Consider the following 219843-nt stretch of genomic DNA (forward strand, 5'->3'; position numbering starts at 1 on the left):
AGATCCTGACGTTCCACCGCCTTGTGGCCCTGCCACTGCATCGCCGCCGGCATGCATACGGCCACCGTCTGCGAGTTCAGCGCATTGCCCACGAAGATGAGCAACGGCAGCACGGGGAAAACCAGCACGCCGAGCACGACCAGCGTCGGCCAGTCCTCCTGCAGGAAAACCGCCGCGCCCTTCGCGCTCACCCCATCGACGACGAACGAGGCCCCCCAAATCGTCGCAAGGTTGATCCCCTCGACCGCCATCATCAGGACGGTAATGGCCGCAAGGGTGCCGCGGAACATCCGCGCAAAATGCAGGAGCAGTGCAAACGGCCCGCTCGCAGGCAGCGGCGCGGGTGGAATATCCAGCGGGCGGATGAGCTTTTCAAAAGGGCGATAAATGAAATCAGACAACGACATGGCGCAAAGGGCGAAGCAGGGAGAGAGGATGCGACAGGAATCGCCGGTATTTAAACACGGATCGTGTTCGACCGGAAAACCCACGATGTAATTGGAAACTGCCTTGACGCACTTCAGCGGGCAAGTGTTCGACGCCATGGCCTGTTCGTCAACTGGCCAATTCCCGAAATCTGGGCTCGCTCAAGCCTCAGCCTTTCGATTTCGTGAAGCAGCTGCCATTGTGCAGCGCGGAAAATCTTTCTAGACAGGCGGCGCATGTCATTGAAGCGCACCTTGTCCGACGAGGTTGATGCGGGGCGCTTCCAAGTCTTGTTTGTACATGTCGTGATCCCAAGACCGCTTCTGGTTTGGGCGTGCATTAGGAGTGCCGATGCTTCGCGGACTTTACGACTGGACCTTGTCGCTGGCGGCGAGCAAATCCGCCGAATGGTGGCTGGCCTTCATCGCCTTCGTCGAGAGCTCGGTGTTCCTGGTGCCGGCCGACGTCCTCTATCTGCCGATGGCGCTGTCGCGGCCGGATCGCGCCTATCGTTACGCGCTGGTCGCCACCGTTGCCTCGGTGCTGGGCGGCATCGCCGGCTGGTTCATCGGCCATTATGCCTATGATGCGGTGGCGCGGCCGATCCTCGAATTTTATGGCAAATATGACGAGTTCGAGGCGATGCGCGTCTCATCGGGTGTCGGCTTCATCATCCTGATGCTGGTCACCTCCGGCCTCGCCCATCTGCCGCCGATCAAGGTTGTGACGATCCTGTCGGGCGTCATCGGTGTTCCTTTGCTGCTGTTCATCGTGCTGGCAATCGTGGCGCGCGGTGCTCGCTTCCTGTTTCTCGCGTGGCTCTTGCGCCGCTATGGCGAGCCGATCCGCCACTTCATCGAAAAGCGCCTCGGCCAGATTGCAGGCGCCGCCGCCGCTGCCCTGATTTTGCTCTATATCGTCGTCAAATACGCCGTCTGAACGGCATCGAACCGAATGGACTGAGTCCGATGACAGCGACCGTGAATGCCGATACCGGACGCCAGCGGCTGCGCACCGCCCTGTTCCTCGCTGTCGCCATGGCCGCCACGGTCGGCTCGGCGCTGGCCTTCCAGTATCTCGGCGGCTACATCCCCTGCAAGCTCTGCCTCGAGCAGCGCACGCCTTACTACGTCGGCGTGCCCTTGATGCTGCTGGCGGTGCTTGCGTCGGCTCTTCAGGCGCCAGCCTGGGTAAGCCGTGGCCTGCTGGCCATTGGCGGCCTGCTGATGCTCTACGGCGGCTATCTCGGCGTTTATCACTCCGGCGTCGAATGGGCGTGGTGGCCAGGCCCGACCGATTGCACCGCAGCCGCCGGGCCGGTGGACACCGGCGGCAAGGGCGTGCTCGATGCGCTCGACAAATTCGTCCCGCCCTCCTGCGACAAGGCGGCGCTCCGCATCCTCGGCCTGTCGCTGGCCGGCTGGAACGTCATCGCCAGCTTTGTCCTGGCAGTCGTAGCCTTCCGCAGCGCCTTCGCCCGCGACTGATCGGCACAACGCAGAGTTCGTCCAGAAATTCGTCAGGCCGGAGTGCATGACGTGGCTTTCGAGAACCGGAGCGGAGCGTACTAAAGTACGTGAGCACCGGAAGCGCAGAAAGCTGCGTCAGGCGACCGGCATGGCGGATTTCTGCCGAACTCTATGGTTCGAGTTCGACATCCCAGTACAGATAATCCATCCAGCTTTCGTGTAGATGGTTGGGCGGGAACAGCCGGCCGTTATTATGCAAATCATGCACCGTCGGCTGGTAGGGCTTCTGCAGCGGCCACATCTTGGCGTGGGCCGGCATCATGCCGCCCTTCCTCAGATTGCAGGGCGAGCAGGCAGCGACGACATTCTCCCAGGTCGTGGCGCCGCCGCGATGGCGAGGAATGACATGGTCGAACGTCAGATCGTCCGGCGTGCCGCAATATTGGCATTGGAAACGGTCACGCAGGAAGACGTTGAAACGGGTAAACGCCGGATGCCTCGACGGCTTCACGTAAGCCTTCAGGCTGACGACGCTCGGCAGCTTCATCGAAAAGGTCGGTGAAGAGACGGCGTGTTCGTATTCGGCGACGATGTTCACCCTCTCGAGGAACACCGCCTTGATGGCATCCTGCCAGGACCAGAGCGACAGGGGGTAATAGCTGAGCGGACGGTAATCCGCATTCAGCACCAGCGCTGGAAGCCCATCCGGAGATACGGCAACCGTCACGTCGTTGACCTCCTTCACCCTAGAACCGGTCGACGCGGATACTGTAAGCCCGACATGACAGGGATGTGAAGCGGATTGTCGATCATGCCGGGTCTCAAAAACGCATGATTTCAATGCTTTTTTGCGGATTCAGGCCGGAGGCGCGGCATCCCTGCCCTTCAATTCGCGATAATAAGCCCAGAAAAGCCGCGATGCGACACCGCGCCACGGGCTCCATGATTCGGCAAGCCGGATCAGCATTTTCTCCGGCGGACGCGGGTCGATGCCGAGCGCATGGCCGACCGCGCTCTGCAATGCAACGTCGCGCGCCGGAAAGATATCTGGGTGTCCGGCGGCAAACAAAAGGTAGACTTCAGCCGTCCACGAGCCGATGCCCGGCACCTTGGTCATGGCCGCGATCGCCTCGCTTGCATCGAGCCGGCACAGGTGATCGAGGTCGAGTCCCTCGGCCACCGCCCGGGCGACGGCAACCAGGCCGCGCTGCTTGGGCCGCGACAGCCCGGCCTCGCGGAAGATCGCCTCGTCGGCGGCAAGTATCGCCTGCGGCGTCAGCGGATCGAGCAGTCTCGTCAGCCGGCCGAAGATGGCGTCGGCGCTCGCGCGGGACACTTGTTGCGAAACGACGATGGAAGCAAGGCTCCTGAACCCCGGCTCCGACAGCCTGAGCGGCACCTCGCCGGCCATGCCGCGCACTTTTTCCAGGCGTGGGTCGAGTAAGCATAGCCTATCCAGCCCTTGCGCAATGTCGTCGAGACTGGCGATGCGTTGCATACTGCTTGTTCCAAAATCAAAAGTGCCGCACGCTTCGTCACGTGTCCCTCTGGACGCGCGACGCCACCGGCGCAAAGTAGCAATTGGCGAAAGCGCCACACAACCCGATTGCCGCCGGACAATGACACTGCTGACATTCCGCTTCGCGCCGAGCCCGAACGGCGAACTGCATCTCGGCCATGCCTATTCGGCGCTGCTCAATCAGAAATTGGCAAAGGCGGCGGGCGGACGCCTGCTGCTGCGCATCGAGGATATCGACACGACGCGCTGCACGCCGGAATTCGAGGCAGGCATTTTTCGCGACCTGAAATGGCTGGGGCTTGGCTGGGAGGAACCGGTGCGCCGCCAGTCCGAGCATTTTGCCGAATATCGGGCGATGCTCGAGCGGCTGATCAGGGAAGAACTTGTCTACCCGGCCTTCATGAGCAGAAGTGAGATCCGCGCCTTTATCGCCGACAGCGAGAAGCGTGGCCGCGACTGGCCGCGCGACCCGGACGGCGTGCCTCTCTATCCGGCCGCCGACAAGGCGTTGACAGCGAGCGAACGCAAGCGGCGCGTCGCCGAAAATGTGCCATTTGCCTGGCGGCTGGACGTCGATGCTGCAATAGCGCGCGCCGGCAAGGACCTGTCATGGGCCGAATACACGGACGAGACGCTCTCCGCGACGCGTCGTGTCGAAGCCCATCCGCAGGATTGGGGCGACGTGGTCGTGGCGCGCCGCGAAATCCCGACCAGTTATCACCTCGCCGTCACCATGGACGACGCGCTGCAGGGCGTCAGCCATGTCGTGCGCGGCCAGGACCTTTATTCCGCGACCAGCGTGCAGCGGCTGCTTCAGCAACTGCTTGGCCTGCCGCAGCCGGCCTATTTTCACCATCGCCTGATCCTCGGCCCGGACGGACGAAAACTGTCGAAGAGCCTTGGCGATACCGGCCTTGCCGCCCAGCGTAAGGCGGGCGCATCGCCCGCCGATCTCAAGCGGCTGGTCGGTCTCTAGACTAGACCGGTGAGCTCGCGGCCATCAACGGCGCTCCTTCAATTCAAATGACTCTATGGATCAACCGTTTGGTTTTGCTTGCCGGCCCGAACGGCATTAAGCAGTCGCCGCAGTCGATCCCTCACCCGAATTCATCGCGGCCTCCGGAAATGCACAGCCTCAAGCGGTTCATCCCCGCCTCTTTCGTCGTCCTGTGGGCGACCGGCTTCATCGGCGCGCGCTATGCCATGCCGTGGGCGGAGCCCTTTACGTTCCTGGCCGCGCGCTTTGTCCTGGCCGCAATCCTGCTTGTCGCTTTGATGGCCGCACTTGGTTCGAGCCGCGCCACCCGCGATGAGGCGCTGCACGCGACCGGTGCCGGCATCCTGATGCATGGCATCTATCTCGGCGGCGTGTTCTGGGCAATCCACCGGGGCATGCCCGCCGGACTTTCAGCCCTGATCGTCGGCCTGCAGCCGCTGATCACGGCAGTGCTCGCCGGCCGGCTTCTCGGCGAGGCCATCCTGCCGCGCCACTGGGCCGGTCTCGGCCTCGGGTTGATCGGCGTGGTGATCGTGCTTTGGCCGAAGCTCGGTGCGCTCGGCGGCGGCGTGACGGCCGAGACACTGGGCGCCTCGCTGGTCTCGGTACTCGGCATGAGCGCCGGCACCATCTGGCAGAAGCGCTTTGCTTCCGGCGGCGATCTGGTGGCTGCCACGTTCTGGCAATATGTCGGCGGCGCATCGGTGATGGCTCTGGCCTCGCTCGCCTTCGAGACCCGAACGGTCATCGTCAACGGCGAACTGATCTTCGCCATGGCCTGGCTCGTGCTGGTGCTATCGATCGGCGCCATCTTCCTGTTGATGGTGATGATCCGCGACGGCGAGATGTCGAAGGTCGCCTCGCTGTTTTACCTCGTGCCGGCTGTCACCGCGGTCATCGCCTGGGCATTGTTCGGTGAGCACTTGAGCCCGCTCCAGATCGCCGGCATGGCGATCGCGACGCTCGGCGTCGGGCTGGCGACGGCTCAGCCGCCGACGCGGGCACGCGCCTCTAAATAGCGGCTGATCGCGGCGTTGAGCTCGCCACCGAGGATGAAGATCGCTGAGACGATATAGAGGAACACGACGGCGATCATGATCGAGGCGAGGCCGGCATAGGTCGTCACATAGGACGAGAAATGATCGAGATAGGCGGCGAAGATGGTCGACCCGATGAGCCAGCCGACCAGCGTGAAGATGATGCCAGGCACGATCGAAACGAAGCGGCGCTTGCCGGCCGGCAACCAGAAATGCACGGCGAACAGGCCGCCGATGATGACTACCGAGGCGATGACGTAACGCCACAGCGTGATCGTGCCCATATAGGGTTTTATCCATTCGAAATGCGACTCGGCCAGCCGTGCCAGCAATGGCGCGAAGACCAGCAGCACGCTGATGGCCAAAAACCCGGCCGTCGCGATCAGCACGAAGATGATGCTCTGCACCCGCCGGTAGATGATGCCGCGCGTTTCCGAGACACGATAGGCCCGGTTGAGCGAGGTGCGCAGCGCCTCGATGCCGTTAGAGGCGAAATATCCGGCAAGCACGATACCGTAGGTCAACAGGTCACTGCGCCGGACGGTAAGCACGTTGAGCACCTCGCGCGCGATCGGTTTGGCGATCTGCTCGGGCCATGTGTCGAACACAAGGTGCACGGCGGTGTCGGCGAAAGCCTGCGCGCCGAAAAAACTCGCCAGCGTCGTGGCGAAGATCAGGAAAGGAAAAAGCGCCATCAGCGCGGTGATCGCCAGATGGCTGGCCATTGCCCAGCCGTCGTCGGTGTTGAAATGGCCGAGCGCGTCGTAGAGGACGCGTTTGAGGGCTACGATCTTCCGCAACAAGAACCGCGTTCCCTTCGATTGTCCCGACGCCGCGAATATGGGAAGGGTTTGCGGTAAATGACAACCCTAGGTCAAACCACCATTCCTCCCGGAGAAGAGTTGCGCACCATCATTGTCACAGGTGCCTCTTCCGGTATAGGCGCCTATTGCGCCCATGCTCTTAAGAAGGAAGGCTGGCGGGTGTTCGCGACGGCCCGAAAGCCCGAAGACATCGCTGCGCTCGAGGCCGACGGCATCGAGGCCTTTTATCTGGACTACACCGAGCCCGGATCGATCGAGGCGCTGGTGGCGTCGGTGCTGGAACGGACCGGCGGCCGGCTCGATGCGCTCTTCAACAATGGCGCCTACGGACAGCCCGGCGCCGTCGAGGACCTGCCGGTCGAGGCTTTACGGCAGCAGTTCGAGGCCAATGTCTTTGGCTGGCATGACCTCACTCGCCGTGTCGTACCGGTGATGCGCCGCCAAGGCCATGGTCGTCTCGTTCATTGCTCGTCGATCCTCGGCCTGGCGCCGGTGCCTTTTCGCGGCGCCTACTCGGCATCGAAGCACGCTATCGAAGGGCTGATGCTGTCCCTCTACCAAGAACTCCTCGGCAGCGGAATCCATGTTTCGCTGATCGAGCCCGGGCCGGTGAAATCGAAGATCGCCAGCAACAGCCTTGTGTGGTTCCTGGCAAATATCGATCACGAGAAGTCCGTTCATCGCCTCGCCTATGCGGCGCAACTCAAACGGCTGCGGGCCGGCGGCAGCACATCGCGGCTGAAGCCCGGGCCGGAGGTGGTTTATTCCGCCTTGCATCATGCGCTTCTGTCGCGGCGCCCGCGCCCGCATTATGTGGTAACTGTGCCGGCCCGGATCGGCGCGATCCTTAAACGCATCCTGCCGTCATCGGCACTCTACCGTCTGCTCGCCAAACGCGCCTGAATGCAATCCAACTGGAACACACCATGGCAACCGTCTTCAACATCCTCGCCGTTCTCGTTATGGTCGCCGTGGTGATCGTACTGATCCGCGGCCTCATCAACATGATGCGCGGCGGCTCCAGCATGACCTCCAACAAACTGATGCAGACGCGCGTGCTCTTGCAGTTCGTGGCCTTGGTGCTGATCATGCTGGCGGTGTATTTCACCCGTAAGTGACGCAGCAGCCACCAGCCGGGAGGTAACCCGTGGTCAAGCTCAACAAGATCTACACCCGCACTGGCGACGATGGCACCACAGGCCTCGGCTCTGGCGAGCGGCGGCTGAAATCCGACCTTCGCATCGACGCCTACGGCACGGTCGACGAGGCCAATGCCTGCATCGGCATGGCCCGCATTCATACCGCGGCAGTAAATCCGGCGATCGATGCGATGCTCGGCCGCATCCAGAACGACCTTTTCGATCTCGGCGCCGATCTGGCGGTCCCCGATAATGGCAAGCCGCTCGACTACGAGCCGTTGCGCATCATCGCCTCGCAGACCGACCGCATCGAACAGGATATCGATCTCCTCAACAAGGACCTTGAGCCGCTCAAATCCTTCGTGCTCAACGGCGGTACGCCGGCAGCGGCTGCCCTTCACCTCGCCCGCACGGTGGCCCGCCGCGCCGAGCGCATCATGGTGGCGCTGTCGCAAGACCCGGACGAGCACGTCAACCGCGAGGCGATAAGATACATCAACCGTGTCTCGGACTTTCTGTTCGTCGCCGCACGCGCGGTCAATGACAACGGAAATGCCGACGTGCTATGGGTTCCCGGCAAGAACCGCTGAATCTGCCGGGTCATCCACGATCTTCAGGTTTTGGAAGCGGGAGAGGCCTGATGTTTATCCCGCTTTACGACACCAACCGGCTGCGGCACATCAAGCTGCAATATGTGACGATCAGCCTGATCGCGCTCAACGTGCTGATCTACTTTGTCACCACACTGGGCGGCGAGGATTTCGCCAACGCCGCGGTGCTGGGCCTCGGTTTCATCCCGTCGGTTGTGCATGACAGCGTCGAGCTCGCTCCGCAATTTGTCGTCATTCCGGAGAGCCTGAGCTATCTGACCTATTCCTTCCTGCACGCGGATATCTTCCACCTCGGCGGCAACATGCTGTTCCTGTGGGTGTTCGGCGACAATGTCGAGGATGCACTCGGCCATGTCCGCTACCTCGTCTTCTACCTGCTTTGCGCCATCGCCGGCGCTTTCTTCCAGGGTCTGGTTGCCTGGGATTCGCAGGTGCCGCTGATTGGCGCGTCGGGCGCCATCGCCGGTGTGGTCGCCGCCTATCTGATCCTTTATCCGCGGGTGAAGGTATGGGTGCTGGTCTTCGCGCGCATCCCGTTGCGCATCCCGGCCTTCATCCCGCTGATCCTGTGGATTCTGTTCCAGATCTTCATGTTCGCCCAGGGGGGCGAGGATCAGGTTTCCTGGGCCTGCCATATCGGCGGCATCATCGCTGGAGCCGTGCTGGTGCTTGTCTTGCGCAGCCGTGGCGTACCGCTACTCGCCGGCGCAGACGAGGAGCCGGCCGTGGTCGCCGGTCCGGTGCCCGTAGCCGTGGAGCCGGCGCCAAGCGACCCACAACCTGCGCAGCCGGCGCCGCGCTGGGGCCGGGGGACCGTTTCCGGTCCGGACTGAACCGATTTGAGTGCTTCGCCGAGCATCCGAGTGCGCCCCGGATATTGACGCGCGGGGTCGCCGCAACTACGGAAGCGCCACCCTACTGGCGTGGCGAAGACCAGAATTCCGTCCGGAATGTCGGCTTTCGACAACTCTGAAGAGGTGCACGCTGCTATAGCGCGCCCGACGAGCGTGAAGAGACTATCGTGAAAGAGGTGACAGGCAAATGAAGATCCTTGTGCCCGTGAAGCGGGTTGTGGATGCGAACGTCAAGGTCCGGGTGAAGGCGGACGGTTCGGCGGTGGAACTCGCCAACGTCAAGATGGCGATGAACCCGTTCGACGAGATTGCGGTCGAAGAGGCGATCCGGCTGAAGGAAACTGGCAAGGCCGAAGAGATCATCGTCGTGTCGATCGGGCCGCAGCAGGCACAGGAGACCTTGCGCACGGCGCTCGCCATGGGCGCCGACCGCGCCATCCTGGTCAAGACCGACGAGCAGACCGAGCCGCTGGGCGTCGCCAAGGTGCTGAAGGGCGTCGTCGAGGCAGAACAGCCCGGCCTTGTCATTCTCGGCAAGCAGGCGATCGACGACGATTCCAACCAGACCGGCCAGATGCTGGCCGCACTTCTCGGCTGGGCGCAGGGCACCTTCGCCTCCAAGATCGTGCTCGACGGTGACAAGGCCACGGTGACGCGCGAGGTCGATGGCGGCCTGCAGACGCTGGAACTGAAGATGCCGGCGATCGTCACGGCCGATTTGCGGCTGAACCAGCCACGCTACGCGTCTCTGCCCAACATCATGAAGGCCAAGAAGAAGCCGCTCGACGAGAAGAGCCCTGCCGATTACGGCGCCGACGTCAAGCCGCGGCTTAAAGTGATCAAGACCGAGGAGCCGGGCGGCCGCAAGGCGGGCGTCAAGGTCAAGAGCGTCGCCGAACTGTTAGACAAGCTGAAAAACGAAGCCGGCGTGCTGTAAGGCCAGGAAGGGATAAAAAATGACAATTCTTCTGATTGCCGAACACGACAACGCTGCGCTTTCCGACCAGACCGCCAAGGCGCTTTCGGCGGCGCTGCAGATCGCTTCGGACGTGCATGTGCTGGTTGCCGGCAAAGGTGCCAAGCCGGCAGCGGACGCCGCCGCCAAGCTCAAGGGCGTCACCAAGGTGCTGCTCGCCGACGCCGACGAACTGACCGAGCGTCTCGCCGAACCGCTGGCGGCACTCGTCGTTTCGCTTGCTGAGCCATACGAGACGATCATCGCGCCGGCGACCTCGTCGGGCAAGAACGTCGCGCCCCGCGTGGCGGCGCTGCTCGATGTCGCCCAGATATCTGAAATCATCGAAGTCGTGTCGCCCGACACCTTCAAGCGGCCGATCTATGCCGGCAACGCCATCCAGACGGTGCAGTCCAGTGACGCCAAGAAGGTCATCACGGTGCGTACCGCTTCCTTCCAGGCAGCGCCCGAGGGCGGTTCCGCGCCGGTCGAGACGGTCCAGGCGGCGGCCAATCCCGGCCTGTCGAGCTTTGTCGAGAACAAGCTCTCCGAGACCGACCGTCCAGAGCTGACCTCGGCCAAGATCATCATCTCGGGCGGCCGTGCGCTGGGCTCCTCCGAGAAGTTCCAGGAGGTCATCCTGCCGGTCGCCGACAAGCTCGGTGCGGCGGTTGGCGCATCTCGCGCCGCCGTCGATGCCGGCTATGCGCCGAACGACTGGCAGGTCGGCCAGACCGGCAAGGTGGTAGCGCCCGACCTTTATATTGCCGTCGGCATCTCCGGTGCCATCCAGCACCTTGCCGGCATGAAGGATTCGAAGGTGATCGTTGCCATCAACAAGGACGAGGAAGCGCCGATCTTCCAGGTCGCCGACTACGGTCTCGTCGGCGATCTCTTCGTCATTCTGCCGGAACTGCAAAAGGCGCTTTGACGCCTTCTGCCAAAGCGTATTAAATTCTGAGGGGTGGGGTAGACGAAGTCGCCCCGCCCTTTTAGTTTGCACTGCACAAAAAACGGGCCGCAAAGGCCTCGACGGGATCGGGTAATGAGCAAGATCGAGACGATCGGCATCATCGGCGCGGGCCAGATGGGTGGCGGCATCGCCCATGTGTCGGCGCTGGCGGGCTATAAGGTGCTGGTTTACGATATTTCGCCCGACCGCATCGAAAAGGGCATCGCTACGATCAGCGGCAACATGGCCCGTCAGGTCGGCTCCGGCAAACTCGAGGAAAAGCTGCGCAATGAGGCGATGGCGCGCATTTCGGCGGCACCGGCCATGGCCGACCTTGCGGGCGCCGATCTGGTGATCGAAGCAGCGACCGAGGACGAGACGGTCAAGCGCAAGATCTATGCCCAGCTCTGCCCGCAGCTCAACCCCGAGGCCATCCTGGCGACGAACACGTCATCGATCTCGATCACACGGCTGGCTTCGCAGACCGACCGGCCGGAACGCTTCATCGGCATACATTTCATGAATCCGGTTCCGGTGATGAAGCTGGTCGAACTGGTGCGCGGCATCGCCACCGAGGACCAGACCTTCGAGGCGGCAAAAACCTATGTGAAGCAGCTCGACAAGACGATCACCGTCTCGGAGGATTTCCCGGCCTTCATCGTCAACCGCATCCTGCTGCCGATGATCAACGAGGCGATCTACACGCTCTATGAAGGTGTCGGCTCGGTCGACGCCATCGATACCGCCATGAAGCTCGGCGCCAACCATCCGATGGGGCCGCTGCAGCTTGCCGATTTCATCGGGCTCGATACCTGCCTGTCGATCATGCAGGTGCTGCATGACGGGCTGTCGGATTCGAAATACCGCCCCTGCCCGCTGCTGGTCAAATATGTCGAGGCCGGCTGGCTCGGCCGCAAGACCGGGCGCGGCTTCTACGACTATCGCGGCGAGCATCCCGTTCCGACACGCTGATCGCCTCGCTACCAGCGCACAAAAAGTCGTCCGCCGAGCGCCCCGAGCACGGCAAGGATGGCGACCGCGATCGTATACCAGGTGCCGACGAAAAGCGGCGAATCGTCGAAGCAATGCGCCGCATAGAAGGTCGCCGCCAGCCCGCCGGCAAGCAGGCCCGCGGCCGCACCGGCAAGCACCGGCCTTGTCGGCGCGCCATGGCGCAGCACCGCGAGAAAGACGGCAAGCGGGCCGATCCCGATCAACGGAATGAAGGTCAAGCAGATGACCATGTTCGTGCCGACCAGGCGCGTGCCCCAGTCGGACGCAGGCACGGCGAAGAGTTCGAGAATCACAGCCACAATCACCAGCAGCGGCGCGGCGACCATCCAGCTCACCGCCCGGCCGGTCGATGCACCGGGCGTCGACAGCCCACGCACCAGGACAAAGGCGCTGGCGGCAAGAGCAATCGTGAAGACGAATTTGGACAGGAACCGCATCGTGTGCATGGCGATCGCAATGTCGGGGCGCGGGCCGATCGTCAGCCAGAAAACCGCGGCCGCGATCACGATGGCCGCGCCGGCGGCAAGCCACCAGGCGGTGCCTAGCGGCAGCGCCCTGCTGCGGGCATCGGCGTCGAGCGCCTTGATGAAATCTTTGGTCCTCATGTTATTCCCGCCCCGCCCTGAACCGTTTGGCAATGGCGGCAAGCCCGCGGTGCAGTGACACCCGCACAGCCGTCTCGCTGATGCCGAATTTGGCCGCGGTCTCACCGATTGACCGGCCTTCGACCGATACGGCCGAGACGACGGAACGCTGTGCCGGCGGCAGGCTGTCGAGCGCCCGGTTGACGTCGCGCTCGCTCACCGTCTCCGATTCCGGCTCGGCAAAGGTCTCGGCGATTTCGTCGATCTCGATCTCGATCCGCCGACCGCGCCGCCGGAACGCATCGATCAGCTTGAAGCGGGCTATTGCATAGACCCAAGGCAGCACCGGCGCATCATGGCGCCAGGTGTGTCGTTTCACATGAATGGCCAGCAAGGTTTCCTGCACGACATCCTCGGGATCCACCCCGCCCTGCACGATCTTGCGCCGGGCAAAGCCACGAACGAGCGCGGCGATCCGGTGCAGAAAGTCGGCATAGGCCCTTTCGTCTCCGGCGATCGCGGCCCGCAGCAGCCGTGAAAGCTCGGCTTCGTCCTTGCCGCTCACAAGAGTTCACTCCCCGATATTCGCGTCTCGGCGCTGATTTGTTACGGGGCCGGCGAAATAATGTCCAAGGCAAATTAGCTGAGCATCACGAAAGTTTGCTCCTTTTGAGCGATTGAGTGGGCCAGCAATGTTGACTGCACCAGTCAAGTATTGGTAGGTGCAGCGTGCCAAGCCAAAGACCATCGAAATCGAGGACGACGCCATGAAATATGCTCTTTCCGCCCTTGCCGGTGCGACAGCACTTGCAATCAGCCTGATCGCCGGCCCGGCAATAGCAGAGGACGAGGGCATCGTCGTCTACAACGCCCAGCACGAAAACCTGACCAAGGCCTGGGCGGAGGGATTCACCAAGGAAACCGGCATCAAGGTTACCGTCCGCAATGGCGGCGACAGCGATTTCTCCAATCAGATCGTTGCGGAAGGCACCGCTTCGCCCGCCGATGTATTCCTGACGGAGAATTCGCCGGCCATGGCATTGGTCGAGGCGGCCGGCCTGTTCGCACCGGTCGACACCGAGACGTTGGCCCAGGTTCCGCAGGAGTACCAGCCGGCGAGCGGCAAATGGGTCGGCGTCGCCGCGCGCAGCACCGTCTTTGCCTACAACAAGACCAAGCTGAGCGCCGACCAGCTGCCCAAATCGCTGCTCGATCTCGCCGATCCGAGCTGGAAGGGCCGCTGGGCCGCTTCGCCCTCCGGCGCCGATTTCCAGGCGATCGTCAGCGCGCTTCTGCAGCTCAAGGGTGAGGCGGCGACGGCCGAATGGCTGAAGGCGATGAAGGAGAATTTTACCGCCTATAAGGGCAACAGCACGGTGATGAAGGCGGTCAATGCCGGCGAGGTCGAAGGCGGCGTGATCTATCACTATTACTACTACGGCGATCAGGCCAAGACCGGCGAGAACAGCAAGAACGTCGAGTTGCACTATTTCAAGCATCAGGATCCCGGTGCTTTCGTCTCGATTTCCGGCGGCGGCGTGCTGGCCTCGAGCAAGCACCCGAAGGAAGCGCAGGCTTTCCTGAAATGGGTCACCGGCAATGGCGGCCAGGACGTGCTGAAAACAGGCGATTCGTTCGAATACGCAGTCGGCAAGGGCGCCGAGTCCAATCCGAAGCTGGTGCCGCTGGCCGATCTGCAGGCGCCGAAAGTCGACCCGACGACGCTGAACTCGAAAAAGGTGACCGACCTGATGACGGCGGCCGGCTTGCTTTAGCCGGCGTTCGTCCTAAAAGGGCAACCGACTGCGCTCCTGTGGGAATTCGCTTTCCACAGGAGCGCTCTGTTTTCAAGATGGCATTTGCCTATGACCACAAGCTACCCGCGAGATTATCCGCCGCCGATCGTTTCCGCCTCCGGGCGGAGCTGGCGCAACGTCTGATCTGATGCAATCCGCGATCGATCTCGCACGCCCAGGCTTGCCGGCCGACGCCACGGCCGTGCGGGCACGTCGTTGGTCGGTCTCATGGATTGCGTTGGCTGCCGTCTTTGTCTCGCTTTTCGCGCTGCTGCCGCTTGCCTTCATCGTCTGGGTGGCGGTGCAGACCGGCTGGGAAACGGTGGCGGCGCTGGTGTTCAGGCCGCGCGTCGGCGAACTTCTGGTCAACACCAGCCTGCTGGTGGTGTTGGCGGTGCCGATCTCGATCGTGCTGTCGGTCATGCTGGCCTGGCTGACCGAGCGCAGCGATCTGCCGGGTGCCCGCCTATGGGCCTGGCTGTCGGTGGCGCCGCTCGCCATTCCGGCCTTCGTCCACAGTTACGCCTGGGTCACCATGGTGCCCAGACTGCACGGCCTGTGGGCCGGCGTGCTTGTGTCGGTCATCGCCTATTTCCCCTTCCTTTATCTGCCGGTGGCGGCGGCATTGCGCCGGCTCGATCCCGCTCTCGAGGATGCAGCGGCAGCCCTTGGTCTCGGCCCGTGGCGTGTGTTCAGGCGCGTCGTGCTGCCGCAGCTCCGGCTCGCCATTTGCGGCGGCTCCCTGCTGGTCGGCCTGCATCTCCTGGCCGAATACGGGCTCTATGTCTTCATCCGCTTCGACACCTTCACCACCGCGATCGTCGACCAGTTCCAGTCGACCTTCAACGGTCCCGCCGCCAACATGCTGGCCGGCGTGCTGGTGACCTGCTGCCTTGTGCTGCTCGGGCTGGAGGTGCTGGTGCGCGGCGAGGAGCGCTATGCCCGCGTCGGTTCAGGTGCTGCGCGCCAGCAGCAGCGCACGGGCCTTGGGCGCGCCACCATTCCTTGCCTGCTGCTGCCTGCCATTACCACGCTGCTGGCGCTCGGCGTGCCGTTCGCCACTATCGGCCGCTGGCTCATGGCCGGCGGCGCCGATGTCTGGCGGCTCGACGAGATCGGCCTGGCGCTTGGCCAAACGCTGTTCCTAGCAATTGCCGGCGCGCTGCTCGCCACCGTCGCGGCAATGCCGATGGCGTGGATTTCGATCCGCGCGCCGGGGCGGCTGCAACGCGTCCTGGAGGGCTGCAACTATATCGTCGGCGCGTTGCCCGGCGTTGTCATCGCCCTGGCGCTGGTCACCATCGCAGTGCGTATCGCCATGCCGCTCTACCAGACCCTGTTCACCATCCTGGTCGCCTATGCGCTGATGTTCCTGCCGCGCGCCCTGATTAGCCTCAGGGCGTCGATCGCACAGGCGCCAGTCGAGCTCGAACGCGCCGCCTCCAGCCTCGGCCGGTCGCCGCTCAAGGCGCTGTGGTCGACGACCATCCGCCTGTCGGCGCCGGGCGCCGCAGCCGGCATGGCGTTGGTCGCGCTGGGTATCATGAACGAATTGACCGCAACCCAGATGCTGGCGCCCAACGGCACCCGCACGCTGGCCATGGCGTTCTGGTCCTATAGCGGCGAGATCGACTATGCGTCGGCGGCGCCTTATGCCCTGATCATGGTGGCGATGTCGCTGCCTTTGACTTGGTTGCTCTACGTCCAGTCGAAGCGGATGGCCGGGCGATGAGCTTTCTCGAGCTGAGCGGCATCCACAAGCACTACGGGCCCGTCGCAGCACTTGCCGGCGTCGACCTCAGCGTGGCCAGCGGCAGCCGTACGGCAATCGTCGGGCCGTCCGGTTGCGGCAAGACCACGTTGCTGCGGCTGATCGCCGGCTTCGAGGCGCCGGACCAGGGCCGCATCGTGCTCGATGGCGAGGTGCTGGCCGATGGCGACACGGCCGTGCCGGCGCATCGCCGCGGCATCGGGCTGGTGGCGCAGGACGGCGCTCTATTCCCGCATCTGAGCATCGCCGCCAATATCGGCTTCGGCATGGGGCGTCACGAGGAAAAGCGCAGTGAGCGCATCGCCGAGCTCGCCTATGTCGTCGGGCTGGACAAAGGTATCCTGAAGCGCCGGCCGCACGAACTCTCCGGTGGCCAGCAGCAGCGCGTCGCGCTCGCCCGCGCCATGGCCATGAAGCCGCGGCTGATGCTGCTCGACGAGCCGTTCTCGGCGCTCGACACCGGCCTGCGCGCCTCGATGCGAAAGGCCGTGGCCGAGCTCCTTGAAACCGCCGGCATCACCACCATCCTGGTCACCCACGACCAGGCCGAGGCGCTGTCATTCGCCAGCCAGGTCGCGGTGATGCGCGACGGCAAATTCTCGCAGGTCGGCACGCCGCGCGAGCTCTATTTCAAGCCGAAGGACAGGATGGTCGCCGAGTTCCTTGGCGACGCCATCGTCCTGCCGGCAAGGATCGCCGATGGCTTCGCCATCTCGCCGCTCGGCCGCATCGCTGTCGACAGCTCGGAGCGGCGCGACGTCGCCCGCATCATGCTGCGGCCGGAGCAGGTGTTGCTGAAACGCACATCGCGTGAAGGCATGTCCGGCACGCCGGACATGCTGTTCGGCGAGGTGACGGAATCGGAGTTCGCCGGCTCGATGTGCACCATCGCGGTGCGTCTGTTGAACAGCCCCGATCCGCCCGACGCTGCCGCCATCGGCAACACGCCATTGATCCTGCGCAAGCCGGGCATGGACGCGCCGGCGATCGGCGAGATCGTCCGGCTGACCGTGTCGGGCAAGGCGCATGTGTTTGGCTGAACGGTTTTGCGCAAGGCCGACTTCAATCGACCCGTTTGCCCGCCTGATCGAACCAATGCAGCTTTTCGGACCTGGCCACGACGCGCAATTGGTCGCCTGGCTTGGCGCTGGCGCGGCCTGAGACGCGCACCACGATGCGGCTGCCGGCTGCCACGCAATGGAGAAAGCTTTCGGCACCGACCGGTTCGACCGCTTCCACTGTTGCCGGCAGCGCGAGCGCGCCGGCCGGCGCCTCTGCCGCGAAGGTGATGTCGGCGTCCTCCGGACGAAAGCCTAGTGTCACTGCCTTGCCCTGTCGAGGCGCCAAGCCAATCACAGTACCGTCCGCCAATACCGAGCTTGGGGAGGCCCCTGTGAGCGCCAGCAGATTCATCGGCGGTGCGCCTATGAACGAGGCGACGAAGGTCGAAGCCGGTTTTTCGTACACATCAAGCGGCGCGCCGGTCTGCTCGACCAGGCCGGCGTTCATGACGACGAGGATGTCGGCCAGCGTCATCGCCTCAAGCTGGTCGTGCGTGACATAAACCGAGGTGACGCCAAGCGAGCGCTGCAGATTCTTGATCTCGATGCGCATCTGCCCGCGCAATTTCGCATCGAGGTTGGACAGCGGTTCGTCGAACAGGAAGACCTTCGGGTTGCGCACGATGGCGCGACCCATGGCGACGCGTTGGCGCTGACCGCCGGAAAGCTCGCGCGGGCGCCGGTCGAGCAGCGCCGAAAGCTCCAGCACCTTGGCAGTCGAGCGTACCCTGCTGTCGATCTCGTCATTCGGCGTGCCGCGGTTGCGCAGGCCATAGGCCATGTTGTCATAGACCTTCATATGTGGGTAGAGCGCGTAGTTCTGGAACACCATGGCGATGTCGCGCTCGGTCGGGCCAATGGGGTTGACCACCTTGCCGTCGATGGCGACTGTACCGGCAGAAATCGTCTCCAGCCCGGCGATCATCCTCAGCAGCGTAGACTTGCCGCAGCCGGAGGGGCCGACCAGCACGCAAAGCTCCTTGTCGGGAATGGCGATGGAAACGCCCTTCACGGCCTCGACGCCGCTGGGATAGATTTTCCTGACATCCTTCAGATCCACGGTCGCCATCGGCTTCTCACTTTTCGGATTCGACCAGACCGCGCACGAACCAGCGTTGCATCAGCACGACCACCAGGATCGGCGGCACGATGGCCAGCATTGCCGTGACCATCACCAGGTGCCATTGGGTGTCGGCATCGGCGAAGGAAACCATCTTTCTCAGCGCGATGACGATGGTGTTCATGTCGTTGCTGTTGGTGACGAGCAGCGGCCAAAGATACTGCGTCCAGCCATAGATGAAGAGGATCACGAACAGCGCGGCGATGTTTGTCCGCGACAGCGGCACCAGAATATCGAAAAAGAAGCGCCATGGCCCGGCACCGTCGACACGCGCCGCCTCGACCAATTCGCCCGGTATGGTCATGAAGAACTGGCGAAACAGCAGCGTTGCGGTGGCCGAGGCGATCAGCGGGACGATCAGGCCGGCATAGGTGTCGATCATGCCGAGATCGACCATCACCTTGTAGGTCGGAAGGATGCGCACCTCGACTGGAAGCATCAAGGTGATGAAGATCAGCCAGAAGAAGGTCATGCGCAGCGGAAAGCGAAAGAACACGATCGCGTAGGCCGACAGGATCGAGATGAAGATCTTTCCCACCGCAACGCCGAGCGCCATGATCGTGGTGTTGAGGAGCAGCCTGCCGACGCTGACCCCGCCGATACGACCGATGCCGCCGAACAGCGCCTCGCTGTAATTGTTCCATAGCTGGCCGCCGGGCAAGAGCGGCAGGGGCGGCCTGAGGATCGTTTGCAGCGTGTGCGTCGAGGCAACGAAGGTGTAGTAGATCGGAAAAGCCACGATCAATATGCCGAGGATGAGCACGGCATGGGCGATGAAGGTGCGGAGCGGGGACTGGCCGATCATCGCTGCCCTCAGCCGTAATGGACTTTGCGTTCCACATAGCGGAACTGGATCGCTGTGAGCGCAATGACGATGGCCATCAGGATGACCGACTGCGCCGCCGAATCGCCCAGGATCAGATTGACGAAGCCGTCATTGTAGACCTTGTAGACCAGCGTCTCGGTCGTCTTGCCCGGCCCGCCGCCGGTGACGGCATGAACGATGCCGAACGTGTCGAACAGGGCATAGACGGTGTTGACGACCAGCAGGAAAAAGCTTGTCGGCGCAAGCAGCGGGAAGACGATGGTCCAGAAGCGCTTGGTTTCGCCGGCGCCGTCCATGGCCGCCGCTTCGATCAGCGTTTTCGGCACCGCCTGCAGGCCGGCGACGAAGAACAGGAAGTTGTAGCTGATCTGCTTCCAGGCAGCAGCCGACACCAGCAGGATCATGGCGTGGGTGCCGTTGAGCAGCGGGTCCCATACGATGCCGAGGCTTCTCAGCAAATAGGCCAACGAGCCGATCGAGGGATTGAACAGGAAAAGCCAAAGCATGCCGGCAATCGCCGGCGCCACGGCGTAAGGCCATATCAACAGTGTGCGGTAGAGGCCTTTGCCGCGCACGGCCTTCTCGGCCATGACCGCGAGCAGCAGGGCCACAACCATGGCAACGATCGCGGTCGCAAGAGAGAACACTACTGTGACCTTGATCGAGTTGAGGTAGGCCGGATCGGCCAGCACCTTCCGGAAATTGGCAAACCAGACGAACCTGCTCTTCAGCCCGAACGGGTCTTGCCTGAGCATCGACTGGTAAAGCGCCTGACCGGCCGGCCAGTAGAAGAAAACCAGGGTGATGGCGAGTTGTGGCGCCACCAGCAGGTAGGGCAGGATCTTGTTGGGAAAGACGACGCGTGGAGACAGGCTGATTTCCCTCGCTATCCAGGTATCGCCCACGCGAGCTCGCGCGGGCGATATTCCAACCGACTAACCGAGATAATCCCGTCAGTTCTCCAGCGCTTCCTTGATCGCCGCGTTGCCGCGCGCAACCGCATTGTCGAGTGCCTGCTGGGCGGTTTGCTGGCCGGCCAGCATCTTCTCCAGCTCCTCGTTCTGGATATCGCGCACCTGCGGCAGATTCGGCAGGCGCACGCCCTTCGAATTGTCGGTCGGCGACTTGCCGATCATCTGCAGGATGGGTGTCTCGCGGCCGGGGTTCTTGTCATAGAAGCCTGATTTCTTCGTCGCCTCATACGCGGCGAGCGTCACAGGCAGGTATCCCGACTTCTGGTGCAGATATTCCTGCACATCGGTCTTGGACAGATAGGCAAAGAAGGCGGCGACACCCTTGTATTCCTCGTCCGACTTGTTGCCGAACACCCAGAGGCTGGCACCGCCCGGCGTCGTGTTCTGCGGGGCACCCTTGGCGTCACTGTCGTAAGGAAGCTGGCCGATGCCATAGTTCATGCCGGACTTGACGATATCGCCGAGGCCGCCCGACGATTCGGTGAAGATGCCGCATTCGCCGGCGAGGAATATCTGCTTGGCTTCGGAGGTGCGCCCGCCATATTTGAATGTGCCGTCCTTGGCCAGGTCAGCGACCGCCTGGAAGTGGTTGACGAAAATCGGCGCATTGATCTTGAGTTCGACATCACCTCCAGCCAGGCCATTCTGCTGGGTGGCCCAAGGCACGTCATTCCACGCCGCGAAATTCTCCAGGTGGATCCAGGTCAGCCAGGTCGAGGTATAGCCGCAAGGGGCGGCGCCGCTCGTCTTGATCTTCTTGGCAGCTTCCCACACCTCGTTCCACGTCTTGGGCGGATTGTTCACGTCGAGGCCTGCCTTCTGGAAGATGTCCTTGTTGTAGTAGAGGATCGGCGAGGAAGAGTTGTAGGGGAACGATAGCATGGTGCCGTCCGGCTTCGAATAATAGCCGACGATGCCGGGCAGATACTGGCTCTTGTCGAAAGTCATCCCGGCCCCGGTCATCACATCGGCCACCGGCTTTATCGCACCCTCGGCCGCCATCATCACGCCGGTGCCGACGTCGAACACCTGGAGGATGTCGGGCGCTTGCCCGGCACGAAAGGCAGCGATGCCGGCATTCAGCGTCTCCGGATAGGTGCCCTTGAACACCGGAACGAGCTCATAGTCGCTCTGGCTGGCGTTGAAATCCTTGGAGATCTTGCCGACGACCTCGGCGTTGGCGCCGGTCATGGCGTGCCACCAGCTGATCTGCGTGACGGCGAAGGCGGAGGTGGTGGAAAGCAGGGTCACGGTGGCGGCGATACCGGCCGCAAAGCCGAAGAACTTCATGTTTCATCTCCCGTTTGTCATTGGCGAAAGGGGCACTTCCGCAAAGCCAATATGTGGCGCTGATGACAATCGGACAACGGTTTTATTGCGGATCAATGAACATCATTCCTTCCTAAAGTGCACTCGCTACCGAAACCGGGCGCCAGAAATCACATCACCGTCTTTTCGGCGCAGCGGCGTCGGTTTCCCCCGAAAAGACCCGCCTCATGGCCCGCGGGTTAACCATTCGTTAAAATCTCCAAGAGCTAATCAGTCACACCTCCCCTGTTAGTTTTGGCAGACCGAGTGAACCAGGATGCTGACGGTCTATAATTGTATTGTAAGTCAGCACGATCCGAGACTGGTTGCGCTTGCCGCACTCATCTGTGGAATTTCTTGCTTCTCAGCGGTTAATCTCCTTAAGCATGTCGGCCGATCGACCGAGCGAAACCGGCTTGTCTGGCTGATGATCGCCGCGGCCTCGACCGGGTTCGGCATATGGGCGACGCATTTCATCGCCATGACCGCGTTTACGCCGGGAATACCGAACGCATACAATCCGGGATTATCCGCCTTTTCGCTTGCCGCCGCCGTTATCATGACCGCGCTTGGGATGTGGGTCGCCACCTTGCGCCGCGGCATCGACCATTTCCTCGTCGGTGGCGCCATTCTGGGCGGCGCCATCGCGACGATGCACTACATCGGCATGGCAGCTTTCGAGGTCGAAGGCCGGGTCGTATGGAACCTGCTCCTTGTCGCGATATCGCTTCTGGCCGGCGTGACCCTCGCGGCACTGGCGCTCCTTGTCGTCTTGCGCCGTCCGTCAGCGCTCGCGACTTTCGGCGGCGCCGCGCTTTTGACGCTGGCGATTTGCAGCTTGCATTTCATCGCGATGGCTGCGGTGTCGATCATTCCGGATTCCTCGATTGAAATATCCGAACATTCCATCGAGCCCATTTCCCAGGCCTTTGCCGCAGCGGTCGCCAGCCTGATAATCCTTGTGCTATCGGGTGCCGCGCTGTGGATCGACCTGCGCTTTCGCCGCCAGAAGCTCGAGGCCGATCGCATGCACGATCTCGCCAATGCGGCGGTGGAAGGTCTGATCGTTTGCGATGGCACCCGCATTGTCAGCGCCAATGACAGTATGGCGAGGCTGACCGGAACAGCGACAGCCACCCTGAACACGATGCAATTCGGCGAGCTTTTCGACGGACAGAGCGCAGCCGATATGTCCGGCTTCGGCGAACAGGCGCAGGAAGCGAAGTTAAGGGGCAGCGACGGGGCGAGAATTCCTGTCGAGCTGATCGCCAGGAAAATCACCTACTGCGGCAGGCCCCATACGGTGCTTGCCGTTCGCGACATCCGTGAGCGCAAGAAGGCAGAACAAGAGATCCTCCGCCTCGCGCATTTCGATCCGCTTACCGGGCTTGCCAATCGGCGGAGCTTTTCTTCCCGGCTGGAAGCAGAATTCGCCTCGATGGATCGTGGCGGCAAGGATGGACATCTGGCGCTCCTGCTGCTTGACCTTGACCGGTTCAAGCAAGTCAACGACCTCTATGGCCACGGGGCCGGCGATGCTATGCTGCAGAAGCTGGCGCACTGCATTTCCGGCATCCCGCGCCACGGACAGATGCTCGCGCGTCTCGGCGGCGATGAATTTGCCATCATAGCTCCGAACCTCCCCGACCCCCTGGCCGCAGGCCGGATAGCCGAGGACTTGCTGGCGGCGATCCGGGAGGAAAACAGGGTTTCGGTCGGCTCCGGCCTCGTCTCGGCCAGCATCGGCATCGCCTTCTTTCCGCTGGATGCCGAAGACCAGGCCGGCCTGATCAGCCATGCCGACACGGCACTCCATCGCGCCAAAACCGAAGGCAGGGACACTTATCGGTTTTTCGAGATAGCCATGGGCACCGCGGCCCGCGACAAGCGCGTGATGGAGCATGAATTGCGCCAGGCGATCGCCCGCAAGGAGTTCCACCTCGTCTATCAGCCGCAGAAGGAGATCCGCGGCGGCAGGATGATCGGCTTCGAAGCCCTGGTCCGTTGGCAGCACCCTGAGCGGGGTGACATTTCTCCGGCCGTTTTCATCCCCGTGGCCGAGGACAGTGGCGCTATCGCGCAGATCGGCGACTGGGTGCTGACGACGGCTTGTAACGATGCTGTTCGCTGGACAAACCCGCTGATGGTCGCCGTCAACGTCTCCGCCGTGCAACTTCACAATCCGAACTTCAGCCGCAAGGTGCACGACGCGTTGACGAGATCCGGCCTGGCCCCCGGCAGGCTCGAACTGGAGATCACCGAAACGGCCCTGGTGAAGGACATGCCGCGCGCGCTGGCAACCTTGAGGCAGGTCAAGGCGCTTGGCGTGCATGTGGCGATGGACGATTTTGGCACCGGCTATTCTTCGCTGTCCAACCTCAGCGCCTTTCCCTTCGACAAGATCAAGATCGACGGGTCGTTCATCAAATCGGTCGACAAGAACGCCCAGTTCGCGGCGATCGTTCGCGCCGTGCTGGGGCTTGGACGCGGTCTCGGCCTACCGGTTCTGGCAGAAGGCATCGAGACGCCGGGTGAATTGCAGTTCCTGGACGCCGAGGCTTGCGAGATCGGGCAAGGCTACTACCTCGGCAAACCGGCTCCGATCGAGACATTCGGGGAACTGACGGGCGTGGCCGCTCCGGCAATCCGCACCGCCAGCCGACGCGGCGCAAGCATTGCCGTGCTCAAGCCGCGCCTGCGCACGGTCTGAGCCTATCCCGGCTGAAGCGCCGCCTCGACCAGACGCTTGGCATCCGGCCCCGACCATTCGGCCGGGCCATTCATATGGGCGATCAGGCAGCCTTGCCCATCGATCAGCATGGTGACCGGCAGACCGAGCGCCAGGCCGCGCGTCTTGACGTCGTTGAACAGCGCCATCGTGGCATCGCGATAGTGGCCGAGCGACTTGACGCCGGTGTCCTCCAGGAACTTCCTCGGTTTGGCATCGTCGCCGGCATCGACGTTGACGGCAACAACCTGAAACGCATCGCTGCCCATCTCCTTCTGCAGCGCATCGAGCGCCGGCATTTCGGCGCGGCAAGGTGCGCACCATGTCGCCCACAGATTGAGCAGCACCGTCTTGTCGGCATGATCGGCGATCGTTGTCGGCTTGCCGTCGGGGCCGTTGAAGGCAAGGCTTTTCAGCGATTGCGGCGGATCCGCCGGCAAAAGCGCGGCAACCTGGCCGGTGGCAGCGGCGGCGATCTTCTTGGCACGGTCGTTCTTGGCGGCGCAGGCGACGTCGTCCTTGCCGCCGCCGGCGGCCACTTGCGCGGGCGCCTTGTTGCCAGAACTGCTTTCCCTGACATATACCGCGACCGCGCCGGCCAGCACGCCCGCAACCAAAGCGGCGAGGATGAGACGCAAAGCCGGGAAAAATCTATTGCCGTCTGCCATTTTTGAAAAACTGCTCCGGAGCACGGGTTATAGCGATGAACGACAAGAAGGCCAGCAACCAGATGTGGGGCGGACGTTTTGCCTCGGGTCCGGCCGCAATCATGGAAGCGATCAACGCGTCGATCTCGTTCGACCGCAAACTCTATGCGCAGGATATTCGCGGCTCGATCGCCCATAGCCAGATGCTGGCGCAAACGGGCATTATTTCGGCGGCCGATCAAGAAAAAATCGCTCACGGGCTGAACACGATCCTCGCAGAGATCGAGGCCGGCACATTCGAGTTCTCGAGCAGGCTGGAAGACATCCACATGAATGTCGAGGCCCGTCTGGCCGATTTGATCGGCCCCGCCGCCGGCCGCCTGCATACCGCCCGCTCGCGCAACGACCAGGTGGCGGTCGACCTCAGGCTGTGGGTCAAGGACGAATGCTTTCGTGTCGCCGAGGCGCTGAAGGGCCTGATCACGGCGTTCCTGGATCGGGCCGAGGAGCATGCGGCAACGGTGATGCCGGGCTTCACCCACATGCAGGCGGCGCAGCCGGTGACCTTCGGCCACCACTGCATGGCTTATGTCGAGATGTTTGCACGCGACCTGTCTCGCGTCCGCGATGCGATTGAGCGGATGGATGAAAGCCCGCTCGGCGCCGCCGCCCTTGCCGGCACCAGCTTTTCCATCGACCGGCACCAGACGGCGAAGGCGCTTGGCTTCCGCGAGCCGATGCGCAATTCGCTCGACAGTGTTTCGGACCGCGATTTCGCGCTCGAGTTCCTGGGCTTGGCGGCGATCTGCGCGACGCATCTGTCGCGGCTGGCCGAAGAGATCATCATCTGGTCGACGCCGCAATTCGGCTTCGTCAGGCTATCGGATAGTTTCTCGACGGGTTCGTCGATCATGCCGCAGAAGAAGAACCCGGACGCTGCCGAACTGGTGCGCGGCAAGACCGGCCGCGTCACCGGCCATCTCGTCGGCCTGCTGACGGTAATGAAGGGCATGCCGCTGACCTATGGCAAGGACATGCAGGAAGACAAGGAATCCGTCTTCGACGCGGCCGAGACGCTCGACCTGATGCTGGCGGCAATGACCGGCATGGTGCGCGACATGACGGTGAACACTGCCGCGATGAAAAAGGCGGCTGGCGCCGGCTATTCGACTGCGACCGACCTCGCCGACTGGCTGGTGCGCACGCTCGGCCTGCCGTTCCGCGAGGCGCACCATATCACTGGCCGGGCGGTGGCGCTGGCCGAGGACAGGAAGATCGGGCTCGACAGGCTTTCGCTGGAGGATCTGCAGTCCATTCACCCCGGTATCAGCGCCGACGTGTTTTCGGTTCTTGCCGTGCAGAATTCTGTAAAGAGCCGCACGAGCTTCGGCGGCACCGCGCCGTCCGAGGTGCGCAAGCAGATCCGCTACTGGAAAAAGCGGCTCGCCAAGGCGTAAGACGCGGGGTGCAATGGCCGCAAAACTCGGCTAGAAGCGGCTGCGGGCAACAGTTTCGGACGGATGGCACGATGACCGGAAGCAGGATTTTGGTGACGCTGACACTGCTGGCGGCAATGGCCACCGTTGCGGCCTGCGGCAGGAAGGCTGCGCTCGACACGCCGTACGCGGCAGCCGTGCAGGCCCGCAAGGACGCCGAGAAGGCCAAGCAACCTTTGCCGCCGGAGCCGGAAAAACCTGTCGAGGACAAGAAATTCATCCTCGACCCGCTGCTCTGATTTTTTCGGACCAATCTCGTGAACCATTTTGACTACCGCGACGGCGCGCTGCATGCCGAGGACGTGGCGATATCAGACATCGCCGCCAGCGTCGGCACGCCGTTCTACTGTTATTCGACGGCGACGCTGACCAGGCATTTTCGCGTCTTCACCGAGGCCTTTGCCGGGCTCGATGCTCTCGTCTGCTATGCCATGAAGGCGAATTCCAACCAGGCCGTGCTGAGGGTGCTGGCAAGGCTCGGCGCCGGCGCCGACGTGGTCTCGGAGGGCGAATTGCGCCGCGCTTTGGCGGCCGGCATCCCGGCAAGCAAGATCCTGTTTTCGGGCGTCGGCAAGACCGCGCGCGAAATGGATTTTGCGCTCTCGGCCGGCATTCTCTGTTTCAACGTCGAATCCGAACCGGAGCTGGAGCTGCTGTCGGCCCGCGCCACCGCGCTGGGCAAGATCGCGCCGATCTCGCTGCGCATCAATCCGGATGTCGACGCCAGGACGCACAAGAAGATTTCGACTGGGAAGGCCGAGAACAAATTCGGCATTCCGTGGCAGCATGCGCGGAAGGTCTATGCGCGCGCGGCTGAGCTGCCGGGCATCAAGGTCACCGGCATAGACACCCATATCGGCAGCCAGATCACCGAATTGCAGCCCTTCGACGACGCCTTTGCGCTGCTGGTGGAGCTGGTCGGCGCCTTGCGCTCCGACGGTCATGCCATCGAGCACATCGATGTCGGCGGCGGCCTTGGCATTCCCTACCGCGTCGACAACAACCCGCCGCCTTTGCCCGATGCCTATGCCCGGATCGTCAGGAAGCATGTTGCCAAACTTGGGCTGAAAGTGATGTTCGAGCCAGGCCGGCTGATCGTCGGCAATGCCGGCATCCTGGTCTCGCAGGTGATCTTCGTGAAGGAGGGCGACGCCAAGAACTTCCTCGTCGTCGACGCCGCGATGAACGATCTGATCCGGCCGACGCTTTACGACGCTTTCCACGACATCAAGCCGGTGGCGCAGCAGCCGGCCGCTGCACCACGCATGAAGGTCGACGTCGTCGGCCCGGTTTGCGAGACCGGCGACTATCTCGGGCTCGACCGTGACCTGCCCCGGCTGCAATCCGGCGACCTGATCGCTGTCTCCACCGCCGGCGCCTATGGCGCCGTTCAGGCCGGCACCTACAATACCAGGCTGCTGGTACCGGAAGTGCTGGTCGACGGCGACCGCTTCCACGTTGTGCGCCCGCGCCAGACCTATGACCAGCTGATCGGACTGGATTCGGTGCCGGACTGGTTGGAGTAGACCATGATCCCGAACCGAAGGTCCGCGTCAGCGAAAAGTGGAAACCGGTTTTCGGAACCGATCATGGTCAAACAAAAATAGATACCTGAGCGCTACAGCCGGTGCTGAATGAGCGCCCTGGTTTCGGCGATCCTGTCTTCGTTCCGGCGATAGAATATCCACTGCTTGATGCGCTTGCTACGCAAAAGCCCTGTCTGGGTGAGCACGCGCATATGCTCGCTGAGCGTTGCCTGGGTGATCCCCAGCTTTTCCGCGATCAGCAGCGCGCAGACGCCGTCCTCGACCAGATCGCCGTCCGCCTGCGGCGGAAAATGCGCGCGCGGGTCCTTCAGCCAATCGAGGATCTGCAGCCTGCGCTCGTTGGCGATTGCTTTGAAGACATCGACCTCTTGCATTTAGGCACTTTGCCAAGTTACTAAGTAATGTCAACTCTGAATGTCAATTCTGGGAGTGAAAGCATGCTGCACGGCCACACGATCACACGCGAGCGCATTGCGGCGATAGAACCCCGCATCCGGCCCTTCGTGCGCCACACGCCGGTGCTACGCGTCGACATGGCCGATTTCGGCCGCCCGCCTCTGCCTGTCGACCTGAAGCTTGAGTGCTTGCAGCATTCCGGCTCGTTCAAGGCGCGTGGTGCGTTCACCAATCTCCTCGAACGGCCGGTTCCTGCGGCCGGCGTCGTCGCCGCGTCGGGCGGCAATCACGGCGCCGCCGTCGCCTATGCCGCCATGCGACTCGGCCACAAGGCGACCATCTTTGTTCCCGAAGTGAGCCCGCAGGCCAAGCTGGACCGCATCCGCGGCTACGGCGCCGAGCTGATCGTCGGCGGCGCCCGTTATGCCGAGGCGCTGGCCGCCAGCGAGAGCTTCGCCGAAAAATCCGGCGCGCTGCAGATCCACGCCTTCAACCAGGAGGAGACGCTGGTCGGGCAAGGCACGCTCGGCCTCGAGATCGAGGCCGACCTGCCGAAGCTCGACACCCTGCTGGTCGCCGTCGGCGGCGGCGGGCTGATCGGCGGCATCGCTGCCTGGTTTTCCGGCCGCATCAGGATAATCGCGGTCGAGCCGGAGGGTGCGCCGACGCTTCATCGCGCCTTCGAGGCGGGCCGACCCGTCGACGCGCCGGCTGAGGGCATCGCCGCCGATTCGCTCGCGCCAAAGCGTGTCGGCGAAATGATGTTTCCTATCGCCGAGGCATTCGTCGAGCGCTCGATCCTGGTCGGCGACGACGACATTATCGCCGCCCAGGCGGCGCTGTGGGACCGCGTGCGAATCATCTCCGAGCCGGGCGGTGCGGCCGCCTTCGCGGCGCTCCTGTCCGGCCGCTACGCACCGGCTGCAGGCGAGCGCGTTGCCGTACTGGTCTGCGGCGCAAACTCCAATCCGGCGAAATTCTGACAATATCCGGGGCATTATTGTTCACGTTTTGGGGAACCGCCTCGCCTTCGCCGTGTTTGTTGGTATCCTTGGGGCGATGTGCATCCGCTTGGACGCACGAAGTACGCGCTAAGATTTTAGGTCTTCGCATCGTGCTTCCCGAAAATCGACTTTTCGGGCCCATGCGATAGACTCGTGAGGCCTGGGCTATCCCGCCCGGCCAGGAAGGGCCGATGACACAACGACCCATTTTCACCAGCGATCGCAGTCTGGCCAGGCGCCTTGCCTTGAGCCGGCTGGGGACGCAGGTCTCGATAATCGTCGAACGCGGCTGGCCATTGCTGCTGCCACTGATCATCGTCGCCAGCCTGTTCCTCAGCATTTCGTGGCTCGGCCTGTTCCCATTTTTGCCCGATCTGGCGCGGATCGGTCTTATCGCGGCATTCGGCGTCGCAGCGCTTGCCGCACTCTATCCACTGCGTTTCTTCCGCACGCCATCCAGTGCCGAGGTCGACCGCCGCATCGAGGCGGCCAACCGATTGCTGCACAGCCCGGTGCAGGTCCAGACCGATCGCCCGAGCGGCAAGGAAAGCATTTTTTCGCAAGCCCTGTGGCGCGAGCATCAGCGGCGCATGGCGGACCAGCTGGGCGAGCTTGGCGGCGACGTGCCGCGCACACGCGTGCCGGAACGCGACCCGTGGGCGCTGCGCGCCGTTGCCGCGCTTTTGTTGGTCACTGCCTTTGCCTTCTCCTTCGGGCCATCGGGCGGCAGGCTGAGCGACGGTTTTGTTGCCCGTGCCGCCCGCGACGTCGTGCCGCCGCGCATTGATGCCTGGGTGACGCCGCCGGCCTATACCGGCAGGCCGCCGGTATTCCTGAACGCCCCGGTCCTGGCCAACAACGCCACTCAAGCGCCGCCGACCTTCACGGTTCCGGAGGGCAGCGATGTGTCGCTGCGCGTCACCGGCGGTTCGGGCGAGGAAACTCTGAGCTACGCCGACACCGGCGGCAACACCCGCGCCATCGATCCGACCGGACCGCAAGCCGCCAAGACTGAGGCAAGTCCGGCAACGCCTTCCACCGTGCGCCAGTTCAGCGGCAAGTTAACGGCCGACGGCACGCTGACGCTGCAGTCCAGCGACGGCGAGCTCGGCCGCTGGGCCTTCGCCATAATTCCCGACAAGCCGCCGCAGATCCGCTTTGTCGGCGAGCCGAAGCGCGCCGTCAACGGCGCCTTCGAACTCAACTACCAGATCGACGACGACTATGGCGCGGCCTCCGCCAAGGCGGTTTTCGCATTGGCCGATCCGCAAGTGCCCAACGCGCATCCGCTCTATGGCCCGCCGGAAATGCCGCTGACGTTGCCGCGCCGCGGCGGCAAGGCCAATGCCGCTAAGACGACGAAGGATCTGACCGACCATGTCTGGGCAGGTGGCAACGTCAAGCTGTCGCTTGTCGCCACCGACGGTGCCGGACACACGGCGACCAGCGAAACCAAGACGCTGGTGATGCCGGAGCGGCCATTCTCCAGCCCGTTGGCGCGGGCTGTGGTCGAGCAGCGCCGCATACTGGCGCTCGACGCCTATGCCAAGGACCGCGTGCTCGACCTGATGGATGCAATCACGCTCAGGCCGGAAGACACGTTCGACAACATGGCGCACTACCTCGCCATCATGAGCGCCCGCACCCGGCTGAAGATGGCCGACAGCGACGACCAGTTGCGCGACGAGGTCGCTTACCTCTGGGAGATCGCGCTCGGCATCGAGGAAGGCAATCTGTCGGCGGCCGAGAAGCGGCTGCGTCAGGCGCAGCAGGCGCTGCAGGATGCGATCAAGAACGGCGCCAGCGACCAAGAGATCGAGAAGGCGATGAAGGAACTGCGCGAGGCGATGAACCAGTTCCTGCAGGAATTCGCGGCGCGGGCGCAGCAGAATCCGAATGCGCCACAGATGCAGCAGAACGGTCAGGAACTGCGCCAGAGCGACATCGACCGCATGATGGACCAGATCGAGAACCTGGCGAAATCCGGCAATCGCGACCAGGCGCAGCAATTGCTGTCCGAGTTGCAGGACATGATGAACAATCTGCAGGCAGGCCGCCAGCAGCAAGGCGGCCAGCAAGACAGCGAGATGCGCCAGCAGATGGACAAGCTGGGCGAGATCATGCGGCGCCAGCAGGAGATGATGAACGACACTTTCCGTATGGACCAGATGCAGCGCGGCCAGCAACAGCGCGGGCAGAACCGCGACGAGCAGCTCGGCGAGAACGGTGAGCCAGGCCCGATGGGCGAAGAGGGCAAACCCGGCCCGGGTGACGACCGCGATCCGCTCGGCCGGCCGAAGCCGATGACGCCGCAGGAATTTGCTGATGCGCTGAAGCAATTGCAGGAAGGCCAGGGCAAGCTGCAGGGCGAGCTCGATCAATTGAGGAAGAGCCTCGAAGGCATGGGCCTCGACCCCAATGAGGGGTTTGGCGAGGCCGGCAAATCCATGGGCAATGCCGAACAGGCGCTCGGCGAGGGCGAAGGCGATCAGGCCGTCGGTCACCAGGGCCGCGCATTGGAAGCCTTGCGCAGGGGCGCCAAGGACATGATGAAGCAACTGCAGGCGATGCAAGGCGACCAGGGCGGCAACGGGCAGGGCGGACGCCAGCAGAATGCCGACCGTGACCCGCTCGGGCGGCCCCGCACCAGCGAGGGTCCCGATGACGGAAGTTCGGTGAGAGTGCCTGACGAGATCGATGTGCAGCGTGCCCGCCAGATCCTCGAAGCGATCCGCAAGCGGCTCGGCAACGCACTCAGCCCCGATATCGAGCGCAGCTATCTGGAGCGGTTGCTGGAGCTGAAGTAAGGCTGCCCCCAATATTCGGAAGATCGCCGTGCGGTCCGTGGAGGCCGCCACCGCCGGACTGAGCGGCACGTTTTAACGGTTGGTGAACGCCTCGCGGATCGCCTCTTCCATGCCGTCGATGGCCTCGCCGGAAGCGTTCGGATTGCGCCGCAGCACCACGTTCGAGGAATCGATGTCGCCGAACCCGTCGGCGGCCGTAAGCTCGCGGCAGCCGGCCGGGATGTTGCTGCGCGAGATCGGCGCAATCGCCAACCCGGAGGTGACGGCGAGCCGCAGGCCGCCATTGGTATCGCTGGTGTAGGCGACACGATAGGCGAGACCGCGCTGTTCCAGCGACTTTATAGCGAAATCCTTGCACCAACCGGCACGGTTGTAGAGCGCGATCGGCACCGGCCGCTCCTCATGCATGTGATGCAGCTCCGACGTCACCCATACGGTCGGGTCATGCATCAGCACCTCACCGCCTGACAGATCCTGCCATTCGAACACCACCGCCAGATCGAGCTCGCCGGCGGCGAGCGCCGCGATCTGCGCACCGGAATGCGCGTAGCGGACGGTGATGTCGACCTGAGGATGGCGCTTGGCAAAGGCGCCGAGTGCCCGCGACAGGATCGCGTGGCCATATTCCTCCGGGATACCGATGCGCACTGGCCCGCCAAGCGGCGCCGCGACCATCGATGCCGCCGTCTCGTCGAGCAGTGAAACGATGCGCCTGGCGTTGACGATGAGTTCGCCGCCGCGCTGCGTCAACGCTACACCGCGCGACCCGCGCTCGAACAGGCTGTCGCCGATCATGCCTTCGAGCCTCTTCATCTGCATCGAGACCGCCGACTGGGTGCGGCCGGCCCGCTCCGCCGCTTTGGTGAAATTGCCGGTGTCGGCGACCGCCACGAAGGTGCGCAACAGGTCGCTGTCGAGATTGGGTCGCATGTGCCCGCCATAAGAAAATCTGATTGCTGGCATCATTCCAATTCGTTTGCAACATGTCAAACGGCGGACGATAGTCGCCTTACCCATTGGATATGCGGCCGCGAAATCGGCTGCGGACCAATCAAAAGTCCTCACTCGTACCCGCTGCCCGAAACGGTGGCGGGTTCTTTTTACCCGGATGCAGGCCTGCTTTCGGCCGCGCACGCGGGAGACAGGAGCGCCTATGCAGAATCGGCTTGTGCTCGGCATCCTCAGCCTCTGTCTCGGCGTGCTGGTCTTTTCGCTGCAGGACCCGCTGGTCAAGGCGGTGTCGAGCCACTATCCGGTCACCGAGGTGATGGCGATCCGCTCGATCGTCGCCCTGCCGATCCTGGTTTTCCTTGTCCACGCCGATGTCGGATTGCAGGCGATCCTGTCGAAGCGGTTCGGCATGCTGACGATGCGCGCCTTCATCCAGTTCACCTCCTATACGGCCTACTACCTGGCAATCGCCGCCCTGCCGCTGGCTGACGCGGTGGCGCTCTATTTCATGGCGCCGCTGTTCATCATGGCGTTGGCCGGCCCCCATCTCGGCGAACGCGTGTCCTGGCAGGCGCTCGCCACCGTCCTGGTCGGCATGCTCGGCGTGCTGGTGATGGTGCGCCCGGGCGCCGGCTTGTTCGACTGGGCAGCGCTGCTGTCGCTAGGTTCGGCTCTGCTCTACGGTTTCTCGCAGCTGATGGCACGCAAGATCGGCGACACCGAATCCTCGACTGTCATGGCTTTCTATCAGAACGGCGCCTATCTGGTCGGCGCCGCCTTGGCGGCGGCATTGTTTTGGCTGGCAGGCATTGACCACGCCGTGCATCCGAGCCTCGAATTCCTCGTCCGGCCATGGGTCTGGCCGGCGACGCCGGATCTCCTCAAGATGGGGGCATGCGGCTTCGTTGCCTCGGCCGGCATGATCCTGTTGTCGCAGGCCTACCGGCTGGCGCCCGCCAACAGCGTCGCCACCTTCGAATACACCGGTATCATCTGGTCGCCGCTATGGGGTTTTCTGTTCTTTGCCGAAGTGCCGCGACCAGCGACGGCGGCAGGCGCAGCCCTCATCATCGGCGCCGGCCTGTTTGCGCTCAATGCCAGCCGGCGCCTGAGCGGCGCGCCAGCCATTGCGGCGACCTGCGACCCCGCCTGAAGGCGGTCGGCCTTGGGCTTAGGCGAAGCAGGCGAGCGCCTGTTCGACGCGGGCGCGGATTTCAGCCAGCGTGAACGGCTTTTGCACGACGTCGAGAATAATGCCGTCCAATTCCTCGGCGCGCTCGCGCTGGTCGGCATAGCCGGTCATCAGCATGATCTTCATCGCCGGGAACAGCGCCGCTGCCGCTTTGGCCATCTCGATGCCGTCTATTTCCGGCATGCGGATGTCGGACAGCACAAGATCATGGCTCCCTTGCGCCGCCCGGATCAGAGAAAGGCCATGTGCGCCGTCCGCGGCAACAGTGACATTATGCCCGGCGCGTTCGAGCGCGCGAGCGGCGAGAGTGCGGACGGATTCATCGTCCTCGACGATCAGGAGCTTTGCCATGGGCAGGATATTTGGCGGGGAAAAGTTGATGTTTCCTGAAGGCGCTGAAGGTCGATGCGGCCTTTTCAGAATTCGCTCCGCCAAGTCAGATGGCGTGGTTTTCGAGAACCGGAGCGGACGTTCGAGTCCGAGAGCACCGGCAGGTGGCCGCCGGAGTAGAATTATCAAAAGGCCTCAAGCGTCGCCCTTGACGACGCCGACGAAGGGCAATTCGCGAAACGCGTGGGCGACGTCCATGCCATAACCGACGACGAAATAATCGGGGCAGTCGAAGCCGACATAGTCGGCGTTGAGCGTGGTCTGGCGGCGCATGCGCTTGTCGAGCAGCACGGCGATGGCACAGCTCCTCGCGCCGCGCGACAGCATGAGGTCGCGGGTGAAACTCAGCGTCTTGCCGGATTCCAGAATGTCATCGATCAAAAGCACATCGCGACCGGCGACCTCGTTGTCGATGTCGCGCAGCACCCTCACCTCACCGCTGGTCGTGCCGGCGCCATAGCTGGAGATGAAGATGAACTCGACCTCCGGCGACAGGCCGACATCGTGCATGGCACGGATAAGATCGGCGGCGAAGATGAACGATCCCTTCAGCACCGAGATTACCAGAAGGTCGTGGTAGTCGTGCCCGGCGATCTCCTTGGCAAGTTCCAGGTTCCGCCGCGCGATGGCGGACGCCGAAAACAGGACTTCGATGTCCTTGCCGCGCACAACTGGCATTGGCTGCCCTTCCAGAAATGATCGCCTTGTAGGCGAAGCCGACCGAAAACGGTCTTCAACCTGTTTCTAGGCATGTCGAGCCGGCTGGCAAGGGCAAATCTTTGGCAGGACGCCCGCGAACGGTCGGGTGTCCGCAGCGCGTCGCTGATCGTTTATCTGGTGACCTGTTGATTTTCTGGCGCCGCTCTAACGAACCAGCGCATGGCCGCCCGAAATCCAGAAGGCGGCAAAGGCGGCACCGACGCCAACAATCCAGAAGATCGGCCCACCATGCACCCACAATGGGCGTTCGACGGCGGCTTCGGGCTTGCGCAACATGTCCATGCCTTCGATCGAAGGCATGGACATCATGCGCGCAGGCGGCGGCGCAAAGTCTGGACGTGTAAAATGGCGGGGCAGCACCTCATAATCGGCATCGATGACCTCGGCGGTCACGTCGCGCATGATGCGTTCCGGCTCGGCGGCCGGATCGGTCATGATTTCGCCGGAAACCGGGCGCGCGGTTCGACCCTCAGCCATCATGGCCCAACACTACCGCACCTGTTCGCTGTTCGTTTCTTTTGGGTAAACGGAAATGGTTAACGCTTCCCCACCGGAACCCCTGTGACTCGCTCGAAAAGCCCCCAAATTAACCGTCGGTTAACCATGCCGGCCGATGGTCTTTCCACAGAAAGGGCTGGCATCTTGCCGCCGAGAATTTCAGGTCGTCGAAAGTGATCCGCTTCGAAAATGTCGGCCTCCGCTATGGCATGGGTCCGGAGATTCTCCGCGACATCTCCTTGCACATTCCGGAGCGCTCCTTTCAGTTCCTGAGCGGACCTTCAGGCGCCGGCAAGACGACGTTGCTGCGGCTTTTGTTCATGTCGCTGAAGCCGACGCGCGGCCTAATCACCATTTTCGGCAAGGACCGCTCGCGCATCTCGCGTACCGAATTGCCGCATCTGAGACGTCGCATCGGCGTGGTGTTCCAGGATTTTCGCCTGCTCGACCATATGACTACCTACGAGAACGTGGCCTTGCCGCTGCGCGTGCGCGGCCGCGAGGAGGCGACCTATCGCACTGACGTCACCGAGCTGCTGAAATGGGTCGGCCTCGGCGAGCGCATGCATGTGCTGCCGCCGGTGCTGTCTGGCGGCGAGAAGCAGCGCGCCGCCATCGCCCGGGCGTTGATCGAGCAGCCCGAGATCCTGCTCGCCGACGAGCCGACCGGCAATGTCGACCCGCCGCTGGCACGACGCTTGCTGCGGTTGTTCATCGAGCTCAACCGGCTGGGCACCGCCGTGGTGATCGCCACACACGACCTCGGCCTGATGGAACAGGTCGACGCACGGCGAATGATCCTGGCCGGCGGAAGGCTGGACATCTATGACTGAGCTCTCCGTCGAACATTTCGAGGGTCACGACGCCGCGGCGGCAAAGCCCCGCGTCCAGCGCAAAATGGCGCCGATCGTGCCGGCGCAGAACATCGCCGGCCGGGCGCTGGTGCTGGTCATCGCCATCATGACGTTTCTGTCCTGCCTGACGTTTGGCGCAGTCACGCTGGTGCGTGACACCGCCTCCGTCTGGGAGAACCAGATCTCGCGCGAAGCGACAATCCAGATCAAGCCGGTCGACGGCCTCGACATGGAGGCCGCACTTGCGCTGGCCTCGCAGATCGCCGGCGAATTCCCTGGCGTGAAAAGCGCCCGGATCGTCGACCGCGAAGCGACGGCCCGGCTGCTCGAGCCTTGGCTGGGCTCGGGCCTGAACATCGATGAGCTGCCGGTGCCGCGCTTGATCATCATCACCATCGACGAGAATAGTCCGCCCGATTTCGCCGCACTGCGCGCGGCGATCACGCCGAAGCTGCCGAGTGCCTCGCTCGACGATCATCGCACCTGGGTCGACCGGCTGGTTGCCATGGCCCGCACCACGGTAACGATCGGTGTCGCAGTGCTGGCGCTGATGCTGTCGGCGACGGTGCTGACCGTTGTGTTCGCAACGCGCGGCGCCATGGCCGGCAATGGTCACATCATCGAGGTGCTGCATTTTGTCGGCGCCGAGGCGCGCTTCATCGCGCGCGAATTCCGCCGGCATTTTCTGGTCACCGGCATGAAGGGCGCCGCGGCAGGCGGCGCCGCGGCGATCCTGGTCTTCATCGTCTTCTCCTGGTGGTCGTCACGCAACATGGCAACGCCGCAGGCCGACCAGGCGACCGCCCTGTTCGGCAATTTCGCCATCGGCTCGGCGGGTTATCTCGGGGTCGCTGTCATGGTGCTGGTGATCGGCGCGCTGACGGCGGCAACCTCCCATTTCACCGTGGTTACCTATCTCAGCGACATCGACATTCGCCAGCCGGACGCCGGCTAAAGGAAAGATCGATCACGGATGAAAACGCATCGTCACGAAAATTGCAATTTTTTCCTACCAAAGGCCGTATTTCGGGATTAACCATTTCATGATGGACGTTCGGGACTCGACCGATACCGCTGGATGCATGCCAGTGCTGGTTGTGCGCCCGCCTGTATTCGCCGAGCCTGATGAATTTGCCAAGCCGGATCAGTTCGCCGAACGTGGGCGGCTGCTGGCAGCCCGCTCCTTGCGCATCTCGGCTCTCCTTCTGCTCGCCTTTATGGCGCTGTTTGTCGCCGGCTTCGGCTGGTTCGCCAATACCGTCAGCCGCCTGACTACGCCCGCCAATCCGGCAAGGGCCGACGCTATTATCGTGCTGACCGGCGGCCAGTCGCGCCTCGACGCTGCGATGGGCCTGCTTGCGTTAGGCAAGGGCGAGCGGCTGCTGATTAGCGGCGTCCATCCCTCCGCCAGCCGCCGGCAGCTTCAGGCCGCGACCGGCGGCGACAAGAGGCTGTTTTCCTGCTGCGTCGACATCGACCGCGCCGCGCTCGACACGATCGGCAATGCCGAGGAAAGTGCCAAATGGGTCGAGGACCATGCCTACGGCACCGTCATTCTCGTCACCAATAATTATCATATGCCGCGTAGCCTGCTGGAAATGGGCCGGCTGCTGCACGGCGCAAGGCTCGAGCCCTATCCGGTGGTCAACACCAACCTCGAGAATGGCGGCTGGCTGACCAAGCCGGAAGCGCTGCGCGTGCTGTTCACCGAATACAACAAATACCTGCTGGCGCTGGCGCGCGGCATCATGCCGGTGAAGCAAACCGAGAGCGTCGCGCTGGCCGACGCCGCAGGCGGAAGCTGAACGGCACCGGCACTTTTATTCCCTAGCTCTTATTCCCTAGCTCTTATTCCCTGGCTGCTGCATCTGATCGCAAGCGTGCGATCTCCTGTTCGAGCCGTTCGATGCGCTTGTCGCGTTCGCCCAGCGCCGCCGCCACGTCGGCCGCTTCGAAACGCTGCGGGATGTGCTGCGAGCAATTTGAATCCCAAGCCGAAACCGTAAACAGGATGACCTGCTCGGGTCGCGCCTTATAGTCTTGCGGCATCAGCTTTGCCGTCAGCTCGGCATCGCCCTCGACGACTTGCGCTTTGCCCCAGATCTTGATGCGCTGCCGGTGCGCATAATCGATCAGGAATAGGAAAGCCTGTGGGTTGTCGCTGAGGTTGCCCTGGGTGATGAACTGCCTGTTGCCGGAAAAATCGGCAAAGCCGATCGTCCGTTCGTCGAGCATCTTGAGGAAACCGGCAGGCCCGCCGCGATGCTGGATGTAAGGCTGCCCGTCCGCATTGGCGGTCGACAGAAAGACGCTGGTCTGCGCCTCGATGAAGGCGGCGAGATCGGGCGTGATTGCCGCCTGCCAGCCGCCACGCTCCTCGACACGGGCATAGGCCTGGCGCGAGCCCTTGCGCGCCTGAATCGCCTTCACCGTCGGGGTGAAAGCAACATCGCTGGTGTGAGCGTTCATGGAAGCCTCCTCAAGCGCCGAGCTGCGCTGCATTGCTAGTCAGGAAATAGGTCCTTCCATCTTCGAGATGCAGATGCCATATCTGCAATCTATCCTTCCGTTTTTCGGGAGGGCAAATTTTCGGGAGAGCTATGGATCGCCTCCAGTCCATGTCGCTTTTCGTTGCCGCGGCGGAGACAGGCAGCCTCTCGGCTGCCGGGCGCCGCTTCGGCATTCCGCTGACGACGGTCAGCCGCAAGGTTTCGGACCTGGAAAAGCACCTGAAGACACGGCTGTTGAACCGTTCGGCGCGGCAGCTGTCGCTGACCGATGCAGGCCACGCCTATCTCGCCGCCTGTCGTCGCATTCTCGACGAGGTCGGCGAGGCCGAGCGAATAGCCGCCGGCGAATACAGCGCCCCGACCGGCGAACTGATCGTCACTGCGCCGATCGTCTTCGGCCGCCTGCATGTGCTGCCGGTCGTCACCAGCTTCCTCTCCGTCTATCCTGAGGTAGGTGTGCGGCTGACACTCGCCGACCGGATAACCCAGTTGGTCGAAGAGCACATCGACCTCGCCATCCGCATCGGCGAGCTTGCCGATTCGAGCCTGATCGCCACCCGCCTGGGTTCAATCCGCCGCGTCGTTTGCGCGAGCCCGGCCTATCTCGCCGAGCACGGCACACCGAAAACGCCGCAGGAGCTTGCAGCATACAGTGCCATCACCTTCGAAGAGCTCACCGCCGCAGCCTGGAGCTTCGCCACCGGCAAGACCGAATTCAGCGTGCCGGTCCGCTCCAGGTTACGGGTCAACACGGCTGAGGCAGCGATCGATGCGGCGATTGCCGGCGTCGGCGTGACGAGGCTGCTTTCCTACCAGATCGCCGCCGCGGTTCGGTCGGGTACGCTGCGCCCGGTGCTGCAAGAGTTCGAGCCAGACCCATGGCCGGTGAGCCTCGTCCATGCCGGCCAGGGGCTGCTGCCGGTGAAGCTGCGCGCGTTCCTCGACTTCGCCGCCCCGCGCCTGAGACAGCGCCTGCTGCAGGCGGCGTGGCAAACGTGACGAAGACGGCCCATCGCAAGGCCGGGCCGATCGCCCGCCTCGCAGCGTTTCCTTTTTGCCGGCGCTTGGTGTAACCAACGCACACCTCCTCACCGGGCACTTGCTGTATGCTGTATTTCCGCTCGCTGGCGTTCAATCTCGCCTTCTACCTCAATTTGATCGTCCAGATGATCCTCTGGACCCCGTATTATTTCCTGTCGCCACGCCATCGCGCCTGGTTCGTGCCGAAATTCTGGTCGCGCACCAGCATGTGGCTCTACGACAAGATCGCCGGCACCAGAAGCGAGATCACCGGCCAGGAGAACCTGCCTGAAGGCTCCTTCATCCTGGCGCCGAAGCACCAGTCCTTCTGGGACACGATCGCTTTCCTGCCTTATCTCGACGATCCCGTTTACATATTGAAGCGGGAGTTGACCTGGATCCCGTTCTTCGGCTGGTACATCTTGAAGATGCGGATGATTCCGGTCGACCGCGGCAGCCGCTCGAAGGCATTGAAAATGGTGATCGCCGCGACCAAACAGGAATTGGCGCGCAATCCCCGCCAGCTGATCATCTATCCCGAGGGCACCCGCCGCGCGCCGGGCGACGAACCGGTCTACAAATACGGCATCGTCGAACTCTACGCGCAACTTGGCATTCCGGTGGTGCCGGTCGCTCACGTCGCCGGCCTCTATTGGCCGCGCCGCAAATTCCTGCGCTATCCCGGCACGATCAAGGCGCGCTTCCTGCCACCGATCCCGCCCGGCCTCGGCAAGGACGAATTCATGCAACGGCTGATCGGCGAGACGGAGGCCGCCTGCGACCAGCTCCTCGTCGAAGCGTCGCAGACGCCGAACCCGCCGCCGATGCCGCCGACGGCGGTGAAACGGCTTGGTGAGCTGGACGCGAAACCTGAATTGAAAGGCTGAAACAACGGCCTCAGATGCCACAAAGACTTATGGCAGGGCAGCCAGCGCGGCCGTCGCAACCAGCGTCACGGCAAACACCAGATTGATGATCCGCGACGCCAGCGGTTTGCGCAGCAAACGTGCAAAAGCCGCGCCGGCGAGAAGCCACAAGAGATGAATGGCAACAATCATCAAGGCGAGGACCGCCAGCTTGGCTGAAATAGCAAGACCGCCGGCGCCGGAAGACGCGCCGGCAAACACGGCGGCAATCGCCACATAGGCTTTCGGATTGGCAACGGCCAGAAGGAACCCGCCCAGGAAAGTGGGAAGCGCCGCCCCACCAATGCGTGCCGCCAGTGGCGGCGCCGTCGCTATCTTGAACGCCAGATAGAGGATGTAGGCTGCTGACGCGACCGCCAACAGCGCTGCGAGCTTCGGCAGCGCGGTGAGAACGGCCATGATGCCCGTCGCCACCACCAAAAGCACGAGGACCGTCCCGACAACGATCCCCGAGGCATAGCGCAGCGAACCGCGCAGGCCGAACGCAGCGCCGACCGCGGTGACGCTTATCGTCGCCGGTCCCGGGCTGCCCATGACGATGGCCGATGCCAACACAAGCGCCAGCAATCGCTCCCATAGCTGCTGATCGAGAAGAACCTGTCCGGCCATGCGGCGTCCCTGCATCCTGTGACGAGGCAGGGACGGTAGGGCAAGGCAGCGGCGCCGGTCTTGAACGATCGTGCGCGGCTATGCGCTGGCCTTGTCGAGCTCGGCGATATCGTCCGGGCTGAGCTGCAACGACGCGGCACGCACCAGGCTGTCGAGCTGGTCGAGCGTCGTCGCGCTGGCGATCGGAGCGGTGACGCCGGGCCGTGCCATGACCCAGGCAAGCGCCATTTCCGCTGGCTTGGCCGAGTGTCTGGCTGAAACGGCATCGACCGCTGAGAGAATGCGCATGCCGCGGGTGTTGAGATAGCCTTTCACACCGCCACCGCGCGGGCTTTTGCTGAGGTCGGCTTCGCTCCGGTACTTGCCACTCAGAAACCCCTTGGCGAGGCTGAAATAGGTGATGACGCCGATGTCCTCGGCCGCGCACAGATCGCGCAGCGGACCATCGAAGGACGAGCGGTCGTAGAGATTGTATTCCGGCTGCAGCACCTCGTAGCGCGGCAGGCCGCGCAGGCTTGCTACGTCAAGTGCGGCCCGCAACTGGGCGGCGTCGAGGTTGGAAGCGCCGGCATAACGGATTTTGCCCTTGTCGAGCAGTTTCTGGTAGGCGCCGAGCGTTTCTTCATAGGGAGTGGCCGGATCAGGCCAGTGCGACAGATAGAGATCGATTGTATCGACCTGCAGCCGCTTCAGCGAGGCGTCGATGGCCTTTTCGATATAGGCGGCGGACAGGTCCCTCTTGCCCTGTCCCATATCCGAACCGACCTTGGTGATAACGACAACCTTGTCGCGGTTACCACGGCTCTTCATCCATCGGCCGATGATGGTTTCGGATTCGCCGCCCTGGTGGCCGGCAATCCAGCGCGAATAGGAATCGGCCGTGTCGGTGGCGTTGAAACCGGCGTCGACAAAGCGGTCGAGCAAGTCGAACGAGGTTTTCTCATCGGCGGTCCAGCCGAACACATTGCCGCCCATAACCAATGGCGCGATGGATAGGTCGGTGCGACCGAGACGACGTTTCTGCAAGGCTGATCTCCATGGTGATTCATGCTGGGGCGGGTGGGAGCCGCCGACCGAGCTAACCTATGTCGCACCGTGGCAACGTCAAACGCATAGCCTCTTTTCCAGCCCGCCGGCGCTTCACAAAACCGCGACCCGCCGTGCCGTGGCGGGCTTCAAGACGCTGTCCCGAATTTCCAAACCAGTACCCTCTGAGGAAACAATCTGGCAGGTTTAGCACATAGATTGTCAAATCTGCCAATTCAGACCTTTGCCGGCCGGCCATAGGTTCCGCGGCGCCGACGCAAATCTCGGCACGGTCTGGCCAAGCCCGGACTGTTTGCCCCGGATCGTTTGTTGTGGAGACCGGAATGAAAGCAATTGTATTTGACGCCATCGGCTCGCCGCGCGACGTGCTCTATGTGGACGACCTGCCGATGCCGCGGATCGGCGACGGCGAGGTGCTGGTCAGGATGGTCTCGGCCTCGATCAATCCGGGCGACTTCCTGTTTATCCAGAACCTCTATCCCGAACCGAAGAAGCCGCATTTTCCCCGGCAGATCGCGGGAAACCATGGCGCCGGCATCGTCGAAGCCGTTGGCGCGGACGTTTTGCTGGAACCGGGCACGCTTGTCGCATTCAGCTATTATGGCAGTTGGGCCGAGTACGCGGCCATCCCCGCCGAATGGCTGATCCCGTTGCCTGCCGGCTATCCGGTCGAACGCGCCGGGCAGATGGTGAACCCCATTACCGCGTGGGATCTGCTGGTGGATTCCCGTGTGCGGCCTGGCCAGTGGCTGGCTGTCACGGCCGGCTATTCGTCGATTTCGACAATGGTGATGCAGTTCGCCCAACGACGCGGTATCAACGTCATCGCGCTGGTGCGGCACTCGCACCAAAGCTTCGATCTGAAGACGCTTGGCGCGGCCGCCATTCTTGACCTTTCTGACTTGAAGGCAAGTATCCGGGAAGCGGTGATGGATATCACCGGTGGCGCCGGATTGAACGGGATTATCGACAATGTCGGCGGACCTGTCAGCGGCGAATTGATCCGCACCCTGGCGCTCGGCGGGCAGATGGTGATCAATGGCGGCATGAGTGCCGAGCGCTTCGAACTGCACAATTTCGATGTATTGCTGAGCGGCGTCGAGATCAGGGCGAATATCTATCGCTATTTCTTTTCGCCGCCGGTCGAAGCCGACCGGCCTGTGCTACGCGAGATCATCGACATCTTCGGCCAGCCCGGCTTCCACGTTCCTGTCGGCGGTCTCCACCCGCTGACCGAGTTCAAGCTGGCCGTGGCAAACAGCCTGGATCGCGCCGATCTTGGCAAACAGATTTTCGAGATGTAGCCCGCATCACGACACCGAAATCATCATCGTCACCGGTAAAAGAAGCTACGTCGCGACCCGTCTTGTCACTTCTTCCAGCCAGTGGTCGCTTATACCCAGTGCTTCGAGGTGCTCCAGCGTGCTGAGCACGTAATCCTCATTCCTCCCCGACTGGCCGACGGCGCCGCGGACGACGGCCGCCGCCTCGGCAGCGTCGAGCGCACCGGCATATTGCTCATGGCTGCGGTCCACGACATAGGCGACGGCGTCGACCGTCTCGCCCCCATCCGTTTCACCCTTGTCGAGGCGAACGCTGAGCACACGTTCGAGATAGACGTTGGTGACCAGCTCGCGTTCGCGCAGATAGGTAATGACCTCGTTGCGCAGCTCGCCTGGAACCCGGAACGCCAGCCCGATGCAGGAGCCGCCGCGGTCGAGGCCGAGCACCAGGCCCGGCCGTTCGCGCGTGCCGCGATGCACGAAAGAATAGACGCAGAGCGAACGGCGGTAGCCATGCAGGCGGGCGCGCCGCGTCTCGACATGCGCGAATCCCGGTCGCCAGATCAGTGAGCCGTAGCCAAAAACCCAAAAATCGCCCATATCGCCAAGCCTGATTGTGACGAACCACCCACCGGTGGTGTTTCAGTCCGTCTACCTGTTGTTGCCGCAAGCGACAGCCCGCCCGTGCCACCCGCGTTAACGAAAGCCGCAGCATGACGTCAAGTGACGAGCGCCCGCCGCCCAGCCAACGTCGCCGCCTGTTGTGGCTTGCCGCTTTCATTCTCGTGCTGTTCGGCATCTACAGCGCGGGCTGGTTCTACCTGGCGGACCTGGTCGAGAGCGCGACCGACAAGGCGGTCGCCGATCTCGACGACAAAGGCATCAGGGCCGACTGCGCCAATCTCGCGGTCAGCGGCTATCCCTTCAGCTTCACCCTTTCCTGCGATAGCCTGGCTTACGAGGACGACAGCCGCAACGTCGCGGCATCGACAGGCAAGATCAACGCCGCCACGCAGATCACCCGGCTTTTGTCGCCTGCCGCCGAGCTCAGGGGGCCGCTCAGGACCTCTGTTCCCGGCATGACCCCGCTCTGGATCGACTGGGATGATCTGCGGGCCGACATGAAGCTGTCCTGGCCGCTGCCGAGACGCCTCTCGCTGCAGGCAGAAGGCCTGTCCGGCCAGACCGATCCGGCAGACGACACCGATCCCGTCTCGCTGTTCAGCGCCGGAACTGCCATCGGGCAATTGCGCCCAAACGGCCCGGACATCGACTATACCGGCAATTTCACCGATCTCGAAATCGACGCGGCGGCCATCGACGGGCGCGTCTTGCCGCCGCTCGACGGCAGCGGCGACGTGACGCTGAAGAACGGCGTGACGCTGATCAAGGCAAATCCGAAGAGCCTGCGCGGCCAGGCGGCCGAAATCCACGAGCTCGATCTGTCGTCCGGAACTGCGCGCATCACCGTTTCCGGACCGCTGTCGGTCGATGACGACGGTCTCATAAATGCCGACCTGACGATCAGGCTCAATGATCCGAAGGCCGTGGCGGCAATCCTCGCCACCGCCATCCCCGAGCAGAAGAAAGAGATCCAAACCGGCTTTGCCGGACTGGCGCTGCTCGGCAACCAGCCGTCGATGCCGCTGAAGATCGTCAGGGGCAAGGCCTCGCTCGGCTTCATCCCGCTCGGCAAGATCAAGCCGCTCGACTAGAGCAATTCCAGGAAAAGTGTGAAACGGTTTTCCGTCCGGAATTGCGCAAAAACAAAGAGATAGAGCGGTTCGGCGTTTCTGTGAAACGATGAACCGCTCTAAGCCGAGCCGGCCTGCGATCGGCCTGCCGCGGCTTATCCCTTCGGCGGGTGTTCGACTGCCTGGCGGCCGAAATCCGGTACGTCGATATCCTGGCCGGCCTCGATGATCGAGCGGCGGACGGCGCGGGTGCGGGTGAACAGGTCGAACAGTTTTTCGCCGTCGCCCCAGCGGATCGCCCGCTGCAGCGAGGACAGATCCTCGGAAAACCGCGCCAGCATTTCGAGAATGGCGTCCTTGTTGTGCAGGCAGACGTCGCGCCACATGGTCGGGTCGGACGCCGCGAGACGGGTGAAGTCGCGAAAGCCGGAAGCCGAGTATTTGATGACCTCGGACTTGGTCACCGACTCCAGATCGTCGGCGGTACCGACGATGTTGTAAGCGATGATATGCGGCAGGTGCGAAACGATGGCCAGCGTCATGTCGTGATGCTGCGGGTCCATCGTGTCGATGTTGGAGCCGCAGCGGCGCCAGAATTCCGAGAGCTTTTCCAGTGCTGCGGGATCGGTGCCGGGCAGCGGCGTGAAAATGCACCAGCGGTTCTCGAACAGTTCGGCAAAACCGGCGTCCGGTCCCGATTTTTCGGTGCCGGCCAAAGGATGGCCGGGGATGAAGTGCACGCCATCAGGCACGTGCGGCTGCATCTGCGCGATCACCGAGGCCTTGGTCGAGCCGACATCGGTGAGGATGGCGCCCTTCTTCAGCGCCGGCGCGATCTCTGCGGCGACCGTGCCTGAAGAGCCGACCGGCACCGAGACGATAACCAGATCAGCATCGCGAACCGCCTCTTTCGCATCCGTCGTATAGGTGTCGCCAAGGCCGAGTTGGCTCGCGCGTGCCAGCGTCGCGTCGCTGCGCGTCGAAATCGCGACTTGGCCGGCGAGTCCCTCACGGCGGATGACGCGGGCCAGCGACGAGCCGATCAGGCCGATGCCGACCAGCGCGATCTTTTCGAACATCGGTGAGGTCATGGTGTTCTAGCTTTTCATGAATGTCGCGAGTGCTGCGACAACGCCGCGATTGGCCTCTTCGGTGCCGATGCTCATGCGCAGCGCGTTCGAAAAACCGTAGCCGGAAACGCGCCGCAATATGTAGCCGCGCGCACTGAGGTAGTCGTCGGCGGCCGCCGCCGAATGCTTTTTGTCCTCGGGAAAGTGGATGAGGATGAAATTGCCGACGCTCGGTGTCACCCGCAGCCCGAGCCAGCTTAGTTGCTCGCTCAGCCATGCCAGCCAGGTCTCGTTGTGCGCCACGCTGCGTTCGATATGGGCGCGGTCGTGGATCGCCGCGATGCCGGCCTCGATTGCCGTCGCATTGACGTTGAAAGGCCCGCGCACGCGGTTGATCGCGTCGATGACGTGCATTGGCGCATACATCCAGCCGATCCGCGCCCCGCCCAGGCCCAATTTGGAAAAAGTGCGGGTCATGACCACGTTTTCCGCGCTGCCCACCAACTCGACGCCGGCTTCATAATCGTTTCGCCGGACATATTCGGCGTAAGCTGCATCCAGCACCAGAAGCACGTTTCGCGGCAGGCCGGCATGCAGGCGGCGCACCTCCTGGAACGGCACGTAGGTGCCGGTTGGATTGTTTGGATTGGCAAGGAAGATGATCCGGGTAGCCGGCGTCACCGCGGCGAGGATCGCATCGATGTCGGCGCGTTCATCGGTCTCCTTGACCGTTACCGGGACGGCACCGGCCGACTGTATGTAGATCTTGTAGACCATGAAGCCGTGTTCGGTGATGATGGCTTCGTCGCCGGGTGCGAGATAGGTCTGCGCCAGCAGGCCCAGAATCTCGTCGGAGCCGTTGGAGCAGACGATGTTCGCCGGGTTGAGCCCGTGCACCTCGGCGATCGCTTCCCTCAGGCGCCTGGCGCTGCCGTCGGGATAGACCGCGAGCTTGTCGGCGACCGCGCGCGCGGCCTCTATCGCCTTTGGCGAAGGACCGAGCGGGTTCTCGTTCGCCGACAATTTATGGACCTTGGCGACACCTTCAGGCGCCGCGCTCTTGCCGGGCACATAGGCTTCGATGTCCATGATGCCGGCGCGGGGCCTTGGACGTGTCTGATCCGGTGTCTGGCTCATTTCATGAAATCCGTCGAGAGTGCCTCCATCCGGAGGCCGCAGCGGAAATACAAGCCGTGGCCCGGAATGTCGAGGGGCGGCAATTCGGGATCAAGAACTTGCCGTTGACGAACCCACGCGCGAGTCATAGAAGAGCATCGACAGTTCCGTGGTGATTTGGCCGGTCGGCTTGCAGCCACGTTAAACAACTTGCTAAAGGGCCGTTTGCATCTTGTAACCGGCTTTGCGAAGGCATGGCCGGTTTTTTGTTGCCCTGACTGGCTGTTGCCCGGACCGGCGGACAACGGAAGGCCGGGCAAGGAGATGTAATGGTCGCTTTGCGCGCTCGAAAAACCAACAACGAGGCCGACCAGCCGTCGAGCCCGGTGTTGCGTTTCGGCGCCGACAAGCCGCTCAAGCTCGACGCCGGCACGCTGCTGTCGCCGTTCCAGATCGCCTACCAGACCTATGGCACGCTCAACGACGCGCGTTCCAACGCCATCCTCGTCTGCCATGCGCTGACCGGCGACCAGCATGTCGCCAACACCAATCCGGTGACCGGCAAGCCGGGCTGGTGGGAGGTGCTGATCGGCCCCGGCAAGATCATCGACACCGACCGTTTCTTCGTCATCTCGTCAAACGTCATCGGCGGCTGCCTCGGATCCACCGGCCCCGCCTCGACAAGTCCCGCCACAGCCAAGCCTTACGGGCTCGACCTGCCGATCATCACCATCCGCGACATGGTGCGGGCGCAGCTGATGCTGGTCGAGCATTTCGGCATCGAACAGCTGTTCAGCGTGCTTGGCGGCTCGATGGGCGGCATGCAGGTGCTGCAATGGGCCTCCAGCTATCCCGAGCGCGTCTTCTCGGCGCTGCCGATCGCCACCGGCGCCCGCCATTCCTCGCAGAACATCGCTTTCCACGAGGTCGGCAGGCAGGCGGTGATGGCCGACCCGGACTGGCACGGCGGCAAATATTTCGAGCATGGCAAGCGGCCGGAAAAGGGGCTGGCGGTGGCGCGCATGGCCGCCCACATCACCTATCTGTCGGAAGCAGCGCTGCACCGCAAGTTCGGCCGCAACCTGCAGGACCGAGAAGCGCTGACCTTCGGTTTCGATGCCGACTTCCAGATCGAGAGCTATCTGCGCCATCAGGGCATGACCTTCGTCGATCGCTTCGATGCCAACTCCTATCTCTACATGACCCGCGCGATGGACTATTTCGATCTCGCCGCCGACCATGGCGGCCGGTTGGCCGATGCCTTCGCCGGCACCAAGACGCGCTTCTGCCTGGTTTCGTTCACCAGCGACTGGCTGTTCCCGACCGAGGAGAGCCGCTCGGTCGTGCACGCGCTGAACGCGGCCGGCGCTTCGGTCTCGTTCGTCGAGATCGAGACCGACCGCGGCCACGACGCCTTTCTGCTCGACGAGCCGGAACTGTTCGCCGCCATCAAAGGCTTCATCGCCTCGGCCGCTCGGGCGAGAGGGCTCGGCGCATGACCCCGAAAAGTTGCAGGCTTTTCGGATCAGGATCATGCGCCAGGCATCAGCGCATGACCCCGAAAAGTTGCAGACTTTTCGGATCAGGACCATGCGCCAGGCAGGAGCCGAACGCATGAGCGTCAACCGCGCCCAGCGCGTCGACCTCGAAGTCGTCGCCGATCTCATCCCGCCGCAGTCGCGGGTGCTGGACGTCGGTTCCGGCGACGGCCTGCTGCTCGAATTGCTTCAGGCGACCAAGAAGGTCGATGGCCGCGGCCTGGAGCTGTCGCAGCGCGGCGTCAACGAATGCGTGGCGCGTGGCCTGTCGGTCATCCAGGGCGATGCCGACAAGGATCTCCAATTCTATCCCGACAAGGGCTTCGACTTCGTCGTCTTGTCGCAGACCTTGCAGGCGACACGCAATCCGAAGCTGGTGCTCGACGAACTGCTCCGGATCGGCAACCGCGCCATCGTCTCATTCCCGAATTTCGGCCACTGGCGGGTGCGCTTTTCGTTGCTCTTCAACGGCCGCATGCCGGTGACCAGGGACCTGCCCTATTCCTGGTACGACACGCCGAACATCCATTTCTGCACCATTCGCGACTTCGTCAATCTGTGCGACGAGCTTGGCGCGACGGTGGAAAAGGCAACCGCGCTCGACGCCAACGGCCAGCGGATCGGCTTCTCGATGCCGTGGTGGTTCTGGAATTTTTTCGGCCAGCAGGCGGTGTTCCTGCTGAAACGATAAGAGCCAATCGTCGCAGATCGTCCCTCTATTCGAGAACGTCGGTGGCCTTGTGGGGGTGCTGGACGCCGTCAACGAAGACCACGTCGGACTGGGAATTGCCGGTACGCAGCGGCAATATCTCCTGATAGGCGGGCGAGTCGTACCATGCACGTGCCTGCTGCCGGTTGGGAAACTCGATGACTATGAGATAGCCCGGCCAGATGTTTTCAACGACTTCCACCTCGCCTCCGTGCACTACGAAGCGGCCGCCAAACGGTTCCAGCGTGGCATCGATCTTGTGCAGGTACTCGACGATCTGCGGCCCCGGCGTGACCTGGCGCATATGGGCGACGGCGTAGGCGGTCATGGCGTATCTCCTTGTGGTCGAAGGCCGGACAACCGGCTTGATGGGAGCAGTTTGCCGAGACGTAGTGCGCTGGTCGATTACCCCAGAGGTAATGACACTGAATACAAAAACCGACGCGCGGCTGCCGTCACCTGAAAGATATTTCCGCCTGGCACCGATGATTTCCACCCACCTGCGCTGTCCTTATCGATGAGCGCGCCTGGATGGTCCGGCGGCCGGGAACGAGAGGTGATCCATGGGATCGTTGCAAAATCAGAATGTCGTCGTCGTCGGAGGCAGCCGTGGTGTCGGCCGCTCGATCGCGGAGGCCGCTCTCAAGGAGAAAGCGACGGTGCTGGCCGTCGCCCGCGGAAAACAGGCCCTGGCGCAATTTGCCTGGGAGGTCTCGGGCGTGAAGACGCTCGCGGTCGATGCTACGGTGGACTCCGCCCCGGATAAGGTCTTCGCCGCGCTTGAGCCGGACGTGCTGGTGATCTGCGCAGGTGCGCTGGCGCCTTCTGCGCCGGTGCATGAACAGAACTGGAAGGCGTTCTCGGCAAATTGGGACACGGACGTCAAGGCGTCGTTCCTGTTTTGCCGGGCCGCTCTGCGGCGTCCGCTCAAGCCGGGGACCCGGATCGTTCTGATCTCCAGCGGCGCGGCCTTGACCGGCGGACCACCGAACGCCGGCGGCTATGCCGGCGCGAAACGCATGCAGATGTTCCTGGCCGGTCATAGCCAGAAGGAGGCCGACCGGCTTGGCCTCGGCCTGCGCTTCATGGCGCTCGCGCCGATGCGCATCATGCCCGAAACCGGCGTGGGCAAGGCCGGCGTCGACAGCATAGCGGCCTATATGGGCATCCAGCCGGCGGACTTCATCGCCGCCATGACCGACATGCAAACGCCGGCCGATGTCGGACGGGCGGTGGTCGCACTCGCCACCGGCCAGCCGCAAGGCAGTTCCTTCATGGTGAGCGGTAGCGGGCTTGCCCCGGCCGCCTGAGCGGCGCGTAATGCAACGCTCGCTCGTAACCGCACAAGCCACATGACAGACGCTCAACCACCTCTGGAACCAGCAGGCCAGCCGATCCTCGATCGGCTGGCCTTCGAGAAGGTCACGGCCGCGCATCGCCGCGAGCTCAAGCTGCATTGTTATCGCATGATGGGTTCGCTGCACGAGGCCGACGACCTCGTCCAGGACACGTTGCTTCGCGCCTGGCGCGCAAGATCGGAGTTCGACGGGCGAGGTTCGGTTCGCGGTTGGCTCTACATGATCGCGACCAACGCTTGCCTCAACGCCATCAAGGCGAGGTCGAGGGCGCGTCGCATTCTCCGGGAACCCGGACGGCCGCCCTCGCACGGGGCGGCCACAGGCGGGCCGGTAGCCGACATCGCCTGGCTTGAGCCCTACCCCGACGCCGAGCTTCCAGACATTGCCGGCAGCGAGCCAGGTCCGGAAGTCCGTTACGAGAGCCGCGAGGCCGTCCAGCTCGCCTTCGTCGCCGCGATCCAGGATCTGCCGCCCAGGCAGCGCGCCGCGCTGCTGCTTGCCGACGTCCTCGGATGGTCGGCCGTCGAGACGGCGCGTTTGCTGGGCGGATCGACGGCTTCGATCAACAGCGCGTTGCAGCGCGCCCGCGCAACCCTTGCAGCGCGCTATCCTCAGGGACGGCCGGCCAGCCGATCACGGCCCAGCCCCGAAGAAGGCCTGCTGCTCGAACGCTACATGCAGGCCTGGCAGGCCGCCAATCTCGACGGCTTGATCGAGCTGCTGCGTGAGGACGCCATCTATACCATGCCGCCTTGGCGTGAATGGTATCAAGGCAGCGAAGCGATCCGCGGTTTCTTCGAGACCGTCTGGCCGAGGTTTGGCGGCTTCCGCACGCTGGCCACCCGCGCCAATGCCCAGCCGGCGGTCGGGGTTTATTCCCGCAGCCACGATGGCCCTGAATGGCGGGCCCATTCCCTGCATGTGTTCGACGCAGCCGAGGGCGGGATCGCTTCCTTGACGATCTTCATAGGGCCGCTCGGGCCATCTCTGTTCCCGGCCTTCGGCCTGCCACCAGCCTAGCTTACCCCTGGGCCAGCCTTATCGGTCAAGTTCCGGGAAATATGGGTCCGAGAAAAACCGCCGGTCGCGCTCGCCTTGCAGGCAGTCGATCGGTGCGTCGATGCGGATCGTCCTCGGATCCACCTTGGGATACTCGATGCCGCTGACCTCGAGGATCAGTTTGCGGCGAGTGGCGGTGGCGAATTCGGAAGCAGCATAGATCGGCAGCACGAACGAGCCCGGCCCGCCGGTTACGCATTCGGCATAATACCGGTCGAGATGGCTGAAGGTGGGTGACGGGCTGATCAGGATCGGCAGCCCGTTGATGACGATGCCCTTCGCCAGCGCCGCATCGCGTGCCGTTGTGACCGGCAAGCCGGTGTTGTTTGGGCCGTCCCCCGAGACGTCGATGACGCGGCGTTTGCCGGTGAAGGCCGTGCCGTTGAAAAGCTCGGCGCCGAAAGCCACAGCACCGGAAATCGAGGTGCCGCGAAAGCTCCTGAACGGGCGGGCCGCGATCTTGTCGGCGAAAGCGTTGGCGCTCTCCTTGCTGTCGACGACCTGCCAGGCAATGACCGCATCGTCGCGGATGGTGCCGGCCCATTCGAAATAGGCGATGGCGATGCGGCCGAAGGTGCCGGCACGCACGGCGTTGATGAAGTCGGGGTGGCGCAGCGCCGCGACATAGCCGGCGCGCTGCAGGGCAAACTCCCTTTCATCCATTGACTGCGAGATGTCGACGGCCAGCACCAGCTCGACATCGACGGCAATTGCATTGGCCGGCGCGGCCGCAGGTGCCGCCGGGGTGCAGGCAAGGCAGGCGAGCAGGGCGAGAGCGTCAAGCATGGCCGATCGGAACGTTCCCATCTGAAACGATCGCGACAGTTTTTCGCCGCGATCGCGGCGAAATAAAGCTTGCCTTCTATTTCTTTCGGCCAGCCGAAACGACAACCGGGGGCGGTTCGATGGCACCTGCCCTGATACGGGCCGGCTTGAGTGGCGGCTGGCCGGCATCCTTGACGATGGTCAACGCCCGCCGGAAGAAGCGGGCATTGTGCTGGCCGCGGCCGATATTGAGGATCGCGGCGTCGGGAAGGCGCTTCTCCAGCATCGACAGCACTTGCCTCAGCGTTGGGCCGTCGAACGCGTCCAGCGCCTCGTCGATGATCACCCATTTCGGCCGTCGCAAGGCCAGCCTGGCAAAGGCCAGCAGACGCTGCTCGTCGTCGCTGAGCTCACGCTCCCAGCGCGCCGAGCGATCGAGCGAGGACGACAGGCGTTGCAGCCCGACATCGGCCAGCACCTCCGAGATCTCGGCATCGCTCGCCTCCGCCGCGCCGTCTGAATGGTTGAGCACCTCGCGCAGCTTGCCGAGCGGGAAATAGGGGGTACGCGGAACAAAGATCGGCGCTTCTCCGGCCGGCATGCCGATGCGTCCGCTGCCCCATGGCCACAGACCGGCAATGGCCCGGAAGAACAGCGTCTTGCCGGCGCCCGGATCTCCGGTGATCATGACCCGGTCGCCGGCGCGGATTTCGACATGCGGCTCGGCAAGCTTGGTGCATCCCTCCGGCGAGGCGACCTCGAGTTTCTCGAAGGTCAGGCTGCCGTCCGGGTTTTCGCCGAACGAAATGCGCCTTTCCGTATGGTGCAGCGCGTCGGTGTCGCCAAGTGCGATGCGAAAGTCGGCGACCCGCATCAGCGTAGCGCGCCAATCGGCGATGCCGCCGATATTGTTGATGAACCAGCGCAGCGACGAATGGACCTGGTTGAAAGCGCCGACTGCCATCATCAAGCCGCCAAAGCTGATATCGCCGGCGAAATAGACCGGTGAGGCGACCAGAATCGGCGCGACGACAGTGATCCAGCCATAGGTGTCGGTAACCCAGGAAAGATTGATCTGGGCGCTGTAGATGCGCCGCATGGCGCCCAGCACCGTGCCGAGATCGAATTCGAGCCGGCGCCTGGCATCGGCCTCGCCATGCGCCAGCGCGATGGCATCGACATTCTCGTTGACGCGAACCACCGAGGAGCGCAGCTCCGCCTCACGCGTATAGCGATCGTTGTTGAAGCGGATCAACGGTCGCCCGACCAGCCAGCTCAACCAGGAGGCGGTGCCAGCATAAAGGATCGCCGCCCAGACCATGTAGCCGGGTATGGCCAGCGAATGGCCGCCTATGTGGAAGACGAAGCCGGAAGACAGCGACCACAGGACCCCAACGAACGAGGCAAGCAGGATGCAGGACTGCAGCAGGCCGATGCCAAGACCGGTGGAAAGATCGGAGAGATGCCCGGCATCCTGCTGCAGGCGCTGGTCGGGATTGACGCCGATGGCGCCGGCATGGGTCAGCCGGAAGGCACGCGCCGGCCGCATCCATTCGTCGATCAGGTCGAGCGTCAGCGCCTCGCGCAGCTTCAGGCGGAGCATCTGGTCGAGCCAGGTCTGGCCGACATTGAGCACCACAAGCCCGCCGGCGATGCCGGCAAAGACCAGTAGCTGATGCAGGAAAGCCGGCATGTCGCGCCGCGCCAGCGCGTCGTAGAAAGGCTGGTTCCAGCGATTGAGCAGAACCTGCCCGATCGAGCTCGCCACGATGACGGCGACGATGCCGATCGCTGCCCAAAGCAATTGTTTTCGCACCGGCGAGCTGGTCAGTGCCAATTTGATTGTTGCCAGCTGCTCACGCAGGCTGCTGGCTTCGATCGACGTGGCAAGCTTCTGGGCGCTGGCCTCGACATCCAGACGATCATCCATCGGTTAAATCCTTGCATTCGCAGCAATGCCAAACCGGTCATAGGGATCGGCCGCACGGCCTTCAATCGGACAGCAAACCTGATATCGTCAGATAGGCGTGAAAAAGCACGTCTCGGATCACGAACGCGTCATCCTGGCGGTGCCGGGTGTTCGGCCCGCGACAGCCGGCCAAGCGTCGGCGCGCCATGCGGCGAGAGAACCGGCACGAAGACGCGGCGGGACGCGCGCTGGGCGACCGGCACGCCTTGATAGAGCCGCTTCTGCGCCTCGACGACGATAACGCCCGAAAAGATCGGCCAGAAGCGCCGGCCGGCACGTTCCAGCACATTGTGGAACTGCATCATGAAACGTCGCGGCGACGGCGGGAAGAACAGCGCATCGGACCACGCCGCCGGCGTGAAATTCGCTTCGCGCAGCAATTCGGTCAGCTGGCCGCGCGAGAACGGCCGGCCATTGCCGAAAGGCGTACGCTCGAAGCGTGCCCAGACGCCGCGCCGGTTGGGCACGACGATGACGACACGGCCGGCCGGCGACAGCACCCGCCAGATCTCGTTCAGCGTCTCGCGTGGGTTCTCGACATGTTCGAGCGAATGGACGAGGAGCATGCGGTCGATGCAGGAATCGACCAGCGGCAGTTCCTCATCGAAGACCAGGGCGGTCGCCGTCGGCCCCGTCGCCGGCCACACCACCGCGCCCTGCGTTGCCGGCATAAAGGCAAAGACGCGCTCGGCATCGCTGCCGAAGCGCTCCAGCCACGGCAAGGTGTAGCCGAGGCCGACCAGCCGCTCGTTGGGCACGACGGCCCATATCGAGGACAGCGCCATGGTGATCGAGCGTTCGGCCAGGCGGCCGAGCGTGGTCGAATAAAACGAACGGAGATCGACAATGTCTGAATGCATGCGCGGGACGGTAGCTTCGAAGCAGTCCAAGTTCAACAAAGGCAGATGACATCGGCTGGCAGGCGCCCTATGTCTGCGGCAATAAAGGGAGAGATGCGATGCCGGTCGAGATCGAACAATTCATGTGCCGCAGCGACAATTTCGGCGTGCTGGTGCACGACCCGAAAAGCGGTCAGACGGCGCTCATCGATGCGCCCGAGGAGGCGCCGATCCTGGCGGCGATCAAGCGCACCGGCTGGACCCCGACGATGATCCTGACCACTCACCACCATCTCGACCATGTCGAGGCCAATCTGGCGCTGAAGGAGCGTTTCAAGCTGCGCATTGTCGGGCCGGAAGCCGAAAAGGCGAAGATTCCCGGCATCGACGAAACCGTCGAGCAAGGCTCGGTCGTCCATCTCGGCGACGAGCGGATCGAGGTCATCGCCACACCCGGCCATACCGCCGGCCATGTCACCTATCATCTGCCGGCGTCGAAAGTGGCATTCGCCGCCGACACGCTGTTTGCGCTCGGCTGTGGGCGGCTGCTCGAATGCAAGCCGCCGGTGATGTACGAATCCCTGAAGAAGCTCGCGGCGCTGCCGGCCGAGACGGTCGTCTATTGCGGCCATGAGTATACGCTGGCCAATGCCCGTTTCGCGCTGACCGTCGACCCGACCAATTCGGCGCTAAAAGAGCGCGCCGCCAAGGTCGAGGCGCTGCGCGCCGACGGCAAACCGACGCTGCCGACGACCATCGGCGAGGAACTGTCGACCAATCCGTTCCTGCGCTGGCACGATCCGGCGATCCGCAGGCATCTCGGCCTCGAGAACGCCTCCGACGCCGAAGTGTTCGCCGAGATCCGCAAGCGCAAGGACAATTTCTGAGCGCAACAGCGATGACCAGTTCCGCCGAAATCATCGCCCTGCTCGGCCTGAAGCCGCATCCGGAAGGCGGCTGGTATGCCGAGACCTTTCGCGACGGCGCGGCAGGCGCCCGCGGCCATTCGACGGCGATCTATTTCCTCCTCGAGAAGGACCAATTGTCGGCCTGGCACCGGGTCAAGGACGCGGCCGAGGTCTGGCATTTCTATGACGGTGCGCCGCTGGCGCTGTCGATACATCGAGAAGGCGGTACCGTCATCGAGGAGATCCTCGGTACGGCGCTTGCCGCGGGCGAGCGGCCGCAGATCGTCGTGCCGGCAGGCTGGTGGCAGTCGGCACGCAGCCTCGGCGAATGGACCCTGGTCGGCTGCACCGTGGCGCCGGGCTTCGATTTCGCCGCCTTCGAACTTGCCGAACCAGGCTGGCTGCCGGGCACGCCCTAGGCACCTAGCCCAGCAGGAAACCCAGCGTGATCGCCAGCTGGCCGGCGTAGTACAGTGCCCAGACCCCATAGCGCACCCAAATGCGGTGCGGCGAGATGGCGGGCAGCAGGAGCTTTTCCGCAGCGAGCAGCCCGTCGGACAGCATGAGCAGGACGATGCCGCCAATGACCCCGACGCTGTTCAGGGTGAGCGCCGCAATGCCCATGGCAAGCAGTGCCGCGGCATGCACATAGATCGGCAAACGCAAGGCCGGGCCGATGCGGCGCTGGAGCGCGAAAACCATCGCCAGCACCGACACGGCCATCGCCAGGGCAATAATTCCTCGCCACGGTTCGGCCGAGAGCAGCCCGAGGCCGCTGCTGGCGCGCAGGAACAGCACGACGTAAAGCACATGCGCGGCAAGAAAACTGGCCGTGCCGCCAAGAAATGCCTTCTCGCCGTCGCGCGACAGGAAGGCGTCGCCGATGGCACTGGCGCCGAGCGCGGCGACGAGCAGCCATGGGCCGCCCTGCTGCACGACCAGCACCGCCAGCATCGCCACCGCCAATGTCCTTGCCGCCGACGGCGAAAGACGCGGCCGCATGCCGAGGCTGAACGCGTAAATCACCGCCGCCGCCAGCGAAAACAGCAGCGTCGCATTGGCATTGGCATCGATGCCGCCGGGAAACGGCATCATGCGTTTGCCTCGCTCGTGGCCCTCTTGCGCAGGAACAGCGATTTCGCCGCCAGTGCCGCGCCGCCGGTGATCAGCACGCAGGCGGCGAGGATGCGCCATGACGGCTCGGCGAAGCCGGCTGATATCAGCACCAGCGTCGACAGCAGCGGCGCGGCATAGCTCGCCGCCCCCAGCACCTGGATGTTGCCGCGCTTGACGCCGATGTCCCAGGCATAGAACGCCGCCCCCACCGGCATCAGACCGAGGCCGAGCACGGCCAGCCACTGGCCGGCGCCGGCGGGCAGCACCGTCTGTTCAAGCAACAGATGGCAGACCAGCGAAAGGGCCGCGGTGGCGGCGCAGAACCAGGTGACGATGCTGGTCGGCACCGACGGGAAGCGCCGCGACAACAGCGAATAGGACGACCACAGCACCGCGCAGACGCCGGCCATGGCGTAGCCGAAGGCATAACGCGCATCGAAGGCAAGCCCGCCGCCCTTGGTGACGATCAGGACCGTGCCGGCAAGGCCGAGCAGCGCGCCGGCGACGTGGTTCCAGGCCAGCCGCTCGCCCGGCATCAGCGCCGACCCCAGCACGATCAGCAGCGGCCACAGATAGGCGATCAGGCTGGCCTCGACGGCCGGCGCATTGCGCAGCGCGGTGAAATAGAAGAAGTGGTAGCCGAACAGGCCGGCAATGCCGATCACCCAGACCTGGCGCGGTATCTTCGCGGCCCCGTCGGCTGCCGGCATGAACAGCCGGGCAACCAGCCCGACGCAGGTGCCGATCGTGAAGGTGATTGCTGAAAGCAGGAACGGCGGCACGGCGCCCGAGGCATCCGTAAGCAGCGCCAGCAGCGCCCACATGGCGACCGCGGAGAAGCCGATCAGTGTTGCGCGCGCCATACCCGTCGCCCCCTGCCCATCGTTGGCGGCGCACCATCACGCCTATTCGTTTGCTTCGAACCGCTCTGCGCTGATCGTCAGCGGGCCGATTTGCGTGCTGACCGTGGCGCGGATCGGCGCATATACGCCGCTTTGGCCGACCGGTGCAAACGTCACCATGATGCGGCTGCGTTTCTTCAGGTAATTCAGCGCCTTGCGGTTCTTGCGGTAGCCGGCCACCGGCTCGAAGCCCAGCCTGCAGGTGACCGTATCGCCCTTGTAGCCGGTCACCGAGATCGACCCTTTGGACTCGTAGGTCAGTTTGAGATCGGCACGCATTTCGCCGTCATAGAGCTTCACCGTGCGCCCGCAGACCTGGTCGAGGCTGTCGGCATGGATGACGGTGGCGGCCATCGGATCGAGGACCGATACGAGATGGCTGCCGACCAGCGGTATCCAATTCTCGGGATTGCGCTTCTTCGGCTCAGGCACGACCTTGGTCGAGGTGACGACGCCGTTGGCAAACTGGATGTCGATCATCGATGCCTTCTTGCCGGACGTGTAGTCGGCGTGGAACGCTTGCGGCTGCAACTGCTTGCCCGAAATCTTGCCCTTCGACGAGATCGTGCCTCGGGTATCGTCGAACAGTGTGGCGAGCCCAGCGGCAGAGACGCTGCCCTCGATCGAATAGGAGTCGCCTTCGTAGTGGCTGGAGAATTTCGCTTTGGCCACGGAAAGGCCGAGGAACGACACCGAATACTCGCCCGTGAAGGATTGCGGCTCAGCGGCCGAAGCCGTTGTCGGCAGCGCGACGGCCAACAGCACGACCAGGGCATGGAGGAAAGAACGAGGCATGGCGGGTCCTTGATTGTCGACCGGACGGGCGGCTCCGGTCTGGCATGTCCCTGTGCGACCGCTTATAGGCTGAATTCCGGCCTTAATGTGAAAGGCGGCGTCGGCAGGCAACGTTGGGGCTGGTCGACGGCCAAAATAAAAAACCCGCCTCGGCGGGCGGGTCGTTGGAGCCAATTAGCACCATACCGAAGTTAGTAGCATAGCTGCCGGCACAAAGCAAGAACAAAATGTGGCCACCTGGAAAATCGCGACAGGTTTGCGCAGCCCCTCATCGCCCTGCCGGGCACTTCTCCCCGTATAGGGACGGGGAGAAGGTCGCCTTGCAAAGGGTTTCGCCAATTTGCGGAGTTGCAGAAGCGCCGAGCCTGCGGCCAAGCCCCTTCTCCCCGTTACTATACGGGGAGAAGGTGCCGGCAGGCGAATGAGGGGCAGCGCCGGCATCGGTCATCTTTTGATTGATTCCCTTGGCACTAACCAACCCCAAGCTTGACGCCTCGGAGAAATGCAACTATGGAACGCCAACTTTTTCCATGAGGCCGCCTGACCGAAACCGCGCGCCACCCGGCGCGGGTCGAATGTTTGGCCAGGACCGAGAACCGAAGGTTAGAACCATGTCCCGCACCTGCGAACTCACTGCCAAGGCAGTCATGTCCGGCAACAATGTGAGCCACGCCAACAACAAGACCAAGCGTCGCTTCCTGCCCAATCTCGTCAATGTGACGCTGATCTCGGAAGCGCTGAACCAGAACGTGCGCCTGCGCATTTCGGCCAACGCGCTGCGTTCGGTCGAGCATCGCGGCGGCCTCGATGCCTTCCTGGCCAAGGCCGATGCCAAGGAATTGTCGCAGCGCGCCCGCCTGTTGAAGAAGCAGATCGCCAAGAAGCTCGCCGAACAGCCGGCCGCCTGAGTTTTTCGGCGGCAGCCGCCTTCCAGGGCGTGATCCGGTTCCGGATCGCGTTCCGCTGGTTCCATTACCCAGGATAAAAAAATGACTTTCCTCTCGCGGTACCTGCCCTTCGTGGCGGCCATGGCGCTCGTCGTCGTGGCCTCGAACATCCTTGTGCAGTTCCCGATGCAGGGTTCAATCGGCGGGTTGTCGCTGGCCGACATCCTGACCTGGGGCGCCTTCACCTATCCGTTCTCCTTCCTGGTCACCGATCTCGCCAATCGCCGTTATGGGCCGGCGGTGGCGCGCAGGATCGTCTTTGTCGGCTTCATGACAGCGGTGGTCTGCTCGATCGTCATCCCACCGCTGCTGTTTCGCCACGGCCTGATCGAATTCGAGACCGCCGCCGACCGGCTGGTGCGCATTGCCGCGGCGTCGGGTGCCGCCTTCCTCACCGCGCAGTTGCTCGACGTCACCGTGTTCAACCGGCTGCGCCGGCAGAGCTGGTGGCGCGCACCGATCGTCGGCACGCTGGTCGGCTCCGTTTTCGATACGGTGGTGTTTTTCACCGTCGCCTTCGCGGCGGCTTTCGCCTTCGCCGGGCCCAACGACGGCTTTGCGCTGGAAACCGCGCCGCTAATGGGCGTGCTGCCGGTCGAGACGATGCGCTGGGTCTCCTGGGCGCTCGGCGATCTCAGCGTCAAGCTGATCATAGCGGTGGTGGCGCTGATCCCCTACCGGCTGCTTGCCGCCCGCTGGAGCCAGCCGGCACTGGCGGCCTAGCCTTGATCCCTTGGGTCCAGCTTGACTCGGCAAAAACGCCTGACGGCGGACAGGAACTCCGCCTGAAGCGGCGCGGCGGCGAATTCTCGATCATGCTTGGCGCGAACGAGCTGATGAACAGCCGGCTCAGCGGTTCCGAAGAGGCGCTTGCGAAACTGTCCTGCCAAAGGATTGCCGGGCGCCGGACCCCAAACATCCTGATCGGCGGCCTCGGCATGGGCTTTACCTTGCGCGCGGCGCTGGCCGAGCTCGGCGACGATGCGCAGGTCACCGTTGCCGAATTGGTGCCGGCGGTCGTGGCGTGGGCGCGCGGCCCGATGGCCGAAGTTTTCGACGGTTGCCTTGACGACCGACGTGTCGGCATTCGTGAGACCGATGTCGGTCAGCTCATCCGATCGCAAGCTTCGGCCTGGGACGCGATCCTGCTCGACGTCGACAACGGCCCCGAGGGCATCGTCTACAAGGCCAACGATGCGCTCTACAGCGCAGCCGGCCTGATCAGCGCGAGAGCAGCTCTCAAGCCCGGCGGTGTGCTGGCGGTCTGGTCGCAGGGCCCTGACACAGGTTTCACCCGAAGGCTCAAGCAGGCCGGCTTCACGGTCGAGGAGGTCAAAGTGCGGGCTCACGGCAAGCGCGGCGCCCGTCACATCGTCTGGCTCGCGAGCAAGGGGCAATAGGCCACCTCGCAATCCGGGCGGGCCGGACGCCGCCCGGTACGCCCACGAACCTCTACTTCGCCTTCTGAAGCTCGGCGGCGAGCGCCTGCAGCAGCCCGCGTGTGCCCTCCTCGCGCCCTTGCGCTGAATCGACGCCATCGAAGAACGCACCCTGTTCGGTATAAGTCAGGCGGGTGCCCTCGCCGGAGGGTGCAAGCTCGACCGTGGTGAGCGACGCCGACAGCGGCTGCGCCCCGACCGCCATCCGGTATGAAAATACGATGCGCCGGTCAGGGACGATGTCCTGGAACTGCGCATCGAGCCTGATCTCCGGGCCGCCCTGGTAGCTGAACCGCGAAACCTCGCCGCCGCCGACACGGAAATCGAAGGTGAACTCGGCGATGGTGAAGCCGTCACCTTCGACGCGCCAGCGCCGCACCGTCGCTTTGTCGGCAAAGGCGAGGAAGACGCGCTCGGGCGATTGCGGATAGGTCCGCTCGATCGTGAAGGTCGAATGGATGACGGAGTGCTCGTCGTTAGCCGGGGCAATCTGGTTCATTTCTTGTCGTCCTTTTCCTGGTCGTGGAGTGTTGCGTTCGGTTGGTCAGTCTCCGCCAGGATCTGGCCGAGACGGTCGAGCTGGCGTTCGGCCGGCGTACGGCGCGCGGCGATCCAGTCGGCGAGCGGGGCAAGCCCGCCGGGCTCGATCCGGCAGGTGCGCACGCGTCCGACCTTCTCGCTGCGGATCAGCCCGCACGCTTCCAGCGCCTGGAGATGCTGGAGCACGGCGGCGAAGGTCATGCCGAACGGCTCCGCCAACTGGCTGACGGTGGCCGGCCCGCGGCTCAGCCTTTCCAGGATTGCCCGGCGCGTCGGCTCGGCAAGAGCCCGCAGGATGCTGTCGATCTCGGAATACTTAAGCATGGACTTGAGTATTTCGCCGATGACACAAATTGTCAAGTCACGGCTAAAGTATTTTTGCAGATCGTGAGAGCCGGCTGGAAAACCCGCGACGCGGGTCATTGCCAGGGGAAATTGCAAGGGAAATTGCCTGCGCTGCAAAACGGGCGCGGAAACGCCAGCGATGCTGTCAGCCAGCAGGCCGGTCGCGCGTCAATCCTCGTGCAGCACAAATTCCAGGTAAAGATTGCGCTGCAGGATCGAGTGGTTGTCGTCGGACATCAGCGACACGATCAGCGCGCCATCGTCGCGGGTCCAGACGTCGAGCGCTTCCATGTTGTCGATCTGGTAGCCCATGTCGGCTTCGAGCAGCACCGGCCCGTCGGCGACGGCGCCCTTCTCGACGCTTTCGCCATAGATGCGCCGCAGCCGCATCTTGACGCCGCCGGCCATCGAAAAACTGCGCTCCAGAAGCAACAGGTCGCCGTCCGGCAGGAAGGCGCCGTCGGTGATGTCGAAATCGCCATTGCGCTTGATGGTGAAGACGCCCTTGCGCGGCCCTTCGATGATCGCGGCAAAGATGTTGCCGGTCTTGTCGAGGCTCTTTTCCGACACCACGACCAGCCCGCCCGCGTGCTGCCCGTAAGGATGGGCGCGGGTGACGGTCTCGAAGCCGCGATTGCGGCGAAGTTCCCAGGCCGGAATCAGGAAGTCCAATTGCCTGAACGGCGCCTTCATGTCGTCCGGATCGATGTTGAACTCTGCGATACGGTGATCGCGCTCGAAACCGACCGTGGCAATGCCGTCCTTGACCGCGAGGCCTTCGGCATCGACCGCCCATTTCTCGTCGATCGGCTGGCCGGCCGCATCGACCATCTGCTGCATGCGAAAATTCTGGATGCCGGAAGGCCGCTTGTCGGCATCGTGAACGAGGGTGCCGAAGAACCAGAAACCGGTGTCGGCAACGCCGATGAAATCGCTGCCGGGCTTGAGGAACCGAAGCGCCGACAGCGCGCCGAAATCGCGCGTCGGCGAGGTCATTTCGAGCCCGCCGACGAATTCGAGCGGCCCGAACTGTTTTTCGTCATTGCCGATGCGAAACTGGGTTATGGGCCGGGCCGAGATTTCGGCCGGCTCGACCGAGGCCGGCCCGGCAGCGACAGCCGGCGCCAAAGTGATGCCGAACAACGCAATGGCGGCCAAAAGCTTCTGCCAAAAGCCGCCGCGGGAAAAAATCATCCGGCGCGCCGCATGCCGCCGCGCCGCGTATCGCGCACGGTTTCCTCGGCGAACAGCGAGGCCAGCTGCTCGGTCATGGCGCCGGCCAGTTCTTCGGCATCGACGATGGTGACGGCGCGGCGATAGTAGCGGGTGACGTCGTGGCCGATGCCGATGGCCAAAAGCTCGACCGGCGAGCGCGTCTCGATGAGCTCGATGATGGCGCGCAGATGCCGCTCGAGATAATTACCCGGATTGACCGACAGCGTCGAATCGTCGACCGGCGCGCCGTCCGAGATCATCATCAGGATCTTGCGCTGCTCCGGCCGCGCGATCAGCCGGTTGTGCGCCCACAGCAGCGCCTCGCCGTCGATGTTTTCCTTGAGCAGGCCCTCGCGCATCATCAGGCCGAGGTTGCGGCGCGCCCGCCGCCACGGATGGTCGGCGGATTTGTAGATAATGTGGCGCAGATCGTTGAGCCGGCCGGGGTTCGGCGGCTTGCCTTCCTTCAGCCATTTCTCGCGCGCCTGTCCGCCCTTCCAGGCGCGGGTGGTGAAGCCGAGGATTTCGACCGAGACGCCGCAGCGTTCCAGCGTGCGCGCCAGGATGTCGGCGCAGGTGGCGGCGACGGTGATCGGCCGGCCGCGCATCGAGCCCGAATTGTCGAGCACCAGCGACACCACCGTGTCGCGGAATTTGGTATCGCGCTCCTGCTTGAAGGACAAAGGCTGCATCGGGTCGATGACGACGCGCACCAGCCGCGCCGGATCGAGATAGCCTTCTTCGAGGTCGAAATCCCAGGAGCGGTTCTGCTGCGCCATCAGGCGGCGCTGCAGCCGGTTGGCCAGCCGCCCGACGACGCCGGAAAGGTTGGCGAGCTGCTTGTCGAGGAAGGCGCGCAGCCGGTCGAGCTCCTCCTCCTCGCACAGTTCCTCCGCACCTACGGTCTCGTCGAAGGCCGTGGTGAAGACCTTGTAGTCGATCTCTTTCGGCAGATTGGTGAAGGGATTGTCGTTGCGGCGCGCCTCGCCGGGCGTCTCCGCATCGGCGTCGTCATCGTCGGAGAGATCCTCGGCGGTGGCGTCGGAGGCCTCTGTCTCGGCCGATTGCTCGTCGTCCGACGATGCCTCTGTATCCTCGGACTGCGACTGCTCGGAGCCCGAATCGTCTTCGCCGCCCTCCTCGCTCTGCTCCTCGCCTTGCGGCTGGTTTTCGTCGTTGTCTTCGGAGTCTTCCGTCTCCTGGTCATCGCCGAGCTCCTCGGCCATTTCCATGGAGGCGAGCATCTCGCGCACCACGCGGGCGAACGCCTGCTGGTCATCGAGCTTTGCCGACAGCCCGTCGAGGTCGGCGCTGGCCTTTTCCTCGACCCAGGGCCGCCAGAGATCGACCAGCCGTTCGCCGCTCTTCGGCACAGCGCGGCCGGTCAGTTTTTCGCGCACCATCAGCGCCAGCGCCTCCTCGATCGGCGCGTCGGCCTTGTCCTTGACGTCGATGAGGTTGGCCCTGGCGTATTTGTCCTCCAGCATCGAGCCGATATTGTCGGCGACGCCCTGCATGGCGCGGCTGCCGATCGCCTCGACCCGGGCCTGCTCGACTGCGTCATAGATGGCGCGGGCCTGTTTGCCTTCCGGCGCCAGCCTGGTGTGGATGCGCGCATCGTGGCAAGCGCGCTTCAGCGCCATGGAATCGCCGAGCCCGCGGGTGATGGCGATGTCCGCCTTCGACGCCTTCTTCGGCAGTTCGGGCAGCCGGGCGCGGCTGCCGGCCAGTGCCGGCCGGTCCTTGGCGAAGCCGACCTCGAGATCCTTGTCGCCGGCAATGGCGCGCATGCAGACGGTGACGGCGCGCTTGAAGCTGTCGTTCTCAGCGCCGGTCTTGGATTTGTTTCGCGTGTTGTCGCCCGGACCCGCCATCGAGACTCTGCTTAGCCCAGCACCACATTCGCCGCCGATTCCGGCAGATCTTCGCCAAAGGCGCGTTGGTAGAACTCAGCCACCAGCGAGCGTTCCAGCTCGTCGCATTTGTTGAGGAAGGTCAGCCGGAACGCCATGCCGATATTGCCGAAGATTTCGGCATTCTCGGCCCAGGTGATAACCGTGCGCGGGCTCATAACCGTCGACAAATCGCCATTGATGAAGGCCGAGCGCGTCATGTCGGCGACGCGCACCATCTTGTTGACGATCTCCTTGCCCTTGCCATCGCGATAGTGCTTGGCCTTGGCCAGCACGATGTTCACCTCATTGTCGTGCGGCAGGTAGTTCAGCGTGGTGACGATCGACCAGCGGTCCATCTGCGCCTGGTTGATCTGCTGGGTGCCGTGGTAGAGGCCGGTGGTGTCGCCCAGCCCAACCGTGTTGGCGGTCGAAAACAGCCGGAAGGCCGGGTGCGGGCGGATGACCCGGCTCTGGTCGAGCAGCGTCAGCCGGCCCGACGATTCCAGCACGCGCTGGATGACGAACATCACGTCCGGGCGGCCGGCATCGTACTCGTCGAAGCACAGCGCGACATTGTGCTGATAGGCCCAGGGCAGGATGCCGTCGCGGAATTCGGTGATCTGCAGCCCGTCCTTGACGACGATCGCATCCTTGCCGACGAGGTCGATACGGCTGACATGGCTGTCGAGATTGACGCGCACGCAGGGCCAGTTGAGGCGGGCGGCGACCTGCTCGATATGCGTCGACTTGCCGGTGCCGTGATAGCCCGACACCATGACGCGGCGATTGTAGGCAAAGCCGGCGAGGATCGCCATGGTCGTGTTCTTGTCGAACAGGTAGTCCGGATCGATGTCGGGGACATGCTCGCTCGTCACCGCATAGGCCGGCACCACCATCTTGGAGTCGAAGCCGAATGTCTCCTTCACCGACACCGTGGTGTCGGGCAGGTTGGCGATGTCGCGATCGACCTTGTTCATCTCTATCAACATCTCCACAAGCGAAACGCCGCGTTTCGCCGGCAATCGATTTTGTTCGGGGGCGGTCTTAGAGCCTTTTCCAACCTTATGAAAGTTGGAAAGCGACACGAACCGTATGGTCGCTCAGCACAAACCTGCCTGCTTGAGCACGCGATACGCCTGGAGCACATCGCGGAACCGGTCTTCCGAACCTCTGTCGCCGCCATTCGCATCCGGGTGGTGGCGTTTCACAAGTTCCTTATAGCGCGCCTTGATATCCTTGCCAGTTGCCTTTGTATCAAGGCCAAGCGTTTCCAGTGCCTTGGCCTCAAGCGGCTTGGCCTTGCGCTCGCGTGCTTCGCGCGGGTCTTTCGGGCCTTTGAACAGGTCGAACGGATCGCGCATGCGATTGTAGTAGCCGGCGCGACCGGAACGCGCCTGGGCGAAGTCGGGCGAGGAGCGTGTCGAGGCACCGTTGACGCCCATTTTCCAGGTCGGCCGGTGGCCGGTCATGGCTTCCTTCTGGAAGCGGGCGATCTCGGTATCGGGAACGCCCGAGAAATAATTGAAGCCCTTGTTGTACTCGCGCACGTGATCGAAGCAGAACTGGAAATACTCGCCTTCCTTCATCCGTCCGACCGGGGCACGGTGGGTACCGGCCTCCTTGCAGCCATCCCACTGGCAGATCGGCGAACGCGACTTCAGCTCCGCGTCCTTCTCCGGGCGGATGCGAATCTTCTCGAAATATTTTGGGTACGGCTTCATCTCACCCATTTATGGGCTGTTCGCTGATGCGAAACAAGAATTGACATTTTCGCGATGATCGCCCTAACCGCTGAATCGCGGCATAAAACCGGCGAATTGCGAATTTTGTGCGATGACATAGATGTGGTGAAGGGAAGCGGCGATGTCCATACAGGCAACGATGGAAGATAAGCTGAAAAAGGCGTTTTCGCCGGAACGGCTGGACGTCATCAACGAAAGCCATCTCCATGCCGGGCATCATCATGTGGATTCCGGCCATCACGCCACCTTCGACGGCACCGGCGAGACGCATTTCCGCGTCCGCATCGTCGCGCCAGCCTTTGCCGGCATGAGCCGCGTCGAACGTCACCGCGCCGTCAACACATTGCTGGCCGAGGAATTGAAATCCGGCGTCCACGCCCTGGCGATCGAGCCGGTGGCGCCCGGTGAAAAGACCCGCTGGTAAATTTCAGCCGAGGCTCGCCCTCAGGAAGGCCATCACCGCGGCGGTCAATGCATCGCCGTCGGTGCCGAAGTCGCGATTGATCGACATGTGCGAATAGGCGCTGCCGTCGAACAGCGTGACCTTGGTTCCGGTGGCGCGCAGACGCTCGGCGAAGGCCTGCGCGTCCGCCGCGCGGGCTTTCGCCCGCGAATGGGCGATGAAGGTCGGCGGGTGCTTGCGGCCTTCCACATAGGTGACAGGCGACAGCGCGCGCCACTGCGCCGGATCGGGAAAGGCGCGGGCATAGACCCCTGCCATGCCGCCGCTTCTGGCCAGCGCCTCCAGATCGTAGGCCCTGGTGTCGTCGAGAACCAGCGCCGCGACGCCGGGCAGGCCGCCGCGCAGCCCGGTCAATGCGACAAGATGGCAGCCGGCCGAATGGCCCATGGCGACGATCCGGTCCGGATCGCCGCCATGCCTGGCGATGTTGGCGCGGACGTAACGATAGGCCAGTTCGACATCTGCCGCCTGGGTGGCGACGTCGGCTTCAGGCAGCATCCGGTAGTCGATCGAGACGAAGCCGAAGCCATTGTCGAGCAGGAAACCAGGCTTGGAATTGACATTGTTGCGGTTGCCGACCCGCCAGGCGCCGCCATGGACGAAGAAGACGACCGGCAAGCCGCTTGCGCCGTCGCGGGAATAGATGTCGAGCTTGGCCGGCCCATAGTCGAAGGTTTCGGGCGACGGCGAACGCAGCCGCAATGCCGCCGCCTGTCCCGGCAGCAGCGCCGCCATCGACGCCAGAAGCAGGCTTCGCCGATCGATCGTCATCAACTCCTGACTGCCCACGGCTGCCACAAGGTGCGCACTGTCATTCTCCAAGCATCGCCGGCTTGATCCTCAGCCGCGCGATACGGTTCTTGTCGCGCTTCATGACGACGAAGCGCTTGCCGTGAAACGTAAAGGCCTGCTTTTCGTCCGGGATCGACTGCGCCTCGTGGATGACAAGGCCGGCGATGGTGGTGGCTTCCTCGTCCGGCAGGTTCCAGTCGAGCGCCCGGTTAAGGTCGCGGATCGGCACCGTGCCGTCGACGACGACGGAGCCGTCGGCCTCCTGCTTGACGCCCTGGATGTCGATGTCGTGCTCGTCGGCGATCTCGCCGACGATCTCCTCGATGATGTCTTCCAGCGTCACCAGCCCTTCGACCTCGCCATATTCGTCGACGACGATGGCGAAATGCGCCTTGCGGCGCAGGAAGGCATTGAGCTGCTCCTGAAGCGTCGTGGTGTCGGGCACGAACCACGGTTTCGACGCGATCTTCATCACGTCGATCCTGGAAAAATCGTTGCCGACCTCGTTCAGCGCGCGCAGCAGATCCTTCGCGTGCAGCACGCCGACAATGTTGTCGAGCGAACCCTTCCACAACGGCATGCGGGTGTGCGGGCTCTGCAGGATCTCGCGAACCACCGCTTCGGGCGGGTCGTCGGCGTTGACGGAGCGCATATTGGTGCGGTGGACCATGACGTCCGACACTTCGAGCTCCTCGAGGTCGAATAGGCCGCCGATGCGGGCGCGGTCCTCGCGCACCACCTGGCCGTCGCGGCGGAAATCGTCGACGGCGCCGCGCAGTTCCTCGCGCGCCGAGCGCTGCGGCTCGATGCGTTGCAGCTCGTAGCCGAAGGCGGCGAGCAGGCGCCGGCGCAAGACGAAGCCCAGCAGGCCGAGGCCGGCGAGCACGGCAGCCGCGATCCAGCCGGCCTGGCTCATCCCGGGCGGCTTTCCTGCCGACCCGGATGGTTCTCCCGGAGGAACGCCAGCACTTCCGAGGCCGGCACATCCCGGGCGATAAAGGCCTGGCCGATGCCGCGCGTCAGGATGAAGGTCAGCGCGCCGCGCGACACCTTCTTGTCTTGGGTGATGAAGGAGAACAGCGTCTCGGCATCGGGCAGTTCGCCGGGAATGTCGGCCATGCGCCAGGGCAGACCGACGGCGCGAAGATGCGCCTCGACACGCGCCGCGTCGTCGGGGCTCGCCAAATTGAGCCTTGACGAAAAGCGGTGCGCCAGCGCCATGCCGATGGCGACGCCCTCGCCATGCACGAGCCTTGCGCCGTCATAGCCGGTCGCCGCCTCCAGCGCATGACCGAAGGTGTGGCCGAGATTGAGCAACGCGCGGTCGCCGGTCTCGAACTCGTCGCGGGCAACGACGTCGGCCTTGGCACGACAGGCCTCGGCGATGGCCGCGGCCCGCTCCGGCCCGCCGGCAAACACTTGACGCCAGTTTTCTTCCAGCCAGGCGAAAAACTCGGGCCGGTCGATCAGCCCGTATTTGGCCAGTTCGGCATAGCCGGCGCGAAACTCGCGGATCGGCAGCGTGTCGAGCACTCCGGTATCGGCCAGCACCAGCCTGGGCTGGTGGAACACCCCGACGAGGTTCTTGCCGCGCTTGCTGTTGATGCCGGTCTTGCCGCCGACGGAGGAATCGACCTGCGCCAGCAGCGAGGTCGGAACCTGCACGAAATTCATGCCGCGCCGCGCGATGCCGGCGGCAAAGCCGGCCAGGTCGCCGACGACGCCGCCGCCGAGCGCGATGACGACGTCGCCGCGCTCCAGCTTGGCGGCCAGCACGCCGTCGACCACCTCTTCGAGATGCGCAAAGCTCTTGGTCTTTTCGCCTGGCGGCAACGTGATGACGGCATGCTGGATGCCACCGCTTGCCAGGCCGGCCGCAAGCGTCGCGAGATGCGCGGCCGCGACGTTTTCGTCGGTGACGACCGCCGCCCGCGTCCCCGGCAGACGGCGCGAAATCTCGGCGCCGGCGCGTGACAGCAGGCCGGGACCGATCAAAATATCGTAGGCACGCTCGCCAAGCCCGACTTCGACAGAGACCGTTGCATCAGCGCTCACGACCGCACCTCGTCAATGTCGGCAACGCCGAGATGGCCGCGCAGCGCATCCACCACTTCGGCGGCAATGATCTCCTTGCGGTCGTCGCGGGTCGGCACGATGACATCGGCCGCGGCATAAACCGGGTAGCGTTCCGCCATCAGCCGTTCCAGCACGGCGCGTGGATCGGCGCTTTTCAGCAGCGGCCGGTTCTGTTTCTTGGAAACGCGCTCCATCAACAGGTCGATCTCGGCTTTCAGCCAAACCGAGACGCCATGGCTGGCGATCGCCTCGCGCGTCTGCGCGTTCATGAAGGCACCGCCGCCGGTCGACAGCACCTGCGGCCCGTGCTCCAGCACGCGCAGGATGACGCGCTGCTCCAGTGCCCGGAACTCCGCCTCGCCATAGCGCTCGAACAGGTCCGGGACGCTCATGCGCGAAACAGTTTCGATCTCCTGGTCGCTGTCGATGAAGGGCAGTGCCAGCATCGCCGCCACCTTGCGGCCGATCGCCGTCTTGCCGGCGCCCATCAGCCCGACGAAGACGATGGAACGGCCGCCCAGCCGGCCGAGCAGCGCGGCATGGCTCTCGCCCGGAGGATTTGCTGGTAGCGCGTTCATGCTTCTAGGCCTCTTTGGCGGCGTATCGACATCAAAAGCCTGTTTGCGTCAAGCGCGGCGCAACCGGGACTATGGGCTTCACCCTTGAATTGGCCGGATTGGCGTCTCATAAGGGCACAGGGTTGGAAATGCAGAATAAGACGACGGGCGAAAATTAATGCCGACACTGTTTCGCTTTGTCGTGACGCTCGCGATTCTGGCCGGCATTGTCTATGGCGCGATGTTCGCCCTGGTCATGTTCGTCGAGCCGAGGAAGGCGGAAATGAGCGTGCGTATCCCTCCGGAAAAGCTCAATCCCAAAAAATGAACAGCGCCGCCCGCATCGAAGCTTTCCTGGAGATGATGAGCGCCGAGCGCGGCGCGGCCGAAAACACGCTTTCCTCTTATCGCCGCGACCTCGAAGAGGCTTCCGCCGGGATCGGCGGTGGGCTTGCCGCTGCCACCAGCGCCGACATCCGCGCCTATCTCGACGACATCGCCGCGCGCGGCTTTGCCGCCACCTCGCAGGCGCGCAAATTGTCGGCGATCCGGCAGTTCTTCAAGTTCCTCTACGCCGAAGGCCTGCGGGGTGACGATCCGACCGGCACGCTGGACAGTCCGAGGAAAGGCCGGCGGCTGCCTAAGACGATGAGCGAGGCCGATACCGGCCGGCTGCTCGACCGCGCGGCGCAGGAGGCGGTGGACCCCTCCATGCATGACGGCGACAGGCTGGCGGCGCTGCGCCTGCACGCGCTGGTCGAGGTGCTCTACGCCACCGGCTTGCGCGTTTCGGAGCTGGTCGGCCTTCCCGTGACGGTGGCACAGCGCGACGACCGCTTCTTCATGGTGCGAGGCAAGGGCAACAAGGAGCGCATGGTGCCGCTGTCGGCCAAGGCGCGCACCGCGATGCGGACATGGCTTGCCGCACGGGGGGCGGTGCCGGCTCTTGCCGACAGCCCGTTCCTGTTTCCGGCTGCCTCCGACAGCGGCTATCTCTCGAGACAGGTCTTTGCCCGCGAACTGAAGGGGCTTGCCGCGCGGGCCGGCATTGCCACGGCGAAGATATCGCCGCATGTGCTGCGCCACGCTTTCGCCAGCCATCTGCTGCAGAACGGCGCCGATCTCAGGGCCGTGCAGCAGCTGCTCGGCCATGCCGATATTTCAACGACGCAGATCTACACGCATGTGCTGGAGGAGCGGCTGGTGCGTCTGGTCAACGATCATCATCCGCTTGCCGACTAGGCGTCATGTCGCTATGTGAGAACGACGTTCCACCGCGCCCAGCCTGCATTTTCAGGCTTGCGTCAGTCATTGCCTTCCGACTTGCCGGTTCGCCCAAGAATGTACAATTACCTCGATTTCGAAAAGCCTGTGCAGGATCTCGAAGGCAAGATCCTTGAGCTGAAGAAGCTTGCCGAGAACGGCGAGGCGGTCGATGTCGGCGATGAGATCGCCCGTCTCGAGAAGCGCTCGCGCGATGCGCTGCGCGACGCCTACAAGGCGCTGACCCCATGGCAGAAGGTGCAGGTGGCGCGCCATCCGGACAGGCCGCATTGCATCGATTACATCAAGGGTCTGCTTACCGATTTCACGCCGCTCGCCGGCGACCGCAATTTCGGCGAGGACCAGGCGATCGTCGGCGGCTTCGCCCGCTTCCGTGGCGAGCCGGTGGCAATTATCGGCCAGGAGAAGGGTTCCGATACGACAAGCCGGCTGAAGCATAATTTCGGCTCGGTGCGGCCGGAGGGCTACCGCAAGGCGGTGCGGCTGATGGAACTCGCCGACCGGTTCCAAATCCCGCTGCTGACGCTGGTCGACACTGCCGGCGCCTACCCCGGCGTCAACGCCGAAGAGCGCGGCCAGGCGGAAGCCATCGCCCGCTCGACCTCGGCCTGCCTCGGCCTGAAGGTGCCGTCGATCTCGGTGGTGATCGGCGAAGGCGGCTCGGGCGGCGCCATAGCGATCGCCACCGCCAACCGCGTCTACATGCTCGAACACGCCATCTATTCGGTGATCTCGCCGGAAGGCGCCGCCTCGATCCTGTGGCGCGACACCACGCGGTCCAAGGACGCTGCGACCAACATGAAGATCACGGCGCAGGATCTGTTGGAGCTGAAGATCATCGACGCCATCGTCGCCGAGCCGCTCGGCGGTGCCCATCGCGCCCCCGAAACGGTGATCGCCGCCACCGGCGACCTCATCGCCAGGACGATGAAGGAATTCTCCGGCGCCAACACCGACTTCCGCGAGCATCGCCGCGAGAAATACCTGGCGATGGGCCGCAATCTGTAACATCCGGCGGGCACGCGGCCCGAAATGTGGCGGCGTGAACCAGTTTCGCCACAAAAATGCCGCTGCATTCGGCTCAGTGGGCTTGCCGTAAGGGGACGCGCCAGCATGATTGCGGTAAGGAATTTTCAAGGTTAACGGGCTTAGGGTCCGTCAGTGGTCAGTTTAGCAGCCGCGGCATCCGCGGTGCAGAAATGAAGACGATAGCCATATCCATGTTTGCCAAGCTTGCCCGCACCGGAGTTCTGATCGCTGCGATCGGCGTCGCCGGCTGCAATGATGCTTCGATGAAGGATTTTGCGCCGCAAGCCAACAAGCCGCTGCCGGACAAGATCCTGGCCGAGATGAAGGCCAAGGGCATGGTCCGCACCTCTTCGGTGATGGCCCGCATCTTCAAGGAAGAAGGCAAGCTCGAAATCTGGAAGGCCAAGACCAACGGCCGCTACGACCTGGTCGCCAGCTACGACATCTGCAAATGGTCGGGCAAGCTCGGGCCGAAGTTCACCGAAGGCGACCGCCAGGCGCCGGAAGGCTTTTACACGGTCCGCCCGGCACAGATGAACCCGCGGTCGAATTATCACCTGTCCTTCAACATCGGCTACCCGAACGCCTATGACCGCGCCAATGGCCGCACTGGTTCCAACCTGATGGTCCATGGCGCCTGCTCGTCGTCTGGCTGCTATTCGATGACCGACGCGCAGATCGAGCAGATCTACGCCTTCGGCCGCGACGCCTTCCAGGGCGGCCAGACCGAGTTCCAGATCCAGGCTTTTCCGTTCCGCATGACCGCAGCCAACATGGCGCGCTATCGCAACGACCCGAACTACGAATTCTGGAAGATGCTGAAGGTCGGCTACGACAATTTCGAGGTTACCAAGGTGCCGCCGAAAGTCGACGTCTGCGAGAAGCGCTACGTCTTCAACCAGGTAGCGGCCGACGGCTCGACCTTTAATCCGACCGGCGCTTGCCCTGCGACCACCCAGCCCGATTCGCTGAAGAGCGCCATCAACGCCTATCAAAGCACCTATGAGGCGGCCTTCAACGGCGCCATGAAGGCCAGCGTGCCGGCACCCAAGCCGACCATCGCCGGGATCAAGGAAGCCAGCATCGTTTCCGACTGGTCGAAACGGCGTGCGCGCGGCGAACGCGTTCCGATCGAGCCGCCCTCGCTCAACCCGGACGGCACCGTGGCCGAAACGGCGCGCATGGGCCGCATCGATTCGCCGGCGGGCCGCAAGATGGCGGCGCTCGATGCCGAAAAGGCCGCCAAGCAGAAGGCCGAGGAACAAAGGCTTGCCGCCATAGAAGCGGCCAAGGCCGCGAAACAGGCAGCCAAGGCACAGGCCTTGGCCGAGAAGGAAGCTGCCAAAGCCCCGGCGCTCGCCGAAAAGGAAGCTGCCAAGACCGCCGCAGAGATGCCTGTCGCCACCGCCACCGTAGCGCCATCGGACGCCGCCCCGGCAGTCGAAACGCAGGCTGCGGACGCCGAAAGCACGGCGACAAGGTTGAAGAAAAAGCTGCTCGGCATGTTTGGCGGCTGAACTTCATGCTTGAGCAAGACGATGGGGGACAGGAACACAGGCCCTCAACTAGCCCCGCCGCCGTCTACGACCTCAAAGGCCTGAACTGCCCGTTGCCCGTGCTCAAGGCAAAAAAGCGCCTGGCCGCAATGCAGCCGGGCAGCCGCCTCTGGCTCGAAACCACCGATCCGCTCGCCGTCATCGACATTCCCGCCTTCTGCGCCGAGAGCGGCCATCGGCTGATCGAAACGGCGGCGGCGGCAGGCGGCCACCGCTTCCTGGTCGAGCGCGCCGGCTGAACGCGTAATCTCCCCCCTTGAGGGGGAGATGGCCGGCAGGCCAGAGGGGGTCGCCGCGCGTGAAGCACCAATCTTTTTTTCGTCCCACAGGGGGTCGCGCCAGCCGAGGCGACCCCCTCTGTCGCCTTCGGCGACATCTCCCCCTCAAGGGGGGAGATCACGATCCGGCAATAGCCAGCGGGTTGCTTTCCAGTGCTGCGCGATCCGGCGTGTCGATCGACGGCCGGTTGGTGAAGGCGGCGAACAGCCGCCGGACATAGTCTTCGGGCATGTCGAGCGTGATCAGCACCAGTCTGGTGCCGCGCTGGCTGTCCGGCCAGGCCGGCAGTTGCACCGGCGGATGCAGGATCTTCTGCACGCCATGGATAACCAGCGGCCGCGACGGGTCTTCTGCAAGCTCGATGACGCCTTTCATCCGCAAAAGGCGCTCGCCATGCGCCGAGCGCAACAGATCGAGGAACATCTCGATTGCCGAAAACGGCACCGGCCCGTCATGAACCAGCGAATACGAACGCACGCGGGAATCGTGCCTGTGGTCATGGTGATCATGGTCGGCATGGTCATGCCCGTCGTGATCATGCCCGCCGTGGTCATGCCCGCCGTGGTCATGGTCGTGGCCGGCTTCTTCGCCGAGCCAACGCTGCACATCGACGGATTTGGTGGCCGGATTGTAGAGGCCGCTATCGAACAGGGTCGCGGTGCTTGCCTCGCCCGCGTCGAGCACCACGGCGCCCGGGTTGAGCTGCCTGAGCCGCGCCCGCAACGCCTCGACATCGCCTGCATCCGTGGTCAGGTCGGCCTTGCTGAGCACGATGCGATCGGCGACGGCCACCTGCTTCACCGCCTCGACATGCGCATCGAGCGTCGCATTGCCGTTGACGGCATCGACCAGGGTGATGACGCCGTCGAGCCGGAAGGCCTGGACCAGGGCCGGGTGTGCCATGATCGACTGCAGTACGGGGGCGGGATCGGCGAGCCCGGTGGTCTCGACGATGACGCGGGCAAGCCGGTCGATGCGGCCGGTCTGCAGGCGGTCGACGAGGTCAGCCAGCGTGTCGACCAGCTCGCCGCGCACCGTGCAGCAGAGACAGCCGTCGGAGAGCTGGATGATGCCGTCGGAGGCCTGCTCGACCAGGAGATGGTCGATCGCCACCTCGCCGAACTCGTTGATGATGACGGCGGTGTCGGCGAGCGCCGGATCCCGGAGCAGCCGGTTGAGCAGCGTCGTCTTGCCGGCACCGAGAAAGCCGGTGAGCACCGAAACGGGGATCGGGAAGCCGGCCATGCGGCTAGTTCAGCGCCTTGGCCGGCTGCTGGACCTGCGCGGCGGTGGCGGATCCGGCCACAACTGGCTCGGCGCCGGCCGGCGGCGCCCGGTCCGGCCGCCATGTCGGCAGCGGCACGTCGGCATATTCCTGCCCGGAGGCGTCGAGCATCGCCTTCGGCTTCGGTCCCGTGGCGCCGCCGAGGCCGACGGCGATCAGCGTCGGTACATGGTCGAGCTTTTCCTGATAGGGCGATTTCGGCACGTCCTTGCCCTTGTCGCCGACGGCGGGTGCGGTTTCCGACTGCTCCTCGACCGGCTTCTTCTTGCAGATTTCGTCATTCATGTCGTTGGCCGACATGGTATCGCCATAGGTGGGTAGCGCCGCTACCGTCAGCCAGCTCGGCGCCGGCGTTGCAAAGCCCTGGTCGAGCAATTTTGCCGCCGCCTCGGCGCGGGTAATGGCCGATTGCTCGCCGAGCACCACGGCGACCAGGGTGCGGCCGTTGCGGGTCGCCGAACCGATCATGTTGAAGCCGGACGAGCAGACGAAACCCGTCTTCATGCCGTCGGCACCCGGATAGCGGCCGATCAGCAGGTTGTAGTTGGAGATCGCCTTCTTGCCGACGGCAAGGCCTTCGATCGAGAACCAGGGGGCATATTGCGGAAATTCCTTGCGAATCGCCATCACCAGCAAAGCGAGATCGCGCGCTGTCGTATACTGGTCCGGCGAATAGAGCCCGTTCGGATTGACGAAATGCGACCCGCTCATGCCGAGCCTCTGCGCTTCGGCGTTCATGCGTTCGGCGAAAGCCGCTTGCGAACCGCCGATATTCTCGCCGACCGCCATGGCGATATCGTTGGCCGATTTGACCAGCATCATCTTCAGCGCATTGTCCAACCGCATCACCGAGCCCGGCTCGAAGCCCATTTTGCTCGGCGGCTCGCCGGCAGAATGTTTCGTTACCTTGATCGGCGAATCGAGCTGGACCTCGCCCGCGGCAATCGCCCGAAACGCCACATAGGCGGTCATCAGCTTGGTCAGCGAAGCCGGGTACCAGCGCCTGAACGCCTCCTGGTGCTGCAGGATCTTGCCGCTGTTCAGGTCGAACAGGATTGTCGGATTGGCCAAGGCGGGCCCGGCCAGCGACGCAAGCACCACCGTGCCCGCCACCAACAGTTTGAGGAAATGCCTGTAGCGCATCATGAAAACCGAAATAGCCTCTTGCCGCAGTCCCACCTGGCTCCGTAAGATTTCGTTACACGATCGCCAGGATAATGGTCCGGCCCTCTGTTCCCGGACCACAGTCGCGGTGCTATTTACTCTATGTGACGTCAACATGGCAAAGTGCTGCCGATCACAATGTGGAAGCAGCAGCACAATGCAAAGCAGCGTGCATGGTTGCAAGGCAGCAGGCACAATTGCAAAGCAGCAGGCCAAGACCGCCTGCTCCAACAGCGAAATGGAACCATCATGCCGATCCTGAACCGAGCCGCCGAAATGCAGGACGAGGTGGCCGGCTGGCGCCGCCATTTGCACCAGACGCCGGAGCTGAATTTCGACGTCTTCAAGACCGCCGCTTTCGTCACCGAGAAGCTGAAGGCTTTCGGCTGCGACGATATCGTGACGGGTTTGGGCAAGACCGGCGTTGTCGGCATCATCCGCGGCCACCACGGCGAAGGCTCGACCATCGGCCTGCGCGCCGACATGGATGCCCTGCCGCTCAACGAGATCACCGGCAAATCCTATGCTTCGACCGTCCCCGGCAAGATGCACGCCTGCGGTCATGACGGCCACACCGCGATGCTGTTGGGTGCCGCCAAATACCTCGCCGAAACGCGCAATTTCGCCGGCTCCGTCGCGGTCATCTTCCAGCCGGCCGAAGAGGGCGGCGGCGGCGGCAACGAGATGGTCAAGGACGGTATGATGGAGCGCTTCGGTATCTCCAAGGTTTTCGGCATGCACAACATGCCGGGCCTGCCGGTCGGCCAGTTCGCCATCAGGCCGGGCCCGATCATGGCGGCGACCGCCGAATTCACCATCACCGTCAAGGGCCGGGGCGGCCACGCGGCGATGCCGCACGGCACCATCGATCCGATCGTCATCACCAGCCAACTCGTCGGCGCATTGCAGACGATCGCCTCGCGCAGCACCGATCCGGTCGAGGCGGTGGTCGTCTCGGTGACGAAATTCCACGCCGGCGACGCCTATAACGTCATTCCCGAGACCGCCGAGATCGCCGGCACCGTACGCACGCTGAAGAAGGAAGTCGCCAAGAAGGCCGAAGAGCGCATCCGCGCACTTTGCCAAGGCCTGGGCGCTGCCTTCGGCGCGACAATCGAGGTTGATTACAATGCCAATTACCCCGTCACCTTCAACCATCCGGAAGAGACGGTCTTTGCCAGCGACATCGCGGCCGACGTCGCCGGCGAAAGCCATGTGCACCGCGCGATCCAGCCGGTGATGGGCGGCGAGGATTTCTCCTACATGCTTGAAGCGCGGCCGGGCGCCTTCATCTTCATCGGCAATGGCGATACCGCCGGCCTGCACAACCCAGCCTACGACTTCAACGACGAGGTCATCCCGCACGGCATGAGCTATTGGGTGAAGCTGGCGGAAACAGCGCTGGCGGCGTAGCCATTCGGCATCGGCGGTGCGGCAACCGCCGCACCTCTGGGCGGCAAAACCGGGCAGGACATGTTCTGCTGGTCACTTCCGGCCGGACGACTTCCGGGCAAGGCCGAAGGCAATGCCCAGAGCAATACCTATCCCGATGCCCGCAACAATGTTGTCCAACACGACGCCGATAGCCACGCCGATCACGACGCCGAGCGTGAGGTGTTTGGCATCCATTATGCCCGGTCATGTAGCGTGGAAGGGAAGAGCCGCAACCGCTACGGTCCGCTCTTCGGATCCTCGACCTCCAGCGCCTCCATGACCGGCGCCAGCTCATTGTCGTCGGCAGCCTGCGGCTCTTCGCCTGTCCTCGCCTTCGTCAGGGCTGCCTCGATCGCCTCCTGGATATTGCCGAGTTCGTCTTCGCGAACCTCGTGGCCATAGCCGGCAGCATCGGCATCCTGCTCGAATTGCTGCGCCAGGACGGCGACGCTCACCTCGCTCTCGGCGGGCAGATTGCCGACATTCTCCTGCAGCCACGTTTGAAAGAACTCTTTGGTGGCGCTCATGCGGTGTCTCCTTCGGGACACTAAAGCGCGCCGGCGTCCCGAAAGTTCCGCTATCCCGACCTCTTTGGGGCCTGCTCCCACATTCGGCCAGGCGGCGTCGGCGCCGCCTGGCTCGGCTGCTTACTGGCTGGCAGCAGTCGTCGGTTCGCATGACACGTTCGGGTTCATATCGGCGAACGCGCCGGTCGGGTTGCCCTTCCAGGCCCAGACATGCAGCTCATAGAACGGACCGAGGCCATAGCGATTGGGCGCGCTGTTGAAGTTGAACAGATGTCCATCGAGCGAGGCCGGGCCTTTCGAGGTGATGTATTCGACCGCGATCAGTTTTAGCGTGCCGTCGGCCATCGGCTCGTACATCACCGCTTCCGGCTTGGCGACATCGACAGCGTCGTCCTTGAGGTAGCCGGGACTGACGTAGTGGATGCCCATGGCGCCGCCGGTGATGCCGCTGGCGCAGGGAATCGGCGCATAGCCCTCGGCGGTCGCCGCCGCCACATTCTCGAAGCGGCTGTTGGCCGCGCGTACCTTGTCGGCCAGCGGATTGGGACCGGACGCGGGCGCTGCCTGATGCGCCTGCGCCAACGCAGTGCAGGCCGACAGCAGCGCCGCGGCAGCGAGAAGTCTATTGCGAAAGTTGATTGTCATAGTCATTCCATTCTTCTTGAAAAGCACAGCCCGGCTGGCCGCCGGAGGTAAGGAGGTCCGGCAGGTGGGCGCTGTGGCTGTTGTTGCTGGGAGATCCCTATCCCGATGCGACGAATGCAGGGGAAGATCATCCCTTCGGCAGATACGGGATCGTCCCAGCCAGATCGGAGTTGTCGATCAGCTGGAAACGGCTGTCGCTGCCGCCCTGACGGGCCGAAACGAACGGTGCGTAGGCAGGATCGTCGGTGAAGGCGCGCGCCGCTGCCTCGGTCGGGAACGCCATCAAGGCAATCAGCGTCGTGTCGAGCGGCTTGCCTTCGAGTGTCTTCACATTGCCGCTGCGCGACAGATATCTGCCGCCGTGCTTGTGAACGAGGTCGTGGACCGACGCGGCATAGGCCGGCATCCACTTCGGGTCCCTCACCTTGATGTCTGCGATAACGTAAGCGGTCATGGGTCATGTCTCCTGGTCGTGCACAGGGGTATCCCGTGCAGCGGCAGAGGGGTCGCACGGCAAGGGTCGCCTCAGCCAGTCCGCGATCTGTACTGGTGTGGTACAGTTTCTGTACTCGCCGTGCCGCCGGGGAAGGCCTATGATCCCGGCTGAGTTTGAGGGGAAGGCAACATCATGACCCAGTCCGGATACAAGCAGTTCTGCCCGCTATCGATGGCCGCCGAGGTGCTGTGCACCCGCTGGACCATGGTTCTGCTTCGCGAATTGGTGGCGGGCTCGACCCGTTTCAACGATCTGCGCCGCGGCGTCCCCAAAATGTCGCCGACCCTTCTGTCGCAACGCCTCAAGGAGCTCGAGCTGGCCGGGATCGTCGAGCGCAAGGAGGTGCGCGGCGAGAAAGGCATCTTCGAATACCGGATGACCGAGGCAGGCAGGGATCTGCGTTCCGTTGTCGAGGCGATGGGCTTTTGGGGGCAGAAATGGGTCGAGTCGCGGCTGTCGCTGAAGAACCTCGATCCGTCGCTGCTGATGTGGGACATGCGGCGCAACCTCAACGCGTCGCCGCTGCCCGACGGGCGCACGGTGATACAATTTCTGTATCAGGAGCTCCCCGCCTCGAAACGGTCATGGTGGCTGATCGTCGAGAAGCACGGCGAGGTCGACCTCTGCTGGTACGACCCGGGCTTCGATGTCGATCTCTACGTCTCGACCGACCTGCACACCATGACCGAAATCTGGATGGGGCTGATCACCGTCGAGAAGGCAGGGACGAAAGTCATCTTGACGGGAGACCAGGATATCGCCCGTAAAATGCAGACCTGGCTGGGCCTGAGCCCGTTCGCGGTCGAACCCAAGCGAGCGGCCTAGCTACCTCTTGGCGAAACGATCCGAAGCGGTTATGTGTCGGGCGCGATGGTCCCGTAGCTCAGTAGGATAGAGCGGCAGATTCCTAATCTGTAGGTCACAGGTTCGATTCCTGTCGGGATCACCATGCTTTTCAATCACTTAGCGCGAAATCGCCGTACTTTTTTGCAGGATTTTTGCGAAATAAGTACGGCGAATTTCGCAGACCTTCAGACTTTGGGCACACATATTCCAAGGGCGAAGCGGCCCAAAACCGCTGCGAAGCGCGGCGCTACGATGCCTAAATCGAGGTAGGTAATCGTTGTTCCCAATCAACTTGCCCGTTTTTCGATGCACCGAGACGACGGACGGCAGCCGCTACCGACCGTCAGCGTCGACGTCTCCTAGCCGCTGTAGGTTCAAATCGCGGACACGATTTAAAGCTGTAAACCGCCCTGTAGCTTGCAAGGAAGTCGAGTTAGCAAATAAATTCAGTGGCCGCACTGTATTGGCGGTATCCTCCCGCTACCACCTTTTCTTAGAACTATGCAGTGGTTGGGCGCCATAGGCGCCGGCCGGTCAAGCACGATGATCTCGCCATCGATGATAGTGCTTTGCACGTTGAGTTTCTTGGCGGCGCCGAAAGGTCTCGCTACTTCGTCGTCCAATCGAGACCGCGGCGAGTAAGAATGCGAACATCGGCATCATCGATCACGAGGTCGAACTCGTGTGTCCATCCGTCCCCTTGGGGCGGATTGTCCACCAAAGTTCGCATCATAGGGGGAATGGACGCGCCCGGTCTGGCGGCTAGAGGAACGGAACGCTATCATTTTATTGTATTAGCAATGACGCATGAAATGGCCTACAATTTACTCTACCCGGCAGCGCCACTGGCAGCCGGTAGGCCCGGCGGCCCGCTGGAACCCCCGATCGGCTGTCGGCCCGTCCCCATGAAAGTTACGTGCGGTGGCGACCAACGTGAGACGAGATCGAACCAACAACCCCGCAGCCGGCATCAAGGGCAAGCGCCACGGGCCGCCGGCCAACGACGAAGCAGGATATTTCGAGTTCTGCCCCGTTTGTGGCCAGACGTTCGACAAGCGAAACCTTGGCGAGGTGCTGCATCACTGTCTCCCCGACCATGAGCCGTTGAACTCGATGAATAGGTGACTAGCGTTCGAACAGATGGTTTCGCTCATCCAAGATCGTGATCGGTCCCAACCAGATGATCTCAAAAGTGATTGCGGATGTGGTCGTTAAAGTAGCGGGCTTGGCGAAGGCCGCTTTGAACCCGGCAAAGGTCTCAGGTGGTACCCGGAACCATTGCACATTGAGCGGAATTGGCTGAAAGTGATCGAACCACAGGACAGGGATGTCGGACGGCCACGCATCCAGGTGGCCGAGGCGCGGGTCGATCGGCGGGACAGGGGGAGAAATGCACCCTTGGACGAAGGCTGAGCTTGCGGAGATCACTGGAGGCATATGGGAAGGCGACCTGCCGGAAGGCTGGACGACCGACTGCATAGCCTTCTGCGACGCACTGATCGGCCCCGGCGCGCTCGTCATCCCGTGCGTTGGCACCTACCGTTACGGCGTACACCCCAGGAAGATCAGGCGCTTCAGGCGACAGGGGCTCGCGCTCCTCGCGGACCGAGAGTACCGGCCCAACTTCGAAGACTTGCCGTTGCTCCGGGTGGCTTCGGTCCGCGTCGCCATGAAGTATCTCGCCGAGCGAGCGCGGTCTGCTTACGGCGGACGCCTGATCGCGGTTGGCGGCAGCGTCGGCAAGACGAGCACCACGGCGATGATCAACGTCATTCTGACCGCAGCTGGTTATCCACCTTTTCCGGGCGAAAACTTCAATACCGTCTCCGGCGTGCTCGGCCTGATCGCCAACCTTCCCCCTGATGGCATCCACGCTGTCGAGGTGTCGATTGGCTTTTTTCGGCGGCTCCTTGAGGTATCCGCGCTCAAGCCGCATGTCGCTCTTATCACGACGATCGGCGACGCCCATCTCGAAGAGTACGGCTCGCGTGAGGCCATCGCCAAGTTGAAAGCCCGCCTGTACGATGTCGCTGAGGGCGGCATATCGATCGTCCCCCGGGATTCCGAGCATTTCGAATATCTCCGAGCCCGCGCGCTGTCGTTCGGGGCGAAGGTCGTGTCCTTCGGTGAACATGCTAAGGCCGACTACCGGCTCGTGGACTATTCGCACGAAGATCAACTGGTGCGTGCGGTCCTGAAGGGCCGGGATTTCGCCTACAAGCTAGGTAATCCAGGGCGGCACATGGCAGTCAACAGCCTCAGCGCGCTGGCGGCTGTCGATTTGCTCGGCCTTGATCTGGGAGCTGCGACCGACGCGCTCGGGGAGGTGCAGGCCATCCACGGACGTGGCGAAGTCATACGCATCGCCCTCGCGTCCGGCGAGATCCATGTCGTCGATGAGGCCTACAACGCGAATCCGACATCGGTGGCCGCCGTGCTGGCGGCACTCGCTGAGGGGAAGCGCGCAAGTGGGGGCCGAAAGCTTGCCCTTCTTGGCGACATGCGGGAACTCGGGCCACGATCGGCCGAATTTCACGCCGGTCTGGCGGAACCCGTTCTCGCGGCCGATCTGGATATGGTGATGACGGTTGGGACGCAGATGACATATCTCCGTCGTGCCCTGCCGGAGTACCTCCTCGGCCCACACTTCGCGACAGCAGACGATGTGTTGCCCGAGCTCGCCACTATCCTGCGCGCGAAGGACCGCCTTCTTGTAAAAGCTTCGAATGCCATGGGTCTGCATGAAGTTGTAACTCGCTTGCGCCGGCAATTTGGACGCTAGTCCGCCGCGATATAGCATCGGTGTTTGAGATCGAGAGTGCCCGAAACGTTGAGATTCGTCGAATTTTGCTGTTTTTTTGGACCAAAGCAGATAAATTGACCGGAGATCAGCTCCGCCCATGACTGGTTCCACTACCAAACAGTCTCAGGCACTTAGCGGAAAATTGTGCTTCGCCGCCTGATTCGATCTGTGCTGCCTCCGGGTGACCAGGGTAGCGCCGGCTGGACGCCGCCAACCGAAGAGCTGCGCACAGTCATGCCAGCTCGGTCATTTCGGCCATGCATATAACGGCAGCCGCCGGGAATGGTTGGTTGGTCCGAGCCCAATACAGCAACAACAAAGATATAGCCCTGTGCCGAGCACTGACATCAGTATTGCTTCAGCGAAGGAGCACTATTCCTAAGTCTCCAAGGCCTTTCGGCGGAGTCGCACCATACCAGTCCAGGGCCACGCTCGAGTTGCCACTATAGAAAAATTGCCACGCAACAATCCAACCTGAGTTGGCAGTCGACTTCAGGTCTGTTGTCCCTCTCATCCGAAAACGATGATGGGGCAGGTAGATAGCCCCTTCAATTAAGTAGTTTTTGTTTCCGGACAATGAGACCGTTGGCACAGAGGGCGTAACTGTGCGTGACCCGAAGATAGCGATGCCAGCGTAAATGCCGCTCGTGGGAGCCGAAATCCTTACGCCACCTTTGCCTGCTGACTGAATAATGCTTGACTCGGAGTCAACGAATATCGTGACTTCGTGGCCCGAGAGATTCACATGGCTGCCGATGCTCACTGTTGCGTTCTGAAAATAGTGAACTCCGGGAGAAAGAACGACATTTCCATCGAGGTCGATGTTTCCACAGAACACCCGGCCGGCCGGAATGGTAACATCGGTCAGCATCTGATCACTGTAGTCGCAGCCGTTCGGTGGAACGGGCTGCGGTAGATCGACAAGTGGGTCTGCAAGTTCAGGTTGGTTGGTTTTCGGGATGATGGTGTAACCACCGCCTTGGTAATTGCCCACTATAGAGATTTTTCTGGCGACAATCTTTCCGGTTCCAACGTGCCTCAGTGCCCTTGGACTGGAGGAATTCACTTGGATACCGCAGTTTGGCACCGAAAGCCCCCCGGAACCCATTACCGTCAGCGCTCCATTTGAGGCAGGATCGAGGACATAGAAGCAATAATCCGGCGCGGCTTTTCGGGCCGTTGCCGCCGCGTGAAGGTTAATGCTCCGAATTCCAGCAAGACTCATGAAAGCGGTTGGCATTCCAGCTGAGATTTCAACCGCCGCCTCTCGCGTCCCAGCAGAAGGAGTGGTGATGCTCACCCCAACGACAGCGCCGGTCACGAAGGAGCCATTGGCCAGCGCCCAATTCTTCGCGGCCTGCACGGCTGCTTCGTTTCCTCCATCGCTCTCGACAGCAACAAGAGCCGCCGAATCGGCTATCTCCTGCAGCTTGGATCTCCAGGAAGCGGCGTTGGTAAAGTCAATGCTAAGGCCGAGGGCCAAGCCCAGTGGCACCACCATTAAGGCCATCGCGACGGCAAAGTTCCCCCGTTTTTCGGGCGGCAGATCTTTCAGTCTCCGCATCCAGAAGCCCTCTCTTAAGAGCAACTTAGACCGAAGACTGTTTAGAATTTACTAAATTAGAACAACAAAAACGCAGCGGCAATTCACGCTCGGCAAAAAGGCGATGCAAGCTGTCTCGCTGTAAGCGCTGTTGTGGGACCACCTTTCGGGAGTGGTCGTGATCTGTGAGGTTGCCGGTTCTGCATTGGGATCGGAGATCGGCTTGTGTCTGGACTTGACCTTACGCTTGACCCGGAGCGGCAGCCTCGGCGTTTCGAGGTGATCAACGGTGCTGGCGGTCGGCGTCAGTGGTCGGTGGATGACAAGGCGCGGATCATCGCGGAGACGCTGGAGCCGAATGCAGTCATTTCCGAGGTCGCCCGCCGGTATGGCCTCAGGCCGCAGCAGGTCTTCGCCTGGCGCCGCGAAGCGCGCAAACAGGCCGCTTCGGTGCAGCAAGATTCTCCTGCCTTCGTGCCGGCGGTTGTGGCGGCAGCGGAGCCTGTAGCCAGGCATCCACCGAAGCAGCGGAAACGGCAAGCCACTCGAGACGCCGGCATGATCGAGCTTGAGATCGACGGCATCGCGATGCGCGTCGGCCGGGGCGCCGATACCAAGACGGTGGCCGCAGTGATCCGCGCGCTGAAGGCGACGTCGTGATCGGGCCGACGGGTGCGGTCAAGGTCATGGTGGCGACGAAGCCGGTCGACTTCCGCAAGGGCGCGGAGGGATTGGCGGCGCTGGTGCGAGAGACGATGGGGGCCGATCCGTTCAGCGGGGCCGTCTACGTCTTCCGGGCGAAGCGGACTGACCGGATCAAGCTGATCTTCTGGGACGGCACCGGCGTCTGCCTCTATGCCAAGCGTTTGGAGGATGGGGAGTTCCGCTGGCCGAAAGTGCATGACGGCATGATGCGGCTGACGGCCGCGCAGCTCTCGGCGCTACTCGAAGGTCTCGACTGGCGGCGCGTCCATGAGGCGCGCCGGACCCGCGTTCCAGCCCAGGCCGGCTGACCCGCGACGAAGTGAATCAGTCTGGATTCCGCTGTCGCGGGCTGTCGGCGAATATGGTCTGATCCGGTCATGGCGATGACGGCTGACCAGCTTCCCGACGATCCGGACGCGCTGAAGGCGATGGTCCTGGCGCGCGACGTCGAGAATGCCCGCCTAGTCCAGATCCTCAAGGAATTGCAACGTCACCGCTTCGGCCGTCGTGCTGAGACGCTCCCCGAGGATCAGTTGCTGCTGGGACTCGAAGAGGCCGAACAGATCGAGGCCGCGGGTGACGAAGAGCAGGAGCAATCTGCTCCCGCCGAGCGCCAAGCAAAGACCACCAAGCGCCGGGCGAACCGCGGCGCGCTGCCACCCCATCTGCCGCGCACGGAGATGGTCGTCGACATTGAGGACCATGCCTGTCCGTGCTGCCGCAATGGCCTGCATCGCATCGGCGAGGACGTGAGCGAGCGGCTCGACATCGTGCCAGCGCAGCTGCGTGTGATCGTCGTGCGGCGACCAAAATATGCCTGCCGCGCCTGCGACGACGTGGTGGTTCAGGCTCCCGCACCCGCCCGGCTGATCGAGGGCGGCCTTCCGACCGAGGCAACGGTCGCCCAGGTCCTGGTCTCAAAATATGCCGATCATCTGCCGCTCTATCGTCAGGCGCAGATCTACGCCCGGCAAGGCATCAATCTCGATCGCTCCACGCTCGCCGACTGGGTCGGCCGCGCCGCCTGGCACCTGCGTCCGGTGCATGAGCGGCTGCTTGGCAAATTGAAGTCCTCGCCAAAACTCTTCGCCGACGAGACGACCGCGCCGGTGCTCGATCCCGGCCGCGGCAAGACCAAGACCGGGCAGCTCTGGGCCTATGCGCGTGACGATCGGCCAAGGCAGGGAGCCGACCCGCCGGGCGTCGCCTATGTCTACGCACCCGACCGGAAGGCCGAGCGTCCGATCGCTCATCTCGCAGGCTTCACTGGAATCCTGCAGGTCGACGGCTATGGCGGCTATCGTGTGCTGGCCGACAAGAGCGACGTCACGCTCGCATTCTGCTGGGCGCACGTTCGCCGGCGGTTCTATGAATTGGCCGCCGCTGGCCCCGCGCCGATTGCCAGCGAGGCGCTGAGACGGATCGCCCAACTCTACAGAATAGAGGACGATATCCGCGGCCGATCGGCCGATGAACGCCGTGCGATGCGTCAGGAAAAGAGCGCTTCAGTTATCGCCGATCTTGAACCCTGGCTGCGCGAGAAGCTCGGCCTGATCAGCCAGAAGACAAAGCTCGCCGAGGCGATGCGCTACACGCTCTCGCGCTGGCAAGGCCTCTCGCGCTTCCTTGACGACGGCCGCATCGAGATCGACAGCAACACCGTCGAGCGCTCAATCCGTCCGATCGCGCTCAACCGCAAGAACGCGCTCTTCGCGGGCTCGGACGGCGGTGCCGAACACTGGGCAGTCATCGCGTCGCTCATCGAAACCTGCAAACTCAACGGTGTCGAGCCGCTCGGCTATCTCGCCAACGTACTCACCAGGATCGTCAACGGCCATCGGAACAGCCGGATCGACGACCTGCTGCCTTGGGCCTACATCCGCGCCCCCGAGCTAAAGGCCGTGGCCTGAGAACAGCGCTTACGTCTCGCTGCTCATTGAGCTGAGTGAAACGCGGCAGACCTTGAAGTCAGCGATGTGCTAATTCTTTACTTAAGGCCGAAGACTTGCTGAGCCTGGTCAGACTGCAACAAGTCGCGTGCCGAATGTCCGACACCCGGCAAAATCACGAGACGCCAATTGAAAGGCCACCCGTTAGCGGTCGCGACAGCTTGCGCCAGCTCAAAAGTGAACTGCCCCCGATCCAAACGCGTCTCTCCTTGGCGCATAGCAGCTGCGCTTTCGTTTAGATCGACATCGCCAGTGTCGTCTTCTCCAAGATAGATCGTTAGAGGCAAAGCCAGATAGGCCTTCAACTCCTGAGAGGCTTGATCCGGCGTATAGACGCAACCCGAGGAGAGACATCCCAGCCCGTAGGCTGCCGCCTCTGCTAGCGAGGGCAATACGTAGGTCGACGGATTGGCTACGACCACTCTCTTGGCATCCGACAAGGCAAATGCTGCAACACGCGACATGAATTGACCTCCCGCCGAGTGCCCAAAAAGGTAATACTGCGCAGTCGGCAGCCCCTCTCGGGCCCTCGCCCAGTTTACCAAGCCCTTCACGTACCAGACAGTCCACCTGTCCCGAGGTTGAATTGTGCCCGAGTTGACAATGCCTCCCCGCTGATAGCTCCAGCCTGGGAACCTTTCCAGGTCGAAAAGCGGCGCCATAACGATCAGGCAATTTCGATCCGCAAGAGGCTGCGCGTAGTCTCGGTAGGATTCGGCCGTTCGGCTTAGTCCATGGAACACGAACAGGATCGATGGATTGGCACAGTTCTTCGGATGATAGGTGTATACTGTCAACTTTATGCCGTTAATAGTTGCTGAGGTCGTACCTTTGCCGACCTTCCAGGCAAGTACTTGGCCTGAATACGTCAGACTACAGCCTAAGATGACTGCCCCTAACAGACGGATTAGAAATCGCACCTGTCGCTCCCATGGACGATCCCGCAGGGATGACATATCCCATTAGCGGCAGCTAAACAAATCAAAACCGGCTGAGCAGTAAAGAGTTCGTTTCTCCACGTCTGGTCCTCGCAATGTTCGCAAGCGACGCCTCCGCGGCACCTCAGCGTCCTGCGTGACAGGGTATCGGCTCCTTGTTTTGTCGGCACGTATCGCTCGCGCCGCCATTGCGATCGAGGAACCCAGTGCAAATCCGCGTACGGCATACGCATGAGCTTCGGAGCCTCACGCCAGTGCAGGGATGGCCAATCTAAGGCATCTGTCTTGAATGGCTACGACAACATCGGCGAGTCCAGGCGACAACGCCAGCAACCGATCGATTGTCGCGCGACCGGCTGCTCCTCCCATTATCTTTGGTTGGTAGTCGAGGCGCGGATCTCTGTTTTGAACGTAAACTGGATAAATATCTAAACGGATCTGCTTCGCACCAAAGTGGAAGCAAGGCAGAATGGACTCCCCTTTGCTGTTTCCGGACCCAAATGCAAAATTGCCGACACTGTATAATATCGGCCGACCATTATAAATCTCGATCGGCTGAAGGATGTGGGGATGATGGCCGATGACTGCGTCCGCACCCAGGTCGATAAATAGCCGTGCTTTCATGCGGTCTTGCTCGGTAGGTTGGCGCTGGTATGGCAAACCCCAATGTACCATCACGGCGATCCGATCGACCAGTGGACGAAGTTGGGCCAGATCACGCTCGACGAATTCGGGCACATCTTGTGCGGAGCCTGGAAGTTCGCCACGAGCCGCTGTTCGACGGTTCCAGTAATATCCGAGAAGTCCGATGCGGATATCTGCGCCATCAAAAATCGCCGGGTGGTAAGCAGAGCTCTGGTTCCTACCACCACCGTACGGTTGGATATACTGTCGCTCTAACGTGGCTAGCGTCTCAACCACGCCACCCCGACCGCAGTCTTGAATGTGGTTATTCGCGACAGTCATGGCAGCGAAGCCTGCACGACGTAAGACAGAGGCTGACTTGGGGTCCACTTTGTATGAGTAGTTCCGAGTGGTACCTGCTTTCTCAGAGATGGTGGAGAACGGCCCCTCAAGGTTTCCCGTTATCAAAGCGCAGCGTCTAAAGATCGGCCTGACCCAGGCGAAGGCATAGTCTGGGCCAAACCTGCGGATACGATGACGCATCCGCATCCCGGTCATCACATCTCCGACCGCCGCCAAATGGTACGGAGCGCTGGCGGACGAAGAGAGGAACTGTTCAAGTTGGTCCGGGTCGATGAGATCGATGTCATCCGGAATTATGACCTCTGAAAACTTCTCGCGAATTTTTACAACATGGCGCCGGACTTCTTCCGATTCACCGAGGCGGTAAAGGGGTGGCTGAACGGAGGGTGCCAACAATGTCTCAACCGCTGAAGAACTAAAGCCGATCCCACGCTTCTCAAAAACGCTTCGGATCAGTGTTTCGTAACGGCTGCTGAATCTCATTCGGTCTGCATGAAGCAAACACGAGGCAAAGCTCTTCGGAAGTGACCTGAGGGCGCGCGTTCGAATTCCGGAAGGAGCATACGGGCTATCAGAAAGTCGTCCCAGCGCCAAAAGGGCAGCTACAACTAACGAAATACAAGTAAGTTCGTCTCCCGGAAAAGCCTTGTGTAGGTCCCACATTGTCGCCGCTATGACTTGCGCGACCAGCGCCTCCGGCGGTGGCATCTCGGCGTCGTCCATACGCGAATCATTGGCAAGAGTATCCGATGGTACGAACTCGGCATCATGACGGAGGTGCCAACACCATACGTAGGGAGTCGACAGCATCGCGGCCGCAAAGTATGCGCTCAAGGCGTACTCAAGGGGACCAGGCCTACTGAAACTGGCGCGCGGTGCATGCAGCCTGTCAGCTTGGATGTCAGCGGTATGGCGCACCACGTGAAACCCGAATGCCTGATATATGAAACTGGCATTGTGCGAGGGGTCGCACAGATAAGCACCGCCTGAAATTCGTGGAAGCCACCCTTCCGCTGTGACTGCACGCCCCGGGCCGAACAGCAATTCCCCACAGAGGGGGATCGAAAAATCATCGAGATTTTCGATTCTTGCTGGATATCGGTATTTGGTCCCTTTGACCGGCACCAACCTAAGCAGATCCCCGTTAACTCCCCCTTGTTTCGGCTGGTGCGCATTAACGATCGCTCTCACCTTCGGCAACGGGCCCTCGCCGAGTGAACGCAGCACTTCGTTCACTCGATGAGCTATCAAGGAGACGTGGTAGTAGACGTTGACCTGGCCGAAGCGTGCCGCGGCCTCACAACCTTCCTGTTCACCAAGAATTCCGCCGCCGAAAGGTTTGAAAACATAGTTACCGTGCTTGTCGGGCAGTGCTTCGCCCATCTCACCCGTGGGCCAGTGAACATCCGTGGCTGGATGACCGATTACGTCCACGTACCGCCCACGCAGCCCTTGCCTCCCCGTGTTTTGGCAAAGATAAGGCAGTTCGACCTCGGTTGAATGCACCCGGCCACCAGTAAAATCTGAATCGCAACGCTCCCAGACGTAAACAGATCCAGTCGCCATCTTTTTTCCCCAAAGCTACTGCTTCTTCTGCGAACGCTGAGACGCAAGAATTCACAAGTCTTGCGCTCCGCAATCCTGCGAACCTTTCGCCGACGGGTGCTGAAATTGATCGAAAGGACATGCCGTCGGTTGCCCTGAGGCCAACTCTCTACAGGGCGTGGAGATTGTCCTTCAACATGCTCTGAGGCCGCATTTCGCTCCATGGTGGGAAGCTGGATCCGAGTCTGCAGCCCAGCTTCCGGCAGCGTTTTGGCCCCAATTCGCCTGCCCCTGATGGGGGCTACACAAATCAATCTCCTGACGAGGCACATCTATCCGATGCTTGCGACCGGCTTTTTCTTCTCTCCGCTTATTCGAGCTGCCTTACTGAGGCCGCCTGCTGAACCGCTATTCTCACCCGATCCAGCGAGCTCTTGCCGAGCACTCTCCAATGCCGTCGCCGCAGATCCCTCCTTAATCACCTTAAGTTCTTCCGCGACCATATTTGATTTTATGAGACGCCACTTGTCGAGGGAGGCGGCGCGCACGAAGCCGTATGCCGATGGCATACGGACCATCAGCCAGCCTAGTTTCAACAATTCCTCCGTGAAGCCTCTCACGAACGCCGCCCCGCCGACACGCCGTCCAGTCAGGCGCCTGAATGTCTTGTACGACATTCTTGCACGGGTTCGCGGCTGTCCCGCTTTGTTTGTGGTGCGTTTCAAAGTCAAAGCAACGAGTGTCGCCGCATCACTTAGCGAAACACTCGGTGTTGCAGTCGGCGAAACAGTGTTCATAACCTTACTCTCCTTAGCTTGAGCAGAATCGATAAACTCATCACTGCTATCGAACGTCGTTCGTCTCGGGCCGAACTGAAGGAAACGGGGCCACTTCATCGAACCAGCCATCCTTTTTTGCCAAATACGACATTGCCATTGCGTGCATGGCAGACCTTATTTGCTGTGGCCGCGACTGAGACATAGATGCGAGGGGTTCCGCGGCTAGCTCACCAGATCTCGACAAAAGCGCCATTTTGGCACCCGATCCGTCAGTGCTCCATCTCAAAGTTAGAACCAAACCACCACTCTGTAGGTGCCGACGTAGGTCGGTATCAGTATCAGGCTCGGAACTGACCAATATTAGCCGTGTGGTCGGCAAGGTCGACAGCGCACGGCGGGGCCATTCATCTTCGCTGTTGACAATGAAATAGCCCTGGTTTCCGCACTGCAACACTCGCTGAGCGAGATCTTCAAGAACTGTACCATTGTCTGCATCCGTTCGAGTCATCGAGACCGCACGGCAAGCACCCAGACAAAGACCGCTCGCCCAAAGTCTGTCCGGAGAGGCTGCATAAACCAGGGCTTCCAGGAACGGGTCTCTGGCCAGCATTTGCGGGGTTGTCCGCCGCCCAAATTCCTGGGGTACAGTGTTGATGTAAGCGCCTCTTTTCGACAAGAGACCAACTCTTCGCCCTTCCGCCTGGAACCGATGATCGATTGCTGTCGCCACCGCACCAGTGTGTCGATCGCCGATGACGAGTACGGTGGCAATTTCCGAAGAGCCCGGCTCATTGTACATATTGGCCAGGATTATCTCACTCACATCTCTCGAGATCCCCGCTCGCGGCCAAAGATGAAACTCGATCCCCGGCCGTGCATTTACCTCGATGACAGTACACCCGACCTCTTTGTATGATCTTGCAATATCGGGCATGATGAGATCTATCCCGGCAATGTTAAGGCCGATGACTCTCACGATGCGCTCGCACAGTTGCCTGTTATCTGGATGAACGGAGTTTGTAACATCGACCGGGACGCCTCCACGGGCGAGGTGGCCGGTAGGTCGGAGAACCAAAGGCTGCCCGGAAATTGGGACGGACTCCAGCGTAAGACGACGCAAGGCTAGGTGCCGTAGCAGCTCATCGTCAATCTCTACAGGAGAAAGACGTCTCCCGTCTCTGTCGGGTTCTCGGTTCAAATCATGAATCAGGTCAACTATCGTTTTTTCACCGTCGCCAACGACTTGGGGGGGGCAACACATGACCGCCGCCACGAGATGATAGTCAACGACTGTCGCTCGAAATTCCGGGCCGGCGATGAACTGCTCAACCAGGACGCCAAACCGCTCTGACTGAGTGACGTCGTGCGCTATATCGAATGCAGCCTCAACTGCACGGCGTCCCCGCAGTTTAACCGAGACTCCCCGCCCCTGATTTCCCTGAACCGGTTTGACCACGACGGTCTTACCCAGCTGTTTGGCGGCAGCGACGGCCTCAGGTTTGGTGCGAACGGTAATCTGACGGGGTACTGGGATCCCCGCTTGCGCCAAAAGTCTGTTGCCCAGCCTTTTGTCCAAGGCCACCTTCGCCGACGCAAACGATGTAGAACCCGATATCGTCGAGAACAGCTGCTTCTGGTGCTTGCCTTGGCCAAGGCGAAGGTGGTTACGGGCAATGAATTCGAACGGGATGTGATTTCTCTTAGCTGCAGCTACAAGCACAGCGGTCGAATTTGAAAGACGTCGCCTCTTCGCCCTTTCCAGGTTTAGCTCCCGAGTCTGAGCGTATTTCGCTGCCCCGTCCTCGCCTCGCGCCGCCTCACCAATCGCGTCAACGACAGCCGAAGCAGCCGCGCGCGACATCTGCGGGTCATCCGACTCCCAAACGATTGCAAGATGGCTTTCGGACGGATCGCCTATTAGCGACGCCGTCGGCGAAAACGAATAGAAATTCATCGCGCGGCGAAGCTCAAGATCAGCGGACAGGATTGCGTCGGCAATGTAGCGAGGGACCAAAGCGTTTTGTGCACAACCGGGAAACATTTCGGACAGCGCTGAGCGAGCCAGCGCAGTAAAATCGGAGATGCAAGAAACCGCTAGCCGCCCGATATTCAGGGTTAATTTGACCACAGTGTTCGTGCTATGCACATTAAGTCCCGATAGCACCTTAAAACTGACAATCTCAATTTGTCCCAACTCTTCAGATAGGCTGACCATAACCCCACTTTTGACCCCGGATGTTCACGCTCCGCCTGCTTTTCGACCGTCTCCCACAATACAGACTTCCTGACCACGCTTCCGCTGCAGCCACTTCAAATGCATCTCGAAACGGGTACCGCATCGATGGGCATGAGCGGCTTCGGCAAGACCCGATGTGAAGGGGCGAAGATGTGGCGCATTCCACCACATTTAAGCACGCTTTATATCTGATCCCCCACGTTCAGCCTAAACGCTACGGCCGCAGCATCCGGAAGTCGCGTTCTTATTCTCTTGAAAGACCAGTGGATTTCCCGCCGGCCTGATCCGGACAATGCAGCTGGATGGTATGTGGCCTCGCGGGGAGATGTCGTCATGCATTCGAATGGCAGAGATCCAGACATTATAGTGTTAATAGCCGTTAAAAGTCGTCAGCTTGGGTATGTATTTTGGGCATCTAATGCTATTTATCTAATCATATTTATCCAATCATATTGGTTATTGGATAATCGATTGCAAACGGAGAGGAGTATAGAAAAGGGCTTAATCTTATACATATAACAGAAAAGACTTCTAAATGCCATCCAAATGTAAGTTGGGGAGTTCATGTCCGTTTCAAGAATTAAGCGCGGGCGCCTGAAGAGAGCTAAACGAGCATTCGCCACCCGCCGGGTCGCCGCATCTCACATGCGCACACTCGTTACCGGATCTATACAGCCCGTCGCTGGCGATCTTGTTTTGGCGCGCGTTGATGAACTCGGCAATCACAGCAGACTGGAGCTCATCTGCGGGCGAAAGGCGATCATGTTTCGCGGAGATGAGATAATCCTCTGTTATGGAAACAGGTACGCTCCTGACCAGTTCGAGGCGGTAATAGGCCCCGATCTGGGGCCGTGCGACTTGGTAGCGGGGGGCGGCATCGCGGCATGTGAGCTTTCCAGGCATGCTCGCATGCTGGCGCCAACCAAGATCACCCCGCTCGGCCTGATTGGCGACAAGTTCGGCCGCCGGCTAAACGTGTGGGATTACAAGGTCAGCTCAGACGATTTACCCCCTTCTCTGCCGATTGTTCTGTCGCTTGGGACGTCAATGAACGCCGGCAAGACATTGACGGCAACGTCATTGGTCCGAGGGTTCAAAAAGGCGGGACTGAAGGTCGCGGCACTGAAAATTACAGGAACTGGCTCGGGTGGCGACACCTGGATTGTGCGGGATGCCGGAGCCGACATCGTTCTTGATTTCACAGATGCCGGATTTGCAACGACGTATTTAGCCCCGGTAGAGTTGATTGAGAAGGGTGCTTTCCGCCTACTGAACCATGCCGCTGAAAATGGATGTGACGTCGCTGTTATTGAGATTGCCGATGGGCTGCAGCAGAAGGAAACTTCCGAGCTAATTCTGGCTGAATCTTTTCGGAGCATGGCTCTTGGCGCGATTTTCGCTTCCTATGACGCGATGGGAGCAAAGTATGGAGTTGATACCCTCCGCGCTGCTGGCCACAAGGTACTTGCAATTAGTGGCAGGATCGGCCGATCGCCGCTCGGTGTGAGGGAGGCTGAAGAAGCCACTGGCCTGCATGTCTATTCCCCATGGGAGCTCCAGGATGGGGCACTCAGCCCCGTTCTAAAGGCTCGCGCTTCTGAAAAACTGGCTAACGGACAGGGCAATAATCCATATCTACGGCGTATTGCTGATTCCCCAAATCCAATGACGGCACTCGACCAAGGTCGAGCCTACTCTTCCCAGCTGCGAATTGATTTTTTAGGGAAGCTCGCGCACGAACTGATTCTGGCAGAGTTGGGAGAAACACCTGGCCCGGGAAGGCCTGCCAGTGACAGCAGGGCGACATGGCCCAGTCCCTTTGGGAGCGTCTCGGTCACCTTACCCGAGTTGCTATCGCAAAGCTCGAACCCCGCATTTATGTCGATCCAGGCGCCCGCTGAGTTGATTGAAGCGGCAGTGCTGGCAAAAACCCGTGGAGCCCTCAAGTCATCTCTGGGCAGCCTGGTCCAAGCCCTCGGGTGCCCTCCCCTGTCCGCCACCCAAATGTACAACCTCGTGAGCGGAGCTTGGTCGATGTTCGAGGCAGTTGATCACGATGAACGCCTTTGGGCAGCAAATCGGCTTCAGCCAAATGTTCTTGCGGGACCTGCTTTGAGCCCTCATGACGATTTGGAGGGGATGATCATGAATTTCTCGGGAATTTTCAACGAGGACCCCGACCAGCATGCCCCGCTTGGGCGGGCGTGAAAAGACGGTGTCCTTGCTGAGAACACGAGGTAGGCGGCGGTACAGCGCCCCCCTCAGCGAAATGTGGCGAAGGTCGATACCTGGCCTTGCTGCGGTTGTGGGTTTTGGTGTCTGTATCAATGCGCTCCGATTTGCTGGGCCGCTTTATTTTATACAAATATTCGACCGGGTCATTTCCAGCCGCAGCGTGGAAACCCTCGTTATTCTGACCTTGGCCGCCTTGCTCGCTCTGGTAACCGGCGTCGTGCTGGAAGCCATTCGTCGTCGTATGCTTTCCCGCTGGAGCGTTTGGATCGAGCACCACTTGACCAGCCAGTCCGTGAAAGCCGGATTGACGGCAGGCGTCCCCAATCCGCCGCTTCTGACCAGCATCGAGAAAGTCTCCAGCTTTGTTGAGCGAGGGCTAGCTGCTTGGCTGGACGTGGTCTGGGCTCCCGTTTTCCTGTTATGTGTATACGTGATCCATCCTGTTCTCGGCCTGATCGCGTTGGCAGGCATGGCTTTGCTGACAGGTATGAGCCTGCTCAAAGAAAAGATCACACAAGAGCCCCGCCAAGCTGAACGTGAAGCTGCCAAGCAGGCGAAAGAGGTATTGATCTCAGCGGAAAGGCACAAAGACGTAGTCGGCGCCTTCGCAATGGCCGACGCGATCGCCGGTCGCTGGGGTAGGAACAGAGTAGATGGCTTTTTGCAACGGGAGCGGCTTAATGCCAGAGGATCGAGCCTTGATGCAGCGATCCGGGCGCTGAACCGTTGCGTTTACATAGTTCTATTGGCATCGGGCATCTGGCTGTTCCTGAACGATTCGGCGTCCCTCGGAGGCGTATTTGCAGCCCGGCTCATTGCCAGATTTGCTTACAGAATGGTGGAAAAGGCAGTTCGGGAGCTCAGAAGCCTCAGGGAAGCGCGGGAGGGATACTCTCAGATCAAGGCGGAGCTTGCCAAACCGTTGGACGTAGAGCCGTCTCTGCTTCCTGGAACGCCGCAAGGCTCGTTAGTTCTCGATCAAGTTACATTCAGGCATGCTGGATCGCGAGCAGACGTATTTAGGAAACTGTCGCTTTCTCTGGCTCCTGGGGAATTGCTGCTGGTCATAGGACGTGCAGCCACCGGCAAGACGACGCTTTCTCGTCTTCTCATTGGTTTGCTCAAGCCCCGCACCGGTCAGATCCGCTTGGGAGACATGGACATAACCAGGCTTCCGGATAATGTTAGAGTTGGAGGCATCGGCTATTTACCTCAGCACGTTGAACTTTTTGACGGAACCGTCGCGGAAAATATTGCACGTTTTCAACAAAGTTCTATCGATGACGTGGTTTCCGCAGCAAAAATAGCCGGAATACACGAAGTTATCATTCGTCTGGGCCAGGGTTATGACACTTTGCTTAACGACTCGGTCGGCCTGTCCGGGAGTGAACGGAAGCGAGTAGCCCTTGCCCGCGCGCTCTTTCGCGCGCCGAGACTTATTGTCTTGGACGAGCCATTCGCCAATTTGGACGCTGCCTCGAAGAAGACCCTCGAGTCGGCGGTTAGGCTTATGAAGGATGCGGGAAGCTCGGTAATTGTCACCATATCCGGACAGACCAACCGTCTTGCCGGATTAGTTGATAGGTCGCTGATCCTAGGAAGTCGATCGCCCGAGATCACCGGAGGTTCCGTTCGTCCCGTTGCTTTCGGGAAAACTGAATTGCGGAGCGTTAAGTGATAGCTTCGCTCGCCCTTGGCACCAAACACCCCGGTACCCAGCGAGCCGAAGATCCGCCGCCGTTTGGTAGGCGTTTAGTGATCTCTGGTTTCGCGATTGTCGCTGCCTTCTCGACCCTGACCGGCATGTGGCTTGTCGCGGCACCTATCCAGGGTGCGGTCTTGGCCACCGGGGTGGTGAATGTCGCGTCAAACGTAAAGACAGTTCAGCACCTCGAAGGCGGCATCATATCAGAGATATTGGCTCAAGAAGGAGATCGCGTGTCGCCAGGCCAGGTGTTGATACGATTGCAAAACACCGCTTCGGCGGCTGCTGCAAATGAAATCAAGGCGCAGTGGTACGAGGCGAAGGCTACGGAAGCGCGCTTGGTCGCGGAAAGAGATGGAAAGGACTCGATCGAAATTCCGGCTGAATTGAAAGCGTCCGGCAAATTGGCAGCGGATGCTGTTTCCGGGCAGGAGAGTGTCTTTCGGACACGTCAAAACCTCTTCAGAGAGCAGCTCTCCCTGCTGCAGCAAGCAACCGGAAGCATGGCGAAGGAGATAGAGGGTTTTGAAGGGCAAGTGGTAGCGGCTACCCGGAAGCTCGAGCTGATCGAGGAGCAATTAGGTGATGTGCGCAGCCTGTACGAAAGGAAGTTGGTAGTCAGGACGCGCCTTGTAGATTTGGAAAGAGAAAAGGCGGACGTGGGAGGTGCCCTAAGCGGGTATGTAGCGTCGATCGGCGCGACCCAGCAAAAGATGGAGGAGACGAAATTCAAGATTGCCGAACTTAGCGCCTCGACGACGGCCGATATCGTCGAGACACTAGGAGAAACCCGCGCCAAAATATACGAATACGAGCAGCGAATGGCCGCTGCTGATGACGTGGCGACGCGTACCGAGATACGTGCTCCTATCGGAGGCACCATAGTGGGACTTAAGGTCCACACGAACGGAGGGGTCGTAACGGCGGGAGAGCCGCTGATGGACATCGTCCCTCAGGAGGATAGCTTCGTTGTTGTGGCAAACGTTGACCCCCTCGACGTCGATCAGGTGAAAGTGGGGCTGCACGCGACGGTGTGGCTTAGCGCTGTGAACAGACGTTACCAGCAACCGATGAGTGGTGACGTTCGCACTCTTTCAGCTGACCGGCTAATTGACCCTCGGACCGGTCAGGCTTTTTATTCAGTCCGAATTGTTCTGAGGCCGGAGTCTTTGAAGCCTGGAGCATTGCAAGCTGGAATGGGCACACAGGTCATGATCGAAACTGGAGCGAGGTCAGCATGGGAGTATCTCAGCGCGCCGGTCTATGCCGCTATGGGACGTGCTCTTCGTGAATAAAGAGAACGAGCAATAGACAAAGACTTTTACGCTCCCGTTCAAGTATAATTGGGGCGAGTATCGAGTATTATGTCTTCTTCCAGATTCGCGGCCACCAGTCGACGCGTCGCCGCCGCTCGGCCCTGTCGACGCCGCGCATGCGCAGGCCGAACTCGACATTCTCGCGCACGGTGAGGAATGGAAACAGCGCCAAGCTCTGCCAGGCCATCGGCGTATCCCGCTGCCAGGTGACGGCTTTCGTCGATCAGCACGGCCATTGAACACCAAGTGTCTGGATCGCTGCCATTCGAATGCACGACGACATCGCTCTCGACAGCCACATATCATCCAACTGAAACGCAATTTGTATTTCATTTCTTTGATTAAGGTCATCTCAATAAGGGTGGAAACCATGGCCAGCAACGCCAAACTCGCTGAATCAGCTCGCGAAACGCCAAAGCTTAACATGAAACCGATCGAGGAGATTGACAGCAAGCAAATCTCCACGGCAATCCGACAAAATCGGCCGTTTGTTGTTCGAGGCTGGGTTGCAGCCTCCGACGGTTGGGGATTGGATGACCCCAAATGGGCGCGGCATACCGGGCAGGTTACGGTGGTTCCAGGGGACGAGACCACGGTTTCCACTGCATCCTATGTCTTACGCAAGAGCGGGATGACACACGAGATGACCTTCCGTGAGTTGTTCGAGCGGATCCTAGGCCAGGGGGAATGGCAACCACTGATCGATGCAAACGAGCGCTACTACATGTTTGGCGGGAAAGTCCCGAGCAGTCTTCTGGAGGCATTGCCTTGGCCAAGCGACCTGGAGTTCGTTGGCTCGTCTCCCTATGTTGCTTCCGAAGGGGTTACCGCCAAGGCGCATTATGATCATTGGTACGCATTCCTGGTGCAGCTACACGGGACAAAAGCCGTAAAAATGTTCCCCCCTTGGGATTATAGTTTCATCTATCCGCAGCATGAAAAGACGGCCGACAAGCCCAGGCGGGCGCTTGTGGATTTGAATAATCCCGATTTTGACCAGTTCCCGTTGTTGAATCAACTGCATGGAGAGATTGCCGTACTGAATGCAGGTGACGTTTTGTATATGCCGGTCGATTGGTGGCATGAGGTTGAAACCGAGGGATTCTCTGTCAGCATCAACCGGCGTTTGAGACGGAGTGCGCTGGACTGGGCCGGCGCTCTGCTTGTATTCGGCTATCAGGTCCTGCAAGGCGCATACCGTTACGGCATCGAACCGATCCCCACCGACGAAATTAAGACTCTGGCCCAGCATGCCTATGTTGAGTGGAAGAGCGACACCGGCAAAACCGAATACGATCAATGGTGCGCATTCCTGGCGCAGTTGGGGCGGGACCAAGCAAAGGCGTTGCGGATCCCCGAAGATCTCGGAGTCCTCATGGCGCGGTGGTTTCAGACCGAGCAACACCTAACGAAGGCAGAGTTTGAGGCGCTCTCGCATCCCGCGGTTGGACTACCTGTTCGGCAGTGACCTGCAGCCCGGATTTCTGACCGTTCTGAGCTGGAATTTTCCACTGAGTTGAAGTTTTCGGAGGTGCAGATCGCCTTCATCCTGCGACAAGCTGAGGAGGGGACGGCGGTTACGCGATGGTTTGGCTGAACGCTGTGAGCAGACGTTACCAGCAAGCGATGAGCGGCGATATTCGCACTCTTTCAGCTGACCAACTGATTGATCCTCGGACCGGTCAAGCTTTCTATTCAGTTCGAATTGTTCTGAGACCGGAGTCTTTGAAAGCAGTGCCCGTGGCATTGCAAGCTGGAATGCACGCAGGTCATGATCGAAACTGGAGCGAGGTCTGCATGGGAGTATCTCAGCGCTCCTGTCTACGCCGCTATGGGTCGCGCCCTTCGTGGATAAAGAGACGGGCAAAAGGAATTTGGAGCTCAAGTTAAAGTATAATTTGGGCGAATATAATGTCTTATTCCAGAATTCGCGGGACCAGAAGAGAGCTAAACTTGAATTCTCCGGGTCGCGGCATTTCACATGCGCACACTTGTCACCGGACCCATACAGCCCGTCTCTGGCGATCTTGTTTTGGCGCGCGGAAACACCGCTTACGATTTTCCTTGCTATTGTGCTTCATATGGCGCGCCGGCAAGCGGACTCTGCTCACCGGCAGCAACGCAGCTTGAATTGGCAGCTCGACGAGTGTGGGGAAAGGCGGTAGCGCTCTACCGACTCGACCCCCCGAGCACGTTTGATGCCGCTAATCCTTGCCGCTCATCAGCTCAGAAAATAGGCGCCTGCTGGGAAGGACGGGCCAGGCGCGAAGCCTCGTTTGATTCCCTCGCGACCGCCCAGCTTCGAGCATCCGACGTGAGACTGCTTCCTGTTGCTGTCGCAGGTGATCGCTCAGCAGCTTGTTGCGCGTGATGTAGCCTGCGTTAACCCCCGGGATCGAGTGGTTCATCAGAAGATGGACGTCCAACTCCGCAACGCCTGCAGCCTGGGCGATTGTCCGGAAAGTCTGCCGCAGGTCATTCCCCCATTTCGACAGATCGCTGCATTTCTCTTGTGCTCGATGACGTGACCGCGTTCGCTCTCTGCTGGGAATAGCCAGTCACGCGATTGCTCGGGGTAGAGAGTCCTACCGATGCGCATCACTCGAACCAGGCAGCGGACGCAGACCAGGACCATGGAGTGCAGTCACCTGGCCAATGTTTCGGCTTGAGAAGCAGGGACGGAAGCCGCACCGAGCTTCGTATAAGCCGAAGGAACGCCGCGTTGACTAGCCGATAACCCACTAAAACCGTGGATTTATTGAAACGCACGAGCATATTACGGGTCGGGCGCGCAGTGGTTGAAAATGCTTGCGTCGCGCTATGTTATTTGGATGCTGCGCCGTTTCTTTCTCTGTCGTTCGTGGCGCTGGCATGCTCTGATCCCTCAAAAAGGGTGTGTCATTAGTTTTCAGTTTTTGAGACCGGCGGTGGGCCTATCGTTTGTCCGCTTGCCGAACAGGGAGGAAGACAATGGACGGAGAATCGCATTCCAAATCAAGGCGAAGCTTTCTGAAGTTGAGCGGACTTGTCGCCGGGCTGACGGCGACGGCGGTTACCGCTCCCTGGGTTCGAAGGGCAGGAGCCGCTGACACAATCATCTGGAAAATTCAAACCTCGTGGCCGGCTGGCGTCGGACTTGAAACTTTCCAGAGCTGGTGTGGGACCATCAAGGAAAAGACCGGAGGCCAACTCGAATTTCAGCCGTTCAAGGCAAAGGACATCGTTGGTGACTTCGAACTCCTCGACGGGGTGAAGAACGGCGTTCTGGAAGCGATGAACTCGTTTTCACTTTACTGGGCCGGTAAGCTTCCCGCTGCGGCGTTCCTCTCCTCTTACACGATGGGGCTACGCTATCCGCACGAATGGGACATCTTTTTCTATTCGAAAGGTGGTCTGCAGGCCGCGCGCGACCTTTATGCGAAACAAGGTCTTTACTACGTCAACCGCATTCATCACGGCCCGAACATCATCCACTCAAAGACACCGATCCGCTCGATCGAGGATTTCAGAGACCTGAAGCTGCGCGTACCTGGCGGCATGATCGCCGAGACATTCGCAAAAGCCGGCGCCAAGACGACGCTGCTGCCGGGCGGCGAGGTGTTCTCCGCGCTGGAGAAAGGCACGATCGATGCAGCCGACTACACTGGGCCGGCGGTAAACTGGGCGCTCGGGTTCCAGCAGGTGACCAAGTACATTTCCATGGGCCCAGCCGGTCTGATGTCCGTATACCAGCCCGTCGACCTGATGGACTTTGCCGTCAACATGAATGTCTGGAACCAACTCCCGGACAACCTCAAGAAGTTCGTGGAAGACGAAATCCAAGTCTATTCCAATGTCCATTTCGGGGCCATCCAGAAGGCCGACATGGAGGCCTGGCAGAAATTCCTGGATGCCGGCATTGAAATCAATCGGCTTGGATCGGAGGACCTCCAGAAGTTCCAGGAAATCGCGGTGCCAATCTGGTTCGAGTGGGCCAACAAGGATAAGGACGCGGCGCGCATCTTCAAACTGCAGCTTGAGGTGATGGAGAACCCGACCGTCGGTTACGTGACGCCGGACATGTATCAGGGATTGTCGATCAACCTCTGAGGCTCTCCGCGCCCGTCCTGTCCGGGCGGGCGCACTCTCCTGCAAGAGGCAGTCGCCGATGCCCTCACTCACATTTGTGCTGCCGCACTGGCTATACTGGTCAAGCCTCGTGCTTTTCCCGCTCGTTGCGGTCTTCCTTGTCCATCGCGAGCGGGCACAGCGCGATGCCGGCCGTCCAAATCTCTTTCTTGCTTACCTGTTCCTGGTCACTGCAGGCTTCCTCGGCATGCACCGGTTTTATCTGAAGAGCAGGTGGGGATTCATTTTTATCCCGCTGTTCATTGCAGTGCTTTGGACGAGCGCCCAGGTACGCGACGGACGTGAGGCAGTGTCGCTCGCGCGATCCCAGAGCGAACACGCCGAAAGGCTGTTGCCGCGTGCCAAGGCAGATGTCGCAGCCAGCAAAGAAGGCGCTGCCGATCGCCTGGCGAAAGCTGAGGCAGACGCCACGGTGGCGCGCGATAATCTGAGCGCCGCCGCCCATGGGCTCGAGCGCGCCAACAGCATCGGCCGAATTGCCGGACTTCTGCTTGGTCTCGCTCTCGCAGGCGACGCCCTTCTAATACCCGGTCTTGTGCGGCGCGCCCGCACCCGTGAGATCGAGCGCGCCGCGGCCGACCATCCGCTCGTAGTCGATGTGCCAGCCACGCCCGTCAAGCAACCGCTCGCGTTGTTCGAGCCGGTCGACTGGCTGGTACGCGTGACGGGCGAGTTCGTCGCGTATTGGTCGGTTCTCGCAGTGGTGGCGTACTACTACGAAGTGGTGGCCCGTTTTGTTTTCAACTCACCGACCAACTGGGTACATGAAAGCATGTTTCTTATGTTCGGCATCCAGTACATGCTGGCAGGCGCCTATGCCTACCGTGACGAAACGCATGTCAGGGTAGACATCGTCTACAGCCATCTCTCCGAACGCGGTCGTGCTGTCTGCGACATCATCACCTCGGCCTTCTTCTTCTTGTTCACCGGCACCATGCTGGTCACAGGATGGCGATTTGCGAGCGATGCCACGGCGGTTGGCGAACGCTCATTCACCGAATGGGGCATCCAATACTGGCCGGTAAAGCTCGCGATCCCCATCGGGGCAGCGCTCCTGTTGCTTCAGGGCCTATCCCGGCTGATGCGAGACATCGCCACTGCATTTGGAAGGATCGGCTGAGCGATGGGCCTCGAGCTTCCGATCCTGTGGCTCAGCATATTGATGTTCGGGGGTCTGGGCGTACTTTTGCTGCTCGGATTACCGATGGCCTTTTGCACCGGCAGCCTTGCCGTGCTTTTCCTCTTTCTGTTCGGCAATTCGGCCATGCTGAACATGCTGCCGTCTCGGGTCTTCCCGTTCATGACGGATTATCAGCTCTCGGCGGTGCCGCTTTTCATCTTCATGGCCGCGATTCTCGAGAAGGCGGGCATCATCGAGGAGCTGTTCGATGTCGTCTACAAATGGCTGGGCGGACTCAAAGGCGGGCTCGCATCGGCCACGGTGATCTCCTGCACGCTGCTGGCCGCGATGGTCGGTGTCGTCGGGGCGACGGAAGTGACGATGGGCATGATCGCGCTCCCGGCCATGCTGCGCCGCAACTACGACGCCAAGCTCGCCTGCGGCTCGCTTCTTGCTGGCGGGACCCTTGGCATTCTCATACCCCCTTCCGTCATGGCGATCGTCTATGCCGTCGTGGCGCAGCAGTCGCTGGGCGAGCTTTTGATCGGGTCGGTATTTCCCGGGCTGCTGCTGTCCGGGATGTATGTCGCCTACGTGACGGCGCGCTGTTACATCGACCCCAAACTCGGCCCGGCGTTGCCGCCGAACGAGCGCATTGACTTCGCCCAAAAACTCAAGCTTTTGCGCCGGACGTTCATGCCGATACTGCTGATCCTGCTTGTGCTCGGGGTCATCTTCATGGGCATTGCCACGCCGGTCGAAGCCGCCGGCATCGGTACGTTCGGGGCTTTCATCGTCTGCGCCGCACATCGGCGCCTGACCTGGGACACGATCCGGGAGGCCTGTGTCGCGACGCTCAAGGCCACGGCGATGGTCATGTGGATATTCTTCGGCGCCACCATGTTCGTCGGTTTCTTTATCCTGAAAGGTGGGCAGAACTTCGTAGCCGAATCGATACTCGGAACAGGCTTGGCGCCTTACGGCGTTCTTGTTCTGATGATGATCATTCTGTTCGTCCTGGGCATGTTTCTGGACTGGGTGGGCATTCTCCTTCTCACCGTACCGATATTTCTGCCCATCCTAAAGCCACTCGAATTCGGCGGCACGTTTGGGCTAGCCGGTGTGGCTCCTGAAGACGTGCCACTGTGGTATGGTGTCATTTTCATGGTCAACATGCAGATGGCGTTCCTTAGCCCGCCTTTCGGCTATTCGCTGTTCTATCTGAAGAGCGTTGCGCCGCCGGAGATCTCGATGGCGACGATCTTTCGATCCGCAGTCCCCTTCTTGTGCCTGCAGGCGATCGGAGTGGGACTGTGCATCGTGTTCCCCTCAATCGTCGTCTGGCTCCCGAAGGTCATGTACGGAGGCAATTGACCACATTTGCGGCTTGCCGACACCGAGGATCAGTCGAATTTGATAGCTTTTCGCTTGAACGGCGTCACCTTTTTGCCTTCCTTTGCACGTCGTCATGAGATCGCTTCTTGAAACAATCCTGGCTGCGAATGCGGGTGTATCGCACTCGACCAGTCTTGGTTATCTCGCCTACGCCGCCCCGGGAATGCCGCCCCATCTGTCCTTGCCGAGATGGCCAAGGAACCCGCCGCCGATCAGATCGTTTCGCGATAGATCAACCGGACGAGGAGAGACATGCTCGAAATTCTGCATGCTCACAATCGCGGGACACCGAACACGGGCCGGCTCTGCCAGTTCGGGGCTTGGCGCGATGCTGCGTGACGATGCTGCGTGACGTCGATTATGTCCTGCAAAAACTCGACTGGATGCGCGCCGAAGGCATCTGGCCCAACGGCTTGCGTTATCTCTGGACCGATGCCTTTGGGGTCGTGCTCTACGTCTCGCTTTATATGGAACTTGGCGAAGAGCGCTGGCTGGACGAAGCCGAGCGGCTGGTGGCCGATGTCGAGCGTGTGCTCGACCGCCGGCGCGGACTGAGGATCGGCAAAGCGGCCGATCGCGACGGCCAGTATTTCCACTATCTGGCGATGTGGCTGTTCGCCCTGGCGCGCCTCGGCGATCTGAAGCCGGAATACCGCAAGCGCGGCATTGCGCTGGCGCGCGGCATTCACCCGGCATTTGTGGTCCCCGGCCGCGGCGTGATCTGGAAGATGCAGGAGGATTTGAGCAGCCCATATCCCGGCTACCGTCTCGGCAGCATGGATGCCTATGACGGCGACGTGGCGAAGCGGTTTGCCGAACTGGAAAAATGGGCGAGAAAGAACCTTTCGGTCGGCGACGTCGTGGGGCGCTGGTGCAATGAGGATTATGATACGGCCGACAGGATTCCATATGCCGGCGAGCCCGATCCAAAAATGGGCTCGAGCGCGACCCGGCGATCGTAATCATTGCCGCGATCATGCGCGGCGCCGACCCTCCCGCCACGAAGCCAGCAGCCGCATGACAAATTGGGGGGCAGATCACAAGGAGAAATCCCATGCATGCAAAACTCGTGACCGGAGCAATGCTGATCGCGATGTCGGCGCTGCTCCAACCGGCATCGGCGGCACCCGATTGGCAAACAATCGCTAAGGCGCTCGGCAAATCCGGAACCGAGACGCCTGATGGCGTCTACCGGGTCGGGCTGCCGCGAACGGACCTGAAGGTTTCGCTCGACGGCGTGGCCCTGAAACCCGGATTTGCGCTTGGAGGCTGGATCGCGTTCGAACCCATGGGAGATCAGGCAATGGTTATGGGCGACATCGTTCTGACGCAGGACGAGGTGAACCCGGTCATGAAGAAGCTTGAAGAAAGCGGGATCGAGATCACTGCGGTACACAACCACTTGCTGCGCGCGGAGCCGATGACACTCTACATGCACGTCTTCGGCCAAGGCGACCCGGTTACGCTCGCAACAGCGCTTCATGCCGGATTGGCGTTGAGCAAAACACCGATGGGAGGCGGCGCCCAGCCGCAAGCCGCTCCGCAGATCGACTTCGACACGGCCGGTGTCGACCAAACCATCGGTTATAAGGGTAAAGCCAATGGCGCGGTCTACCAGTTCACGATCCCGCGCGCTAAGCCGGTCGAGGAAAATGGAATGGAAGTGCCGGCGGCCATGGGCTCGGCAATAGCGATCAACTTCCAATCGACAGGTGGCGGCAAGGCGGCGATCACGGGTGATTTTGTGCTGACAGCAAAGGAGGTCAATCCGGTTATCAAAGCCATGCAGGACAACGGCATCGAGATCACCGCGTTGCATAGCCACATGCTCGATGAGCAGCCGCGGCTCTTCTTCATGCATTTCTGGGCGTACGACGATGCGCAGAAGCTGGCGAAAGGACTGCGCGCAGCCCTCGACAAGGTCGCCGTCAAAAAGAGCTAGATTGGGCGTCCGCGCGCGCGTCCAACGGCGGAGTTCGGCCGACTCGGAGCGATCGTCGGCCTTCTTCCCGCCTCGGGAATGGTTCTCTGGCACGGCGTCTCTCCGCCACCAGCATTGCGCCTGAGATCACCTTTCCATCGCACACGAGACTCAAGGGGCGGGCCGGGCTTTTGCGAACCGACGCGTTCGGAACGATCAAAGGTCCGCTTCGTTCTGATCGGATGGACTGGATTAGACTAGGCCTCCTGGCGTTGGCGGGGTTCCTCACCTGGACACTGAACACCCTCTCGGCCGGAGGCGGAGGTCTATTGCTGATCCCCGCCGTGACTTTCATCACAGGGAGCGCGGCGGTTGCGCCGGTCATCACCTTGACCGAGCTCATCGGCAATCCCATCCGCGCCCTGGCCTTCCGGCGCGACATCGATTGGAGCCTGGTCCGTTGGTACCTGCCCGGCGCCATCGCCGGTGCCGCGGCGGGCTCCTGGCTCTTCGCCAACAGTCGGGCGGAATGGCTCCAGATACTCATAGGGATCTATCTGATCAGTGCAGTCTGGGAATTTCGCGGCGGCGCGCGCGAGCGGAGCTACCGAGCCCGCCGCTGGTGGTTCCTCCCGGCCGGCCTGATCGTCGCGCTGTTGTCGGCGCTGATGGGCACGGTGGGACCCGTCCTGAATTCGCTCTATCTGAACTACGGTTCGGAGAAGGAGACGTTGGTCGCCACGAAATCGGTGAACTCGTTTGTGACCGATGTCGTCAAGATCGCGGTATTCACCGGACTTGGCGCGCTCGGTGGTCAGGCGGTCATGTACGGCGCAGCCGCGGGTTTGGGCGCTGCGCTTGCCAATCTGCTGGCCAAGCGCTGGCTCGAGCGCCTGAGTGGACGACAGTTCCGCGGCCTTGTGGTCGCGCTCATGGCTGTGAGTGGAGCGCTGATGATCTGGAACCAGCACAGCTTCGTTGTGCAGGCCTGGCGCGCGGCCCCAGGAATGTCTTAACAATGTCGATGTTGGCTGGAGCGCTGCGCCGTAGCTTGGTTGACCGGTCGCGCGACGCGCAGCAGCTGGCGAAAGGACTGCGCGCGGCCCCTTGACAAGGTCGCCGTCAAGAAAGGCTAGGCTTCCCGACCGCCTGTATCAGACGTGGCTCTTGGGCTGGCTCCTTCGAACCAGCCGACCTAACCAGCTCAGCTTCGAGAAGCTTCGTGAGATTAGATCACGCTCAGGGTCACCGCGGCAAGAACCAGATAGCGGCCCGACCTTGGCGGCCGTGACCAGCAAAAGGAAAACCCGAAAAGGCTCGCGCAGGACGCCCGCGACGACGGTTAGCGGATCACCGACGACCGGCAGCCAACTCAGCAGGAGCGACCACTTTCCGTAGCGGCGATACCACACTTGCGCGCGCTCCAGTTGCGCTTGGTTCATCGGAAACCACCGTTGGCTCCGGAAGCGCTCGATGCCTCGCCCGAGCAGCCAGTTGATCACCGATCCAAGTACGTTGCCGACGCTCGCGACGGCGATGATTGGCCAGGGCGAATAATCCGCAAGCAGCAGCCCGACCAGCACTGCTTCCGATTGCATCGGCAGGATCGTGGCGGCGAGCAAGGCCGCCAGGAACAGACCAGCACAGGCCGCGAGATCGGTCATTGAACCGCATATCCGCCAGTCGACCTAATGATGGTGACCTTCGGGTTCGACCATCTTGAACGGCAGCACCTGTTCGCGATCTTTCGCGGTCAGCACCAGACTTGCCTGGAACTCATGCGGCTCGGCCGGAGCCACCGTACTCTCAAGCCGATGATGGTTGTCGGCGACGGCTTCGAGGCGAAGCGTCTCCGGCCCGTTGGGCCGGTCGATGATCACCGTCGCTGTCAGATCGTCGGCATGCCGATCGATGGTCAGCCGCATCCGCTCGCCGGCCGCCGTGTCGACGATTTCCAACGTCCCTTCAGCCAGATCGCAGGCGACCTTGAAGGGCTTCGGCGCAGCGTCAGTTGCGATACCGGTCCGTGGCCAGCGCAGCGCATCATAATTCTGCTGTTCCTTCAGCCTGCAAAGTCTCCGCGAGAATCGTGAGGGTCGCGCCGGTGAAAGCGGCCAAGGAACCTGCCGCCGATCAGATCGTTTCGCGGTATCTGGCTAAGGCCAACCGGAGCGGAGGCAGATATGCCGCATGCCCGCAATCGCATGGAACCGAACATCGGCAAAGTCTGCCGTGGATTCGGGGCTTGGTGCAATGCTGCGTGACGTCGATTATGTCCTGCAAAAACTCGACTGGATGCGCGGCGAAGGCATCTGGCCCAACGGCTTGCGATATCTGTGGACCGATGCATTCGGGGTCGTGCTCTACGTCTCGCTTTATGCGGAGACTGGCGAAGAGCGCTGGCTGGGCGAAGCCGAGCGGCTGGTGGCCGATGTCGAGCGTGTGCTCGGCCGCCGGCGCGGACTGAGGATCGGCGAAGCGGCCGATCGCGACGGCCAGTATTTCCACTATCTGGCGATGTGGCTGTTCGCCCTGGCGCGTCTCGGCGATCTGAAGCCGGAATACCGCAAGCGCGGCATTACGCTGGCGCGGGACATTCACCCGGCGTTTGTGGTCCCCGGCCGCGGCGTGATCTGGAAGATGCAGGAGGATTTGAGCGGTCCTTACCCCGGCTACGGCCTCGGCAGCATGGATGCCTATGACGGCTACGTCTCTTACCGAATGCTCGACGACGAGGAACTGGCGCCCGAGATCGCGCAGATGCGTGACCTGATGGAGCGCGATTGGCGCAGCCTCGACATCGAGCAGGACCTCGGCCTCGGCATGATGCTGTGGCTCGCCCATTTCTTTCCCGACGAGCCGTGGGCCGAGGCCCAGACGAGGCGTTCGCTGCGAACCCTGGAAACGATGTGGGTCGACCCGCCCGGTTATTTCAGCCGGGCGCCATGGCTGCGCGATACCAAGTTCGCCTTCACCAATTACGGCGTTTCGCTCGGCCTGCAGGCCGCCGGTATCTGGCCGGGGCGTGTCGATAGGCTGAACGCCTTCTTCGAGGACTGGCGCTCCGGCGACGAATACGACCGCGAGGCGATCACCTGGGTGATGGCCTGCACCTCGCACCTTCCCGGTGCTTTTCTGACCCGGGTGGCGAGAGAACGATTGAAAGCGACGAACCTCGGGAACGTTCCTCTGCCGGCGCGGTTGTCGATGAAAGTGCATCGAAAAGCAAAAGCAAGGAACGCGGTTGAAATGGCCACTCTCTTGGGAAAACCGGGGAGCTGTTGGGTGGCGACGGCCACCTCCACGAACTATCCCCAGCTCGAAGGTTTGGTCCGTGCGGACGCCGTTGTCGTGGGGGCTGGAATCGTCGGGCTGACGACGGCGCTTCGGCTTTGCGAGACGGGCCGGTCGGTGATCGTCTTGGAAGGCTTGCGGACAGGTGGCCAGGTGACCGGCCGCTCGACGGCCAAGATCACCACGCAGCATGCGCTGATCTATCGTCATCTCATTGACAGCCTAGGCCGGGACCTGGCGCGGACCTATGCCGATGCGAATTCCGCCGGCGCCAAACAGATCCGCGATTGGGTTCGCGAGTACGCCATCGCCTGCAATCTCGAGAGCAAGGACGCCTATAGCTACACCTGCGATGAAAGCCGGCGCGCGGAGGTCGCGGCCGAGGCGGAGGCCGCGCGCCAGGTCGGGCTAGAGGCCGAGATCCTCGACCACGCGCCGCTGCCTTTCGAAACGGCCGCCGCGCTACGGTTTTCTGACCAGGCGCAGTTCAATCCGGCGATGTATCTGGTTGGCCTGGCGGAAGCGGTGACGGCCCGTGGCGGTCGGATCTTCGAAAACAGCCGCGCCACCTCGATCGACGAGGCAAGCCGCTGGCGCGTTGCCACCGATGGCGGCGCCGTTGATGCCGGGCATGTCGTCGTCGCCACCAACATGACGGTAAAAAGCCCCATCGGCATGGCGAACCGAACGCAGCCGCGCTGCCACACCGCCATGGCCTTTCGGATCGATGATCCCTTTGCTGTCGACGGCATGTTCATCGGCATCGACGACCCGACGCATTCCATTCGCACGGGCCGTGATGCCGAAGGTCCACTGCTGGTCGCGCTCGGCCCCAAATTCAATACCGGCTGGGATGGCGACGTGGCCAAGCGGTTCGTCGAACTGGAAAAATGGGCAAGAAAGAACCTTTCGGTCGGCGACGTCGCGTGGCGCTGGTGCAATGAGGATCATGATACGGCCGACAGGATTCCATATGCCGGCGAGCCCGATCCCGCCAAGGCCGCCGGCTTCCACATTGCCACGGGCTTCAACGCCTGGGGCATCACCAACGGGACGGCCGTGGGCGCGATGATCGCCGACCTGATCTGCGGCCGCCCGAGCCCATGGCAAAAACTCTACGATCCGGCCCGGCCCTATCCTGAGGACTTCCACAAGAACGGCCGCAGTCAATCGATCGTCTCGAGCACCCACGACATTGCGCCTGGCATGGGTGGCGTGATCGTCAGGGGAGACGAAAAGATTGCGGCGTGGAGAGACACCGAAGGCGCACTCCAGGCGGTTTCGGCGATTTGCACCCACAAGGGCTGCACCGTAACCTGGAACAATGCGGACCACACCTGGGATTGTCCCTGCCACGGCTCGATCTTCGCCGCCGACGGTTCAGTCATCCACGGCCCTGCCCGAAAACCGCTTGCCCAGATTACATTGTGAAGGCGGCGACCCACACGGCCCGCGTCACGCCGGCCGTTCGTAGGTTCCGACCAGCTCCGTCTCCTCCAATGCGTGTTTCTGGGCTTGCTTCCAGACCTGATGCACGCCCGCCTGTCCTGGTACGCTGAGGCTCGGCACATCGAGCGCGGCCAGCAGGAAGTGGTAATGGTGGACGCCGTGCCCTGCAGGCGGCTGCGGACCATCGTAATAGGCATTGCCGAAATCGTTGGTGCCTTGCCTGAGTGCCGACGGGCCGGGCTTGCCGTCTTCGGCCTCGGCTAGTCCCCCGGCATCCGGCGGGATGTTGAACACTGCCCAGTGCCCGAAAATCCCGCTTGGTGCATCGGGATCCCGCACGACAAGAACAAGGCTCTTGGTACCATCCGGGACACCGGACCACTTCAGCGGCGGCGAGACGTTCTGGCCGTCACGCGCATATTTTTCGGGAATTCTTCCGCCTGCCCGGAACGCCGGGCTGATAAGGGTGAGTGGCATTGCTATTTCCCCAAGGAGGTTGCGACCGAGAAGCCCGCGCCTGCGCCGTTCACGCCGCTTGCTGAGCTTCGGCGACGCGTCTTATCTCGCCCGGCAGGGATTCCCAGACCTTGTGCATCTGTCCTTCTCCGACGTGATGGGCGAGTACCTTGGACACGACCCTGAATGCATCCTTGGAATCGACCGGGCGGGTAAATTCCAGCTCCGCCTTGATCTTGGCCAGAAACTCGTCGAGCGACCGCATCTTCTCGGGAGCTTTGGAAGGCTGATATTGGTCATAGAAGGCGCCGCGCACCAGGATCGGCAGCTGCGAGCCGAGGTGGGCTGCAAGATCCGGCTGCATACGGTCGCGCAGGGCGTGCAGCACCGCTCCGAGAACGTGCCAGGCGACCTGCCGATCCGGTCCAATCTCGTCCATGATCTCGTCGAGCCAGATGTTCGTGGTCTGCAGTGTCTTGTCGAATACGTCGAGTCCGGTGGCATTCATCGAAATCCTCCTTCCGTTCAAATCCGACTAGGTGATGTGACCAAACAGCCGTACCTGCCCGTTGTTCCCCCATGCGCATGTCCTGATGCGCATTTATTGTCGGAGGTCCCGTCTGTTGTCGGAGGTCCCGTCATGAGGGAATTCGGGCCGGCTTTTTTGCCGCTGTTTTTCGACCACCTTTCTTGGCCGGCACCCGGAACATCCTCATGGGTGGACGAGTTTTGTTTGCCGTCGCCGATCACATGGCGACGAGTGATGCAGACACGAAAAAAAGGAGAAGAACCATGGCACATCACGATTTGGCGCCCCGGACGCCATCGCGCAGCCTCTACCCATCCGCGCGCGACCCGCTCACGTCATTCCACCGGCAGATTGACCGCCTGTTCGACGACTTCTTCGCGCCGATGGCCGAAGCGACTACGGCCGGCGATCTTTGGCCGAGCGTCGACGTACATGAAACAGACCAAGCCTATAAGGTCACCGCCGAATTGCCGGGGCTCGAGCAGAAGGACGTTGAGCTCAAGCTGCGCGAAAACACCCTCTTTATTACGGGCGAGAAGCGTTCGGAGCACAAGGAAGGCGAAGGCGGCCGCACCTACAGCGAACGCAGTTATGGCCGGTTTCAGCGGACCATCCCGCTGGAAGCGGAGATCGATGCCGACAAGGTGCAGGCCACTTTCAGGAACGGCATTTTGGCTGTCGAGCTTCCGAAGAACCCCGCTGCAAAGGACAAGACACGCCGCATAGAAGTGAAAGCGCGATAGTTGCCAAACTGAAGGCTGCCTGAGCAGGCGGCGTTCAGCCCAGATGGAGAAGAACGGCGAGCACGGCGGCAACCGCCCAGGCGAGCGTCTAGCGCCGGGGATCGTCCGTTGCCTCGGAAACGCCTTCGAGAGCGATTTTGGCGGCTTCCTTATCGGTCCGCCCGAGGTCGGCCAGGGCAATGACGCCGACGAGGCGCTTGTCGTGATTGATCACCGGAAGACGACGCACCTGATGCTTGGCCATGATCTTCGCCGCATCGGTGATATCGGCGTCATCGAAGCACCAATAGACATGCTCGGACATGACCTCGCGAACGGTCGTGTTGCCGGCTGAGCGCTCCTCGGCGACGCCGCGCATCACGATGTCGCGGTCCGTCACCATGCCGACCAGCCTGTCATTCTCGCCGACCGGAAGGGCGCCGAGATTGTCGGCCCGCATTTTCCGGGCGGCATCCCTGATTGTCGTGTTCGGGCCGACCAGTTCGGTCCGACGGCTCATGATCTCCTGAACTTGCATGGGATATTCCTTTCCCTGATTGCTGAGGCAACAAGTCGCCAGACGGGCCTGTTGCCACGCATCGCTAGATTGCCAGCTGGCCGGACGAGGCATGTACCGATCACTATCTTCGATCTTCCCGATCCGCGCTGAGGCGCGTGCCGGTGCCGGCACCTCGCGATCGAAACTATTCTTGGAACGTCCAGGCAGCGAGCGAGTTCCAAAATGGTACCGGTGCCGCAGCCATCCCACGGAATGTGGCCGCAGGCTGGTGAAAAAAAATCCACCGGGAAAACAGATGCACGCGGATTGAAGGTCATGGCTATCATCTTTTCAGATCGCCGCGAGGCCGGGCGGCAACTCGCCGGGGAACTCGTTCGCTTTGCCGGCCGCGACGATGTGATCGTATTGGCGCTGCCCCGAGGCGGCGTGCCGGTCGGCTACGAGGTCGCGCAGGCACTCAAGGCACCGCTCGACGTCTTCGTCGTGCGCAAGCTCGGCGTCCCCGGTCACGAGGAACTGGCCATGGGGGCGATCGCGCCCTCAGGTGTACGTGTCCTGAACGACGAAATCGTCAACGGTCTCGCGATCCCGCCACATGTCATCGACGCGGTCGCTGCAAAGGAGGAAAAAGAGCTTCTGCGCCGCGAGCACCTCTATAGGGACGGGCGACCCCCACCGCAGTTGAATGGACGAACCATTATCCTCGTGGATGACGGGCTTGCGACCGGATCGACCATGCGGGCCGGGATCAAGGCGCTGCGAAAAAACCACGCCGCCCATATTGTCGCGGCCGTTCCCGTCGGTAGCCCCGACACTTGCGACGCGATGCGGGCGGACGCCGACGAGGTCGTTTGCGCGACGACACCAGAGCCGTTGCTGGGTGTCGGGCGCTGGTACGTGGATTTCTCGCAGACGAGCGATGAAGAGGTCCGCGCGCTCCTCGCCAGGTCCGTGCCCAAGCCTGCGGCTTCCGACAAGCCTGCCGCTTCCGAAGAGGAATTGGCTGGGCGCGCGAGCGCGGGTCCGGCGCCTGGCACCAGATCGACATAGCGGAGGTGGATATGGACCGGGATAGCGAGTACGTCGTGCATGTTCCCGCGGGGCTTGTCACGCTTGAGGGCAATCTTTCGTTGCCCCCGGATGCTCGCGGCCTTGTGCTCTTCGCCCACGGCAGCGGAAGCAGCCGCCACAGCCCGCGCAACCGCCACGTGGCTGAAAGGCTGAACGAGGCGAACCTCGCCACCTTCCTCATCGACCTGTTGACGGCCGAAGAGGAGCGGATCGACCAGGTCACGGCCGAGTTGCGCTTCAATATCGGACTGCTCGCCGACCGGCTGGTCGGCGTCACGGATTGGCTCGGCGCCTCGCCGGACACGTCGGGGTTGCGTCTTGGCTATTTCGGCGCGAGCACGGGCGCCGGTGCCGCCCTGGTGGCGGCGGCCGAGCGGCCCGACCAGGCCGCGGCCGTAGTTTCGCGTGGTGGCCGGCCCGATCTTGCAGCGCACGCCCTGCCGCGCGTCCGGGCGCCGACCTTGCTCGTCGTCGGAGGCGCGGACACGCAAGTGATCGCACTCAACCGCTCGGCGCTGGCGGCGCTCCGCAGCGAGAAGGAGCTCGCCATCGTCCCTGGCGCGACACATCTGTTCGAGGAGCCTGGCGCCCTGGACGAAGTCGCGGGTCTGGCGAGCCGATGGTTCTTGCGCCATCTGATTTCGGACAGATCGGCGTCAACGTCCTGACGGCTGGGGCTTGGATCACCAGTGCCGGGATCATTTGCGTCCTCAACGCGTTATGATCCTCATAAGACCGCGCGCAGCTGCAATCCGAATGGCTGTCGCAACCCGTATGTGGGAGAAAGACAATGCCGGACAAGAAAACCATCGAGAAGGCCCAAAAGGACAAGCGCGAGGGCAAATCGCCGAGCACACAGGCCGGCGAGTTCGTGCACGAGGAGATCGATAAAATCCGCCGCGGCGAGCACGGCGCGCGCTCGACCCAGCAGGCCATCGCCATCGGGCTTTCCGAGGCGAGACGCGCAGGCGTAGACCTGCCCCCGCCCAAAAAGGGCAAGGTGAAGGAGAGCACGCGCAAAAGCGCCGAATACGCCTATGAGGCCGGCCAGGGTGAACGCACGCCGAAACGCCGCCCGCGGGTCTCGAAAGCCGTCTCCAAGGTGCTCGAGCACGAGCCGAAGAGCACGGCGTCGCACGAGGCGCTGGCGCAGCAGGCGAAGCGTGCGGCCTCGCGCCGGACGGCTGAGGAGCGCTCGGCCGCCGCCAAGAAGGCCGCCGAGACGAAAGGCGCCAGCGGAAGGAAGGCGGCGGCGCAGAAGGCCGCCAGAACGCGCGCACACCACGCATAGTTCAAAGACGGCAGTTCGCCTCCTGGAAATCCGATATGGCCCAAACGACCGGTATCGAGCTCTGCCCCGGCAGCGCGGGACAACGCCGCTGCCCAAGGCGAACCAGAGCCTGCATCTGCGGGACAACATCGACTTCGAAATCACCGCTGACGACACGGTGGCGCTGAACGAGCAATACTCGTCGCTCGCGATGCTGCCTGACGCGTGACACCGACCGGAGGTACTCGGCGGCAGGGGCAGCGGGAGACCGGTTAGGAAAGCGCAGCCTGTTTCTTGAGCATGATGCGTATCGCCCATAACGCGGAGAACTCTGATCATGACCTCAGCTGCCAGCACGACAATGCCGCGAGCCACCACTCAGGCGAGACATATCGCTTTGCTCGGCGCGTCCTCTAATCTTGGGCTGATGCCGCAGGAGGGTGAGCCGGAGCCCGGCGTGTGGAAGGCGCCGGAGGCACTTCAATCGCTTGGTCTCGCCGACCGTTTGGGCGCCGGTCCGTTGCGCTCGGTTCGGGCTCCGCCTTATCGGCCTGAGGTGGATCCTGCGACGGGCGTGCGCAATGCCCAGGCCCTGCGCCAGTATTCCAAGACGCTTGCCGAAGCGGTCGACGAGGAGCTGAACTCGGGAGGGTTTCTGCTCATGCTCGGCGGCGATTGCAGTGTGTTGCTTGGCCCTGCGCTCGCGCTACGGCGTCGTGGCCGCTACGGCCTTATCTTCTTCGATGGGCACACCGATTTCAAATTGCCGGATACCTCGCCGTCAAAGGGAGCCGCGGGCATGGATTTGGCCTTCGTGACCGGCCATGGCCCGACGCTCCTGACCGATTTCGGCGAGCACACTCCTTTGGTCCGTGAGGCCGACGTAGTCGCGTTTGGCTATCGCGATGTGCAGGACCCCGCGACTTACACGTCCAAGGCCATCTTCGACACCGATGTTCACCGGATGGATTTGGCTGCAGTGCGGCGGCGCGGCTTCGCCGATGCGGCACGCATAGCGCTTGACGCGGTCGCGGGGCAGGACGTCGAGGGTGTATTCGTTCACTTCGATGTCGACGTGCTGGACAGCGAGATCATGTCGGCTGTCGATTCGCCGGATGCCGGCGGTGTCTTGCCCGACGAAGCTGTCGAAGCCCTTCGCACATGGTGCAACGATCCACGCGTGATTGGGATGGAGGTGACGATCTATGATCCCGACCGCGATCCGGATCGTCGCTGCGGCAAGCTGCTGATCGACATTCTGGTCGCTTCCCTTCGCGGCCGGTAGACCAATGGGAGTTCTGCACTTGTGCACGAACGCAATCCGCCCGGCACGAATGGCCGTCGGTCTGACGGATCGCCGCGCGCACCCATTCTGTGGTGCTACCTCATCGGGAACCGTTCTCAACGAACATGGTTCCGAATGTGCGACCGAAGCATTCGGCTTCTTCTACCCGGCTATCGCCAAGGAGATTCGCCATGACCGGCAAAACCCGTCCCACCGTCCTGATCACAGGCAGCAGCGGGTTTCTGGGCCAAGCCATCGCTCGCGACTTGATGGAGCGCTACGACATCATCGGCCTTGATGTTGCCAGACGATCCTTGCCCGGCGTCGAGACGATCGAGATCGACCTTACCTCGGACGCGAGCGTGGCGAAGGCACTGGCCGAGGTGCGCGAGCGGAGCGGCGGCCGCGTTGCCTCGGTGATCCATCTCGCGGCCTATTACGACACGACCGGCGAGGATAATCCGAAATACGGCGCGGTGACCGTCGAGGGAACGCGCCGGCTGCTGAACGCGCTGAGGGGGCTCGAGACGGAGCAGTTCGTGTTTTCGAGCACGTTGCTGGTGCATGCGCCGAGCCCGGCGAAGGGCGCCAGGATCGACGAGCGATCGCCGACCGATCCGGCCTGGGCCTATCCGAGATCGAAGGCCGAGACCGAGACGCTGATCCTGAAGGAGCACGGCGACATCAAGGTTGCGATCCTGCGACTGGCGGGCGTCTATGACGAGGATTGTCACGCGGCCTTCATCGCCCAGCAGATCGCCCGCATTTTCGAGCGCATGCCGACCGCCTATCTTTTCACCGGCGACATCACCACCGGCCAGCCCTACCTGCATCTGGACGATCTCGTCGACGCCGTGGTGCGCACCGTCGACCGGCGCAGCGCGCTTCCCAACGAGACCGTACTGCTGATCGGCGAAGAAGAGACGCCGTCCTACGACGAGATGCAGAAGCAGATCGGGCAGCTCCTGCATGGCGAAACCTGGCGGACCCTGTCCCTGCCAAAAGAGGTGACGAAGCTCGGTGCCTGGATGCAGGAGAAGGTTCTCGACCAGGAGACCGACATCAAGCCATGGATGATCGAGAACGCCGACGATCACTACGAGATCGACATCTCCCGCGCCAGGCGCCTGCTTGGCTGGAAGCCGCGGCACAGCCTGACCGCTACCTTGCCGGAAATGATCCGGCGGCTGAAGGCGGATCCTACCGACTGGTACAAGAAGAACAAGCTTGAACCATCGGCGGTCGCCGCTTCCGCGCCCGAGCTCGACCAGGCCGCCGAACGGCTGCAGCGCCCGCTCGAGCGCTCGGACGACGAGGTCGAGGCGGAAACCGAACGCCACCGGGCCGCAACGCTCTGGGCGCCGCTGACCAACGTTGCGATCGGGCTGTGGCTCGTTTTGTCGCCCTTCACGCTCGGCCTGTTCGATCCCGTCGCGGCCCCGATTCCGCCGGCGCTCGGGCACGAGATCGCCTCGCCGGAGATGCGAGACGGCAGGCTCGGCATCAGCGAGATCGTATCCGGCCTCGCCATCCTTTTGCTGGCACTTGCCGGGATGCGCCGGCGTTGGCACGGCCTGCAATGGCTCACGGCCTCGATCGGGGTTTGGGTGATGTTCGCGCCGCTCCTGTTCTGGACCACCAGCGCCGGAGCCTACGCGACCGACACGTTGGCCGGCATGCTGATCGTCGCGTTCGCGGTGATGATCCCGCCGACGCCGGGTATCAGCCGGCGTGCCCTTGCCGCCGATGACGACCGCCCGCTCGGCTGGAGCTATTCGCCCTCCCTCTTCACCCAGCGCATTCCCATAATCGGCCTCGCCTTTGTCGGCCTGTTCGTCTCGCGTTATCTCGCCGCCTATCAGCTTGGCCATATCGATGGCCTTTGGGAACCGTTGTTCGGCCCGGGCGAAACGCCGGCCGGCAATGGCAGCGAGGCGGTGGTCACCTCCTGGGTCTCCAAGGGCTTTCCGATCGCCGATGCCGGGCTGGGCGCCTTCGCCTATGCGCTGGATATCCTCGCTGGCGCGATCGGCGACCGCCGCCGCTGGCGCACCATGCCGTGGATAGTGCTTTTGTTCGGCCTGCTGGTCGTCCCGCTCGGCGTGGTCAGCGTCAGCTTCATCATCATCCAGCCACCGCTCATCGGAGCGCTGTGCACGCTCTGCATCGTCCAGGCTGCCGTCACCGTCGTGCTCATCCCTTATTCGGTCGACGAGGTGCTGGCGAGCTGCCAGTATCTTTGGCGTGCCAAACAGGCGGGAGAGCCGTTCTGGCGCACATTCTGGTGCGGAGGAGCGGCACTTTCGGAAGACCAGACGCCGACGCCCGACCTCGACCGGCCGCTGTCGGCAGTGGCGCGGGACTTCGTCACCGGCGGTGTGAACTTCCCGTGGACCCTTGTCGCCAGCACGCTCGCCGGCGCCCTGCTGATGATCACGCCGCTCAGCTTCGGCACAAGCCCGCCGCTCTACTTCAGCGACCATGTCATCGGCTGCCTGGTCATCATGGTAGCCGTTACCGCGATGGCCGAGGTGGCGCGCGCCGTCCGCTTTCTGAACATCGCGCTTGGAGCCTGGATTGCCCTCTCTCCGTTCATCCTCGCCGGCGGTGCGGCCGCGAGCCTCGCCAATCTGGCGATCGGAGCCCTGCTGGTCGGGCTCAGCCTGCCGCGCGGCACGCGCAGCGCTGCGCATTATGGCGGCTGGGACCGGGCCATCGTCTGAGGATATTCAGCAGCGCTGGACGATCGGCCAGGTGACTGCAAAGATTGATCCGCATCAACCTGTCGAACATATCGAGCGGGAAGTCGGCGAAAGGCGCAAAGGCGGCCGTACCCTTCCAACTTGAATTTTCCGCGTATCTGGGTTTCATAAGTCGGCAAATAACTTAGGGAGGAATTTCAACATGATAAAAAGGGCAATTCTCGGCGCCGGCATCCTCGCCGCCGGTATGTGGGCCGCGTCGTCATCGGCGTCCGCCGAAAGCCTGACCATGTATTGCGGCGTTGACGAGGTCTGGTGCCAGCAGACGGCGCGGGCGTTCGAGGAGAAGACCGGCATCACCGTCAATATGACCCGCAAGAGCGCTGGCGAAATCTATGCGCAATTGCGCGCCGAGGCCGCCAACCCAAAGGCAGACATCTGGTGGGGCGGCACCGGCGATCCGCATCTGCAGGCAGCCGAGGAGGGCCTGACAGTGGAATACAAATCGCCGCTGCTCAACCAGTTGCAGCCCTGGGCGATCAAGCAGGCGGAAACGTCCGGCTACCGCACGGTCGGCATCTATTCGGGTGCGCTGGGCTTCGGCTACAACAAGGATTTGCTGGCCAAGAACAATCTGCCCGAACCGAAATGCTGGGCCGATCTGATCAAGCCCGAATACAAGGGGCACATCCAGGTCGCCAACCCCAATTCCTCGGGGACCGCATACAATATGCTGGCGACCATCGTTCAGCTGTTTGGTGAGGACAAGGGTTTCGAATACATGAAAGCCCTGCACAAGAACGTCAACCAGTACACCAAGTCGGGTTCGGCGCCGATCAAGGCCGCCGGTCTCGGCGAGACCACCATCGGCATCGTCTTCATCCACGACGCCGTGTCGCAGGTCGTCGCAGGTTTCCCGATCGTTCCGGTCACCCCTTGCGAGGGAACCGGCTACGAGATCGGCTCGGAATCGATCATCAAGGGGGCGCGGAACTTGGAGGCTGCGAAAAAATTCTACGACTGGGCGCTCGAGGCCGACGTCCAGTCCATGGCGCAAAAGGCGGGGTCGTTCCAGGTTCCGTCGAACAAGGCGGCAAAAACCTCCGACAAGGCGCCCGACCTCTCCACCATCAAGCTGATCGACTACGACTTCAAGAAGTACGGCTCGAGCGAAGAGCGGAAGCGGCTGCTGAAAAAATGGGAGGAGGAGGTCGCATCGCTGCCGCAATAGCAGATGCGCTTCCGCGAAACCCGCTGGCCGATTGAACCGGTCGCCGTCCTTTGGATGGCGGTCGGATGGCTGGGGTTTGCCGTGCTGCCCTGGTACGGCATCGAGGACGGGTTCTTCGGCTTTTCCTGGCTGTTCGACGGTTACCCGTCCGACAGCGAATTCGCGCCGGCACTGGTTCTGGCCCTCAAGGGCGAGAAACTGTGGCTGGCGCCGCTCGGCCTGCTGCTGGCGGTGCCGCTGCTTCTGTGGGGCCGCACCAAATCCGATCCGGTTTTCAGCCGGCTGCTGATCATTGTCGGCGCCGCCGGATTTGGCTGGCTGTTGTTCCAGGGCTTCGCCATCGGGCTGCGCGGTTGGCAGTTCGGCTGGCTTACCAGCCTGTTCGGCGAACTTGGCGACCGCCAATTCGGCATGGGCTACGGCGCCTTGCTGGTCAGCGGTGCCTTTCTGTTCCTTTTCACCCTGGGTGTTGCCGCGCGCGGCGCCGTCTCCGGCGACGTCTTCGTCGTCGGCTCGATCGGCTTTGTCGTCGCCATGGTTGCCATTTTCATCTTCATGCCGATCCTGATGATGCTGGCCAATGCCATGCAGACCGACGACGGCGGCTACTCGCCTGTCGCGTTCCTGGCCAAGCTGTTCAGTTCGCGGCTGTGGAGCCTGGCTTGTCTTGCCGGCGGCAGCCGCTGCGGCGTGGCCTGGAATTCGCTGCTGCTGGCCGTGCTCGTCGGCCTGCTGACCATGTTTCTGGGGCTGGTGTTCGCGCTGGTCGTGACCCGTACCGGGTTCCGCCACGGCAAGCTGCTCCGCGCCCTGACCGTGTTGCCGATCATCACGCCGGCTTTCGTCATCGGCCTTGCCATCATCTTGTTGTTCGGACTGTCAGGGGCAGTGACGCAGAGCGTGGCCGGTCTCTTCGGTTTCCAGCCGACACGCTGGGTATATGGACTTCCCGGCCTGCTCATTGCCCAGGTTCTCGCCTTCACGCCGATCGCCTTCCTGGTGCTGATGGGCGTCGTCGAAGGCGTCAGCCCGTCCATGGAAGAGGCCTCCCAGACGCTCCGAGCCAGCCGCTGGCAGACCTTTTGGACCGTATCCCTGCCGCTGATGCGGCCGGGCCTTGCCAACGCCTTTCTGCTCGGCTTCATCGAGAGCATGGCCGATTTCGGCAATCCGCTGGTGCTGAGCGGCAATTACGACGTGCTGTCGACAGAAATCTTCTTTGCCATTGTCGGCGCGCAGAACGATGCGGCACTTGCCGCGATCCTGGCGCTGGTGCTGCTGGCCTTCACGCTCGGCGCCTTTTATGCGCAGCGCTTCTGGATCGGCAGGCGCTCTTACATCACCGTCACCGGCAAGGGCGACGCCGGCGTCCATCCGCGCTTACCTGCCGGGCTGACATACGCGCTCTATGTCATCGCCGGACTGTGGACGGCATTCACCGTACTGGTCTACGCGGTGATCTTCTATGGCAGCTTCGTCAAGCTGTGGGGGGTCGACCAGAGCCTGACACTGGAGCACTACCGGAAGGCGTTCTCCGTCGGCTGGAACGAATTCGGCATCCACTGGTCGGGCTCGGCATGGAGCTCCTTCTGGACGACCATGGAGATCGCGCTGATATCGGCGCCTCTGACGGCCGGGATCGGGCTTCTGACCGCCTATCTTCTGGTCCGCCAGAATTTCCGCGGCAAGAACGCCTTCGAATTTGCGACCATGCTCTCGTTCGCGATTCCGGGAACCGTCATCGGCGTCAGCTACATCATTGCCTTCAACGTGCCGCCGATCGAGCTGACCGGGACCGGCATCATCCTCGTACTGTCGTTCATCTTCCGCAACATGCCGGTGGGCGTGCGCGCCGGCGTCGCCTCGATGTCGCAGATCGACCGTAGCCTGGATGAATCCTCGCTGACGCTTGGCGCCAACTCGTGGCAGACCTTCAGGCGCGTCATCCTGCCTTTGCTGAGATCGGCAATGCTGGCGGCGCTCGTCTATTCCTTCGTGCGCGCCATGACCGCGATCAGCGCCGTCATCTTTCTGGTCAGCGCGCGCTACGATCTCTCGACCAGCTACATCGTTGGACGTGTCGAGAACAATGAATACGGCATCGCCATCGCCTATTCGACGGTGCTGATCGTCGTCATGCTGATGGTAGTTGGCTTGATGCAGCTGCTTGTAGGCAGCCGCAATATCGGCCGGCGCGGCATTCAGCAGGGCGACGGCGGCTGGAGCGTGCGCACCAATGTCAGCCTGCCCGGAACGGCCGGCGGCCCGACCACAATAGCAGGAGCCGGGTGATGGCCGAAATTCGCAGCAACGCCGCCTCGGTAACCTTCGACCATGTCACCAAGACATATCCGGGCGCCAGCATGCCGGCGGTCGACGACATCTCGCTTGCGATCGAAGCCGGCAAGCTGGTGACGCTTCTCGGGCCCTCCGGCTGCGGCAAGACGACGACGCTGCGCATGATCGCCGGCCTTGAAATGCCGTCCAGCGGCCGCATTCTGATAGGCGGCAAAGATGTCACCCGCCTGCCCGCCACCGACCGCGACGTGTCCATGGTTTTCCAGTCCTATGCACTGTTTCCGCACATGACGGTGATGGAGAACGTCTCCTATGGCTTGCGTTTCTCCGGCCATGACAAGAAGGAGGCCGCATCGCGCGCCCATGCCGGGCTGGAATTGGTCGGCCTGACCGGTCTCGAGGCGCGCCTGCCCAGCGAACTGTCTGGCGGCCAGCAGCAGCGCGTGGCGGTGGCACGCGCGCTGGTGCTCGAACCGCAAGTGCTGCTGTTCGACGAGCCGCTGTCAAATCTCGACGCCAAGCTGCGCCGGCACGTGCGCGAGGAAATCAGGGAAATCCAGATCAAGCTCGGGCTGACGGTGGTCTATGTCACACACGACCAGGAAGAGGCGCTGGCGGTTTCGGATCGTATCATCGTCATGAACAAAGCGGTGATCGCACAGGACGGCACGCCACGCGAACTCTACGACGCACCGGCCAACGCTTTCGTCGCCGACTTCATCGGCGAAGCCAACATCCTCGATTGCGAGGTGGTTTCGGTAGGAGGCGATGAAGCTGCCGTCCGGCTGGGTTCGCTGGCCTTGAAACTGCCGGCGCGAGGCCAGCTGGTCGGCCCGGCGAAGCTGGCCGTCCGTCCGAGCCGCATCGAGATCGGGCCTGCCGGCAGGCCGCGGACGATCGCCGGCACGCTCGAAAAGGTCACCTATGTCGGCAGCCATCTCGAACTGATCATCGGCACACCGCACGGCCAGGTGTTTGCAATATCGCACAACATCGATGCGCCGTTTCAGGCAGGCGACACCGTCGGCATCGGCTTTCCGGAGCGCGGACCGGTTCTGATCAAAGCTTGAAGGATTGCACGCAGAGCTGGTGAACCTGCGCGAACACGCCGCCACCGCTGCAAATCACCAGCGCGCCGTTTTCCAGAACCGTTTTTGGGTCGGGCTTGACGATCGTGCCGCCGGCTTCTTCCACCAGCAGCATGCCTGCCAGGCAGTCCCAGGCGTTCATATGCTCTTCGACATAGCCGAGCAGCCTGCCGGCGGCCGCATAGGCGAGCATCAACGCGCCGGATGCGTTACGGAAAAACACGCCGCCTTTTGAAAACAGCAAGCCGATGAGCGTGGCGACGTTTTGCATTTCGGCGCGGTTGGAAAAGCCGGTGCCCAACGAGCCGTCGGTCAGGCTGGTGGCCGCGCTTGCCCTGATCGGCTTGCCGTTGAGAAAAGCGCCGCCGCCCTTGCGGCAATGGAACGTTTCGCCGGTAGAGGGCTCGTGGATGACACCCACGACAGTGTCGCCGTCCTTGGCGCAGGCGATGACCACACACCAGGCCGGAATGCCCCGCACGAAGTTCGCGGTGCCGTCGATCGGATCTATCACCCAGACATGCCCGCTCGATCCGGTGACCGAGGCATGCTCCTCGCCGACAATTCCATCGGTCGGGTAGGCGGCTTTCATTGCCGCGCGGATGAACAGCTCGACCTCGCGATCGGCCTGCGAAACCATATCCTGATGGCCTTTGCTCTCGATGGCGAGGCTGTCGAGATCGCGAAAATACTTCAGGCCGAGCGCGCCGGCGCGCCGCGCGAGATCGATGGCGAACTGTTCGCGCGTTGCTGTGTCGGGTGTCATGAGATCCTTGGGATGGCGAATGTGATCTGAGGAAAATACCCCAGCCGGAGAAGCTTAGCGGCGAAGATAAGAGTGTGCAAATGACGAGCCCTGCCTTTTGCGGGGCGGCCCCAAGGCCGACCGATCTTCCATGCGCCCGACAGCGACAGTCACGCTCATACGGGTCCGGTCATGTCGCCGTCGACATAGATGATCTGGCCGGCCATGAAGCTCGACGCGTCGGAAACCAGGAAGATCGCGGCACCGCCCAGTTCGTCGACCTCGCCCACGTTGCCAGCGGCCGACCAATGCCGCGGCTCAATCCGGAAATTAAGGCGGTTTTACCGGCGAGGCCGAACAGGTCCGATAGGTCATCAATGCTTTGTTTCCCCAGAGATGCGGCCAGAGACAGGCGATCGAGGCCCCTGCCGGACATCGTAGGCGCGGACGACCGCTGTCAGCAATGGCGAGATTGCCGGCGATAAACGCCTATCCCCGCCGGACACCTTCGCGGCGCAGATCGTCCATCGTGCGCGAAATGCCTTCGCGCAGGATCGACACCATGTCGTCGATCTGCTCGCTGATCAATGGCGGCGACATCACGCACATGTTGATCAGTGGCCGGACCAACAGGCCGAGCTCGTGGCAATGCGCGTCGATGCGCTCGGCACCTTGATCCGCCTCGCTTATGACCCCGAGGCTCTGCTGGCGATGGCAGACTGAATAATTCTTAGCGCAGCAATGCGGCCGGCGACGATGGCGCCCTCGACGTAGCCCGGAAATGATGGCGACAGCTCCGACGAGGCGAAATGGATCCGCGACGCGCCGGCGCGGATAATGCGTTCGGCATCGGTTGCCGTCGCATCGACGATCAGATCGCTGTAACCGCCGCCGCTCCAGCGATCCCCAGTCCAGTCGCGATAACTGAGATCGATGATGCCGGCCGCCTCGATACCGAGCGCCTCTTCCAGCTTTGACGTCACCTTTGCGCGCAACGCCGCGTCGTCTAGATCCCGCCAGCGCTGCGCCAGCGGCCCGCCGATGAAGACGACAAGGGCTGCGTGATCCTCGTCCCTGCTGGCATCGCAGGCAAAAAGCCCGTGCGGGTCGCGCCACATCACCATGCCGCTCAAGCCCCTGTCGCGCCAGAAAGCCTTGGGGTAGCGCACCAGCATTTTGATCACCGCGCCGCTTTGCCAGACGCCGAGGGCTCTCTTCAGCACAGCCGGCAGCGGCGGCACGAAATCCACTCTCGAGGCCATCATCGGCGGTACGGCGACCAGTACCGCTCGTGCCTCGATCGCGCCGGCAGGCGAAACGACGCGAACCCCTCCCGGCCCGTGCTCAATGGCCTCGACAGCTGTATTCAGCCGCAGTCGATCGCCGAGATCCCGCGCAAGATCATCCGCTAGCGAATGCATGGTTTCGCCCACGAAATACTGCAGCTCCGACACCTCGTTGGTGATGCGGCGATCATTGTCGATCAAGTACCACAGCGGCAGCCTTTCCATTGCCAGGCACCACAGGCCCTCGATCATCGACCGAAAGGCGGCCTTCGCATCGTCGGGATCGGCCTGGCGATCGAGCCATGCCGCGACCGTCAAGCCGACAATGGTCGGGTCGGTCGGTGCGATCGCATTCATCCGCTCGCGCATTCGCATCGCGGTGCCGTAAGTGCGCCCGGCTTGCGCCTCGCTCATTCGCGGCTGCGTGACGAATTCGCCTGCGACATGGGTCTCGACCAATGTCTTGCCGCGCGCTCGCACCAGCGCCATTAATTCCGGCATGTCTTCGCACAGGAACTGGCCGCCGCTGTCGATCCGCTCGCCGAGCCCGTTCTGCACGGCTTCGACGCGGCCGCCAACACGGTCGCGGGCTTCGAGCAGCACGACATCGATGCCGGCGTGGTTCAATTCACGCGCGGCCGACAGGCCGGTGAAGCCGGCGCCGACGATGGCCACATCGGCTCGTTCGATCTTGAACTTCATTAGCCGGCCTTGATCTTCTCGAATGTCAGGGGCCGGATCATTGTCTTCATTGCTGGTCCACCCTCTTTTTGATGGTTCACGCCGGCCTGGCACCGCGGGCTGCAGAGTTCGGATAGTGCTTGGGGAATGCCGCAGACAGGAACTCGTTCGCGGCCTGCAGCGCCGTCTCGCGTGTGGCGTCCTCGGTGCCCATCATCAAACGCAGCCACAGACCATCCAGCATGGCGCTGAGCGCCAGCGCCATGACCTGCGGCTCATAGGCATAGAAGCCGCTCTGCTTGAGCGCCGCGCAAAGATCGATGAAGATGTTCTGGTAGACGGCATCGCGTGCGCTGCTCAGGGCCTGATATTTCGGTCGCGATTTGGCCTCGCCCCAGAAGGCACACCAGGCAGCCAGCTTGCGCTTGTTGCAGATCGAGGGGTCGAAATCGGCCACCACCAATGCCTGCAACTGGCGGGCGGGATCATCGCCGGCCTTTTGCAAGGCGCTGCGCCAATGCGCCGAATACTCGTCATGCATGTATTGCAAAGTGGCGACGAGCAGCTTCTCCTTGCTCTCGAAATGGAAATTGACGATGCCGCGCGACAGGCCGGCGCCGTCGGCGACGTCGGCCATAGTCGTTTCCGAATAGCCGCGCTTGGCCAATGAATCGATAGTCGCTTCGATCAGTTGAACCTGCCTTGTCTCTTTCGACGCTTTGCGGCCGCGCTTATCGGAATCGCTTTTTCGCGCCGGTTCGAGGAGGGCTTCGCGCGCCTCTGTTGTCTTCATCGGGGTGATGGTCTCCAGCATCGCCGGCTAGCCGATCGGCTTCGGCCGCGAAGATCAGTGGGACGGTGTTTGCCACTGTCAAGCACCTTCTGCACGGCTGCCCATATTCGAATGTTCTCGTCGAGATTGCATCCTTGGAGAAAACGATGTCGAAGGCACCGTCGGCGAAAGGGCAGCGATCCCGGCGATGCAGACCAGATCAGCGCCGCCGAGCCCGCCTGCAGCGGACCTTGGGTCGAGATCTACGCCAGGCGCGAGCTGCAATATCAAAAGCTGCTGAGGCGTGCCAAACTGGCGCCGCGGCTGGTCATCAAACTCGACCGCCGCACCAGTCCGCCCGCGGATTTCTAAATATGGCCGACGACACCGACAGTCCCGAACTCGACGCCGAAGCCGCCGAACAGTGGCAGCTGATCAACACGCCGCTCGGCGAAAAATGGTCGGGCCGCACCCGCTATGCCGCGGCCATGTTCTTCTACAAACGCGGCGAGATGAACGCCGAGACGCTCGAGGTCTACCGCATCTGCGCACGCCTGGATTCGACGGATCCGCTGCCGATCATCCGTGATCGCGGCATTGGCCAGGACTGGCTTAGACGCATGGGTTTCGAATAGTCCGCCCCCAAAACGCGTTCCGGTCAAGCCGGCATCACCCGCTTAGCCGATGGTCCTTTCCAGCATGCCTAGCCAGTTGCGATAGGCGATCTTCTCGATCAGCGCGCGCCCGAAGCCGCGTGCCGCGAATGCGTCGAGCAGTCTTGGCAGGCCGGCAACATCGCCTATCACGGCCGGGATCATGGCGCCGTCGAAATCCGAGCCTAGGCCGACGCCGTCTTCGCCCAGCGCCTGCAGCAGCGAATCGACATGGCGCACCATGATGTCGAGGCCGGTGTCGGCGTTCATCCTGCCGTCCTCGCGGAGGAACCCGGTGGCGAAGTTCAGCCCGACCATGCCGCCGGAGTCGCGGATCGCGCCGAGCTGCCATTCGGTGAGGTTGCGCGAATGGCCGCAGATCGCGTGCACGTTGGAATGGGTCGCGACCAGCGGTGCGTCGCTGATCTCGACGACGTCGCGGAAACCTTTTTCGTTGAGATGCGAAAGATCGATCATGATCTTCAGCTGGTTGCAGGCTTTCACCAGCGCCTTGCCGGCATCGGTCAGCCCCGGCCCTGTATCGGGCGATGACGGGAAACGGAACGGCACGCCGTGGCCGAAGGCATTGGGACGGCTCCAGACGATACCGAGCGAGCGCAGGCCGGCTGCGTGGAGAACGTCAAGCAGGGTGAGCTCAGGGTCGATCGCCTCGACCCCTTCGATGTGGAACACCGCCGCGATCGAGCCTTGCGCCATCGCCTTCCTCACATCGCCGGCGCTGCGGCAGACGGTGAGCGCCGAAGCCCGCTCCAGCCTGAACAGGATCGAGGCCATCGCTATGCTGGAGTTGAGCGCATCGGCGCGCGGAACCTCGGGCGGCAAGGGCTCGCTGTCGCTCGGCGCCAGCGGCACCGCGCCGCGTTTGGATTTCTCGACAGGCGGCGGGAAGATCGCGAACATGCCGCCGGCAAACCCGCCTTTCTTCGCGCGCGGCAGGTCGATGTGGCCACCTGGCGTCCCCTCGACGAACAGCTTTTCGACGTCCGCATCCTTCGACTGGTAGAGCCGGAGCAGCGTGTCGTTGTGGCCGTCGAAGACGGGAACGAGATCGGATTCGGTCATGGAGGGCCATTCGGTTGAAGTGGTCGGGCCGCGGATGGCGAGCCGGTTGCTGGCAATACTTAGGGCAAGGTTGGCGCTCTGCGCAAATCCCGCATGTTGCCGCTGTGTTTGTACGCCTCCAATGGCTGAAGGGGCACGCGGTAAAGCCGCGCACCCTTTCTCCTGTCATTCATCGAGAGGCGGTGCTTACCGCTTCAGCACGTCCGCCCATTCCGGATGGCGGCGGAATTGGGCATTGGCGAACGGGCAAAGCGGGATGATCGTCTTGCCCGCCGCGCGTGCATCCTCGACGGCACGGGTGACCAGGCGAAGCCCCGCGCCCTGGCCGCGAAATGCATCCGGCACTTCGGTATGGTCGATGATGATCTGGTGCTCGCCGATCTTGGTGAAGGTCATCTCCGCCTCGGCGCCGCCCGGCCCACGCAGGAGATAGCGGCCCTTCGAACCGCGGTCCTCCAGTTCGATCTCCGGCAATAGGTCAGACATGGCTTGCGGTCCTTTCGTCCGGCGCAAGGGCGAACAGTCGCCGCGCCGCCTCGATCTCGGTCGGCCGCACCTCATGGCCGCCGTCATGCCACTCGACTGTGACATCGGCGCCATCGGCGCGCAAATAGGCTTCAAGCCGCGCCGTCAAATCAGGCGAACAGATCGGGTCCCGCCTGCCGGCGGTGACCAGGATGCGGCTGCCGCCAAGGCTGCCCTTGACCTCCGGCTCGAACGGGATCAGCGGATGCATCAGCACCGTTGCGTCGAACAGCGACGGTTCGGCAAACAGCACCGAGGCCAGGATGTTGGCGCCGTTGGAGTAACCGAGGCCGAGCACCGAAGATGGCCTTGCCGTCTCGACATGTGCCTTGACGAAGCCGGCCATCTTGTCCGTCGCTCGCGTGATGTCGCCCATATCGTAAACGCCCTCGCCGGTCCGGCGGAAGAAGCGTGCGGCGCCTTGTTCCGAGACATCGCCGCGCGGAGCGACGACCGTCGCTTGCGGCGCAAGATCGCGCCCAAGCGACAGAAGCTGGGCCTCGTCGCCGCCGGTGCCATGGAAGACGAAGAGTAGCGGTCCGCCCGGCGAACCGGGCAGCACTTTGTGAATATACGAATCCTTGCTCATGACCTTGCCCTCAGTCTTCCAGTTTCTGCAGATGCTGCTCGAGATAGGGCCGCAAATGCTGGTGTTGCGACGGCAGCTTCAGCGCCTCGCCAAGATGGGCGGTATCCTCGTCGCGGTCGAAGCCCGGCTCGCTGGTAGCGACTTCGAACAGCACGCCGCCCGGTGTGCGGAAGTAGATCGCCCAGAAATAGTCGCGGTCGATTACCGGCGTCACTTGATAACCGGTGTCGAGCAGCGCCTTGCGCACTTCGAGCTGCTTGGCGCGGTTGTCGACGGCAAAGGCGACATGGTGGACCGAGCCGGCGCCGAGATTGGCGAAGCCGGCCCCTGGCAGCGATTCGATATCGACGACATCGGCGCCGTTGCCGTTCTTCACCGCCAGCCGCCTGACATTGCCGGACTTGTCGATCTCCTCATAACCCATGAATTTCAGCAGCTCTTCGGTGGCGCCACCGTCTTTCAGCCTGAGCGACACCGAGTGAAAGCCGCGGATCGCCTCGTCGGTGGGAATGCCACCCTTGGCCCAGGGCGCACGGCTGTCCACTCTGTCCTCGACCAGCGCAAACCCGTCGCCATCGGGGCCGGCGAAGGCAAGACGCTTCTCGCCGAACGTCTCCTCGCGGGAGAGCCCGGTGACGCCTTGCTCGGCAAACCGTTTCTCCCAATAGCCGAGCGTGCCCTCAGGCACCGAGTAAGCGGTGGTGCCGACCTCGCCAACGCCATGGCGGCCCTTGCCGATGTTGGGAAACGGGAAATAGGTCATCACCGAGCCGGGCGTGCCGACCTCGTCGCCGTAATAGAGGTGGTAGACATCGGGTACGTCGAAATTAACGGTTTTCTTGACCCGCCGCAGACCGAGCGTCCCGGTGAAGAATTCATTGTTCTGGCGCGCATCGCTGGCCATCGAGGTGACGTGATGCAGGCCCTTGACTTGGTCGAGCATGTTTCTGCTCCTTTCCTTGTGCCGGCGCGGCCCTTGCCGCTGTCCACGCAAATATGAGCATCCGCCTCCTGGCCGCAAAGGCGGCAAACACAGAATGGACTGTGCTGTTAAAGTGAACGACGAAGCAGGTTTTGTTCACCATTCGGCAAACTGGACCGGCTTGCATACTCGTCGAAATTGCGCTCCATGAACGACGCATGTAGCCAGCATGAGGATACAGCGGTTGAGTGGAAAACACCCCAATATTCTCCTGATCACCTGCGACCAGTGGCGGGGCGACTGCCTGTCAGCTGCTGGCCACAAGGTGGTAAGGACGCCGAATGCCGACGCGCTGGCTGCCGAGGGCGTTCTGTTCCAGAAGCACTATGGCGGCGCCGCACCTTGCTCGCCGGCGCGCGCCTGCCTCTACACCGGCCTCTACCAGATGAACAATCGTGTCTGCCGCAACGGCACACCGCTCGATGCCCGCCACGGCAACATAGCGCTCTGGGTGCGCGCCCTCGGCTATGAACCGACGCTGTTCGGTTATACCGACACGGCACGCGATCCGCGCACGCTGGCGCCCGGCGACCCGCAGCTGAAAAGCTATGAAGGCGTGCTGCCCGGCTTCACCGTACGCCAGCCTCTGCCCGAGCACCAGAAGCCCTGGCTGTCATGGCTTAAGGCGCGCGGCGTCGACGCCGGCGCCGGCTCCCCCGACATCCACCGCCCGGCGGGCGAAATCCCGGAAAACGACGGCGCGATCAGCAACGGTCCGCCAATCTATTCGAAGGACGAGACGCCGTCGGCCTTCCTGGCCGGCGAATTCATCCGCTGGCTCGGCGAGCAGGAGCGCGATGCCCCGTGGTTCGCGCATCTTTCCTTCATCAGCCCCCACCCGCCCTTCATCGTGCCGGCGCCTTACAACGCCATGTACGATCCGGCCATCGGTCCAGCTTTTGACCGCGCGGAAAGCTGGCAGGCCGAAGCAGCAAGCCACCCTTATCTCGCCTATGAACTTAACCGGCAGGAACGGTCGAGATTCCGTCCCGGCTCGGAGGGCAAGGTGCGCGACTGGGGCGACGATAATTTTCGCCGCATCCGGGCGCTCTATTACGGCATGATCTCGGAGGTCGACGCGCAGCTTGGCCGCGTCTGGCAAGCGGTCAAGGCGGCCGATGCATGGGACGACACCGTCATCGTGCTGACCTCCGACCACGCCGAGATGATGGGCGACCATTTCATGCTGGGCAAGGGCGGCTTCTTCGACTGCAGCTTCCATATTCCGCTGATCATTCGCGATCCGCGCCGCCGCAAGGCTGCCGGCAGCAGCGTCGACCGCTTCACCGAGGCGGTGGATTTGGCGCCGACCTTGCTTGAGCTCACTGGGCTCGAGCTCACTGGCGGCGAAGTGCTGCCGCATCTCGACGGCCGCTCGCTGGCGCCCTTCCTGGACGCAACGGAGCCGGACAATTGGCGCGATGCGGCGCATTGGGAGTTCGATTTCCGCTCGATCGCGGATGGTGATGCCGAACGGTATTTCGGCGTCGGTCCGCGTCAGTGCAATCTCGCCGTCGTTCGCACGCAAAAATTCAAATATGTGCATTTCGGCGGAGGCCTGCCGCCCTTGCTCTTCGACCTGGAGAAGGATGCGCGCGAGTTGACCAATGTCGCTGACGACCCAGCCTATCTGCTGGCACGGGTGGAATTTGCCGAGAAGTTGCTCGCCTGGCGGGCCGAGCATCTCGACCAGTCTTTGGCGCTCGCCGAATTGACGGACAATGGCGTTGCCGGCCATGTCGCCGGCTTCCCCTCGAGATAAGCAAAGCCCGCGCGGTTGCCGGCGCGGGCTTCTCTGTCGGCCTGTGCGCAGCTTAGCGCATGATCATGCGCTGTTTCTCGCGATTTTGCGCATAGCTGGCCTTGTCATAGGGGGCCTGCGCCTCAAGCTGCTCCTTGGTGAAGTTCGTGTAGAGATAGCGCTTGCCGTTCTTGTCGGTCATGAATTTCAGGTTGTCCATGCCGACCGCCACCTCCTTCTCGCCGATGCCAAGGAAGCCGCCGACGTCGATGATGACTGCGTCGACCTTCTTGTCGCCGCCCAGCACGATATCGCCGATCTCGCCGACGTTGACATCGTTGGCGCCGTAAACGGTTGTTCCAACCAGATCCTCGGCCCGGATTTCGCCTATCGGCATTTCAGTCAGTGTCGACTTGTCGATCGACCCGGTCTTGGTCTGGTCTGCCGTCGTTGCGGGCGCTGGGGCATTTTGAGCCGTCTTACTGGCCTGATCAGTGTTGTTGGTCGTCGCAGTGTTATCGGTCGTGGCAGTGTTGCTGGCCGTCACAGTAGGCGTGACGACGGCTGGCGCATTAGCCGCGGCATCGTTCGACGCTGTGGTCGCCGGGGCCGGATCATAGGGCTTGCGGTCGAAATCCGGCTGCGCCGTCAGCTCTTCCTTGGTGGTTTGGGCAACCAGCCAGCGATCGCCGTTCCTCTCGGCCCACTGCGCCTTGTCGAAATCATAGGCGACGTTCTTTTCACCTATGCCGAGGAAGCCGCCGACACCGATGACCAGCGATTGCGCCTTGGCTTCCTTGTTGATGACGATGTCGTTTACGTCGCCGATGTTCTGGGCGTCGTCGCCGGTACCGTTGTAGACGGTCTCGCCGATGATATTGGTGGCAAGATTGCCTTCCGCGCGCTTCACGACCGGAGCGGGGTTGTTACCGGCCGGCGCCGCCGGGGCGTTCTGCGCCGTATCGGTGGAGGTCGACGGAGCGGCAGGAGCCGTAGCCGTGGTGTCTGTCGCCGCAGGCGCCGGATCATAGGGCTTGCGGTCGAAATCCGGATGAGCCGTCAGCTCATCCTTCGTCGTTTGCGCTATCAGCCAGCGATCGCCATTTCTTTCGGCCCATTGCATCTTGCTGAAGTCGAAGGCGACGTTCTTGGTCCCAATGCCGAGGAACCCGCCGACGCCGATGACGATGGATTTTACCTGGCCGCGTTCGTCGAAGACGACATCGGTGACCTTGCCGATATTCTCTGCATTGTCGCCGGTGCCGTTATAAACCGACTCGCCGATGATATTGGTGACAAGACTGCCCTCGGCGCGTTGCACCGGAGCGGCTGGAGCGGAATTCTCTACGGCGGGTGCTTGCGCCGGCGCCGGGGTCGTCGCCGATTGCGCAAATGCACCCGTCGCAATCAATGTTGCGACTGCTGTCGTGGTTAAAAGGGTGCGGATCATCTTAGTGTCTCCTCGTCGGTGATTTCGTGCACGCCGTACCCGCATAGCGTCGCTGCGGGCGCAGCGTCTTCTGCATGTTCACAACGTTGTGACCACACTGTTGTTCCGAAAAAAGCCGTGGCGCACCCGGTGCCATGTCGAAGGTTCTCGGATTCGCCACGCTGGTCGAAAGGAACATTTTCTCGGCCGCCCCGTTCCACTCCCGGCTGGGACCCCGTCCCGGCCGGATAGGTGTTGGAAAAATGGAGCGGCCATGCGGTTTGCAGCGGTGCTGAACAAGGACGGCGGCACCCTGCGCACCATCGATCTTGAGGCCTTCGCCGGCCGGATCCGCGGTACGCTTGAGGCTGCTGGTCACTCGATCGATATCGACATCGCCGCCGGCAAGGATATCGTCGCCACGCTGGACGACATAGCTTCCAGGCGCGGCATCGACGTCGTGCTGGCGGGCGGCGGCGACGGCACCATCTCGGCCGCGGCAGCCCGTTTGATGAATGGGGAGAAGGCGCTTGCAATTCTGCCGGCTGGCACAATGAATCTTTTTGCGCGCGGCCTCGGCATTCCGCAGACCCTTGATGCGGCACTGAAATCGTTTGCCGACGGCGAGGTGATGGCAATTGACATTGCAACAGCCAACGGCCGGCCTTTCGTACATCAATTCTCGATCGGCATGCACGCCAGGATGGTGCAACTGCGCCAGAAGATGGAATTCGGCTCGCGGCTGGGGAAGATGCGTGCCTCGGTGCGGGCCGCTTGGGCAACGATCAACAACCCGCCGGCCATGAACGTAACGCTGACGGTCGGTGAGGCCGAGATCAGAACGCGGATCACCGGCATCGGCATCACCAACAATCTGTTCGGCGAGGGCCACCTGCCCTATGCCGATAATCCGGCAGGCGGCGTGCTGGGCATCTATGTCACCGTGGCAAGGCGGCGCGGCGAGTTGATCAGGTTCCTCTTTGACGTCGCCCGTGGGAAATGGCGCGGCAACGAGCATGTCGAAATCCATCAGGCAAACCGCGCCGTTTTGAAAATCCATTCGACGAACAGGAAAGTTCAGGCCGTCATGGACGGCGAACTGGTAAAGCTCGATCGCGAGACGACCATCGAAATCCATCCGCGCGCGTTGAATGTTCTCGTCCCGGCGCGCGCTGTCGAGGCAAAGGTTGCCTGACGTGGGATGCGTGATGTGGGGTTGCGTGATGCAAACTGGCGCGAGCGATGGAGAGAACCTAGCCGCTGGGCGTGTTGCCCTGTTCGGTCTTCGGCGTCTCGATCATCCAGCCGTAGATTTCGGCGACGCCCCAGGCGATAAAAGTCAGCAACAGCGCGGCGATCAGGATACGAAGGACATGCCGACCCCGCCGCCCTTGACGGGCTTTGTTTTCAGGAATGGTTTTTGGCATTGTCTGGCTCCATATTTGGCGCCGGCAGGCGTAACTGGCGGGGCGTTGGCTGGTAACGGTCCCCCGCCGCGAAAGTTCCGGCTCTGCAAGGCAGCAGACGGGCCGGTTGGTCTGACCAATCAGCGGAGCCGGCCACCGGGGGCATAGTGGACGACAATAGCCAGAACACGCCGGGCCTGCCGGCCGATATTCGCCGTGTGGTGGGCGCTGCGGACCGCCTTGCCGTGCTGCACGGCCTCGACACGCTGGACGGGGCTGCCGACCCTGATTTCGATCGTATCGGCGGTCTTGCCGCTTCGGCTATGCAAACGTCTGTCGCACTGATCACGCTGGTCGATGCCGAGCGGCAGTGGTTCAAGTCCTGTATCGGCCTCGACGAGACCGAAACCGCAACCGAGACATCGTTCTGCGCCTATACCATCGCAGCCGGCAACGTGCCGATGGTGGTGGCCGACGCGGCGGCGGATCCGCGGTTCAAAGCCAATCCGCTGGTCACCGGCGAGCATCATATCCGCTTTTACGCAGGCGTGCCCATCATAATCGACGGCGCGCTGATCGGCACGCTGTGCGTGCTCGACCGGAAGCCGCACGCACGTCCCTCCTCTGTCCAGCTCGACCAGCTGTCGGCGCTGGCCGGCCTTGCCGCCAGCCTGTTCACGCTGAAGGATGCAACCCGCAGTGCGGCGATTGCCAAGGCAGCACTGGTTCGAGAGGAAAAGCGGCGCGCTATCGCGCTCGACGCGGCTTCGCTTGCCAGCTGGGCATGGGATATCCGCAGCGATATGATCGACTGCGATGTCCTGCTGTCCGAATTGTTCAACCTGCCGAAGTCGAACAGGCTGAGGGCGCGCGACATCCTGACCGCCATCGACCCGCGCGACGTTCACCAGACCGAAACACGCTTTCGCGACGCGCTGACCGGCAGCGACGATTATTTTGGCGAATACCGTGTCAAAGGCCTCGATCCGCCGCGATGGATCGCAACGCGCGGCCGCGTCATAGAGCGCGACGGCGAGGGCAAGCCAACGCTGATCTTCGGCGTCAACTACGACATTACCGAACGCAAACTTGGCGACGAACGTCAACGGCTGTTGCTGCGCGAGCTCAATCACCGCGTCAAGAACACTTTGGCAACCGTACAGGCGCTGGCGACGCAGACCGTTCGCCATGCCCGCCAGCCAAGCGAATTCCTCGAAGCCTTCAGCGCCAGGCTGCAGGCACTGGGCGTTGCGCACAGCCTGCTGTCGGACCGCGAGTGGCGCGGTATCGGCATCCGCGAGCTGGTGGAGATCGAGCTAAAGCCGTTCCAAGCCGCCGGACAATCGCGCATGGCGATCTCCGGCGCCGATGTCCTGCTGTCACCCGACCAGGCAGTCGGGCTCGGGCTGATCCTGCATGAACTGGCTAGCAACGCACTGCAATACGGGTCGCTCTCGGTTTCCTCCGGAAAGGTCGATCTCGATTGGAGGGTACAAGGCAGGAAGGGCGCACGGCGTCTGTTGCTGGCCTGGCGTGAAAGCGGCGGCCCACGGGTTGCGCCGCCCGAACGCCATGGCTTCGGCTCGATCCTGATCCGCCGCAGCCTGGCCAAGGTCATTTCCAGCGAGGTGACCCATGAATTCCGGCCGGAAGGCGTGGTCGCCGAAATATCGATTCCGCTCGAAGATTTGTGACGCCAGCATTTTGCGACCGGCGCCAGAATCGTTTGCCCCGAACTATCCCTCCGAACTATTCCCGTTTGCCGGTATCCGGATCATCGGAGCCGCGCTTCACGTTCTCGCGGTAGATAGCGTAGGCGGCGAGTGCTATCGCCGGGCCGAGAATCGCGCCCAGTCCGGCCTTCCCCGGGCCACCTTTGCCCTTGAGCAGCGCCGGCAGCACGGCGAGTACCGCAGTGATGCCGATAGCCTTCATGTCGGCGTTGCGTCGCTTCGCCCGGCGCCTAGCGCGCGAGCCGGCCGACATCCGGTAGACGAGCAGGATGAGACCGGCGATTGCCAGAAAGCCGATCCCGAAGCTCAGGGAAGCTGCCATCGGCCCATAGCGGGCCGCCGTCCAGATATAGGCCGCCCCGACGAGGAAGCCGAGGCCGCACAGCGCCGCGAGCGCTGCGACCGAATAGACAATCGCAGCGACGCGTGCGCGTTGCACCGCCGCAATGGTTTCGCCCGAGGCAAGGCCCGAGATCAGCGATGCAAGCATTCCCATGCGTGCAGAACTAACGGCGCGCGAGAAGAGCGAAGAGGAATCCGACGCCTGCGGCGATCGCCAGCGAAGTCACCGGTTTTTCGCGCATATGCGCTATCATCTGCGCCTCGATGTCCCTGGCGTTGCTGCGCAGGCTGTCGAAGGCTGCCTCGCCCTGGGTTCGCAACTGCTCGACGCTTTCGGCGGCGGCTCGCCGTGCTGCCCCGTAGCCATGTTCGCCAGTTTTGGCCAACAGCTTGGTAAGTTGGTCGATGTCGGCCTTCAATTGTGCGATGTCGGCCTCAATATCGGAATTCGTGCGGGCTTCGTTCGCGGCCTTTCCTGCGGCAGTCGCCATTGCTTCACTCTCCATGCTTTTGCTCGGTCGAAACGCCCGACAGACCCCAAGGTTCCGGCACGAACCTCTTCTAACCCTATCTCCAGCAGCGCGCGTTGCAAATGCCTTGCATGGGCCGACGCCGACGCATCCGCGCCGGCACGTCTTTTTTAAATGACAGCATGCCAAATAACGATCATGACTTCCCCCGTTTCACGATAGAGACGAATTTAAGGAGATATTGCTGCGTGCGCCCATCGCTTGACGGTTTGCGGATTCTTATCCTGGAAGATGAGTTCCTGATTGCCATGGATATCGAGCAGCTTTGCCGCGACTACGGCGCGCTCGATGTGGTCATCGCCCGTGATCTGACTGAGATCGAACAGCAAGACGTTGCCGCGCAATTCGATGTGGCCATCGTCGACCTCATGCTGAGCGGCGTTTCGACGCTCCAATTTGCTTCGCGGCTGCGTGAAGCGGGCATCCCGTTCGTCTTCGCCTCGGGCTATTCAGATACCGACGAGATCAAGAAATCCTTTCCCGGCGTCAGGCTGGTCACCAAGCCCTATTCGGGAGACGATCTCGTCGAGGCAGTGGTAACGGCCTGCAGGCGCACGCCTCTTCGCTGAGGCGCGGAGCGGTTCGAACACGCCGCGCTTCACGCAGCCGTCGACCCGGTTACCTGAGCCGAAATTGCGTCCGGGCCATACTCGTCTTCACCGGAGATCTTCAGGATTTCCTGCAGCCGTGTGCGGGCGCGGCTGACGCGGCTCTTGATCGTTCCGACGGCGCAGCCGCAGATCTCGGCCGCTTCCTCGTAGGAGAAGCCCGACGCGCCGATGAGGATAATGGCTTCGCGCTGGTCTTCTGGCAGCAACTCGAGCGCGCCGCGAAAGTCTTCGAGGTCAAGCTGGCCGTGCTGGGCCGGGTGAACGGCAAGCCTGGCCGTCATGACGCCATCACTGTCCTGCACCTCGCGGCCGCGCTTGCGCATCTGCGAATAGAATTCGTTGCGCAAGATCGTGAACAGCCATGCCTTCAGGTTGGTGCCGGGCTGGAAGCTTTCATGCTTGTCCCAGGCCTTGACCAATGTTTCCTGCACCAGGTCGTCGGCCTTGTCGGCGTTTTGCGTCAGCGACACGGCAAAAGCCCGCAGGCTCGGGATCGAGCCGAGCAAGTCGGTCTTGAAGCCCTGGGAGACGGCCGCCATGCCTCAGTCCTTCTTTTGTACAGGTTCGGCCTTTTCCAACTGGCTGAGCAGTTGGGCGAAGCGATCCGGCACATTGTCGGAGACCAGCTCGTCATAGTATTGTTTGAGTTTGCGGCCGATTTCCGAGTTCGGCCCAAGCGGGTCGCGGGAAGCAGCCCGGCGCCCGTTGCCAACGCCACCCATGGTAGCTTTCGTCATGTTCTTCATTTCGCCCTTTTGTCCCAGCCTTAAGCCGCCCTTCAACACATAACGTAATGCAAGCGGCAGCCTCGTCTGGTTGCCCAACCCGCCTTTAAACGCCAGCCTCACATATTAGTTCCGCACGATTGGAACCTTTTTCAAGGAGCCAGCGTTTCAATTGCTAGGCTTGCAAACCGTTTTTAGCTGTAACATGCAATCACGTCATATGAGGGAGACGTCCACTATGAGCCTATCAGCAACCATCGCTCCGCACCTGCCGTTCCTGCGCCGCTTCTCGCGCGCCGTATCCGGATCGCAAGAGAGCGGCGACGCGCTGGTCGCCGCAATGCTCGAGGCCATCATTGCCGATGTCGACATCTTTCCGGACGCATCGAACGACCGCATCGCGCTCTACAAGGTCTTTGCCAAGCTCTTCACCTCAGTGGCCATTCGCGTTCCGCAGGAGCATGCCCAGTCGGCATGGGAACAGCGTGCCGCGGCCAATCTGAATGCAATTGCGCCTCGCCCCCGCCAAGCCTTTCTGCTGGTGGCGGTCGAAGGCTTCAGCGAAGACGAGGCGGCGGAGATTCTCGACGTCGACGAACAGGAATTCTCCGAACTCCTCGCGCAGGCGAGCAACGAGATCTCCCGTCAGGTGGCAACCGACGTGCTGATCATCGAGGATGAGCCGCTGATCGCCATGGATATCGAGGAAATGGTCGAAAGCCTCGGCCACCGCGTCGTCGGAACGGCGCGCACCCACGCCGAGGCGGTGGCGATGTTCGGCAAGGCGCGGCCAAAGATGGTGCTTGCCGATATCCAGCTTGCCGACGGAAGTTCGGGCATAGCGGCCGTGAATGAGATCCTGTCGTCGACCTCGGTACCGGTGATCTTCATCACCGCCTTTCCCGAGCGCCTGCTCACCGGCGAGCGGCCGGAACCGGCTTTCCTGGTTACCAAGCCGTTCAATCCGGACATGGTCAAGGCTCTTATCAGCCAGGCCCTGTTCTTTGACCGGCACGCGAAAGCCGCGGCATGAAACAGCCGGCGGCCGAACTGCGGCCGCCGGGATAGCCACTCCCTTGGATCAGATGGGGCGTGACGCCGGCTCAACTCACTGGCAACCAACTGGGGCAACCAACTGGACCTTTCCACACACCGCGGCAATTCGGGCCCTGAAGATTTTCAGCATCGTCTTTTTCGGAAAATGGTGGAACAAACGGAGGCGAATCACGTTTTCACCGCAGCATTGGAAGGAGATCGATCATGCTTTACTGGGCGCTCGTATTTCTCGTCGTGGCGATCATCGCCGGTGCGCTTGGTTTCGGCGGTATCGCTGGCACCTCGGCCGGCATAGCGCAGATATTGTTCTTCATCTTTCTCGCCTTCCTGATCATATCGCTTATTGCCGGCCTGATCAGACGAGCGTGAATGCCAAGCGGCCATTCAAGCGAACACTGGAAGCCGCACCCCTCAAACGGTTTCCAGCCACCGCCGGGCAGTGTCCTCCAACGGGATGCCGCTCGGCGGACCGCTTTTTAAGGCTTGATACGAAGCTCCTCCTTTTGGAACCCATTTTTCCGCGAACCGTTCAGCCCGACATGGGTTGAGCAAATTGACCGATGCGTTCCAGAGTCGGAAAAATGAAAGACCGCGGCCAGAGTGATGAGATCATCGCTTTGCATCCTGCCGAAAGCGGGATGCAGCTTGGTCGGGCCCTTCTCCATGCACTGCACAATGCCGGGATTTCCGTCCTGTACCAGGATCGCGAGATGAAGACGGTGTGGGCGCGCAACATGCGCGCGCCCTGGACTTCCGATGCCTCCGACAACAACGGCATCTTGCCGCCGGCGCAGGCGGAGCGTATCGGCGCCGCCAAGCACGACGTCATCGCATCCGGCAATCCTCAACATCTTGAACTCAGCGTGCCGGCCGATGACGGCGCCCGCTGGTTTCAGGTGTGGATAGACGCCGACCGCAGCGAGACCGGCGCGGTGCAGGGCGTCGTGACCACCATGGTCGAAACAACCGAGCAGAAACGCCGGGAGCAGACGTTGAAGGCGCTGCTGCGCGAAGTCAGTCATCGCTCCAAGAACCTTTTGGCCATCATCCAGAGCATCGCCACCCAGACGGGCCGTTATTCCGGCAGCATTGACGATTTCCTGACGCGCTTCCGGGGCCGATTGCAGTCGCTGGCCTCCTCGCAGGATTTGGTTACGTCATCCAACTGGCGGGGAGCGGCGCTGCGCGAGCTGGTTTCCGGTCAGGTCGGCAGGTACGGCGCGGATCCCTTGCACAGCCTACGCTTCCGCGGCGCAAATCCATATCTCAACCCCAATGCCGCCTTGCACATCGGCTTGGCCATGCATGAGCTCGCCGTCAATTCGGTCAGCTATGGCGCGCTGTCGCGCAGCGACGGTTTCGTCGAGGTGACGGCCGATCTGACGGCAGCTTCCGCTGGCGAGCCTGCGCTGTCGCTGACATGGGCCGAAGTGATCGGAGCCAACGACAATCAGCGCAGTGAGAAGCGTTTTGGCAGCGTCGCGCTCGAACGCGTCGTGCCCACTTCATTGAATGGAACGGCGACACTTGAGATCACCGGGAACCGCCTCGAATACCGCCTTGTCGTTCCTCACGGCAATTTCGAGACGGATTAACGAGCGGCGGTCTGCGCGCGAAGGCTTGCTGCGCATCGCCATCTTTAACCGACTGTTCACCATAAAGTCCGATCCTGTCCGAACGTGCCGATCCACCGGATTGAGTTTGGCACAAAATGAAGGGAATGGGCCTTGACGGCTGCCGACTTGAACAGACTGGAACAGGCCGCTCGCGTCTCGATGGGCGGTTTTCAGGATCCCGACGCGTCCGCAGCGCCCGCGCCTCGTGCTTCGCCCCTCCGCTTCGCCGCCGTCGCGCTTATGGCCGCGATCGTCCTGACCGCCGCGTCCCAACTGATCTGAATCGAACTCGCCTCTGCTTGATCGCTTTGAAACCACTGCCCGAGTGCTCGGCCGTGCCCGTTCGCGGTCACCGACCTGCAGGGCCAGGCCCAACATGCCGTCGCCAGATGCCTTGCCGTCGATCCGGCGAGACCGACTATGACAGGATCGTCTGGAACGTGCGTCCCAACGGCACGCTCGATGCGTCCTTGGAGATTTCCGGGTTCGTGGTAGCATCGAACGGCGCACGCCCCGAAAAAGACTATCTTAATCAACAATGAAATCGTGCGGGCAAAGGCCGTACTTTCATGCTAAATGGCGGCTGGAGCTTATTAAAGTGAGGACAAAAATGAGGATGACTCCATGCGGAAGATGATTATTGCCATGGTTGCCGTGGTTGCGGTCAGCGGCTGCACCACCACGGAAGAGAACGTGGGTATCGGCACTGTGGGCGGCGCGCTCATTGGTGGCGCTGTCGGCGGCGGCAAGGGCGCTTTGATCGGCGCCGGCGCTGGTGCGATTGGCGGTCTGCTCGTTCGCCGTCTGCAAAATGGCTACTGCCAATACAGAGATCGTCACGGCCGGATTTACACAGCTCGCTGCAACTAGTTTCGAGCTCCAGGCGAACAGCAAACGCGGAGGCAGGCCACCTGTCTCCGCGTTTGCCCTTTAAAGCGCTGTTGCGACGCGGCCCACGAGACGGCGTTTCAGGCCGGCAGCGGAACCCTGATTTCCACGTTCAAGCCATCTTCGCGAAAATCGCGCCTGATTGTGCCACGCAATTCGCGCGTGACGTTGAGATCGATCAGTCTGGTGCCAAAACCGCTCTTTGCCGGTGTCTCGAGCTTCTTCTGACCGGCCTCGCGCCAGTTGAGAGCCAATGTCCGGGTGCCGCTACGGGCTTCGAGCGACCAGTCGACCTTCAGCGCACCGACTGAATTGCCGGCTTCGCCATGCTTCAGCGCATTCGTCGCCAGTTCGTGAAAGACGAGGCCGAGTGCCTGCGTCGTCTTTTCATCGAGAAGAATCTGCGGTCCCGACAGCAGCCCTTCAGGAAGCTCACTGCCGAACACCTGGCCTAGCTCGATGCGCAGCAGGTCGCCGAGATCGGCTTTCTGCCAGCGTGAGCGCGTCAGCATGTCCTGGGAAGCCGCCATCGCCTGCAGCCGGGCCGAGAAAGAAGCCGAGAATTCCTGGACGTCGGTGGTGTGCGATGCTGTCTGGCGCGCGATTGCCAGCACCCGCGTGATCGAGTTCTTGATGCGATGCTTCATCTCCTGCAGCATCAGGTCTTTTTCCAGCAGGCTCTTTTCGGTCGTTTCGTGAAGCAGCGAGACCGCCTCATAGGCCCGCTCCTGATAGCGGGCCACCAGCGCGATGGCGCCCGCAAGCAGCAGTCCGAACAATCCGAGCATCACCGGGATGGCGCGCGAGGAAGGTTGCGAGAAAGCACTTGTCGGCCTGAACAGGACGACCCACGGCCGGCCGGCGACGGTGATCTTGCGGGTGACCAGCAGCCTGTCGCCGAGGCTCGAAACAGGCGGCGTTTCCGATTGGAACAGCAGGTTGTCGCTGTCCACCGTGCCGTCATAGATCTCGGTGTTGACCGGCAGCAATGGTGCCCGGCTGAGCGCAGCCTGGAACAGATCACGGGCGCGGAAGGCCGCATAAAGGAAGCCGGCAGTCGAGGATCTCGTCGCGTTCACGGCGTCCGGCGCGGTTTCGACATTGAGCCGGACGAAGACGAGGAACCCGGTAAAGGTCTGCGCGGCACCCGTATCCTTGCCGAGCTGCACGAGTCCGCTGGCGTGCTGCTGGTCGTCGGCCATCGCCTTTTCGATCGCCTCGCGCCGCGCCGGCCCGGTGAACATGTCGTAGCCGATGCTGGATTTGTTGGACGGATCCAGCGGTTCGAACAGCACGATGGGCGTACGCCACGGTAAGTTCGTGTCGGGATAGATCGGATGGCTTGCGCCGTGATCGTGCAGGATGTCGCGCTCGACCGCCGCCTCGTTGCCAGTTTTCGCCAGGCGGAGGAAACCGATGCCGCGCAGGCCGGCGAAATTATTGTCGATGTCGAGCGCGTTTAAGACAGCCTTGAACTCGCCCTGCGAGATACCGCCATTGCGTGCGTCGAACAGCGCCCGGGTCGAACGCAGCAGCGACAGGTCCAGGTCGATGCGGCTTTCGATCCGGTTAAGCGCGTCGTCTGCCGTCGCCTCGAATTTAATGCGGGCCGCCTCCTGGGTGGCAAAATAGGCAAAACCCGCCATCGTCAGGCTGATCAGCGCGACGGCGATAAAAGCGACGGTCGGAAAAAGCTTCTTCAATTGCTGATACGTCCCGTGGACGGTTCGGCATCTTTATGGGCAAGTCCCGACGCCAACACAATGGCGAGGCCAAAGCATGGTGACGGCTGGCACATTTTGGCGGCTTGTGATTAGCCGGCTAATTCTCGTTCATGCGGCGATCTTCAGCGCGCCCGGCCCCGGAATGGCGCCGGGTGGGCACTTGCCGAGGATGATCATGCCGAGCACCTCGTCCTGGGTGACGTCGGTCGTGCGCGCCGTTCCGACAACCCGACCGTTCTTCATGACGCAGACACGGTCGGCAAGCTCGAACACGTCGTGAATATCATGGCTGATCAGGAAGATGCCGATGCCGTCGGCCTTGAGCTGCCTGACCAGTTCGCCGACCTGCGCCGTCTCTTGCGGCCCGAGTGCCGCCGTCGGCTCGTCCATGATCAGGATGCGAGCATTGAACAGGATGGCGCGGGCGATCGCCACCGACTGCCGCTGGCCGCCCGAAAGCTTTACCACCGGCTCCTTGAAGCGTTGGAAACGCGGATTGAGCCTGCCCATCACCTTGCGCGCCTCGGCCTCCATGGCGACGTCGTCGAGCGTACCCCAGCCGGTCATCAGCTCGCGGCCGAGAAACAGGTTGGCGGCCGCATCGACATTGTCGGCCAGCGCCAGCGTCTGGTAGATCGTCTCGATGCCGTACTTCTTGGCGTCGCGGGGATTGGAGATCGAAGCCTCCTCGCCGTTGACGAAAATCTGGCCCGCATCGCGCTTGTAGGCGCCGGACAGGATTTTTATCAACGTCGATTTGCCGGCACCGTTGTGACCGAGCAAAGCCATCACCTCGCCCGGGAAAAGGTCGACAGAGGCATCGTCGACGGCGCGAATGCCGCCGAAAGCGATGGAGATGTTGCGCATGTCGATCAGCGGCGTGGGAGCGGTTTTGTCTGCCATGCTCGTCCTTCCTCCCTATAGATCCTGCTTGAGCATCAAGTTGTACGAAAACCGGTTTCCACCTTGCGGGATCATGCTCAGACCCGTTTGCGATAGACGGTATCGAGCCACACCGCGACCACCAGCACGGCTCCGACAACGATGCTCTGCAGCGGCGAATCGATGCCGAGCAGCACCATGCCGGACTGCAGCGACTGCATCAAAAGCGCGCCGAGCATTGCGCCGAGCACTGTGCCGGAGCCGCCGGCGAGCGACGTGCCGCCGATCACCGCCGCCGCGATGACCAGGAGCTCGTCCAGCGTGCCCAGCGCATTGGTCGACGAGTTCTGCCTGGCTGACGAGATCGCTGCGGCGATCGTCGCCAGCACGCCCATGATCATGAACACCTTCATGGTCACCCAGCGCGTGTTGATACCGGCAAGGTTGGCTGCTTCCGGATTGCCGCCGATGGCGAAGACATAGCGGCCGAAACGGGTACGCTTGGCGATGAAGGTCATGATCAGCCCTACGGCTACAGCCATCAGCACGGGTATGGCGATGCCATGGGCGATGAACAGCCCGCCTTCGGGAACGGTTATATTGTTGGCCGCCGCATATCTGTTCACGATGCCGACCGGCCAAGGATAGGAATTGGCAAGCCATATGGCGCCCATGATGACAAGGCAAGTGACGGCTCCGAGGAACGTCTCGGCCCAGATCGGGCGTAACGGGAAGCGGAACCGCTTGCGCTGCACCCGCCCGTTGAGCAGCATGAACACAACCGCCAGGCACGCGACAATTCCGACGATCCAGCTCCATCGCGCACCGATCGAACCCGTCGGTCCGCCGCCCATCAGCTGGAAAGTGGCATCCAGCGGCGCAATCGTCTGCCCACTGACGACCCACCATGCGGCACCCCGCCAGACCAGAAGGCCGCCCAGCGTCACGATGAAGGCCGGCACCTCGAGATAAGCGATGATGTATCCCTGGAACGCTCCGATCAGAAGGCCAAGCGCCAGGCCGATGGCCAGTGCCAGGATCCAGATCCAGGGGTTGCCTAATTGCAGACCGACCATTCGCACCAGGAAATGCACCTGCGCAAAACCCATGACCACGCCGATCAGGCCTTCGGCGGAACCGACCGACAGGTCGATATTGCGCATGACGATAACCAGCACCATTCCGGCGGCCATTATGGCCACGGCGGAAGTCTGCACCGACAGGTTCCAGAGATTGCGTGGCGTCAGGAAGGTCCGGCTGTCGAAGTCGAACGGATTGACGCCGAGCCGTACGCTGGAAATGACATGCAGGCCGACCCAGATGACCAGCAGCGCGCCGATCATGCCGAGCATGCGCGTGTCGAGTTCGGTTGCCTTGAGAAATCGGGCAACGATGCCGAGCTCGGATTCCCGTGCCCGGTCTGCCGTGCTGTCTACCGGCGTGTTGGGCGTCGTGTCGGTCATGATGTTTCTCCCGCCGGGTTGCCGTCTGCCGCGGATGCCGGAAGCAGCCTAGAAGTTATCCGCCGGAAGCGGAAAAACAACTCTTGTTGAAAAAACGCCGCGGCGAGCGGCCGCGGCGTTCGGACTTCTCGGAAACGTCGGCTCAGTTGCAGACTGCAACAGCGCTAGCCGTCACGCCGGCGCAGACCTCTTCTTTCTTGATCCAGCCGGCGTCGATGACGACGTTGAGGTTGTCCTTGGTGATGGCGACCGGGGTCAGGAACAGCGACTTGACGGTATTGCCGCCGGGCGTGGTGAAATCCTTCACGCCGGCAATGTCGGTCATCTGCTTGCCGTCGGCCAGTTGCGAGGCGATCTCGGCGGCATTCTTGCCGAGCTCGCGCGCATCCTTCCACACCGACACGGTCTGTGTGCCGAGCGCGATGCGGTTCAGCGCGGCGTGGTCGCCGTCCTGGCCCGAAACCGGAACCGATCCGGCCAGCCCTTGCGCCGTCAGCGCGGCGACGACGCCGCCGGCAGTGCCGTCATTAGCGGCGACCACGGCATCGACCTTGTTGTCGTTGGCGGTCAGGAACTGTTCCATGTTCTTCTGAGCGTTGGCCGGCAGCCAGCCGTCCGTATAGGCCTCGCCGACATTCTTGATCTTGCCGCCGTCGATGGCCTCCTTCAGCACCTCCATCGAACCGGCAAACAGGAAATCGGCATTCGGATCGGAACCCGAACCCTTGATGAAGACGTAGTTGCCTTCCGGCTTCACCTTGAAGACTTCGCGGGCCTGCATGCGGCCGACTTCCTTGTTGTCGAAGGTCAGATAGAACACGTCCTTGTTCTCGATCAGCCGGTCATAGCCGACGACCGGGATGCCTTCGTCCAGTGCCTTCTGCACGGCCGGCCCGATGGCCGAGGCGTCCTGCGCCAGGATGATCAGTGCGCTGGCGCCCTGCGAGATCAGGCTCTCGACGTCGGTGAGCTGCTTGCCGGGGTTGGACTGTGCGTCGGCGGAAATATACTTGTCGCCTGCGGCCTCGATGGCCGCCTTCATTGCGGCCTCGTCGGTCTTCCAGCGCTCTTCCTGGAAGTTCGACCAGGAAACGCCGATGACCTTGTCTTTAGCCTGCGCCACCGACGCCAGCGCCAGCGTCATGGCGACACCCGCCAGAATGGCGGTCGTGAATTTCTTCATCATATCCTCCCTGCGCCGCGTACGGCGTGACCAATTGGCTCAAAGACCAGCTTAGAAGCTCTAATTTTTTCGAGCCTCGAAAAAATACTGGCCCGATCTCCGGCTGCTGTCAACATCGATTCTGATGGATTTTGATGACTCTGCGAGTTTTTTCGAGCGTCGGAATAAACGATGACAGCGCCACCTGCATCTGACACTATTTGCCTGCATCCGACACTATTTGTCGGACATTACCGACGGCTTCCGGTTCATGAGCGGCCGCGGCAACCGGGAGGAAAGCAAAACAATGTCGGTCGGAATCCGCCATGACGATTTGCGCCGGCGCAACCGGGCGATGGTGATCTCGGCGGTGCGCCGGGCCGGCCAGCCATCGCGTACTGAGATCGCAGCTACCACCGGCCTCAGTCATTCGACCATATCGGCGATCTCTTCCGACCTGATACGGGAAGGCATCCTCGCCGAGAGCAAGGCAAGTGAGCCCGTTTCGTTGAAACGCGGTCGTCCGCAGGTCGGCCTCGCCCTCAACCCGGAAGCGGCGGCGGTGCTGACCGTGGTGTTGTCGCTGAATTTCCTGTCGGCCGCCATTATCGACTATACGGGACAGGTGGTCGCCGAGGAACAGCGCCGGCTGGACACGCTGACCATGCCGCGCGACGAGCTGATCCGTGAATGCATGGCCATCGTCCGGCGCCGGCTGCAGGATCCAGACCTTGACGTCCGCAGTGTCGCCCGCATCGCCCTGGCGATTCAGGGCATTACCGACTCCCCTGCACGCGCCATGCTGTGGTCGCCGATCACGCCGCAGACCGACATCGCCTTTGCCGACATGCTGGAGGACGAATTCGGCATCCCGGCAACGGTGGAGAACGACTGCAACATGATGGCGGTGGCTTTGCGCTGGCGCAATCCGGATCGCTATCGCGACGACTTCATCGCCATCCTGCTTTCGCATGGCATCGGCATGGGGCTGGTGCTGAAGGGCGAACTGTTCACCGGGACGCATTCCTCGGGCGGCGAATTTGGCCACATGATCCATCGTCCGGGCGGCGCGCTCTGCCGTTGCGGGCGGCGCGGCTGCATCGAGGCCTATGCCGGCAACTACGCCATCTGGCGCAACGCCAGGCAGATGAGCGAAGACAGCGAACCGGTCGCCGACGTCAGCGACGCCGACATGCGAGCACTGGCGGCCCAGGCGCGCGAGAAAGATGGGCCGGAACGCGAGGCCTACCGCAAGGCCGGCGAAGCGCTGGGTTTCGGTCTCGGCTCGCTGTTCGCGCTGATCGATCCGGCACCGGTCGCGATGGTCGGCGCCAGTGCCGCCGCCTTCGATCTGATCGAGCCGGCCTTGCGGAAGGCAATCGCCCAGACCGCCGGCGGTCAGCATTCAGGCTCGATCTCCTTCGATACAGAGCCGAACGAATTGCCGCTGATCCGCGAAGGCTGCGCGATGCGGGCGTTAAGCTTCGTCGACCAGGAGATTTTCGCGCCGGGCGCGCAAATGAGGCCCAGCGTCAGAAAGAACGTAGCCTGACCAGGCGGGTCAATCTTCCCTGATCGCATAGCCGGCACCGCGGATGGTGCGGATGACATCCGGCATCCGGCCGTTGTTGACGGCTTTGCGCAGCCGCCCGACATGCACGTCGACGGTGCGTTCGTCGATGTAGATTGTCTCGCCCCAGACATTATCGAGTAACTGGCTGCGCGAGAAGACACGGCCCGGATGCCGCATCATGAACTCGAGCAGCCGGAATTCGGTCGGCCCGAGCCTGATTTCGCTCTTCTTGCGATAGACTCTGTGCGATTCGCGATCGAGAACGATGTCGCCGACCTTCAGCACGCTGGACAGCACTTCCGGCTTGGCGCGCCGCAGCAGCGCCTTGACCCTGGCCATGAATTCCGGTGTCGAAAACGGTTTGACCAGATAGTCGTCGGCGCCGGTCGAAAGACCGCGCACCCGGTCGCTCTCCTCGCCGCGCGCGGTCAGCATGATGATCGGCAGCCGCTCGGTTTCGGGGCGCACCCGCAGCCGACGACAGAGCTCGATGCCGGAAACCGCTGGTATCATCCAGTCGAGCACCAAAAGGTCGGGCACATTCTCCTGCAAACGGATCTCGGCTTCGTCGCCGCGTGTCACCACCTCGACCTGGTAGCCTTCGGATTCGAGATTGTAGCGGAGCAGCACACCCAACGGCTCCTCGTCCTCCACCACCATTATGCGTGGTGCGATCATCGGCTGGGCACCCCCATCATGTCACCGGTGCGGACATTGTCGTTTCGTCCTGCTTCGGACGATTGACCGGCAATTGCTCGCCGGTCAGCACATAATACGCATTTTCGGCGATGTTGGTGACATGGTCGCCGATCCGCTCCAGATTCTTGGCGCAGAACAGCAGGTGCGTGCAAGCGGTGATGTTGCGCGGATCTTCCATCATGTAGGTCAAGAGCTCGCGGAACACGGACGTGTATTTGACGTCGATGCGCTCGTCGGCGGCACGCAGCTTGGCCAACGCGGCCGCATCGCCTGCAGCATATTCCTCGATGACACCCTGCACCTGGATGAGAACCAGCTGTGCCATCGCGTCGATGGAATGCGACAGGTCCCGCGGCGTGGCGCTGAGGCCGACCGCACTCACGCGCTTGGCGATATTCTTGGCAAGGTCGCCGATGCGTTCGAGGTCGCCCGCCATGCGGATCGCTCCGACCACATGGCGAAGATCGTGGGCCATCGGCTGGCGTTTGGCGATCAGGGTGATGGCGCGGTCGTCCAGTTCGCGTTGACGCGCATCCATGATGGCGTCGTCGGAAACGACGCGTTGCGCCAGCACGTTGTCGGAATTCAACAGGGCCTTGGTCGCCCCGCCGACCATCGAACCGGCGAGGTCGGCCATGTCGCGGATCAGCTTGCTGATCTGCTCGAGATCCTCGTCGAAAGAAGCGACTGTGTGTTCGCCCATGATCCTGTCCTCAAATGCATGATCGGAATGGCTCAGCCGAAGCGGCCAGTGATGTAGTCCTGCGTGCGCTTCTCGCGGGGCGACGTGAAGATCTTCTCGGTCCGGTCGAACTCGACCAGTTCACCCAGATACATGAAGGCGGTCTGGCGCGACACGCGCGCCGCCTGCTGCATGTTGTGGGTGACGATGACGATCGTGTAGTCGGCTTGCAATTCGTCGATCAGTTCCTCGATCTTGGCAGTCGACAGCGGGTCGAGCGCCGAAGCCGGTTCGTCGAGCAGAATGACTTCCGGCTTCACCGCCACGGTGCGGGCGATACAGAGCCGCTGCTGCTGGCCGCCGGACAGGCTCAAGCCGCTGGCGTTGAGCTTGTCCTTGACCTCGCTCCACAGCGCGGCGCGCTTCAACGCCTGTTCGACGCGGCCGTCCATCTCGGACTTGCCGAGGTTCTCGTAGAGCCTGACGCCGAAGGCGATGTTCTCGTAGATCGACATCGGGAACGGCGTCGGCTTCTGGAACACCATGCCGATCTTGGTCCTGAGGAGGTTGAGATCCTGCGACCGGTCGAGAATGTTCTTGCCGTCGAGCAGCACCTGGCCCTCGGCCGTCTGTTTTGGGTAGAGCTCATAGATGCGGTTGAACACACGCAGCAGCGTCGATTTCCCGCAACCCGAAGGGCCGATGAAGGCCGTGACGCTGCGCTCGGGCAGCGACAGGCTGATGTCCTTCAGCGCCTTGCTCTGGCCGTAGTAGAAGTTGAGGTTCTTGACCTCGATCTTCGTCTTCTCGGCTACCGTTTCGGCCATCGTCATGTCTGGGGACAACATCTGTGTCATCTGTCCTCTCTGCGTCCGGTAAGGCTGCGGGCGAGGATGCTCAAGCCCAGAACCGTCAGGGTGATTATGAGTGCGCCGGTCCACGCCAGTTGCTGCCATTCCTCGTAAGGGCTGAGAGCGAACTGGAAGATGGTCACCGGCAGGCTGGCCATCGGCGCGTTGATATTGCTGCTCCAGAACTGGTTGTTGAGCGCGGTGAAGAGCAGCGGCGCCGTCTCGCCGGAAATGCGTGCTATCGCCAGCAATATGCCGGTGACGATGCCGGACAATGCGGCGCGGTAGGCGACCGAACGGATCACCACCCAGCGTGGCGCGCCGATCGCGGCACCGGCTTCACGCAACGCGTTCGGCACCAGGCTGAGCATGTCTTCAGTGGTGCGCACGACCACCGGAATGACCAGGATGGCAAGCGCAACTGCGCCGGCAATGGCCGAGAAATGTCCCATTGGCCGCACCATCAGCTCATAGACAAACAAGCCGATGATGATCGACGGCGCCGACAACAGGATGTCGTTGATGAAGCGGACGACGGTGGTGATGCGCGAAAAGCGTCCATACTCGGCCATGTAGGTCCCCGCCAGCACGCCGATCGGCGTGCCGACGACAACGGCGATGATCGTCATCAGCAGGCTGCCCGCGATGGCATTGAGCAGGCCGCCGGCCTCGCCCGGTGGTGGCGTCATCTCGGTGAAGACCGCGAACGAAAGCCCGGCTGTGCCCTTATAGACTAGTGCGCCGAGGATGAGCGCCAGCCAGGCAAGCCCGATGCCGGCGGCGACGACGCAAAGCGCCATCATCACCGAATTCCTGGCTTTGCGGCGGCTGTGGAGCGATGAGGATGTCGACATCGGTCAGGCTCCCGTACGGGCGTCGATCCGCATCAGCATATAGCGGGCGGCGGCAAGGATCAGGAAGGTGATGACGAAGAGGATCAGGCCGAGCGAAACCAGCGAGGAGGTGTAGAGGTCGCCGTCGGCCTCGGTGAATTCATTGGCGATGGTCGCCGAGATCGTCGTGCCCGGCGCGAACAGGGAGGCACTGATGCGGTGGGCGTTGCCGATGACGAAGGTCACCGCCATGGTCTCGCCGAGCGCCCGGCCGAGGCCAAGCATGACGCCGCCCATGATGCCGATGCGGGTATAGGGAATGACCACGCGCCGGGTCACTTCCCAGGTCGTGCAACCGATGCCATAGGCCGATTCCTTCAGCACCGCCGGCACCGTATCGAAGACGTCTTTGGTGATCGAGGTGATGAAGGGCAGCACCATGATGGCAAGGATCAGCGCCGAGGTCAGAAGGCCGATGCCGTAAGGAGGGCCAGCGAAAAGGCTGGATAGTCCCGGCACGCCGTGGAAGACGTTGATGATGAAGGGCTGTATCGCCGTCTGCAGGAACGGCGCGAACACGAACAGGCCCCAGATGCCGTAGATGATCGAAGGAATGCCGGCCAACAGCTCGACCGCTATGCCGATCGGGCGCCTGAGCGGGCGCGGGCAGAGCTCGGTGAGAAAGACTGCAATGCCGATGCCGATCGGAACCGCGATCAGGATGGCGATGGCCGCCGTGACCAGGGTGCCGTAGATCGGCGCCAGTGCGCCAAATTTTTCCGTGACCGGATTCCAGCTTTCAGTCGTCAGGAAAGAAAAACCGAACGACGACAGCGCCTGCCATGAGCCGGCAAACAGCGAGATCGCGACACCGCCGAGGATGACCAGCACAAGAATTGCGGAAGCGCGGGTGAGTCCGCGGAATATGGCATCTGTGAGCGCGAAGCGCCGCACCGTAGCTTCCCTGGCCCGGGCTGCTGCAGATGATGGCATGGCATCGGAAGCGATGGTCATTGGGTCCTCGCGATTAAAGGCAACAGGGAGGGCGCCATCGACGCCCTCCCTGGAGGAGATTACATAGCCGAGTAGATCGGCTTGCCGTCGTCGCCGACGACTTCCTTGGCCCACATGGCCTTGACGCTCTCAACCACCTTGTCGGGCATCGGAACGTAGTCCAGCTCGCCGGCCATCTCGTCGCCCTTGTCGTATGCCCAGGCGAAGAATTTGAGCGCTTCGCCGGTGGTCGCGGCATCATCCGGCTTCTTGTAGAGCAGGATCCACGTTGCCGCCGTCATCGGCCAGGACTCGGCGCCCGGCTCGTTGGCGAGGATGACGCCATAGCCCGGCTGCGAGCTCCAGTCGGCATTGGCCGCTGCCGCCGAGAACGCCGCCGCGGTGGGCTCGACCTTCTTGCCGTCCTTGTTGATCATATCGGTGTGGGTGAGCTTGTTCTGCTTGGCATAGGCATATTCGACATAGCCGATCGCGCCGCCGGTCTGGGAGACGTTGTTGGCAACGCCCTCATTGCCCTTGGCGCCGATGCCGACCGGCCATTCCACGGCCTTGTCGACGCCGACCTTTTCTTTCCAGTCCGCGCTGACGTCGCCGAGGTAATAGGTGAAGTTGAACGTCGTGCCCGAACCATCGGAACGGTGAACGACCGCGATCGCCTGCGAAGGCAGCTTGACGTCGGGATTAAGCTTCTTGATCGCTTCGTCATCCCAGCTCGTGATCTTGCCGAGGAAGATGTCGGCCAGCGTCGGGCCGTCGAGAACCAACTCGCCCGGCTTGATGCCTTCGAGATTGACGACGGGAACGATGCCGCCCATCACCATCGGGAACTGAGCCAGTCCGGTCGCTTCAAGCTCGTCGCCCTTGAGCGGCGCATCCGAAGCGCCGAAGGTAACGGTCTTGGCTTTGATCTGCTTGATGCCGCCGCCGGAACCGATCGACTGGTAGTTAAGGCCAACGCCGGTGTCTTTCTTGTAGGTGTCGGCCCACTTCGCATAGATCGGGTAGGGGAAGGTGGCGCCGGCGCCGGAGATGTCCGCGGCGAGCGCGGCGGACAGGGTGAGGGTGGTCGTCGCCGCAGCCATTGCAATCGCAACGGCCGCCGAGCGGATGAAATGTCTCATGTGGCCTGCTCCTGTTCGGAATATGGTCTCTCGGCGCCATTCCTCCGGCGCCCGCTGAGGCCAATAGCCCCCGATTATTACAGTCGCATGACAGTTTCATGTCGCTCCGGTAACGTCGCCCAGCCGGGTTAAGAAGGAGCGGCCGCGGGCTTTGTCGGCATGGGCCGCGGTTTGCCGCTGGAATCAGCAGCTTGCGTGAATTCCGGCCGGCATCGGCTGCTCGGCGATCGTAGCCACCGGCTTTAAAAGAAAAAAGCCGGACGGGAGCGCGTTGCATGCAGCCAGAACGTGTCATGGCCGCGCCATCGCCGAAACAGGTCCGTTGGGGTAAATCTGACCCTGTTTCTTGCCGGCGGTCGCTGCTCCCGCCCGTAACTGGAGGAGCGGAACTTCGAATATCCCATTGTCGCCACTGAGCGCCGCTTTGGTATGGTGCGATCGCACCATGGCCTTACGCTGGAAGCGTTGACGAATCGCAAGGTTCTAACTCGCGCTGGACCTCCATCCGCGCCCGACCCGGCGCTCGATCTTCGAGCAACGCCTTCGACTGGAAATGCGACGACTCTACTTCACGGTATCTACTCCCTTCGCCCTATTCCGCCGGTTGTCGGTTAGGCCGAAGCAGCGTTATAAGCTTGCAGGGGTATTGCTGATGTCTCGACGGATTCTGCCTGTCTTCCTGTGCCTGGCGCTGCCTCTGGGAAGCGGCTGCGCGCGCAGCTATGACGGCACCGTCATCATTCCCAAGCCGCTCGATGTTCGCCGTTTCTGGGACAGGCCTTCGCCGCAGGCGCAAGCCGAACAGTCGCAACTGGAGACCGACGTCTTTCCAGTGGCGCCGCAAACGCCGAAAAGGCCGGCGGTGCGCAGGAGCGCAGCTTCCGTTGCAGTGCCACGCAGGAGGGTCGCCAACCCGCCCATGCTGTCGTCGGAGCCGGCGAAGCCGCTCACCTGCAGGAATGTCAGCCAGCCGGGCAAACGGGCCCGCATGGTCTGCGAATAACCAACCGTCCGTCGGTCGATGCGTGCATCTGTAGGCCTTGAAGGGCTATCCGCCAGCCGTTCGCCAGCCTTGGTCAGTCCGCCGGGAAAAAGGCCGGCCCGACCACTCTCACCGGCCGCGCGCCGATCGCTTTCTCGATCGACTGATGCTGGGCAACCCCTGGCACCTCGGAAACCGGCGTTTTTGCCCCTGCGAGAGCGGTACCGGCGGTTTCGATCCCAGATTCAGGAATTTCCGCGACGATGCCAAGATCCGGCTTTGCCGTCGGCAACGGAATGATGGCGTTGCTCATGTTGGCCGGTGTCACGGTTCGTGCCCTGAGCTCGGCGACGCGCCGATAATAGCGCTTGACGTCGCAGGCCTTGAAGTTCGCGTCGTCGCGGTACCGGAACGCGGCAGGTAGCTCCACATAGGGTTTTCCCGACTCGAGCGCGACCATCTCCTCGGTCTCGCGAGTGGCGTCGCTCAGCGTATAGAGGTCGACGCCGGCATCGTCGCAGATGTAGCGACACTGATCGACCGTTTCCTTCAGATCGTCGCTCTTGGCGAACTGCGATTTTGGCGCGGGGAAGAAATATCCGTCCGACAAGCGAACGCAAAACAGCATCCGATTGCCGCCAATTGTTGTGCCTGCGGACTGGGCCTTGGGTGCCGTGCGTTGCTGCGCCGGCTGTTTCTTGGCAGCGGGGGCGGCGCAGCCCAGCGCGACAAACCTGGCCTTCAATCCGGACGTGTCCCTGCTCGAATTCGACAGTCTGGCGATCTGCCGTTGCACCTCCGCCTTGCTGCTGACCAGGTCGGCGCAGGGATTGAAGAAGAAGCCGGCGGTTTTCGCCGTGCATCTGCGTTGTCTCTCAAGCTTTTGAATCGCGGCGAGTTGCCGGCGCAGTTGGGCAAGCTCGGGGCTGGTCCCGCCGCTGCGCCCCGCCGAAAGCAATTGGCTCCTGATGGCACCGCAGCTATCCGCGTAGGAGAAGGATGTGCCGAGCGCAACGGCTATTGCCGACACCAGCATCAGAATCGTGAGGGGCCAGAAGCGTGTCATTGGAACGACCATTATCCCTGTTGCACCGAGAACAGGATTTCTTTGTCGACTATGGATAAGTACTAGCTAAATCAGTTTTTCCTAATTGAAGTAGATCAAACCACCACCAGAGACTTTAGCTCTAGTGTATTAGATGCACTCGTGTAAATTCAATATTACATTTTTATTTCAAGATTGAGACGAACCGGCAGCAACGCCGGCGGACGCCCGCCACGGCGAAGTTTGATACGCGCGGCGGGTTCGGCATCGCGATCAATCCGGCGTTACCGGCCGGCCGTTGCTGAAACCTTAGCCCTGGGATCGGCGTTGAGCGGCCAAAGGAGGAGACCGCAAATGTCGATCCACTTCACTGTCGCGGACCTGACCAGGAATCTGTTCCATTCACTTTGGTTGGACCATGAACGCGCACCGAGGCCACTCGACCACGAGCAGAGGCTTTTGCTGGAGTGCTATCTCGCCGGCCAGATACCGGAATCGGCTTGGAGCGACTATGTCTTCGAGATGCCGGAACTGGCGCGACATGTCGAGGCGAGACGAAGGCGCCACTAAAGCGCATCGCGGTCGACCGGGCCTCATGCGACGCGCTTAGGTTCTTGTCTAATGCATGTCGTTGTCGCAAAACCGCTGCACACTTTTGCGCGACATGCATTAGGTCCCGAAAAGTGGAATCCGGTTGTCGGAAAAGATCAAGGCGAAGCCTTCACTCGCGGTGCAGCCTGTTCTTGTTTGGGCGAGTTGAATTGCAGAGTGAACACCTTGCCCGGGATGCCTTGAGCCAGCGCCGGTGAAAAGCTCAACGGCAGGCAATGGTCCACGGCCGCGACCGCCGCGTCGACAAAAGCTTGGCGCGTCTTCCCCTCGCCGGCGACGCGGATGGCGGTCGGCTTGGGCCGGCCGATCAGCGTGCCATCGCGCCTGAAGCTAAAGCTCAGGGTGACGGTGGAATTCCCGGCATTCGCCGGAGGGGTCCAGCACGCCTGGATGGCAGCCCCGACCTCGGGCATGGTGTTGAGCGTCGCTGCTTTCGATTGACCGGTTGCACCCGCCAGCATGGCGCCTGCAATCACCATCATTCCAGCAATGCTTTTCATGGCAGGGCCTCTGTCCTTGAACCGCCCTCGACGACGGTACTACTTCGATGGTAGGGCCGACATCGGCGATGGCAAGATGCCGGCAACGCGCTTCATCAGCCATGCAGGCGTCGTGAAACGCCGTCTGGCGCAACTTCGGCAGGGGCTGCAATAAGCAAAGGCCGGCGAGCAGCCGACCTTTGCTTTCCATCCGCGCCAGTACATCCGTGGTCGCAAGCTGGAGGTGGATACTAGTAGAAAGGGTTTCGGTTAACGAAACCTTAAGCTCCCCACATCGTGCAAACAGGGGAGAGTAAGAAAGAATTACCGCAGATCATTACCGGCTCCCGCAGAACGTGCGGACGATCGCCGGCCTGCACGTGCCTCAGACGTTGGCCTGCGACCGCACATAGGCGATATAGCCGCGCACGTCGGCGGCCGGCTCGGCATAGGCCTTGCCGAGCTTCTTCTCGATCGCCGCCATATAGTCTTTTGCCCATTGGGGCAGCGCATAGTCGATGACGGCGAGGAATTCGAGCGTCGCCGCCAGACGGATGTCGGCGATCGACGGGTTCTTGCCGCCGATGAACGGCTTGCCGTTCCTGAAGAAGCTGTGAAACACCTCCAGCGGCTCGGCTATCGCTTCTATAGCGGCCTTCTGGGCTTCCGACTTCTTGTCGGGATGAGCGTCGCTGTGGCCGACCTCGCCGGCATATTGCGGGAAATTCAGCACAGGATATGTGGCGCGCGCCACATAGGGGTAGAGCGTCCCGATCAGGTAGAACATGGCACTGTCGATCATTGCCCGCTTGGCCGGCGCCTTGGGATATAATTTCTCCAGCCCGTGCTTGTTGGCGAGATACTGCATGATGGCGCAGCTTTCCCACAAGACACCTCTCGGCAGGCCCTTGTCCTCGATCATCGGCGTAAGATGGGCCGGGTTTCGCGCCATGTATTCGGGCGAGCGCGTGAGACCCCATACGTCGGTCTCGGAATGGTCGAGCCCGGCGGCGCGTGCAAACACCCGAACGCTCATATTGTTGACGCTCGGCTTCAGCATGCTGAGCGTGAGCGCCGGCTTTTTCGCAGGCTTCGCCTTGGCCTTCGCGGGGTTTTTGCCGGAGACCTTCGTCGCCGGCCTTGCCACATTCGCCGCTGACTTGGCGGCGGCTTTGGCCGCCGGCTTCGCTCCTGGCTTGGCTACCTTGGCGGCGGGCATTTTCGCACTCTTCGTTGCTGTCTTTGCCATTATGTCCTCCCTTTGTTTGGCGTGTCGTCAGTATGGATTTTTCGGTGCGCGATCCTCCGACAAGGTTGCGCGCGAGCGCTCGACAAGCGCCTGGATCGCATCGGCAAGGTGCACTTCGGCGATGTTGTAGTCGCCGCGCTCGACGCGGATCTTGTGCGCCTGCATCAGCACGTCGGCATGGGTGAAGCCCGCCGGCGGCTCGAAACGGTAGGAGGCGAGTTCGATCAGAAGGCCGAGCGGATCCTCGAAATAGATCGAGTCCATGAAGCCGCGATCCTTGACGCCGCTGTGCTTGATTTCACGCTCGTTGAGCCGGGCGACCGCCTGCAAGAAGGTGACGCGCGACACCGCGAAAGCGATGTGATGGACGCAGCCAGTATCGGTTGGCGTGCGCCGCTTGACCGGCGTGCGGCTTTCGTCGGTGAAGACGGTGATCAGCCGGCCGTCGCCCGGATCGAAATAGAGATGGCTTTCGCTTGCCTTGTCGAGATTGGGCTGCTCGAAGATGAAAGGCATGCCAAGCACGCCCTCCCAGAAATCGATCGAGGTCTGGCGCCCCGCCCCGACCAGCGTGATGTGATGGACACCTTGCGATTGCAGTTTCTGCATCTGACTCCTCCCGGCCACGCCGTCTTGCCGCCGAACGGAAGTTCGGATGCCCGGTCGCGCTTGGATCGGCGCCCGGCATGTGACCGCGCCCGGCCTCGCTCGCCTGCGCTCCGCATTCCGCATCCTGCAGGAGTGCGGCCGGAGCTTTGATGAACGGATGCTAATTCAATCCGAGGCGTTGCGCCAGAAGCGCTGAGTTTCAAGAACTCCACGCAGGCGCCAAGAGCGGCACCGGGATCGCGGACGCCTTCGCCGAGCTCGCTGAAACGATCCATCGCCGGCAGCTGTAATGGTGCGGCGGCCCGCAGGTCGCTGGGTTTCCCGAGCGGCCGGTTTGGCGACGGCAGGTCAAAGGGGCCTCGTTGACGCATGCCGCGCCTGGTTCGGATTACGGGCATCCGCGGCCCTTAGATGAAAATCACATATTCTTCATCGGCACGTCGGGATCGACATGTCCCCCATCGGCAGTGATCTTCAGCCTTGAGAGGTAGTGCTCCCATCCCCTTCGGTGGCTGTCACGCTCCTTTGCGTTCGGCAGTCCGCTGTGCGTGAAGCGGATCAGTGTCCCCGCATCCCTCGCGATCAGGTCGATCTCGACATGGCTGGAGCCGGGCGGCACGGTCTCGTTGTCTTCCCAGCCAAAACTGTAGGCAAGACGGTGGACCGGGATCACCTCGGTGAACTCACCGCGCGCCATATGGCGACCACCGACATTGACGAGGAACAGACCGCCCGGCGTTGCATCCAAATTCGCTTCGGTCCCGATCCATCGCACGATCTGGTCCGGATCCGTCAAAAGCGCGAACACGGTCGCTTGTGGCGCGGCGACCTCAATCTCTGTGTAAACCGATTCCGCCATCGCTCACTCCAGGTCACATCCGCATCGAATACCGTGCATGATTGAAGCGAATGTGGGGAGTTGCAAGAAGATGTTCGAGGCGTAAGCATAAGCCGGTGCCGAGTGACCTTCTACCGATGCTTCTCGCAAAGTCGCTTTCATTCCTTCTGGACGACGCCGCGCATATTGGCGACGGTGGGCGACTTCTATTGCAGCTCTCAACGCATTTGATGGAAGACGGCGTGCCGATCATCGCCGGCGCGCTGGCGCAGGATGCTCCCGACCCAATCATTTCACGCCGTATCTGGCTCTGGCGAGCGCCTGGGGGTGAAGTGGTCGAGGCTTTGGGGATAGGCGCCGACCGCCAGAATGCCAATCCCCGGCTCGTGCTGCGGGAGTGGCTTGGCACGACGCGGGCGATCGTGTTCGACGAGCGAGCGGGCGGTGTCGCACCGACTTTGGTGTGGGCGTTCGATCATACTCCGGATGAGGCGCAGTCAGAGCTGCTGCGGCAAATCTCCCGGTTTGCTGCGGCTCCGATGACCGCACTCGCAGAACGGTCCGCGAAACGCGCATTGCTCGAAGCATATTTGGGAAAGCGCAGTGCAGCACATGTGCTCAACGGTCATTCTCGTCGAGTAAAGGGAGAGACGATACGGGCTGCGCTTCTGTGCGCGGACCTTCGAGGTTTCACCGATCTATCCGAGGTTCATGATGCAGACGAGATCGTATTGGTACTTGATGCCTGGTTCGATTGCGTCGCTTGCGCGGTGCACGCATTTGGTGGTGAGGTTCTCAAGTTTATAGGTGATGGCGTCCTCGCGATTTTCCCGATTGGCGAGCGCGATGCAAATGCCGCATGTGACGCTGCGGTACGCGCCGTGAAGGCCACGCGCGCCGGGATAGATCATCTCAACCAAACTCGGCGCCGCAATGGCGGCCCTGAGCTCGGATATGGCATTGGCCTGCATGTCGGCGAGATACTCTGGGGGAATATCGGCACTGCCGGCAGGTTGGACTTCACCGCGATCGGCAAGGCTGTAAATCTTGTCAGCCGCATCGAAGGGCTGTGCAAGCCGTTGGGACGGACGGTGCTCGCGTCGACAGTGTTCGAGGCAGAAACTACCGAGCGGATGATCGCCATGGGCAGTCATCCGCTCGGAGGAATAGCAGGCGCGCAAACACTTTTCGGCTTGCCGGAATAGATCGAATGGTTGAGCCCCGCCGTGGATGTGTCGTTCGCAGCATATCTTGGTATCGTGCGAAGCCATGACCGAGAGAAATTCGAACGGCAAAGAAGCTACGATACTGCAACTGGAGTATGGCGCGTTTAGAGCCCAGCCATGCGCGTCGCGCGCAGCTTCGCTGGCCGGTGCTAAGGGCCTTCCCGGCATCCACCCTTCGAGGGAGAGGCGCCTTCGCCGAGCTCGCCAAAACGATCCGCCGCCGGCAGCTGTAGCTCAGGTCGGCTCCAGGCAGTGCCGACCAGCGTGATGGACGCCTTGCGATTGTAGTTTCTGTATCTGGCTCCTCCCCGCGTGGCATCGACTGCCCTGTTCAGCGCGACGTTCTGCGCGCCGCTAACGCTGTGCCTCAAGACCCACGATGCAATGCTGATGCAATCGGCTCCGCTGCGCCAGAAGCGGCAATGAGCCAAACCCGCCGCGACTCAAGGCGATGGATCGGATTGATGGTTTGCCGAGAGCTTGGAGAGACTTGGTACGCCCAAGGGGAATCGAACCCCTGTTCCCGCCGTGAGAGGGCGGTGTCCTGACCGCTAGACGATGGGCGCGTTCAAGAACCGGCGATATAGGCTGACGGCTGGCAAAAAGCAACTAGGCTTAAGGCTGCCGATCGCGCCGGTGAAATATCCGCTGCAAGCCTAGCGTTTTGGCTCGATCAGGTCCCAGAGATTTCCATAGAGATCTGCGAAAACCGCCACAGTGCCATAGGTCTCGTGCCGGGGCGCCTCACGGAATTCGACGCCCTTTTCGAGCATCAGCGCATGGTCACGGGCAAAATCGTCGGTTTCGAGGAACAAAAAAATCCTCCCGCCGGTCTGGTTGCCGATGGCGTGCCTTTGCGCATCGCCGGATGCCTCGGCGAGAAGCAGCCGCGCACCCTGCCCGTTGCGCGGCGTGATCGTGACCCAGCGTTTGCCGCCGCCGAGATCGACATCTTCGGCGAGCACAAAACCCAGCCGGTCGACATACCACGAGATCGCCTCGTCATAATTTGCGACGACAAGCGCGACCGTGGCAATGCTGCGGTGTTCGGCAAAACCGGTCATTTGTTCCTGATCGAAAAACGGCCGATGATGCGGCGCTCGGTAATGTCATAGACGAAGATGGCGCGGCTGCCGTCGGGCAGCTCGGCGTCGATCGACAGGTGATTGCCGGACAGCGATTGGCTGATCACCCTGGCGCCGACCGGCAGCACGATGTCGCCGTTGACCGTTTCGCCGATCGGCACCTGGATGTCGCTGCTTAGCGGAGGGGCGGCAGGCCGCGCGTTGCGCGCTTTGTAGACAAGTGCTGCTATCACCACCATAAGGGCGAGGAACAGCAGGCCGAGATTGATGGCGACGAAGCGGCCGAGCTTCCTCCGCACCTTTTCGACCTCGGGGTCGAGCGGCTTTTCCTCGTCTTCGTCGGCAAGCGGCCGGGCCATGGCAGCAGATTCCGGAACTGTTTTCGATGAGCGCTCATAACGAAGAGGTCAGACAATTAATAGGGGCCGGACCGATCGTCCTGGAGGCGGGCGCCGATGCGGCCGGCCAGCGGCTCGACCAATGGCTGGCGGCGAGGCTCGGCCCCGACATGTCGCGCAGCCGGGTGCAGATGCTGATAAAGCAGGGCGCGGTCAGGATCGGCGGCAGGCAGGTCGAAGAGACGAAGCGCAAGATGGCACAAGGTGACAGCGTGTCGGTCGACATGCCGGAGCCGGAACCGGCGGAGCCGCAAGGCGAAGATATTGCGCTGGACGTCCTCTACGAGGACAGCGAGCTGATCGTCATCAACAAGCCGGCCGGGCTGGTCGTGCATCCCGGCGCCGGCAACTGGACCGGCACGCTGGTCAACGCGCTGATCCATCATTGCGGTGACAGCCTGTCGGGCATCGGCGGGGTGAGGCGGCCGGGCATCGTCCACCGCCTCGACAAGGAGACCAGTGGCGTCATGGTCGTCGCCAAGATCGATCGCGCCCACAAGGCGTTGTCGGAGGCCTTTGCCGACCACGGCCTGACCGGCGATCTCGAGCGCGCGTATCTGGCGTTGGTCTGGGGCATACCGGCAAGGCCGACCGGGACGGTCGACGCGCCGCTCGGCCGCGCCGCCGACCGGGTACGCCGTGCCGTGGTGCCGCAAGGCCGCGACGATGCCCGCCACGCCGTCACGCATTTCACCGTCGTTGAGCGCTTTGGCGAGCAGCAGCAGGAATTCGCCACGGCGAGCCTGGTCGAATGCCGGCTGGAAACCGGTCGCACCCACCAGATACGCGTCCACATGGCCCATATCGGCCATCCGGTGATTGGCGACCCCGAATACGGCCAGGCTTTCCGCACCAAGGCCAATCGGTTGCCCGAGCCGCTAAGAAGCAAGGTAAAGGCGTTTCCGCGACAAGCTTTGCACGCCCGCCTCCTTGCATTTCGGCATCCGGATACCCATGTAACGATGAGGTTCGAAGCCCCGACACCGTGGGACATGGAGGAACTCGTCGACGGCTTCCGCAAGCTCTGAACCAACCACCTGAAAACCTGACCGGCGTTGTTCACTTCAACGTGACACACTGTTTCGTGTTGAACAAATGCCTGTCTTTCTGGTTTTGTTCCTATATATGTCGGTTGGCGCGAATGGTGCCTTTGGCATTCGCGCCACATGCCCGCCGCGTTTCGGGGGCATCACTCCAATAGAGAGGGGGCGCTATCATGGCCCAGTCATTACCCAGTATCGTTTCCGGCGAAGGCGGTCTCAGCCGCTACCTGGAAGAAATCCGCCGCTTTCCGATGCTTCAGCCGCAGGAAGAGTACATGCTCGCCAAGCGCTATGCCGAGCATGAGGACACCACGGCTGCGCACAAGCTCGTCACCAGCCACCTTCGGCTCGTCGCCAAGATCGCCATGGGCTATCGCGGCTATGGCCTGCCGATCGGTGAGGTGATCTCGGAAGGCAATGTCGGCCTGATGCAGGCCGTCAAGAAATTCGAACCGGAGCGCGGTTTCCGTCTCGCCACCTATGCGATGTGGTGGATCAAGGCCTCTATCCAGGAATACATCCTGCGCTCGTGGAGCCTGGTCAAGATGGGCACCACCGCCAACCAGAAGCGCCTGTTCTTCAACCTGCGCAAGGTGAAGGGCAAGATCCAGGCGCTCGACGAAGGCGATTTGAAGCCCGAGCAGATCACCGAGATTGCCACCCGGCTGAACGTCTCGGAAGCGGAAGTCGTGTCGATGAACCGCCGTCTGTCGGGCGACGCCTCGCTCAATGCGCCCATCCGGGCCAGTGAAGGCGAGTCCGGCGAATGGCAGGACTGGCTGGTCGACGACCACGAAAGCCAGGAAGAGATGCTGATCGAGCAGGACGAGCTGGAAAACCGGCGCGGCATGCTGTCGGGCGCTCTTGCCGTGCTCAACGACCGCGAACGCCGCATCTTCGAGGCGCGCCGCCTCGCCGATGAGCCGTTGACGCTTGAAGAGCTGTCGGCCGAGTTCGATATCAGCCGCGAGCGCGTGCGCCAGATCGAGGTGCGCGCCTTCGAGAAGGTGCAGGACGCGGTCAAGGCCGCAGCCAAGCGCCAGACGCAGGCGCTGCGCACCATCGAGGCGCAGCCGGCCGCGTAAGGCCTTCCAAGGGAACAAATAACGGCGGCGTCAGGTAACTGGCGCCGCCTTTTTTTCTAAAGCGCGTCGTGTTCGGCCGGCCTTGTGCGACGCGCTTTAGATTCTTGTTTTTATGCATGTCGTTATCGCAAAACCGCTGCACACTTTTGCGCGACATGCATTAGCGGGTTGCCGGTTCCGCGGCGCCTTCGCGGATGTCCGATCCGTCGCCATAACTGCTCAGTAGCCTTGCCAGGCGTCTGCAGACGATCTCATTGATAGCGGCATTGTCGCAATTTTCCCCAAGCCCTGAAAACCGCAAGGCTGCAAGCTGTGGCGGCAATGTTGCGGCGCCGACCGGGGCATTCCACAACCCGGCGCTTGCGGCAGGCGGGCGCGACAACGGTCCGCCGGGGCTGCGCCGGGCAGTTGAGCTCGTCTATTGAAAACGAAAGGCAGTGGGACGATGACCATTTCTCCGTTTCTGGCCGCTCTCGTATCCGAAGGTCCGCCAGCCGACCGAGCGAAAGACATGGCCCTGTATGGATGGCTAATTGGAAGCTGGGAACTGGACTCGGTCCACTACCTCGACGACGGCGCAATCCAGAAATGGGATGGCGAATGCCATTTTGGCTGGGTGCTCGAAGGCCGCGCGATTCAGGACGTTTGGATCAGGCCCAAGCGCCCTGCTCCGTCCGCGATGTATGGCACAACCTTGCGCATCTTCGACCCTGGGATCGATGGCTGGCATATCATATGGAACGACCCGCTCAACCGGGATCACTCGCGCCAGATCGGGCGGGCCGAGGGTAAGGACATTGTCCAGCTCGGCAATGACTCGCGCGGTCTGCAAACTCGATGGCGTTTCACCGAGATCACTGCCACCAGCTTCCATTGGATCGGCGAGGAAAGATCTTCCGAGAGCGATCCTTGGCAAATCACGTATGAACATTTAGCCCGCCGAACAAAACCCTGACGCTGGACTGGCTGGCGTCTGCGCTGCTCCTCATCCGGCTGCCACCACCGTCTTCCCGCATGGACCTCTCGGATTCAAACATCGCAAAATCGAATCAGGATCAATAACTTGGATGACCATCGCAGAACGATGAGGGCGGCGCCGAGTTTGAATGGCACTGTAATGCCAGCGACCCATCTCCTCACAGGCAATCGAGCGGAAATTTCAGATAGCGCCGCCCGTTGGATTCCGGTTCCGGCAGGCGTCCGCCATTCATATTGACCTGCAGCGCGTGCAGGATCAGCCGCGGCATCGGCAACGTTCTGTCGCGGGCTTGGCGGAGCGCGACGAAGTCGGCTTCCGTCTTGCAGCCGGCAACATGAATGTTGCCGGCTTTCTGCTCCGCGACCGTGCTTTCCCAGCGCGCTTCGCGACCGCCCGGCTGGTAGTCGTGACCGACGAACAGACGTGTCTCGTCCGGCAGCGCCAGGATGTCCTCGATCGAGTGCCAGAGCCGCTCGGCACTGCCGCCGGGAAAGTCCGTCCTGGCGGTGCCGCTGTCCGGCATGAACAGCGTGTCGTGGATGAAGGCGGCGTCGCCGACGACGTAAGTGATCGAGGCCAGCGTATGGCCCGGCGAGAACAGCACTCTTGCCGGAAGGCCGCCGACCGAAAAAGTTGCGCCGTCGGCGAACAGCCTGTCCCATTGCGAACCGTCGGCGGGGAATTCCGGCCAGTTGTAGATCACCTTCCACAATTTCTGGACGTCGATGACCTTTTCGCCGATTGCCGTCGGCGCTCCGGTTCTCCCCCTCAGATAATGGGCGGCGGAGAAATGATCGGCATGCGGATGCGTGTCGAGGATCCACTCGACCTCCAGCCCGCTTTCCCTGACGAAGTCGAGCAGGGCGTCGGCATTTTTCGTTGCCGTTGTACCGGACCTTTCGTCGAAGTCGAGCACCGGATCGATGATGGCGCATTTGCGGGTCGCCATGTCGGCGACCACATACTGGACGGACCCGCTCGGCTTGTCATAGAAGCCGGTGACCTGCGACCTGGCCGATAATGCGTCCAATCCCAGCCCCCTTGATCCTCACCGTGGCAGGAATGACTTTCTCTGCCACGGCAAATGAAAGGCATGGTTGTCCGTCAACCAGGCGCCGTCAAGCACCCCATGCTCATACGGCCAAGAAAACCGAAAATTCTCCGTGCCGCCTCTGCCTGCTCAGGCGGAAGGCTGCTTGGTTTTCCTGAGATATGGCAGGATTGTCTCGTAGGCGCCGAAACGCTTGATGGCATCTTCATTCGAGACGGCAGCGGTGATGATGACGTCCTCGCCCTGCTTCCAGTTCGCCGGCGTCGCCACCTGGTGCTTGGCGGTCAGCTGCATGGAATCGATGGCGCGCAGGATTTCGTCGAAGTTGCGGCCGGTCGTCATCGGGTAGGTGAGAACCAGCTTGATCTTCTTGTCGGGCCCGATGACGTAGACCGAGCGCACCGTGGCATTGTCCGCCGGCGTGCGGCCTTCCGAGCTCTCGCCGGCACCCGCCGGCAGCATCTCGTAAAGCTTGGCGACCTTGAGATCCTTGTCGCCGATCAGCGGGTAGTTCACCGAATGGCCGGTCGCGGTCTTGATGTCGTTCTGCCACTTTTCATGGCTTTGGACGGGATCGACCGAGATGCCGATGATCTTGACGTTGCGCTTCCTGAACTCGCCTTCGAGCCCGGCCATCGTGCCGAGTTCGGTCGTGCAAACCGGCGTAAAGTTCTTCGGATGGCTGAACAATACTGCCCAGCCGTCGCCGATCCATTCATGGAAGCTGATCGGTCCTTGCGTGGTCTCAGCGGTGAAGTCCGGTGCGATATCGTTGATACGAAGGCTCATGGCGTGTCCCTACCCTGTGAGTGCAGATCGCAGCCGGCGTTGACCGGCGCTGCTTTTGCCTTTCTATCACTCCGGCGTCATCCTTCAAATGCCTGTTGCGCCGGCATCAAGGCCGGCGGCGAAATATTTTCATTGCTTCTCGGCAAATGCCGCAGGAATTTTCGCTGCGCTGGCTCAGGCCTTGTTCACTGCCAGCGTCGTCGCCAGGTCTTCCATGCGCTGGGCCAGCGCGCCGAGCGCCCCGGTCAGCGCGGAATCGTTCTTGTCGGCCTTGGTCAGTGCGTCGTCGCGCGTCTTGCGCAGCGTCAGCACTTCGCTTTCCATGCCCTTGACCCGCTTTTGCAGTTCCGAAAGCTCGTCCATGACCATGATGCCGGCCATCACGGTCAGCCGCTGGTCGCCAATCTCGCCAAAAGAATCCTTCAGATGCGAAACATAGCGGTCGAAGCGCTCGGCAAGATCGATCAGATGCTCTTCCTGGCCCTCGTCGCAGGCCATCCGATACTGCTTGCCGTCGATGGAAACCGTGACTTGTGCCATTAGCCTACCTGTCCAGTACCGCGCGGATGGTTTCCATGGCTGTCACCAGCCTTCGCGACACTTCCTTGTTGGCATCTTCCAGCCGTTCGGCGCGGGCCTCGGAATTGTCGAGTTCCTGCGCCAGCCGCGAGCGGTCGGCGTTCATCCGCTGCACTTCGGCCTCGGCTTCCGAATAGTCCCGCTCGTGCTCGAGCTTGGCCGCGACGGCGTTTTCCAGCCCTTCGATGGCCTTACCCAGCCTGGCAATGACTTCTTTGAGGGTCGTTTCCCCGGTCATGGCTTTCGTCCTGCGCCCTGCCCATCACCGAATCATCCACGTTCAGAACGCGTTATCCCTGAAACATTACGCGTCGTGTGAACCGCACGTCAATAAAGCTGTCGCGACTGTCCCCTGCTAACGCTAATGTAAGTCGCGCATGGCCATCACAAGACCGGCAAAAGCACACCGATTTGTTGACTAAAAGGCCGCGCCTGCTATGTGTCGCGCACCCTTTTCAAGGGCTTTCCCAAGGCCCAAACCCCCATTTTGGAGGAAGCATGACCTCGCGCGAACAACATGACCGGATGGCCAATGCGATCCGTTTTCTCGCCATGGACGCCGTCGAGAAGGCAAATTCCGGCCACCCCGGACTGCCCATGGGCTGCGCCGACATCGCCACGGTGCTGTTCACCCGCTTTCTCAAATACGATCCGAAAAACCCGCATTGGCCGGACCGCGACCGCTTTATCCTGTCGGCCGGCCACGGCTCGATGCTGCTTTACTCGCTGCTCTATCTGACCGGCTACGAAGACATCACCATCGACCAGATCAAGCAGTTCCGCCAATTGGGGTCGAGGACGGCGGGCCACCCGGAATACGGCCATGCCGCCGGCATCGAGACGACGACAGGCCCACTCGGCCAGGGCCTTGCCAATTCGGTCGGCTTCGCGCTCGGCGAGCGCATCATGAATGCCGCTTTCGGCAAAGATCTCGTCGACCACTACACCTATGTGCTGGCCGGCGACGGCTGCCTGATGGAAGGCGTATCCCAGGAAGCCATCGCGCTTGCCGGGCATCTGAAGCTGAACAAGCTGATCGTCTTCTGGGACAACAACAACATCTCGATCGATGGCCCGGTGTCGCTCGCCGATAACACCGATCAGGTCGCCCGCTTCCAGGCGTCCGGCTGGAATGCCAGCCATTTCGACGGCCAGGACCCGGAAGCGATCGCCTATGCCATCGAAGCGGCCCGCCACTCCGACAAGCCGACGATGATCGCCTGCAAGACGACCATCGGCTTCGGCGCGCCGACCAAGGCCGGCACCAACAAGGCGCATGGCTCGCCGCTCGGCGCCGAGGAAATCGCTGGCGCCAGAAAATTCTTCGGCTGGGATTATCCGCCCTTCGAGGTTCCGGCCGATATCCTCGACGCATGGCGTACCGCCGGGCGGACCGGCGTCAAGGCGCGCACCGACTGGGAAAGCCGGCTTGCCAAGGCTGATGCCAAATTGCGCGCAGAGTTCGAACGCCGCATCAGTGGCACGCTGCCGGCCAACTTCGACGCCGTCATTGGCGATTACAAGAAGAAGCTCGTCGCCGATAAGCCGAAGGTCGCCACCCGTAAGTCATCGGAAATGGCGCTGGAGGTCATCAACGGCGCCGTGCCCGAAACCATCGGCGGCTCGGCCGATTTGACCGGCTCCAACAACACCAAGACTAGCCAGACAAAGAACATCACCGCCGACGATTACGGCCAGCGCTACGTTCATTACGGCGTTCGCGAGCACGGCATGGCAGCCGCGCTCAACGGGCTGACATTGCATGGCGGCATTATCGCCTACGGCGGCACTTTCATGTGCTTTTCCGATTATGCCCGTCCGGCGATGCGGCTTGCTTCGCTGATGGGCATCCGCTCGATCTTCGTCATGACCCATGATTCCATCGGCCTTGGCGAAGACGGCCCGACCCATCAGCCGGTCGAGCATCTGGCAGCACTTCGCGCCATTCCGAACCACAATGTCTTCCGCCCCGCCGACGCGGTGGAAACCGCGGAATGCTGGCAGTTGGCCATTGAGTCGGAAAAGACGCCTTCGACATTGGCGCTGACCCGGCAGAACCTGCCGACGGTACGCAACGACTTCGTTGCGGAAAACCTCTCCAGCCGCGGCGCCTATGAACTTGCCGCCGCCAGTGGCGAGGCGGCGGTGACGATCTTCGCTTCGGGCTCCGAGGTCGAGATCGCGCTGGCCGCCCGCGAGGCCTTGGAAAAGCACGGCCACGCGACCCGCGTCGTCTCGGTGCCGTGCTTCGAATTGTTCGACAAGCAGAGCGCCGACTATCGCAGCAGGACGATCGGCAATGCGCCGCTCAAGATTGCCATCGAAGCCGGCATCCGTCAGGGCTGGGATCACTTCATCGGCACCGACGGCATCTTTGTCGGCATGACCGGCTTCGGCGCCTCCGGCACCATCGAACAGCTCTACCCGCATTTCGGCATCACAGCCGAGGCAACGGTGAAGGCGGCGGAAGCCCGTCTGCATGGCAAATGAAAGTGAGCCCCGCCCGGCAAAGGCTGGCATAGCGGTTTTGCCGGGCGGTGGAGCACTAATCGATTTAAATCCACGCCTCGGCGGCTGGATTCTTTGCCCGTCCGCCGTTATGAAGCTGCGGACTTGATCTTCGGCCTCCAACTCCCAGGGAGAGAACAATGACCGTCAGAGTTGCCATCAACGGATTCGGCCGCATCGGCCGCAACATCCTGCGCGCCATCCATGAATCCGGCCGCAAGGATATCGACGTCGTCGCGGTCAACGATCTCGGCCCGGTCGAGACCAACGCCCATCTGCTGCGCTTCGACAGCGTGCATGGCCGCTTTCCGCATGAGGTGACGGTTGACGGCGACCAGATCATCGTCGGCAAGGAAAAATTCAAGGTCACCGCGATCAAGGATCCGACGCAACTGCCCTGGAAGGAGCTTGGCATCGACATCGCGCTCGAATGCACCGGCATCTTCACCGCCCGCGACAAGGCCGTCGCCCATCTGACCGCCGGTGCCAAGCGCGTTCTCGTCTCCGCTCCGGCAGAGGGCGCCGATCTCACCGTCGTCTATGGCATCAATCACGACAAGCTGACCAAGGACCACATCGTCATCTCGAACGCCTCCTGCACCACCAACTGCCTGGCGCCGCTGGCGGCCGTGCTGAATGAGGCGGTCGGCATCGAAAAGGGCATGATGACGACGATCCATTCCTACACCGGCGACCAGCCGACGCTGGACACCATGCACAAGGACCTCTACCGCGCCCGCGCCGCCGCGCTGTCGCAGATTCCGACCTCGACCGGTGCTGCCAAGGCCATCGGCCTGGTACTGCCCGAACTCAAGGGCAAGCTCGACGGCATCTCCATCCGCGTGCCGACCCCGAACGTCTCGCTCGTCGATTTCAAGTTCATCGCCAAGCGGCCGACCACCGTCCAGGAGATCAATGACGCGGTGATCGCCGCCTCGAACGGCAAGCTGAAGGGCATCCTCGCCGTTACCCGTCACCCCAATGTTTCGATCGACTTCAACCATGATCCGCATTCCTCGATCGTGGCGCTCGACCAGACCAAGGTCATGGACGGCAACTTCGTTTCGGTGCTGTCGTGGTACGACAATGAGTGGGGCTTTTCCAACCGCATGGGCGATACCGCCGTCGCCTTCGGCAAGACCATCGCCTGATCGCAGAGCCAGCTTCTCGACCTGGAGACGCCCGGCTCAGTCCGGGCGTTTTTCATTGCAGCACGAACCGCCGAGGCACGCTCCGCTGCTCGGGGGTGCCAAAACTTTCGACGATCGGCAGCGTGGGGCAAAAAGCCACGCTGCTGCCTTGCAGCGGCCATGTCTTCGCCCCACTCTCCCGTGATGCCGGAGCATATCGACTAGGGGCGACCAACGAATGGAGCATGGTATCTATCTTGTGACGCTCGTTGGCGCAGCACTTGTCGTTGCCGCCGCGTTTTCAAGCCTGATCGCCTTCCGTTTCGGCGCCCCTCTCCTGCTGCTGTTTCTCTGCATCGGCCTCGCCACCGGAACCGACGGTCTCGGCATCCATTTCGACAATGCCCGAGTTGCTTATTTTGCCGGCTCGTTGGCGCTGGCGGTCATCCTTTTCGATTCCGGCTTCGGCACGCCGCTCAACGCCTTGCGGCAGGCGGCCGGGCCGGCGCTGTCGCTGGCCACATTCGGCGTCCTTTTGACCACCGGGCTCTTCGGCGCCGCCGCCTATTATCTGCTCGACCTGACCTGGCTGGAATCCTTCCTGCTCGGTGCCGCCGTCGCCTCGACCGACGCCGCGGCGGTGTTCTTCCTGCTGCGCGCCGGCGAGATCAATTTGCGCGAGCGCGTGCGGTCCACGCTCGAGGTGGAATCCGGCACAAATGACCCGATCGCCATCTTCCTGACCATCACGCTGGTCGAGGTCATCGCCGCCAATACCCACCCCGAGGCCAAGGTGCTGGTCACCGATCTTGCCGTCGGCTTCCTTGTCAATATGGGGCTCGGCGCGGTCATCGGCATTCTCGGCGGCATGGCCATCGTGCGCCTTGTCGATCGCCTCAATCTCGATCACGGCCTGCTGCCGATCTTCGTGCTGACGCTGTCGCTTATGGTGTTCGCTGCCGCCGGTGCCGTCGGCGGCTCCGGCTTCCTGGCGGTCTATCTCGCAGGCCTGATTGCCGGCAATTCCGATATCCGGGCCGTCACCATCCTCAAGCGCTTCCAGGACGGCATGTCGTGGCTGGCGCAGATCATCATGTTCCTGATCCTCGGCCTGTTCGCGACGCCTTCGCAATTTCCGGCGATCCTGGTGCCGGCAGTGCTGCTCGGCCTGTTCCTGGTATTTGTGGCACGGCCAATCGCCGTCTGGCTCTGCCTGGTGCCGTTCCGTCTGCCACGCCCGGAAGTCGCCTTCGTCTCGTGGGTTGGCCTGCGTGGTGCCGTGTCGATCCTGCTTGCCATCACGCCGCTGCTCGGCGGTCTTGAGAACGGCCGCCTCATCTTCAACACTGCCTTCATCATCGTGCTGGTCTCGCTGATCATCCAGGGATGGACCGTCGGGCCGCTGGCGCGCCGTCTCGGCCTTATCGTGCCGGCCCGCCTGGGACCGCTCGACAAGGTCGAATTGGAACTGCCGGGCTCCGCCCATCATGAGCTTCTCGCCTACCGCGTGGCACCTGGCAGCCCGGTGGCGCGCGGCGAACGCATTCCGCGCTGGGCGCGGCCGTCGCTGGTGCTGCGCGACGGACGCTCGATGCGCTTCCAGGATATGGGCCGGCTCGCGGCCGGCGACCATGTCTACATCTTCGTGCCGGACCGCTATCCGCGCCTGCTCGACAAGCTGTTCGCCAGCCGTGCCGTGGTCGATCCCGAGGACGCGGATTTCTTCGGGGCCTTCGCCGTCGATCCGTCACGCCCCGCCGAGGAACTGGAGACCGCCTACGCGCCGGGCCTGACCGAAGCGGAACGCAAGCTCAGCATTGGCGACCTGGTCACTACGCGGCTCGGCGGCCACGCCGAATACGCCGACCGCGTGCTACTCGGTCCGATCGAGCTGATCGTCCGCGACGTCGACGACAAGGGCAGGATCACCGGCCTTGGCCTGTCCTTTGAGCCGACCGCGCCGGTGGCGCGCGTTCCGGTGTTCCTCAGCGCCGGCGAAATCCGCGACCGCATCGCCGCCTTCATCCGCAACCGGCGCAAGCCGGCCGAGGCGCAGGCGGTCGAGGCGGCGGCCGAGATGGGACCGGTTCCGCAGCCCGTAGTGGAAAAGACAACTGGCGAAGGCTGACCGCTGTCCACCCGAGCCGCGGAACCCTGCCGCGAGGCTGAAGAATGGCTCGGCAACTGGTGTGGCGGGTCCATGTGGTCCGACATCGCCGGAAATGATCCCGATCGGCCGGTTGCGAGGGCGTCCGGCCGATCAGTCGCCAATTCTCCGGCGCGCCATAGGGGCGCGCTTAATTGTTGCGGGCCGCTACGAACTGCGCCGCTTGTTTCAGAAGCGCAGCTTGCTCGCCAAAAGGTTCGAGCAACGCATGAGCCTGGTCAACGAGGCCATGGAGCTGGCCCCGCGCCCAGTCCGGTCCGTGCAGCGCGACCAGCGTCGCCTTGCCGGCCGCGGCATCCTTGCCGGTCGCCTTGCCCATCTGATGCGCGTCGGCGGTCAGGTCGAGCAGATCGTCGGCAAGCTGAAAGGCAAGCCCGATCGCCGAGCCGAACTCGGCCAGCCTTTCGCGGTCGCCCGACGGCGCGCCGGTAAGGATAGCGCCCGCTTCGCAGGCAAAGCGGATCAGCGCGCCGGTTTTCATCGCCTGAAGCCGGATGATGCCGGCCTCGTCCGGCCGGCTTTGTTCGGCTTCGAGATCGAGCATCTGGCCGCCGACCATGCTTCCCGCCCCGGCGGCGCGGGCCAGTGCCAGCACCAGCGTTGCCCTGCGCTCGGCCGGCAGCATTGTCGCCTCGTCGGCAAGGATGTCGAAGGCAAGTGTCAGCAAGGCGTCGCCCGCAAGAATGGCGGTCGCCTCATCGAAAGCCCTGTGCACGGTCGGCTGGCCGCGGCGCAAATCGTCGTCGTCCATGGCCGGCAGATCGTCATGGATGAGCGAATAGCAGTGCACGCATTCGAGCGCCGCCGCGACGCGCAGCGCCGCCTCGCCGTCGGCTGAAAACAGTGCAGCACTTTCCATGACCAGGAAGGGACGCAGTCGTTTGCCGCCGTTCAGCACGCCATGTCGCATTGCCGCCATCAGGCGTTCGGGCCGCGCGACCTCGCCCGAAAGCGTCCGTCCGTCGAGCAACCGCCTCAGCAGCGCCTCGAGCGGAACTGCCCGGGCAATAAGTGCAGCTTCGAACGCCATTTGGTCGTCTTTCGTCATGGTCGGGAGCGGTAGCCGACACTCAGACGTTGCGCAAGAAGCCAAGCGCCATTATGCCGGGGGCAGGGAGTAGCGCGGACTGGGTGGCTTGGCGGAACCGATCGTCGATCACGAAACCGAAGGGTTGGACATGGCGAGACCGAGACGCGGCAGCCGCATCGGTCTTCAACGCTGGGTCCGGCGCGGCATCGCCGTCGCGGTCGTGCTGGCGCTGGTGCCGGTGGTGCTGACCTTCCTGTACCTGCCGACATTCGTGCATCCGGTGTCGACATTGATGCTGAAGGACCTGGCGACGTTTTCTGGCTACGATCGGCGCTGGGTTTCCATCGACGATGTGGCGCCGGTGCTGGCATATTCGGTCATCATGTCGGAGGACGGGCAGTTCTGTTTCCATCGCGGCGTCGATCTGGGCGAGTTGCGCGGCGTCGTCGACGATGCGCTCGCCGGCGAGATGACACGTGGCGCCTCGACCATCACCATGCAGACGGTAAAGAATCTTTATCTATGGTCGCGGCCGTTGGGCTCGGTCCGTAAGGTCGTGGAACTGCCGCTGGCCGTCTATTTCGATGCGGTGCTGTCGAAACGGCGGATCATGGAGATCTACCTCAACATCGCCGAATGGGGACCGGGCATCTACGGCATCGAGGCCGCCGCCCAGCATCATTTCGGCGTCTCGGCAAAACAGCTGTCGCGCCGGCAGGCAGCACTGCTTGCCGTCACCTTGCCGAATCCGATCGTGCGCAATCCGGCGAAGCCCGGGCCGGGGCTGAGGCGGCTTGCCGCGTTGATCGAACGGCGCGCCGGCCGCGCCGGTGCCTATGTCGGTTGCCTGCGATAGTGTCAAAAAAAAACACGGCGACGCTGGCCAAAACGCCGTCGGACGTGTATAGGCACCCGACTTTCTCAGATTCCGGCCCCTGATGTGGCCCTTTCACGAGGGCCGCCGGGGCGTTTTGACCATGTAGTGGAGCATATCCATGGCCGTTCCGAAACGAAAAACCTCTCCGTCGAAGCGCGGCATGCGCCGTTCTGCCGACGCACTGAAGGCCCCGACCTATGTCGAGGACAAGAACTCCGGCGAGATGCGCCGTCCGCACCATATCGACCTGAAGACCGGCATGTATCGCGGTCGCCAAGTTCTGGAGCCGAAGGAAAGCTGAGAGAGCTTTCGACGGTTTATGGGTTGCGAAACGACCGGCCATTGGCCGGTCTTTTTGCGTTTGCGACAACTGATCGTATCAGCCGGGCCTGACATTGTTGTTTCACGCCGTCTTTGTCCGTGTTTGTCGGCCGCACGAAAATTCTTGACGGCGAACGCCGGGCGCACTCTACAAAGATCAGTCCAACCGGAGCCGCCACATGTTCGGTGCCATCCCGCTGCTGATCGTGCCTTTCATCCTCTACAATCTCGGGCTTCTGGGAATATTCGGCAGCGGCGACGATCCGTGGGCCACCGAAATGTTTTCGGTCCGGATGATGTCGGGTGGCGTGTTCTCGATGACCCTCGGCGACCTCATCGTGCTGATCGCACTGATCTTCTTGTTCGTCGAAGTGGTGAAGTCGACGCGCACGACAAATGCCTCGATCATGGACCATCTTTTGTCGACCTTCGTCTTTGTGGCCTATCTGGTCGAGTTCCTGCTGGTGAAGGGCGCCGCCCATTCCGTTTTCTTCACACTGATGGTCATAGCGCTGATCGACGTGCTGGCCGGCTTTTCGGTGTCGATGCGGTCGGCCACCCGCGACATCAATATGAGTTAAGGATCCCGACTCAGCCCGGGTCAGCGGTGAAGCCAGCCGCCTCGACGCCGGCGATGGCTGCCGTTTCATCATTGTCGGACGTGTCGCCGGAAATACCGATGGCGCCGATGATCGTGCCGGCGTTGTCGCGGATCAGCACGCCGCCGACGACCGGCAGGACGCGCCCGCCCGACACGTCGGAGACGCCGGCGATCAGATGCGGGCGCTCCTTGGCGAAAGCTTCCACCCGGCGCGAGCCCATGCCGATAGCGAGCGCGCCATAGGCCTTGCCGGCCGACATTTGCGGACGCAGGAACGAGGCGCCGTCCTGACGCTGGAACGCGACCAGATGGGCGCCGGCGTCGAGCACCGAGACGCCAAGCGGCCTGAGCTTGAGCTCGGCACCCTTGGCAAAGGCGGCGGCGATGATTTCAAGGGCTTTGTCGAGCGTCAGTGCGGTCATGGCCGTCTCCTAAACGCGCCAGTTATCAACCGGCAGAACAGCTCCGAGTGAACTGTTTCGCGTGCGAAAGGAAGCATGCATTCTGGGAGCGCCGGCCTATTTCTTCTTGGCGCGAGGCTTCTTCACCGGGGCCGGAGGCGCATTGGCCAGGTCTTCCGCTTCCTTGGCGAGGCGCAGCGCCCGCAGCTTGTTGGTCTTGGCTTGGCGAGCGTCGCTCTCGGCGACATATTCCGCCATCGCCTTCTGGCGAACCGTGGCTGCCTCTTCCTGTTTCTTGAAACGCAAATCGGCCCGCGCACGGGCAGTGTCCTTAGAGTTCTCGACCAAGAGCGTTATCCAATCCGTAAATTATCTTCAGTCCCTTGATAGCAGAGCCAGCCCGCAATTGGGAAAATAAGTTGGTCATGGCGCCGGATCGCAGCCGACTCGCTCCGCCTTGCGGGCGACTGCCGCATCGTATCCGGCCTGCAAAGTCGCGCGGACGGTGGGTCCAGATGGGGCGGGAGACGCACCCAGATGCTCGTGGCGCAACTCGTTCATCAACTTATCCCACATCGGCGGGCCGCCTTTTTCCAGAAGCTCGGCACGGATAGAGAGCTCTTCGCTGACCGGCAGCCAGACGCGGCCCCAGGCGCCGAGATGCGCCAGGATCGGCACCAGCGTAATCGCCATTTCGGTCAGGCTGTAGATCGCCTTTTGCTTGTGGGAGGGATCATCCGCCTTGGTCAGCATGCCGAGCTCCATCAGCCGCTTCAGCCGGTCGGCGAGGATGTTGGAGGCGATGCCCTCCATCGAGCCGTTGAGCAGTTCGCGAAAGTGGCGTCTGCCGCCGAAGATGATGTCGCGAAGGATGATCAGGCTCCACCGGTCACCGAACACTTCGAGCGACAGGTTGATGGGGCATCCGGACCGACGATCGATGTTCATGCGAATCTCCAAAAACCGGTTGCATTATCGTATCGGTTTTAATATCGTGCAACTGATTGCAAAATGCAATCGGATTGGAAGCCCAAGGAGGAAAGCCATGAAAAACGCCGAACACCCCGAAATCGCATCCCAGACGTTCGGCGATCCAGCCCATCCGGCGGTGTTGTTGATCATGGGCGCGATGGCTTCCATGCTTTGGTGGCCCGAAGCGTTTTGCCGGAAGCTGGCCGGCGAAGGTCGCTTCGTGATCCGCTATGACAATCGCGATACCGGCCGTTCGACCAAATACGCGCCGGGCGAGCCGCCTTATACATTCGACGACATGGCGGACGATGCTATCCGCGTCCTTGACGACCATGGAATCCGAAAGGCGCATGTGGTCGGCATGTCGATGGGCGGCATGATCGCGCAGCTTGTTGCGTTGAGATACCCGTCGCGTGTCACTTCGCTGACGGTGATCAGCAGCTCGCCCTTGGGCATCGATACGTCGCATTTGCCCGGAACCACCGAGGCCTATAGGAAACATTCGGCCGAAGGCGCGAAGGTCGACTGGTCTGACCGTGGCCAAGGGGTCGATTTCATGGTCAAAAACGCGCGTGCGCTCGCCGGCACCGCGCATCCGTTCGACGAGGCGCGGACGAGAGCGTTCGTGGAACAGGACTACGACCGGTCCGGCGGCTTTCTCAGCGCGACCAATCACTTCATGCTCAAGGGCGGCGAAGATCGGAGCGGCGAGGACTGGACGGGGCGGCTGCACGAGATGAAGATTCCGCTCCTCGTTATCCACGGCACCGACGATCCGATCTTTCCAGCCGAGCATGGCGCCGCTCTTGCCGACGCGGTCGCCGGTGCAAGACTGGTCCGGATCGAGGGCGGCGGCCACGAGCTGCATCCCGACGATTGGGCCGCGATCATCGATGCGATCGTCGCCCACAGCCGGGCCACGTGGCAGCGGGCCGAACCTTGACACCGGATGCCCGCGAGACGAAGCACCAAAGATAGGAGCAAAAATGTCCCTGACGATGCATCTTCATCCGCTGGCCTCCTTCTGCTGGAAACCGCTGATCGCGCTCTATGAGAACGGCACGCCATTCACATCCGTCGTTGTCGATCTCGGCAATGAACAGTCGCGCGCGGCGTTTCTGAAATTGTGGCCGCTCGGCAAGATGCCGGTGCTGCGCGATGAAACGCTGGACCGGACCGTGCCGGAATCGACGATCGTCATCGAATATCTCAACGCGAATTATCCTGGGCCGGTCGAACTGATCCCCGCCGATCTCGATCTCGCTCGCCAGACCCGGCTCGCCGACCGCTTCTATGACTTCTATGTCCAGGAACCGATGCAGAAGATCGTTGGTGACCGGCTGCGGCCGGAGGGCAAGACCGATCCGTTCGGCGTCGAGCAGGCCCGCGCCCAGCTGCGCAGCTCCTACGCCATCATTGAACAGGACATGCAGTCGACGACATGGGCGGTGGGTGCGAGCTTCACCATGGCCGACTGCGCTGCCGCCCCCGCGCTGTTCTACGCCAACAAGGTCGAGCCGTTCGGAGACGAATATCCTGCGGTCAGGCGCTATCACGACCGGTTGCTGCAACGCCCCTCGGTTGCCCGTGTGATCGAGGAAGCGCAGCCGTATTTCAAGCTCTTCCCCTACAACAATGGCTAGAGTGGTTCATCGTTCACGGAAACGCCGAACCGCTCTATCTCTTTGTTTTTGCGCAATTCCGTACGGAAAACCGTTTCACACTTTTCCTGGAATTGCTCTAGGCCCGATGCTGCATAGTTGCTCGACGCGCTGACGATGCCTCTCAGCTTCCGGGTGAACCGAGCTGCTCCGCATCCCAGAACTGGTCAAGCCAGATGTTGAGCTTCAGGAAGCCGGCATTGCTGACCGTATAGACGCGCCTGGTGCCTTCCGGCTTGGCGTTGACCAACCCCGCATCAAGCAGCACCTTCAGGTGCTGCGAAACGGCCGGGCGGGACACCGGCAAGCCGGATGCCAATTCGTTGACGGTCTTCGGTCCGCGCCGGAGCTCTTCCAAGAGATGGCGCCGGTTGGGATCGGCAATCGCCATGAAGGCGTCGGAAAGCATCATGCCTTATTTGTGGGGCAAAGCGCCTCGAATCTCAACTGTCGGCTTCAGCTTTTCTGCGCGGGTCGAGCCGCAACGCTTCCGGCGTCACCGAGCGATCGGCGGGCTGGGTCTTGAAGGCATCGCGGCCTTCGATCGGCACCGGCGCGCGACGGCTGATGCGCAGCAGCGTATAGCCAGCCAGGCTGAGATGCGCGAGCGCAGTGGCCAGGAACAGCCCCTCAGGGCGCATCCAGCCCATCAGGCCGGCGGCCACCAGCGGACCGATCATCGTGCCGAAGCCATAAAGCAGCAGCAGGCCGCCCGACACTTTGACGAAGTCCTCCGATCGCGCATGGTCATTGGCATGCGCCACCGCGATCGAATAGAGCGTGTAGGCGAAGGCGCCGTAGGCGGCGGTGCAGACGATGACGAAGACGCCGGAGCGCGGTTCGAACAGGAAGATGGCGATGGCAAACAGCGCAGCGCCGAAGGCCGCGCCCGCCAGCACGAAACGACGGTCCGTCATGTCGGAGAGCCGCCCGGCCGGAAGCTGCATGGCGGCGCCGGCGATGACCACGAGGCTCATCATCAGCGCGATCTCGGCTGTCGAGATGCCGATGCGCGCTCCATAGACGGCACCAAGTGTACCCCAGGCGCCGTTGGCGATGCCGATCAGCACGCAAGCGATCGCCGACACCGGCGAATTGCCGTAGAGTCCCTTGACGTCAAGCGACACGTCCTGCAGCGGCTTGGGGTGAGACGCCGTCGAGACCGCCGTCGGGATCAGCGACAGGCAGAACAGAATGCCGGTGATCATGAACAGCGACGCCGATCTCACATCGCCGCCGGCAACGATCATCTGACCGCCCATGATCGAGGCATAGGTGACCATCATGTAGAGGCCGAAGACGGTGCCGCGGTTTTCGTTGGTGGCCTTCTCGTTGAGCCAGCTTTCGATGACCATGAAGGCGCCGGCCATGGTGAAGCCGGTGAAGGCGCGCAGCAGGATCCAGGTATATTCGTCGATGATCAGGCCGGTGAGCAGTGCGACGATCGCTCCCGATGCGGCAAAGGCGCCGAAAGCCCTGACATGACCGGCGCGGCGCACGATGCGTGGCGCAAAGAAGCAGCCGGTGACGAAGCCGCCGGCCCAAGCCGTGCCCATCAGGCCGAGCGATGCCGTCGAGAAGCCCTCCACCTGGCCGCGCAGCGGCAACAGCAGACCGTGCAGTCCGGATGCCGCCAACAGGAACGCGGTGCCGCGCAGCAGCGAGAGGATCGGTCTGTAGCTTGCGAACATTTTTCAATCCGGCTGGGGTTTAGGGCACAAGTCTGGAGACAGCGGCATTCGGGCTTTTCGGCGGCGTGCCCGAGCTTTTGGAATTACCCGCAGTAACTACCCGCGGCGAAACAGCGCCTCTGCCGCCGACTTGGTCGAGCCCTTGGTCTTGAGCTCGGCTTCCAGCCGGGCGATCTCGTCGCGCAGGATGCCGATCCGTTCGGACAATTCATCGACAGAAAGCAGCGACAGATCCTGCCCGATCTCGTGCGGGCGCGCTTTCTTCTTGGGTTCGTCGTCGAAGATCGCCATCGTCGCTCCTCCGTGATTGCCCATTTGCCTGATTTGCCAATGAGCATACATAGGGCAAGGGTATGGATGCAAATGGCGGGCAAGAGCTGGCACGAGAAACCGGCGGAGCACGACGGGAAAATTCATGGCGAACGCACAGAAAATTCCGGCGAAGATGATGGCGATCGCCATATCGGAACCGGGCGGGCCGCGGGTGCTGAAAGCGGAAACCCGCGACGTACCGGTTCCCGGTCCCGGCGAGATCCTGATCCGGGTGCGGGCCGCCGGCGTCAACCGGCCGGACGTGCAACAGCGCAAGGGCGCCTATCCGCCACCGCCGGGAGCGTCGGATCTGCCGGGCCTGGAAGCAGCAGGCGAAGTCGCTGCCCTTGGTGACGAGATATCGCGCTGGCGCGTCGGCGATCGGGTCTGTGCGCTGACGGCGGGCGGCGGCTATGCCGAATATGTCAGAGTGCACGCCGGCAGCGTGCTGCCGCTGCCCGCCGGCTTTACCTACACCGAAGCGGCGGCGCTGCCGGAAAACTACTTCACTGTTTGGCACAATGTCTTCGAGCGCGGCGGCCTGAAGAGCGGCGAGACCCTGCTCGTGCATGGCGGCTCGTCGGGTATCGGCACCACGGCGATCCAGCTTGCTGCCGCTTTCGGCGCCTATGTCGTCACCACCGCCGGCAACAAGGAGAAATGCGACGCCTGCCTCAAGCTCGGCGCCGACCGGGCGATCAACTACCGCGAGGAGGACTTCGTCGCCGCAGTCAAGGAGGCAACCGGCGGCAAGGGTGCCAATGTCATCCTCGACATGGTCGGCGGCGACTATGTGGCGCGAAACTATGAGGCTGCAGCCATGGAAGGCCGCATCGTCCAGATCGCGACGCAGGGCGGGACGGTGGCGAGCGCCGATTTCTTCAAGATCATGGCCAAGCGGCTCGTGCACACAGGATCGCTGCTCAGGCCACGCACCGTGGAGTTCAAGGCGGCAGTTGCGGCTGCGCTGGAGGCGCAGGTTTGGCCGCTGCTCGGCACGCGCAAGGTTGCGCCGGTGATGGATACGATCTTCCCGCTCAAGGAAGCGTGGCGGGCGCATGAGCGGATGGAGGAGGGTGAGCACATCGGCAAGATTGTGCTCGATGTCGCCTGACGGCCCGCAAACAGGCTGAACGAAAGCTTAATGGTGCAATGCAACAAACGCATTGCGGCCATGCAAAAGCGTCTGTTCAATTTTTCATCGCCGATGCCTATTTACGCGGCATCAAAACGATGGAGGACTATCATGAACCCGATCCGCGCTTTCCGTAACTGGCGCATGTACAACGAAACCGTGCGCGAACTGAACCGGCTGAATGCTCGTCAGCTCAACGACCTCGGCATCAACCGCGGCGACATCGAGAGAATCGCCCGCAAAGGGCTTTGATCTCGAGCACGATCCCGCCCGAAGACCGGGCGCTGCTTTTCGGCAACGCCGAGCCGCGGTTCGGGATCAAGCTTTAGAAGCCAGAGCCGCAGCAGACGGATTTCCGTCGCCGGTTCCGAGCCCGCCCGACCTTGGTCTGGCGGGCTTTGTCTTTTTGAAGCTTTCGACTGCATGGCGTCATCTGCCGACCCTTCGCGGTCTGCTGGTCGCGCTGCCGTGCCGTCCTTGACGCGCGCCTGCCAAAAACATTGCGAAACGGCGAGCGAGCGGTTATATAGACCGCGATTTTCCCATTTTGGTGGCTCTAAACCACCGCCCGCGCGGGAACGCGGGCGAACGAGAAGGATTTTTGTAATGGCCAATACGCTGCTGATGCCAAAGGCGACCGCCGTCTGGCTGGTTGACAACACAGCGCTTTCCTTCGAGCAGATCGCGCAGTTCTGCGGACTGCATCCGCTTGAGGTCAAGGCGATCGCCGACGGCGAGTCGGCGCAAGGCATCAAGGGCATGGACCCGATCATGACCGGCCAGCTCACTCGCGACGAGATCGCGCGCGCCGAGAAGGACGCCAACCACCGGCTGAAGCTCTCCGATCCCAAGGTGCGGGTGCCGGAATCCAAACGCAAGGGTCCGCGCTACACGCCGCTGTCGAAGCGCCAGGACCGGCCCAACGCCATCCTCTGGCTGGTGCGCAACCATCCCGAGCTCAAGGATGCGCAGATTGCCCGCCTTGTCGGCACAACGAAGTCGACGATCGACCAGATCCGCGACAGAAAGCACTGGAACTCCGCCAATCTCCAGCCGATGGATCCGGTGACGCTCGGCCTGACGTCGCAGATCGACCTCGATATGGAAATTAACCGCGCCTCGCGCGGCCGCGAGCAGGCGCAGCCGGTCGGCGATACGCTGCTGCCGGCCGCCTTGACCGAACGGCTGGTGCCGGCGCCCGAAAAGCCGAAGGACGAGGACCGCGAACTTGACGCCAACGCCGTCTTCGCCAAGCTTTCGGCGCTGAAGTCGAAGGACAAGGACGCCGACGAAGAGGAATAGGTCTGGCATCCAAAACAAAAAGCCCGCTTTCAAGCGGGCTTTTTTGTGATCTTCCGTGTCAGCTTCGCGCCGCCCGGTCCGGCGCCATGCCGTAATCCTCGCTGCGCTCCACCGCGCGATAGAAATCGGCGAGCTGCTTGCCGCGCTCCGGCTTGAAGGTGCGGCCGGCGATGACCACCGAGGCGATGCGGTCGATGCGGAAGGCGCGGAAATCGCCGCGCATCTCACACCAGGCGACCAAGGTCCACACCTTGCCCCAGAACCACAGGCCGAGCGGGCGGATGTCGCGCGCGGTGCTGCGGCCGGCCTCATCCGAATAGTCGATGGTCAGCACCTGACGTTTCTCGATGGACCGCTCGATCAGGTCGATGGCTTCGCGGGCGGCATCGCTTACCACCCACATCGGCGTGTGGATCTCGGTACGCGCGATGCGGTCCTTTTCGGCGTCGGGCAACACGGCGCCTATCTTGACCAGCGCCTCGTCGGCGGCTCGCGCCATGGCCGCGCCACCAAAGGCGCGCACCATGCGGGCGCCGGCGACCAGCGCGACGATCTCGTCACGCGTGAACATCAGCGGCGGAAGGTCGAAACCCTCCCTCATCATGTAGCCGACACCGGCCTCGCCGTCGATCGGCACGCCGGTCGACTGCAGATCGGCGATGTCGCGATAGATCGTCCGCTCGGAAACCTCGAGCCACGTGCCCAGCTTCTGGGCGGTGACCAGACGACCACCACGCAGATGCTGCACGATCTGGAAGAGCCTGTCGGCGCGGCGCATCGTATGGTCCCTCGGCGTCTATCGTTCCAGCCCTTCGCGCTTGCGCTGCGCGGCGACGAAGGCCGCGCCGAAGGACAGTTTCCTCGTTGTCGGCGTGCTTGCGTCGACCACCCGCCAGAACGGCGCAACGTCGCCCAGCGCCATACCACGCTCAAGATCCTCGTTGGCGGCCTCGGCGACGGTGCGCAGATGATAGCCGATGGTGACCGGACATGTCATCCCGGCACCGTGCTCGATGGCGAGAGCGGTGCGCAAAGCGCGGATATTCATGTCCATGCCTTCGGGGATGAAGCGGATGAATGCATGGACCTGGCGAGCTGTAGGAACCCGCATCGGCTGGCCTTCGACGACGTCACCGATGGTGTGTGGCGACGGTCTTATGCCGTTGATGCCAGGCGTGTTCAGCCTGTCGTTCCAGCTTTTCATCGATCGTCCTCTCGGCCATCCGGCTCCGGCGGCCATCGCACTATGGCACGAGCCTCCTGACACCATACTGTCAGGACGCTTCAGCATGCCCATCTCAGCTCGTCGCCAGGTCGCATCCAAACGCCACGCGGAAAGCTTGCCTCAATTGCCGCCATTGCAGCGGTCGCCATACATGTCCGGCCAACCAATATCCTTGCGGATGTCCGCCGGCAGGGTGTTCATGAATCGCTGGGTGCGGATCTCATTGCGGATCGTCCGGATCTTGCCGACATAGTGCTGCACGCTACGCAGAATGGTAATACCGTTCATGGCTGGTCTCCTCTCTTTCGATGCAGGCACTATCGCACACCCCTGCTGACAGCAGTCTGTCAGGAGGGTGCGGCTCTCATGACCGGCGTTCCGATTTATCCATCGAAGTGACAAGGCAGTGCTGAAAAGAGGCCTGCTGCAGTGGAAGCCGGCGATCGCGGAGCCGCTTTGACAGCCAGCCGCGATGCTGATCAAAGGCTGCATGTCGAAACTTCTCGCGCTCGTCATCATCTTCATGATGGTCATCCAGCTCATCAAGCCGCTCGGCTGGCCCGGGCTGAAGCGGCGCAGCGATTTCTGGAAGCTGGCGCTGCTGGCGATGGCGGCGATTTCGATTACGGCGGTGCTCGGGCACTGGACGTAATGCATGTCGCGCAAAAGTGTGCAGCGGTTTTGCGACAACGACATGGATAAAAACAAGAACCTGAAGCGCGTCGGATGAGGCCAATCGAACGCGACGCGCCGTAGTGCGGGCGGCCCGCTACGCGACGCCCGGTTCGTTGGCGAGCGCCAGGCTGACCAGATGTTCCGCCCAGGCTCGGTAGCCGGCTTCCGAAGCGTGAAATCCATCCGATGCGAAGCCGGCATCGGCATCCGTGATCGGCAGCCGGGGTGCCGGTATGGCGCCGCGTTCGAGGCAAAGGCGCTCGCCCATCCGGTTCATTTCGACGGCGCGGATTTCGAGGATTGCCGAGCAGCGGCGGCATTGCCGGAGCCCGGGTGAACTCCAGCACCGGCGACCACACGACTCGCGCTTCCGGCCATTTGGCGCGCAGCGCGTAGAGCAGGCCGCCAAACTCGCGCTTGAAGCGCGGTACCGAATGAAAATTCTTGGTGTCGTTGGTACCGATGGCCAGCACGATATGCGTCCACGGATCGGCCGATAGATTGGGCAGCACATGATCGCGGATCTGGCCAGAGGTTGCCGAGTTGAAGCCGGCCGCCCGCCAGCGCACGGTGCGGCCGGTGCGTTGCGCAATCAGAACTGCCAGTTGCGCGGCCAATCCGTTTTCGGAATTGCCGATGCCTACCGAGGCGGCGGAGGAATCGCCAAGCACCAGAACCGAGATTGCTGGCGCCAGGCCAGATATCTCGTGCATGACCGGACCTTGTGCCGGCAGCATGCGGGCGGTGCGGCGACGCACGCCAAGTCCTTGCCAGACATAGACCGGAAAGGCGAGCCAGGTGAGAAGGGTCGGAAAGCGCCGCATGGCAAGTCCCTTTTAGGGCATAGCGAACAGCACTTAGCGCATGTCGGGCCGAAGACGAAAGACCTTGGGTGACCGCCTGTCGTCAATGGCAGCAGCTGTCCTGCATTTCGGGCGTATCCGCATATTCGTCGTGCAGCCGCACCCAGTCCACCAGGCTATGGTGGGGACCGGTTTCGTTGCGACCCTTCGGCGTCAGGTCGAGATAGTGATAGGCGCCGATCAGCGGATCGCCGCCTCTGGAGCGCGAGATAAAAGTCAGGAAGATGTCGCCTTTCTCGTCGCGATAGAACACGCTGGTGCCGGGAAGATCCTTCGATTGCCGCGCGCGCCGCTCGAAATTGTAGGTCGTGTCGCCGGCCGCGATCTGCTTGTCGGTGAATGACACCTGCATGTCGAAGTTGAAGTCCGAAGCGTACGACGACACCCAGTCGAATTTCCAGCCCATGCGCTGCTTGTAGGGCAGAAGCTCGGCCAGCGGCGCCCGCGCCACCACCACGAGCGAGACGTCGTGGTGCCTGAGATGCTGGTTGGCACCGTCAATGTGGTCGGCAAGGAACGAGCAGCCCTCGCAACGATAATCGGCGCCCGGCCCGAACATGAAATGGTAGACGATCAGCTGGCTGTTGCCGCCGAACAGGTCGGGCAGTTTCTTTGGCCCTTGCTCGGTCTCGAAGACATAGTCCTTGCGGATCTTCAGCCACGGCAGTTCGCGGCGTTCGGCGGCGACGCGGTCGCGAAAGCGCGTCAATTCCTTTTCGCGCGCCAGATGCGCCTTGTGCGCCTGAAACCACTCTTCCTGCGAAACGGTCTTGTTGTTTGGCATCGGTCTGCTCCTCTTTTCACGGAGGACGTTCGGCAGCGAGGAATACCGACACCGAGCTGCATTTTCAGTAGCAGGAAATTGCAGACCTTGCTGCTTTCAAACGAACCCGGGCACATGGCCCGGGTCGGAGGGAACGCAACCTGAATTCCGTCAGGCGGCTTGCTCAAGCGTCGGCTGCCATTGTCCAAGCGCTGCCAGATGGTTCATGTGGGCGCGATGGGCGAAGGCGGCCTGCGCGGCGGCGACGTTCGCTGCCTTGCCGCCCCAGGCCTTCTGCGGAGCGGCCTGCAAGGCGCGGCCGTAGGAGAAGGTCAGCTTCCACGGATGCGGGCCGATGGCGTTGATGGCATTGAGGTTGGCGGTCGCCTGCTCGTCCGATTGTCCGCCCGAAAGGAAGGCGATGCCTCCAATCGCCGCCGGCACCGTCTCGCGGAACAGTTTTATGGTCTTTTCGGCGACTTCCTCGGGGCTGCTGACCTTGCCCGATTTCTTGCCGGCAAGGACCATGTTCGGTTTCAGGATGGTGCCTTCGAGCACGACGCGGGCCGCATAGAGCTCGGTGTACAACTTTGTCAGCGTCGCCTTGCTGATCTCGTAGCAGGTGTCGATGTCGTGGGCGCCGTCCATCAGCACCTCCGGCTCGACGATCGGCACGATGCCGGCCTCCTGGCAAAGCGCGGCGTAACGGGCGAGCGCATGGGCGTTCGAGCCGATCGAGGTGGCGGAAGGCACGCCCTTGGCAACATCGATGTCGATCACCGCGCGCCATTTGGCAAAGCGGGCGCCGAGCTTGTAATAGTCGGCAAGGCGTTCGCGCAGGCCGTCGAGGCCCTCGGTGATGGTGTCGCCGGGAAAGCCGGCCAGCGGCTTGGCGCCGGCGTCGACCTTGATGCCGGGGATAGCGCCTGATGCCTTGATGATGTCGACCAGCGGTGTGCCGTCGGCGGCCTTCTGGTGAATGGTCTCGTCGTAGAGGATGACGCCGGAAATGTACTTGGTCATTGCATCGCTGGCGCGGAACATCATCTCGCGATAGTCGCGGCGACTGTCGGCGGTCGACTCGACACCGATGACGTCGAAGCGCTTCTTGATGGTGCCGGAGCTCTCGTCGGCAGCCAGCAGGCCCTTGCCATTGGCCACCATCGCGGCGGCAATGTCCTCGAGACGTTCGCTCATCGTGCTTCTCCTGAAAGAATTGATCCGCGCCCAGCAGACCACCAGAGCAACGCAGGTTCAAGTCGAACCATTTCGTCAAACAAGCGCGAATCGATTGAAAGTCGCGGGCGCACTCCTTCGCGCTGCTCTTGCGGCCGCGCTCAGCGCTTCAATACGTCGACGCCGGGCAAGGGCTTGCCTTCCATCCATTCGAGGAAAGCGCCGCCGGCCGTCGAGACATAGGTGAAATCATCGCTGACGCCGGCATGGTTGAGCGCCGCCACCGTGTCGCCGCCGCCAGCGACCGAGATCAGTCTGCCGGCCCTGGTGCGCGCTGCCGCGTGCCTGGCCGTCGCCACCGTTGCGTGGTCGAATGGCTCGATCTCGAAGGCGCCGAGCGGCCCGTTCCAGACCAGCGTCGCGGCGCGGTCGATCCATTCGGCAATGGTTTTCACGGTCTTTGCGCCGACGTCGAGGATCATGCCGTCGGCCGGCACGTCTGCTATGGCGACGGTCTCGCTGACGGCGCCGGCCCTGAACTCCCTGGCGACAACGCCGTCGGCGGGCAGGATGATGGCGCAGCCGGCCTCGGCCGCCTCGATCATGATCTGCTTGGCGGTGGTCGCGAGATCATGCTCGCACAAGGATTTCCCGACGTCGGTGCCGCGTGCCGCGAGAAACGTGTTGGCCATGCCGCCGCCGATGACCAGCGCATCGACCTTCTTCACCAGGTTCATCAACAGGTCGATCTTGGTCGAGACCTTGGCCCCGCCGACGATGGCGACAACCGGACGGACAGGATTGCCGAGACCCTTTTCCAGCGCATCGAGCTCGGCCTGCATGGTGCGCCCGGCGAACGCCGGCAGCACATTCGCCAGGCCTTCCGTGGACGAATGGGCGCGGTGCGCAGCCGAGAAGGCGTCGTTGACGAAGATGTCGCCGTTGGCGGCGAGCTTTTCGGTGAAGGTCGGGTCGTTCTTCTCCTCAGCTTTGTAGAAGCGGGTGTTCTCGAGCAGCAGCACGTCGCCGTTATTCATGGCAGCAACGGCATTTGCCGCCTTGTCACCGATGCAGTCGGAGGCAAAGCCAACCGGACGGCCGAGCACGTCCGCCGTCGCCTTGGCGATCGGCTCGAGCGAGAATTCCGCCGCCGGTCCATCCTTGGGCCGGCCGAAATGGGCAAGCAGGATGACCTTGGCGCCCTTACCGGAGAGCTCGGCGATGGTCGGCGCAATGCGCTCGATGCGGGTGGCGTCGGTGACCTTGCCCTCGGTGACGGGAACGTTGAGGTCGACACGCACCAGCACACGCTTGCCGCTGATATTGCCGATGTCGTCCAGTGTCTTGAAGCCGGCCATGCTGATCCCTTTCGCGAAAAATCGCGGGGACCTTACCCCGCATCGACGACGATGCAAGACCTGGCTAACGGTTCGCCGAAAATATGATTCACGTGTCGAGGACGAAGTGCCCACGGGGAGCAAGATGGCAGCAATGGCGCGAAACGCACCGACATATGGCTTACCGATTGCGCACCACGATGCATGCGCCGCCCACGCTTTGCAGCTTGTCGCAGATCGTGTCGGCCTTGGCTCTGCTATCGGCGCCGATCCGCACGGCATAGATGCCGCGCCTACCGATCGGGGTACGTACCCGGCTGACCACCGGATCGTGGCCGGCAAGCAGTGCCGGGAACCGGCTTTTCACTCTCAGCCACTGGTTGAGCGCCGCGGCGCGGCGGAAATTGCCGGCCACCTGCACCCCCCACGGCTTGATGTTGATCGACGACATCGGCACGGTTCTGGACATGATCACCGGCAGCTCGCGGCAAGCGGCAGCGAAACTCGCCTTCTTGTCGAGCGGCCGGATGACGCCGGCGTAGGCGGTATTGGTGAAGTTGTCGGCCGGCTCGCCCATGACGTCCAGAACGTAGCTTTCGGTCTCCATCGGCAAGAAGCCGCCGGAATTCAGCCAGCGCGACACCCGGGTCTCGCCAGCGTTGTAGGCGGCTGCGGCGAGGCCCAGATTGCCGAAACCGGATTTCATTTCGGCGAGGTACTTTGCCGAGGCCGGGATCGCCTGTTCGATGTCGAAGGAATTGGCGAGCCCGCGCATCCTGGCGGTGCCCGGCATGAACTGGGCAATGCCTTCGGCGCCGACCGGGCTGACCGCATTGGGATCGAAACGGCTTTCCTTCCAGATCAGCCGGGCAAAGAAATCCCTGGGCAGCCCGTTCCGGTCGGCATGGGCCTCGATCAGGTTGCAAACCTGGTCGATCAGCTTCTTTTTGGCGGGCCGTGGTGGATCGGCCTGAACGGCTGTCGCCCAGATCAGCCCGCAAATGAGAACCAGCGCCGCGCCGAGCAAACGCCGCATTCAACTACTCCGCCGCGGCTTTGTCGTGCTGCCCGAACCGCCGTTCGATATAGTCGGCGACCATCTTCTCGAAATCCGCGGCAATCGATGGGCCGCGCAGCGTCGCCGCCTTCTTGCCGTCGACGAATACCGGGGCGGTCGGCATCTCGCCGGTGCCGGGCAGCGAAATGCCGATATCGGCATGTTTGGATTCGCCCGGACCGTTGACGATGCAACCCATCACCGCGACCTTGAGGTTCTCGACGCCGGGATATTGTTCACGCCACACCGGCATGTTCTTGCGCAGGTCGGCCTGGATGTTCTGGGCAAGCTCCTGGAACACGGTCGAGGTCGTGCGGCCGCAACCAGGGCAGGCGGCGACGATCGGCACGAACTGCCTGAAGCCCATGGTCTGCAACAGCTCTTGCGACACCTGCACTTCGCGTGTGCGGTCGCCGTTCGGCTCCGGCGTCAGCGAGATGCGGATGGTGTCGCCGATGCCTTGCTGGAGCAGGATGCCCATGGCCGCGGACGAGGCGACGATGCCTTTCGAGCCCATGCCGGCCTCTGTCAGGCCGAGGTGCAGCGCATGGTCGGATCGGGTGGCAAGCTCGGTGTAGACGGCGATCAGATCCTGCACGCCGCTGACCTTGGCCGACAGGATGATTTTCTCGCGCGCAAGGCCGATCTCTTCGGCCATTTCGGCCGACAGGATCGCCGACTGCACGATTGCCTCGCGCGTCACTTCCTGCGCGGTCAGCGGAAAGCCTTGGGCCTGGTTGTCATCCATCAGCCGGGTCAGCAGCTCCTGGTCGAGCGAACCCCAGTTGACGCCGATGCGCACCGGCTTGTCGTATCGGATCGCCATCTCGACGATTGCCGCGAACTGCCGGTCCTTCTTGTCCTTGAAACCGACATTGCCGGGGTTGATGCGGTACTTGGCCAAGGCCGCGGCGCAGGCCGGATGATCGGCCAGGAGCTTGTGGCCGATATAATGGAAATCGCCGACCAGCGGCACGTTGATGCCGAGCCGCTCCAGTCGCTCGCGGATGGCCGGCACAGCGGCAGCGCTTTCCTCGCGGTCGACCGTTATGCGCACGATCTCGGAGCCGGCGCGATGCAGCGCCGCCACTTGCGCGACCGTCTGGTCGATATCGGCCGTGTCGGTGTTGGTCATCGACTGGACGACAACCGGCGCGCCGCCGCCGACCATCACGCCGCCGACGTCGACACCGACCGACCTGCGGCGTGGGAAGGGTGAGGAAAAATATCCGGTCATGCCGGCTGCCTTTAATCTTGAAGGTCCGGGCATGAGGTGGAGGAGCAAAGAGGGCTTGTCAATGGCGACTGGCGCGCAGACCTAGCAAATCGGAAATGACAAGACGGCAGCTTGCCGCAAATCCACGAGCGTTTCCGGCAGCATAGCGATGCCACCGGAAAGATCGCGCGCCGGGCGGCGCTTCTAGTCCTGGAAGGGCTTCAGTGGGTCGTCGGTTTCGCCTTCAGTTTTTCAATCTCGTCCTTGAGCGCCAGCTTGCGCCGCTTGAGATTCACGATTTCGAGGTCGTCTACCGATGGATGGGTCATCGCATCGTCGATTTCCCGTTCGATGTCGCCGTGTTTCCGCTGCAGCTCATCAAGATGGGATGCAAGAGACATGATTGGTTCTCCCTTTCATGGTTTCCTCGGATTGCAGCCGTCATGGCACGTCCACCGCAGGCTCGCTTCTGTGACGGCATAATGACAGTGTGCCACCATCGCGCACCGATGTCGAATGCTGCGTGGTAGCATTCCACGCCAATATGAAATGTGCTATGGGCTGCGCGCCGGTGCAAGAAGACCCGGTCCCGCCCAATCAGGCCCATAGTTTGGGCGCCGCAGACGTGCAGACGGTAAAAATGTCCGATCAGGAACAGGCAGATATCCGCCTCGAATATTCCCGGCTGAAGCAGGAACACGCCGATTTCGACGCCGCCATCAATGCGATGATCGCCATGAATTGCGACCCGCTGCAGATCCAGCGCATGAAGAAAAAGAAGCTCTTCCTTAAGGACAGGCTGATGGCGCTGGAAGACAAGATCATTCCAGACATTATCGCTTGAACGGACGCCGGCGCCGGCCTGCTGGAAAGGCGGTTATGCCGCGATCGAAAGCCGCGCGGCGCGCTCGAGCAACAGCTCTATCAGGTCATCGGTCTTTTCGGTCGAGGTATCGATGGGAACCACCAGGCACATCGTCGCCTCGACCCTGCCCGGCGCTGAAAAGACCGGCGCGGCCAGGCATTTCGTGTAGGCATCGACAAGGCCGGAGGTGACGCAGTAGCCGGCCGACTTGGCGACGGCGATGTCGTCTATGAAATCATCGAGCTGCAATCTGCGGCCGTCCGGCAGCACGAGATCGTCCTCGGAGACCATATCCACAATCGCGGCCCTGTCGAAGCCGGCGAGGAGCAGTCGCCCGGAAGCTGTCCAGGGGAGCGGTATTTGCAGACCCGTCGCCGAGCTGATCCGAAATGGCCTCGTTCCCGGGCTTGAATGGACGATGGTGTAGCGGCCGCTTTGCAGCATGCAGAGCTCCGAGGTCTCGCCGGTCTCGCGTGACAGATGGTCGACTTCCTGGCGCCCTCGCCTGAGCAGGTCGTTGCCCCGCACATAGTCCATTCCGTAGAGATAGAGCTTCTTTCCGAAATAGACCCGATTGCCGTCTCCGGCCATTTCCAGCAGGCCTGCGTCGACCAGCGAGCGCACCAGCGTATAGGTCGTCGACCGCGGCGCGTTTACCCCCTTGGCAAGGTCGCCAATGCCGATCGCGCGCTGGGTCGCGTGGAGAAACTCCAAAATCTGGAGAACCCGGTTGAGGCCCTTCTCCCGAGAACCCGAGTTCCTGTCTTCGTCCAGACCGACGTCCGGTCGAGCGGCCAAGGCATTGCCATCTTGCATTATCGATCCCTGATGTTAATCTGTCTTGTACAGAGTACAGGCGTCTCTTGTAAGGGACAATGACGTCAGTTGCAACCGATGCATGTACTGCTGGTCCAAAGGGGAACTCAACACGAAAGGAGGTCGCCGTGAACGACACATCCAAAAGGCGTGAATTTCTGAAACTGGGAATGGCCGGGCTTGCAACGGCCGGAGTGATGAGCGCCGCTACCGCGGTCGACGTTCAGAAAGCGGCGGCCCAGGCAGCGCCGGACAGCCTGCTGCGCACCGTCCTCGAGCGCGGCAAGGTGATCGTCGGCACCGGCAGCACCAACGCGCCCTGGCATTTCGAGAACGACGCCGGCGAACTGGTAGGCATGGACATCACCATGGGCCGCATTCTCGCCAAGGGGCTTTTCGACGATCCGACCAAAGTGGAATTCGTCATGCAGGATCCGGCTCAGCGCATTCCGAACGTGACCACCAACAAGGTCGACATCACCATCCAGTTCATGACCATGACCGCCCAGCGCTCGCAGCTGATCCACTTCTCCCGACCCTACTACGTCGAAGGCATCGCCTTGCTGACCCTTCCGAACGCCGAAAACAAGACCTTCGACAAGCTGCTTGCCGGCGGTTCGGCGACGCGGATTTCCATCCTGCAAAATGTCGATGCCGAGGCTAACGTGCATATCGTCCTGCCGGAGTCGCAGGTGATGCAGATAGACACGCAGGCCAACGTGCTGCAGGCCTTGGAATCGAAGCGCGTCGACGCCGCCGCGGTCGATCTGTCAACGGTACGCTGGCTCGCCTCGCGCAATCCGGATAAGTACTTCGATGCCGGCAAGAGCTGGTTCTCGATGCTTTATGGTGCCGCGCTGCGGCAGGGCGACCTCGACTGGCTGACCTTCGTCAACCAGACCTTCACCATCGCCATGTTCGGCCATGAAACGGCACTCTACGACGCTGCGTTCAAGGATTATTTCGGACAGGAGCCGCCGGCGCGCCATCCCGGTTTCCCGGTCATTTGATGCAAGCAGGCGGAAGGACAACGTCCTTCCGCCTTCTCTCATCACAGCCCTCCATGACGAGGACGCATGGGTTATACTCTCAACTTCAACCTTATCTGGCGGCATTTCGACAAGCTCTGGGGCGGACTGCTGCTAAGCCTCGAACTGGCCGTCATCTCGATCGCGATCGGCATCGTCATCGGGCTCGTTCTGGCGGTCTGGTACGTGTCGGCCGGACGTGCGGTGCGGACCATCATCGCGGGGTATGTCGAGTTCATCCGCAACGTGCCGCTGATCCTGCTCGTCTATCTGGTCTTCTACGGCTTGCCGACGGTGGTCGACATTGCCTACAGCGCGCAAACCTCATTCATTGCCACGCTGTCGCTCTACAGCGGCGCCTACCTGGTCGAGGTGTTTCGCTCGGGGCTCGAGGCGGTGCCGCGCGGTCAGCTCGACGCCGGCAAGGCAATCGGCCTGACGCCATGGCAAAGGCTGCTCGATGTGCGCCTGCCGACGATGCTGCGCATAACCCTGCCGGCGCTTTCCAACACATTCATATCGCTCTTCAAGGATACGTCCGTGGCGTCGGTCATCTCGGTACCCGAACTCACCTATGGCGCCCAGTGGATCAACTTCAACACGTTCCGCATTGTCGAAGTCTATCTGGTGGTGACGGCAATGTACCTGTTGACCGGCTACACGCTGCTTTTCGCGCTGCGGCTCGTCGAGCGCCGGTTCAAGGCGGCGCGCTGACATGCTGAGCCAGATCATCTACGCCTTGCCGTTCCTCGCCGAAGGCTTTGCCTTAACCTTGTGGGTGTCGCTGCTGGTCGTGGTGTTATCGCTCATCGCCGGCGTGCTGATGGGCGTCGGCCTTGTCTATGGTCCTTTTCCGCTGCGCTGGGCAGTGCGCATCTTCAGCGACACCATACGCGGCATTCCGATCCTGGTGCTGATCTTCTTCGTCTATTACGGCCTGCCCGCGGTGGGGCTGCATCTGGAATCCTTTTGGGCGGCCGTGTTCGCCCTCACCCTCTTCAAGACCGCACAAGTCGTCGAGTATCTCAGGGGCGCCGTCGGCTCGATTCCCAAGGGTCAGTCCGAGGCGGCGATGGCGATCGGACTGACCTTTCGCCAGCGGCTGGCCTACGTCATTTTTCCGCAGGCGTTCAGGCGCTTCCTGCCACCCTGGATCAATGGCGTCACCGACGCGGTGAAGGGCAGCGCGCTGGTCTCGCTGCTCGGCATCACCGACCTCATGCAGGCAATCAACCAGGTCATCGGCCGCACCTATGAGGCGATGCCACTCTACATTCTCGGTGCGCTCGTCTACTTCGCCGTCAACTACGCCCTCTCCTTGGCCAGCCGGCGCCTGGAGCGGCGTTTCTCCTTCATCCGGGAATAGCACGATGTCCAACGCGTCGCACCAGAATCCGGCACTTCTCGATGTCACCGAGGTTTCCAAAGCCTTTGGATCCGTCGAGGTCCTGCGCTCCGTCAGCCTGCAAGTGACACGCGGCGAGGTCGTGACTATCATCGGCCCCTCCGGCAGCGGCAAGACCACGCTACTGCGCTGCGTCAACTTCCTGGAGAGCTACGACAGCGGCTCGATCCGTATCGACGGCAAAGAAGTCGGCTATCGCGAGACGGGAACACGCCAGCGACGCAGCGAGCGCGACCTGGCGGCGATGCGAGCCGAGACCGGAATGGTGTTCCAGAGCTTCAATCTGTTTCCGCATTTGACTGCGGCCGGCAACATCATGCTTGGCCTGCGCAAGGTGCGCGGCAAGAGCAATGCCGAGGCCCGCACCATTGCCGAGCACTGGCTCGGCCGCGTAGGCCTCGCCCACAAAGCCGACAGTCTGCCGGCCGAGCTTTCCGGCGGCCAGCAGCAGCGCGTCGGCATCGCCCGCGCCGTGGCGATGGAGCCGAAGATATTGCTTCTCGACGAGATAACCTCGGCGCTCGACCCCGAACTGGTTGGCGAGGTGCTCGAGGTCGTGCGCAGCCTCGCCGAAGACGGCATGACGATGCTGATGGTCACGCATGAAATGGCTTTTGCGCGCGACGCATCGAGCCGCATCGTTTTCATGGCGGATGGCGGCGTCAGTGCCGTCGGACCACCCGCCGAGATTCTGGCGGCGGGGTTCGACAATGAACGCCTTCGCAGTTTCCTGGCGCGGTTTCGCGCCTCGCATTTTTGACATCGGACGGCGAAAGCTGTCGCAAGGAGCTTTTATGACGCCTTACATCCGGCTCGCGGAATTGGGCCTGACACTGCCCGAGCCGCCGAAGCCCATCGCCAACTTCGTCACCTATGCCGAGAGCGGACGGCTGATCTTCCTCTCCGGCCAGGGGCCGTTGCGCGCCGATGGCGCGCTCTGCACCGGCAAGGTCGGAGAGGATGTCAGCGTTGAAGAGGCCTACGGGCATGCGCGTCTGACCGGCCTGAACCTGCTCGCCGTCATGCATGCGGCGGCCGGCGACCTCGGCCGCATCGTGCGCGTCGTCAAGCTGCTTGGCTTTGTCAATGCGACGCCGACATTCAGCGAGCACCCCAAGGTGGTGAACGGCTGTTCCGATCTTTTCGCGGCCGTCTTTGATACGCTTGGCGGACATGCCCGTTCCGCGATCGGTGTCGGCTCGCTGCCGGGCAACATCACAGTTGAAATCGAGGCGGTCGTCGAGATCGCCGCCTGAAATCTTAAACAGGATCTACAGAGATGACGACCTATGCCGCTGACCGTTCCAACACGACAATCCGCGAACGGCTTGGCCTTCGCCCAATCATCAATGTCTCCGGCACGATGACGGCACTCGGTGCTTCGATCATCGTGCCAGAAGCGATTGCCGCAATGTCGGAAATGGCCTCGCAATGGGTCGAGATGGACGATCTGCAGCGCGCCGCAAGTAGGGTGATTGCACGCCTTACCGGCGGCGAGGCCGGCTTCATCACCGCATGCTGCGCCAGCGGCATAACAATGGCGATTGCCGGCGCGATGACCGGGACCAGCCTTCTTGCGATCGAGCGGCTGCCGGACGACACCGAGGACCTCAAATCGGAGGTCATCGTTCAGCTTGGTCACATCGTCAATTATGGCGCGCCGATCGACCAGTCGATCCGGCTTGCCGGAGCCAAGGCAGTGCCTGCCGGCACGGTCAGCGTCACCCAGGATTATCATGTTGCCGAGGCGATCCGGGACCGGACGGCGGCAGCCCTCTACGTCGTTGCGCACCACACCGTGCAATACGGCATGCTCTCGCTTGAGGAGTTCTGCGAGATTTGCCACGCCAAGGGCGTGCCGGTGATCGTCGACGCCGCCTCGGAATACGATTTGCGTGGCTTTCTGGCGCGCGGCGCCGACATTGTTGTCTACAGCGGGCACAAATTTCTCTCAGGGCCGACAAGCGGCATCGTTGCCGGCCGCAAGGATCTGGTACGGGCCGCCTATCTCCAGAACCGCGGCGTTGCGCGCGCCATGAAGGTCGGCAAGGAGAGCATTGCCGGCGCTATGGCGGCCCTGGAAGCCTGGGAGCGGCGCGACCATGCCGGCATTCGCCAGCGGGAAGAAACCGCACTGCATCTGTGGAAAGACGCATTGCAAGGCCTGCCTGGCATCGAGGCACGTATCATTCCAGATCCGACCGGAAATCCTCTCGACCGCCTGCAGGTGTTTGTTGCGCCGGAAAGCCGCTTCACCGCCGCCGGCCTCGCCTCGGCGCTTGCGGCGGGTTCGCCGCCCGTGATCGTGCGCAACCACGAGGTCGAGCGCGGTCACTTCTTCCTTGATCCGTGCAATCTCCATCCCGGCGAGGCGGAGATCGTTGCCGAACGCCTGCGGGCGGTGTTGAGTGCTGCCGATCGGCCCGCGGATGCGATGAAACCCGCTCGCAAGCAGTCCGCCGGAGCGCTGCGCTGGCCGGACTAGACATCGCCAGAGCGTGGTCGAGCCAGTGCCTTCCAGCGCCGGCTTCGCATCGGGCCAGTGCGCCATCACGGCAGTGTGAATGAACTTTTAGTCTTCGGGCGGAATAAACCACTCCGCCCATTGGTCTCCCAAACAGACGCCATTTCCGGCGTGCAGGAGACCGGTATGACCCACCACCACGACAATGAAGCTGACGGCATCAGCCGCCGTCATGCACTGGAATGCATGATCTGGGCCGGCACGGGAGTGCTGTGGACAATTTCGGCCGGCGTGCCGGTTTCGCTCAGCCTGCTCGGTGCGTCGCAAGCCGCCGAGGCCTTGGCCACCGGCTTCACTTTCCTCCAGATCTCCGACAGCCACATCGGCTTCGACAAGGTTGCCAACCCGCACGCCATCGACACGCTGAAGGAGGCCATCGGCAAGATCCAGGCGTTGCCGCAAAAGCCCGCTTTCATGATCCACACCGGCGACATCACCCATTTGTCGAAAGCCGCGCAGTTCGACAACGCTGCCCAGATCATCGGCGGCGCAGGCTTCGATGTGCATTATGTGCCCGGTGAGCACGACCTGATCGATGACGGCAATGGCCAGGCCTATCTCGACCGCTACGGCAAGGGCACCAAGGGCGCTGGCTGGTATTCGTTCGACCAGAACGGCGTCCATTTCATCGGGCTGGTCAACGTCGTCAACCTGAAGGCTGGCGGGCTGGGCAATCTCGGCGCCGACCAGTTGGCATGGTTGGCCGATGATCTGAAGGCGGTCACCGCCTCGACGCCAATCGTCGTCTTTGCCCACATTCCGCTATGGGCTGTTTATCCCGAATGGGGCTGGGGCACCGACGACGCGGCGCAGGCCTTGGCCCTGCTCAAGCGCTTCGGCTCTGTCACCGTACTCAACGGCCATATCCACCAGATCATGCAGAAGGTCGAAGGCAACGTTACCTTTCATACCACGCGCTCGACCGCTTTCCCGCAACCGGCGCCGGGCACCGCAGCCTCACCCGGGCCGATGACGGTACCTGCCGGCCAATTGCGCAGCCTGCTCGGCACGAGCAGCGTGACAGTCAAGCAAGGCGGGCAGGACCTCGCCATCATCGACAGCACGCTGGCCTGAGGGGAAATGCGATGATCCGCTTCCCATCCCGCGTCTTGGTCGTATCCCCTGTCACGTTCGGTTTGGCGGCGATCCTGATAATGGTTGCCATGCCACTGAACGCAGCAGACCAGCCAATGGTCAAGATCGAGAACTTTGCCTTCACACCGGCGGTGCTGACGGTAAAGCAGGGCACTACCGTGACCTTCGAGAATGACGACGACATCCCGCATCTGGTGGTCGCCAACGATGCCTCGTTTCGCTCCAAGGCGCTTGACACCGGTGACACATATGCCTTCACCTTCACCAAAGTGGGCGACTATGCCTATTTCTGCGGGCTTCACCCGCACATGCAGGGCAGGATCGCCGTCGCTCCGTGAGGATTTTCGGAAGGTTCTGCCCGGGATGCCGGGCGATGCGACGGTGTTGAACCAAGAGGCCGCGACCGAGCGCTTTCGCGAGGTGGTTCTGCCCCATCTCGCGGATGCGCTTGCGCTTGCCCGCTGGTTGACCGGCAACGCCGCCGACGCGGAGGATGTGGTGCAGGAGGCCTGTTTGAAGGCGCATGCGGGCATCGCCGGCTATGCCGGCGGCAATGCGCGCGCCTGGCTGCTGGCGATCGTGCGCAACGCCTCTTACTCCTGGCTGGCGCGCAACCGGCCGCGCAGTATCGTCGCCGTCGGCGACCTGAGCGACCTCGATGACATGACGGCTGCATATGGCGCCGGCCTGCCGGATACGGATAGTCCTGAGGCAAGCCTGATCGCCAAGGCCGACACGGCCGCACTCGAGGCGGCGATCGCCGCGCTGCCGCACCAATTTCGCGAGACTGTGGTGCTGCGCGACATCAACGGCCTCAGTTATCGCGAGATCGCGACGCTGCTTGGCGTGCCGCTAGGCACGGTGATGTCGCGGCTGGCGAGGGCGCGCGGTCTGCTGATATCCCAACTTGGGAGGGCGCCATGAGCGCGCACAACGATGGACTGCCGGATGACCCGGCGGGCGTGGAGCTGATGATCCATGCCTTGGTCGATGGCGAGCTCGACGCAGCAGCAGCATTGGCTGTCGAGCGACGCATCGCGGCCGATCCGGCGCTCGCGGCCGAGCATGCCCGCATCGTGGCGCTGCAGTCCGCTGTCGGCAGGCTGGCGCTGCCACAGGTCAGCGACGCCCTCAATGCGCGCATCGCGGCGATCGGCGCGACTGGCGAGGCACAGGATCGGCCGGCGCCGACGCGGCCGCCGCAAACCGTGCCAACCCACATGCGGCCAACCCAAACGCGGCCGGGCCGCTTCGGCGCGTTCGACTGGCGCGCAATGGCGGCATCGATCCTCGTCACCGCCGTGCTGGCCAGCGGCGCGACGCAATGGGTGATGCTCAGCGGGGCGCCCGACAGCTTTGCAACGGCGGTCGCCAGCGGCCACCGCCGCAGCCTGCTGGCCGCCAGCCCGGTGGACGTCGTCTCGTCGGACAGGCATACGGTCAAACCCTGGCTCGATGGCAGGGTCGGTCTGTCGCCGCCTGCGCCAGACCTTGCCAATGACGGTTTCGCATTGCTCGGCGGCCGGGTCGAGGTGATCGCCGACCAGCCGGTGCCGGCACTGGTCTACAGGCACCGCGAGCACCTGATCACTCTCGTCGCCGCGCCCGAGGAAACCGGCTCGACAGCCGGACCGGTCGATCTTTCTGCTGGTGGCTTCTCGCTGGTGCACTGGAGCGACGGCGCCTTTTCCTATTGGGCGATTTCCGATACGGAACGGCCCGAGCTCGACGATTTCGTCACGCGTTTCCGGGCGGCAGCCGCCCGGTGAAGCGACCGTGCCGGCGCAGCGACAGAAACCGTGGAAGCGGCCACCCGTTCCGGGTAGTCTCTCAGTTTGAATTTGCCGCGGCGTCAATCGTCGTCAACCAACTGTCGCTCGACGCGCCGAACTCCTATATGCCGTACAAAACAATTGAGGGATAATGAATAACGAGACTTTTGCTATCAAGGATGACTTCTCGAACGATTTGGAAGTTCGTTACACAAACAATAATCTTCGGTTCGTCATCACTGATACGTTACCTTGGACAGATGACGAGGCGACAACTGCGCACCTGGCGATCATATCGGCGAGAGCGGACTCTTACCTGCAGATTGCGAGAAGCGATCATTTTCGGCAGAGGTATCCGGGAACCTTGGTGACTGTCGTACTTCGATTCCACCACGACCCCACTCCACCTGCAAAGATGGTTTTATCCGAAATCTCAAAGAGACTCGCAAGCGACGGTATGCGTTTTCTTCACGGTATGGTTGCGGGATAGAAGAGACCTGCTTAGCGGCGGCGACGTTCGCAAATTTCAAACTGAGACACTACCCGTTTCGGGCCATCCTTGCTGTTCCACCCGAATTCCGCTAATGCGCGCTTTTGCCGCCGGAGAGCAGAAGCTTGGACGATCACCGCGCCGACGTCGCCATCATCATGGGCAGCCAGTCCGACTGGGCGACGATGCGCCACGCCGCCGAAACGCTTGAGGCGCTTGGAATTCCGCACAAGCGCCTGATCGTCTCGGCCCACCGCACGCCCGACCGGCTCTATGACTTCGCCAAGGGCGCCAAGGCGGCCGGCTACAAGGTGATCATCGCCGGTGCCGGCGGTGCGGCGCATCTGCCCGGCATGACGGCGGCGATGACGCCGCTACCGGTGTTCGGCGTGCCGGTGGAATCGAAGACGCTGTCCGGCCAGGATTCGCTGCTTTCGATCGTGCAGATGCCGGCCGGCATTCCGGTCGGCACTTTGGCCATCGGCAAGGCCGGCGCTGCCAACGCTGCCCTTCTGGCCGCCGCGGTGCTGGCGCTGAGCGACGAAAAGCTCGCCGCCCGGCTGGATAGCTGGCGCGCCGCGCAGACCGCCAAGGTGGCCGCCGAGCCCACGGACGCGCCGTGAGCCTGCCGGCGGGATCGAGCATCGGCATCATCGGCGGCGGCCAGCTTGGCCGCATGCTGGCGATGGCCGCGGCCCGCCTCGGCTACCGCATCGTCGTGCTGGAGCCGCAGCCGGATTGCCCGGCGGCACAGGTCGCCAACCGGCAGATCGTCGCCGCCTATGACGACGCGGCCGCGCTTAGCGAGCTGGCTGCGGCCAGTGCCGTCGTTACTTATGAATTCGAGAACGTACCGGTCGCGGCCGCCGCGGCACTTGCCTCTACGGTGCCGGTCTATCCGCCGGCACGCGCACTGGAAGTGGCGCAGGACCGGCTGGCGGAAAAGAAATTCCTCAACGGCATCGGCATACCGACCGCGGATTTCAGCCCCGTCGACAATGACGAGGAACTGACGGCTGCGCTGAAACAGTTCAACGGCAGCGGCATATTGAAGACGCGCCGCATGGGCTATGACGGCAAGGGCCAGCGTGTCTTCCGCAACATGGAAACAGGCGGCTTTGCCGGCACTTGCGAGGCGATGGGCAACGTGCCGTTGATCCTGGAATCCTTCGTCACCTTCGAGCGCGAGATTTCGGTGATCGGCGCCCGCGGCATCGACGGTTCGCTCGCCGCCTACGATCCGGCCTGGAATGTCCATCGCAACGGTATTCTGCACAGCTCGACGCTGCCGGCCGGGGTGAAGTCCGAGACGGCGGCTGCGGCTCAAGCGGCGGCGGCCGAGATACTCGCGGCGCTCGACTATGTCGGTGTCATCGGCGTCGAATTCTTTGTCCTCGCCGACGGTTCGCTGCTGGCCAACGAGATCGCGCCGCGCGTCCATAATTCCGGCCACTGGACGGAGGCCGCCTGCACCATCTCGCAATTCGAACAGCATATTCGAGCCGTCGCCGGCCTGCCGCTGGGAAGTCCCGCCCGGCAGTTCGACTGCGTCATGGAAAACCTGATCGGCGACGATGTCAGGCGCGTTCCTGATCTGCTCGCCGAGCCCGATCTGATGCTGCACCTCTATGGCAAGGCCGAGGCGCGGCCCGGCCGCAAGATGGGCCATTTTACGCGCGTGAGCCGCCGCAGCTAGAGCATGATCCCGAACCGAAGGTCCGCGCTAGCGAAAAGTGGAATCCGGTTTTCGGAAAAGATCATGCTCAAACACAAAGTTAGAACCTACGCTTACTGGATTTCGCCGCTCTCGTCCTCGTCGGGGCTGGCGCAGCTCACATCGCCTTCCGCGCAGGTCGAATCGGCGGTGAGCTGTTTGGTGCGATCGTCGGTCAGCCGCGTCAGGCATTCCGATATCAGCATCGGATAGATCGAGCCGCCTTCGCTGTCCGCGGCGGAATAGCTGCATTCCGCGTCGCGAAAAGCGATCCAGGCGCGCTGCGCCGTCTGCAACAGCTTCCTGGCTTTTGCGTCACTTCCGCCGATGAGATCCCGGTAGGCCTTGTTGAGCTTGGCGTCGGCGGATTTGTAGTCCGCGTCGGCGCAGATGTTCATCATCTGCTGGCTGTCGTCGTTGCGGTCGCATTCCTGCGCATAGGCAACAGAACCTGCCGCGAGGACGACAAGACAGGCGGACACAAGAATTCGGCGCATGACGATCTCCAATTCGCAACCGCATCATTCCAGCCGTCTCAACCCTGCGCAACGCCGCAAGACGCCAGTGGCGGATATTTGATGATACGAAACGGTCCGTATCGTTTAGGCAACGCGCTTGCGGTTGACACGGGCAACGCTCCTCGTCTATGAGCCACGCACAGTTCAAAGGCGCGTCTGTGGGCGCGCCTTAATAATTCGGCCCGTGACCGGGCCCAGACCGACGGGCAAGACCATGAAAATCAAGAATTCGCTTAAGGCGTTGAAGGCGCGTCACCGCGACAACCAGCTGGTTCGTCGCAAGGGCCGCATCTACATCATCAACAAGACCGCGCCGCGCTACAAGGCGCGCCAGGGTTGAGTTTTCGACGGAGGCTGCGCGCCTCCGTTCGCATGATACGACTCTCACGCTAAATTCAGTTTGACGATCCGGCGTCGGGGGCTAGATTCCCGCGATGCGGATTCTTTTTGCATTTTTCACGGCTTTCCTCGTTTCCGGCGCTGTCTCGCTGCCGGCGTGGGCTGAAGATCCGACCACAACTCCGCCGACAGCACCTCCGGTCGTCAAGACGAAACAGGCGCGGCTCGATCAGCTGTTTGCCGATCTCAAGCGCGAACGCAACGAAAAGGCGGCCGAGCGCATCGCCGGACGGATCGGCAGCGAGTGGTCCCAGTCGGGCAGCGCCTCTATCGACCTGATGATGCAATGGTCGCAGAAGGCGATCGAAAACCAGAAATTCGATGTTGCACTCGATTTCCTCGATCAGGTGGTGACTTTGCAGCCGACCTATGCGGAAGGCTGGAACCGGCGCGCCACTGTTCATTTCGTGATGAAGAACTACGGGAAGTCGATGGCGGACATCGACCGCACCCTGCAGCTCGAACCACGCCATTTCGGCGCGCTTTCGGGCCTGGCTCAGATCATGGCCGAAACCGGCCACAAGCAGTCGGCACTTGAGGCCTGGCAGCGCGTGCTCGGCATCTACCCAATGATGCGCAGCGCCCAGGACCAGGTCGCCGCACTTTCCGAGGAGCTTGCCGGCGAAGGCATTTGAGACCAGTAAGGGAGTAGGGGAATAGGGGAGTAAGGTAGTATGTGAGAGGTGCAGATTGCACTGCGGAACACATGCGCCCTACTCCCCTACTCCCCTACTCCCCTACTCCCCTACTCCCCTACTCCCCTACTCCCCTATAGGCCCGATCTATGCCGTTTGCTTCCGTGACGAGTTTCTCCACAAGGGCGGCGGCCGGCATCTCCCGCAGCTTCGCAACGCCCTGCCCGGCCCAAGTGGGCAAGAAGTCAGCCCGCTTGCTTTCATCCTTTGCCATCGAAAGCGGCATGACCAGACTCGCCTGCAGCGGAAACGCCAACGCTGCATCTTCCTCACCAGCCATTTCCATCACAAACCGGTTGCGCACCACGCGCGCTGGGCGGCCAGTGAAGCAGCGAGTCACCGACGTGCTCTCGTCGTTGGCCGAGCGCAATGCTGCGCGATAGACTGGCTGCACATTGGCTTCAGGACAGGCCAGGAAAGCCGTGCCGATCTGCACACCAGATGCACCAAGTGCAAAGCTGGCAGCAATGCCGCGACCGTCGAAGATACCGCCAGCGGCAATTACAGGCACCCGCACGGCATCAACAATCTGCGGTACGAGTGCCATAGTGCCGGCTGTGCCGATAGCAGGGTCGCCAGTGAATGTGCCGCGATGCCCACCCGCCTCGTATCCCTGGGCGACAATGGCGTCCACCCCTCCTGCCTCAAGCTGGCGCGCTTCCGAGACGGTGGTGGCCGAACACAAGACAGTACAGCCGGCCGCCTTCAACTGCTGCACAATTGCGGTGTCGGGTAGACCGAAGTGGAAGCTGACCACCTTGGGGCGCAGCTCGAGCACAATTTCGAGACGCTCACGATCGAAGGTGGGGAAGGGCTCGCCCGGCTCGGGCACCGGTCCGAGGCCGACCTCCTCATAGCAGCCGCAAAGGCGGTCTCGCATACTTTGGGCTGCCGCATCATCGTGTATCGGCGCCGGGTGCGCAAAGAAGTTGACGTTGATCGGACGATTGGTGGCGTGCTGTGTCGCCGTGAGCTGCTCGCGGATAGCCGCCGCAGGCAGAATGCCGCATGCGAGCGAGCCAAGTGCCCCGGCATTGCTGACTGCTGCCGCCAGTTCCGGCGTGGTGATGCCGCTCATCGGCGCCTGGATTATCGGGTGCTCAATGCCGAGGAGTTCCAGAAGATCAGTGCGCATCCACATTGGATCACCCTCCTCTTTCTCCCTGGATAGATTACCTTAACTGACTTCCAGCTCAAGTCGGATAGGGCCTTCGAACCGCTTCACGGCCGGTCACAGGCTGATGCAAGCTGGCGGAGTTCGGCGTCTATCCTAACCCGACTGCCGTCGATGCGCCCGGCTGGCGCCGTGTCTACGACGCGCCATGCAGCCGGCCTATCCGGCAGCCGCGGCCGACATTAGCGGCCGACTTCCGATCCGACATAGGCGATGCGCAGCATGTTGGTCGAACCGGGCGTCCTGAGCGGCACGCCGGCCGTGATGATGACGCGGTCGCCGGGCTTGCCGAAACCTTCGTCGAAGGCGATGCGGCAGGCGCGATCGACCATGTCGTCGAGGTCGATGGCATCGGGAGAAACGACGCAATGCGTGCCCCACAACAGCGACAGCCGCCGCGCCGTGTTGAGGATCGGCGACAGTGCGACGATCGGCACTTGCGGCCGCTCACGCGCGGCGCGCAGGCCGGTTGTACCCGAGGCCGTGTAGGTGATGATGGCCGACAGCTTCAGCGTCTCGGCGATCTCGCGGGCAGCAAGCGAAATGGCGTCGGCGCCGGTCGCTTCCGGTTCCGAGCGCTGCGCGTTGATGATGCCGGCATAGGTCGGGTCGGTTTCGACCTTGGTGGCGATCCGGTTCATCATCGCCACCGCTTCGACCGGGTAGGCGCCGGCGGCGGACTCCGCCGAAAGCATGATCGCGTCGGCGCCTTCAAACACGGCGATCGAGACGTCCGAGACTTCGGCGCGGGTCGGCACCGGCGCGGTGATCATCGATTCCAGCATCTGCGTGGCAACTACCACAGGCTTGCCGGCGCGGCGGGCGGCGCGGGTGATCTGCTTCTGAATGCCAGGCACGGCTTCGAGAGGCATCTCGACGCCGAGATCGCCGCGGGCGACCATCAGCGCATCCGAAAGCTCGATGATCTCGGCCAGCCGGGCGACGGCCTGCGGCTTTTCGATCTTGGCCATGATCAGTGCCCGGCCGCGTGCGATCTTGCGCGCCTCGGCCAGGTCCTCGGGCCGCTGCACGAAGGACAGCGCCACCCAGTCGACGCCGGTCGCCAGAACCGCGTCGAGATCCCGGCGGTCCTTTTCCGTCAGCGCGCCGACCGGCAGGTCGGTGTCGGGCAGGCTGACGCCCTTCTTGTCGGAAATGGTGGTGCCGGCGACGACGGTGCAGACGATCGCCTTGCCGTTGCTGCTGACCGCCTTGAGCTCGAGCTTGCCGTCGTCGATCAGCAGGCGATGACCAGCCTCGACCGAACGCAGGATTTCGGGATGCGGCAGGTAGACCCTCGTCGAATTGCCGGGCTCCGGATTGTCATCGAGCGTAAAGGTCTGGCCGACGGTCAGCACCTCTTTGCCGTTGGCGAATTTGCCGACGCGCAGCTTTGGCCCTTGCAGGTCGGCGAGAACGCCGATCGGCCGGCCGACCGCCTCCTCGACGGCACGAATGCGGCCGACAAGCGTACGCATCAATTCATGGTCGGTGTGGCTCATATTGATGCGGAACACGTCGGCGCCGGCTTCGAACAGCTTCTTCAGCATCTCCTCGGACGAGGAGGCCGGACCGATGGTGGCGAGGATCTTGACCTTGCGGCTGCGTCTCATTGACTGTTTGTTCCCGGGGCGGCTGGAGCGCCATCCGTTGCGGGCTCGTCAGTCAGCTGGACCATCCAGCTTGCCTGCTCGCCCGTGTCATATTCCTGGAATCCGGCGCGCTGAAAGCCCCGGGCGACGCAATCGGTAACGCCGGCGATCTTGAACTCTTTTTCGGCCACGCACATGTTGATCGGGCCATCCCAGCGTCCGCCGCGCTCGGCGTCTTCTGCATAAAGATAGTAAAACCTTGATGACAACGGTCCCTCGATCAGCGTCTTGCAGCTCGATCCTTCGATGTGCCACCAGCCTTCGGTGATCCAGCCGGCTTTGGCGCGATAGCCGATGCCGACACCGACCAGGTTCTGCGTGGCGTTGCAGACCCGGAAATCGGCCCGTGCCGGCGAGGCCGAAATCACCGCGAAAAGACCCATGGCCGGTACCAGGAGCGGCATGGCCAAGGCGTGGCGCACACGCAGCCTGCCGGCGAAACCCATCCTGAAACCCCTCAAGAACCACATTTGCATCTCTCAACGCCCCTTTTCGGAAAAGTCGGTACGCATGTCAACGCGCCGATCTGTCCAATTCCAATCGATTTAGAAGGCTCTGGCGCGCTTGCGGTCGCCCCTGCTCAGTTTTTTGGCAGAAACCGTGGCCAAACAACGGCATTGCGCAAGCGTTCTCTTCGTGGAATGACGATACCACCTCCCCGAAAGCCAGCGAACAGACCTTTCCCGCCAATGACCCGATCCACAGTTTTCGCGCCTTTCGATATCGTCGAAGGCGATCGCAAGCGCGGCATGGTGCTTCTGGCCGATCACGCCCGCCGCGACCTGCCGGAGGAGTATGGCAGTCTCGGCCTGCCGGCGGCGGAGTTCGACCGCCACATCGCCTACGACATCGGCGTCGAGACTGTAACCCGCGAACTCGCAAGTCTGCTCGGCGTTCCGGCGGTGCTTGCCAATTTTTCGCGACTGCTGATCGACCCCAATCGCGGCGAAGACGATCCAACGCTGATTCGCCAGCTCTATGACGGCACCGTCATCCCGGGAAATTATCCCATGGCCCCGGAGGAGCGCGAAAGACGGCTGGGCCGCTTTTACCGCCCCTATCATGATGCCGTCGGCGCCATGATCGCCTCTGTGGCGCGAGCATCCGCGCGGGCACCCTTCATCTTTTCGGTGCATTCCTTCACACCGACCATGCAGGGATTCGTGCGGCCGTGGCACGTCGGCATATTGTGGGACCTGGACGACCGCGTTGCGCGGCCGCTGATCGACATGCTCGCCGAGGACAAAAGCCTCATCGTCGGCGACAACGAACCCTATGACGGCGCACTGCGCGGCGATACCATGTTCAGGCACGCCATCGTCAACGGCTTTGCCCATGCGCTGCTCGAGGTCCGCCAGGACCTGATCGCGGACCGCAAGCGTGCCCTCGCCTGGGCCGAACGGCTGGCGCCGATCGTTGACGCGATAGATCGACGTGCCGATATACATGCGGTGAAAATATTCGGCTCGCGCACCGGGCCGGTATGATGAGGCCCAAGGGAGGCCAACATGACATGACCGAACTCAGCGAAGAACAAAAGCGCGATTTCGAAGCCGCTGCCTTCCGCCGGCTGGTCGCGCATCTGCGCGAGCGTTCCGACGTACAGAACATCGACCTGATGAACCTCGCCGGCTTCTGCCGCAACTGCCTGTCCAACTGGTACCGCGACGCGGCGCAAGCCGAGGGTGTCGAACTCAGCAAGGACCGGTCGCGCGAAATCATCTACGGCATGCCCTATGCCGAGTGGCAGGCCCTGAACCAGATCGAGGCCTCCGACGCCAAGAAGGCCGAGTTCGAGGCAAGGCGCCCCAGGGACCACTAGGGTCACAATCCATCGCGCTGAACGACCTTCACGAATGGTTTGCCGCCAAATGGGAGGACTGCCGTGCCTAAGATTGACGTTGCCGACGTGCCCGGACGCAAGGGCTCATCCTATCCACCGCCGTTCGATGCACCCTGTGCCGAACGCGTGCGGCAGCGGCTAGGCAACGCAGGCGGGCTCACCGACTTCGGCATCAATCTCATGCGCCTGCCGCCGGGCAACTGGTCGAGCCAGCGCCACTGGCATTCGCACGAAGACGAATTCGTCTACGTGCTTGAAGGCGAGCTGACGCTCGTCGAAGATGCCGGCGAGACGGTGCTGCGCGCCGGTGATTGCGCGGCCTTTCCGAGAGGATCAGGCAACGGCCATCACATGATCAATAAATCGGGCGCGATGGCGATCTATCTCGAAGTCGGTTCGCGCCGGCCCGACGACGTCGCCACCTGCTCCGACATCGACATGATGAGCACCAACGCTGACGGCCGGTTTGTGCACAAGGATGGCGCGCCTTATCCCGAGCCGTAGGGATTTCGGAGTGGACCGCCGAGGTGGTTGGCCGACGCGAGAGGACGTAGCGTCTGGTCCAAGCACTTTCGGCGAAGAGCGCTTGACTGTGAATTGAATCGATCTAATTTGCCGCGCAACGCCATTTCCGGACCGGATTCTACCCGATGGACGCGCAGAAAATCACGCAGATCGCGATTCGTGGACGCTGGGCAGTGGCCGGCATCTTCCTCGCCAACGGCTTCTTGACCGGTAGTTGGGCGCCGCAGATCCCGGTGTTCCTGACGCGACTCGACATTTCGAAGTTCACGCTCGGCTTGCTGATTCTGTTGTTCGGTGCCGGCGCCGTCACTGCCATGACCTGGTGCGGCCATCTGATCTCGAAGCATGGCTCGCGCACGGTGCTGCGCTGGTTCGGACTTGCCGGCAGCTTCGGCCTTTTGGTTGTGGCTCTGGCCCCCAACGTGCCCCTTGCGGCCGTCGCCATGTTCATCTTCGGCGGTTCGATCGGCGGCATGGACGTCGCCATGAATGCCAATGCAGTGGCAGTTGAACGGCGGCTGTCCCGTGCCATCATGTCGTCCTCGCACGGCTTCTGGAGCCTTGGCGGTTTCGCCGGCGGCGCTTTGGGCGGTTTCGCCATCCAGAACTACGGTCACCTCGCCCATGCGACAGTGGTGACAGCTCTTGCCTTTGCCGTAATCGCCGTAGCGATCCGCTACCTGATCGCCGAGGACAAGCACCCGGTCGCCGAGCACCACAAATTCGCGCTGCCGGCAAACCCGCTGGTCTATCTGGTTGGGCTGATGGCGCTGCTGACGATGATCTCCGAAGGTGCGGTACTCGACTGGGCGGCGCTGTATCTCAGGCAGGAGCTCGGCGCCGATCTTGCCGTCGCAGGCCTGGCCTATGCCGCCTTTTCCGGAGTCATGGCCGTCATGCGCTTCCTCGGCGATGGCGTCCGCAACCGTTTCGGTGCCGTTACGACGTTGCGCGCCTCCGCCCTTGCCGCTGCTGCCGGCATGCTGGTGGCCGGGCTGGCTCCCTCGCCTTGGCTGGCCATTGCCGCCTTCGCCTTTTGCGGCCTCGGCATTGCCAACATGGTGCCGATCATTTTTTCGGCCGGCGGCAACCAGGAAGGCATGGCGTCCGGCACAGGCATGAGCGTCGTCACAACAATGGGTTACTCAGGCATTCTGGTGGCGCCGTCGGCGATCGGCTTCGTCGCCGAGCACTCGAGCTTCGGCCCGATCTTCGTCGCACTGTCCGGGCTGCTGGTCGTCGTGCTGTTGATGGCCGGCCTCGCTCACCGCGCCGAATTCGCTGCCGAGCCTGCACCGGCTGAATAGCGCTTGAACTCTTCGTAGAGGAAATCCGCGACGCGGCGGATGCGGACGCTGGTACGCACGTCGCGGTGCATGGCCAGCCACACCGGCAGCGTCGGCAGCGGGAGACCCGGCAGCACTGTCTCGACCAGCGGATCACGGTCGGCGAGCGGCTCCTGGCCAAAGCCGATGCCGTTTCCCGCCCGCACCGCTTCCCACAGCACGATCTGATTATCGGTCCTGAAGCGGAAGGCATTGCGGGCGAGCGGGACGCCGAACTGGGCAAAGCCGCGAATGATCTCGTCGCTGCGGTCGAAGCCGACCAGATCATGGCCGGCAAGATCGCGGGCCTCGCGCGGACGGCCACGCCGGTCCAGATAGGATTTTGCCGCGCAGGCGCGGAGCGGAATGTCGGTCACCTTGCGCGCGACCAGTTCATTCTGCGCCGGCTTGACCATGCGAATGGCGATATCGGCGTCGCGACGCAGCAGATTCTCGACCTGGTTCGAGGCGACGATCTCGACCTCGATGCCCGGCTCCTCGAACCCAAGCCTCGCTGTGATTTCCGGCAGCACATAGGCCGCCACCACTTCGCTGGCGGCAATGCGCACCGTACCCTCTATCGCCTCGACCGATCCCAGCGCCAGCAGCGAAAAGGCGCTCGCCTGCTCGCTCACCGCGCGGCCCCGTTCAAAGAGCGTGCTGCCCGCTTCCGTGAGCGCGTAGCCACGCCGCCCGCGCCGGAAGAGCGTGACACCGAGCGCCTGTTCCAGCTCGGTGATGTGGCGGCCGAGCGTCGGCTGGCTCGCGGCAAGTTTTCGCGCGGCGGCCGACAGGCTGCCGGTCTCCGCCACGGTGACGAAACTCTTGATCAGGTTCCAGTCAATATCCATCCAAAATTGAATATCATATCGCCAGCTTTAGTCAATTTCCATTCGCTTGCGAAGAAATCACATTGGGGTCATACGCAAACATGGAGACAAACAATGACCACGATCGCAATTCTCGGCGCCAATGGCCGCCTCGGCCGCACGGTCGCCAAGGCCTTCCTCGATGCCGGCTACGATGTCCGTGCCATCACCCGCAGCGGCAAGGTGCCGGCCGAGCTCAAAGGCGCTACGGCGATCGCCGGCGACGCGCTCGACCGTGCTGCGCTGATCCGCGCGACCGAAGGCGTCGATATCATTTTCAACGGCCTCAACCCGCTCTACACCGACTGGAGCAAATGCCTGCCGATGGCCGAGAATGTGATGGCTGCCTGCCGGGCGAACGGCGCACTGCATCTCTTCCCGGGCACCGTCTACAATTACGGCTCGCAGATGCCGGCGGTGATAGCCGAAGACACGCCGTTTCGCCCGACGACGGAAAAGGGCCGTATCCGCGTCGCCATGGAGGACCTGTTTCGCCGTGAGGCTGATGCAGGTCGAGTGCGCACGATTCTGCTGCGCGCTGGTGATTTCTTCGGCGGCACCGGCAGCGGATCGTGGTTCGATCTGGTTGTTGCCGCCAAGATGACCAAGGGCGTCTATACCGCCCCCGGGCCGGTCGATCTCGTGCATGAATGGGCCTATCTGCCCGACCTGGCCAAGACCTTCGTCGGGCTGGCTGACAATCTCGACAAGCTCGGCTTCTACGAGGCGCTGAACTTTCCCGGTCATGCGGTGACCGACCTGCAGATCAAGGCGGCCGCGGAGAAGGCGCTCGGGCGCTCGCTGAAACTGACGTCGATGCCGTGGTGGGTGCTGCGTGCCGGCGGCCCGTTCGTGGCGATGTGGCGCGAGATCGTTTCGATGTCCTATCTCCGCTTCGAGCCGCACCGGCTGGTTTCAGGCAGGCTGGAAAGCGTTATCGGTACGATCCCGCACACGCCGCTGGAAGATGCAGTGTCGGAAGCGCTTGAGGATATCGCCATCGCCACGATCAAGACGACGCAAAAAGCTGCCCAACAAGGAACTTAAAAAAGGCGGATGGCCTGATGGTCATCCGCCGCTGTTCGGGAGGAAGGTTGCGCTCAGATCCGGCCCATCAACAGCAGCACCAGGACAACGATCAGGATGACGCCGACGATGCCGGATGGTCCGTAACCCCAGGACCGGGAATGCGGCCACGCCGGAACCGCGCCGATCAGAATAAGAATAAGGATAATGATGAGAATGGTGCTGATCGTCATCAGAAAATCCTCGCTTTGAGGTTGCAATGACGGAACAATGCAGAAGGCCGCCCATTGTTCCCGGGCGGCCTTTGCTTGATCAGGACGGCGATCCGGACTCTATTCGGCGGCCTTCGGGAAGGCGATCGCCGGTTCGGCGCCCAGATCGGCGTCCAGGCCTTTCGACGGGATTTCGGCCTTGCGACGCCCGAACAGGCGGCTGAACCAGCCCCGACGCGCGCCGGGTTTGATCTTGGCGCGAGTGAATACCATCAGCATCGACGGCGTCACCACCAGCGTCAGCACGGTGGCGAAGGACAGCCCGAAGACGATCGCCGAGGACAGCGAAATCCACCATTGCGTCGACGGCGCGTTGATCGTCGTCTCGTGATGAAAGATTTCGAGGCCGAGGCCGAAGGCGATCGGCAGCACGCCGAGGATCGCCGACACCGCCGTCAGCACCACCGGGCGGGCACGCTCGCGGCAGGTCTGCAGAACGGCTTCGTATTTGTCCCAGCCCTCTTCGCGCAACCGGTCATAGGTGTCGATCAGCA

At 62.4% G+C, this 219843-nt stretch carries 236 protein-coding genes, 2 tRNA genes, 3 pseudogenes and 1 riboswitch (2 of these 242 running past the window's edge); of the genes and pseudogenes, 121 read left to right on the plus strand and 120 right to left on the minus strand.

Annotation, left to right across the window (positions count from 1 at the left end):
- Positions 1 to 407, minus strand: the 5' end (the start) of a protein-coding gene (locus NKJ23_RS01130; protein WP_352634002.1) for an ABC transporter ATP-binding protein. 1453 nt of this gene lie to the left of the window's left edge; the window shows 407 of its 1860 coding nt (coding positions 1–407); it begins with the start codon at positions 405 to 407; the stop codon falls past the left edge of the window.
- 370 nt (positions 408 to 777) lie between these two features.
- Between NKJ23_RS01130 and NKJ23_RS01135 the strand changes: the two genes are divergently transcribed.
- Both NKJ23_RS01135 and NKJ23_RS01140 read left to right on the plus strand, forming a co-directional pair.
- Positions 778 to 1365 (plus strand): YqaA family protein, encoded by a 588-nt coding sequence (locus tag NKJ23_RS01135; protein WP_023677958.1) that lies wholly within the window; start codon positions 778 to 780, stop codon positions 1363 to 1365.
- Positions 1366 to 1394: 29 nt separating this feature from the next.
- Entirely contained in the window at positions 1395 to 1913 is a 519-nt protein-coding gene (locus NKJ23_RS01140) for a disulfide bond formation protein B (RefSeq protein ID WP_352677729.1), read from the plus strand.
- A 151-nt stretch (positions 1914 to 2064) separates the two neighbouring features.
- Here the strand turns inward: NKJ23_RS01140 and NKJ23_RS01145 are convergent, their stop codons facing one another.
- Together NKJ23_RS01145 and NKJ23_RS01150 are read right to left on the minus strand one after the other, a co-directional pair.
- Positions 2065 to 2622 carry an HNH endonuclease gene (locus tag NKJ23_RS01145; RefSeq protein WP_023677956.1) on the minus strand — a complete coding sequence of 186 codons (558 nt, stop codon included), beginning with the start codon at positions 2620 to 2622 and terminating at the stop codon, positions 2065 to 2067.
- Positions 2623 to 2751: 129 nt separating this feature from the next.
- Positions 2752 to 3393, minus strand: a complete 642-nt coding sequence (locus NKJ23_RS01150; protein ID WP_023677955.1) for a DNA-3-methyladenine glycosylase family protein — start codon at positions 3391 to 3393, stop codon at positions 2752 to 2754.
- 121 nt (positions 3394 to 3514) lie between these two features.
- Between NKJ23_RS01150 and gluQRS the strand changes: the two genes are divergently transcribed.
- On the plus strand, positions 3515 to 4390 hold the full coding sequence (gluQRS, locus tag NKJ23_RS01155; protein ID WP_352677730.1) for a tRNA glutamyl-Q(34) synthetase GluQRS: 876 nt from the start codon (positions 3515 to 3517) through the stop codon (positions 4388 to 4390).
- 149 nt (positions 4391 to 4539) lie between these two features.
- Positions 4540 to 5430, plus strand: a complete 891-nt coding sequence (locus NKJ23_RS01160) for a DMT family transporter (RefSeq protein WP_023677953.1) — start codon at positions 4540 to 4542, stop codon at positions 5428 to 5430.
- Here the strand turns inward: NKJ23_RS01160 and NKJ23_RS01165 are convergent.
- On the minus strand, positions 5397 to 6251 hold the full coding sequence (locus NKJ23_RS01165) for a YihY/virulence factor BrkB family protein (protein ID WP_292656768.1): 855 nt from the start codon (positions 6249 to 6251) through the stop codon (positions 5397 to 5399). The two genes, NKJ23_RS01160 and NKJ23_RS01165, sit on opposite strands and share 34 nt — an antisense overlap.
- 57 nt (positions 6252 to 6308) lie before the next feature.
- Here NKJ23_RS01165 and NKJ23_RS01170 point away from each other — a divergent pair, with 57 nt between their 5' ends.
- From NKJ23_RS01170 to NKJ23_RS01200, 7 genes are all read left to right on the plus strand, one after another.
- Complete coding sequence (locus tag NKJ23_RS01170; protein WP_084641268.1) at positions 6309 to 7175, plus strand: SDR family oxidoreductase; 867 nt, start codon at positions 6309 to 6311, stop codon at positions 7173 to 7175.
- 23 nt (positions 7176 to 7198) lie between these two features.
- On the plus strand, positions 7199 to 7390 hold the full coding sequence (locus tag NKJ23_RS01175; RefSeq protein ID WP_023677950.1) for a twin transmembrane helix small protein: 192 nt from the start codon (positions 7199 to 7201) through the stop codon (positions 7388 to 7390).
- A 29-nt stretch (positions 7391 to 7419) separates the two neighbouring features.
- On the plus strand, positions 7420 to 8001 hold the full coding sequence (locus NKJ23_RS01180; RefSeq protein ID WP_023677949.1) for a cob(I)yrinic acid a,c-diamide adenosyltransferase: 582 nt from the start codon (positions 7420 to 7422) through the stop codon (positions 7999 to 8001).
- A gap of 50 nt (positions 8002 to 8051) precedes the next feature.
- Positions 8052 to 8855, plus strand: a complete 804-nt coding sequence (locus NKJ23_RS01185) for a rhomboid family intramembrane serine protease (RefSeq protein ID WP_352456677.1) — start codon at positions 8052 to 8054, stop codon at positions 8853 to 8855.
- A 208-nt stretch (positions 8856 to 9063) separates the two neighbouring features.
- Entirely contained in the window at positions 9064 to 9813 is a 750-nt protein-coding gene (locus NKJ23_RS01190; protein ID WP_352677731.1) for an electron transfer flavoprotein subunit beta/FixA family protein, read from the plus strand.
- A gap of 19 nt (positions 9814 to 9832) precedes the next feature.
- Complete coding sequence (locus tag NKJ23_RS01195) at positions 9833 to 10762, plus strand: electron transfer flavoprotein subunit alpha/FixB family protein (protein WP_352677733.1); 930 nt, start codon at positions 9833 to 9835, stop codon at positions 10760 to 10762.
- 114 nt (positions 10763 to 10876) lie between these two features.
- A complete protein-coding gene (locus NKJ23_RS01200; RefSeq protein ID WP_023677945.1) occupies positions 10877 to 11755 on the plus strand; it encodes a 3-hydroxybutyryl-CoA dehydrogenase in 879 nt (292 codons plus the stop codon).
- 8 nt (positions 11756 to 11763) lie between these two features.
- Here NKJ23_RS01200 and NKJ23_RS01205 read toward each other — a convergent pair whose 3' ends face one another.
- Entirely contained in the window at positions 11764 to 12402 is a 639-nt protein-coding gene (locus NKJ23_RS01205) for an NrsF family protein (RefSeq protein ID WP_352677735.1), read from the minus strand.
- Position 12403: 1 nt separating this feature from the next.
- Entirely contained in the window at positions 12404 to 12946 is a 543-nt protein-coding gene (locus NKJ23_RS01210) for a sigma-70 family RNA polymerase sigma factor (RefSeq protein WP_023677943.1), read from the minus strand.
- Positions 12947 to 13148: 202 nt separating this feature from the next.
- Between NKJ23_RS01210 and NKJ23_RS01215 the strand changes: the two genes are divergently transcribed.
- The 3 genes from NKJ23_RS01215 to NKJ23_RS01225 all read left to right on the plus strand — a co-directional run bounded on the left by NKJ23_RS01215 (position 13149) and on the right by NKJ23_RS01225 (position 16988).
- The gene (locus NKJ23_RS01215) at positions 13149 to 14156 is read left to right on the plus strand and encodes an iron ABC transporter substrate-binding protein (RefSeq protein WP_352452473.1); all 1008 of its coding nucleotides are present in this window, start codon (positions 13149 to 13151) and stop codon (positions 14154 to 14156) included.
- A 169-nt stretch (positions 14157 to 14325) separates the two neighbouring features.
- Positions 14326 to 15909, plus strand: coding sequence for an ABC transporter permease (locus NKJ23_RS01220; RefSeq protein WP_352577202.1), 1584 nt, complete (start codon positions 14326 to 14328; stop codon positions 15907 to 15909).
- Complete coding sequence (locus NKJ23_RS01225; protein WP_352677737.1) at positions 15906 to 16988, plus strand: ABC transporter ATP-binding protein; 1083 nt, start codon at positions 15906 to 15908, stop codon at positions 16986 to 16988. The genes NKJ23_RS01220 and NKJ23_RS01225 overlap by 4 nt, the downstream gene beginning before the upstream one ends.
- 22 nt (positions 16989 to 17010) lie before the next feature.
- On the opposite strand, the gene ugpC is transcribed toward NKJ23_RS01225, so the two are convergent.
- The 4 genes from ugpC to ugpB form a co-directional block, all read right to left on the minus strand.
- Entirely contained in the window at positions 17011 to 18078 is a 1068-nt protein-coding gene (gene ugpC, locus NKJ23_RS01230) for a sn-glycerol-3-phosphate ABC transporter ATP-binding protein UgpC (protein ID WP_352677739.1), read from the minus strand.
- A gap of 7 nt (positions 18079 to 18085) precedes the next feature.
- Positions 18086 to 18934 (minus strand): sn-glycerol-3-phosphate ABC transporter permease UgpE, encoded by an 849-nt coding sequence (ugpE, locus tag NKJ23_RS01235; RefSeq protein WP_352570555.1) that lies wholly within the window; start codon positions 18932 to 18934, stop codon positions 18086 to 18088.
- An 8-nt stretch (positions 18935 to 18942) separates the two neighbouring features.
- Positions 18943 to 19827 (minus strand): sn-glycerol-3-phosphate ABC transporter permease UgpA, encoded by an 885-nt coding sequence (ugpA, locus tag NKJ23_RS01240; protein WP_352678081.1) that lies wholly within the window; start codon positions 19825 to 19827, stop codon positions 18943 to 18945.
- Between the two features lie 81 nt (positions 19828 to 19908).
- On the minus strand, positions 19909 to 21219 hold the full coding sequence (ugpB, locus tag NKJ23_RS01245; RefSeq protein ID WP_352677741.1) for a sn-glycerol-3-phosphate ABC transporter substrate-binding protein UgpB: 1311 nt from the start codon (positions 21217 to 21219) through the stop codon (positions 19909 to 19911).
- A 295-nt stretch (positions 21220 to 21514) separates the two neighbouring features.
- Here ugpB and NKJ23_RS01250 point away from each other — a divergent pair, with 295 nt between their 5' ends.
- Positions 21515 to 23947: a bifunctional diguanylate cyclase/phosphodiesterase gene (locus tag NKJ23_RS01250; protein WP_352677742.1), complete on the plus strand. Its 2433-nt coding sequence runs from the start codon at positions 21515 to 21517 to the stop codon at positions 23945 to 23947.
- Positions 23948 to 23949: 2 nt separating this feature from the next.
- Here NKJ23_RS01250 and tlpA read toward each other — a convergent pair whose 3' ends face one another.
- Positions 23950 to 24633, minus strand: a complete 684-nt coding sequence (tlpA, locus tag NKJ23_RS01255) for a thiol:disulfide interchange protein TlpA (protein WP_352677744.1) — start codon at positions 24631 to 24633, stop codon at positions 23950 to 23952.
- Between the two features lie 35 nt (positions 24634 to 24668).
- Here tlpA and argH point away from each other — a divergent pair, with 35 nt between their 5' ends.
- From argH to lysA, 3 genes are all read left to right on the plus strand, one after another.
- A complete protein-coding gene (argH, locus tag NKJ23_RS01260; RefSeq protein WP_352677745.1) occupies positions 24669 to 26069 on the plus strand; it encodes an argininosuccinate lyase in 1401 nt (466 codons plus the stop codon).
- 71 nt (positions 26070 to 26140) lie between these two features.
- On the plus strand, positions 26141 to 26347 hold the full coding sequence (locus tag NKJ23_RS01265; protein ID WP_023677931.1) for a hypothetical protein: 207 nt from the start codon (positions 26141 to 26143) through the stop codon (positions 26345 to 26347).
- A gap of 18 nt (positions 26348 to 26365) precedes the next feature.
- Complete coding sequence (gene lysA, locus NKJ23_RS01270; RefSeq protein WP_352677746.1) at positions 26366 to 27634, plus strand: diaminopimelate decarboxylase; 1269 nt, start codon at positions 26366 to 26368, stop codon at positions 27632 to 27634.
- A gap of 92 nt (positions 27635 to 27726) precedes the next feature.
- Here the strand turns inward: lysA and NKJ23_RS01275 are convergent, their stop codons facing one another.
- Positions 27727 to 28029 carry an ArsR/SmtB family transcription factor gene (locus NKJ23_RS01275; RefSeq protein WP_352677748.1) on the minus strand — a complete coding sequence of 101 codons (303 nt, stop codon included), beginning with the start codon at positions 28027 to 28029 and terminating at the stop codon, positions 27727 to 27729.
- Positions 28030 to 28092: 63 nt separating this feature from the next.
- Here NKJ23_RS01275 and NKJ23_RS01280 point away from each other — a divergent pair, with 63 nt between their 5' ends.
- Positions 28093 to 29034 carry a threonine/serine dehydratase gene (locus NKJ23_RS01280; protein WP_352570560.1) on the plus strand — a complete coding sequence of 314 codons (942 nt, stop codon included), beginning with the start codon at positions 28093 to 28095 and terminating at the stop codon, positions 29032 to 29034.
- 212 nt (positions 29035 to 29246) lie between these two features.
- Positions 29247 to 31862 (plus strand): TIGR02302 family protein, encoded by a 2616-nt coding sequence (locus NKJ23_RS01285; protein ID WP_352677750.1) that lies wholly within the window; start codon positions 29247 to 29249, stop codon positions 31860 to 31862.
- 72 nt (positions 31863 to 31934) lie between these two features.
- Here NKJ23_RS01285 and NKJ23_RS01290 read toward each other — a convergent pair whose 3' ends face one another.
- Positions 31935 to 32792 (minus strand): LysR substrate-binding domain-containing protein, encoded by an 858-nt coding sequence (locus NKJ23_RS01290; RefSeq protein ID WP_352677752.1) that lies wholly within the window; start codon positions 32790 to 32792, stop codon positions 31935 to 31937.
- A 223-nt stretch (positions 32793 to 33015) separates the two neighbouring features.
- On the opposite strand from NKJ23_RS01290, the gene NKJ23_RS01295 reads away from it, so the two are divergent.
- The gene (locus NKJ23_RS01295; protein WP_352677754.1) at positions 33016 to 33966 is read left to right on the plus strand and encodes a DMT family transporter; all 951 of its coding nucleotides are present in this window, start codon (positions 33016 to 33018) and stop codon (positions 33964 to 33966) included.
- 18 nt (positions 33967 to 33984) lie between these two features.
- On the opposite strand, the gene NKJ23_RS01300 is transcribed toward NKJ23_RS01295, so the two are convergent.
- From NKJ23_RS01300 to NKJ23_RS01310, 3 genes are all read right to left on the minus strand, one after another.
- Complete coding sequence (locus NKJ23_RS01300; RefSeq protein ID WP_352677755.1) at positions 33985 to 34356, minus strand: response regulator; 372 nt, start codon at positions 34354 to 34356, stop codon at positions 33985 to 33987.
- A 174-nt stretch (positions 34357 to 34530) separates the two neighbouring features.
- Positions 34531 to 35073 (minus strand): hypoxanthine phosphoribosyltransferase, encoded by a 543-nt coding sequence (hpt, locus tag NKJ23_RS01305; RefSeq protein ID WP_023677924.1) that lies wholly within the window; start codon positions 35071 to 35073, stop codon positions 34531 to 34533.
- Between the two features lie 186 nt (positions 35074 to 35259).
- The gene (locus NKJ23_RS01310; protein ID WP_198023576.1) at positions 35260 to 35550 is read right to left on the minus strand and encodes a hypothetical protein; all 291 of its coding nucleotides are present in this window, start codon (positions 35548 to 35550) and stop codon (positions 35260 to 35262) included.
- Between the two features lie 236 nt (positions 35551 to 35786).
- On the opposite strand from NKJ23_RS01310, the gene ftsE reads away from it, so the two are divergent.
- The 3 genes from ftsE (at position 35787) to NKJ23_RS01325 (ending at position 38272) form a co-directional block, all read left to right on the plus strand.
- Positions 35787 to 36446 carry a cell division ATP-binding protein FtsE gene (gene ftsE / locus NKJ23_RS01315; protein WP_023677923.1) on the plus strand — a complete coding sequence of 220 codons (660 nt, stop codon included), beginning with the start codon at positions 35787 to 35789 and terminating at the stop codon, positions 36444 to 36446.
- On the plus strand, positions 36439 to 37422 hold the full coding sequence (locus tag NKJ23_RS01320) for a cell division protein FtsX (protein WP_352677758.1): 984 nt from the start codon (positions 36439 to 36441) through the stop codon (positions 37420 to 37422). The genes ftsE and NKJ23_RS01320 overlap by 8 nt, the downstream gene beginning before the upstream one ends.
- A 262-nt stretch (positions 37423 to 37684) precedes the next feature.
- A complete protein-coding gene (locus NKJ23_RS01325; protein WP_502898558.1) occupies positions 37685 to 38272 on the plus strand; it encodes a YdcF family protein in 588 nt (195 codons plus the stop codon).
- Positions 38273 to 38315: 43 nt separating this feature from the next.
- On the opposite strand, the gene NKJ23_RS01330 is transcribed toward NKJ23_RS01325, so the two are convergent.
- A complete protein-coding gene (locus NKJ23_RS01330; RefSeq protein WP_352677760.1) occupies positions 38316 to 38936 on the minus strand; it encodes a pyridoxamine 5'-phosphate oxidase family protein in 621 nt (206 codons plus the stop codon).
- Between the two features lie 131 nt (positions 38937 to 39067).
- On the opposite strand from NKJ23_RS01330, the gene NKJ23_RS01335 reads away from it, so the two are divergent.
- Positions 39068 to 39976 carry a LysR family transcriptional regulator gene (locus tag NKJ23_RS01335; protein WP_352677761.1) on the plus strand — a complete coding sequence of 303 codons (909 nt, stop codon included), beginning with the start codon at positions 39068 to 39070 and terminating at the stop codon, positions 39974 to 39976.
- 107 nt (positions 39977 to 40083) lie between these two features.
- Positions 40084 to 40884, plus strand: a complete 801-nt coding sequence (locus NKJ23_RS01340; RefSeq protein WP_352677762.1) for a lysophospholipid acyltransferase family protein — start codon at positions 40084 to 40086, stop codon at positions 40882 to 40884.
- A gap of 27 nt (positions 40885 to 40911) precedes the next feature.
- Here NKJ23_RS01340 and NKJ23_RS01345 read toward each other — a convergent pair whose 3' ends face one another.
- Entirely contained in the window at positions 40912 to 41532 is a 621-nt protein-coding gene (locus tag NKJ23_RS01345) for a LysE family translocator (protein ID WP_352677763.1), read from the minus strand.
- 78 nt (positions 41533 to 41610) lie between these two features.
- Entirely contained in the window at positions 41611 to 42558 is a 948-nt protein-coding gene (locus tag NKJ23_RS01350) for an aldo/keto reductase (RefSeq protein ID WP_352677764.1), read from the minus strand.
- Positions 42559 to 42902: 344 nt separating this feature from the next.
- Here NKJ23_RS01350 and NKJ23_RS01355 point away from each other — a divergent pair, with 344 nt between their 5' ends.
- The gene (locus tag NKJ23_RS01355) at positions 42903 to 43883 is read left to right on the plus strand and encodes a quinone oxidoreductase family protein (RefSeq protein WP_352677766.1); all 981 of its coding nucleotides are present in this window, start codon (positions 42903 to 42905) and stop codon (positions 43881 to 43883) included.
- A gap of 45 nt (positions 43884 to 43928) precedes the next feature.
- Here NKJ23_RS01355 and NKJ23_RS01360 read toward each other — a convergent pair whose 3' ends face one another.
- Complete coding sequence (locus NKJ23_RS01360; RefSeq protein ID WP_352677767.1) at positions 43929 to 44462, minus strand: gamma-glutamylcyclotransferase; 534 nt, start codon at positions 44460 to 44462, stop codon at positions 43929 to 43931.
- Positions 44463 to 44575: 113 nt separating this feature from the next.
- On the opposite strand from NKJ23_RS01360, the gene NKJ23_RS01365 reads away from it, so the two are divergent.
- Positions 44576 to 45577, plus strand: a complete 1002-nt coding sequence (locus NKJ23_RS01365; RefSeq protein ID WP_352593904.1) for a DUF2125 domain-containing protein — start codon at positions 44576 to 44578, stop codon at positions 45575 to 45577.
- 134 nt (positions 45578 to 45711) lie between these two features.
- Here the strand turns inward: NKJ23_RS01365 and NKJ23_RS01370 are convergent, their stop codons facing one another.
- Positions 45712 to 46647 (minus strand): prephenate/arogenate dehydrogenase family protein, encoded by a 936-nt coding sequence (locus NKJ23_RS01370; protein WP_023677912.1) that lies wholly within the window; start codon positions 46645 to 46647, stop codon positions 45712 to 45714.
- Between the two features lie 6 nt (positions 46648 to 46653).
- The gene (gene hisC, locus NKJ23_RS01375) at positions 46654 to 47763 is read right to left on the minus strand and encodes a histidinol-phosphate transaminase (RefSeq protein ID WP_352677770.1); all 1110 of its coding nucleotides are present in this window, start codon (positions 47761 to 47763) and stop codon (positions 46654 to 46656) included.
- A 138-nt stretch (positions 47764 to 47901) separates the two neighbouring features.
- A riboswitch (SAM riboswitch) is annotated at positions 47902 to 47979 on the plus strand.
- 92 nt (positions 47980 to 48071) lie between these two features.
- Between hisC and metX the strand changes: the two genes are divergently transcribed.
- A complete protein-coding gene (metX, locus tag NKJ23_RS01380) occupies positions 48072 to 49241 on the plus strand; it encodes a homoserine O-acetyltransferase MetX (protein WP_352621616.1) in 1170 nt (389 codons plus the stop codon).
- Between the two features lie 115 nt (positions 49242 to 49356).
- Positions 49357 to 49971 (plus strand): methionine biosynthesis protein MetW, encoded by a 615-nt coding sequence (gene metW, locus NKJ23_RS01385; protein ID WP_023677909.1) that lies wholly within the window; start codon positions 49357 to 49359, stop codon positions 49969 to 49971.
- A gap of 25 nt (positions 49972 to 49996) precedes the next feature.
- Here the strand turns inward: metW and NKJ23_RS01390 are convergent, their stop codons facing one another.
- Positions 49997 to 50317 carry a DUF1330 domain-containing protein gene (locus tag NKJ23_RS01390; protein WP_352677772.1) on the minus strand — a complete coding sequence of 107 codons (321 nt, stop codon included), beginning with the start codon at positions 50315 to 50317 and terminating at the stop codon, positions 49997 to 49999.
- Positions 50318 to 50552: 235 nt separating this feature from the next.
- Between NKJ23_RS01390 and NKJ23_RS01395 the strand changes: the two genes are divergently transcribed.
- Entirely contained in the window at positions 50553 to 51299 is a 747-nt protein-coding gene (locus NKJ23_RS01395) for an SDR family NAD(P)-dependent oxidoreductase (RefSeq protein ID WP_352452472.1), read from the plus strand.
- A 42-nt stretch (positions 51300 to 51341) separates the two neighbouring features.
- Positions 51342 to 52367 carry an RNA polymerase subunit sigma-70 gene (locus NKJ23_RS01400; protein ID WP_352677774.1) on the plus strand — a complete coding sequence of 342 codons (1026 nt, stop codon included), beginning with the start codon at positions 51342 to 51344 and terminating at the stop codon, positions 52365 to 52367.
- Positions 52368 to 52385: 18 nt separating this feature from the next.
- On the opposite strand, the gene NKJ23_RS01405 is transcribed toward NKJ23_RS01400, so the two are convergent.
- From NKJ23_RS01405 to NKJ23_RS01415, 3 genes are all read right to left on the minus strand, one after another.
- Complete coding sequence (locus NKJ23_RS01405; protein ID WP_023677905.1) at positions 52386 to 53192, minus strand: DUF1194 domain-containing protein; 807 nt, start codon at positions 53190 to 53192, stop codon at positions 52386 to 52388.
- 76 nt (positions 53193 to 53268) lie between these two features.
- Positions 53269 to 55101 carry an ABC transporter ATP-binding protein/permease gene (locus NKJ23_RS01410; protein ID WP_352677776.1) on the minus strand — a complete coding sequence of 611 codons (1833 nt, stop codon included), beginning with the start codon at positions 55099 to 55101 and terminating at the stop codon, positions 53269 to 53271.
- 128 nt (positions 55102 to 55229) lie between these two features.
- Positions 55230 to 56000, minus strand: a complete 771-nt coding sequence (locus tag NKJ23_RS01415; protein ID WP_352570578.1) for a class I SAM-dependent methyltransferase — start codon at positions 55998 to 56000, stop codon at positions 55230 to 55232.
- 98 nt (positions 56001 to 56098) lie between these two features.
- Between NKJ23_RS01415 and gloB the strand changes: the two genes are divergently transcribed.
- Together gloB and NKJ23_RS01425 are read left to right on the plus strand one after the other, a co-directional pair.
- Positions 56099 to 56866 carry a hydroxyacylglutathione hydrolase gene (gene gloB / locus NKJ23_RS01420; RefSeq protein ID WP_352570579.1) on the plus strand — a complete coding sequence of 256 codons (768 nt, stop codon included), beginning with the start codon at positions 56099 to 56101 and terminating at the stop codon, positions 56864 to 56866.
- 11 nt (positions 56867 to 56877) lie between these two features.
- On the plus strand, positions 56878 to 57306 hold the full coding sequence (locus NKJ23_RS01425; protein ID WP_352570580.1) for a cupin domain-containing protein: 429 nt from the start codon (positions 56878 to 56880) through the stop codon (positions 57304 to 57306).
- 4 nt (positions 57307 to 57310) lie between these two features.
- On the opposite strand, the gene NKJ23_RS01430 is transcribed toward NKJ23_RS01425, so the two are convergent.
- From NKJ23_RS01430 to NKJ23_RS01440, 3 genes are read right to left on the minus strand one after another with little or no spacing between them, the layout of a single operon-like run.
- Positions 57311 to 57982 (minus strand): lysoplasmalogenase family protein, encoded by a 672-nt coding sequence (locus NKJ23_RS01430; RefSeq protein WP_352677778.1) that lies wholly within the window; start codon positions 57980 to 57982, stop codon positions 57311 to 57313.
- Complete coding sequence (yddG, locus tag NKJ23_RS01435) at positions 57979 to 58866, minus strand: aromatic amino acid exporter YddG (protein WP_352677780.1); 888 nt, start codon at positions 58864 to 58866, stop codon at positions 57979 to 57981. The genes NKJ23_RS01430 and yddG overlap by 4 nt, the downstream gene beginning before the upstream one ends.
- A 42-nt stretch (positions 58867 to 58908) precedes the next feature.
- Entirely contained in the window at positions 58909 to 59700 is a 792-nt protein-coding gene (locus NKJ23_RS01440) for a DUF3108 domain-containing protein (RefSeq protein ID WP_352677782.1), read from the minus strand.
- A 611-nt stretch (positions 59701 to 60311) separates the two neighbouring features.
- Between NKJ23_RS01440 and rpmB the strand changes: the two genes are divergently transcribed.
- The 3 genes from rpmB (at position 60312) to NKJ23_RS01455 (ending at position 62047) form a co-directional block, all read left to right on the plus strand.
- Positions 60312 to 60608, plus strand: a complete 297-nt coding sequence (gene rpmB, locus NKJ23_RS01445; protein WP_006328411.1) for a 50S ribosomal protein L28 — start codon at positions 60312 to 60314, stop codon at positions 60606 to 60608.
- A gap of 81 nt (positions 60609 to 60689) precedes the next feature.
- Positions 60690 to 61370 carry a queuosine precursor transporter gene (locus NKJ23_RS01450; protein WP_352677784.1) on the plus strand — a complete coding sequence of 227 codons (681 nt, stop codon included), beginning with the start codon at positions 60690 to 60692 and terminating at the stop codon, positions 61368 to 61370.
- Between the two features lie 2 nt (positions 61371 to 61372).
- Positions 61373 to 62047 carry a spermidine synthase gene (locus NKJ23_RS01455; RefSeq protein ID WP_352677785.1) on the plus strand — a complete coding sequence of 225 codons (675 nt, stop codon included), beginning with the start codon at positions 61373 to 61375 and terminating at the stop codon, positions 62045 to 62047.
- Positions 62048 to 62099: 52 nt separating this feature from the next.
- Here NKJ23_RS01455 and NKJ23_RS01460 read toward each other — a convergent pair whose 3' ends face one another.
- From NKJ23_RS01460 to NKJ23_RS01485, 6 genes are all read right to left on the minus strand, one after another.
- A complete protein-coding gene (locus NKJ23_RS01460; protein ID WP_352677786.1) occupies positions 62100 to 62585 on the minus strand; it encodes an SRPBCC family protein in 486 nt (161 codons plus the stop codon).
- Positions 62582 to 62950, minus strand: a complete 369-nt coding sequence (locus tag NKJ23_RS01465; RefSeq protein ID WP_352677788.1) for an ArsR/SmtB family transcription factor — start codon at positions 62948 to 62950, stop codon at positions 62582 to 62584. The genes NKJ23_RS01460 and NKJ23_RS01465 overlap by 4 nt, the downstream gene beginning before the upstream one ends.
- A gap of 189 nt (positions 62951 to 63139) precedes the next feature.
- The gene (locus NKJ23_RS01470) at positions 63140 to 64165 is read right to left on the minus strand and encodes an esterase-like activity of phytase family protein (protein ID WP_352634059.1); all 1026 of its coding nucleotides are present in this window, start codon (positions 64163 to 64165) and stop codon (positions 63140 to 63142) included.
- Entirely contained in the window at positions 64162 to 66060 is a 1899-nt protein-coding gene (gene cobT / locus NKJ23_RS01475; protein WP_352634061.1) for a cobaltochelatase subunit CobT, read from the minus strand. Before cobT ends, NKJ23_RS01470 begins: the two co-directional genes overlap by 4 nt.
- Before the next feature lie 11 nt (positions 66061 to 66071).
- A complete protein-coding gene (gene cobS, locus NKJ23_RS01480; RefSeq protein WP_352451201.1) occupies positions 66072 to 67058 on the minus strand; it encodes a cobaltochelatase subunit CobS in 987 nt (328 codons plus the stop codon).
- A gap of 123 nt (positions 67059 to 67181) precedes the next feature.
- Complete coding sequence (locus NKJ23_RS01485) at positions 67182 to 67811, minus strand: J domain-containing protein (protein ID WP_036238769.1); 630 nt, start codon at positions 67809 to 67811, stop codon at positions 67182 to 67184.
- Positions 67812 to 67944: 133 nt separating this feature from the next.
- Here NKJ23_RS01485 and NKJ23_RS01490 point away from each other — a divergent pair, with 133 nt between their 5' ends.
- The gene (locus NKJ23_RS01490; RefSeq protein ID WP_352677790.1) at positions 67945 to 68247 is read left to right on the plus strand and encodes a BolA family protein; all 303 of its coding nucleotides are present in this window, start codon (positions 67945 to 67947) and stop codon (positions 68245 to 68247) included.
- Positions 68248 to 68250: 3 nt separating this feature from the next.
- On the opposite strand, the gene NKJ23_RS01495 is transcribed toward NKJ23_RS01490, so the two are convergent.
- The 4 genes from NKJ23_RS01495 to NKJ23_RS01510 are packed head-to-tail and all read right to left on the minus strand — an operon-like array spanning position 68251 to position 71732.
- Positions 68251 to 69057 carry an alpha/beta hydrolase gene (locus NKJ23_RS01495; RefSeq protein ID WP_352677791.1) on the minus strand — a complete coding sequence of 269 codons (807 nt, stop codon included), beginning with the start codon at positions 69055 to 69057 and terminating at the stop codon, positions 68251 to 68253.
- Between the two features lie 40 nt (positions 69058 to 69097).
- Positions 69098 to 69994 (minus strand): HlyC/CorC family transporter, encoded by an 897-nt coding sequence (locus tag NKJ23_RS01500; protein ID WP_023677887.1) that lies wholly within the window; start codon positions 69992 to 69994, stop codon positions 69098 to 69100.
- On the minus strand, positions 69991 to 71133 hold the full coding sequence (gene aroB, locus NKJ23_RS01505) for a 3-dehydroquinate synthase (RefSeq protein ID WP_352677793.1): 1143 nt from the start codon (positions 71131 to 71133) through the stop codon (positions 69991 to 69993). Before aroB ends, NKJ23_RS01500 begins: the two co-directional genes overlap by 4 nt.
- Complete coding sequence (locus NKJ23_RS01510; RefSeq protein ID WP_352451197.1) at positions 71130 to 71732, minus strand: shikimate kinase; 603 nt, start codon at positions 71730 to 71732, stop codon at positions 71130 to 71132. The genes aroB and NKJ23_RS01510 overlap by 4 nt, the downstream gene beginning before the upstream one ends.
- A gap of 157 nt (positions 71733 to 71889) precedes the next feature.
- Between NKJ23_RS01510 and NKJ23_RS01515 the strand changes: the two genes are divergently transcribed.
- The 5 genes from NKJ23_RS01515 (at position 71890) to NKJ23_RS01535 (ending at position 75819) form a co-directional block, all read left to right on the plus strand.
- Positions 71890 to 72039 (plus strand): hypothetical protein, encoded by a 150-nt coding sequence (locus NKJ23_RS01515; RefSeq protein ID WP_023677884.1) that lies wholly within the window; start codon positions 71890 to 71892, stop codon positions 72037 to 72039.
- Positions 72036 to 72953, plus strand: a complete 918-nt coding sequence (locus NKJ23_RS01520) for a site-specific tyrosine recombinase XerD (RefSeq protein ID WP_352677794.1) — start codon at positions 72036 to 72038, stop codon at positions 72951 to 72953. The genes NKJ23_RS01515 and NKJ23_RS01520 overlap by 4 nt, the downstream gene beginning before the upstream one ends.
- 99 nt (positions 72954 to 73052) lie before the next feature.
- The gene (locus tag NKJ23_RS01525) at positions 73053 to 74003 is read left to right on the plus strand and encodes an acetyl-CoA carboxylase carboxyltransferase subunit alpha (protein ID WP_352451195.1); all 951 of its coding nucleotides are present in this window, start codon (positions 73053 to 73055) and stop codon (positions 74001 to 74003) included.
- Between the two features lie 212 nt (positions 74004 to 74215).
- Positions 74216 to 75541, plus strand: coding sequence for a L,D-transpeptidase family protein (locus NKJ23_RS01530; protein WP_352678084.1), 1326 nt, complete (start codon positions 74216 to 74218; stop codon positions 75539 to 75541).
- Between the two features lie 5 nt (positions 75542 to 75546).
- Positions 75547 to 75819, plus strand: a complete 273-nt coding sequence (locus tag NKJ23_RS01535; RefSeq protein WP_352646696.1) for a sulfurtransferase TusA family protein — start codon at positions 75547 to 75549, stop codon at positions 75817 to 75819.
- Positions 75820 to 75976: 157 nt separating this feature from the next.
- Here NKJ23_RS01535 and NKJ23_RS01540 read toward each other — a convergent pair whose 3' ends face one another.
- Both NKJ23_RS01540 and NKJ23_RS01545 read right to left on the minus strand, forming a co-directional pair.
- Entirely contained in the window at positions 75977 to 77104 is a 1128-nt protein-coding gene (locus NKJ23_RS01540; protein ID WP_352589741.1) for a CobW family GTP-binding protein, read from the minus strand.
- 4 nt (positions 77105 to 77108) lie between these two features.
- Entirely contained in the window at positions 77109 to 78287 is a 1179-nt protein-coding gene (locus tag NKJ23_RS01545; protein ID WP_023677878.1) for a D-alanyl-D-alanine carboxypeptidase family protein, read from the minus strand.
- A gap of 270 nt (positions 78288 to 78557) precedes the next feature.
- On the opposite strand from NKJ23_RS01545, the gene NKJ23_RS01550 reads away from it, so the two are divergent.
- On the plus strand, positions 78558 to 79721 hold the full coding sequence (locus NKJ23_RS01550; RefSeq protein WP_023677877.1) for a M20 aminoacylase family protein: 1164 nt from the start codon (positions 78558 to 78560) through the stop codon (positions 79719 to 79721).
- A 72-nt stretch (positions 79722 to 79793) separates the two neighbouring features.
- Here NKJ23_RS01550 and NKJ23_RS01555 read toward each other — a convergent pair whose 3' ends face one another.
- The 4 genes from NKJ23_RS01555 to NKJ23_RS01570 all read right to left on the minus strand — a co-directional run bounded on the left by NKJ23_RS01555 (position 79794) and on the right by NKJ23_RS01570 (position 81368).
- Positions 79794 to 79937, minus strand: coding sequence for a glycine zipper domain-containing protein (locus NKJ23_RS01555; RefSeq protein WP_198023575.1), 144 nt, complete (start codon positions 79935 to 79937; stop codon positions 79794 to 79796).
- Between the two features lie 41 nt (positions 79938 to 79978).
- Complete coding sequence (locus NKJ23_RS01560) at positions 79979 to 80269, minus strand: hypothetical protein (RefSeq protein WP_352457623.1); 291 nt, start codon at positions 80267 to 80269, stop codon at positions 79979 to 79981.
- Positions 80270 to 80389: 120 nt separating this feature from the next.
- Positions 80390 to 80920, minus strand: a complete 531-nt coding sequence (locus tag NKJ23_RS01565; protein ID WP_352677797.1) for a hypothetical protein — start codon at positions 80918 to 80920, stop codon at positions 80390 to 80392.
- Positions 80921 to 81041: 121 nt separating this feature from the next.
- The gene (locus tag NKJ23_RS01570) at positions 81042 to 81368 is read right to left on the minus strand and encodes a DUF1330 domain-containing protein (RefSeq protein ID WP_023677873.1); all 327 of its coding nucleotides are present in this window, start codon (positions 81366 to 81368) and stop codon (positions 81042 to 81044) included.
- 174 nt (positions 81369 to 81542) lie between these two features.
- Between NKJ23_RS01570 and NKJ23_RS01575 the strand changes: the two genes are divergently transcribed.
- A complete protein-coding gene (locus NKJ23_RS01575; RefSeq protein ID WP_023677872.1) occupies positions 81543 to 82235 on the plus strand; it encodes a winged helix-turn-helix transcriptional regulator in 693 nt (230 codons plus the stop codon).
- 47 nt (positions 82236 to 82282) lie between these two features.
- Positions 82283 to 82359: transfer RNA gene (locus NKJ23_RS01580), tRNA-Arg, on the plus strand.
- Between the two features lie 809 nt (positions 82360 to 83168).
- Here NKJ23_RS01580 and NKJ23_RS01585 read toward each other — a convergent pair.
- Positions 83169 to 83336, minus strand: a complete 168-nt coding sequence (locus NKJ23_RS01585) for a hypothetical protein (protein ID WP_352677799.1) — start codon at positions 83334 to 83336, stop codon at positions 83169 to 83171.
- A 310-nt stretch (positions 83337 to 83646) separates the two neighbouring features.
- Here NKJ23_RS01585 and NKJ23_RS01590 point away from each other — a divergent pair, with 310 nt between their 5' ends.
- Complete coding sequence (locus NKJ23_RS01590; RefSeq protein WP_352677801.1) at positions 83647 to 85038, plus strand: UDP-N-acetylmuramoyl-tripeptide--D-alanyl-D-alanine ligase; 1392 nt, start codon at positions 83647 to 83649, stop codon at positions 85036 to 85038.
- Positions 85039 to 85417: 379 nt separating this feature from the next.
- Here the strand turns inward: NKJ23_RS01590 and NKJ23_RS01595 are convergent, their stop codons facing one another.
- A complete protein-coding gene (locus NKJ23_RS01595) occupies positions 85418 to 86623 on the minus strand; it encodes a TadE/TadG family type IV pilus assembly protein (RefSeq protein WP_352677803.1) in 1206 nt (401 codons plus the stop codon).
- A 204-nt stretch (positions 86624 to 86827) separates the two neighbouring features.
- Between NKJ23_RS01595 and tnpA the strand changes: the two genes are divergently transcribed.
- The 3 genes from tnpA to tnpC all read left to right on the plus strand — a co-directional run bounded on the left by tnpA (position 86828) and on the right by tnpC (position 89217).
- Positions 86828 to 87262 carry an IS66-like element accessory protein TnpA gene (tnpA, locus tag NKJ23_RS01600; protein WP_352677805.1) on the plus strand — a complete coding sequence of 145 codons (435 nt, stop codon included), beginning with the start codon at positions 86828 to 86830 and terminating at the stop codon, positions 87260 to 87262.
- Positions 87259 to 87615, plus strand: a complete 357-nt coding sequence (gene tnpB / locus NKJ23_RS01605; RefSeq protein WP_023709031.1) for an IS66 family insertion sequence element accessory protein TnpB — start codon at positions 87259 to 87261, stop codon at positions 87613 to 87615. The genes tnpA and tnpB overlap by 4 nt, the downstream gene beginning before the upstream one ends.
- Before the next feature lie 69 nt (positions 87616 to 87684).
- On the plus strand, positions 87685 to 89217 hold the full coding sequence (gene tnpC, locus NKJ23_RS01610; RefSeq protein ID WP_352677807.1) for an IS66 family transposase: 1533 nt from the start codon (positions 87685 to 87687) through the stop codon (positions 89215 to 89217).
- A gap of 77 nt (positions 89218 to 89294) precedes the next feature.
- Here the strand turns inward: tnpC and NKJ23_RS01615 are convergent, their stop codons facing one another.
- From NKJ23_RS01615 to NKJ23_RS01630, 4 genes are all read right to left on the minus strand, one after another.
- Entirely contained in the window at positions 89295 to 89720 is a 426-nt protein-coding gene (locus tag NKJ23_RS01615) for a hypothetical protein (RefSeq protein WP_352451186.1), read from the minus strand.
- A gap of 720 nt (positions 89721 to 90440) precedes the next feature.
- Positions 90441 to 92747, minus strand: a complete 2307-nt coding sequence (locus NKJ23_RS01620; RefSeq protein ID WP_352677809.1) for a CapA family protein — start codon at positions 92745 to 92747, stop codon at positions 90441 to 90443.
- Between the two features lie 311 nt (positions 92748 to 93058).
- Positions 93059 to 93523, minus strand: a complete 465-nt coding sequence (locus NKJ23_RS01625; protein WP_352677810.1) for a hypothetical protein — start codon at positions 93521 to 93523, stop codon at positions 93059 to 93061.
- Between the two features lie 46 nt (positions 93524 to 93569).
- Complete coding sequence (locus tag NKJ23_RS01630) at positions 93570 to 95720, minus strand: ATP-grasp domain-containing protein (protein WP_352621592.1); 2151 nt, start codon at positions 95718 to 95720, stop codon at positions 93570 to 93572.
- A gap of 930 nt (positions 95721 to 96650) precedes the next feature.
- Here NKJ23_RS01630 and NKJ23_RS01635 point away from each other — a divergent pair.
- The 3 genes from NKJ23_RS01635 to NKJ23_RS01645 all read left to right on the plus strand — a co-directional run bounded on the left by NKJ23_RS01635 (position 96651) and on the right by NKJ23_RS01645 (position 100976).
- A complete protein-coding gene (locus NKJ23_RS01635) occupies positions 96651 to 97949 on the plus strand; it encodes a hypothetical protein (RefSeq protein WP_352574888.1) in 1299 nt (432 codons plus the stop codon).
- 97 nt (positions 97950 to 98046) lie between these two features.
- Positions 98047 to 99654 carry an ATP-binding cassette domain-containing protein gene (locus NKJ23_RS01640; RefSeq protein ID WP_352574886.1) on the plus strand — a complete coding sequence of 536 codons (1608 nt, stop codon included), beginning with the start codon at positions 98047 to 98049 and terminating at the stop codon, positions 99652 to 99654.
- Entirely contained in the window at positions 99651 to 100976 is a 1326-nt protein-coding gene (locus NKJ23_RS01645; protein WP_352574884.1) for an HlyD family type I secretion periplasmic adaptor subunit, read from the plus strand. Before NKJ23_RS01640 ends, NKJ23_RS01645 begins: the two co-directional genes overlap by 4 nt.
- Positions 100977 to 101043: 67 nt before the next feature.
- Here NKJ23_RS01645 and NKJ23_RS01650 read toward each other — a convergent pair whose 3' ends face one another.
- A complete protein-coding gene (locus NKJ23_RS01650; RefSeq protein ID WP_352457634.1) occupies positions 101044 to 101184 on the minus strand; it encodes a hypothetical protein in 141 nt (46 codons plus the stop codon).
- 183 nt (positions 101185 to 101367) lie between these two features.
- Here NKJ23_RS01650 and NKJ23_RS01655 point away from each other — a divergent pair, with 183 nt between their 5' ends.
- From NKJ23_RS01655 to NKJ23_RS01670, 5 genes are all read left to right on the plus strand, one after another.
- Positions 101368 to 102465: a cupin-like domain-containing protein gene (locus tag NKJ23_RS01655; RefSeq protein WP_352574882.1), complete on the plus strand. Its 1098-nt coding sequence runs from the start codon at positions 101368 to 101370 to the stop codon at positions 102463 to 102465.
- Positions 102466 to 102581: 116 nt separating this feature from the next.
- Positions 102582 to 102887, plus strand: coding sequence for a beta-barrel domain-containing protein (locus tag NKJ23_RS34620; RefSeq protein WP_502902478.1), 306 nt, complete (start codon positions 102582 to 102584; stop codon positions 102885 to 102887).
- A 1080-nt stretch (positions 102888 to 103967) separates the two neighbouring features.
- Complete coding sequence (gene dctP, locus NKJ23_RS01660; RefSeq protein ID WP_352574880.1) at positions 103968 to 105086, plus strand: TRAP transporter substrate-binding protein DctP; 1119 nt, start codon at positions 103968 to 103970, stop codon at positions 105084 to 105086.
- Between the two features lie 109 nt (positions 105087 to 105195).
- Complete coding sequence (locus tag NKJ23_RS01665; protein WP_352574878.1) at positions 105196 to 106245, plus strand: TRAP transporter small permease subunit; 1050 nt, start codon at positions 105196 to 105198, stop codon at positions 106243 to 106245.
- 3 nt (positions 106246 to 106248) lie between these two features.
- Positions 106249 to 107619: a TRAP transporter large permease gene (locus NKJ23_RS01670; protein ID WP_352574876.1), complete on the plus strand. Its 1371-nt coding sequence runs from the start codon at positions 106249 to 106251 to the stop codon at positions 107617 to 107619.
- A 168-nt stretch (positions 107620 to 107787) separates the two neighbouring features.
- Here the strand turns inward: NKJ23_RS01670 and NKJ23_RS01675 are convergent, their stop codons facing one another.
- Positions 107788 to 107910: a hypothetical protein gene (locus NKJ23_RS01675; RefSeq protein WP_352574874.1), complete on the minus strand. Its 123-nt coding sequence runs from the start codon at positions 107908 to 107910 to the stop codon at positions 107788 to 107790.
- Between the two features lie 65 nt (positions 107911 to 107975).
- Between NKJ23_RS01675 and NKJ23_RS01680 the strand changes: the two genes are divergently transcribed.
- The 3 genes from NKJ23_RS01680 to NKJ23_RS01690 all read left to right on the plus strand — a co-directional run bounded on the left by NKJ23_RS01680 (position 107976) and on the right by NKJ23_RS01690 (position 110577).
- The gene (locus NKJ23_RS01680) at positions 107976 to 108602 is read left to right on the plus strand and encodes a hypothetical protein (protein ID WP_352677814.1); all 627 of its coding nucleotides are present in this window, start codon (positions 107976 to 107978) and stop codon (positions 108600 to 108602) included.
- 119 nt (positions 108603 to 108721) lie between these two features.
- Positions 108722 to 109582, plus strand: coding sequence for a DUF1259 domain-containing protein (locus NKJ23_RS01685; protein WP_352677816.1), 861 nt, complete (start codon positions 108722 to 108724; stop codon positions 109580 to 109582).
- 221 nt (positions 109583 to 109803) lie between these two features.
- The gene (locus NKJ23_RS01690) at positions 109804 to 110577 is read left to right on the plus strand and encodes a sulfite exporter TauE/SafE family protein (RefSeq protein ID WP_352677818.1); all 774 of its coding nucleotides are present in this window, start codon (positions 109804 to 109806) and stop codon (positions 110575 to 110577) included.
- A gap of 212 nt (positions 110578 to 110789) precedes the next feature.
- On the opposite strand, the pseudogene NKJ23_RS01695 reads toward NKJ23_RS01690, so the two are convergent.
- A pseudogene (locus NKJ23_RS01695) lies at positions 110790 to 111225 on the minus strand (YqaA family protein).
- Between the two features lie 24 nt (positions 111226 to 111249).
- Complete coding sequence (locus NKJ23_RS01700; RefSeq protein ID WP_352677820.1) at positions 111250 to 111519, minus strand: hypothetical protein; 270 nt, start codon at positions 111517 to 111519, stop codon at positions 111250 to 111252.
- Between the two features lie 1291 nt (positions 111520 to 112810).
- Here NKJ23_RS01700 and NKJ23_RS01705 point away from each other — a divergent pair.
- The gene (locus NKJ23_RS01705; RefSeq protein WP_352574935.1) at positions 112811 to 114286 is read left to right on the plus strand and encodes an FAD-dependent oxidoreductase; all 1476 of its coding nucleotides are present in this window, start codon (positions 112811 to 112813) and stop codon (positions 114284 to 114286) included.
- A gap of 24 nt (positions 114287 to 114310) precedes the next feature.
- On the opposite strand, the gene NKJ23_RS01710 is transcribed toward NKJ23_RS01705, so the two are convergent.
- Positions 114311 to 114781 (minus strand): YbhB/YbcL family Raf kinase inhibitor-like protein, encoded by a 471-nt coding sequence (locus tag NKJ23_RS01710; RefSeq protein WP_352471470.1) that lies wholly within the window; start codon positions 114779 to 114781, stop codon positions 114311 to 114313.
- 49 nt (positions 114782 to 114830) lie between these two features.
- Positions 114831 to 115268, minus strand: a complete 438-nt coding sequence (locus tag NKJ23_RS01715) for a DUF2267 domain-containing protein (protein ID WP_023677864.1) — start codon at positions 115266 to 115268, stop codon at positions 114831 to 114833.
- A 284-nt stretch (positions 115269 to 115552) separates the two neighbouring features.
- Here NKJ23_RS01715 and NKJ23_RS01720 point away from each other — a divergent pair, with 284 nt between their 5' ends.
- Positions 115553 to 116032, plus strand: coding sequence for an Hsp20/alpha crystallin family protein (locus tag NKJ23_RS01720; protein WP_352471471.1), 480 nt, complete (start codon positions 115553 to 115555; stop codon positions 116030 to 116032).
- A gap of 88 nt (positions 116033 to 116120) precedes the next feature.
- Here the strand turns inward: NKJ23_RS01720 and NKJ23_RS01725 are convergent, their stop codons facing one another.
- Positions 116121 to 116531, minus strand: a complete 411-nt coding sequence (locus NKJ23_RS01725; protein WP_352458287.1) for a CBS domain-containing protein — start codon at positions 116529 to 116531, stop codon at positions 116121 to 116123.
- A gap of 315 nt (positions 116532 to 116846) precedes the next feature.
- Between NKJ23_RS01725 and NKJ23_RS01730 the strand changes: the two genes are divergently transcribed.
- The 8 genes from NKJ23_RS01730 (at position 116847) to NKJ23_RS01765 (ending at position 127458) form a co-directional block, all read left to right on the plus strand.
- Positions 116847 to 117581 (plus strand): phosphoribosyltransferase, encoded by a 735-nt coding sequence (locus tag NKJ23_RS01730; RefSeq protein WP_352677822.1) that lies wholly within the window; start codon positions 116847 to 116849, stop codon positions 117579 to 117581.
- 11 nt (positions 117582 to 117592) lie between these two features.
- Positions 117593 to 118270 carry a dienelactone hydrolase family protein gene (locus tag NKJ23_RS01735; protein WP_352677824.1) on the plus strand — a complete coding sequence of 226 codons (678 nt, stop codon included), beginning with the start codon at positions 117593 to 117595 and terminating at the stop codon, positions 118268 to 118270.
- Between the two features lie 122 nt (positions 118271 to 118392).
- Positions 118393 to 118893 carry a DUF6496 domain-containing protein gene (locus NKJ23_RS01740; protein ID WP_352677826.1) on the plus strand — a complete coding sequence of 167 codons (501 nt, stop codon included), beginning with the start codon at positions 118393 to 118395 and terminating at the stop codon, positions 118891 to 118893.
- Between the two features lie 376 nt (positions 118894 to 119269).
- On the plus strand, positions 119270 to 120157 hold the full coding sequence (locus NKJ23_RS01745; RefSeq protein ID WP_352677828.1) for an arginase family protein: 888 nt from the start codon (positions 119270 to 119272) through the stop codon (positions 120155 to 120157).
- A gap of 191 nt (positions 120158 to 120348) precedes the next feature.
- Complete coding sequence (locus NKJ23_RS01750; RefSeq protein WP_352677830.1) at positions 120349 to 122880, plus strand: NAD-dependent epimerase/dehydratase family protein; 2532 nt, start codon at positions 120349 to 120351, stop codon at positions 122878 to 122880.
- 181 nt (positions 122881 to 123061) lie between these two features.
- Complete coding sequence (locus NKJ23_RS01755) at positions 123062 to 124090, plus strand: ABC transporter substrate-binding protein (RefSeq protein WP_352677831.1); 1029 nt, start codon at positions 123062 to 123064, stop codon at positions 124088 to 124090.
- A 3-nt stretch (positions 124091 to 124093) separates the two neighbouring features.
- Positions 124094 to 126382, plus strand: a complete 2289-nt coding sequence (locus NKJ23_RS01760) for an ABC transporter permease (RefSeq protein ID WP_352677833.1) — start codon at positions 124094 to 124096, stop codon at positions 126380 to 126382.
- Entirely contained in the window at positions 126382 to 127458 is a 1077-nt protein-coding gene (locus NKJ23_RS01765) for an ABC transporter ATP-binding protein (protein ID WP_352677835.1), read from the plus strand. The genes NKJ23_RS01760 and NKJ23_RS01765 overlap by 1 nt, the downstream gene beginning before the upstream one ends.
- On the opposite strand, the gene NKJ23_RS01770 is transcribed toward NKJ23_RS01765, so the two are convergent.
- The 5 genes and pseudogenes from NKJ23_RS01770 to betI form a co-directional block, all read right to left on the minus strand.
- Positions 127448 to 128242 carry an inositol monophosphatase family protein gene (locus NKJ23_RS01770; RefSeq protein WP_352458279.1) on the minus strand — a complete coding sequence of 265 codons (795 nt, stop codon included), beginning with the start codon at positions 128240 to 128242 and terminating at the stop codon, positions 127448 to 127450. The genes NKJ23_RS01765 and NKJ23_RS01770 overlap by 11 nt on opposite strands.
- A 155-nt stretch (positions 128243 to 128397) precedes the next feature.
- Positions 128398 to 128544 carry an SDR family oxidoreductase gene (locus NKJ23_RS01775; RefSeq protein ID WP_502902481.1) on the minus strand — a complete coding sequence of 49 codons (147 nt, stop codon included), beginning with the start codon at positions 128542 to 128544 and terminating at the stop codon, positions 128398 to 128400.
- Positions 128545 to 128710: 166 nt separating this feature from the next.
- A pseudogene (locus tag NKJ23_RS01780) lies at positions 128711 to 128887 on the minus strand (aspartate aminotransferase family protein); the annotation flags it as partial.
- A 20-nt stretch (positions 128888 to 128907) separates the two neighbouring features.
- The gene (locus NKJ23_RS01785) at positions 128908 to 130209 is read right to left on the minus strand and encodes a flavin monoamine oxidase family protein (RefSeq protein WP_023678560.1); all 1302 of its coding nucleotides are present in this window, start codon (positions 130207 to 130209) and stop codon (positions 128908 to 128910) included.
- 76 nt (positions 130210 to 130285) lie between these two features.
- A complete protein-coding gene (gene betI / locus NKJ23_RS01790; RefSeq protein ID WP_502902479.1) occupies positions 130286 to 131002 on the minus strand; it encodes a transcriptional regulator BetI in 717 nt (238 codons plus the stop codon).
- A gap of 332 nt (positions 131003 to 131334) precedes the next feature.
- Here betI and NKJ23_RS01795 point away from each other — a divergent pair, with 332 nt between their 5' ends.
- Positions 131335 to 131595 carry a hypothetical protein gene (locus tag NKJ23_RS01795; protein WP_352570628.1) on the plus strand — a complete coding sequence of 87 codons (261 nt, stop codon included), beginning with the start codon at positions 131335 to 131337 and terminating at the stop codon, positions 131593 to 131595.
- A gap of 42 nt (positions 131596 to 131637) precedes the next feature.
- Here NKJ23_RS01795 and NKJ23_RS01800 read toward each other — a convergent pair whose 3' ends face one another.
- From NKJ23_RS01800 to NKJ23_RS01815, 4 genes are all read right to left on the minus strand, one after another.
- Positions 131638 to 132696: a dipeptidase gene (locus NKJ23_RS01800; RefSeq protein ID WP_352570629.1), complete on the minus strand. Its 1059-nt coding sequence runs from the start codon at positions 132694 to 132696 to the stop codon at positions 131638 to 131640.
- 186 nt (positions 132697 to 132882) lie between these two features.
- Positions 132883 to 133182 (minus strand): GNAT family N-acetyltransferase, encoded by a 300-nt coding sequence (locus NKJ23_RS01805; protein WP_352476216.1) that lies wholly within the window; start codon positions 133180 to 133182, stop codon positions 132883 to 132885.
- Positions 133175 to 133810, minus strand: coding sequence for an alpha/beta hydrolase (locus tag NKJ23_RS01810; protein WP_352570630.1), 636 nt, complete (start codon positions 133808 to 133810; stop codon positions 133175 to 133177). Before NKJ23_RS01810 ends, NKJ23_RS01805 begins: the two co-directional genes overlap by 8 nt.
- Positions 133811 to 133820: 10 nt before the next feature.
- Complete coding sequence (locus NKJ23_RS01815; protein ID WP_352677840.1) at positions 133821 to 134753, minus strand: VOC family protein; 933 nt, start codon at positions 134751 to 134753, stop codon at positions 133821 to 133823.
- A 208-nt stretch (positions 134754 to 134961) separates the two neighbouring features.
- On the opposite strand from NKJ23_RS01815, the gene NKJ23_RS01820 reads away from it, so the two are divergent.
- The gene (locus NKJ23_RS01820) at positions 134962 to 136554 is read left to right on the plus strand and encodes an alkaline phosphatase family protein (protein WP_352677842.1); all 1593 of its coding nucleotides are present in this window, start codon (positions 134962 to 134964) and stop codon (positions 136552 to 136554) included.
- Between the two features lie 52 nt (positions 136555 to 136606).
- Here NKJ23_RS01820 and NKJ23_RS01825 read toward each other — a convergent pair whose 3' ends face one another.
- Complete coding sequence (locus tag NKJ23_RS01825; RefSeq protein WP_352451156.1) at positions 136607 to 137983, minus strand: PRC-barrel domain-containing protein; 1377 nt, start codon at positions 137981 to 137983, stop codon at positions 136607 to 136609.
- Positions 137984 to 138236: 253 nt separating this feature from the next.
- Between NKJ23_RS01825 and NKJ23_RS01830 the strand changes: the two genes are divergently transcribed.
- Positions 138237 to 139157 carry a diacylglycerol/lipid kinase family protein gene (locus tag NKJ23_RS01830; RefSeq protein ID WP_023678550.1) on the plus strand — a complete coding sequence of 307 codons (921 nt, stop codon included), beginning with the start codon at positions 138237 to 138239 and terminating at the stop codon, positions 139155 to 139157.
- A gap of 58 nt (positions 139158 to 139215) precedes the next feature.
- On the opposite strand, the gene NKJ23_RS01835 is transcribed toward NKJ23_RS01830, so the two are convergent.
- On the minus strand, positions 139216 to 139389 hold the full coding sequence (locus NKJ23_RS01835; RefSeq protein ID WP_023678549.1) for a hypothetical protein: 174 nt from the start codon (positions 139387 to 139389) through the stop codon (positions 139216 to 139218).
- Positions 139390 to 139535: 146 nt separating this feature from the next.
- Between NKJ23_RS01835 and NKJ23_RS01840 the strand changes: the two genes are divergently transcribed.
- Complete coding sequence (locus NKJ23_RS01840; RefSeq protein ID WP_023678548.1) at positions 139536 to 141062, plus strand: sensor histidine kinase; 1527 nt, start codon at positions 139536 to 139538, stop codon at positions 141060 to 141062.
- A gap of 55 nt (positions 141063 to 141117) precedes the next feature.
- On the opposite strand, the gene NKJ23_RS01845 is transcribed toward NKJ23_RS01840, so the two are convergent.
- Complete coding sequence (locus NKJ23_RS01845) at positions 141118 to 141597, minus strand: hypothetical protein (RefSeq protein ID WP_023678547.1); 480 nt, start codon at positions 141595 to 141597, stop codon at positions 141118 to 141120.
- 10 nt (positions 141598 to 141607) lie between these two features.
- Positions 141608 to 141934, minus strand: a complete 327-nt coding sequence (locus tag NKJ23_RS01850) for an ElaB/YgaM/YqjD family protein (RefSeq protein ID WP_023678546.1) — start codon at positions 141932 to 141934, stop codon at positions 141608 to 141610.
- A 110-nt stretch (positions 141935 to 142044) separates the two neighbouring features.
- Between NKJ23_RS01850 and NKJ23_RS01855 the strand changes: the two genes are divergently transcribed.
- Positions 142045 to 142542 carry a response regulator gene (locus NKJ23_RS01855; RefSeq protein ID WP_348625935.1) on the plus strand — a complete coding sequence of 166 codons (498 nt, stop codon included), beginning with the start codon at positions 142045 to 142047 and terminating at the stop codon, positions 142540 to 142542.
- 29 nt (positions 142543 to 142571) lie between these two features.
- On the opposite strand, the gene NKJ23_RS01860 is transcribed toward NKJ23_RS01855, so the two are convergent.
- Together NKJ23_RS01860 and NKJ23_RS01865 are read right to left on the minus strand one after the other, a co-directional pair.
- Positions 142572 to 143123: a sigma-70 family RNA polymerase sigma factor gene (locus NKJ23_RS01860; protein WP_023678544.1), complete on the minus strand. Its 552-nt coding sequence runs from the start codon at positions 143121 to 143123 to the stop codon at positions 142572 to 142574.
- Between the two features lie 3 nt (positions 143124 to 143126).
- The gene (locus tag NKJ23_RS01865) at positions 143127 to 143330 is read right to left on the minus strand and encodes a NepR family anti-sigma factor (protein ID WP_023678543.1); all 204 of its coding nucleotides are present in this window, start codon (positions 143328 to 143330) and stop codon (positions 143127 to 143129) included.
- Between the two features lie 217 nt (positions 143331 to 143547).
- Here NKJ23_RS01865 and NKJ23_RS01870 point away from each other — a divergent pair, with 217 nt between their 5' ends.
- The 5 genes from NKJ23_RS01870 (at position 143548) to NKJ23_RS01890 (ending at position 146851) form a co-directional block, all read left to right on the plus strand.
- Positions 143548 to 144342, plus strand: a complete 795-nt coding sequence (locus tag NKJ23_RS01870; RefSeq protein ID WP_023678542.1) for a response regulator — start codon at positions 143548 to 143550, stop codon at positions 144340 to 144342.
- A gap of 227 nt (positions 144343 to 144569) precedes the next feature.
- Positions 144570 to 144734 (plus strand): DUF1328 domain-containing protein, encoded by a 165-nt coding sequence (locus NKJ23_RS01875; protein ID WP_023678541.1) that lies wholly within the window; start codon positions 144570 to 144572, stop codon positions 144732 to 144734.
- 191 nt (positions 144735 to 144925) lie between these two features.
- Entirely contained in the window at positions 144926 to 145960 is a 1035-nt protein-coding gene (locus NKJ23_RS01880) for a sensor histidine kinase (RefSeq protein WP_023678540.1), read from the plus strand.
- Between the two features lie 132 nt (positions 145961 to 146092).
- Positions 146093 to 146263 carry a hypothetical protein gene (locus NKJ23_RS01885; RefSeq protein WP_023678539.1) on the plus strand — a complete coding sequence of 57 codons (171 nt, stop codon included), beginning with the start codon at positions 146093 to 146095 and terminating at the stop codon, positions 146261 to 146263.
- Between the two features lie 342 nt (positions 146264 to 146605).
- Entirely contained in the window at positions 146606 to 146851 is a 246-nt protein-coding gene (locus tag NKJ23_RS01890) for a YMGG-like glycine zipper-containing protein (protein ID WP_006328050.1), read from the plus strand.
- Positions 146852 to 146949: 98 nt separating this feature from the next.
- Here NKJ23_RS01890 and NKJ23_RS01895 read toward each other — a convergent pair whose 3' ends face one another.
- The 4 genes from NKJ23_RS01895 to xylF all read right to left on the minus strand — a co-directional run bounded on the left by NKJ23_RS01895 (position 146950) and on the right by xylF (position 152121).
- Entirely contained in the window at positions 146950 to 148572 is a 1623-nt protein-coding gene (locus NKJ23_RS01895) for a CHASE domain-containing protein (RefSeq protein WP_023678538.1), read from the minus strand.
- A 129-nt stretch (positions 148573 to 148701) separates the two neighbouring features.
- A complete protein-coding gene (locus NKJ23_RS01900) occupies positions 148702 to 149496 on the minus strand; it encodes an ATP-binding cassette domain-containing protein (RefSeq protein ID WP_292655543.1) in 795 nt (264 codons plus the stop codon).
- 77 nt (positions 149497 to 149573) lie between these two features.
- A complete protein-coding gene (locus NKJ23_RS01905; RefSeq protein ID WP_352677844.1) occupies positions 149574 to 150938 on the minus strand; it encodes a sugar ABC transporter permease in 1365 nt (454 codons plus the stop codon).
- A gap of 142 nt (positions 150939 to 151080) precedes the next feature.
- Positions 151081 to 152121 (minus strand): D-xylose ABC transporter substrate-binding protein, encoded by a 1041-nt coding sequence (gene xylF / locus NKJ23_RS01910; RefSeq protein ID WP_352677845.1) that lies wholly within the window; start codon positions 152119 to 152121, stop codon positions 151081 to 151083.
- Positions 152122 to 152407: 286 nt separating this feature from the next.
- On the opposite strand from xylF, the gene NKJ23_RS01915 reads away from it, so the two are divergent.
- On the plus strand, positions 152408 to 153652 hold the full coding sequence (locus NKJ23_RS01915) for an ROK family protein (RefSeq protein ID WP_352634124.1): 1245 nt from the start codon (positions 152408 to 152410) through the stop codon (positions 153650 to 153652).
- 9 nt (positions 153653 to 153661) lie between these two features.
- On the opposite strand, the gene phoB is transcribed toward NKJ23_RS01915, so the two are convergent.
- Genes phoB through pstS form a run of 6 tightly spaced genes read right to left on the minus strand, consistent with a single transcriptional unit; the run spans position 153662 to position 158873 of the window.
- Positions 153662 to 154351 carry a phosphate regulon transcriptional regulator PhoB gene (gene phoB / locus NKJ23_RS01920; protein WP_031212149.1) on the minus strand — a complete coding sequence of 230 codons (690 nt, stop codon included), beginning with the start codon at positions 154349 to 154351 and terminating at the stop codon, positions 153662 to 153664.
- Positions 154352 to 154367: 16 nt separating this feature from the next.
- Positions 154368 to 155075 (minus strand): phosphate signaling complex protein PhoU, encoded by a 708-nt coding sequence (phoU, locus tag NKJ23_RS01925; protein WP_023678534.1) that lies wholly within the window; start codon positions 155073 to 155075, stop codon positions 154368 to 154370.
- Between the two features lie 32 nt (positions 155076 to 155107).
- Positions 155108 to 155911, minus strand: a complete 804-nt coding sequence (gene pstB, locus NKJ23_RS01930; protein WP_352451144.1) for a phosphate ABC transporter ATP-binding protein PstB — start codon at positions 155909 to 155911, stop codon at positions 155108 to 155110.
- Positions 155908 to 156759, minus strand: coding sequence for a phosphate ABC transporter permease PstA (pstA, locus tag NKJ23_RS01935; protein ID WP_352677846.1), 852 nt, complete (start codon positions 156757 to 156759; stop codon positions 155908 to 155910). Before pstA ends, pstB begins: the two co-directional genes overlap by 4 nt.
- A gap of 3 nt (positions 156760 to 156762) precedes the next feature.
- Positions 156763 to 157752, minus strand: coding sequence for a phosphate ABC transporter permease subunit PstC (gene pstC / locus NKJ23_RS01940; RefSeq protein ID WP_352574831.1), 990 nt, complete (start codon positions 157750 to 157752; stop codon positions 156763 to 156765).
- Positions 157753 to 157811: 59 nt separating this feature from the next.
- Complete coding sequence (pstS, locus tag NKJ23_RS01945) at positions 157812 to 158873, minus strand: phosphate ABC transporter substrate-binding protein PstS (protein ID WP_352677848.1); 1062 nt, start codon at positions 158871 to 158873, stop codon at positions 157812 to 157814.
- Positions 158874 to 159525: 652 nt separating this feature from the next.
- On the opposite strand from pstS, the gene NKJ23_RS01950 reads away from it, so the two are divergent.
- On the plus strand, positions 159526 to 159876 hold the full coding sequence (locus NKJ23_RS01950) for a hypothetical protein (RefSeq protein ID WP_352677850.1): 351 nt from the start codon (positions 159526 to 159528) through the stop codon (positions 159874 to 159876).
- 73 nt (positions 159877 to 159949) lie between these two features.
- On the opposite strand, the gene NKJ23_RS01955 is transcribed toward NKJ23_RS01950, so the two are convergent.
- A complete protein-coding gene (locus tag NKJ23_RS01955; RefSeq protein WP_352677852.1) occupies positions 159950 to 160921 on the minus strand; it encodes a DUF2865 domain-containing protein in 972 nt (323 codons plus the stop codon).
- A 333-nt stretch (positions 160922 to 161254) separates the two neighbouring features.
- On the opposite strand from NKJ23_RS01955, the gene NKJ23_RS01960 reads away from it, so the two are divergent.
- A complete protein-coding gene (locus NKJ23_RS01960; RefSeq protein ID WP_352471135.1) occupies positions 161255 to 161470 on the plus strand; it encodes a hypothetical protein in 216 nt (71 codons plus the stop codon).
- Between the two features lie 137 nt (positions 161471 to 161607).
- Here the strand turns inward: NKJ23_RS01960 and tolA are convergent, their stop codons facing one another.
- From tolA to NKJ23_RS01980, 4 genes are all read right to left on the minus strand, one after another.
- A complete protein-coding gene (gene tolA, locus NKJ23_RS01965) occupies positions 161608 to 161973 on the minus strand; it encodes a cell envelope integrity protein TolA (protein ID WP_352677853.1) in 366 nt (121 codons plus the stop codon).
- Between the two features lie 403 nt (positions 161974 to 162376).
- A complete protein-coding gene (locus NKJ23_RS01970; RefSeq protein WP_352677854.1) occupies positions 162377 to 163240 on the minus strand; it encodes a glutathione S-transferase family protein in 864 nt (287 codons plus the stop codon).
- A gap of 27 nt (positions 163241 to 163267) precedes the next feature.
- Positions 163268 to 163849 carry a VOC family protein gene (locus tag NKJ23_RS01975; protein ID WP_352677856.1) on the minus strand — a complete coding sequence of 194 codons (582 nt, stop codon included), beginning with the start codon at positions 163847 to 163849 and terminating at the stop codon, positions 163268 to 163270.
- Positions 163850 to 164267: 418 nt separating this feature from the next.
- Entirely contained in the window at positions 164268 to 164708 is a 441-nt protein-coding gene (locus NKJ23_RS01980; protein ID WP_008873905.1) for an SRPBCC family protein, read from the minus strand.
- A gap of 116 nt (positions 164709 to 164824) precedes the next feature.
- Between NKJ23_RS01980 and NKJ23_RS01985 the strand changes: the two genes are divergently transcribed.
- Positions 164825 to 165892, plus strand: a complete 1068-nt coding sequence (locus NKJ23_RS01985; RefSeq protein ID WP_352677857.1) for an adenylate/guanylate cyclase domain-containing protein — start codon at positions 164825 to 164827, stop codon at positions 165890 to 165892.
- Between the two features lie 512 nt (positions 165893 to 166404).
- Here NKJ23_RS01985 and NKJ23_RS01990 read toward each other — a convergent pair.
- The 3 genes from NKJ23_RS01990 to NKJ23_RS02000 form a co-directional block, all read right to left on the minus strand.
- Positions 166405 to 166479, minus strand: a tRNA-Glu gene (locus NKJ23_RS01990).
- Between the two features lie 90 nt (positions 166480 to 166569).
- Positions 166570 to 166977 (minus strand): VOC family protein, encoded by a 408-nt coding sequence (locus tag NKJ23_RS01995; protein WP_352677859.1) that lies wholly within the window; start codon positions 166975 to 166977, stop codon positions 166570 to 166572.
- Complete coding sequence (locus NKJ23_RS02000) at positions 166974 to 167357, minus strand: fimbrial protein (RefSeq protein ID WP_352677861.1); 384 nt, start codon at positions 167355 to 167357, stop codon at positions 166974 to 166976. Before NKJ23_RS02000 ends, NKJ23_RS01995 begins: the two co-directional genes overlap by 4 nt.
- A 26-nt stretch (positions 167358 to 167383) precedes the next feature.
- Here NKJ23_RS02000 and NKJ23_RS02005 point away from each other — a divergent pair, with 26 nt between their 5' ends.
- The 3 genes from NKJ23_RS02005 to NKJ23_RS02015 all read left to right on the plus strand — a co-directional run bounded on the left by NKJ23_RS02005 (position 167384) and on the right by NKJ23_RS02015 (position 170479).
- The gene (locus tag NKJ23_RS02005) at positions 167384 to 168424 is read left to right on the plus strand and encodes an RluA family pseudouridine synthase (RefSeq protein ID WP_352677862.1); all 1041 of its coding nucleotides are present in this window, start codon (positions 167384 to 167386) and stop codon (positions 168422 to 168424) included.
- 188 nt (positions 168425 to 168612) lie between these two features.
- Positions 168613 to 169524 (plus strand): RNA polymerase sigma factor RpoH, encoded by a 912-nt coding sequence (gene rpoH, locus NKJ23_RS02010; RefSeq protein WP_352677864.1) that lies wholly within the window; start codon positions 168613 to 168615, stop codon positions 169522 to 169524.
- Positions 169525 to 169969: 445 nt separating this feature from the next.
- Positions 169970 to 170479: a hypothetical protein gene (locus NKJ23_RS02015; protein WP_352677866.1), complete on the plus strand. Its 510-nt coding sequence runs from the start codon at positions 169970 to 169972 to the stop codon at positions 170477 to 170479.
- Between the two features lie 181 nt (positions 170480 to 170660).
- Here the strand turns inward: NKJ23_RS02015 and NKJ23_RS02020 are convergent, their stop codons facing one another.
- The 4 genes from NKJ23_RS02020 to NKJ23_RS02035 form a co-directional block, all read right to left on the minus strand.
- Positions 170661 to 171533 carry an MBL fold metallo-hydrolase gene (locus NKJ23_RS02020; protein WP_352677868.1) on the minus strand — a complete coding sequence of 291 codons (873 nt, stop codon included), beginning with the start codon at positions 171531 to 171533 and terminating at the stop codon, positions 170661 to 170663.
- A 150-nt stretch (positions 171534 to 171683) separates the two neighbouring features.
- Positions 171684 to 172343 carry a peroxiredoxin gene (locus NKJ23_RS02025; RefSeq protein WP_023678511.1) on the minus strand — a complete coding sequence of 220 codons (660 nt, stop codon included), beginning with the start codon at positions 172341 to 172343 and terminating at the stop codon, positions 171684 to 171686.
- Positions 172344 to 172517: 174 nt separating this feature from the next.
- Complete coding sequence (locus tag NKJ23_RS02030) at positions 172518 to 172883, minus strand: cell division protein ZapA (protein ID WP_023678510.1); 366 nt, start codon at positions 172881 to 172883, stop codon at positions 172518 to 172520.
- Positions 172884 to 172887: 4 nt separating this feature from the next.
- The gene (locus NKJ23_RS02035) at positions 172888 to 173160 is read right to left on the minus strand and encodes a DUF4164 domain-containing protein (RefSeq protein WP_006200774.1); all 273 of its coding nucleotides are present in this window, start codon (positions 173158 to 173160) and stop codon (positions 172888 to 172890) included.
- Between the two features lie 260 nt (positions 173161 to 173420).
- Here NKJ23_RS02035 and tkt point away from each other — a divergent pair, with 260 nt between their 5' ends.
- The 3 genes from tkt to NKJ23_RS02050 all read left to right on the plus strand — a co-directional run bounded on the left by tkt (position 173421) and on the right by NKJ23_RS02050 (position 178688).
- Complete coding sequence (gene tkt, locus NKJ23_RS02040; protein ID WP_352677870.1) at positions 173421 to 175412, plus strand: transketolase; 1992 nt, start codon at positions 173421 to 173423, stop codon at positions 175410 to 175412.
- Between the two features lie 158 nt (positions 175413 to 175570).
- Positions 175571 to 176581, plus strand: a complete 1011-nt coding sequence (gene gap, locus NKJ23_RS02045) for a type I glyceraldehyde-3-phosphate dehydrogenase (RefSeq protein WP_023678507.1) — start codon at positions 175571 to 175573, stop codon at positions 176579 to 176581.
- Between the two features lie 217 nt (positions 176582 to 176798).
- Positions 176799 to 178688: a potassium/proton antiporter gene (locus NKJ23_RS02050; protein ID WP_352571982.1), complete on the plus strand. Its 1890-nt coding sequence runs from the start codon at positions 176799 to 176801 to the stop codon at positions 178686 to 178688.
- Between the two features lie 169 nt (positions 178689 to 178857).
- On the opposite strand, the gene NKJ23_RS02055 is transcribed toward NKJ23_RS02050, so the two are convergent.
- Positions 178858 to 179775, minus strand: coding sequence for a polyprenyl synthetase family protein (locus NKJ23_RS02055; RefSeq protein ID WP_352677871.1), 918 nt, complete (start codon positions 179773 to 179775; stop codon positions 178858 to 178860).
- Positions 179776 to 179854: 79 nt separating this feature from the next.
- Between NKJ23_RS02055 and NKJ23_RS02060 the strand changes: the two genes are divergently transcribed.
- From NKJ23_RS02060 to NKJ23_RS02070, 3 genes are all read left to right on the plus strand, one after another.
- Positions 179855 to 180613, plus strand: a complete 759-nt coding sequence (locus tag NKJ23_RS02060; RefSeq protein WP_031212144.1) for a biosynthetic peptidoglycan transglycosylase — start codon at positions 179855 to 179857, stop codon at positions 180611 to 180613.
- A gap of 139 nt (positions 180614 to 180752) precedes the next feature.
- Complete coding sequence (gene rpmF, locus NKJ23_RS02065) at positions 180753 to 180935, plus strand: 50S ribosomal protein L32 (RefSeq protein WP_006203806.1); 183 nt, start codon at positions 180753 to 180755, stop codon at positions 180933 to 180935.
- A gap of 199 nt (positions 180936 to 181134) precedes the next feature.
- Entirely contained in the window at positions 181135 to 181536 is a 402-nt protein-coding gene (locus tag NKJ23_RS02070; RefSeq protein WP_023678503.1) for a hypothetical protein, read from the plus strand.
- Between the two features lie 10 nt (positions 181537 to 181546).
- Here the strand turns inward: NKJ23_RS02070 and NKJ23_RS02075 are convergent, their stop codons facing one another.
- The 3 genes from NKJ23_RS02075 to NKJ23_RS02085 all read right to left on the minus strand — a co-directional run bounded on the left by NKJ23_RS02075 (position 181547) and on the right by NKJ23_RS02085 (position 182905).
- Positions 181547 to 181978 carry a GlcG/HbpS family heme-binding protein gene (locus NKJ23_RS02075; RefSeq protein WP_023678502.1) on the minus strand — a complete coding sequence of 144 codons (432 nt, stop codon included), beginning with the start codon at positions 181976 to 181978 and terminating at the stop codon, positions 181547 to 181549.
- A 96-nt stretch (positions 181979 to 182074) separates the two neighbouring features.
- Entirely contained in the window at positions 182075 to 182305 is a 231-nt protein-coding gene (locus NKJ23_RS02080) for a hypothetical protein (protein WP_023678501.1), read from the minus strand.
- Between the two features lie 75 nt (positions 182306 to 182380).
- Complete coding sequence (locus NKJ23_RS02085) at positions 182381 to 182905, minus strand: winged helix-turn-helix transcriptional regulator (RefSeq protein ID WP_352677873.1); 525 nt, start codon at positions 182903 to 182905, stop codon at positions 182381 to 182383.
- A gap of 97 nt (positions 182906 to 183002) precedes the next feature.
- Between NKJ23_RS02085 and NKJ23_RS02090 the strand changes: the two genes are divergently transcribed.
- Positions 183003 to 183872, plus strand: coding sequence for an alpha/beta fold hydrolase (locus NKJ23_RS02090; RefSeq protein ID WP_352677875.1), 870 nt, complete (start codon positions 183003 to 183005; stop codon positions 183870 to 183872).
- A gap of 43 nt (positions 183873 to 183915) precedes the next feature.
- On the plus strand, positions 183916 to 184572 hold the full coding sequence (locus NKJ23_RS02095) for a glutathione S-transferase family protein (protein ID WP_352677877.1): 657 nt from the start codon (positions 183916 to 183918) through the stop codon (positions 184570 to 184572).
- Positions 184573 to 184714: 142 nt separating this feature from the next.
- On the opposite strand, the gene NKJ23_RS02100 is transcribed toward NKJ23_RS02095, so the two are convergent.
- The 3 genes from NKJ23_RS02100 to NKJ23_RS02110 form a co-directional block, all read right to left on the minus strand.
- A complete protein-coding gene (locus NKJ23_RS02100) occupies positions 184715 to 185002 on the minus strand; it encodes an ArsR/SmtB family transcription factor (protein WP_023678497.1) in 288 nt (95 codons plus the stop codon).
- 31 nt (positions 185003 to 185033) lie between these two features.
- Positions 185034 to 186281, minus strand: coding sequence for an MFS transporter (locus NKJ23_RS02105; protein ID WP_352677879.1), 1248 nt, complete (start codon positions 186279 to 186281; stop codon positions 185034 to 185036).
- Positions 186282 to 186377: 96 nt separating this feature from the next.
- Complete coding sequence (locus tag NKJ23_RS02110; RefSeq protein WP_023678495.1) at positions 186378 to 186572, minus strand: DUF1192 domain-containing protein; 195 nt, start codon at positions 186570 to 186572, stop codon at positions 186378 to 186380.
- Positions 186573 to 186696: 124 nt separating this feature from the next.
- Between NKJ23_RS02110 and NKJ23_RS02115 the strand changes: the two genes are divergently transcribed.
- The 3 genes from NKJ23_RS02115 to NKJ23_RS02125 all read left to right on the plus strand — a co-directional run bounded on the left by NKJ23_RS02115 (position 186697) and on the right by NKJ23_RS02125 (position 189030).
- A complete protein-coding gene (locus tag NKJ23_RS02115) occupies positions 186697 to 187707 on the plus strand; it encodes an NAD(P)H-quinone oxidoreductase (RefSeq protein WP_352677880.1) in 1011 nt (336 codons plus the stop codon).
- A 132-nt stretch (positions 187708 to 187839) separates the two neighbouring features.
- Complete coding sequence (locus tag NKJ23_RS02120; RefSeq protein ID WP_023678493.1) at positions 187840 to 187980, plus strand: DUF1127 domain-containing protein; 141 nt, start codon at positions 187840 to 187842, stop codon at positions 187978 to 187980.
- Positions 187981 to 188334: 354 nt separating this feature from the next.
- The gene (locus tag NKJ23_RS02125) at positions 188335 to 189030 is read left to right on the plus strand and encodes a DUF1013 domain-containing protein (RefSeq protein ID WP_023678492.1); all 696 of its coding nucleotides are present in this window, start codon (positions 188335 to 188337) and stop codon (positions 189028 to 189030) included.
- Between the two features lie 58 nt (positions 189031 to 189088).
- Here NKJ23_RS02125 and NKJ23_RS02130 read toward each other — a convergent pair whose 3' ends face one another.
- The 3 genes from NKJ23_RS02130 to NKJ23_RS02140 all read right to left on the minus strand — a co-directional run bounded on the left by NKJ23_RS02130 (position 189089) and on the right by NKJ23_RS02140 (position 190543).
- Positions 189089 to 189808, minus strand: coding sequence for a helix-turn-helix transcriptional regulator (locus NKJ23_RS02130; protein ID WP_023678491.1), 720 nt, complete (start codon positions 189806 to 189808; stop codon positions 189089 to 189091).
- Between the two features lie 18 nt (positions 189809 to 189826).
- Complete coding sequence (locus NKJ23_RS02135; protein WP_352677882.1) at positions 189827 to 190234, minus strand: hypothetical protein; 408 nt, start codon at positions 190232 to 190234, stop codon at positions 189827 to 189829.
- Between the two features lie 141 nt (positions 190235 to 190375).
- Positions 190376 to 190543 (minus strand): hypothetical protein, encoded by a 168-nt coding sequence (locus tag NKJ23_RS02140; protein ID WP_352677884.1) that lies wholly within the window; start codon positions 190541 to 190543, stop codon positions 190376 to 190378.
- Positions 190544 to 190745: 202 nt separating this feature from the next.
- Between NKJ23_RS02140 and NKJ23_RS02145 the strand changes: the two genes are divergently transcribed.
- Positions 190746 to 190907 (plus strand): hypothetical protein, encoded by a 162-nt coding sequence (locus tag NKJ23_RS02145; RefSeq protein WP_352540257.1) that lies wholly within the window; start codon positions 190746 to 190748, stop codon positions 190905 to 190907.
- A gap of 117 nt (positions 190908 to 191024) precedes the next feature.
- Here NKJ23_RS02145 and NKJ23_RS02150 read toward each other — a convergent pair.
- The 7 genes and pseudogenes from NKJ23_RS02150 to NKJ23_RS02180 all read right to left on the minus strand — a co-directional run bounded on the left by NKJ23_RS02150 (position 191025) and on the right by NKJ23_RS02180 (position 197743).
- Positions 191025 to 191754 (minus strand): annotated as a pseudogene (locus NKJ23_RS02150) (SGNH/GDSL hydrolase family protein).
- An 82-nt stretch (positions 191755 to 191836) separates the two neighbouring features.
- Positions 191837 to 192577, minus strand: a complete 741-nt coding sequence (locus NKJ23_RS02155) for a DUF899 domain-containing protein (RefSeq protein WP_023678486.1) — start codon at positions 192575 to 192577, stop codon at positions 191837 to 191839.
- A gap of 150 nt (positions 192578 to 192727) precedes the next feature.
- On the minus strand, positions 192728 to 193753 hold the full coding sequence (locus NKJ23_RS02160) for a class I fructose-bisphosphate aldolase (protein ID WP_352644525.1): 1026 nt from the start codon (positions 193751 to 193753) through the stop codon (positions 192728 to 192730).
- A gap of 140 nt (positions 193754 to 193893) precedes the next feature.
- Positions 193894 to 195090: a phosphoglycerate kinase gene (locus NKJ23_RS02165; protein ID WP_023678484.1), complete on the minus strand. Its 1197-nt coding sequence runs from the start codon at positions 195088 to 195090 to the stop codon at positions 193894 to 193896.
- Positions 195091 to 195250: 160 nt separating this feature from the next.
- Positions 195251 to 196105, minus strand: coding sequence for a lytic transglycosylase domain-containing protein (locus tag NKJ23_RS02170; protein WP_023678483.1), 855 nt, complete (start codon positions 196103 to 196105; stop codon positions 195251 to 195253).
- 4 nt (positions 196106 to 196109) lie between these two features.
- A complete protein-coding gene (gene ispG, locus NKJ23_RS02175; RefSeq protein WP_352677886.1) occupies positions 196110 to 197363 on the minus strand; it encodes a flavodoxin-dependent (E)-4-hydroxy-3-methylbut-2-enyl-diphosphate synthase in 1254 nt (417 codons plus the stop codon).
- 200 nt (positions 197364 to 197563) lie between these two features.
- Complete coding sequence (locus NKJ23_RS02180) at positions 197564 to 197743, minus strand: YdcH family protein (protein WP_023678481.1); 180 nt, start codon at positions 197741 to 197743, stop codon at positions 197564 to 197566.
- Between the two features lie 239 nt (positions 197744 to 197982).
- Here NKJ23_RS02180 and NKJ23_RS02185 point away from each other — a divergent pair, with 239 nt between their 5' ends.
- Positions 197983 to 198186, plus strand: coding sequence for a YdcH family protein (locus NKJ23_RS02185; protein WP_023678480.1), 204 nt, complete (start codon positions 197983 to 197985; stop codon positions 198184 to 198186).
- A 33-nt stretch (positions 198187 to 198219) separates the two neighbouring features.
- Here the strand turns inward: NKJ23_RS02185 and NKJ23_RS02190 are convergent, their stop codons facing one another.
- A complete protein-coding gene (locus tag NKJ23_RS02190; protein ID WP_352677888.1) occupies positions 198220 to 199023 on the minus strand; it encodes an IclR family transcriptional regulator in 804 nt (267 codons plus the stop codon).
- Positions 199024 to 199151: 128 nt separating this feature from the next.
- Here NKJ23_RS02190 and NKJ23_RS02195 point away from each other — a divergent pair, with 128 nt between their 5' ends.
- The 13 genes from NKJ23_RS02195 to NKJ23_RS02255 all read left to right on the plus strand — a co-directional run bounded on the left by NKJ23_RS02195 (position 199152) and on the right by NKJ23_RS02255 (position 209033).
- The gene (locus NKJ23_RS02195; RefSeq protein WP_031212143.1) at positions 199152 to 200033 is read left to right on the plus strand and encodes a transporter substrate-binding protein; all 882 of its coding nucleotides are present in this window, start codon (positions 199152 to 199154) and stop codon (positions 200031 to 200033) included.
- Between the two features lie 66 nt (positions 200034 to 200099).
- Entirely contained in the window at positions 200100 to 200765 is a 666-nt protein-coding gene (locus NKJ23_RS02200; RefSeq protein ID WP_023678477.1) for an amino acid ABC transporter permease, read from the plus strand.
- 1 nt (position 200766) lies between these two features.
- Entirely contained in the window at positions 200767 to 201417 is a 651-nt protein-coding gene (locus NKJ23_RS02205; RefSeq protein ID WP_352677890.1) for an amino acid ABC transporter permease, read from the plus strand.
- Positions 201418 to 201421: 4 nt separating this feature from the next.
- Positions 201422 to 202216, plus strand: coding sequence for an amino acid ABC transporter ATP-binding protein (locus NKJ23_RS02210; RefSeq protein WP_023678475.1), 795 nt, complete (start codon positions 201422 to 201424; stop codon positions 202214 to 202216).
- A 34-nt stretch (positions 202217 to 202250) separates the two neighbouring features.
- Positions 202251 to 202712, plus strand: a complete 462-nt coding sequence (locus NKJ23_RS02215; protein WP_023678474.1) for a RidA family protein — start codon at positions 202251 to 202253, stop codon at positions 202710 to 202712.
- A 23-nt stretch (positions 202713 to 202735) separates the two neighbouring features.
- Complete coding sequence (locus NKJ23_RS02220) at positions 202736 to 203941, plus strand: aminotransferase class V-fold PLP-dependent enzyme (RefSeq protein ID WP_352677892.1); 1206 nt, start codon at positions 202736 to 202738, stop codon at positions 203939 to 203941.
- 165 nt (positions 203942 to 204106) lie between these two features.
- Entirely contained in the window at positions 204107 to 205054 is a 948-nt protein-coding gene (locus NKJ23_RS02225; protein ID WP_352677893.1) for a metallophosphoesterase family protein, read from the plus strand.
- Between the two features lie 11 nt (positions 205055 to 205065).
- On the plus strand, positions 205066 to 205413 hold the full coding sequence (locus NKJ23_RS02230; protein ID WP_352677895.1) for a cupredoxin domain-containing protein: 348 nt from the start codon (positions 205066 to 205068) through the stop codon (positions 205411 to 205413).
- A gap of 25 nt (positions 205414 to 205438) precedes the next feature.
- A complete protein-coding gene (locus NKJ23_RS02235; RefSeq protein ID WP_352817726.1) occupies positions 205439 to 205999 on the plus strand; it encodes a sigma-70 family RNA polymerase sigma factor in 561 nt (186 codons plus the stop codon).
- Positions 205996 to 206844, plus strand: a complete 849-nt coding sequence (locus NKJ23_RS02240) for an anti-sigma factor family protein (RefSeq protein ID WP_352677897.1) — start codon at positions 205996 to 205998, stop codon at positions 206842 to 206844. Before NKJ23_RS02235 ends, NKJ23_RS02240 begins: the two co-directional genes overlap by 4 nt.
- 154 nt (positions 206845 to 206998) lie before the next feature.
- A complete protein-coding gene (locus NKJ23_RS02245; RefSeq protein ID WP_352452490.1) occupies positions 206999 to 207337 on the plus strand; it encodes a DUF6572 domain-containing protein in 339 nt (112 codons plus the stop codon).
- A 125-nt stretch (positions 207338 to 207462) separates the two neighbouring features.
- Positions 207463 to 207960 carry a 5-(carboxyamino)imidazole ribonucleotide mutase gene (gene purE / locus NKJ23_RS02250; protein WP_023678468.1) on the plus strand — a complete coding sequence of 166 codons (498 nt, stop codon included), beginning with the start codon at positions 207463 to 207465 and terminating at the stop codon, positions 207958 to 207960.
- Entirely contained in the window at positions 207957 to 209033 is a 1077-nt protein-coding gene (locus NKJ23_RS02255) for a 5-(carboxyamino)imidazole ribonucleotide synthase (RefSeq protein WP_352677898.1), read from the plus strand. Before purE ends, NKJ23_RS02255 begins: the two co-directional genes overlap by 4 nt.
- A 92-nt stretch (positions 209034 to 209125) precedes the next feature.
- Here NKJ23_RS02255 and NKJ23_RS02260 read toward each other — a convergent pair whose 3' ends face one another.
- Entirely contained in the window at positions 209126 to 209548 is a 423-nt protein-coding gene (locus NKJ23_RS02260) for a lysozyme inhibitor LprI family protein (RefSeq protein WP_352574774.1), read from the minus strand.
- Between the two features lie 235 nt (positions 209549 to 209783).
- On the opposite strand from NKJ23_RS02260, the gene ykgO reads away from it, so the two are divergent.
- Together ykgO and NKJ23_RS02270 are read left to right on the plus strand one after the other, a co-directional pair.
- Entirely contained in the window at positions 209784 to 209909 is a 126-nt protein-coding gene (gene ykgO / locus NKJ23_RS02265) for a type B 50S ribosomal protein L36 (RefSeq protein WP_006203764.1), read from the plus strand.
- A 94-nt stretch (positions 209910 to 210003) separates the two neighbouring features.
- Positions 210004 to 210603, plus strand: a complete 600-nt coding sequence (locus NKJ23_RS02270; protein WP_352574772.1) for a tetratricopeptide repeat protein — start codon at positions 210004 to 210006, stop codon at positions 210601 to 210603.
- Positions 210604 to 210721: 118 nt separating this feature from the next.
- On the opposite strand, the gene NKJ23_RS02275 is transcribed toward NKJ23_RS02270, so the two are convergent.
- The 3 genes from NKJ23_RS02275 to NKJ23_RS02285 all read right to left on the minus strand — a co-directional run bounded on the left by NKJ23_RS02275 (position 210722) and on the right by NKJ23_RS02285 (position 213893).
- Positions 210722 to 211804, minus strand: coding sequence for an NAD(P)H-dependent flavin oxidoreductase (locus NKJ23_RS02275; protein WP_352574770.1), 1083 nt, complete (start codon positions 211802 to 211804; stop codon positions 210722 to 210724).
- A gap of 215 nt (positions 211805 to 212019) precedes the next feature.
- Positions 212020 to 213450, minus strand: a complete 1431-nt coding sequence (pyk, locus tag NKJ23_RS02280; RefSeq protein ID WP_352452495.1) for a pyruvate kinase — start codon at positions 213448 to 213450, stop codon at positions 212020 to 212022.
- Positions 213447 to 213893: a DUF1036 domain-containing protein gene (locus NKJ23_RS02285; protein WP_502894514.1), complete on the minus strand. Its 447-nt coding sequence runs from the start codon at positions 213891 to 213893 to the stop codon at positions 213447 to 213449. The genes pyk and NKJ23_RS02285 overlap by 4 nt, the downstream gene beginning before the upstream one ends.
- A 285-nt stretch (positions 213894 to 214178) precedes the next feature.
- Between NKJ23_RS02285 and NKJ23_RS02290 the strand changes: the two genes are divergently transcribed.
- From NKJ23_RS02290 to NKJ23_RS02305, 4 genes are all read left to right on the plus strand, one after another.
- Positions 214179 to 214976, plus strand: coding sequence for an N-formylglutamate amidohydrolase (locus NKJ23_RS02290; RefSeq protein WP_352677899.1), 798 nt, complete (start codon positions 214179 to 214181; stop codon positions 214974 to 214976).
- A gap of 26 nt (positions 214977 to 215002) precedes the next feature.
- Positions 215003 to 215311, plus strand: coding sequence for a DUF1244 domain-containing protein (locus NKJ23_RS02295; protein ID WP_352574766.1), 309 nt, complete (start codon positions 215003 to 215005; stop codon positions 215309 to 215311).
- 63 nt (positions 215312 to 215374) lie between these two features.
- The gene (locus tag NKJ23_RS02300; RefSeq protein ID WP_352574764.1) at positions 215375 to 215836 is read left to right on the plus strand and encodes a cupin domain-containing protein; all 462 of its coding nucleotides are present in this window, start codon (positions 215375 to 215377) and stop codon (positions 215834 to 215836) included.
- Between the two features lie 146 nt (positions 215837 to 215982).
- Positions 215983 to 217164: an MFS transporter gene (locus NKJ23_RS02305; RefSeq protein ID WP_352677901.1), complete on the plus strand. Its 1182-nt coding sequence runs from the start codon at positions 215983 to 215985 to the stop codon at positions 217162 to 217164.
- Here NKJ23_RS02305 and NKJ23_RS02310 read toward each other — a convergent pair.
- Complete coding sequence (locus NKJ23_RS02310; RefSeq protein ID WP_352572004.1) at positions 217122 to 218033, minus strand: LysR family transcriptional regulator; 912 nt, start codon at positions 218031 to 218033, stop codon at positions 217122 to 217124. The two genes, NKJ23_RS02305 and NKJ23_RS02310, sit on opposite strands and share 43 nt — an antisense overlap.
- A gap of 93 nt (positions 218034 to 218126) precedes the next feature.
- Here NKJ23_RS02310 and NKJ23_RS02315 point away from each other — a divergent pair, with 93 nt between their 5' ends.
- Complete coding sequence (locus tag NKJ23_RS02315) at positions 218127 to 219098, plus strand: SDR family oxidoreductase (RefSeq protein WP_352574760.1); 972 nt, start codon at positions 218127 to 218129, stop codon at positions 219096 to 219098.
- A gap of 53 nt (positions 219099 to 219151) precedes the next feature.
- Here NKJ23_RS02315 and NKJ23_RS02320 read toward each other — a convergent pair whose 3' ends face one another.
- On the minus strand, positions 219152 to 219310 hold the full coding sequence (locus tag NKJ23_RS02320) for a DUF3309 family protein (protein ID WP_023678456.1): 159 nt from the start codon (positions 219308 to 219310) through the stop codon (positions 219152 to 219154).
- 99 nt (positions 219311 to 219409) lie between these two features.
- Positions 219410 to 219843, minus strand: the 3' end of a protein-coding gene (locus NKJ23_RS02325) for an efflux RND transporter permease subunit (RefSeq protein ID WP_352677902.1). It continues 2743 nt past the right edge of the window; only the last 434 of its 3177 coding nucleotides appear in the window; its start codon lies beyond the right edge, outside the window; it ends in the stop codon at positions 219410 to 219412.

It is taken from the genome of Mesorhizobium sp. M0184 (assembly GCF_040322215.1).
Classification (GTDB): Bacteria; Pseudomonadota; Alphaproteobacteria; order Rhizobiales; family Rhizobiaceae; genus Mesorhizobium.

Excerpts from the sequence above, each read along its gene's own strand:
- NKJ23_RS01340 (WP_352677762.1), top strand. The coding sequence starts at position 40,084 with ATGCTGTATTTCCGCTCGCTGGCGTTCAATCTCGCCTTCTACCTCAAT.
- NKJ23_RS01810 (WP_352570630.1), bottom strand. The coding sequence starts at position 133,810 with ATGAGCAAGGATTCGTATATTCACAAAGTGCTGCCCGGTTCGCCGGGC.
- pstS (WP_352677848.1), bottom strand. The coding sequence starts at position 158,873 with ATGAGACATTTCATCCGCTCGGCGGCCGTTGCGATTGCAATGGCTGCG.
- NKJ23_RS01690 (WP_352677818.1), top strand. The coding sequence starts at position 109,804 with ATGGACTGGATTAGACTAGGCCTCCTGGCGTTGGCGGGGTTCCTCACC.
- NKJ23_RS02275 (WP_352574770.1), bottom strand. The coding sequence starts at position 211,804 with ATGTGGATGCGCACTGATCTTCTGGAACTCCTCGGCATTGAGCACCCG.
- NKJ23_RS01705 (WP_352574935.1), top strand. The coding sequence starts at position 112,811 with ATGGCCACTCTCTTGGGAAAACCGGGGAGCTGTTGGGTGGCGACGGCC.
- NKJ23_RS01360 (WP_352677767.1), bottom strand. The coding sequence starts at position 44,462 with ATGGGCGATTTTTGGGTTTTTGGCTACGGCTCACTGATCTGGCGACCG.
- NKJ23_RS01850 (WP_023678546.1), bottom strand. The coding sequence starts at position 141,934 with ATGGCGACTGCCGCAGGAAAGGCCGCGAACGAAGCCCGCACGAATTCC.
- NKJ23_RS01985 (WP_352677857.1), top strand. The coding sequence starts at position 164,825 with ATGCTTCTCGCAAAGTCGCTTTCATTCCTTCTGGACGACGCCGCGCAT.
- NKJ23_RS01370 (WP_023677912.1), bottom strand. The coding sequence starts at position 46,647 with ATGACCTCACCGATGTTCGAAAAGATCGCGCTGGTCGGCATCGGCCTG.
- NKJ23_RS01190 (WP_352677731.1), top strand. The coding sequence starts at position 9,064 with ATGAAGATCCTTGTGCCCGTGAAGCGGGTTGTGGATGCGAACGTCAAG.
- NKJ23_RS01955 (WP_352677852.1), bottom strand. The coding sequence starts at position 160,921 with ATGACACGCTTCTGGCCCCTCACGATTCTGATGCTGGTGTCGGCAATA.
- NKJ23_RS01220 (WP_352577202.1), top strand. The coding sequence starts at position 14,326 with ATGCAATCCGCGATCGATCTCGCACGCCCAGGCTTGCCGGCCGACGCC.
- NKJ23_RS02220 (WP_352677892.1), top strand. The coding sequence starts at position 202,736 with ATGACGACCTATGCCGCTGACCGTTCCAACACGACAATCCGCGAACGG.
- NKJ23_RS01630 (WP_352621592.1), bottom strand. The coding sequence starts at position 95,720 with ATGGTCAGCCTATCTGAAGAGTTGGGACAAATTGAGATTGTCAGTTTT.
- NKJ23_RS02030 (WP_023678510.1), bottom strand. The coding sequence starts at position 172,883 with ATGGCACAAGTCACGGTTTCCATCGACGGCAAGCAGTATCGGATGGCC.
- NKJ23_RS01515 (WP_023677884.1), top strand. The coding sequence starts at position 71,890 with ATGCCGACACTGTTTCGCTTTGTCGTGACGCTCGCGATTCTGGCCGGC.
- tnpC (WP_352677807.1), top strand. The coding sequence starts at position 87,685 with ATGGCGATGACGGCTGACCAGCTTCCCGACGATCCGGACGCGCTGAAG.
- NKJ23_RS01710 (WP_352471470.1), bottom strand. The coding sequence starts at position 114,781 with ATGCCACTCACCCTTATCAGCCCGGCGTTCCGGGCAGGCGGAAGAATT.
- NKJ23_RS01860 (WP_023678544.1), bottom strand. The coding sequence starts at position 143,123 with ATGGCGGCCGTCTCCCAGGGCTTCAAGACCGACTTGCTCGGCTCGATC.
- cobT (WP_352634061.1), bottom strand. The coding sequence starts at position 66,060 with ATGGCGGGTCCGGGCGACAACACGCGAAACAAATCCAAGACCGGCGCT.
- NKJ23_RS01365 (WP_352593904.1), top strand. The coding sequence starts at position 44,576 with ATGACGTCAAGTGACGAGCGCCCGCCGCCCAGCCAACGTCGCCGCCTG.
- NKJ23_RS01530 (WP_352678084.1), top strand. The coding sequence starts at position 74,216 with ATGTTTGCCAAGCTTGCCCGCACCGGAGTTCTGATCGCTGCGATCGGC.
- ugpE (WP_352570555.1), bottom strand. The coding sequence starts at position 18,934 with ATGATCGGCCAGTCCCCGCTCCGCACCTTCATCGCCCATGCCGTGCTC.
- NKJ23_RS01725 (WP_352458287.1), bottom strand. The coding sequence starts at position 116,531 with ATGAGCCGTCGGACCGAACTGGTCGGCCCGAACACGACAATCAGGGAT.
- NKJ23_RS01960 (WP_352471135.1), top strand. The coding sequence starts at position 161,255 with ATGTCGATCCACTTCACTGTCGCGGACCTGACCAGGAATCTGTTCCAT.
- ugpC (WP_352677739.1), bottom strand. The coding sequence starts at position 18,078 with ATGGCGACCGTGGATCTGAAGGATGTCAGGAAAATCTATCCCAGCGGC.
- NKJ23_RS02225 (WP_352677893.1), top strand. The coding sequence starts at position 204,107 with ATGACCCACCACCACGACAATGAAGCTGACGGCATCAGCCGCCGTCAT.
- NKJ23_RS02085 (WP_352677873.1), bottom strand. The coding sequence starts at position 182,905 with ATGAACATCGATCGTCGGTCCGGATGCCCCATCAACCTGTCGCTCGAA.
- NKJ23_RS01540 (WP_352589741.1), bottom strand. The coding sequence starts at position 77,104 with ATGGCCGGCTTCCCGATCCCCGTTTCGGTGCTCACCGGCTTTCTCGGT.
- NKJ23_RS01845 (WP_023678547.1), bottom strand. The coding sequence starts at position 141,597 with ATGGGAATGCTTGCATCGCTGATCTCGGGCCTTGCCTCGGGCGAAACC.
- NKJ23_RS01215 (WP_352452473.1), top strand. The coding sequence starts at position 13,149 with ATGAAATATGCTCTTTCCGCCCTTGCCGGTGCGACAGCACTTGCAATC.
- tkt (WP_352677870.1), top strand. The coding sequence starts at position 173,421 with ATGACCTCGCGCGAACAACATGACCGGATGGCCAATGCGATCCGTTTT.
- NKJ23_RS01225 (WP_352677737.1), top strand. The coding sequence starts at position 15,906 with ATGAGCTTTCTCGAGCTGAGCGGCATCCACAAGCACTACGGGCCCGTC.
- NKJ23_RS01765 (WP_352677835.1), top strand. The coding sequence starts at position 126,382 with ATGGCCGAAATTCGCAGCAACGCCGCCTCGGTAACCTTCGACCATGTC.
- NKJ23_RS01470 (WP_352634059.1), bottom strand. The coding sequence starts at position 64,165 with ATGATTTTTTCCCGCGGCGGCTTTTGGCAGAAGCTTTTGGCCGCCATT.
- NKJ23_RS01170 (WP_084641268.1), top strand. The coding sequence starts at position 6,309 with ATGACAACCCTAGGTCAAACCACCATTCCTCCCGGAGAAGAGTTGCGC.
- NKJ23_RS01620 (WP_352677809.1), bottom strand. The coding sequence starts at position 92,747 with ATGGCGACTGGATCTGTTTACGTCTGGGAGCGTTGCGATTCAGATTTT.
- NKJ23_RS02290 (WP_352677899.1), top strand. The coding sequence starts at position 214,179 with ATGACCCGATCCACAGTTTTCGCGCCTTTCGATATCGTCGAAGGCGAT.
- NKJ23_RS01200 (WP_023677945.1), top strand. The coding sequence starts at position 10,877 with ATGAGCAAGATCGAGACGATCGGCATCATCGGCGCGGGCCAGATGGGT.
- NKJ23_RS01670 (WP_352574876.1), top strand. The coding sequence starts at position 106,249 with ATGGGCCTCGAGCTTCCGATCCTGTGGCTCAGCATATTGATGTTCGGG.
- NKJ23_RS01585 (WP_352677799.1), bottom strand. The coding sequence starts at position 83,336 with ATGCAGCACCTCGCCAAGGTTTCGCTTGTCGAACGTCTGGCCACAAAC.
- NKJ23_RS01490 (WP_352677790.1), top strand. The coding sequence starts at position 67,945 with ATGTCCATACAGGCAACGATGGAAGATAAGCTGAAAAAGGCGTTTTCG.
- NKJ23_RS01415 (WP_352570578.1), bottom strand. The coding sequence starts at position 56,000 with ATGCATTCAGACATTGTCGATCTCCGTTCGTTTTATTCGACCACGCTC.
- NKJ23_RS02315 (WP_352574760.1), top strand. The coding sequence starts at position 218,127 with ATGACCACGATCGCAATTCTCGGCGCCAATGGCCGCCTCGGCCGCACG.
- NKJ23_RS01800 (WP_352570629.1), bottom strand. The coding sequence starts at position 132,696 with ATGACCGAATCCGATCTCGTTCCCGTCTTCGACGGCCACAACGACACG.
- NKJ23_RS01905 (WP_352677844.1), bottom strand. The coding sequence starts at position 150,938 with ATGACCGACACGACGCCCAACACGCCGGTAGACAGCACGGCAGACCGG.
- NKJ23_RS01760 (WP_352677833.1), top strand. The coding sequence starts at position 124,094 with ATGCGCTTCCGCGAAACCCGCTGGCCGATTGAACCGGTCGCCGTCCTT.
- NKJ23_RS02145 (WP_352540257.1), top strand. The coding sequence starts at position 190,746 with ATGTCGAAACTTCTCGCGCTCGTCATCATCTTCATGATGGTCATCCAG.
- NKJ23_RS02200 (WP_023678477.1), top strand. The coding sequence starts at position 200,100 with ATGGGTTATACTCTCAACTTCAACCTTATCTGGCGGCATTTCGACAAG.
- NKJ23_RS01410 (WP_352677776.1), bottom strand. The coding sequence starts at position 55,101 with ATGGATGATCGTCTGGATGTCGAGGCCAGCGCCCAGAAGCTTGCCACG.
- pyk (WP_352452495.1), bottom strand. The coding sequence starts at position 213,450 with ATGAGACGCAGCCGCAAGGTCAAGATCCTCGCCACCATCGGTCCGGCC.
- NKJ23_RS02025 (WP_023678511.1), bottom strand. The coding sequence starts at position 172,343 with ATGAGCCTTCGTATCAACGATATCGCACCGGACTTCACCGCTGAGACC.
- NKJ23_RS02100 (WP_023678497.1), bottom strand. The coding sequence starts at position 185,002 with ATGATGCTTTCCGACGCCTTCATGGCGATTGCCGATCCCAACCGGCGC.
- NKJ23_RS01295 (WP_352677754.1), top strand. The coding sequence starts at position 33,016 with ATGCAGAATCGGCTTGTGCTCGGCATCCTCAGCCTCTGTCTCGGCGTG.
- NKJ23_RS02310 (WP_352572004.1), bottom strand. The coding sequence starts at position 218,033 with ATGGATATTGACTGGAACCTGATCAAGAGTTTCGTCACCGTGGCGGAG.
- rpmB (WP_006328411.1), top strand. The coding sequence starts at position 60,312 with ATGTCCCGCACCTGCGAACTCACTGCCAAGGCAGTCATGTCCGGCAAC.
- NKJ23_RS01325 (WP_502898558.1), top strand. The coding sequence starts at position 37,685 with ATGGCGCTGTTTGTCGCCGGCTTCGGCTGGTTCGCCAATACCGTCAGC.
- NKJ23_RS01320 (WP_352677758.1), top strand. The coding sequence starts at position 36,439 with ATGACTGAGCTCTCCGTCGAACATTTCGAGGGTCACGACGCCGCGGCG.
- NKJ23_RS02205 (WP_352677890.1), top strand. The coding sequence starts at position 200,767 with ATGCTGAGCCAGATCATCTACGCCTTGCCGTTCCTCGCCGAAGGCTTT.
- NKJ23_RS02270 (WP_352574772.1), top strand. The coding sequence starts at position 210,004 with ATGCGGATTCTTTTTGCATTTTTCACGGCTTTCCTCGTTTCCGGCGCT.
- ispG (WP_352677886.1), bottom strand. The coding sequence starts at position 197,363 with ATGACCGGATATTTTTCCTCACCCTTCCCACGCCGCAGGTCGGTCGGT.
- xylF (WP_352677845.1), bottom strand. The coding sequence starts at position 152,121 with ATGAAGAAATTCACGACCGCCATTCTGGCGGGTGTCGCCATGACGCTG.
- NKJ23_RS01150 (WP_023677955.1), bottom strand. The coding sequence starts at position 3,393 with ATGCAACGCATCGCCAGTCTCGACGACATTGCGCAAGGGCTGGATAGG.
- NKJ23_RS02110 (WP_023678495.1), bottom strand. The coding sequence starts at position 186,572 with ATGGCGATCTTCGACGACGAACCCAAGAAGAAAGCGCGCCCGCACGAG.
- NKJ23_RS01625 (WP_352677810.1), bottom strand. The coding sequence starts at position 93,523 with ATGAACACTGTTTCGCCGACTGCAACACCGAGTGTTTCGCTAAGTGAT.
- NKJ23_RS02115 (WP_352677880.1), top strand. The coding sequence starts at position 186,697 with ATGGCGAACGCACAGAAAATTCCGGCGAAGATGATGGCGATCGCCATA.
- ugpB (WP_352677741.1), bottom strand. The coding sequence starts at position 21,219 with ATGAAGTTCTTCGGCTTTGCGGCCGGTATCGCCGCCACCGTGACCCTG.
- NKJ23_RS34620 (WP_502902478.1), top strand. The coding sequence starts at position 102,582 with ATGGTTTGGCTGAACGCTGTGAGCAGACGTTACCAGCAAGCGATGAGC.
- NKJ23_RS01855 (WP_348625935.1), top strand. The coding sequence starts at position 142,045 with ATGGGCCGACGCCGACGCATCCGCGCCGGCACGTCTTTTTTAAATGAC.
- NKJ23_RS01355 (WP_352677766.1), top strand. The coding sequence starts at position 42,903 with ATGAAAGCAATTGTATTTGACGCCATCGGCTCGCCGCGCGACGTGCTC.
- NKJ23_RS01720 (WP_352471471.1), top strand. The coding sequence starts at position 115,553 with ATGGCACATCACGATTTGGCGCCCCGGACGCCATCGCGCAGCCTCTAC.
- NKJ23_RS01995 (WP_352677859.1), bottom strand. The coding sequence starts at position 166,977 with ATGACCGGTTTTGCCGAACACCGCAGCATTGCCACGGTCGCGCTTGTC.
- tolA (WP_352677853.1), bottom strand. The coding sequence starts at position 161,973 with ATGCTGGCGGGTGCAACCGGTCAATCGAAAGCAGCGACGCTCAACACC.
- NKJ23_RS01870 (WP_023678542.1), top strand. The coding sequence starts at position 143,548 with ATGAGCCTATCAGCAACCATCGCTCCGCACCTGCCGTTCCTGCGCCGC.
- pstA (WP_352677846.1), bottom strand. The coding sequence starts at position 156,759 with ATGTCGACATCCTCATCGCTCCACAGCCGCCGCAAAGCCAGGAATTCG.
- NKJ23_RS01495 (WP_352677791.1), bottom strand. The coding sequence starts at position 69,057 with ATGACGATCGATCGGCGAAGCCTGCTTCTGGCGTCGATGGCGGCGCTG.
- NKJ23_RS01880 (WP_023678540.1), top strand. The coding sequence starts at position 144,926 with ATGCGTTCCAGAGTCGGAAAAATGAAAGACCGCGGCCAGAGTGATGAG.
- NKJ23_RS01740 (WP_352677826.1), top strand. The coding sequence starts at position 118,393 with ATGCCGGACAAGAAAACCATCGAGAAGGCCCAAAAGGACAAGCGCGAG.
- NKJ23_RS02125 (WP_023678492.1), top strand. The coding sequence starts at position 188,335 with ATGGCCAATACGCTGCTGATGCCAAAGGCGACCGCCGTCTGGCTGGTT.
- NKJ23_RS02055 (WP_352677871.1), bottom strand. The coding sequence starts at position 179,775 with ATGACGAAAGACGACCAAATGGCGTTCGAAGCTGCACTTATTGCCCGG.
- NKJ23_RS01835 (WP_023678549.1), bottom strand. The coding sequence starts at position 139,389 with ATGCCAAAAACCATTCCTGAAAACAAAGCCCGTCAAGGGCGGCGGGGT.
- NKJ23_RS02285 (WP_502894514.1), bottom strand. The coding sequence starts at position 213,893 with ATGCCGCTCCTGGTACCGGCCATGGGTCTTTTCGCGGTGATTTCGGCC.
- NKJ23_RS01565 (WP_352677797.1), bottom strand. The coding sequence starts at position 80,920 with ATGACTATGACAATCAACTTTCGCAATAGACTTCTCGCTGCCGCGGCG.
- NKJ23_RS02165 (WP_023678484.1), bottom strand. The coding sequence starts at position 195,090 with ATGGCCGGCTTCAAGACACTGGACGACATCGGCAATATCAGCGGCAAG.
- NKJ23_RS02105 (WP_352677879.1), bottom strand. The coding sequence starts at position 186,281 with ATGTTCGCAAGCTACAGACCGATCCTCTCGCTGCTGCGCGGCACCGCG.
- NKJ23_RS01755 (WP_352677831.1), top strand. The coding sequence starts at position 123,062 with ATGATAAAAAGGGCAATTCTCGGCGCCGGCATCCTCGCCGCCGGTATG.
- NKJ23_RS01975 (WP_352677856.1), bottom strand. The coding sequence starts at position 163,849 with ATGCAGAAACTGCAATCGCAAGGTGTCCATCACATCACGCTGGTCGGG.
- NKJ23_RS01525 (WP_352451195.1), top strand. The coding sequence starts at position 73,053 with ATGTACAATTACCTCGATTTCGAAAAGCCTGTGCAGGATCTCGAAGGC.
- NKJ23_RS01825 (WP_352451156.1), bottom strand. The coding sequence starts at position 137,983 with ATGATCCGCACCCTTTTAACCACGACAGCAGTCGCAACATTGATTGCG.
- NKJ23_RS02075 (WP_023678502.1), bottom strand. The coding sequence starts at position 181,978 with ATGACCGCACTGACGCTCGACAAAGCCCTTGAAATCATCGCCGCCGCC.
- NKJ23_RS01715 (WP_023677864.1), bottom strand. The coding sequence starts at position 115,268 with ATGAATGCCACCGGACTCGACGTATTCGACAAGACACTGCAGACCACG.
- NKJ23_RS02000 (WP_352677861.1), bottom strand. The coding sequence starts at position 167,357 with ATGGCCCGGCCGCTTGCCGACGAAGACGAGGAAAAGCCGCTCGACCCC.
- NKJ23_RS01900 (WP_292655543.1), bottom strand. The coding sequence starts at position 149,496 with ATGGCAGACAAAACCGCTCCCACGCCGCTGATCGACATGCGCAACATC.
- NKJ23_RS02015 (WP_352677866.1), top strand. The coding sequence starts at position 169,970 with ATGACCATTTCTCCGTTTCTGGCCGCTCTCGTATCCGAAGGTCCGCCA.
- NKJ23_RS01590 (WP_352677801.1), top strand. The coding sequence starts at position 83,647 with ATGCACCCTTGGACGAAGGCTGAGCTTGCGGAGATCACTGGAGGCATA.
- NKJ23_RS02135 (WP_352677882.1), bottom strand. The coding sequence starts at position 190,234 with ATGAAAAGCTGGAACGACAGGCTGAACACGCCTGGCATCAACGGCATA.
- NKJ23_RS02070 (WP_023678503.1), top strand. The coding sequence starts at position 181,135 with ATGTTCGGTGCCATCCCGCTGCTGATCGTGCCTTTCATCCTCTACAAT.
- dctP (WP_352574880.1), top strand. The coding sequence starts at position 103,968 with ATGGACGGAGAATCGCATTCCAAATCAAGGCGAAGCTTTCTGAAGTTG.
- NKJ23_RS01535 (WP_352646696.1), top strand. The coding sequence starts at position 75,547 with ATGCTTGAGCAAGACGATGGGGGACAGGAACACAGGCCCTCAACTAGC.
- NKJ23_RS02260 (WP_352574774.1), bottom strand. The coding sequence starts at position 209,548 with ATGCGCCGAATTCTTGTGTCCGCCTGTCTTGTCGTCCTCGCGGCAGGT.
- phoB (WP_031212149.1), bottom strand. The coding sequence starts at position 154,351 with ATGATCGCACCACGCATAATGGTGGTGGAGGACGAGGAGCCGTTGGGT.
- gluQRS (WP_352677730.1), top strand. The coding sequence starts at position 3,515 with ATGACACTGCTGACATTCCGCTTCGCGCCGAGCCCGAACGGCGAACTG.
- NKJ23_RS02160 (WP_352644525.1), bottom strand. The coding sequence starts at position 193,753 with ATGAGCGAACGTCTCGAGGACATTGCCGCCGCGATGGTGGCCAATGGC.
- NKJ23_RS01460 (WP_352677786.1), bottom strand. The coding sequence starts at position 62,585 with ATGAACCAGATTGCCCCGGCTAACGACGAGCACTCCGTCATCCATTCG.
- NKJ23_RS01595 (WP_352677803.1), bottom strand. The coding sequence starts at position 86,623 with ATGCGGAGACTGAAAGATCTGCCGCCCGAAAAACGGGGGAACTTTGCC.
- NKJ23_RS01520 (WP_352677794.1), top strand. The coding sequence starts at position 72,036 with ATGAACAGCGCCGCCCGCATCGAAGCTTTCCTGGAGATGATGAGCGCC.
- NKJ23_RS01330 (WP_352677760.1), bottom strand. The coding sequence starts at position 38,936 with ATGAACGCTCACACCAGCGATGTTGCTTTCACCCCGACGGTGAAGGCG.
- NKJ23_RS02050 (WP_352571982.1), top strand. The coding sequence starts at position 176,799 with ATGGAGCATGGTATCTATCTTGTGACGCTCGTTGGCGCAGCACTTGTC.
- NKJ23_RS02170 (WP_023678483.1), bottom strand. The coding sequence starts at position 196,105 with ATGCGGCGTTTGCTCGGCGCGGCGCTGGTTCTCATTTGCGGGCTGATC.
- NKJ23_RS01265 (WP_023677931.1), top strand. The coding sequence starts at position 26,141 with ATGACCGGAAGCAGGATTTTGGTGACGCTGACACTGCTGGCGGCAATG.
- NKJ23_RS01275 (WP_352677748.1), bottom strand. The coding sequence starts at position 28,029 with ATGCAAGAGGTCGATGTCTTCAAAGCAATCGCCAACGAGCGCAGGCTG.
- NKJ23_RS01450 (WP_352677784.1), top strand. The coding sequence starts at position 60,690 with ATGACTTTCCTCTCGCGGTACCTGCCCTTCGTGGCGGCCATGGCGCTC.
- NKJ23_RS01890 (WP_006328050.1), top strand. The coding sequence starts at position 146,606 with ATGCGGAAGATGATTATTGCCATGGTTGCCGTGGTTGCGGTCAGCGGC.
- NKJ23_RS01175 (WP_023677950.1), top strand. The coding sequence starts at position 7,199 with ATGGCAACCGTCTTCAACATCCTCGCCGTTCTCGTTATGGTCGCCGTG.
- NKJ23_RS02190 (WP_352677888.1), bottom strand. The coding sequence starts at position 199,023 with ATGCAAGATGGCAATGCCTTGGCCGCTCGACCGGACGTCGGTCTGGAC.
- NKJ23_RS01465 (WP_352677788.1), bottom strand. The coding sequence starts at position 62,950 with ATGCTTAAGTATTCCGAGATCGACAGCATCCTGCGGGCTCTTGCCGAG.
- NKJ23_RS01570 (WP_023677873.1), bottom strand. The coding sequence starts at position 81,368 with ATGACCGCTTACGTTATCGCAGACATCAAGGTGAGGGACCCGAAGTGG.
- NKJ23_RS01500 (WP_023677887.1), bottom strand. The coding sequence starts at position 69,994 with ATGAGCCAGGCCGGCTGGATCGCGGCTGCCGTGCTCGCCGGCCTCGGC.
- ykgO (WP_006203764.1), top strand. The coding sequence starts at position 209,784 with ATGAAAATCAAGAATTCGCTTAAGGCGTTGAAGGCGCGTCACCGCGAC.
- NKJ23_RS01160 (WP_023677953.1), top strand. The coding sequence starts at position 4,540 with ATGCACAGCCTCAAGCGGTTCATCCCCGCCTCTTTCGTCGTCCTGTGG.
- NKJ23_RS01795 (WP_352570628.1), top strand. The coding sequence starts at position 131,335 with ATGGCCGACGACACCGACAGTCCCGAACTCGACGCCGAAGCCGCCGAA.
- NKJ23_RS01345 (WP_352677763.1), bottom strand. The coding sequence starts at position 41,532 with ATGGCCGGACAGGTTCTTCTCGATCAGCAGCTATGGGAGCGATTGCTG.
- NKJ23_RS02035 (WP_006200774.1), bottom strand. The coding sequence starts at position 173,160 with ATGACCGGGGAAACGACCCTCAAAGAAGTCATTGCCAGGCTGGGTAAG.
- NKJ23_RS01970 (WP_352677854.1), bottom strand. The coding sequence starts at position 163,240 with ATGGCAAAGACAGCAACGAAGAGTGCGAAAATGCCCGCCGCCAAGGTA.
- metW (WP_023677909.1), top strand. The coding sequence starts at position 49,357 with ATGAGCGTCAACCGCGCCCAGCGCGTCGACCTCGAAGTCGTCGCCGAT.
- NKJ23_RS01650 (WP_352457634.1), bottom strand. The coding sequence starts at position 101,184 with ATGGCCTGGCAGAGCTTGGCGCTGTTTCCATTCCTCACCGTGCGCGAG.
- NKJ23_RS01280 (WP_352570560.1), top strand. The coding sequence starts at position 28,093 with ATGCTGCACGGCCACACGATCACACGCGAGCGCATTGCGGCGATAGAA.
- NKJ23_RS01950 (WP_352677850.1), top strand. The coding sequence starts at position 159,526 with ATGTCTCGACGGATTCTGCCTGTCTTCCTGTGCCTGGCGCTGCCTCTG.
- NKJ23_RS01560 (WP_352457623.1), bottom strand. The coding sequence starts at position 80,269 with ATGAGCGCCACCAAAGAGTTCTTTCAAACGTGGCTGCAGGAGAATGTC.
- NKJ23_RS02245 (WP_352452490.1), top strand. The coding sequence starts at position 206,999 with ATGAATAACGAGACTTTTGCTATCAAGGATGACTTCTCGAACGATTTG.
- NKJ23_RS02090 (WP_352677875.1), top strand. The coding sequence starts at position 183,003 with ATGAAAAACGCCGAACACCCCGAAATCGCATCCCAGACGTTCGGCGAT.
- NKJ23_RS02180 (WP_023678481.1), bottom strand. The coding sequence starts at position 197,743 with ATGTCTCTTGCATCCCATCTTGATGAGCTGCAGCGGAAACACGGCGAC.
- NKJ23_RS01875 (WP_023678541.1), top strand. The coding sequence starts at position 144,570 with ATGCTTTACTGGGCGCTCGTATTTCTCGTCGTGGCGATCATCGCCGGT.
- argH (WP_352677745.1), top strand. The coding sequence starts at position 24,669 with ATGAACGACAAGAAGGCCAGCAACCAGATGTGGGGCGGACGTTTTGCC.
- NKJ23_RS02095 (WP_352677877.1), top strand. The coding sequence starts at position 183,916 with ATGTCCCTGACGATGCATCTTCATCCGCTGGCCTCCTTCTGCTGGAAA.
- NKJ23_RS01830 (WP_023678550.1), top strand. The coding sequence starts at position 138,237 with ATGCGGTTTGCAGCGGTGCTGAACAAGGACGGCGGCACCCTGCGCACC.
- NKJ23_RS01730 (WP_352677822.1), top strand. The coding sequence starts at position 116,847 with ATGGCTATCATCTTTTCAGATCGCCGCGAGGCCGGGCGGCAACTCGCC.
- NKJ23_RS01785 (WP_023678560.1), bottom strand. The coding sequence starts at position 130,209 with ATGAAGTTCAAGATCGAACGAGCCGATGTGGCCATCGTCGGCGCCGGC.
- NKJ23_RS01750 (WP_352677830.1), top strand. The coding sequence starts at position 120,349 with ATGACCGGCAAAACCCGTCCCACCGTCCTGATCACAGGCAGCAGCGGG.
- NKJ23_RS01140 (WP_352677729.1), top strand. The coding sequence starts at position 1,395 with ATGACAGCGACCGTGAATGCCGATACCGGACGCCAGCGGCTGCGCACC.
- NKJ23_RS01575 (WP_023677872.1), top strand. The coding sequence starts at position 81,543 with ATGACCCAGTCCGGATACAAGCAGTTCTGCCCGCTATCGATGGCCGCC.
- NKJ23_RS01815 (WP_352677840.1), bottom strand. The coding sequence starts at position 134,753 with ATGCTCGACCAAGTCAAGGGCCTGCATCACGTCACCTCGATGGCCAGC.
- NKJ23_RS02235 (WP_352817726.1), top strand. The coding sequence starts at position 205,439 with ATGCCGGGCGATGCGACGGTGTTGAACCAAGAGGCCGCGACCGAGCGC.
- NKJ23_RS02305 (WP_352677901.1), top strand. The coding sequence starts at position 215,983 with ATGGACGCGCAGAAAATCACGCAGATCGCGATTCGTGGACGCTGGGCA.
- rpoH (WP_352677864.1), top strand. The coding sequence starts at position 168,613 with ATGGCCCAGTCATTACCCAGTATCGTTTCCGGCGAAGGCGGTCTCAGC.
- NKJ23_RS01310 (WP_198023576.1), bottom strand. The coding sequence starts at position 35,550 with ATGACCGATCCGGCCGCCGAGCCGGAACGCATCATGCGCGACGTGACC.
- pstC (WP_352574831.1), bottom strand. The coding sequence starts at position 157,752 with ATGACCATCGCTTCCGATGCCATGCCATCATCTGCAGCAGCCCGGGCC.
- NKJ23_RS02005 (WP_352677862.1), top strand. The coding sequence starts at position 167,384 with ATGAGCGCTCATAACGAAGAGGTCAGACAATTAATAGGGGCCGGACCG.
- NKJ23_RS01390 (WP_352677772.1), bottom strand. The coding sequence starts at position 50,317 with ATGACCGCCTACGCCGTCGCCCATATGCGCCAGGTCACGCCGGGGCCG.
- NKJ23_RS02120 (WP_023678493.1), top strand. The coding sequence starts at position 187,840 with ATGAACCCGATCCGCGCTTTCCGTAACTGGCGCATGTACAACGAAACC.
- NKJ23_RS01425 (WP_352570580.1), top strand. The coding sequence starts at position 56,878 with ATGACCAGTTCCGCCGAAATCATCGCCCTGCTCGGCCTGAAGCCGCAT.
- NKJ23_RS02295 (WP_352574766.1), top strand. The coding sequence starts at position 215,003 with ATGACCGAACTCAGCGAAGAACAAAAGCGCGATTTCGAAGCCGCTGCC.
- NKJ23_RS01395 (WP_352452472.1), top strand. The coding sequence starts at position 50,553 with ATGGGATCGTTGCAAAATCAGAATGTCGTCGTCGTCGGAGGCAGCCGT.
- NKJ23_RS01250 (WP_352677742.1), top strand. The coding sequence starts at position 21,515 with ATGCTGACGGTCTATAATTGTATTGTAAGTCAGCACGATCCGAGACTG.
- NKJ23_RS01655 (WP_352574882.1), top strand. The coding sequence starts at position 101,368 with ATGGCCAGCAACGCCAAACTCGCTGAATCAGCTCGCGAAACGCCAAAG.
- NKJ23_RS01820 (WP_352677842.1), top strand. The coding sequence starts at position 134,962 with ATGAGGATACAGCGGTTGAGTGGAAAACACCCCAATATTCTCCTGATC.
- NKJ23_RS01675 (WP_352574874.1), bottom strand. The coding sequence starts at position 107,910 with ATGCAGAATTTCGAGCATGTCTCTCCTCGTCCGGTTGATCTATCGCGA.
- NKJ23_RS01400 (WP_352677774.1), top strand. The coding sequence starts at position 51,342 with ATGACAGACGCTCAACCACCTCTGGAACCAGCAGGCCAGCCGATCCTC.
- NKJ23_RS01980 (WP_008873905.1), bottom strand. The coding sequence starts at position 164,708 with ATGGCGGAATCGGTTTACACAGAGATTGAGGTCGCCGCGCCACAAGCG.
- phoU (WP_023678534.1), bottom strand. The coding sequence starts at position 155,075 with ATGGGCGAACACACAGTCGCTTCTTTCGACGAGGATCTCGAGCAGATC.
- NKJ23_RS01805 (WP_352476216.1), bottom strand. The coding sequence starts at position 133,182 with ATGTCTGACCTATTGCCGGAGATCGAACTGGAGGACCGCGGTTCGAAG.
- hisC (WP_352677770.1), bottom strand. The coding sequence starts at position 47,763 with ATGAGCCAGACACCGGATCAGACACGTCCAAGGCCCCGCGCCGGCATC.
- gloB (WP_352570579.1), top strand. The coding sequence starts at position 56,099 with ATGCCGGTCGAGATCGAACAATTCATGTGCCGCAGCGACAATTTCGGC.
- NKJ23_RS01550 (WP_023677877.1), top strand. The coding sequence starts at position 78,558 with ATGCCGATCCTGAACCGAGCCGCCGAAATGCAGGACGAGGTGGCCGGC.
- NKJ23_RS02210 (WP_023678475.1), top strand. The coding sequence starts at position 201,422 with ATGTCCAACGCGTCGCACCAGAATCCGGCACTTCTCGATGTCACCGAG.
- NKJ23_RS01555 (WP_198023575.1), bottom strand. The coding sequence starts at position 79,937 with ATGGATGCCAAACACCTCACGCTCGGCGTCGTGATCGGCGTGGCTATC.
- betI (WP_502902479.1), bottom strand. The coding sequence starts at position 131,002 with ATGCTGGAGACCATCACCCCGATGAAGACAACAGAGGCGCGCGAAGCC.
- NKJ23_RS01405 (WP_023677905.1), bottom strand. The coding sequence starts at position 53,192 with ATGCTTGACGCTCTCGCCCTGCTCGCCTGCCTTGCCTGCACCCCGGCG.
- tlpA (WP_352677744.1), bottom strand. The coding sequence starts at position 24,633 with ATGGCAGACGGCAATAGATTTTTCCCGGCTTTGCGTCTCATCCTCGCC.
- NKJ23_RS01685 (WP_352677816.1), top strand. The coding sequence starts at position 108,722 with ATGCTGATCGCGATGTCGGCGCTGCTCCAACCGGCATCGGCGGCACCC.
- NKJ23_RS01770 (WP_352458279.1), bottom strand. The coding sequence starts at position 128,242 with ATGACACCCGACACAGCAACGCGCGAACAGTTCGCCATCGATCTCGCG.
- rpmF (WP_006203806.1), top strand. The coding sequence starts at position 180,753 with ATGGCCGTTCCGAAACGAAAAACCTCTCCGTCGAAGCGCGGCATGCGC.
- NKJ23_RS02320 (WP_023678456.1), bottom strand. The coding sequence starts at position 219,310 with ATGACGATCAGCACCATTCTCATCATTATCCTTATTCTTATTCTGATC.
- NKJ23_RS02185 (WP_023678480.1), top strand. The coding sequence starts at position 197,983 with ATGTCCGATCAGGAACAGGCAGATATCCGCCTCGAATATTCCCGGCTG.
- NKJ23_RS01300 (WP_352677755.1), bottom strand. The coding sequence starts at position 34,356 with ATGGCAAAGCTCCTGATCGTCGAGGACGATGAATCCGTCCGCACTCTC.
- NKJ23_RS01735 (WP_352677824.1), top strand. The coding sequence starts at position 117,593 with ATGGACCGGGATAGCGAGTACGTCGTGCATGTTCCCGCGGGGCTTGTC.
- gap (WP_023678507.1), top strand. The coding sequence starts at position 175,571 with ATGACCGTCAGAGTTGCCATCAACGGATTCGGCCGCATCGGCCGCAAC.
- NKJ23_RS01915 (WP_352634124.1), top strand. The coding sequence starts at position 152,408 with ATGTCGGTCGGAATCCGCCATGACGATTTGCGCCGGCGCAACCGGGCG.
- NKJ23_RS02140 (WP_352677884.1), bottom strand. The coding sequence starts at position 190,543 with ATGAACGGTATTACCATTCTGCGTAGCGTGCAGCACTATGTCGGCAAG.
- NKJ23_RS01440 (WP_352677782.1), bottom strand. The coding sequence starts at position 59,700 with ATGCCTCGTTCTTTCCTCCATGCCCTGGTCGTGCTGTTGGCCGTCGCG.
- NKJ23_RS01865 (WP_023678543.1), bottom strand. The coding sequence starts at position 143,330 with ATGAAGAACATGACGAAAGCTACCATGGGTGGCGTTGGCAACGGGCGC.
- NKJ23_RS01635 (WP_352574888.1), top strand. The coding sequence starts at position 96,651 with ATGCTGGCGCCAACCAAGATCACCCCGCTCGGCCTGATTGGCGACAAG.
- NKJ23_RS01205 (WP_352677735.1), bottom strand. The coding sequence starts at position 12,402 with ATGAGGACCAAAGATTTCATCAAGGCGCTCGACGCCGATGCCCGCAGC.
- pstB (WP_352451144.1), bottom strand. The coding sequence starts at position 155,911 with ATGACACAGATGTTGTCCCCAGACATGACGATGGCCGAAACGGTAGCC.
- yddG (WP_352677780.1), bottom strand. The coding sequence starts at position 58,866 with ATGGCGCGCGCAACACTGATCGGCTTCTCCGCGGTCGCCATGTGGGCG.
- NKJ23_RS01335 (WP_352677761.1), top strand. The coding sequence starts at position 39,068 with ATGGATCGCCTCCAGTCCATGTCGCTTTTCGTTGCCGCGGCGGAGACA.
- NKJ23_RS02215 (WP_023678474.1), top strand. The coding sequence starts at position 202,251 with ATGACGCCTTACATCCGGCTCGCGGAATTGGGCCTGACACTGCCCGAG.
- NKJ23_RS01285 (WP_352677750.1), top strand. The coding sequence starts at position 29,247 with ATGACACAACGACCCATTTTCACCAGCGATCGCAGTCTGGCCAGGCGC.
- NKJ23_RS01510 (WP_352451197.1), bottom strand. The coding sequence starts at position 71,732 with ATGAACGCGCTACCAGCAAATCCTCCGGGCGAGAGCCATGCCGCGCTG.
- NKJ23_RS01135 (WP_023677958.1), top strand. The coding sequence starts at position 778 with ATGCTTCGCGGACTTTACGACTGGACCTTGTCGCTGGCGGCGAGCAAA.
- metX (WP_352621616.1), top strand. The coding sequence starts at position 48,072 with ATGGTCGCTTTGCGCGCTCGAAAAACCAACAACGAGGCCGACCAGCCG.
- NKJ23_RS01185 (WP_352456677.1), top strand. The coding sequence starts at position 8,052 with ATGTTTATCCCGCTTTACGACACCAACCGGCTGCGGCACATCAAGCTG.
- NKJ23_RS02155 (WP_023678486.1), bottom strand. The coding sequence starts at position 192,577 with ATGCCAAACAACAAGACCGTTTCGCAGGAAGAGTGGTTTCAGGCGCAC.
- NKJ23_RS01545 (WP_023677878.1), bottom strand. The coding sequence starts at position 78,287 with ATGCGCTACAGGCATTTCCTCAAACTGTTGGTGGCGGGCACGGTGGTG.
- NKJ23_RS02230 (WP_352677895.1), top strand. The coding sequence starts at position 205,066 with ATGATCCGCTTCCCATCCCGCGTCTTGGTCGTATCCCCTGTCACGTTC.
- NKJ23_RS02240 (WP_352677897.1), top strand. The coding sequence starts at position 205,996 with ATGAGCGCGCACAACGATGGACTGCCGGATGACCCGGCGGGCGTGGAG.
- hpt (WP_023677924.1), bottom strand. The coding sequence starts at position 35,073 with ATGCCAGTTGTGCGCGGCAAGGACATCGAAGTCCTGTTTTCGGCGTCC.
- NKJ23_RS01290 (WP_352677752.1), bottom strand. The coding sequence starts at position 32,792 with ATGCGACCCAATCTCGACAGCGACCTGTTGCGCACCTTCGTGGCGGTC.
- NKJ23_RS01195 (WP_352677733.1), top strand. The coding sequence starts at position 9,833 with ATGACAATTCTTCTGATTGCCGAACACGACAACGCTGCGCTTTCCGAC.
- NKJ23_RS02130 (WP_023678491.1), bottom strand. The coding sequence starts at position 189,808 with ATGCGCCGCGCCGACAGGCTCTTCCAGATCGTGCAGCATCTGCGTGGT.
- NKJ23_RS01485 (WP_036238769.1), bottom strand. The coding sequence starts at position 67,811 with ATGGGTGAGATGAAGCCGTACCCAAAATATTTCGAGAAGATTCGCATC.
- NKJ23_RS01430 (WP_352677778.1), bottom strand. The coding sequence starts at position 57,982 with ATGATGCCGTTTCCCGGCGGCATCGATGCCAATGCCAATGCGACGCTG.
- NKJ23_RS01615 (WP_352451186.1), bottom strand. The coding sequence starts at position 89,720 with ATGTCGCGTGTTGCAGCATTTGCCTTGTCGGATGCCAAGAGAGTGGTC.
- cobS (WP_352451201.1), bottom strand. The coding sequence starts at position 67,058 with ATGAACAAGGTCGATCGCGACATCGCCAACCTGCCCGACACCACGGTG.